The sequence below is a fragment of the Pseudomonas sp. URMO17WK12:I9 genome (assembly GCF_900230165.1).
In the GTDB taxonomy this organism is placed as follows: Bacteria; Pseudomonadota; Gammaproteobacteria; order Pseudomonadales; family Pseudomonadaceae; genus Aquipseudomonas; species Aquipseudomonas fulva.
In genome coordinates this window covers 484,505-650,123 of record NZ_OCMQ01000001.1, presented here as the reverse complement: position 1 = coordinate 650,123, position 165,619 = coordinate 484,505, and the positions used below count along the sequence as shown (strand labels likewise).

Here is a 165,619-nt window from a genome sequence, read left to right as displayed (position 1 = left end):
GGCCCCATCCTGGGGCCCAGCGCTTGACAGGCATCCATGCCTGTCACCTCCCTCCGCAAGCCCTGCGCTCGGCCTCCTGAAGTCGCGATCTGCGGCGCCTGAACTACCGCGCGCTTAGAAGCAAGAGCAAGAGCAAGAGCAACTGCAACTGCAACTGCAACTGCAACTGCAACTGCAACTGCAATGATTATAGATCGAGAAGTCTACCAGAATAGGTAGCAGTAGACATCTTCACCGACTATAAAAGAACTAGCTTGCTCAACCACCTCTTACACTGCGTGCTTTGGGCCCCAGAATGTTCAGACAACGCCCAGGATCACCCCGCAGGCCGCGCCGGCACCTGCAATACCACCCTCAACCCATCACTTCGGCTATCGAATTTCAGGCTACCCGCACAGCGCTGCACAATTGCCTGAACGATGGCCAAGCCAAGTCCGCATCCGCTGCTCTGGCCATGACGCCAGAAACGCTCGGTCAGGTGCCCGAGGTCTGCCTCGGCAATGCCTGGCCCGTGATCGCGCACCATGAACCCCACCTGCCCCTCCACGGCCTGTACCTCCAGCTCCACCGCATCGTCACCGCCATGGCGCAAGGCGTTGTCCAGCAGGTTGCGCAGCGCCGCCACCGCGAGCGGTGCGGGCATGCTCAGGTAGACCTGGGCCGCCTCGGGCGGCAAGTTCAGGACGATCCTGCGGTTGTCACCACCCCCGGCGTCCTGCACCGCCTGACGCGCGACTTGCTCGGCACTGCACTGCACACCGTCGTCGAACGACAAGCTACCCTCCACCCGTGCCAGCATGAGCAATTGCTCCAGGGTCCGGTGCATGCGATCGGCGCCCTGTTCGGCATGCTCGAGCGCTTGTTCGCGCACCGTGCCCTCGGTCATGCGAGCAACCTGCAGGTGGGTCTTGATGGCTGTCAGCGGGCTGCGCAGCTCATGGGCGGCATCGTCGGTCAGGCGCCGCTCGCGCTCGATGGTCTGGGCGATGCGCACGAACAGCTGGTTCTGGGTCTCCAGCAACGGCTGGAGCTCACTGGGCATGCCGGCCACCTGCAACGGCTCGACACTGTCTGGGCGCCTGCGCCGCAGGGCATCGCGCATGCGATTGAGCGGCTCCAGGCCTTTGCCCAGCCCGACCCAGAGCAAGCCCAGGCTGCCCAGCAAGGCCATCAGCACCGGCGCCGAGGCAGCGAGCAGGATGGACTGGTTCAGGGCTTCGCGCTCCATGTGCCGGTCGGCTGTGGTGATGCGTACATCGCCATGGTTGTAGGTGAAGGTGCGCCATGAGGCATCGTCGATGGTCTGGTCGCGAAAACCACTGCGCCCGTCATCCATGACGCCATCGTGCTTGTGGTTGCTGGCCAGGATTTCCCCACGCAGCGAGCTGACCTGGCAGGCCATGCCGTCCGGTACGCTCAACTGGTCAGCCGCATAGTGAGTACCTTCGCCCTTGACGCTGAGCGGCTGGGGCAGCTGGTCGATCAGGCCGGCAACCATGCGTGCAGATGCCACCAGGCGCTGGTCGAGGGAGAACATCATCTGCTGGCGCAGGTCGCGCAACATCCAGGCGGCGGCCAGCGCCCAGATGATCACGAAGGCACTGCCCAGGATAAGGCTCAGGCGCACACGCAGGCTCATGATGGCGTCTCGGTGGGTGCATTGGCTGGGCCCAGGCGATAGCCTAGCCCGCGCACGGTCTCGACGATGCCATTGCCCAGCTTGCGGCGCAGGTGATGGATATGCACGTTCAGCGCATTGCTTTCCACTTCGTCGTTGAACCCGTACACGCAGTCCTTTAATTGCTCGCTGGACAGCACGCGCCCGGCGTTCTGCAACAGGGCCTGGAGCAAGGCTTGCTCACGACGAGACAGGTCCACGGGTTTGCCGGCAAGCGTAGCCTCGCAGCTGCTGGGGTCGTAACGCAGCGGGCCATGCTCGATCACGTTCACCGCACGGCCGGCGACTCGGCGCAGCAGGGTGTGCAGGCGCGCGGCCAGCTCGCGCAGGTCGAACGGCTTGAGCAGATAGTCGTCGGCCCCGGCCTGCAGGCCGTCGACCCGATCAGTGACCGCATCACGGGCGGTGAGCACCAGCACTGGCAACGTCTCACCTTGCTGACGCAGGCGGCGCAGCAGCTTCAGGCCGTCCTCGTCGGGCAGGCCAAGGTCGAGGATCATCACGTCGAACTGCGCAGCCTGGAGCATGGCCCGGGCGGCGGCGGCATTGCCCACCCGGTCGACGGTCAAGCCCTGTGCGGCAAGGCCTGCACAGATGCCAGCAGCGATGAGGTCGTCGTCCTCGCAAAGCAGAACGTGCATGGGTGGGGCTCCCGCAATGGTGTGGCCGACATTGCAGCGTGAATGGATTAAGGGGGAATTATGGACGCAGGCACAGGGTTTGGGGAGAAGGATTGGGCGGCGAAACGTGCGGATTGTCTGACAGTCAACGAGCGGTCTTGCCGGAGCGCCGGACCATGCGGTGCTTAACTTTGGGGGTCAACTGTCATGCACCACATCTGGAGTCTATCGGCTTCCCGTGTGGGAGCGGCCCTTGTGCCGCGATGGGCCGCGCAGCGGCCCCGGCACTATCAGCTGCGAAGCTGAAACCTCAAAACAGCGCCCCCCCCTGACTGATCCAGCCAGGCCCTTTTATAGAGATCGCTATCTTCCAGATACAGCGCAGCACCACGTGCCCCGCCCTGCTCAACGCCCTAAAACGCCCAGCGCCTCGGGCGTATCCACATCCATCAACACCCCCGCATCCGACACTTCGATCACCGTGCACGAGGCGCGGTTGGCATGCACCACCGCTCTGGCGCCTTCGTCACCGGTCAGCCCCAACAGCGCCGGCCAGAACGCGCGCCCGAAGATCACCGGATGCCCCTGCTGCCCAGCATGACGCGGCAGCACGATGGTCGAAGCCTGGGCGATCTCGGCCAGGTGCCTGAGGGTCGCGGCCTCTATCCAGGGCATGTCCCCCAGCAAGATAGCCACCGCTTGCGCATCGCTGTCAGCCAGGGCGGCAACGCCTGCTGCCAGGCTGTGCCCCATGCCCGAAGCTGCCTGGGCACTGACGACCCAGCCACAGGCGGTGCCCAGGTCGAAGTCCTCGCGGCCCTCGTCCTCGCGTAACACGACGCGCACATCCTCGAACACCGCCTCGGCCCGTTGTACACATTGGGCCAACAGGCTGCGCCCGTCGGGCAGCAGGGCCCGGCGCTTGTCGGCACCGAAGCGCCTGCTGCGCCCAGCGGCCAGGACCAGCGCCGCCACCTTCACAAGGCGGCCCGGTCAAGCCCGTTGCGCACCCGCAGTACATCTGCCAACACCGCCAATGCGATCTCGGCCGGCGTCTTGCTGCCCAGGTTGAGGCCGATGGGCGCATGGATGCGATCCAGCGCATCGGTATCCAGGCCGCCGATGCGGTGCAGCCGCTCGCGGCGTTTATCGGAGGTGGCGCGCGAACCCATCACGCCGATATAGAACGCCTCGGTACGCACGGCCTCGAGCATGGCCAGATCGTCGATCTTGGGATCGTGGGTGAGCGCCACCACGGCGGTGTCGGCATGACAACCGCCATTGAAGATGAATTCCGAGGGCAGCTCGCGGCGTACCTCGATACCGTCGATCTGCACCCCTTCGAGCACCTCCTCACGTGGCTCGCACAGGACCACTTCGAACCCCATGGCCTTGGCGAATTCGGCGCAGTACTGGGCAACACTGGAATACCCCGCCAGCAGCAGCCGCTGGGCGGCACCCACGCGCAGATGCACGCAGTCACCGTCGCGGTGCACGCGCGGCCCTTGACCGGCTGCGTCTGTCAGACCCTGGATGCCGCTGGGCACCTTGACCTGGCGCAGTACCCGCCGCTGACCCTGCAACGCGCTTTCCAGCTGGCGCAGGTGGTCTTGCACCTCGCACGTGGACGGCAGGCGTTCCACCAGCACGTCCAGCACGCCGCCACAGGGCAAGCTGACCCGCGAGCGCGGGTCGCTGCCATCGCCGTAGCGCACGATGGCCGCCGGTTGCACGAACTCGCCCAGGGCCACGCGTTCAAGAAAATCGTCTTCGACGCAACCGCCGGACAACGACCCCAGCCACTGGCCCTTGTCGTTGACTGCCAGCAACGAGCCCGGCGCGCGGGGCGCCGAGCCGTAAGTGGCGAGCACGGTGCACAACCACACCGCTTGACCTGTGCTAGACCACTGCAACGCCTGGCGAATCACCTGTAGATCGAGATGCTGCACGCTTTACTCCGCTTTCAGCTCGGCCAGCTGTTGTTCACTGAAATCACCGGGCAGCCCGCCCCATGCCTGACGCAGGTAGTTGACCATGTCGGTCACCTGGCGTTCATCGAGCTTATCAGCGAACCCTGGCATCGGCTGCATGCGCTCAAAGCCGGTGAACTGCTGCTCGCGGATCCCGTCGAGTATCACCTTGGCCAGGTTGCGCGAATCGGCCTGGCGCAGCACCGTATTGCCTTGCATCGCCACGGCGATGTGCGGCTTGCCCTGGCCCTCCACGCCGTGGCAACCGGCGCATACGTTCAGGTATTGCTGGCGACCGCGCTGGGCACTTTCGCTCATCTGCGTCAGCGGCACGGGCGCGATCGCCTTGGCCACCGGCGGGTTGTCGCCGAGCAGGTAAGTGGCCATGGCGGCAAGGTCGGCGTCTTCCAGGTGCTGAGTGCTCAGGTGCACCACCGGAAACATTTCGTTGAACATACTGCCCTGGGCGCTGATCCCGTGCTTGAGGAACGCGGTCAGATCCGGTTGCGACCAGCCGCGCTCGGCCAGGTCGGTGGCCAGCAGGCTCGGGGCCAGGTATCCGTTGAGCAGCCCACCGCTCAGACGCAGGTCCTGCTGCAAGGCGCCGACCGCGTTGCGCGGGGTGTGGCACTCGCCGCAGTGCCCCATGACCTCGACCAGGTACTGGCCACGCTGCCAGGCAGGGCTGCTGCCTTCGACAGGCTGGGCCTGCACGCTCTTGCCGTACAGCATGTTCCAGCCGCTCAGGCCAAGGCGCACGTTGAACGGAAAACGCAGGGCCGTCTGGGGTGCCGGGCGATGGACCGGGGCGATGGTCTTGAGGTAGGCGAAGATCGCATCCGAGTCTTCACGCCGCATCAGGTGATACGAGGTATAGGGCATGGCCGGATACAGGTTGGCGCCGTCCTTGCGCTTGCCTTGGGTGACGGCCGCGAAGAACTCGTCGGCGTTGTAGTTGCCGATGCCGTACTGCTTGTCGGGTGTGATGTTGGTGCCGTAGATGGTGCCAAACGGCGAATGGATCGGCAGGCCACCGGCGAACGGCGCTCCGCCCTCGGCCGTGTGGCACGCCATGCAGTCGGCAGCACGGGCCAGGTACTGGCCGCGCTTGATCTGGCCGTCATCACTGGCCAGCGCCGAGCACGTTGCGGCAAGGCCAAACGCTAGCGCCAGGGCGCTACGGAAAAAGCCCATGCTCAACCCTCCTTTACCAGGCCGAGGTCATCGAGCACCGTGCGCGTGGCCTGGTAGTAGCGCACATAGCCGGTGCAACGGCAGATGTGGTGACCAAGGCTGGCTTCGATACGTGCTTGCACCTCGCTCTTTTTCAGCGGCTGGCGCTGTGCGGTTTCCACCAGGACTGTGGCGGCGTTGACGAAGCCTGGTGCGCAGTAGCTGCACTGGAACGCGAACAGGTCGACGAACTTCTGTTGGATCGGGTTCAACGTAAGGTTGCCAGCCTCGTCCTGCTGGGCGTGGCCTTCGATGGTACGGACCTTCTTGCCTTCGAAGTAATGGGCGCCGGTGATGCAGGTGCGCACTTCTTCGCTGGTGCCGTCGGGGTTGTCGACGATCACCACGCAGGCGTGGCAGATGCCCTGCCCGCAGCCAAGGCGCGAGCCGGTGAGGTTCTGGTGCTCGTGCAGGTAGTCGATCATCGCCAGGTCGTCAGGGACCTGGACCGGGCCGACCGGTTGACCGTTGAGGGTCAGTTGCAGTGGACGGTTAGCCATTGAGGGCCTCCTGGATACGGGCTGGGGTAATGGGAAGATCGCGTACGCGCTTGCCGATGGCATGGGCCACGGCATTGCCGATGGCACCGACGATCGGGATCATCACCACCTCGGCGATGCCTTTGGACGGGTCGGTGGGTGAAAGCGGCGGAAGAATCTCGCTGCTTTGCGTCCATACCGCCACATCACGCGCGTGCGGCAGGCGGTACCGGTTGAAGTTCCAGTCGCCCTCCCCCGGCCCGCCTTCGTACAACGGCATTTCCTCGGTCAGTGCATGGCCAATGCCCATGGCGATGCCGCCTTCGAGCTGGCCCTTGACCAGTTCAGGCACCAGCACGCGGCCGCATTCGACCCAGCTGTGGTGATCGAGGACCTGCACCTGGTGCGTGCCCTTGTTCACCTTCACCTCCACCAGGGTGGCGACCGGGCTGTAATAGGTGACCATGGCGTTGTTCAACTGTGTATCGGGGTAGGCAGGGTTCTGACGGTCGAGCAGGTGGTAGCCGCTGCTGGTCATCTGCGCCTTCTTGGCATTGGCGGCGCCGTCGCCGTACTTCACGGCCAACGCGTCGAGCGGGAAACGCTCGCGCACGCCGTCGATGACGAAGTCGGACTCAGCCCAGCTCCAGCGGTTGAAACCGTGGACGCTCACGCCTGTCACCAGGCCCATGGCATGGGCCTTCTCGGCCAGTTGCGCAAAGGGAATGGGCGCCAGGCCGTTGCCGGTCAGCTCACCGTTGACCCACACTGCGTTTTCCCGACGCACCACCAGCGGGTTGGCCTGGCCGCCGTGCGGGCCCTGGGTCCAGATGGCCATGGCAGCAGGCCATAGGCCGTGATTGAACAACGCGCGAGCCGCCTCGCGTGTGGCATGGCTGAAATAGAACGCCGAGTTGGTCGCCGACGAGGGTGAGGCCAGCTTGCCGACCCAGCGCGGGTTGCGCAGGGCGGCGTCCTGTTCGGCCTGGCTGATCAGGTACGGGTTGCCGCTGGTGGACAGTTGCAGCTCGGGCCACTCGGTGACGGCAGTGAGCACTTCGTCGGCCGAACGGCCCAGGAAATCGCTGACCACCAGTGCCTGGGAGGTGGACATGCCGGTGCCAAGCTCGGTGCCGATGTGGCGCAGGCTGATGCGCCCGTCGCGGCTGAACTCGATGCTGGCCATGGGTGCTTCGGCGCCGGTGCCGAAGTCTTTCTGGCAGATGGCAAAGCCAGTGCCGTACCAATGATCCGGGTCGCTGGCCTCGCGCCGTTGCTTGCGTGCATCACGGTTACGCCAGCCTTCGTGCTGAGCCGCCTTGTCGAGGATCTCGTGCAGGCGCAATGCACCGGCTGGCACCGCGCCCTGGGTATTCTTCATGCCCGACTTCAGGGCATTGTTGCGCCGCAGGTCAATGGCATCGACGCCCAGGCGGCCGGCCACTTCGTCCACCATCATCTCGGTGGCGGCCATGCTTTGCAGGGTGCCGTAACCGCGCATGGAGCCGGCTTCCACTGCCCGCGAATGATAGGCAGTGACTGCCAGATCGTTCTGCGGCATGTAGTAGATCGACTGGGCAGCGGTAGCGCCTACGGCTGCAACGGAGGGGCTGTAGTTAATGCGACCACCGCCGTCACAGCTCATGTCGGCACGGAAGATCTTGAAGCTGTTGTCCTTCTTGTCCACCGCCAACTGGTAACGGATGTCGAAGGCGTGGCGCTTGATGCCGCTCTGGAATTGCTCGTAGCGGTCGTTGGCCAGGCGCACCGGCACGCCCTCGCCATACAGCGCTGCCACGGCAGCGTAGAAGACGAAAATGTTGTTGTCCTTGGAGCCGTAGCCAACGGTGTAGCCTGGGTGCATGTTCAAGTGCTTGAGGCCAAAGCGTGACGGCTTGATCATGTGCACGCATTCCTGCGCGGCCTCGAACGGGCACTGGGTCGCCACGACGAAATGCAGGGTGCCGCTGGCCACGTCGAACCAACCGTTGCCGTTGTCTGGCTCCAAGGCCGCCGGCTCGATGGAGGGGGTCTTGAAGCGCTCGTCGAAGACCAGCCAGTGCTCGGGCGGGTTGGCCAGCTGTTCGGCCATGCGGTTGGCGTAGAACAGGCCCTGCTCGGTGAGGTCGCCATGTTGGTTGGGCGACTTGGACCACACCGGCTTGCGGTTGAGGATGGTGGGAAACAGCGGCGAATCCTTCAGGCTGGAGAATTCGTCTTCGTCGAACGGGGTGGCGCCGCCCACCCGCACGAAGCGGAAACTGCCGTAGGGGTCACGCTGGTACAACGGCGCCTGGGCGCCGTAGCGAATCACCTGGTCGTTGAATTGCAGCAGGCGCTTGGCCTGACGAAAGCGCTCGAAGTCGTGCCAGATCAGCAGCGCCACCGGATGGCCGATGAACATCGGGACCTTGCCAGGGGGCAAGAGCGGGTCTGGCGAGTGCGCCTCGGGCCAGGCGATGCCGTCGCGCTCCAGGTCGGCAGCGGTGACGATGCGGTCCGGTTGCAACTCGGCACCCAGCACACTGAGGTCGTGGCCTTCATAGAGGCGGTCGGCCTTGGTGGCCTTGAGCAACAGAGCGTGGCCTTGCTGCGCAGGCCAGCCGGGCATGTCCTTGGCACGAATGTCACGGGCGAAGACCTTGTTGCCACAGACTTTCGACAACGCGTCGTTACGAAAGCGCGCCTTGCCGTCATGGTTCATCCATTTGAGCGGCGAGGCGGTAACCCGGTCCTCCATCAACGCGGCGAACGCCTGGCTGCCAAGCGGCGCCAGGGTCACGCCGACGCCAGCGATCAGGCCGCCTTGCAGAAAGGCGCGCCGGGAAATATCACGGTTGGACATGCTTGATCCTCTGGGCAGCAGGGGGTGCTGCCCATGTGTTCTTAATTCTTGTGCAGGGGTCGAGGGGGTCGAAACCCTGTCGTGCAGGCCAGGAAAAACTGACTTGATTGTCAACTTTACCGCATTGACGCCATCACAAGCAAAGTCAAGCTGACATTGTGTCGCGGTATTTCGTCGAACCCTGAGGTCAGCCGACTTACTTCAACCCTATTCCCGCGTTAACAGTGGGTTAATCGATCCTCGCCAGCATGGCCCCATTCAACGATCTGCCAAGGCAAACTCATGCGCGTTTTTCTGCTGTTATTGATGGTGCTGCTGGCTGGCCCAGCGCAGGCCAACCCATTCGCCACCAAGCCTGACTTTCTACCCGTCGAACAGGCTTTCGTGCTAACCCACGACCGTCAGGCCGACGGCTCTACCCGCCTGTATTTTCAGATTCAGCCGGGCTATTACCTGTACCAGAAACGCCTGAAGTTCGACGGGCTGCCCACGGGCCAGCATCCGCCCTTGCCTGCGGGCATCAATCACCACGATGAGTTTTTCGGCGACAGCACCGTCTACCGCGAACAGCTTGAGTTGACGGTGCCCCCCGGCGCCCAGGGGCAGTTGCGTCTTGGCTGGCAAGGCTGCGCCGATGCGGGCCTGTGCTACCCCCCGCAGACGACGCTGGTCGACCTGGGGGGCGAAGCCTCGGTCGCCACCCTGGAAGCTGAGCAGGCCAGCGATCAGGCGTTGGCCAGCGGCCTGCAGCAGGGCAACCTGGCCTGGGGCCTGCTGGCCTTCTTCGGCCTGGGCCTGCTGCTGGCCTTTACGCCCTGTTCGTTGCCGATGCTGCCGATTCTCGCCGGGCTGGTGCTGGGCAATGGTGCCAGTGCACGGCGTGGCTGGATGCTGGCTGGCACCTACGTGCTGAGCATGGCCCTGGTGTATGCCGCCTTGGGTGTGGTGGCTGCGCTACTGGGCGCCAGCTTGCAGGCCTGGCTGCAACAACCCTGGTTACTGGGCAGCCTGGCCGCTTTGTTCGTGTTGTTGGCCCTGCCCATGTTCGGTGCCTTCGAACTGCAATTGCCCGCTGCCCTGCGCGACCGCCTGGACCGCGCCGGCCAGGGCACGCGCGGTGGCAACCTGTATGGTGCTGCGCTGCTGGGCGTGTTGTCCGGGCTGCTGCTGGGGCCCTGCATGACCGCGCCGCTGGCCGGGGCGCTGTTGTACATCGCCCAGAGCGGCGACGTGCTTCAAGGGGCGCTGGTGCTGTTCAGCCTGGGGCTGGGCATGGGGGTACCGCTGCTGCTGATCGTGACCCTGGGCAACCGCTTCCTGCCACGCCCTGGCGCCTGGATGAACCTGGTCAAAGGCATCTTCGGCTTCGTGTTCCTGGCCATGGCGCTGTACACGGTGCGCAGCCTGCTCCCGGCCAGCTTGCTGTTGGCCTTGAGCGGGGCCTGGCTGATCGCACTGGGCTGGACCGCCTGGCCTGCGCTACAGCGTCTTCCGGCGCTGCGCATTGCACCGTTGCTGGCAGCCATGTGGGGCGGCTTGCTGCTGGTCGGCGCCGCTGCCGGCGGCGATGACCTGTGGCAACCGCTGCGCCCATTCACGGGTGGGACGGTGGCCGCCACCGACTCGCCTGCCCACGACGCCTTCGTCACCGTGAGTACGCCCGAGGCACTGCAACGGGAGCTGGACGCGGCCAAAGGCCGCAACCAGTGGGTACTGCTCGATTACTACGCCGACTGGTGCGTGGCCTGCAAGGTTATGGAAAAGCAGGTGTTCAGCCGCAGCGACGTCCAGGCCGAACTGGCCGGCGTGCACCTGCTGCGCCTGGACGTCACCACCGATACGCCCGCCAGCAAGGCGCTGTTGCAGCATTACCAGGTGCCTGGCCCACCTACCCTGATCTGGCTCGGCCCAGAAGGCCAGGAGCGCCGGGCAAGGCGCATCACCGGAGAAGTGGATGCCGCCACCTTCGTGCAACAGTGGGCCCTCACCCGGAGCCAGGGCTGATGCTGACCGTGACCCTGGGGCCACTGACCATGGCCCTGAACCATCTGGTGCTGCTGTGTGCCCTGGGCATTGCCAGCGTGGTCGGCTGGTGGGTGGCACGGCGTGGCGGCGAGAGCCCCGAGTCCGCGCTGTTCAATCTGTTCCTAATCGGCCTGTTGTGCGCGCGGATCGGATTTGTCGCGGCCTACTGGTCGATGTACCGGGGCGATCTGCTCCAGATCATCGATATCCGCGACGGCGGTTTCCTGCTCTGGCCAGGGCTTGTGGGCATTAGCCTGGCCGCTGTGTGGCAAGGCTGGCGTCGCCCTGGCCTGCGCCGGCCATTGAGCTGGGCGCTGTTCAGCGGCGCCTTGTTCTGGGGGTTGGCCAGCTTGGGTAGCCACCTGTACAGCAAGGGGACCGAATTGCCTGCCATCACCCTGCGCGATGCCGCAGGCGAGTCGGTGGCGTTGCAGCGCTACCGGGGTAAGCCGCTGGTGATCAACATCTGGGCGACCTGGTGCCCGCCCTGCCGCCGGGAAATGCCTGTACTGCAACAAGCGCAAGGCGAGTACCCCCATGTGACGTTCCTGTTCGTCAACCAAGGCGAGACACCTGAAAACGTCAGCACTTTCCTGGCCACCACCGGCTTGAGCCTGACCCACGTGCTGTTCGACGGCACTGGCCTGCTGGCCCAGCGCGTCGGCTCCATGGCCCTGCCTACCACCCTGTTCTACGACGAGGGCGGCCGCCTGCTTGGCAGCCATCTGGGCGAGCTGTCGCGCGCCAGCCTGCGTCACGCCCTGGAATCCTACCAACGGGCCGCCACGCCCGAACCTGCCGCACAAGGACATTGACCATGCGATTGCCTGCACTCTTCCCGCTCACCGCTTGCTTGCTTGCCAGCCCCGCCCTGTATGCCGAAGACCTGCCCAAGGCGGTCCAGCAGTTGCAAAGCAAGGGCGCCGTGATCAAGGGCAGCTTCGATGCGCCCGACGGCCTGCGCGGCTATGCCGCCGAGTACCAGAACAACCCCCTGGCCCTGTACCTGACTCCTGACGGCAAGCACGTGCTGGTGGGCAACCTGTTCGACGAGCAGGGCCAGGACCTGAGCGCCGCCCCGCTGGAGAAGCTGGTCTACGGCCCCATGACCCAGGCGTTCTGGCAAAAGATGGAGAAGTCCGCCTGGATCGCCGACGGCAAGGCCGATGCACCGCGCAAGATCTACCTGTTCAGCGACCCCAACTGCCCGTATTGCAACATGTTCTGGGAACAGGCCCGCCCCTGGGTGGAATCGGGCAAGGTGCAGCTGCGCCACATCATGGTGGGTATCATCCGTGAAGACAGCCCAGGCAAGTCGGCAGCCCTGCTCGCCGCCAAGGACCCTGCCAAGGCCCTGCAGCAGCACGAGAAAGCCGGCAAGGCCAGCACCCTCAAGGCCTTGGACAAGATGCCAGCCGAGGTGCAGCAAAAGCTCGCCGCCAACATGGCCCTGATGCAGGAGATGGGCCTGCAGGCCACCCCTGCGATTTTCTACCAGGACAGTGAAGGCAAGGTGCACAGCCAGCAAGGGGCGCCGCGGCCTGAGATGTTGGGGACGATTTTGGGTAAGCGGTGAATAACGGGAATACGCGCTGAAGTCCCTGGGAATTAGAGTCTCAAGGTGCAGTGCAAACAGCCCGGGTATTTGCCCGTGATGCTTCGCACTGAATCCAAAAGCCACTCATTCCTGGGAGCGGCCTTACCGGGGCGCTGGACCGGCCGCGAGAGGCCGCACCGCAGCATCAGGACTTCAGCCCCGCAGCCCCTGCGACTTCGTTAGCCCTTGAACGGACGAACGATTGCTCGTCGCCCGCAGCCCCTCACAACCCCTCCAACTCCGCCATCAAGTCACTCAACCGATCCACCTTGTCTTCATTCAGCGCACTGCCCTGCAGCCCCTCCACGTACACGGCCAGTTCCGCCACCGTGCTGCACTCGAACATCGCCCGCAGTGGCACGTTCAGTTGCAGTTGCTTCTGCACCCGCGAGGCAATCTGGGTGGCCAGTAGCGAGTGGCCGCCCAGTTCGAAGAAGTTGTCGTGCACACCGACCCGGTCGGCCTTGAGCACCTCGGCCCAGATACCGGCCAGCAGGCCCTCGAGCTCGCTGCGCGGTGCCTGATAGGCCTGGCTGTGCTGGCTGCCGATGTCGATGGCGGGCAGGGCCTTGCGGTCGAGCTTGCCGTTGGCATTGTGAGGCAAGGCCTCAAGCCAGGCCCAATGCAGGGGCACCATGTACTCAGGCAGCTCGGCGCGCAGGCGTGCCTTGAGCTGAGCGAGCACGGTGTCGTCGCCCGTGACCCCGTGGTGAGGCACCAGGTAACCCACCAAGTGCTTGCCGTTGACACCTTCCTGCACAGCGACCGCTGCATCGCGGACCTGCGGCTGCTCATGCAGCCGGGCCTCGATTTCTCCCAGTTCGATACGGTAACCGCGAATCTTCACCTGGTGATCGATCCGGCCTACGTACTCGAGCACACCGTCAGGCCGCTGGCGGGCCAGGTCGCCGGTGCGGTACAGACGCTCGCCTGCTGCACCGTAAGGGTGGGGAATGAACGCCAGCGCCGTGCGTGCCGGGTCGCCCACGTAGCCACGGCCCACACCCGTACCCGCCACGCACAACTCGCCCACGGCCCCCAAGGGCACCACTTGCTGTTCATCGCCCAGCAGGTACAGCCGGTTATTGTCGGTCGGGGTGCCGATGGGCAGGTAGCTGCCTTGGGTAGAGTCGGCATCGACACGGAAGAACGCCACGTCATCCGAACATTCCGCTGGCCCGTAGGCGTTGACCAGGCCGATCCGTGGGTAACGTTGCAGCCATTGCGCCGCCAACTCCGGTGGCATGGCTTCGCCGGTAGGCAGCATCCAGCGCAGGCCGTCCAGCGCCTGGTGTTCGCTGGCAAGCATGCCCTGGATCAGCGATGGCACGCTCTCAAGAACGGTGATGCCGGTGGCCTGGACATGGGTGAGCAGGCCCTGGGGATCGTGGGCAATGGCGTTGGGCACGATTTCAACCTGGGCGCCGAACAGCGGCGCGGCCAGGAACTGCCACACCGAAATGTCGAAGCTCTGCGACGCCGTCTGCGCAATGACATCGTGCTCGGTCAGCGCCAGGTAGGGCACCTTGCTCAGCTGGTTGTTGAGCATGCCGCGCTGCTCCACCATCACGCCCTTGGGCAAGCCGGTGGAGCCTGAGGTGTAGATCACGTAAGCGAGGTTGTCCGGGCCGCTGTGGACCCCAGGGTTGTGGCTGTCCATGGTGCAGGTCTGGACGGTTTCCCACACTAACAACTGGGGCCGTACGCCAGGGTTCAGGGCTTGCAGCAAGGCCTGCCCCTGCTCGGCACAGGCCGCGCTGCACACCAGCACCGGCGCCCGGCTGAGCTCAAGGATGCTTTGCAGGCGCGCAGGTGGCAGGCCTGGGTCCAGCGGCAGGTAACCAGCACCGGCCTTGAAGCTGCCAACGATCATGCCCAGCAGCGGCAGGCCGCGATCGGCCAGCAGGGCCACCGGCTGATCCAGCCGTACACCAGCCCCGATCAATGCATGGCCCAGGCGGTTGGCCGCCAGGTTCAGCCTGGCATAGTCGTACTCGGCGTCCAGGCACCGGGCCACGGTACGCTGGGGATGGGCGGCCACGCGCGCCTCGAACTGCGCGACATAACTCTGCTCCAGGGGGTAAGCCCGCTGAGTGTCGTTGCATGCCTGGAGCAAGAAACGCTGTTCCTCGGCGCCCACCAGCGGCAAGGCTTGCACCTGTTCGTCGAACCCCTGGACCAGCGCCAGGAGCAGGCGCTTGAATTCGGCCAGCAAGCGCTCGACGGTCGGGTAGTCGAAGTAGCGCTGGTCGAACGAGAGGTGCAGGCCCAGGTCATCACCTGGGTAACAGACCGCGGTGAGCGGGAAATTGGTGTGGGTGCGACCTGAGTCGGAGGTAGCATCCAGGTGCTTGGCGTGATCGAGCACGGCGGTTTCCACCGGGGCGTTCTCGAACACGAACAGGCTGTCGAACAACGGCTGGCCCTTGGGCAGTTCGCTGCACGCCTGGATGTCCACCAGCGGCAGGTATTCGTACTCGCGCAATTCCATGTTGCGCTCCAGCAAACCCTGCAACCACTGGCGCACAGTGCACCCTTGGCCAACCGCTGGCAGCTGCACACGCAGCACCACGCTGTTGATGAACAGGCCGACGGTGCGTTGCATCTGCGGCATGCTCACCGGCCGACCCGCCACGGTCACGCCGAAGGCCACGTCGCGCTCGCCGCTGTAGCGCGCCAGCACCAGGGCCCAGGCCGCCTGGGCGAAAGTGTTGACGGTCAACTGGTGAGCCTGGGCCAGCTCGCGCAGGCGAGTGCCCTCACTAACCGCCAGGCGCGTATAGCAATCACCGACGACCATGCCGCTGCCCGCATGCTCATGGCGCAACGGACGATCGCTTGGCAGCGCCGTGGCGCGCTCGAAGCCGGCCAGGTTGGCCTGCCACCAGGCACGCGCGTCGTCCAACCCCTGGCGCTGCAGCCAGCCAATGTAGTCACGGTAGCGCGGCGGCACCGGCAGTTGCGCCTGTCGGTCCTCGCCCAGCGCCTGATAGATTTCGAAGAAGTCGTTCATCAGCAGCGAGCGGCACCAGGCATCGATGAGGATGTGGTGGTTGCTCATCATGAACCAGTAGCGCGCATCGGCCACTCGCACCAAGCGCAGGTGGAACGGCGGCGTGTGCAACACGTCGAAGCCGGCTTCGCGCTCCTGCTTGTGCAGGGCTTGCAGGCGAGCCTCCTGGTCGGCGTCGTCCAGGTCGCGCCAGTCCTGGTAATCCATGGCCAATTGCCCGGGCTTGTGGATGATCTGCAGCATGGCCTCGCCACTGTTCCAGCTGAACGAGGCGCGCAAGGCCTCATGCCGCGCCACCACCTGTTGCCAGGCCTGGGCGAAGCGCTGCGGGTCGACTGCGCTGCTGATGCGGTAGCGGTCCTGCATGTAGTACAGGCCCGTGCCGGGTTCGAGCAGGGTGTGCAGCAGCATGCCTTCCTGCATTGGGGTCAGGGGGTAGACGTCCTCGATCAGGTTGGCCGGCACAGGCAACGCGTCGATCTGCGCCTGGGTAAGGTGCGCCAGGGGGAAGTCCGAGGGGGTGTAGCTGCCCTGCCCGTCTGCCAGGCAATGGTCGATCAGCGCCACCAGTTCCTGGCGATAGGCGTTCGCCAGCGTGGCGATGGTGTGCGGCTCATAGCGTTCGCGGCTGAATGTCCAGCGCAGTTGCAACGCACCGCCGTAGACCTGGCCATCGACACTCAGCCAGTTGGGCAGCGGCGCATCCGGGTCATGGGCCAGGCCCACCGGCGCGTCCACCGGCGTGAACAGCGCGCCGTCGTCGAACTGCTGGTCGAACTGCCCCAGGTAGTTGAAGGTGATGCGCGCTTGGGCCAGGGCCGCCATTTGCTCGCGCGCTGCCGGGTCCGCCAGGTAGCGCAGCACACCGTAGCCAAGGCCCTTGTGCGGCACCTGGCGCAACTGCTCCTTGATGCGCTTGATGGACGCCGCCCGTGCCTGGTCATCATCCCCTGCCAGGGGGGACAGGCTCAACGGATAAGCGTTGGTGAACCAGCCGACACTGCGGGTCAGGTCCATGTCCTCGAACAACCCGTCCCGGCCATGGCCTTCCAACTGCACCAGCGCCTGCGGCTGGCCCGTCCACTGGCACAGGGTGCGGGCCAGTGCCGTCAGCAGCAGGTCATTGACCTGGGTGTGGTAGGCCGCAGGCGCCTGCTGCAGCAACTGGCGGGTCTGCTGGGCATCCAGGCCGATGGTCACGGTCCGGGCATGACGCTGCACGTTGCCGCCCTGGGGATGATCGCAGGGTAGCTCATGGCGTACCTCACCCACCTGGGCCTGCCACTGGCCCAGCTCGTCACGCAGCGAATCGCTGCTGGCATAGGCTGCCAGCCGCGCCGCCCAGTCACCTGGGGCATGGGTCTTGGCCGGCAGGGCCTGGCCTCGGTACAGCGCCTGCAAGTCTTCGAGCAGGATGCGCCAGGAAACGCCGTCGACCACCAAGTGATGGATGGCCAATGCCAGGCGTTGTTCGCCCTCCCCGTCACTCACCAGCAAGGCACGGAGCAAGGGACCGCGCTGCAGGTCGAGGCTGCGTTGCAGGTCGGTGTACAGCGCCTGGCAATCGTCCAGGTCGGCGACCGTGGCCGACCACAGCAGCTGTTGATCATCAGGCTGGGCGTACTCGGCCTGCCAATGGCCAGCAGCATCGCTGAACCGCAGGCGCAAGCTGTCGTGGTGCTCCACCAGGGCGGCCAGCGCGGTGTGCAGCCGGGTCTGATCCAGCGGCACGCGGCATTGCAACAGCACGGCCTGGTTCCAGTGCTGCGGCTGCGCCAACGCGCTGTCGAAGAACCAGTGCTGGATCGGGGTCAACTGTGCGCTGCCCTGGCGTAGGCCTTGCTCGATGCTGTCGGTGACCTGCACCGGCTGCACGATGGCCGCCAGGGCCTGGATGGTCTGGTGCTGGAACAGGTCACGCGGGGAGAATTGCAGGCCTACCTGCCGCGCGCGGCTCACCACTTGGATCGACAGGATCGAGTCACCGCCCAGTTCGAAGAAATTGTCCTGAACACCGACCTGATCGACGTTGAGCACCTCGCCCCAGACCTGCGCCAATTGCGCTTGCACATCATTGGTCGGCGCTTGGTAATGCTGGCGAGCCTGGTCGAGGTCGGGCAGCGGCAAGGCCCGGCGGTCCAGCTTGCCATTGCCCATCAACGGCAGGGAATCGAGCAGCACCAGGTGCGCCGGCACCATGTAGTCCGGCAGATGCTGATGGGCATGGGCTTTGACGGCTTCGCGCAGCTGTTGCTGGGCATGCGGGTCGCCAGCGGCGTGCTGGCTTACGAGGTAGCCGACCAGTTGCCGCACGCCCTGCATGTCAACGGCGATGACCACCGCTTCATCCACATCGGCATGGGCCTGCAAGCGGCTTTCGATTTCACCCAGCTCGATGCGGAAGCCGCGAATCTTCACCTGCTGATCGGCGCGCCCGATGTACTCCACCAGGCCATCCTGGCCCAGGCGCACTAGGTCGCCGGTGCGGTACAGGCGCCCGCCGGTGTGGCTGAAGGGGTCGGCGACGAAGCGTTCGGCGGTCAGCCCAGGACGGTCGTGGTAGCCCTGGGCCAGGCCGGCGCCGCCCACATACAGCTCACCGATGCCCCCCTGGGGCAACAGGGCCAGGTCATCATCGAGGATGTAGGCCGTGCGTTGGCCGATCACCCGCCCGATGGGCACGCTGCCCAGGTCGGCCGCCAGCGATTGCGGGGCCAGGGCGGCCAGCGGCATGACCACGGTTTCGGTGGGGCCGTAGGCGTTGAACAGCTGATCAGGGGTGAAGGCCTGGCGGATGCGCTGCAGGTGCTCGCCGGTCAACGCCTCGCCCCCGGTGATCACCAGGCGCACCGGCAGGCACTCGCCCTGCACGGCCAGATGCTGAGCCAACTGGCTGCCGTAGCTGGGCGTGAAGCCCAGCACGCTGACGTGTTGCTCTCGCACCAGCTGGCAGATCTCGTCGGCGCCCCACTGCCCTTGGGCGCGGATGACCACACGTGCGCCACACAGCAGCGGCACCCACAGCCGTTCGCTGGCCGCGTCGAAGTTGATGGAATAGAAATGCAGCTCGCAATCGTCACTGCGCATGCCAAACGCCTGGATCACTGCCTGGCAGTGCATGGCGAACTCGCCATGGCTGACCACCACACCTTTGGGTTTGCCGGTGGACCCGGAGGTGTAGATCAGATAAGCCGGGTGCTGCGCCAGGCTGACATCGTCCAGCGGCGCCTCGCTATAGGCGCCCAGCGTAGGCTGGTCGTCTTCCAGGCTCCAGCAGGCCAGGTGCTCCGGCAGCGGCCCGAGGTCTTGCAGCAAGCGGCGTTGGCTGAGCAGTACGGCGACCTGGCTGTCCTCGATCATGTAGCGCAAGCGGTCCAGCGGGTACTCCGGGTCAAGCGGTACATAGGCGCCACCGGCCTTCAGTACTGCCAGCAGGCCGACGACCATTTCCAGCGAGCGTTCGAGCGCCACGCCCACCCGCACCTGCGGGCCGACACCGCGCTCGCGCAAGGCGCGGGCCAGGCGGTTGGCCTGCTGATCGAGCTCGGCGTAGCTTAGGTGCTGGCCGGCGAACGTCAGGGCCCGTGCTTGCGGGTCTTGGGCCGCCTGGGCCGCGAACAGCCCATGCAGTGTATGCCGCGCCGTGCTGACCGGCTCGCCGCGCAGTTGCGCGACCAGCCCCTGCTGTTCGGCGCTGCTGAGCATCGGCAGTTCGCACAGGCGTTGCTGCGGCTGGTCCAGCAGCCCGATCAGCAACTGCTGCCAATGCGCGGCCATGCGGGCAATGCGTGGCGCGTCGAACAGGTCCTGGCTGTAGGTCAGGCAGCAGCCCAGACGGCCATCGAGGTCCGTGACCTCCAGGTAGAGGTCGAACTTGGTGGCGGCTGCGTCGTTGACCAGGTAGTCCACCTGCATGCCGGCCAGCGTACGGCTTTGCTGGAAGGCCCAGCGCTGCACGTTGCACATCACCTGGAACAGCGGGTTGTAGGCGCTGCTGCGCGGCGGGTGCAAGGCCTCGACCAGTTGTTCGAACGGCAAGTCCTGGTGGGACTGCCCCTCGATGGCGGCCTGGCGCACCTGCTCGAGCACCTCGGCAGCGGTCATCTGGCCGTCCAGCTCGCAGCGCAGCACCTGGGTGTTGAGGAAGGCACCGATCAGCCCTTCACTCTCGGGGCGGATGCGGTTGGCCACCGGGGCGCCGATACGCAGGTCGCGCTGACCACTGTAGCGGTGCAACAGCACCGCCAGGGTGGCGGTCATGGTCATGAACAAGGTCAGGCCACGCTGGCTGTTGAAGGTGTGCACGCGCTGCACCAGCGCAGGGTTCAGCTCGAACCTGTAGAGCTCGCCCTTGTGGCTTTGCACGGCAGGTCGAGGGCGGTCGGTGGGCAGCGCCAGTACCGGGTGCTCTTGTCCCAGCCGCTGTTTCCAGTAAGCGAGCTGGCGAGCGCCCTCTCCGCTGTCCAGCCATTGCCGTTGCCATACGCTGTAGTCCAGGTACTGGACGGGCAAGGGCGTCAGCGGCGACTCACGGTCGTCAACGAAGGCTTCGTACAGCTCGCCCAGTTCGCGGGCAAAGATATCCATGGCCCAGCCTTCGGTGACGATGTGGTGCAAGGTGAGCACGAAGACGTGTTCGCGCTCCTGCAGCTTGACCAGGCAGGCACGCAGCAAGGGGCCACTCTCTAGGTCGAACGCCTGGTGTGCCTGCTGGTCGGCCAGCTGTTGCAGGCGCTGCTGGCGGGCAGCGTCGGGCAGTGCACTGAAATCTTGCCAGGCCAGCTGCAGGTTGCTGTCGTCGGCCACGCATTGATAAGGCACGCCCTCGATGCTGGGGAAGGTGGTGCGCAGGGTTTCGTGACGCACGACCAGCGCGTGCAACGCCCGCTCGAAGGCATCTACATGCAGGGTGCCGCGCAGGCGCGCCATGCCGCCGACGTTGTAGGCCGGGCTGTTGGGCTCCATTTGCCAAAGGAACCACATGCGCTGTTGCGAATAGGAAAGCGGTACCGCCTGACGGCGATCCACGCGCGGGATGTCGCCTTGCGCATTGCGTTCACCGCTGGCCTGGATGCGTGCGACTTCAGCGCAGAAGGCGCCCAGCTCGCTGGCGTCGAACAGGGCTTTCAACGGTAGCTCGACGTCGCAGGCCTGTCGCGTGCGCGAGACGATTTGCGTCGCCAGCAAGGAGTGCCCGCCCAGGGCGAAGAAATCGTCCTGCAAGCCGACCTGGGGCAGGCCCAACACCTCGCACCAGATGGCCGCGACCTGCCGTTGCAAGGGGCTGTGTGGCTCGATGTGCTCACGCTGCTGCCACACAGGCGCCGGTAATGCCTTGCGATCGACCTTGCCGCTCGGGCCGAGCGGCATCTGCGCCAGCCACATCAGCTGTGCGGGCACCATGTAGGCCGGAAGTTGCTCGGCAAGCGCCGCGAGCAAGGGGCCCGATTCGGCAGTGCCGCTGTAGTAACCCACCAGTTGTGCGCCGACGGTGTCCTGATGAACCCGCACCACCGCCTGCTCGACGCCGGCCTGGGCCAGCAGGCAGGCCTGCACTTCTTCGGGCTCCACGCGGAAGCCACGTACTTTCACCTGGTGGTCGAGGCGGCCCAGGTACTCAAGCGCCGGGTACTGCACCAACCAGCGCACTCGGTCGCCGCTTCGGTACAGGCGCTGGCCATTGCCGCCAGGCTGGGGCACGAAGCGCTCGGCCGTCAGGCCAGGGCGGCCCAGGTAGCCACGGGCCAAGCCCGTGCCACCCAGGTACAGCTCGCCCGGCACCCCAGGTGCACTCAGGTGCAGCTCATCGTCCAGCACCTGACACAGCACATTGCCCAACGGGCGGCCCATGGGCGAATGCCCACCGTCGCTGGCGGTGCAATGCCAGTGGGTGACGTTGATGGCGGTTTCGGTCGGGCCGTAACGGTTGTGCAGCTGCACCTGTGGCAGCACCTGCAAGACCCGGTCGCGCAAGGCAGCCGACAACGCCTCGCCGCCGGAGAACAGGCGGCGCAGGCTGCTGCAGCCCGCAGCCTGGGGCTCCTGGACGAATACCTGCAACAAAGGTGGCACGAAATGCAGGGTGGTCACGCCATGGGCCTGCACCAGCGCTGCGATGCGCTGCGGATCGCGGTGCTCACCGGCACCGGCAAGTACCAGCTTGCAGCCGGTGATCAGCGGCCAGAAGCATTCCCACACCGAAACATCGAAACTGATCGGTGCCTTCTGCATCAACACGTCGTCCGCGCCAAGTGCGTAGGTCGCCTGCATCCACTGCAGCCGCTCGGCGAGCGCCCCGTGGGTGTTGCCTACGCCCTTGGGCTGGCCAGTGGAGCCGGAGGTATAGATCACGTAGGCCAGGTTGTCGGCGTCCAGGTGGAGCCGGGGCGGTTGGCTCGGCCAGTTGTCCAGGTGCAGTTGGTCCAGCGCGATCACGCCAACACCCTGCACGTGCGGCAGCGTGGCCAATTGGCTGCTGTGGCTGAGCAGCAGGCCGGCATTGCAGTCGGCCAGCATGAAGGCCAGACGCTCGGCCGGGTAATCCACGTCCAGCGGCACATAGGCGCCGCCGGCCTTGAGGATGGCCAGCAGGCCTACCAGCAGCTGGGGCGAGCGCTCAATGACGATGGCCACGCAGGTATCGGGGCCCACGCCCTTGTCGCGCAGGTAATGGGCCAGGCGATTGGCCTGCTGATGCAGTTCGGCGTAACCGAGGCTGCCGCCCTCCCAGGCCAGTGCCGTGCGCTGCGGGTGCAGGCGAGCCTGCTCATTGAGCTGCTCGACCAGCAGCTGTGGCGGCTGCGCAGCCGGCGCTTGCCCCCAGTCCAGCAAGCGTGCGCGGCTCGCCTCATCCAGCAGGGGGACTTCGCCGATGGGCAGCTGCGGCGTTTCGCAGACGTGCTCGAACAGGCTCAACAGGTGCTGAGCAAGCCGCGCCACCGTGTCCTGCTCGAACAGTTCGCTGGCGTAGTCGAACGCCAGGCGCATACGGCCCTGGTGATCTTGCTCGCTGTGCAGTTGCAGGTCGAACTTGGCTTCCCGGCTGTGCCAGGGCAGCTCTTCGGCCAGCAGACCCGGCAGGCGCCGCAGCGCCGACAGATCGCGTTGCTGGTGGTTGAACATGACCTGGAACAGGCCTTGTTCACGGGCCTGGGGCAGCGCCTCGACCAACTGCTCGAACGGCAGGTCCTGGTTGGCCTGTGCGTCGAGGGTGGCCTGGCGCACCTGGCCGAGCAATTCGGCGAACGGCAGTCGGCCGTGTACCTGAGCGCGCAGCACCTGGGTGTTGATGAAGAAACCGACCAGCCCTTGGCTTTGAAGGCGCGAGCGGTTGGCATTGGGCACACCGACCCGGATGTCGGCCTGGCCGGTATAACGGTGCAGCAGCGCCTGCCAACCCGCCAGCAGCACCATGAACAGGCTGCATTGGTGTTGATGTGCCAAGGCGTTGAGGGCCTGGGACAAGTGCGCAGGCACCTTCACGTTCAGGCGTGCGGCATGGTTGCCACGCTGGCTGGCGCGGGGGTGGTCGGTGCACAGGTCCAGAACCGGCGCCGCATCGCCCAGCTGATCGCGCCAGTAGGCGAGCTGACGCTCGGCTGCACCCTCTGCCAACCAGGTGCGCTGCCAGTTACCGTAGTCGGCGTAGCCCAGCCCGAGCGGTGCCAGCTTGGGTTCCAGGCCCTGGCAATAAGCCGCATAAAGACGCGCCAGCTCGTCCATGAGCAAGGTGAGCGACCAGCCATCGGCAACAATGTGGTGCAGGGTTACCCAAAGCTGGTGATGCTCCTCGTCCAGATGGACCAGCGTCAGGCGCAGCAGCGGCCCTCTCTGCAGATCGAAAGGCAGGCAGGCCTCGGCCTCTCGCTGGCTGTCGACCTGCTCGGGCGCTTGCCCCTGCAAGTCAAGCCGCTGAAGGTTCACCGGCAGGTGAGCCAGGACGCGTTGCAATGGCTGGCCGTCGACTTCGCTGAACACCGTACGCAAGGCTTCGTGGCGCTCTACCAGCGCCTGCAGGGCGGCTTCCAGAGCAGGTTCATCCAGGGCCCCGCGCAGTTGCAGGCCAGCAGGAATGTTGTAGGCAGCCGATTGCGGCTGCAGTTGCCAAAGCAGCCACAGGCGGTTCTGCGCCAGCGACTGGGGCAGTGGCCTGTCGCGGGGCAACAGGTCGATGGCCCCCGCTTGCTGGCCTTGGGCAAGGCTTGCAGCAACCGCCTGGGTGTAGTCGGCCAGCACTGGGGCCTCGAAAAGGGTGCGCAGGCTCAACTCGATGCCCAAGGCGTCGGCCAGCGCTGCCGTGACCTGGGTGGCGGCAATGGAGTTGCCGCCCAGCAGCATGAAATGATCGTCCGCCGCCACCGCCTCGACCTTGAGAATGTCGCACCAAAGACGCGCGATTTGCGCCTGCAACCCTTCACCGGTCACGGTCTCGGTGGCCGGCAAAGCGGGTTGTGGAAAGCGCGCGTAGCAATCGAGGGTGCCATCGTCCATGCGCAGACGACAGGCCGAGCGCTGGAGTTTGCCGCTGGAGGTCTTGGGCAAGGCACCTGGGTTGAGTAACAGGACCACGGCCGGGGCCTGGCGGCACGCATCGGCGACAACATGACGAAGCGTTTTGATCAGTGCATCGGGCGCGGTCGTCTTCTGCACGTTGCGGCTGATTTCCACGGCCACGCCAATGGCTTGCTCACCCTCGTGCTCGACGGCAAACACGGCCACCCTGCCCTTGCGCAGCGCAGGGACCTCACGCTCAAGGGTCTTTTCCAGGTCCTGCGGGTAGAGGTTCTGCCCGCGCACGATGAGCATGTCTTTCAGGCGACCGGTGACGAACACCTCGCCGCCGCGCATGAAACCCAGGTCGCCTGTGCGCAGCCAGCGCTGACCATCCATCTCGACGAACGTCTGAGCGCTGGCCTGGACATTGCGCCAGTACCCGTGGGCGATGCTTGGCCCGGCAGCCCAGATTTCCCCTACCTGATTGTCCGCCAGCACCTGGCGCTGCCGGGGTTCGACGATGCGTACCGCATGGCCGGGCTGTGGCCAGCCGCAACTCATCACCACACTGCCCTCGCCAGGCTCGGCACGGTTTTCGGCGAAGGCCTGGGCATCGAGCGCCAAGGCGCCGATGCCCTCACCGCGGCGGCTGCCGCTGACGAACAGCGTGGCCTCTGCCAACCCGTAGCTGGCGAAGAAGCTTTGTGGGTTGAAGCCGCAGGCCTGGAAGGTGTCGGCGAAGGTGGCCAGGCTGTCCTGGCGGATCGGCTCGGAACCCGAGTACGCCACCCGCCAGCGGCTCAGGTCGAGCCCTGCCAAGGAAGCCTTGCTAATCCGCTCGCTACACAGCCGGTACGCAAAGTCGGGGCCGCCGCTGATGGTGCCGCCGTACTCACTGATGGCCTGCAACCAACGCAGCGGCCGTGCCAGGAAATAGCCAGGCGACATCAGTACGCAGGGTACGCCGCTGAAGATCGGCTGCAGCAGCCCGCCGATCAGCCCCATGTCGTGGTAGAGCGGGAGCCAGCTGACGATCACGTCGTCTGGGTTCAGATCGATACCGAAGCCGTGGCGGATCAGCTGTTCGTTCGCCACCAGGTTGCCGTGGGTGACCTGCACGCCCTTTGGCAAGGCCGTGGAACCGGATGTGTATTGCAGGAACGCGATGTCATGGGGCTGCAACGCAGGCTCGCGCCAAGCCGCCGCCTGTGTCGGATCGAGCTGGTCAACGGCCAGCAGCTCCGGGGCCTGCGCGGCTTGCAGCGCCTCCAGGCCCTGGAGACTTTTTTGCAATGCCGCGACGGTCAGCAGCAGGCGCGGCTCGGCGTCGTCGATGATCGAAAGCAGGCGCTCCTGGTGGTGCTGGCGTGCGGACTCCGGTGGGTAGGCCGGCACCGCGATGACGCCGGCGTACAGGCAGCCAAAGAAGGCCGCCACGTAGTCCGGGCCGCTGGGGAACAACAGTACGGCACGGTCCCCGAATGCGGCCCGTGCCTGGAGCGCAGCCGCGATGGCGCGCGCGCGCTGGTCGAGCGCCTGGTAGGTGAGCACGGCCTGTTCGCCGGGCGCATCGGCCAGAAAGCGCAAGGCGATCTTGTCCGGGCTCTGTGCGGCGCGTTGCATCAGGGCCTGGACCAGCGAAGTCGGGAGTTCGAAGGCATGCGTCATGGGTGTTCCTGCCGGTGTCGAGGTGGGCGGGCCGGTGTGGCCACCTGCAGGGGCGGACAGCATCAGCGGCCGGGGATGTACAGAGGGGAACGGATGGCGGGGGGCAGAAATTAACGAAGCGCGGGCCTGTGGGAGAAAAGACGGGCGTACGCGTTAACCAGGCGCCGCGTGATGCGTGGCGCCATGCGGCGGGTACGCACGCGAGTCGGGCGCGACTTAGAACTGAAAGATACAGATACTAATTTAGTTTCGTATTTGACAATCATTATCATTCTGAATAGCTTGTCGCTCGTCCCAGGACGCGTCCTACAAATCAACGCGCTCTTTACCCTATGCTTCCAGGTGATTTCCATGGCGGAACAACTGTCCACAAGTAAGTGCGATTCACCACTGCTCCAAGCGTTCGTAGAAAACCGCAGCATCTTGCTCAAGATTGCCGCCCGCATCACCGGCTGCCGCTCGCGGGCCGAAGATGTGGTGCAGGACGCCTTCTTCAGGCTCGGCAGCGCCCCGCAGATCACCTCTTCGTTCAAGGCGCAGCTGAGCTACCTGTTCCAGATCGTGCGCAACCTGGCCATCGACCACTACCGCAAGCAGGCGATGGAGTTGAAATACTCCGGCAGCGAGGAAGAAGGGCTGAACGTCGTCCTGCAGAACGCCTCGCCCGAAGCTACCCACATCAACCTTGCGGCCCTCGACGACATCGCCCGCGCACTGAACGACCTGCCGCCACGCACGCGGTATGCGTTCGAAATGTACCGCCTGCATGGTGTGCCGCAGAAAGACATCGCCAAGGAACTGGGCGTCTCCCCTACCCTGGTCAACTTCATGATTCGCGATGCGATGGTGCATTGCCGGAAGATGACGCGCTAGGCACGGCGCGAAGGGGGACGGATGACCCGTGTAGAGCGGCCTGGCCGGGGCGCCGGACCGGCAAGGCCGCGCCTACCCAGCCGGTGCGCATCCGCAAAATCACTGGTTTGAAGTGCGATACCGGGTAGTTGTCGAACCTCCGTCAATACCCTCCTTAAACCAGCGTGCACCGATCGAAAAAACGCTCCCGCCCCAGAATCATCAGCGCAGCCCGCTTGTGCGGGAAGTCGAACACTTTGTCGCAGTGAAAGCACTGATCCTGCATGTAGCCGATCATCCGCGCATTGTCGGCACGTGGCTCGGCGACAACGCGCTGGGTGCGCGGGTCATCCAGGAACAGGTAGTGCACCAGCGCGCAGAGCCAGCTGGCGACCTTGTGGGGGCCGCGGTGTTGCTGTTCGCCTACCAGCATGTGGATGCCACGGTCATAATCGTCGGCCTGATAGAACGGGGCGATGCGGTCTTCCTTGGCCCAATAGGCTTCGAAGTAGGCAAACGGCTGATCATCGAAGCAACCGATCAGCGTGAGGGTATGAGGGGCCGCTTCTAGCTTGGCCAGGTACTCGCGGTGCTGCGCCAGGCTACCCCCTTCCTGCCAGAACGCCTCTACCCGCGGCTCGTTCTGCCAGCGGTTGAAGCGCTCAAGATCGTGCTCGATTTCCAGGGTGCGCAGCGATACCCAGCTGCCCAGCCGCGCATCGAAGCGCCGGTACACTTCGCCTCGCGGCTTGGGCGCTCGCAACGGGTGGCGTTTGCCCGCGCTGATGCGCATCTGTTGCGGATACACCGCGGCCTGCACTTCACCCAGCCACGGCTGAGGCAACTGCCAGAACAATGCCCGCTGGCACAGGTACTGCCCCGGTTGCTCGCTGCTCACCAGCAAGCCAGAGGCCAGCGCTTGGGCGGGCACTTCATGCAGCTGCCAAGTCAACGTCTGGCAGGTGAGGTCCTGGGACAACAGCCAATAGCACGCCGCCCACAGCGCCTGGTAGGGTCGCTGCGAGCAGACCCATTCCACCTGCACGACTGGAGTGCCTTGGGTGTGCACCCGCAGGGCGATCAAGGGTCGAGCTTCGAGCGACAGGCACAGAAAACCGTCGCGCTGCTCGGCGCTCAGGCTGCGCCAGCGTGGTGTGTAGGGTGTCGGCAAAGCGGCATCTGAGGGCATGGGCGATACTCGGTGACGTGAAAGAAAGGCTCACTCTGCAAGACGATGCCACCTCCCCCGGATTTAGCTGCTGCCCTTGAGGGGGGATTACGGGCGCCCGGCAGTGACCGTGATCCCGTAGGGTTCGAAGATGCGCGCCAGCTCGCCCTTCTCGCGCAGCGCCTGCAGCAACCCGGCAAACGCGGTGGCTGACAACGGCCCACCTGCGCGCAGCACGGCATAGTGATGGTAGACCTGATCGATACGCCCCGATGCCGCCAGCCGGCCCTGGCTGGAGGGGTTACGGGCCAGAAAATCGGTGAGGTACGAGCGGGTCACCAGTGCGATGTCGGCGCGACCGGCCTGCACCATGAGCAGGTTGCTGTCGTGGGAATAGGTCAAGGTGGCGTTGAAGGCCTTGCGCAGGTAGGTGGGGTCGGGGTTGAACCCTGCGAAGGCATAGTGGTAGCCGTTGAACATGGCCAGGCGCTTGCCCTGCAGGTCATCGACATAGTGCGGGTCGGCCAGGCTGCTGGTACGCCCTACGAACACTTCGGCGTCTTCAAGGCCCATGTCCACCGCCTCGTGCGGCACGTGCGCCCAACCCCATTGCGGGTTCTCGAACACTGCCATGTCGGTACGGCCTTGCAGCAGATCGCCAAAGCGTCGTTGCACCGAGGTGGGCACCAGCACGAAGCGATAACGGGGTTGCGACAGGTTCAACGCGTCGATCAACTGCGTCAGCAGACCGGTGCCCGCACCTTGCTCGGGACGCACGGTGTACGGCGGGAAGTGAGCAGCCCCGACCCTGACTTCCACCCGCTCGACCGCCCGTGCCGACGGCGCCAACCAACAGGCGGCAGAAATAAACAGTGCGGACAGGACCTTGAGGCCGGGCGCTAGGGTCAAAACGAACACTCATCACATGCAAGAACGGGATCCGCTTACGCTAGGCGCTTTCCGGACCCGGCACAACCACCGGGTCGCGCCCTTTATGCCAAAGCAGGCGGCAAAATGCCAGGGGGTGTCGGGAGGCGGGACTTTGGCTACGCTCTAGCATGACCTGGAAGGGAGCCTGATATGGGCCATTGGTTGGTGATCGACCTGGAAGCGACGACAGACGACGGCGGATGGCCGGTCGCAGACATGGAAGTGATTGAAATCGGCGCGAGCCTGGTAACTGGCCAAGGCCGCGAGGTCGATCATTTCCAGCGCTTCGTGCGGCCACGCAGGCGGCCTCAGTTGACGCCATTCTGCCGCGAGCTGACCCACATCAGCCAGGCGAACGTGGACTCGGCGGCCCCCTTCACCGAGGTGTGGCCCAGTTTCGAACGGTGGCTGGCGCACCATCAGGCGCAGTTGCAGGCCTGGGTGAGTTGGGGCGACTACGACCGTGTGCAATTGCTCCAGGAATGGCGGCAACATGGCCTGGACAGCGCGCTGCGGGCACTGCCGCACATCAACCTCAAGCAGCGTTTTGCCAAGGCCCGCCACCTGCAGCGTCCGACGGGGCTCAACAGTGCCCTGCACATGGCCGGCATGCACTTTTGCGGCCAACAGCACAGGGCCTTGGAAGACGCGCGCAACACCGCGCGCCTGCTGCCGTTGAGCCTGCCAAGCGGTTGATGGGCGGCGCCTGTCAAAGCGGATGACGGCGCCAGTGGCCTTGGGCATACTGGCCAGCCTTTTTGCCCTCTTCTGTTACTGGAGTCGCCCATGTTCAAGGTCAACGAGTACTTCAACGGCACCGTCAAGTCGATCGCTTTCACTGGCGAAGAAGGCCCGGCCACCGTCGGTGTGATGGCCCCTGGTGAATACGAGTTCGGCACGGCCAAGCGTGAAATCATGCACGTGGTCTCGGGCGAGCTGGCCGTGAAGCTGCCGGGCAGCGATGCTTGGGAAACCTTCGCGACTGGCACCCAGTTCAACGTGCCGGCCGACAGCAAGTTCCAGTTGCAAGTCAAGGTCGATACGGCTTACCTGTGCGAGTACCGCGACTAAGCCTGCCCCAGGCCGAGTGCCTCACTCGGCCGCATGCCCTTGATGAACCCGGGGTTTGCCACCGCGCATCGTCATTGCCCATCCAGAAAGCGCGCCACCTTGTCGGCCGCTGCCTGCAAGTGCTGTTCATGACTGAACCCGGAAGCCCTCAGGGGCTTTAGGTCATGATCGCCCGTCGCCAGCCACTGCACCTCGATTGCAGGTGACAAGGCGTACCGCTCAACCGCCTCCCGATTGCCCAAGGCATCGCGCTCACCCTGAACGATCAGGGTCGGGGTCTGCAACCCGGCCAGGTGTTCGACCCGTGGCTTTTCCGGCTTGCCTGCTGCATAGAACGGATAGCCCAGGCACACTAGCGCATCGGCCCCCAACTCGTCCGCTACCAGGCTGGCCATGCGCCCGCCCATCGACTTGCCCCCAATCGCCAATTTACCCGCGACCAAAGGTCGCACGTGTTGGTACACCTCGCGCCAGCATTGCAGCAAGGCCGGCTGCGGATTGGGTGGCCTTCTGCTGCCGCCTTGCCGACGCTGGGCCATGTACGGGAACTCAAAGCGCACCACGGCTACCCCACGTGCTGCAAGCCTTTGCGCCATCTGCTCCATGAACTCGCTGTCCATCGGCGCCCCGGCGCCATGGGCAAGGATCAGGCAGGTCCGATACGGCTCACCGTACACCCAGTGTTCAGGTGTGCAGCGCAAGCCTGGGACATTTCCGACCTTGGCCCATTGATCCCCGTCAATGCAGGCATTTTGCCCATTACTCATGCTTGCCTCGCTCTATAGCCTGCCAATAACCGTGGATGGGAACCCATACATGAACACAACCAGCAGTACCGCCTATAACTACAAGGTGGTCCGCCAATTCGCCATCATGACGGTGGTGTGGGGAATCGTCGGGATGGGGCTCGGCGTCTTCATCGCCGCCCAGCTTGCCTGGCCTTTCCTGAACCTCGATCTCCCTTGGACCAGCTTCGGCCGCCTGCGCCCACTGCATACCAATGCGGTGATTTTCGCATTTGGCGGCTGTGCGCTGTTCGCCACCTCCTATTATTCGGTGCAACGCACCTGCCAGACCACCCTGTTCGCGCCACGCCTGGCCGCGTTCACCTTCTGGGGCTGGCAACTGGTGATTCTGCTGGCTGCCATCAGCCTGCCGCTGGGTTACACCAGCTCCAAGGAATACGCCGAACTGGAATGGCCGATCGACATCCTGATCACCATCGTGTGGGTGGCGTATGCCGTGGTGTTCTTCGGCACTCTGATCAAACGCAATACCAAGCACATCTATGTGGGCAACTGGTTCTTCGGCGGTTTCATCCTGACCGTGGCGATGCTGCACATCGTCAACAACCTGGAACTGCCTGTCAGCCTGACCAAGTCCTACTCGGTCTACGCCGGGGCCACCGATGCCATGGTGCAGTGGTGGTATGGCCATAACGCCGTGGGCTTCTTCCTGACCGCAGGCTTCCTGGGCATGATGTACTACTACGTGCCCAAACAAGCCGAACGCCCGGTGTATTCCTATCGCTTGTCGATCGTGCACTTCTGGGCACTGATCACTTTGTACATCTGGGCAGGCCCTCACCACCTGCACTACACCGCCCTGCCCGACTGGGCCCAATCGCTGGGCATGGTGATGTCGCTGGTGCTGCTGGCACCGAGCTGGGGCGGCATGATCAACGGCATGATGACCCTGTCCGGCGCCTGGCACAAACTGCGCAGCGATCCCATCCTGCGCTTCTTGGTGGTCTCCCTGGCGTTCTACGGGATGTCCACCTTCGAAGGCCCGATGATGGCCATCAAGACCGTCAACGCCTTGTCCCACTATACCGACTGGACCATTGGCCACGTGCATGCCGGCGCCCTGGGCTGGGTAGCGATGATCTCCATCGGCGCCCTGTACCACACCATCCCCAAGGTCTTCGGCAAGGAGCGCATGTACAGCATCGGGCTGATCAACGCGCATTTCTGGCTGGCCACCATCGGCACCGTGCTCTACATCGCCTCAATGTGGGTCAACGGTATCGCCCAGGGCCTGATGTGGCGCGCAGTCAACAGCGACGGCACGCTCACCTACTCGTTCGTCGAAACCCTGGTGGCCAGCCACCCAGGCTTCGTCGTGCGCTTCGTCGGTGGCGCGATCTTCCTCAGCGGCATGTTCCTGATGGCTTGGAACACCTGGCGCACCGTACGTTCGCCAGCGCTGGATACCGTCCCTGCGAACGCCCAGCTGGCTTGAGGAGACCTGCCTGATGAAACATGAAGTCATCGAGAAAAACGTCGGCCTGCTGGCCTTGCTGATGGTCTTCGCCGTCAGCATCGGCGGCCTTACCCAGATCGTCCCGTTGTTCTTCCAGGACGTGACCAATACGCCGGTCGAGGGCATGAAGCCCTACACCGCGCTGCAACTCGAAGGCCGTGACATCTACATCCGCGAAGGCTGCGTAGGCTGCCACTCGCAGATGATCCGCCCGTTCCGCGCCGAAACCGAGCGCTACGGTCATTATTCGGTTGCCGGCGAAAGCGTGTGGGACCACCCGTTCCTGTGGGGCTCCAAGCGCACCGGGCCAGACCTGGCCCGAGTCGGCGGGCGCTACTCGGACGACTGGCACCGCGCGCACCTGTATAACCCGCGCAACGTGGTGCCGGAGTCGAAGATGCCGTCGTATCCGTGGCTGGTGGCCGACCAGGTCGACAACAGCCACACCGACACCAAGATGCGCGTGCTGCGCACCCTGGGCGTGCCTTACACCGACGAAGACATTGCCGGCGCGCGCGAGGCGGTGAAGAACAAAACCGAAATGGACGCCCTGGTCGCCTACCTGCAGGTGCTGGGCACCTCGATCAAGAACAAGAGGTGAATGCGATGGAAATGGACATCGGCATGATCCGCGGCCTGGGCACCCTGGTGGTGTTGATCGCCTTCATCGGCCTGAGCCTGTGGGTATTCAACCGGCGCCGCGACCAGGACTTCGCCGAAGCGCGCCTGCTGCCCTTCGTCGACGACCGCCTGCCTCCTGTCGAGCAGGCACCTGAAACCCGTGCAGCTGCGAGGAGCAAAGCACAATGACCGCCTTCTGGAGTACCTACATCAGCGTACTGACCATCGGCAGCCTGATCGGCCTGACCTGGCTGTTGCTCGGCACCCGCAAAGGGCAGAGCAACAGCACGACCGACCAGACCATGGGGCACAGCTTCGATGGCATCGAGGAATACGACAACCCGCTGCCCAAGTGGTGGTTCTGGTTGTTCGTCGGCACCTTGGTCTTCAGCGCTGGCTACCTTGTGCTGTATCCGGGCCTCGGTAACTGGAAAGGCATCCTGCCCGGTTATGAAGATGGCTGGACCGGTGTCAATGAATGGCAGAAGGAGATGGACAAGGCCGATGCCAAGTTCGGCCCGATCTTCGCCAAGTACGCCGCCATGCCGGTGGAAGAAGTAGCCAAGGATCCGCAAGCACTGAAGATGGGCAGCCGCCTGTTTGCCTCCAACTGCTCGGTTTGCCATGGTTCCGATGCCAAGGGCGCCTATGGCTTTCCCAACCTGACCGACCACGACTGGCGCTGGGGCGGTGAGCCTGAAACGATCAAGGCGTCGATCATGAACGGCCGTCACGGCGTGATGCCGGCCTGGGCCGAGGTGATCGGTGAACAGGGCGTATCGGATGTGGCGGCGTTCGTGCTGACCAACCTCGATGGGCGCAAGCTGCCCGAAGGCGTCAAGGCCGACCCGGTCAAGGGCAAAGCGCTGTTCGCGAGCAACTGCGTGGCCTGCCACGGGCCTGAGGGCAAGGGCACCCCTGCCATGGGTGCGCCGGACCTGACCCATCCGCAGGCGTTCATCTATGGATCGAGCTTCGCCCAGTTGCAACAGACCATTCGTTATGGTCGCCAGGGCCAGATGCCCGCGCAGGCCGAGATCCAGGGCAATGACAAAGTGCACTTGCTGGCGGCCTACGTCTACAGCCTCTCCCAGGGCGACGCAGCCCAAGGCGTGACGGTCAAGTAACCCGCTCTTCGTCTTCTTCCCCGCCCCACAGCGCCGCTCTAGCGGCGCTTTTCATTTGTGAGCGTCCAGCACCCCAGCCGCTTGCGCATCCCACGCCTCCTCAATGCACGTTCTCGCGATGCCTTGAGGCCCACTTTCTGACCGTCCGAAAAAGCCTGACCGTTCGATCAGAAAAAACCGAGAAACGGTACACATTACAAATATTTATTTGTGTACAATCCATGGCATCCCCCGTTCACTGCGTGCCACTGTCGAACAGGGCTGGACACGGGTCGGCGTACCAAAGTTGCGTTGCGGTAACCCAGGGGGTTTCCGATACTGATGCCGATTTCGACCAACAAGAACATAAAACCGTGGAACCTGAGAATGAGCACTGCAATCAGTTCGACTGCTTATAACTACAAGGTCGTCCGCCAGTTCGCCATCATGACGGTGGTCTGGGGGATCATCGGCATGGGCCTGGGCGTCTTCATCGCCTCGCAGCTCGTGTGGCCTGAGCTCAACCTGGACCTGCCCTGGACCAGCTTCGGCCGCCTGCGCCCACTGCACACCAACCTGGTGATCTTCGCCTTTGGCGGCTGTGCACTGTTCGGCACCAGCTACTACGTGGTGCAGCGCACCTGCCAGGCCAGGCTGATCTCCGATCGCCTGGCGGCCTTCACCTTCTGGGGTTGGCAGGCCGTGATCGTCGGCGCCCTGGTCACGTTGCCCATGGGCTACACCACCACCAAGGAATACGCCGAACTGGAATGGCCGTTGGCAATTCTGCTGACCATTGTCTGGGTCGCCTACGGCGCGGTGTTCTTCGGCACCATCGTCAAGCGCAAGACCAAGCACATCTATGTCGGCAACTGGTTCTATGGGGCTTTCATCGTGGTCACTGCGATGCTGCACATCGTCAACCACATTTCGTTGCCGGTCAGCCTGTTCAAGTCGTACTCGGCCTATTCGGGCGCGACCGATGCCATGATCCAGTGGTGGTACGGCCACAACGCCGTCGGTTTCTTCCTGACCACGGGCTTCCTGGGCATGATGTACTACTTCGTGCCCAAGCAGGCCGAGCGGCCGATCTATTCGTACCGCCTGTCCATCGTGCATTTCTGGGCGCTGATCACCCTGTACATCTGGGCCGGCCCGCACCACCTGCACTACACCGCCCTCCCCGACTGGGCGCAGTCGCTGGGCATGGTGATGTCGATCATCCTGCTGGCCCCAAGCTGGGGTGGCATGATCAACGGCATGATGACCCTCTCCGGTGCCTGGCACAAACTGCGCACCGACCCGATCTTGCGCTTTCTGGTGGTGTCGCTGGCCTTCTACGGCATGTCCACCTTCGAAGGGCCGATGATGGCCATCAAGACGGTGAACTCGCTGTCGCACTACACCGACTGGACCATCGGCCATGTGCATGCCGGGGCCCTGGGCTGGGTCGCGATGATCTCCATCGGCGCCGTGTACCACATGATCCCGCGCCTGTACGGGCGTGAGCAGATGCACAGCATCGGCCTGATCAATGCCCACTTCTGGCTGGCGACCATCGGCACCGTGTTGTACATCGCCTCGATGTGGGTCAACGGCATCACCCAAGGCCTGATGTGGCGCGCCGTCAACGACGACGGCACCCTTACCTACTCGTTCGTCGAAGCCCTGCAGGCCAGCCATCCGGGCTACATCGTTCGCGCGCTGGGCGGCGCGTTCTTCGCCAGCGGCATGTTGCTGATGGCCTATAACGTGTTGCGCACCGTGCGCGCGGCCAACCCGGTGGAGGCTGAAGAAGCCGCCAAGATCGCTGTCGTGGGAGCGCACTGATGAAGCACGAAGCCGTAGAGAAGAACATCGGCCTGCTGGCCTTCTTCATGGTGATCGCCGTCAGCATCGGCGGGCTCACCCAGATCGTCCCGTTGTTCTTCCAGGACGTGACCAATCAGCCGGTCGAAGGCATGAAACCGCGCACCGCACTGGAGTTGGAAGGCCGGGACATCTACATCCGCGAAGGGTGCGTGGGTTGTCATTCGCAGATGATCCGCCCATTCCGGGCAGAGACCGAGCGCTACGGCCATTACTCGGTCGCCGGCGAAAGCGTCTGGGACCACCCGTTCCTGTGGGGTTCGAAGCGCACCGGCCCGGACCTGGCCCGGGTCGGTGGGCGCTATTCCGATGACTGGCACCGCGCCCACCTGTACAACCCGCGCAACGTGGTGCCGGAATCGAAGATGCCGGCCTACCCATGGCTGGTGGAAAACACCCTCGATGGCAAGGACACCGCCCGCAAGCTCCAGGTGCTGCGCACCCTCGGGGTGCCCTACACCGATGCCGACATCGCCGGCGCTCGGGATGCGGTCAAGGGCAAGACCGAAATGGACGCCCTGGTGGCGTACCTGCAAGGCCTTGGCACCCTCATCAAGAGCAAACGGTGACGGCGATGGATATCGGAATGATTCGCGGCCTGGGCACCGTGGTGGTGCTGGTGGCCTTCATCGGCCTGGCGCTGTGGGTGTTCAGCCCGCGGCGCAAGAAAGACTTCGACGAAGCGACCCAACTCCCCTTTGCCGATGACCCCCAGGCCCGCCAACACGTCGAGCACGCACAAGAAAAGGCATCCGGGAGCAAAAAACAATGACAACGTTCTGGAGTGTGTACGTCACCGTTCTGACCCTGGGCACCATCCTCGCCCTGACCTGGCTGCTGCTGTCTACCCGCAAGGGTCAACGCGAGGAGACCACCAGCGAAACCGTCGGCCATGCGTTCGACGGTATCGAGGAGTACGACAACCCGCTGCCCAAGTGGTGGTTCTGGCTGTTCGTCGGCACCATTGTCTTCGCCCTGGGCTACCTGGCCCTGTACCCGGGCCTGGGCAACTGGAAAGGCATCCTGCCCGGCTACGCTTACCTGGATAACGACAAGCAGGCCGAGTTCTCGGACGGCCAGGCCGGCTGGAGCGGTGTACACGAATGGGAGAAGGAAATGGCCAAGGCCGACGCCCGGTTCGGGCCGATCTTCGCCAAGTTCGCGGCCATGCCCATCGAAGAGGTGGCCAAGGACCCACAAGCGCTGAAGATGGGCGGTCGCCTGTTCGCCTCCAACTGCTCGGTATGTCACGGTTCCGATGCCAAGGGTGCCTACGGTTTCCCCAACCTGACCGACAACGACTGGCGCTGGGGCGGCGAGCCGGAAACCATAAAAGCCTCGATCATGAACGGGCGCCACGGGGTCATGCCGGCGTGGGCAGAGGTGCTGGGCGAACAGGGCGTGGCCGATGTGGCCGCCTTCGTGCTCACCAACCTGGACGGTCGCCGTCTGCCGGAGGGCATCAATGCCGATCCGGCCAAGGGCAAGGTGATCTTCGCCAGCAGCTGCGTGGCCTGCCACGGGCCGGAGGGTAAGGGCACCCCGGCCATGGGCGCTCCGAATCTCACGCACCCCCAGGCGTTCATCTATGGGTCGAGCTTTGCACAGTTGCAGCAGACCATCCGCTACGGCCGCCAGGGGCAGATGCCGGCCCAGGCACAGTTGCAGGGCAACGACCGGGTGCATTTGCTGGCTGCTTATGTGTACAGCCTTTCGCACTCGCCGGAGGCAGGCGAGAAAGCCGAGTGAGGAAGTTTGGGGGTGGGCTGCTGGCAGCCAGGCCAGACGTAAGCCCAGCAACCGGGTGCGTAACCCGGTTGCGCTGACCCGCTGCGCAACCGGGTTGTTCCAACAGGCGGGCAACAAATGCGTCACCGGCTGACCTGGATCAATTGACACTTCCCATATCACGTTTCACAAGATCAACCCAATGCGGCCAAAGGTCGCACCTCGGTCTGAACGTCTGCCAGGGGCGTATCATGGCCGCGCAGCGCTAGGCTCTGTGTGAAGAGTCTTGAGACGAAGGTCAGGCAAGGCGAAAACAGCCGAGGAAGCGGAGTTTACATGTTGTAAATGAGCATTCCGACCGGGCTGGCGATCCAGGCTGTTTTCAACGCAGCATCACCGAGTATCAAGGCTTTTCACACAGGGCCTAGCAGATTGCGCGAGACTGCGGCCGGCATGCACTGGCCGCGGCATTTCTCCACTGCCGTGGGACATGATGATGAGCAAGCATATACCGGTACATGATGTAACCCCGCCTGCCAAGACAGGAAAGGATTCCGTCGACCTCTACGCCTCGCGCGAAAAAATCTACACACGTGCCTTCACCGGCCTGTTCAGGCGCTTGCGCATGGTAGGTGGTGCGGTCTTGTTCTTGCTGTACTTCGGTACCGTCTGGCTGAACTGGGGCGGGCACCAGGCCGTGTGGTGGAACCTGCCAGAGCGCAAGTTCTACATCTTCGGCGCGACCATCTGGCCCCAGGACTTCATCCTGCTGTCGGGCATTCTGATCGTGGCGGCCTTCGGCCTGTTCTTCATCACCGTGTTCGCAGGCCGGGTCTGGTGCGGCTATACCTGCCCGCAAAGCGTGTGGACGTGGATCTACATGTGGTGCGAGAAGGTCACCGAAGGTGATCGCAATCAGCGAATGAAGTTGGACAAGGCGCCCATGAGCGCCAACAAGTTCGCCCGCAAGTTCGCCAAGCACAGCCTGTGGCTGCTGATCGGCTTCGTCACCGGCATGACCTTCGTCGGCTATTTCGCCCCCATCCGCGAGCTGGTGGTCGAGTTCTTCACGGGCCAGGCAGACGGCTGGGCCTACTTCTGGGTCGGTTTCTTCACCCTGGCCACCTATGGCAACGCCGGCTGGTTGCGCGAGCAGGTGTGCGTGTACATGTGCCCCTACGCGCGCTTCCAGAGCGTGATGTTCGACAAGGACACACTGATCGTGTCCTACGACCCGCGCCGTGGCGAGACCCGTGGGCCGCGTAAAAAAGACGTGGACTACAAGGCCAAGGGCCTGGGCGATTGCGTCGACTGCACCCTGTGCGTGCAGGTGTGCCCCACGGGCATCGACATCCGCGATGGTCTGCAGATCGAGTGCATCGGCTGCGCCGCGTGCATCGACGCCTGCGACAGCATCATGGACAAGATGCACTACCCCAGAGGGCTGATCAGCTATACCACCGAGCACAACCTGTCCGGGCAGAAGACCCACCTGCTGCGCCCTCGCCTGATCGGCTACGCCGTGGTGCTGCTGGTCATGATCATCGCCCTGGCCAGCGCCTTTGCCACCCGCTCGCTGGTAGGCCTGGACGTGAGCAAGGACCGCGTCCTGTACCGGGAGAATGCGCAGGGGCGCATCGAAAACGTGTATAGCCTCAAGGTCATGAACAAGGACCAGCGCGACCACGTCTACGTGCTCGATGCCACCGGCCTGCCCGACCTGATGCTCGATGGCCAACGGGAAATCCGCGTGGCCGCCGGCGACATCGTCAGCCTGCCCGTGCAACTGTCGGTGGCCCCGGAAAAACTTCCCTCGACCACCAACGAAATCACCTTCATCCTCAAGAGCGCCGATGACAGCGACGCCCAGGTTGAAGCCAAGAGCCGTTTCATCGGCCCGCAGATTCGCTAAGAAGGATGAACACCATGCCTGCCACCGCCGCCAGCCCCTGGTACAAGCACCTCTGGCCCTGGATCATCATCGGCATCCTGACCACCTCGGTGTGCCTGAGCCTGACCATGGTCAGCATCGCCGTGCGCAACCCGGACAATCTGGTGAACGACAACTACTACGAGGCCGGCAAGGGCATCAACCGCTCCCTGGACAGGGAGCTGCTGGCTCAGCAACTGGCGCTCAAGGCCAGCGTCCACCTGGACGACCTGACCGGTGAGGTAGATGTGCGCCTGACCGGTAGCAGTGACCCGCAGACGCTGGAGCTGAACCTTATCTCCCCTACCCAGCCGGCCATGGACCGCCGGGTGCTGCTGAGCCGTGTCGAGCAGGGGCGCTATGTCGGCCAGCTGGAAGACAAGGTCAATGGCCGGCGCTTCGTCGAGCTGCTGGGCAGCGAAGGCGATCAGGTGTGGCGCCTGTTCGAAGAAGAGAAGGTCGAGCATGGCGTGACCCTGGAGTTGGGTGACGAGGCGCTACAAGGCGCTCAACACCTTTGATCGCGCTCGCGATCGACTTGTGCAAGGCAATGATGCGATGACCCAACCCATCCTCTGCTACCACTGCGCACTGCCCGTTCCCGCCAGTCGCGGGTTCACCGCCGTGGTCCTGGGGCAGCCCCGAGCCTTCTGCTGCCCAGGCTGCCAGGCTGTGGCCGAGTCGATCGTGGCCGGGGGCCTCGAGCACTACTACCAGCACCGCAGCGACAACAGCGCCAACCCGCAAGCCCTGCCCCGGCAGTTGCAAGACGAGTTGGCGCTGTACGACCGCAGCGATGTGCAGCAGCGATTCGTGCGGCACGAGGGCGAACTGGCCGAAACCACGCTGCTGGTCGAGGGCGTCAGTTGCGCCGCCTGCGGCTGGCTGATCGACAAGCACCTGCGCAACCTGCCGGGGGTGGCCGAGGCGCGCTTGAACCTGTCCAATCATCGGCTGCTGCTGAGCTGGGATGATCGGCAATTGCCGCTGTCGCAGGTGCTGGCGGCGCTGCGCCGGATTGGCTACGCCGCCCACCCCTATCAGCCGGACCAGGCGGCCGAGCAGTTGAACCGGGAAAACCGCAGTGCGTTGCGCAGGCTGGGGGTCGCAGGATTGCTGTGGTTCCAGGCGATGATGGCAACCATGGCCACCTGGCCGGAATTCAACATGGACCTGTCCGCCGAGCTGCACACTATCCTGCGCTGGGTGGCCCTGTTCCTCACCATTCCCATCGTCTTCTACAGCTGCGCGCCCTTTTTCAAGGGCGCAGCGCGTGACCTGCGCACCCGCCACCTGACCATGGACCTGTCCGTCTCGCTGGCCATCGCCCTGGCGTTCGGTGCCGGGATCTGGACGGCTGTCACCGGTAGCGGCGAGCTGTATTTCGACACTGTCGGCATGTTCGCCCTGTTCCTCCTGACCGGGCGCTACCTGGAACGGCGCGCCCGCGAACGCACGGCCGCCGCGACTGCGCAACTGGTCAACCTGTTGCCGGCATCCTGTCTGCGTGTCGATGCCCAGGGCCGCAGCGAGCGCATCCTGCTCAGTGAACTGCGTTGCGGGGACAGCGTGCAGGTGCTGCCGGGGTCGGTGATCCCGGCTGACGGTCGCATCGTGCAAGGGCGCTCGAGTGTCGATGAGTCGCTGCTGACCGGCGAATACCTGCCCCAACCTCGCCAGGAGGGTGATCGGGTCACAGGTGGCACGCTGAACGTGGAAAGCGCCCTGCAGGTGCAGGTGCAAGCCCTGGGCCAGGATTCGCGGTTGTCTGCCATCGTCCGCTTGCTCGAACGTGCCCAGACCGAAAAGCCACGCCTGGCCCAGATTGCCGACCGCGCCTCCCAGGTGTTCCTGTTGTGCTCACTGCTCGCGGCCGCCGCGATTGGCGTGTGGTGGTGGCAGATGGAGCCGCAACGGGCGTTCTGGATTGTGCTCGCCATGCTGGTTGCGACTTGCCCCTGCGCGCTGTCGCTGGCCACCCCGACCGCGTTGACGGCCGCGACAGGCACGTTGCACAAGCTGGGCCTGCTGGTTACACGCGGTCATGTGCTGGAGGGCCTGAATCAGATCGACACGGTGATTTTCGACAAGACCGGCACGCTGACCGAAGGGCGCCTGACCTTGCGCAGCATCAGGCCGCTGGGCCATGCGACGGCCGACACTTGCCTGGCCTGGGCCGCGGCCCTGGAAAACCGCTCCGAGCATCCCATCGCACGGGCCTTCGGCCAAGTGGCCACGCCGGCCGATGGTGTGCTGGCCGTGCCCGGGCTGGGCCTTGAGGGTGAGGTTGAAGGCCAACGCCTGCGCATCGGCCAGGCAAGCTTCGTCTGCGCCTTGAGCGGCACCCCGCCGCCGGCGATACCCGAGCCACGGGGACAGTGGCTGCTGCTGGGCGACCGCCGCGGGCCGCTGGCCTGGTTCGGGCTGGACGATCGCCTGCGTGAAGACGCCCCTGCCCTGCTCGCGGCCTGCAAGGCGTTTGGCTGGCGTACGCTGCTGTTGTCCGGAGACAGCTCGCCGATGGTCGGCGAGGTGGCCGCGCAACTGGGCATCGACGAGGCCGCCGGCGGCCTTAGGCCCGATGACAAGCTAGCGCGGCTCAAGGCCCTGCAAGAGGCCGGGCACAAGGTGCTGATGCTGGGGGACGGGGTCAATGACGTGCCGGTGCTGGCGGCGGCAGACATCAGCATCGCCATGGGCAGTGCCACTGACCTGGCCAAGACCTGCGCCGACGCGGTGCTGCTTTCCAACCGGCTTCAGGCGCTGGTGCAGACGGCCTCGCTGGCGCGGCGCACGCGGCGCATCATCATCGAGAACCTGCTGTGGGCCAGCCTGTACAATGGCCTCATGTTACCGTTCGCGGCCCTTGGCTGGATCACCCCGGTGTGGGCAGCGGTCGGCATGTCGGTCAGTTCACTGGTGGTAGTGCTCAACGCCCTGCGCCTGACCCGAATGCCTGCTGCGGCGCCTGCCCTGGCCGCGTCAGCACCTACCCCTGCGAGGAACCTGCCATGCCCGCCCTCTATGTGATGATTCCCGCAGCGCTGCTGCTGGTCGGCGTGGCCGTCTACATCTTCTTCTGGGCGGTGGACAGCGGCCAGTACGACGACCTGGAAAGCCCCGCTCACAGCATTCTCTTCGACGATCAGGATCCCCGTCACCAAGCCGCCGTCACGCCCGAACAAACGCCTGATAACCCTTCCGAGCCCCCGGATCGTGGCTGACTTGCTACCCCTACTGGGCTCCGCGCTGGTGCTCGGCCTGCTCGGAGGCGGTCACTGCATGGGCATGTGCGGCGGCCTGATGGGCGCCCTGACTCTGGCCATACCCCCGGCGCAGCGCGGCCGTCGATTGCGGCTGCTGGTGGCTTACAACGTCGGGCGTGTGCTCAGCTACACGGCCGCGGGCCTGATGCTCGGCATGGCGGGCTGGGCGGTGGCCAACAGCCCTGCCGTGCTTGTTTTGCGCATCATGGCCGCCTTGCTGCTGATCGCCATGGGCCTGTACCTGGCCGGTTGGTGGAGCGGACTGACCCGCATCGAAGCCATGGGTCGCGGGCTGTGGCGGCACATCCAGCCGGTGGCGTCACGCCTGCTTCCGGTCTCGAGCCTGCCTCGGGCACTGCTGCTGGGCGCCTTGTGGGGCTGGCTGCCGTGCGGATTGGTGTACAGCACCTTGCTGTGGGCCGCCAGCCAAGGCAATGCATTGCACAGTGCAGCCCTGATGGCGGCATTCGGGCTCGGGACCTGGCCCGTGCTGCTGGCCACCGGGTTGGCGGCCGAGCGGGTAAACAGGTTGTTGAGACAACGCAGCGTGCGGGTGGCCGGCGGCATGCTCGTGGTGCTGTTCGGCGTATGGACACTGCCCGGCCCTCATCAACACTGGCTGATGGGCCACTGAGGCGAGCCAGGCGGCGCAGCGTATGGCTTATGGCCAGTAACCGGCCGTACCCACCGCGCATCGCTTGAGCTAGACCTAGCGCCCTCAGGCCGTTTAGCGCTTGATACAAATCAACACAGATTCCTACAGACATCCCTAGACTCCGGAACATTGCTGCTCTTTCCGGGGACCACCCTCATGCTCGACGACCTACGTTGGGACACCGACCTGATCCGCCGCTACGATCTGGCCGGGCCACGCTACACCTCCTACCCAACCGCCGTGCAACTGCACAGCGAAGTGGGCTCGTTCGACCTGCTGCACGCCCTGCGCGAAAGCCGGCGGGCCGTGCGCCCGCTGTCGCTGTACGTGCATGTGCCGTTCTGCGCCAACATCTGCTACTACTGCGCATGCAACAAGGTCATCACCAAGGACCGGGCACGCGCTGCCCCCTACCTGCAACGCCTGGAACAGGAAATCCAGCTGGTGGCCTGCCACATGGACAGCAGGCAACGTGTGGAGCAGCTGCACTTCGGCGGCGGCACCCCGACCTTCCTGAGCCATGTAGAGCTGCGTCAGCTGATGGCCACGCTGCGCCAGCACTTCAGCCTGCTCGATGACGATTCGGGCGATTACGGCATCGAAATCGACCCGCGCGAGGCGGACTGGTCGACCATGGGCCTGCTGCGTGAGCTGGGCTTCAACCGCGTCAGCCTCGGCGTGCAGGACCTGGACCCGGCCGTGCAGCGTGCCGTCAACCGTCTGCAGAGCCTGGAGCAGACGCGCACCTTGATCGAGGCGGCTCGCACCCTGCAGTTTCGCTCGGTGAACCTGGACCTGATCTACGGGCTGCCGCGCCAGACGCCCGAAGGGTTCGCACGCACCGTTGAAGAAGTGATCCGCCTGCAGCCCGATCGCCTGTCAGTCTTCAACTACGCCCACCTGCCCGAACGGTTCATGCCGCAACGGCGCATCGAAGCCGGGGAGCTGCCCAGTGCAGCGGCCAAACTGGACATGTTGCACGCCACCATCGAGCAATTGACCGCTGCCGGCTACCGCTACATCGGCATGGACCACTTTGCCTTGCCCGATGACGAACTGGCCATTGCCCAGGAGGAAGGCACGCTCCAGCGTAACTTCCAGGGCTACACCACTCATGGGCACTGCGACCTGATCGGCCTGGGCGTGTCGGCGATCAGCCAAATCGGCGATTTGTACTGCCAGAACAGCAGCGACCTCACCACCTACCAGGACAGCCTGTCCAACGCCCAGCTCGCCACCCAGCGCGGCCTGCTGTGCACCCCCGACGACCGTCTGCGCCGGGCGGTCATCCAACAGCTGATCTGCCATTTCGAGCTGGACTTCGAGTCGATCGAACAGGCATTCGCCATCGATTTTCGTGGCTATTTCAATGACCTGTGGCCGGAGCTCTTGACCTTGCAGCGCGATGGCCTGATTCGCCTGGACGACAAGGGCATTCGGATTCTACCGGCCGGGCGACTGCTGGCCCGTTCGGTGTGCATGGTCTTCGATGCCTACCTGGCCCTGCACAATCGCCAACGGTTCTCCCGTGTGATCTGAGCGAGGCATTTGGCCGCACTCCATGCGTCCTGGCCATGCGGCTGCTGGCACACAGGCCATCGGGTGATGCGCAGCCGGGCGTGGCAAGCCAGCCTACTGGTCGCGGCCACTGGCCTACACCCTATGTCGTGGGTTACCCTTACGACTTATGTGTGCTTTCCCACAAGGATCGAGTCAAATGTCCGAGCCAGTCAAACTGCGCCCACACAGCCAGGCCCATTGCAAGGATTGCAGCCTGGCCCCCCTGTGCCTGCCCCTTTCACTCAACCTGGAAGACATGGACGCACTGGACGAAATCGTCAAGCGAGGTCGCCCTCTCAAGAAAGGCGAGTTCCTGTTCCGCCAGGGGGATAATTTTGGCTCGGTCTATGCCGTACGCTCCGGCGCTCTGAAGACGTTCAGCCTGAGCGACAGCGGTGAAGAGCAGATCACCGGTTTCCACCTGCCCAGCGAACTGGTGGGCCTCTCCGGCATGGACACCGAGGCCTACCCGGTGTCGGCCCAGGCCCAGGAAACCACGTCGGTCTGCGAAATTCCGTTCGAGCGCCTGGATGAACTGTCGGTGCAATTGCCGCAGCTGCGTCGCCAGTTGATGCGCGTGATGAGCCGCGAAATTCGCGACGATCAGCAGATGATGCTGCTGCTCTCGAAGAAAACCGCCGATGAGCGCATCGCGACGTTCCTGGTCAACCTGTCGGCGCGCTTCCGCGCCCGTGGCTATTCGGCCAACCAGTTCCGCCTGAGCATGTCGCGCAACGAGATGGGCAACTACCTGGGGCTGGCGGTGGAAACCGTGTCGCGCGTGTTCACCCGCTTCCAGCAGAATGGCCTGCTGCGCGCCGAAGGCAAGGAGGTGCATATCCTCGACCCGATCCAGCTTTGCGCGCTGGCCGGTGGCGCAATGGAGGCCTGAGGGCGGCTTTAGCAGGTATACTGGGCCGTTCGTTTTCCCAGGATACCTGCAACAATGCACAGCGACGCCTTCGACCTCAAAGCCCTGATCCGCCCGGTAGTGGACTTTCCCAAGCCGGGTGTGATCTTCCGCGACATCACCCCACTGTTCCAGTCGCCGCGCGGGCTGCGCTATGTGGCCGATCAGTTCATCGAGCGTTATGTGGAGGCCGAATTCAGCCACATCGGCGCCATGGACGCGCGTGGTTTTCTGATCGGTTCGATCATCGCCCATCAGCTGAACAAGCCCCTGATCCTGTTCCGCAAGCAAGGCAAGCTGCCCGCTGACGTGCTCAGCGAGGGGTACCAGACCGAGTACGGTGAAGCCTTCCTTGAAGTGCACGCCGACAGCCTGTGCGAGGGCGACTCGGTACTGATCTTCGACGACCTGATCGCCACCGGCGGTACGCTTCTGGCCGCCGCCAACCTGGTGCGCCGTACGGGTGCGCAGGTGTTCGAGGCGGCAGCCATCATCGACCTGCCCGAGCTGGACGGCTCGCGCCGTTTGCAAGCGGCGGGCGTACCGACCTTCTGCCTGACCGAGTTTTCCCTCAGCGAGCGTTGAGGGGTGACGCCTGGGCGGCGATGGGGTGCGGCGACACCAGGATCAGCTTCGCGGCGGAAATCCCGAGGTCACTGCACCGCAGGTCGTACCCTATCACTGCCTCAGAGCGAGATAGGGCGACGCCCTGCAAAGGCATGGGCCAGCGTGCCGCCATCTACCAACTCCAGCTCGCCGCCCAGGGGCACGCCATGGGCGATACGCGAGGCGACTAGACCCTTCTCAGCCAGCAACTGCGCAATGTAGTGCGCCGTGGCTTCACCTTCCACCGTGGGGTTGGTGGCAAGAATGACTTCGGTGAAGGTGCCCTGCTCCTGGATGCGTGCCATCAACTGTGGAATGCCGATCGCCTCCGGGCCCAGTCCGTCGAGCGGCGACAGATGCCCCTTGAGCACGAAGTAGCGGCCGCGATACCCGGCCTGCTCGACGGCATAGACATCCGTCGGGCCCTCGACCACGCACAGTTGCGTGTCGTCACGCCGTGGGTCGGCGCACTGCGGGCACAGGTCCTGTTCGGTCAGGGTGCGGCATTGGCGGCAATGTCCTACCCCTTCCATGGCCTGAGTCAGCGCCTGGGCGAGCCGCAGCCCCCCGCTGCGGTCACGCTCCAGCAATTGCAGGGCCATGCGCTGTGCCGTTTTCTGGCCAACGCCGGGCAAGATGCGCAAGCCGTCGATCAGCTGGCGGATGAGAGGACTGAAGCTCATGGGAAACGCCTGACAAGTCATTAAGAGGCGGTTTATACCCACCATGGGGTGTGGCGTCAAATCGGCACGGCGGCCATAAAAAAACCGCCGCTGTTACCAGCGACGGTTCGTGGGCGCGCAGGGGCTCAGAACGGCATCTTGAAGCCTGGCGGCAATTGCATGCCAGCCGTCATGCCGCCCATCTTTTCCTGGCTGCTCTGTTCGATCTTGCGCACGGCATCGTTCAGGGCTGCAGCGATCAGGTCTTCGAGCACTTCCTTGTCGTCTTCTTCGGTCGACATCAGGCTCTGGTCGATGCTCACGCGCTTGACGTCGTGGCGACCGGTCATCACCACGCTGACCAGACCACCGCCGGACTGGCCGGTGACTTCTGCGTTGGCCAGCTCTTCCTGCATTTTCTGCATCTTTTCCTGCATCTGCTGGGCCTGCTTCATCAGGCCGGCCATGCCACCTTTCATCATGGGGAATACCTCGATTGGGTCATGTGATGCGGCCGGGCACGGGGCTGGCCGCATGGTTATTCGTTATTGGCCCTGACTGGCCAGGGCCTCTACAGGCTCAATAGTATCGTGCCGCACCTTGGCGCCAAACAGCTTGATCATCTGCTGGATCAGCGGGTCGTGCTCGATCGACGCCTCGGCTTCATGCTGGCGCTCCAGGCGCTTGCGGGCTGCCGCCTGAGCTGGCGTTTCCTGTTCGGGCCGGATCAGCTCGATGCGCAGGTTCAAGGTACGCCCCAGGTGCTGGTTGAGCGCCTCGTTCAGGCGTCTTTGCTGGGTGGCGTTGAACAACGCGCCTTGCCCCGGGTCCAGGTGCAGGAGCCAGTCATCACCGTCGGCGGCGATCAACGTGCAGTTGGCCGCGATGTTGCCCGTCATACCAGAGACAGGCAACTGCGGGAACAATTCCAGCCATTGCAAGGCCAGCCCGGTCGCCGGCTTGGCAGCGGGCAGCGGCTCGGCGGCGGCCTGGGGCTGCTCCTGGACGTGTTCGGCCAGCTCGTCGAGGTAGCTGAAGCCCACCGGATCGCTTTCGCCAGCGTAGTAGTCTTCGTCGAGCGGCGGCTCGTCGTCGCGGTCCATGCCCACCGATGCATACGCACCCGGATCGAACGGAGGTACATCATCGTGGGTTGCAGCGGCCTGTTGGGCAGGAGCAGGGTTTGCAGCAACGGGGGCTGGAGCCGGCTGGGGCTCCTGCATGGCCGGTGCAGCAGGCGCTTCCCACGGCAGATCGATTACCGGCGCGACTGGCTCAGGCACCGAGATGGCCGTAATCTCCGCCTCGAGTTCGCGGTCACGCTCAGCTTCGGGTTCATGGTCTGCCGTTGCCGGCGCAGGCACCTCGATCACAGGCGCAGGCGTTGACGGCGCCGACGCAGCCGGCTCGCTTACCGGTTGGGCAACCGCTGCCGGGGGCGCCACCGGTTCGACGGAATCAGCTGTGGCCTGGCTGATCCCCACTGGCTTTAGCACCGGCCTCGGGGCTCCATCGGCATCGGCCGGGCGGAACGCCAGCATGCGCAGCAGTACCATCTCGAAACCACCACGCGGGTCGGGCGCCAAAGGCAAGTCACGCCGCCCTATCAGGCCCATCTGGTAATAGAACTGCACGTCCTCGGCCGGCAATGCAGCGGCCAGGGCGAGCACGCGCTCCCGGTCACCCTGGCCGTTGTCCACGGCCTCGGGCAAGGCCTGGGCAATGGCCACACGGTGCAGCACGTTGAGCATTTCGGCCAGCACCCCGGCCCAGTCCGGGCCCTGCTCGGCCAGGTTGCGCACGGCTTCGAGCAGGGCGCGTGCATCCCCTTCGAGCAATGCCTGCAGCACCCCGTACACCTGGCCATGGTCCAGGCTGCCGAGCATGGCGCGCACATCGGCGGCCAGCACCTTGCCTTCACCGAAGGCGATGGCCTGGTCGGTCAAGCTCATGGCATCGCGCATCGAGCCGTCGGCCGCGCGGCCGAGCAACCACAGCGCATCGGCCTCGAACGGCACGTTTTCGGCCTCGAGCACGTGGCTCAGGTGCTCGACCACCCGCTCCGGGCTCATGTTCTTCAACGAGAACTGAAGGCAGCGCGAAAGGATGGTCGCCGGCAGTTTCTGCGGGTCGGTGGTGGCCAGGATGAACTTGACGTAGGGCGGTGGCTCTTCCAGCGTCTTGAGCAACGCGTTGAAGGAGTGGGTCGAGAGCATGTGCACTTCGTCGATCAGGTAGACCTTGAAGCGCCCACGGCTCGGCGCGTACTGGACATTGTCCAGCAGCTCGCGGGTATCCTCGACCTTGGTGCGGCTGGCGGCGTCGATCTCGATCAGGTCGACGAAACGCCCTTCATCGATTTCGCGGCAGACCGAGCAGGTCCCGCAGGGCGTGGAGGTGATACCGGTTTCGCAGTTCAGGCATTTGGCGATGATGCGCGCGATGGTAGTCTTGCCTACACCGCGCGTGCCGGTGAACAGGTAGGCATGGTGCAGGCGCTGGTTGTCCAGCGCGTTGATCAAGGCCTTGAGCACATGGGCCTGGCCGACCATTTCGCGAAACGAGCGCGGACGCCATTTACGTGCAAGAACCTGATAACTCATCGAAAAACCATCGTAGCCTGATCGAGCGGAAGATCGCTAATGCTAGCGGAGCGGGGGCAAAATTGCACTGCCTGACTGGCCGTGCGCGACGATGGACAGCGGATCATGGAGAACCTGCGGTGCGGACCCTGCTGGCTTTGTTTCTTTTCTGGTCGGCTCACAGCCTGGCTGAACAGCCGGTACTGCGCTTTTCGGTGGCCGAGAGCTGGAGCATGCCGCTGATTCGCATCGAGAACGGCCAGCCGGTCGAAGGCCTGCTGTTCGATGTCATGGAGGCAGCTGCCAAACAAGCCGGTGCCCGACCCGAATATCATGTGATGGCTCGAATGCGCCTCGAGGAGGCGATGAACCAGGGTGATATCGATGTACGTTGCTACGTCAGCGACCAGTGGTTGATGGCGCGGCCGAAGGACTTCATCTGGAGCGTGCCGCTGATTCACCAGCGCGATGTGCTGGTAGGCCGCCTGGGCGAAGGCGGCCCGATTTCGCCACAACGGCTGTCACCCCAGCCCATCGGCACCGTTCTGGGCTACACCTACACCACGCTTGAACCCTTGCTGGCGGCACACCGGCTTTACCGGGAAGACAGCCGCAGCCAGGAGCTGGCCTTGCAGAAGTTGCAAGCGGGACGGTACCGGTATGCCGTCAGCAACCAACTGTCACTGCGGTGGTTCAACCACCAGCGCCATGCGCAATTGCAGCCACTGGCGGTGCTGGACGAGCAGGACCTGGGCTGCCTGGTCCGCAACGACCCTGACATCCCCGCCCAAGCGCTGCTGCGCGCATTGGTGCGCATCAAGCAGAGTGGGGAGATGGAGCGCTTGCTGCAACGCTACGGCAGCACCGAAGAGCCCCCACCCACCGGGACGGGCACCTGACCCCTATAGCGCCAAGGCCGTCACGTACAACCCGATACCGAATACCATGTGGTTCACCAAGCTCTTGAAGCGCGCACGCCAGGGGCTGGGCGTGCGTGAAGCAAAAAAACCCATGCCCATGGCAGGCTGCATCAGGCACATGGGCGCCAATACCGTACCTGCGCCCACGGCCAATGCCGGCCACAGGGTCGGCGCGCTCAGCCACGCGACGCCCGCCGTAGTGACCAGCAGCATCGCGAACGCCACGCCAATGGCGTAGTGCAGCGCCCAGCCCCACACCCGCTCGTGCTTGATGGGCGGGGCCTGCCGGATCGCCTGATGGCGCCAGTGCCCTTGCAGTGCATGCCCGGCCCAGCGACCTACCAAGGCGTAATCGAGCGTGGTGGCGCCCAGGCGCCTGGAGACCGCAGACCAGCCGTCCATGACCAGTGTGGCGCCGACGCCGATGCCCATTGCTGCAATCCACTGTTCGCTGTTGACCATGACGCTTCCTCTCATTTGACGTTGTTGAATACGCCGGGCAGCATGTAAGTTGAAGTCAACTTCAAGTCAAGGGCTTGTACATGGACATTGCCGATGTGGCGAGACGCACGGGCGTGCCGTCTTCCACGCTGCGTTACTACCAGAAGAAAGGCCTGCTCACGGCGCGTGGCGAGCCAGGCCAACGCCGGCAGTTCTCGGCCGACGTGGCTGAAAGGCTCGCATTGATAGCGCTGGGCCAGGCCGCCGGTTTTTCGCTGGACGAGATCAGCACCCTGCTGGTGGACCTGAAGGTCGACCGGGCGCAGCTGCTGGCCAAGGCTGATGAGCTCGACAGCCAGATCAAGACATTGCAGGCCATGAGCAAGGGCTTACGCCATGCGGCTGAGTGCCCTGCGGCCGATCACCTGGCCTGCCCGCGGTTTCGCCGGTTGATGGCAGTGGCCTCAGCACGATCAGCACATCCGAATGTAGTGCGCCGTTTGAAAAGGGCGACCCCTTCGGCAGGTAAACCTAGGCACTGAATAGGGCTAACGACATCCAGAATCGGATTCACCTGCATGCCCATGAGTGCAACGCTCAAGGCGTTTGTACTCACGTCTCGATGCACCGCGAGGCAGCATGGCATAATGATATTAATGATAGAGCGAAGCGCTGATCATTCAACATTCATTATCGACAAGGAAATCTCGATGCTGTCTCGCATCAAGCTGTTCGCTACTGTCATCAGTCTGGCTATCTTAACGGGCTGCGCCTCCGTACCCATGGAGAGCCCAGAAGCAGACGCCGCGCTAAAGACTTTTGCAGCACCGCCCGCCGACCAGGCCGGCCTCTATATCTACCGTGACAACTTCGTCGGTAAAGCCCTGAAGAAAATCGTCACTGTCGATGGCAAGATCGTGGGACAAACTGCAAACCGGGTCTACTTCTACCGCCTGGTTACCCCTGGCCCGCACAAGATCGGCACTGAGTCCGAATTCAGTGACAATGTCATCGATTTGATGGCGGTGGGCGGGAAGAATTACTACATCCGCCAATCGATCAAAGTTGGCGTTTTCGTAGGCGGTGCGAAGTTGGAGGTTGTGCCTGAAGGCGTGGGCCAGGCCCATCTGCAGAAGTGCACGTTGGCAAAATCACAGTAACGCCAGCGCCTGATGCTGCGTATGCGGTAGTGTGCGCAGCGTTTATAGCCAGTGTTCGCAGTGCGGGCTGCACTTACGACAAAAACGGCACAGTTTGGGTGACTGAGCGCTTGGCCTTGTAGAATTCAGGGCCTGAAATGGAGGCGGCCCCGCCAGCCACACCCCGGCACTCGATGTTCCCGCTATGGCTGCTCCCTTCCGGGCCTGACCAGGTTAACGGGTAATCAATGCGGGAGGACCGACAGGGCCACCACTACATGTCTCGCTGAACAGCGAGTGGCGCCATTGTACCGGTCCTGAGCCCAGATACAACCTCTGCGGCAGAAAAAGTCATCATTTCTCAATGACTTGTCTGGCTAGCGCGCGCCACACGGTCAAACACCCTAACCCGCCAGCGGCCCCGGCCGCCAAGATGGACAAGTGCCGGCACTCACGCAACGGGTCAGCACAGCCCCAGGGTGATCAGACCTCGATGCCCTGCTGGGCAAGAAACGCCACGAACGCCTCTTCATCGAGCACCTTCACGCCCAGCTCGCTGGCCTTGGCCAGCTTCGACCCGGCACCCGGCCCTGCCACCACGCAGTGAGTCTTGCCAGAAACCGACCCCGCCACTTTCGCACCCAGGCCTTCGAGCTTTTCCTTGGCGATGTCGCGGCTCATGCGTTCCAGGGAGCCGGTGAGCACCCAGGTCTGGCCCGCCAGAGGCAGCCCCTCGGCCACCTTCTTCTCGCTACGCCAGTGCATGCCGAAGGCCAGCAACTGCGCTTCGATGGCGTGGGCCAGTTGCTGGTTGGCTTCATCCCTGAAGAACGCGCGTACAGCCTCTGCCTGGCGCGTATTGAGCGCCTGGCGCAGGTCGATGCCATCCGCGGCGATGATCTTGTCCAGGCTGTCCAGGCGCGCCACCAGCTTCTGCGCGCCAGTCGGCCCTACCGAGGGGATGTCGAGCTTGGCGAGCAGGTCGGCCAGGGTGGTACTGGCGGCGAATTCGGCTGCCAGCTCGCCTTCGTCCTGCAACTGCATGCCGCTGTCCAGCAACTGGCGGATGACCTTCTGGTTGTGTTCGTCTTCAAAGAAGTTGTGAATCTCATGGGCCACTTCCAGGCCGATGTCCGGCAGGTAGGTGAGCACCTGCGGCAATGCCTGTTGCACGCGTGACAGGCTGCCCAGTGAGCGGGCCAGCACCTTGGCGGTTTCTTCACCGACATCGGGAATGCCCAGGGCATAGATGAAGCGGGCGAGGGTCGGCTGCTTGCTGGCGGCGATGGCTTGGAGCAGCTTGCGGCTCGACACTTCGGCAAAACCCTCGAGGCCTACGATTTGGTCGAACGCGAGCGTGTAAAGGTCGGCTGGTGAGGCAATCAGGCCCTCGTCCACCAACTGCTCCACGCTTTTCTCACCCAGCCCGTCGATGTCCATCGCCCGGCGCGACACATAGTGAATGATCGCCTGCTTGAGCTGCGCCCCACAGGCTAGGCGGCCGACGCAGCGGTACACGGCCCCTTCGCTGGTCACTTCCCTGCCCTTGCTGCGCTTGACCAGCTGGGTGCGCTCCACGTGGGAGCCGCACACAGGGCATTGGCTGGGCACCTGCACTTCACGCGCCCCTTCCGGGCGACGCTCCAGCACCACCTGCATCACCTGCGGGATCACATCACCTGCGCGGCGGATGATGACCGTATCGCCGATGCGCAGGCCCAGGCGTGCGATTTCGTCCATGTTGTGCAACGTGGCATTGGACACCGTGACACCGGCGACCTTTACCGGCTTCAGACGGGCGACCGGGGTAACCGCGCCCGTGCGCCCCACCTGGAACTCCACGTCCAGCACCTCGGTGAGCTCCTCCATCGCCGGGAACTTATGGGCGATGGCCCAGCGCGGCTCCCGGGCACGGAAACCCAGCTCACGTTGTGCGGCCAGGCTGTTGACCTTGAACACCACGCCGTCGATCTCGTAAGGCAGGCTGTTACGCCGTTCACCGATGTCGCGGTAATAGTCCAGGCATTGCTCGATGCCGGCCGCGTGCTTGAGCTCACGACTGATCGGCAATCCCCATGCCTTGAGTTGCTCCAGCGTGGCGATATGGCTGTCGGCCACAGGCGCGGACACCTGACCGACACCGTAGCAGCAGAATTCCAGCGGGCGACTGGCAGTGATCTTGGAGTCCAGCTGACGCAGGCTGCCTGCCGCAGCATTGCGCGGGTTGGCGAACGTCTTGCCGCCAATGTCGGCCTGGGACGCATTGAGCCGGTCGAAGCCGGCCTTGCTCATGAACACCTCGCCCCGCACTTCCAGCACCGCAGGCCAGCCTTGGCCGTGCAGCTTCAAGGGAATGTTGCGCACGGTGCGCACGTTGGCGCTGATGTCCTCGCCGGTGGTGCCGTCGCCTCGCGTGGCACCCTGCACCAGATGACCGTCACGGTAGAGCAGGCTGACCGCCAGGCCATCGAGCTTGGGCTCGCAGCTGAAATCCACCGCGTCTGGCTGGTCCAGCCCCTCCGTCACGCGGCGACCGAACTCGCGCAGGTCGGCTTCTTCGAAGGCATTGCCCAGGCTGAGCATGGGAACCTCATGACGAACCTGGCTGAATGCAGCAAGGGCCGCACCACCTACCCGCTGGGTGGGCGAATCGGGCGTGACCAAGTGGGGGTGCTCGGCCTCCAGCGCCTTGAGTTCGTTGAACAGCCGGTCGTACTCGGCGTCGGGCACGCTGGGTTCGTCCAGCACATAGTAGCGGTAGTTGTGCTGGTCGAGTTCGGCACGCAGTTCGTGGATGCGGGTTTCAGCGGTCATTTTTCAGCTTCTCTTGCAAAACGAAAGAGCAGCCTGGCAGCGTCTGGAGGGCCAGGCCTGGTCATCGCCTTCTGCCTTAGGCAGCGAGCCCGCTTCACAGGTTCGACACAGACTCGAAAGACTGTGGTGAACCTGTGAAGCGGGCTCGCTTGCCGAAAGCCGATTCGATGAGCAAGAGGCCTGGGCCGACCAGCACGCCCCGAGGCTGCTCTTCGTCTGGATTTATCAGCGCTTCTGGGTCAGGGCGCGGCGCTCGAATTCCACGATGCGCTGGCGGTAGTGCTCGATGGTCTGCGCCGTCAACACGCTGCGCTGATCATCCTTGAGTTCACCGTTGAGCTCATGGGCCAGCTTGCGAGCGGCCGCCACCATCACGTCGAAGGCCTGCTTCGGATGGCGTGGGCCTGGCAGGCCGAGGAAGAAGCTCACCGCACGCGTGCTGAAATGGTCGATGTCATCCAGGTCGAAGATGCCCGGCTTGACGGCATTGGCCATGGAGAACAGCACTTCGCCGTGACCGGCCATGCTCTCGTGACGGTGGAAGATGTCCATCTCGCCGAACCGCAGGCCGCTCTCCAGAATGTTCTGCAGCAACGCCGGGCCCTTGAACCCGCCCTCGTCCCTGGAAATGACGCTGATCACCAGCACTTCCTCGGCCGGTGGCAGCTCCTTGACGCTGTTGTTGGCCGTTGCTGGGGATGGGCTACGGCCATTGTCCGCGGCGAAGTCGTCTTCCTCGTCGATCACGATATCCGCTTCGCGGGAAGGCGCGCTGAAGCCTGCGTCAACGCGTGGCGCTTCTGCAGCCGTCGGGCGTTTTGGCCACTTGCTGACCTTGGCGGGCTTGGGCTCACGCTCACGGTCGCGATCCGAGGCACTGAGCGACGGCAGATCACTTTCGTCCAGCTCAGGCTCCCTGTGGGTGTCGAGCACGCGGGGTGGGCCAAGTACTTCGGCGCCACCGCCTTCATCGTCCGCCGCATTGGCATAACTGCGGTCCAGACGGAATTTCAACTTGCCCTTGCCGCCGCGCATACGGCGCCAGCCGTCGAAAAGAATGCCGGCAATGACAATGATGCCGATAAGGATCAGCCACTCGCGCAGACCGATTTCCATGTAATCCCGTGCCTCTAATAAATATGCTGAAAACAAAGGCTTCAAAGGCCTTTAACACGTGGCGCCAAGCCTATGTTCTGACAGGCGTTTTACCCACGCAGAAAACGAGTGACATAAAGCTAGCACGACCAAAGACAACTTTACACCGTCTGTCTCACATGACAGGGGCATTTCAATGAAGATTGTGCCGTTTGACTACAGGTTTCACGCATCGACCATCGCCATTGCCGCCTCCACGTCCACGGCCACCAGGCGCGAACAGCCTGGCTCGTGCATCGTGACACCCATCAACTGGTCGGCCATTTCCATGGCGATCTTGTTGTGCGTGATGTAGATGAACTGCACGCTCTCACTCATTTCCTTCACCAGCCGGGCATACCGCCCGACGTTGGCATCGTCCAGCGGTGCGTCGACTTCATCGAGCATGCAGAACGGTGCGGGGTTCAACTTGAAGATGGCAAACACCAGCGCCAAGGCGGTCAGTGCTTTTTCGCCACCGGACAGCAGATGAATGGTGCTGTTCTTCTTGCCCGGTGGTCGCGCCATGATCGTCACCCCTGTATCGAGTAGATCTTCGCCCGTCAGTTCCAGATAAGCGCTGCCACCGCCGAAAACTTTTGGGAAAAGTGCCTGCAATCCGGCATTTATCTGATCAAAGGTATCTTTGAAGCGGTGGCGGGTTTCCTTGTCGATCTTGCGAATGACATTTTCGAGTGTGTCCAACGCTTCGACCAGGTCAGCATCCTGGGCATCGAGGTAGCGCTTGCGCTCGGACTGCTGTTCGTATTCCTCGATGGCGGCCAGGTTGATCGCGCCCAGCCGCTGGATACGGGCCTCCAGTTGCTCCAACGCCTGCTCGGTGCCGGCCTCGGTAACGTCGGGCTCGACCGTGGCGAGAACACCCTGCAAGTCGTAACCGTCGGCAAGCAACTGCTCCTGCAACGTGGTACGCCGCACTTCCAGGCCCTGACATTCCAGACGCAGTTGTTCAAGTTGACCGCGCAGCAACTGGGCCTGCTGCTCGGCCTGGGTGCGGCGCTTTTCGGCATCGCGCAGTTCGCGGTCGGCCTCGTCCATCTGCAAGCGTGCCTGGCGCATTTCTTCGTCGACACCCATGCGCCGTTCCAGCAGCTCTTCGAGCTTGAGCCGCAGTTCCTCCAACGGCGCCTCCCCCTCCTCCAGGTTCAGGCTCAACTGCTCCTGTCGCTCGCTCAGACGGGCCGCCTGCAGTTCCAGGCGTTCCAGAGCCTGACGCGTGGAGTCATGCTGGGCGCGCAACGACCCCAGGCGCACCGCCAGTTGGTGGGCATGATCCTTGTGCTGCCTGGCTTCCTGGCGAATACGGTCCAGGCCCTCACGCAGCCGGTCGCGCTGGGCCAGCAGCACTTCGCGCTGGTCGGTGTCCTGGGCCATCAGTTCGAGGGCATCCTGCAACAGCAAGCGGGCTTCGCCCAGCTGCTCATGCTCAAGGGCGCGCTGCTCGTCGAGCTCCGCCAGCTCCTCTTCCAGACGGCGGCGGCGCAGCGCGACCTGTTCGGCGCGGGCACGGTTGGCTGACAAGCTGGCCTTGAGCTCGGCCTGCAAGCGGTTTTCTTCCTGGGCGCGACGGCGTACCTGCTCGCGCTGCGCTTCCAGGTGCTGCTGCTGTTCACGCAAAGTCTGCAACTGCTGTTCAAGCTGCTGCAAGGCGATGTGCTGCTCGCGCTGACTGTGCTCGAGCCGTTCGATTTCCTGACCGCGCGCCAGCACGCCGCTCTCACCGCTACCCCCGCGGCGCACACGCAGGCTGTTTCGAGAGACCCAGTAGCCATCGCGGCTGACCAGGCTCTGCCCTTCGCCCAACCCGGCACGCAAGGCCAGGGCCTCGGCCAGGTCTTCCACGGGCCTGACCTGGCCCAGCCATGGCGCCAGGTCAACAGGACCCTGCACCCTGTCTAGCAGGCTGCCGGAAGTCGCTGCCTGGCTGGCGCAAGCCGCGAGCAGCAGGCTTACATCGCCCTGCTGCAAGCCTGCCAGGTCCAACGGTGCAAAGTCGTCCACCAGCACCGCTTGCAAATCGGCGCCCAGCACGGTTTCCACCGCAAGCTCCCACCCGGGCTCCACGCGCAGCGCTTGTGCCAGGCGGGGGCAGTCTGCCAACCCCTGCCCCTGCAACCACTCGCCCACACCAGCACCTGGGTCCAGGGCTGCCTGTTGCAGGGCTTCCAGCGATGCCAGGCGCCCGCCCAGGCGTTGCATATCGCCCTGGGCCTGCTGCTGAGCCAGCCCAGCCTCCTGCAGCGCCTGGCGCACCGTTTCCAGGCGCTCGATAACCTGCTCTTCCTCCTGTTGCAGTGCTTCGAGCGACAACTCGCTGCTGGCCAACTGTTCAACCTGCTCCAGCATGGCTGCGTCTTGCGGGTCTTCGCCCAACTGCGCCTGCTCGTCGGTGAGTTTGCGCTGACGCTCGGCCAGTCGCTCCAGGCCGCTTTCCAACTGCTGCAAGCGCGCCTGCTGCACTTCGGCCTGGCGACGCGGTTCAGCCGAGCGACTGTTGAAGGTGTCCCATTGCTCCTGCCACCCGTGCATGCCTGACTCGGCCTCTTCCAGCACGGCAGCGCTTTCTTCGGCAGCCTCCAGGGTCAGCGCCTGCTCGGGCTCAAGCATGGCCAGTTCTTCGCCCAGGGTTGCCAGCAGCGTACGGTCATGCCCCAGGTGCGATTCGGTTTCCTGGCGCGTGCGCTCGGCTTCCTTGAAATCGTCCTGCAACTGGCGCAGGCGTTGTTGGCCGTGCTGGATGCTCTGCTCGACCCGGGCGATGTCGCCGGCCACCGAGTAGAACCGGGCCTGCACCTGGTTGAAGCGCTCGGACAGCTCATGATGACCGTCACGCAGCCGCTCGATACTGGCATCGGCATTGCGCTGCTCGGCCACCAGTGCCTCGAAGGACACATCCTGGTTACCGATCACCGACTGGCGCTGACGAACCCGTTCATCCAGCTCGCGCCAGCGCAGCGCCGCAAGGCGTGCCTTGAGCTGGCGTTCCTGCGCCTTGTATTCACGGTACTTCTCGGCCGCCTGGGCCTGGCGGTGCAGGCGTTCGAGCTGGCGTTCCAGCTCCTCGCGAAGGTCGGTCAGGCGCGCCAGGTTCTCCTGGGTGCGGCGGATGCGGTTTTCGGTTTCGCGGCGACGCTCCTTGTATTTGGAGATACCGGCCGCTTCCTCGATGAAATTACGCAGTTCCTCGGGCTTGGCTTCGATCAGCTTGGAGATCATGCCCTGTTCGATGATCGAGTAGCTGCGTGGCCCAAGGCCGGTGCCCAGGAAAATATCGGTGATGTCCCGGCGCCTGCACTTGGTGCCGTTGAGGTAGTAGCTGTTCTGGCTGTCGCGGGTCACCTTGCGCCGAATCGAGATCTCGGCGTAGGCGGCATACTCGCCCACGAGCGTGGTTTCGCTGTTGTCGAACACCAGTTCGATGCTGGCCTGGCTGACTGGCTTGCGGCCGCTGGAGCCGTTGAAGATGACGTCGGTCATCGACTCGCCGCGCAGGTTCTTTGCCGAACTTTCGCCCATCACCCAGCGCACGGCGTCGATGATGTTGGACTTGCCACAGCCATTGGGGCCCACGACCGCCGCCATGTTGCTCGGGAAGTTGACGGTGGTGGGGTCGACGAATGACTTGAACCCCGCCAGGCGGATGCATTTGAGGCGCATCGATCAGGGCCGGGCCAGCGCCGCCAGTACCAGTTCGCAACTGCGCTGGCCATAGGCGGTGAGTACTTCACGAATGCGCGGCAAGTCGCGCAGCACCACCGCCTCGAGCAAGTGACTGAACAGGCCCAGGTAATCGACCATGTTCGCTTGACGCTGGTCCAGGGACAGGTAGTAGGCGCGGCTCATGGCGGGTTGCAGGTTCTCGACGGTTTCCTGGAGGAACGGATTGTCGGCGAAGGGATAGGCGGCACGCATTACCTCGAAGCTCTCGGCCACGAACGCCTCGATGTCACGCGCGGCGTGAGCCACCTGAAGACGCTGCTGAATGTCCAGAAACGGGCGCAGTTCGTCTTCGTTGCGCCAGCGTTGTGCAACCGCGTTGCCCAGCAGGATGTAGAACTCGCTCATGAGCGTGCACAGGCTGCGCACACTGCGCTCGTCCAGCTCGGTGACGTGGGCGCCACGGCGCGGCAATATCGCCACCAGGTGGCGGCGCTCGAGGATCAGCAGCGCTTCACGCACCGAACCCCGACTGACGTTGAGCGCCTGGGTCACCTTCTGTTCCTGGATACGCTCTGCAGGCGCCAGTTCGCCGCGGATGATGCGCTCGGCCAGGTAATCGGCGATCTGCTCGGCGAGGCTGTCCGGGGCCTTGAACGTCATGGTTTTCCTTCAAATCACTGAACGGGGCACAAGGGGGCGGATTGTAGCCTACTTGCCCCTGGGAAGCGCAGCGGTGTATCGCGGTTTATTTGACCGCCCGGACAGCTGCCGGGTCGGCGCGATCTATGCTTGGTGTAAGCACCATCAACCAGGGTGGGCCGGCCGCCGAGCAATTTCCTGACCTTTGAGTCAGAAAAACATTGACCCGCGTGACAGGTGTTGCTTAGAGTCGGCCCAACAACAATAAAACCATTGCGAGGCCATCCCCGTGATCCAGTTTCTCGTCAACCAGGAGCTGCGCAGCGAGCACGCCCTGGACCCGAACATGACCGTGCTGCAGTACCTGCGCGAACAGTTGGGCAAACCCGGCACCAAAGAGGGCTGCGCCAGCGGTGACTGTGGCGCATGCACCGTGGTGATCGGTGAACTGACTCAGGACGACGCCGGCAACGATGCCTTGCGCTATCGCAGCCTCAATTCCTGCCTGACGTTCGTGTCCAGTTTGCACGGCAAGCAACTGATCAGCGTCGAAGACCTCAAGCACCAAGGCCAGCTGCACAGCGTGCAACAAGCCATGGCGGACTGCCATGGATCGCAATGCGGTTTCTGCACGCCAGGTTTCGTCATGTCGTTGTTCGCCCTGCAAAAGAACAGTCAGGGTGCCGACGTGCATCAGGCCCAGGAAGCACTGGCGGGCAACCTGTGCCGCTGCACGGGCTACCGGCCCATCCTGGACGCGGCCCGGCAGAGCTGCCGGCAGCCCTGCCACGATCAGTTCGATGCCCAGCAAGCGCAGACCATCGCCCGCCTCAAGGCCATTGCACCGTCGCAGACCGGCGAGCTGAACAGTGGCGACAAACGTTGCCTGGTCCCGCTGACCGTCGCCGACCTGGCCGAGCTGTACAGCTCGCACCCCGAAGCCAGGCTGCTGGCTGGTGGTACCGACCTGGCGCTGGAAGTCACGCAAATGCACAAGACCCTGCCGGTGATGATCTACGTGGGGCATGTGGCCGAGCTCAAGCGGATCGAGCAGACCGCCACCCACCTAGAAATCGGTGCTGCCACCCCACTGACCGACTGCTACCAGGCGTTGAATGCGCAGTACCCGGACTTCGGCGCGCTGCTGCATCGCTTCGCTTCGTTGCAAATCCGCAACCAGGGCACCCTGGGCGGCAACATCGGCAACGCTTCGCCCATCGGCGACTCACCGCCCTTGTTGATCGCACTGGATGCCCAGGTGGTCCTGCGCCAGGGCGAGCGCCAGCGCACGATGCCGCTGGAAGCCTATTTCATCGACTACCGCATCACCGCCCGGCAAGACAGCGAGTTCATCGAGAAGATCCTGGTACCCCTCGCCCGGCACGACTGGACGTTCCGCGCCTACAAGGTTTCCAAGCGCCTGGACGATGATATTTCGGCGGTGTGCGCAGCCTTCAATCTGAGCATCGAGCACGGTGTGGTCAACGGGGCACGCATCGCCTTTGGCGGCATGGCCGCCATCCCCAAGCGCGCCCGTGCCTGCGAGGCCGCGTTACTGGGCCAGCCCTGGAACAAGGCCAGCGTGGAGCGCGCCTGCCAGGCATTGGCCGAAGACTTCACCCCGCTCAGCGACTTCCGCGCCAGCCAGCAGTACCGCCTGCTGACCGCGCAGAACCTGCTGCGCAAGTACTTCATCGAACAGCAAACGCCGCACATCGAAACCCGGGTGACCGCTTATGTCTAATCATCATGTGGCAAAAAGCCAGGCCGAAATGGCCGACCTGTTCCGCCAGGACCTGACCACCGGGGTCGGGCGCAGCGTCAAGCACGACAGCGCCGACAAGCACGTGTCCGGCGAAGCGCTGTACATCGATGACCGACTGGAATTCCCCAACCAGTTGCACGTCTACGCACGCACCGCAGACCGTGCCCACGCGCGCATCCTGCGCATCGACACCACGCCCTGCTATGCCTTCGAAGGGGTACGCATCGCGATTACCCATGAGGACATCCCCGGGCTCAAGGACATTGGACCGGTGGTGGCAGGCGACCCCTTGCTGGCCATCGACAAGGTCGAGTTCTTTGGCCAGCCGGTCCTGGCCGTGGCCGCACGTGACCTGGACACCGCACGCCGCGCCGCCATGGCAGCCATCATCGAATACGAGGACCTCGAACCGGTGCTCGATGTGGTCGAGGCGCTGCGCAAGCGGCACTTCGTGCTCGACAGCCACACCCACCAGCGCGGTGACAGCGCCGCGGCCCTGGCCAGCGCGCCGCATCGCCTGCAAGGCACCCTGCACATCGGTGGCCAGGAACACTTCTACCTTGAGACACAGATTTCCTCGGTGATGCCCACCGAGGACGGCGGCATGATCGTCTACTGCTCCACCCAGAACCCCACCGAGGTGCAGAAACTGGTGGCCGAAGTGCTTGATGTGCCCATGAACAAAGTGGTGCTGGACATGCGCCGCATGGGCGGCGGCTTTGGCGGCAAGGAAACCCAGGCCGCGAGCCCGGCCTGCCTGTGCGCCGTCATCGCCCGCCTGACCGGGCAACCGACGAAGATGCGCTTGCCGCGGGTCGAGGACATGACCATGACCGGCAAGCGACACCCCTTCTACGTCGAGTACGACGTGGGCTTCGACGACCAGGGTCGCCTGCACGGCATCAACCTGGACCTGGCCGGCAACTGTGGCTATTCCCCAGACCTGTCCGGCTCGATCGTCGACCGCGCCATGTTCCATTCCGACAACGCCTACTACCTGGGCGATGCCACCGTCCACGGGCATCGCTGCAAGACCAACACCGCGTCGAACACGGCCTACCGAGGCTTTGGCGGGCCGCAGGGCATGGTCGCCATCGAGCAGGTGATGGACCATATCGCCCGATACCTTGGCCGCGACCCGCTGGCTGTGCGCAAGGCCAACTATTACGGCAAGGACGAGCGCAACGTTACCCATTATTACCAGACCGTCGAGCACAACATGCTCGAGGAAATGACCGCCGAGCTTGAAGCCAGCAGTGATTACGCCGAACGGCGAGCGGCCATCGGTCGCTTCAATGCCGGCAGCCCGATCCTGAAAAAAGGCTTGGCGCTGACCCCGGTCAAGTTCGGCATCTCCTTCACCGCCACCTTCCTCAACCAGGCAGGGGCGCTGATCCACATCTACACCGATGGCAGTATTCACCTGAACCACGGCGGCACTGAGATGGGCCAGGGCCTGAACATCAAGGTGGCGCAGGTGGTGGCCCAGGTCTTCCAGGTGGATATCGACCGGATCCAGATCACCGCCACCAACACCGACAAGGTACCCAACACCTCCCCCACCGCTGCTTCCAGTGGGGCCGACTTGAACGGCAAGGCCGCCCAGCATGCCGCCGAGATTCTCAAGAAGCGTTTGACCGAGTTTGCCGCCAGGCATTACCAGGTCACCGAGGAAGACGTCGAGTTCCGTAATGGCCACGTGCGTGTGCGCGACCAGATCGTCAGTTTCGAGCAGTTGGTGCAGCAGGCTTATTTCGGTCAGGTGTCGCTGTCGAGCACCGGGTTCTACCGCACACCAAAGATCTTCTATGACCGCAGCCAGGCACGGGGCCGCCCCTTCTACTACTACGCCTTCGGCGCGGCCTGCGTGGAAGTGATCGTCGACACCCTGACCGGCGAGTACAAGATGTTGCGTGCCGACATCCTGCACGATGTGGGCGACTCGCTGAACCCGGCCATCGACATCGGGCAAGTCGAGGGCGGATTCATCCAGGGCATGGGCTGGCTCACCACCGAGGAGCTGGTGTGGAACGCCAAGGGCAAACTCGTGACCAATGGGCCGGCCAGCTACAAGATCCCAGCGGTGGCCGACATGCCGCTGGACATGCGGGTCAAGCTGGTGGAGAACCGCAAGAACCCAGAGGACACGGTGTTCCATTCCAAGGCGGTGGGCGAGCCGCCGTTCATGCTCGGAATTGCCGCCTGGTGCGCGATCAAGGATGCGGTGGCCAGCCTGGCCGACTACCGCGTGCAGCCGAACATAGACGCCCCTGCCACGCCAGAACGGGTGTTGTGGGGCTGCGAGCAAATGCGCAAGGCGGCTGCCGTGCAACCTGCGGTGCAGGAACTGGACGCAGTGAACAATTGAAGGTGCGTTGCCTGTTCGGGCCCCATTGCCGGCAAGTCGGCAGGAAGGCCTGAACTGGCATCCACAGGAGGATCTTGCATATGCACCAATGGATCAACGCCCTGGCCGAACATCAAGCCCGCGGTGAGGCCTGCGTACTGGTGACCATCATCGAGGAGCGCGGCTCCACCCCGCGCAATGCCGGTTCGAAGATGGTGGTCAGCGCGTGCGGTTCATACGACACCATCGGCGGCGGCCATCTGGAATACAAGGCGCTGCATATCGCCCGGCAGATGCTCCTTGAGCAACGCGGCACCCCCCATCTGGAACGCTTCAGCCTGGGCGCCAGCCTCGGCCAGTGCTGCGGGGGCGTGACGGTGCTGTTGTTCGAACCCATGGCCGCCGTGCAAGCGCAGATCGCGGTATTCGGCGCGGGCCATGTAGGCCGGGCTCTGGTACCCTTGCTCGCCGCGCTGCCCTGCCGGGTGCGCTGGATCGATTCGCGCGAGCAGGAATTTCCTGCCCAGATCCCTGCTGGCGTGACGCGCGTGGTGAGCGAGGAGCCGGTCGACGAAGTGGCAGACCTGCCGCCGGGCTGCTACTGCATCGTCATGACCCATAACCATCAGCTCGACCTGGAGCTGACCGCTGCCATCCTCAAGCGCAACGATTTCACCTGGTTCGGCCTGATCGGCTCGAAGACCAAGCGGGTCAAGTTCGAGCATCGCCTGCGCGAGCGCGGGTTCGATGCCGCCGTGGTGGCCCGCATGCGGTGCCCGATGGGCCTGACCGAGGTCAAGGGCAAGCTGCCCATCGAAATCGCCGTGTCCATCGCCGGCGAAATCATCGCCACCTACAACGCCCGCTTCGGCCAGCACGATGCTGCCGCCAACGCCGGCCCCATTGCCCAGTTGCTGCCGCCTTCACGGCGCAGCCAAGCCATTTGACGAGTGAGATATGACCGTTACCCGCAAAGCCTACCGAGCCGCCATCCTGCACAGCATCGCCGACCCGGCCGAGGTCGGCCTGGACGCTTCCCATGAGTATTTCGAAGACGGCCTGCTGGTGATCGACGGCGGACGCATCCAGGCCGTGGGCCATGCCAGTGACCTGTTGCCGACCCTGGACGCCGACATACCGGTAGAGCACTACCAGGACGCATTGATCACCCCAGGTTTCATCGACACCCACATCCACTTCCCGCAGACCGGCATGATCGGTTCCTACGGTGAGCAGTTGCTGGACTGGTTGAACACCTACACCTTCCCTTGCGAGAAGCAATTCGCCGATAAGGACCACGCTGACCAGGTGGCGCACATCTTTCTCAAGGAGCTGCTGCGTAACGGCACCACTACCGCACTGGTGTTCGGCAGTGTGCACCCCGAATCGGTCAATGCCTTGTTCGAGGAAGCCGAGCGCCTGGACCTGCGCCTGATCGCCGGCAAGGTGATGATGGACCGCAATGCCCCCGATTACCTGACCGACACCGCCGAGTCCGGTTACGCTCAGAGCAAGGCGCTGATCGAGCGCTGGCATGGCAAGGGTCGTCTGCATTATGCCGTCACCCCGCGTTTCGCACCGACTAGCACGCCTGAGCAGTTGGCACGGGCCGGCCAACTGCTCAAGGAACACCCAGGCGTCTACCTGCACACGCACCTGTCGGAGAACCTTCAGGAAATCGACTGGGTCAAGTCGCTGTTCCCCGAACAGAAAGGCTACCTGGATGTGTACGACCACTTCGAACTGCTGGGCGAGCGCTCGGTATTCGCCCATGGCGTGCACCTGTGCGACGAAGAATGCCAGCGCTTGGCAGAAACGGGCTCGGCGATCGCGTTCTGCCCTACCTCCAACCTGTTCCTGGGCAGCGGGCTGTTCAACCTGCCCCAGGCGGAGCGTTTCAAGGTCAATGTCGGCCTGGGCACCGACGTAGGCGCCGGCACCAGCTTCTCGCTGCTCAACACGCTCAATGAGGCGTACAAGGTGATGCAACTGCAAGGTGCACGCCTGCACCCCTACAAGTCGCTCTACCTGGCGACCCTGGGCGGTGCGCGTGCGCTGCGCCTGGATGACCGGATTGGCAGCCTGCGCCCGGGCAATGACGCGGACTTCGTGGTGCTGGACTACAAGGCAACGCCTTTGCTGGACTATCGCCTGCAGCAGTCCAGAAGCATCGAGGAGACGTTGTTCGTGTTGACCACCCTGGGCGACGACCGCACGGTTCGTGAAACCTATGCGGCCGGCCGTTGCGTGCATCAGCGCGAAGGATAAGGTTCGCGCTTGATGCGAGCCCAGGCGAGCGGTCAGTTCTTGACCGCGACCTTGGGCTTTTTCAGCAGATGGGAGAACACTGCGTGCAGATCGTCCGAGGCACTCTCCTCGTCCAGGTTCAGCTTGCTGTCGATGTGGTCCATGTGATGCATCATCAGGCTGACGGCCTGGGCGGCGTCACGCGCTTCGATAGCATCGATCAGTTGCAGGTGTTCGTCGTACGAGCAATGGGAACGGTTGCCGCTTTCGTACTGGGCGATGATCAGCGACGTCTGCGATACCAGGCTGCGCTGGAAGCTGACCAGTGGCGCATTACCGGCCGCTTCGGCGAGCTTGAGGTGAAACTCGCCGGACAACCGGATACCGGCACCGCGATCCCCTCGAGAAAAGCTGTCGCGCTCTTCGCGGACCATCTGCCTAAGCTCGGCCAACTGCTCGGCCGTGGCGTGCTCCACGGCAAGCTCGGTGATGGCGCGCTCGACCATGCGCCGCGAGAAGAACACCTGGCGCGCCTCCTCCACGGTTGGGCTGGCGACCACGGCACCTCGGTTGGGCCGCAGCAGCACCACGCTCTCATGAGCCAGCCGTGACAGGGCCCGACGAATGATGGTGCGGCTGACGCCGAAAATCTCGCCCAGCGCCTCTTCGCTGAGCTTGGTGCCCGGCGCCAGACGTTGCTCCAGGATGGCCTCGAAGATGTGCGCATAGACAATGTCGTCCTGGGTACCACTGCGGCCGGCCTTGCCGGTACGCGCGGGTTTTTTCAGGGGTTGCAGCTGTTCGTTCATGGGCTCTCGAGGCACGAAGGAAAGTATGGCGTCATTGTACACAGGCTGAGCCGTTTCTGCAGGCGCGCTTTAACGCATATAGCGATTGTTCGCCACACCCGGCATACAAAACATAAAACAGTATTTGCTTTCTTTGTACACAAAAGCATAATCGCTCAGGCAACTTCCTGACCTTACGGTCAACAATATCCAGCGACATTGCAAGCCGCTGGACAGTTGCCGCCCTCGCGGAGCCGCCAAGTGCATTGCTCAGGACCACGGGCTCCATAACAACAAGAAAGACTTGAGGAGTACTCGCTGTGGAAAGCCGCAAAACCGAAGTCCCTACGCTGGACATCGCCTCACCGCCCGCCACGGGTTGGCTGGAGCGCATTTTCAAACTCAGGCAACACGGCAGTACCGTCAAGACCGAGCTGATCGCCGGGGTGACCACCTTCATCACCATGGCCTACATCATTTTCGTCAACCCCAACATCATGGCCGATGCCGGCATCGATCATGGCGCCGCCTTCGTGGCTACCTGCATCGCCGCCGCCCTCGGCTGTCTGCTCATGGGGTTGTATGCCAACTGGCCGGTGGGCCTGGCCCCCGGCATGGGCCTCAATGCGTTCTTCACCTACACCGTGGTCGGCACCATGGGCTACAACTGGGAAACGGCGCTGGGCGCGGTCTTCATCTCCGGCGTGCTGTTCATGTTCCTGACGCTGTCCAAGGTGCGCGAGTGGCTGCTCAACAGCATCCCCGTCAGCCTGCGCCATGCCATGGGCGCCGGTGTGGGCCTGTTCCTCGGCCTGATCGGCCTGAAGACAGCAGGCATCATCGTCGACAGCCCCGCCACCCTGATCAAGCTCGGTTCGCTGCATGAACCAGGCCCGCTGTTGGCGGCGGTGTGCTTCCTGCTGATCGCCATCCTCAGCTACAAGCGGGTATTCGGGGCGATCCTGATCAGCATCATCGGCGTGACGCTGGCGGGCTGGGGCCTGGGGCTGGTGAAGTTCGGTGGCGTGGTGTCGATGCCGCCCAGCCTGGCACCGACCTGGATGGCCATGGACGTGGCGGGCGTGTTCAACGTGAGCATGATCAGCGTGGTCCTGGCGTTTCTGTTCGTGCACATGTTCGACACCGCCGGCACGCTGATGGGCGTGGCACAGCGGGCGAACCTGGTGGCCCCCGACGGCCGTATCGAGAACCTGTCCAGGGCCCTCAAGGCCGACAGTGCGTCGAGCGTGTTTGGCGCCGTGGTCGGCGTGCCGCCGGTCACCAGCTATGTGGAAAGCGCAGCGGGGGTGGCCGCCGGGGGTCGCACCGGCCTGACGGCGGTGGTAGTGGGCGTGCTGTTCATCGCCGCCATGTTCTTCGCACCGCTGGCCGGCATGATCCCGGCCTATGCCACCGCAGGTGCCTTGATCTATGTCGCGATGCTGATGATGGGCAGCATGGCGCACATCAATTGGGACGAGGCGACCGACAGCATTCCGGCGATCGTCACCGTAATCATGATGCCACTGACGTTCTCGGTGGCCGATGGCATTGCGCTGGGTTTCATCAGCTACGTGGCATTGAAGGCCGGTACGGGTAAGTACAAGGAGATCTCCGCCAGCTTGTGGGTACTGTGCGCGATCTTCATTGCCAAGTTCGTCTTCCTCTGAATCTTTCTCCGCGACCAAGGGCGTTCAGGCGCCCTTTTGTCATAACCGCCTGCAAGCCGACCAACCTGGGATTTTTGCCAGGTGCAAGCCGCATGGCCGCTTGATACAACTGGACGTCCTTAGCGCAGGTATGCCGATGCACACATCCATATTCGCCGCCCTGACCTATACCCCGTACGGCAGTAGCCCAACATCCACGAGTCCACTGGGCTTCAACGGCGAGTTCAGTGATCCGATCTTCGGCCTGTACCCACTCGGCAACGGCCACAGGGTCTTCAGCCCGACACTGATGAGGTTGCATAGCCCCGATCACCTGAGCCCATTTGCTCAAGGTGGGCTCAATGCATACACCTACTGCCTGGGTGATCCGGTAAATCTGGCCGATCCGTCAGGTCGAGCGGCTGGTCTGTCCAGCAGAATCAAGGAGTCGTTAATTTCGAGCAAGAAGGTCGCGGGCGAAAGCTGGGATCTCACCCGAAAGTCGCTGTTTGCAAACCCACAGCCCGAACACAGCTTTAGTGGAGGCAGGGCCTTGATCAATGAGTACACGACGCGGCTCCCGACCGTTACCCCTTTCACAAAAAAGCTGCACGCCGTGAACAGCCGCCTGGCCAGCCATGGTGATACTTCCCTGAGCAGCGAGCACGCGCAGGCCTATATCGTCATCGCCCAGCGCACCCAACGCGGGAGCATTTCCAACACCTCTGCGCATTTAGCGGCCAGCATGGAATGGATCAAGGATCAAGGAGCAAGGAGCAAGGAGCAAGGAGCAAGGAGCCCAGCGCATAGTCGGTATGGGCTTCAACCTGCTGGGTGCGTTGGTCTCAGGCGTGGAAGATCAGGCCTTGCTCAAGACCGGCAAGTCGCTGGCGCATACGCAACAGGACATCCGTCTGGAAAACACCAAGGTCTAGGCGAAAAAAAGCCCGCCAGTGTGAGAGCGGGCAAGGACCTACGAAGATTCTTCTAGCGACCAACTAGCTTCCACGATAGGTCGAATAACTGTAAGGCGAGATCAGCAGCGGCACATGGTAGTGCTCCTGCTGCGCATCGATGCCAAAGCGCAATACCACCACATCCAGGAACGGCTGTTCAGGCAGCGCCACGCCTCGCCCGCGGTAGTAGTCACCAGCACTGAACTGCAGCTGGTAAACACCGGAACGGTAGTCATCGCCTTGCAACAATGGCGAATCGACGCGGCCATCGCTGTTAGTGAGCGCCGTGGTGACCAGCGTCAGCTGGCTGCCTTCGACACGGTACAACTCCACGTTGATTGCGCTGCCTGGGCAGCCATGGGCTGCGTCCAGTACGTGAGTGGTCAAACGTCCCATCTGCTTGTCGCCTCGTGTTTGCCAGGGGCAAGTACGCACGGCAGTGACCCGAATCGGGGCAGCGTGCGCCTTGGATGAACGCAATTAAGACATTCGCAACGTAAATTGTACACAATTTTTTTGCTTTCCAAGCCGATGCCCTTGTGGGCCATGGCACCAGCGTGAATTAAGCGGGACACTGCGTCTTCGCCTTGCTTAGCTGACCAAGTGGGCAGGTTTCTTGCAAGGTATCCAGACGCGACACCTGGTCATAAATACGGAAATTCGGACTTACAAAAGAATTCATAAGTTGTATACAATCATTGCATCCGGTGGTGCGACACAGCGACGCGGCCCGCCACCCTGCCCACACGTACAAGAAGGAAGACTGCAGTGAGCGCTGACTACCCTCGCGACATGATCGGTTACGGCAATAACCCTCCTCACCCGCACTGGCCAGGCAACGCCCGCATTGCGCTGTCGTTCGTGCTCAACTACGAAGAAGGCGGCGAGCGCAACATCCTGCATGGTGACAAGGAATCCGAAGCCTTCCTCTCCGAGATGGTCGCGGCCCAGCCGTTGCAGGGCGTGCGCAACCAGAGCATGGAGTCGCTCTATGAATACGGTAGCCGCGCAGGCGTATGGCGCCTGCTCAAGCTGTTCAAGGACAGCGGGATCCCCTTGACCATCTTCGCCGTGGCCATGGCCGCCCAGCGCCACCCCGACGTCATCCGCGCCATGGTCCAGGCTGGTCATGAAATCTGCAGCCACGGCTACCGCTGGATCGACTACCAGTACATGGACGAGGCCCAGGAGCGCGAGCACATGCTCGAAGCCATCCGCATCCTGACCGAAATCACTGGCGAACGCCCGCTGGGCTGGTACACCGGCCGCACCGGCCCCAACACCCGTCGGCTAGTCATGGAAGAAGGCGGCTTTCTCTACGACAGCGACACCTATGACGACGACTTGCCCTACTGGGAGCCGAACAATCCCACCGGCAAGCCGCACCTGGTCATCCCTTACACCCTGGACACCAATGACATGCGCTTCACCCAGGTCCAGGGCTTCAACTGTGGCGAGCAGTTCTACCAGTACCTCAAGGACGCCTTCGACGTACTGTACGCCGAAGGCGCCGAGGCGCCGAAGATGCTCTCCATCGGCCTGCACTGCCGCCTGGTCGGCCGGCCGGCACGCCTGGCAGCGCTCAAGCGTTTCGTCGACTACGCCAAAAGCCACGAGCAGGTATGGTTCGCCCGCCGTGTCGACATTGCCCGCCACTGGCAAGCCACCCACCCGTACCAGAAAGAGACCGTCTGATGACCACCTTCAAGACCCTCAAGCCGTCCACCCTTGACCGTGACGCGTTCGTTCACGCCTTCGCCGACATCTACGAGCACTCGCCCTGGGTTGCCGAGAAGGCCTACGACCTCGGCCAATTGGACGAACTGGACAACGTGCACGCGCTGCACCAGCGCATGAGCGACATCCTGCTGAGCGCACCTCACGCCGACCAACTGGCCTTGATCAACGCCCACCCGGACCTGGCCGGCAAGGCTGCCGTCCAGGGTGAACTGACCGCCTCGAGCACCAACGAACAGGCCGGGGCCGGTATTCACCAATGCACCGCCGAGGAATTCGCGCGCTTCACCTCGCTCAACGAGGCGTACAAGGCCAAGTTCCAGTTCCCGTTCATCATGGCCGTCAAGGGCAGCGACCGGCACCAGATCCTGGCCTCGTTCGAACAGCGCATCCACAACGATGCGAAGGCCGAGTTCGCCGAGGCGCTCAAGCAGATCAACCAGATCGCCCTGTTCCGCCTGCAACAGCTGTAAGCGACCGACGATTCTTTACAGAACAACGCACAATAGAAGAGATAACCGCATGCGCACCCTGATGATCGAGCCCCTGACCAAAGAAGCCTTCGCCCCTTTCGGTGACGTGATCGAAACCGATGGCAGCGACCACTTCATGATCAACAACGGCTCGACCATGCGCTTTCACAAGCTCGCCACGGTCGAGACCGCCGAGCCTGAAGACAAGGCGATCATCAGTATTTTCCGCGCCGACGCGCTGGAAATGCCGCTGACCGTGCGCATGCTCGAACGCCATCCGCTGGGCAGCCAGGCTTTCATTCCGCTGCTCGGCAACCCCTTTCTGATCGTGGTCGCGCCACTTGGCGATGCACCTGTATCAGGCTTGGTCCGCGCCTTCCGCAGCAACGGCAGGCAGGGCGTCAATTACCATCGCGGCGTCTGGCACCACCCGGTGCTGACGATCGAAAAGCGGGATGACTTCCTGGTGGTTGATCGCAGTGGTTCTGGCAACAACTGCGATGAGCATTACTTCAGCGAGGAACAGATGCTGATCCTCAACCCCCACCAATAAGAAAAGGTCGGTCATGCCAGGGCACTGCCCGCGCCTGTGACCGGCAAGAGGTACATACTGTGGAAGCACACCTTCACGAGTGGCTGAACCTGAGCATTCGCTGGGTTCACATGATCACCGGCGTGGCCTGGATCGGTGCATCGTTCTACTTTGTCTGGCTGGAGAACCACCTGAATCGAAGCAACCCGCGCGATGGGTTGTCAGGTGACCTCTGGGCCATCCATGGCGGTGGTATCTACCACCTGGAAAAATACAAGCTCGCCCCGCCGAAAATGCCCGAGAACCTGCACTGGTTCAAATGGGAAGCCTACTTCACCTGGATGTCCGGTATTGCCCTGCTGTGCGTGGTGTTCTACTGGAACCCCACCTTGTACCTGCTGGCACCGGGTAGCACCCTCAGTGGCGCCGAGGGCGTGGCGATCGGTATTGGGTCGCTGGTCGTGGGCTGGTTCGTCTACGACTTCCTGTGTGACTCGCCCCTGGGCAAGCGCCCTGCCCTGCTCGGTGCGGTGCTGTTCGTGCTGATCATTGCCGCCTGCTGGGGCTTCAGCCTGGTGTTCAGTGGCCGCGGCGCCTACCTGCACACGGGCGCGATCATCGGCACCATCATGGTCGGCAACGTGTTCCGTATCATCATGCCGGCCCAGCGCCAGCTGGTGGCTGCCATCGAGAACAACCAGACCCCGGACCCGGTCTTGCCGGCCAAGGGCCTGCTGCGGTCACGCCACAACAACTACTTCACGCTGCCGGTGCTGTTCATCATGATCAGCAACCACTTCCCCAGCACCTACGGCAGCCAGTACAACTGGCTGATCCTGGCGGGGATCGCAGTGGCGGCGGTGTTGATCCGTCACTACTTCAACACCCGTCACGACAGCAACAAGTATGCCTGGACGCTGCCGGTCGGTGCCCTGGCCATGATCTGCCTGGCCTATGTCACCGGTCCCAAGCCAATGCCGGTCAGCCCGGAACAGGCCGCTGCCAAGATCGAATACCAGCCGTTGCCAGCCACAGCCGTGGGCGGCAAAACGGCCGCCGAGCGCCGCGCCGAAGACGCGGCCAAGCCCGCCGAACCGGCGGTGCCGGCCGAGGCGACGGCGCAGGCCGGCGGTGACAGCTTCGAGAAGATCCATCACGTGATCCAGGAACGCTGCACCGTGTGCCACTCCTCGAAACCGACCAGCCCACTGTTCAGCGCCGCTCCAGGTGGCGTGATGTTCGACACACCGCAACAGATCCAGGCCCAGGCCGCGCGCATCCAGGCGCAAGCGGTTGCCAGCCAGATCATGCCGCTGGGCAACATCACGCAGATGACCACCGAGGAGCGCAAGCTGGTAGGCGACTGGATCGCCAAGGGCGCGCCGGTCAACTGAGCGTAATTGGCTACACCGCATAACGTCGTACGCAAGCATCGAGCGCAGGCGCTGGCACAGGCTTCAAACAAGGCGATCTTCAGGTTGAAGACCGCCATTTGAAGCCTGGGCTCGCCCGCCGCTTGGATCCGAGAATAAAAACAAAACTCGAGGTGCTGCATGTCCGAGTCATCCAAGGCGTCTATTCCGGTAGCGCCGCCGCGACAGCCCCTGCCCCTGTTCCAGCTCTTTCTGGTTGGCCTGCAACATGTGCTTCTGATGTATGGCGGCGCCATCGCGGTACCGCTGATCATCGGTCAGGCTGCAGGCCTGTCCCGTGAAGAAGTTGCCTTTCTGATCAACGCCGACCTGCTGGTCGCCGGCGTCGCCACCCTGGTGCAGTCGCTGGGCATCGGCCCTGTGGGTATTCGCATGCCCGTGATGATGGGGGCCAGCTTTGCCGCCGTCGGTAGCATGGTGGCCATGGCCGGCATGCCCGGCGTGGGCCTGCAGGGCATCTTCGGGGCCACCATTGCCGCAGGCTTCTTCGGCATGCTGGTCGCGCCCTTCATGTCCAAGGTGGTGAGGTTCTTCCCGCCGCTGGTGACCGGCACGGTGATCACGTCCATTGGCCTGTCGCTGTTCCCCGTGGCGGTGAACTGGGCCGGAGGCGGCCAGCAAGCGACCACCTTCGGCTCACCGATCTATCTGCTGGTCGCCGGCCTGGTGCTGGCAGTGATTCTGCTGATCAATCGTTTCATGCGGGGCTTCTGGGTCAACGTGTCGGTGCTGGTGGGGATGGGCCTGGGTTACCTGCTGGCGGGGTCGATCGGCATGGTCGACCTCTCGGGCCTGGGGGCCACCCCCTGGCTGCAGGTGGTCACGCCGCTGCACTTTGGCATGCCCACCTTCAGCCTGGCCCCGATCCTGTCGATGTGCCTGGTGGTGGTGATCATCTTCGTCGAGTCCACCGGCATGTTCCTGGCCCTGGGCAAGGTCACCGACCGTGAAGTCACCCCAGGCATGCTGCGCCGGGGGCTGCTGTGCGACGCAGGCGCCTCTTTCATCGCAGGCTTTTTCAACACCTTCACCCATTCCTCGTTCGCCCAGAACATCGGCCTGGTGCAGATGACCGGCGTACGCTGCCGTTTCGTCACGGTGGTGGCCGGCGGCTTGCTGGTGGTGCTCAGCTTGCTGCCCAAGGCGGCCTACCTGATCGCCTCGATCCCGCCAGCGGTGCTGGGCGGCGCGTCCATTGCCATGTTCGGCATGGTCACTGCCACGGGCATCAAGATCCTCCAGGAAGCGGACATCGGCGATCGGCGTAATCAGTTGCTGGTTGCGGTCAGCGTCGGTTTCGGTCTGATCCCGGTGGTACGGCCGGAGTTCTTCGCCCAGATGCCCCAGTGGATGGAGCCCATCACCCACAGCGGCATCGCCATGGCCACGGTCAGTGCGCTGGTGCTCAACGTGCTGTTCAACATCCTCGGCGGCGCGGACCGCGCAGCGCACAACGCGCCCTGCCACCCCCACTGAGCCTACGGGCGGCGCCCTGGCCGCCCATGCTTCACGCCTGAATCACTGCTGTGCCGTCGGCCCACTGCGCGTGGGCCGCCCGGGGCGCGCACGCGCCTGACAACCCACAAGAACAACATCCGGGAGCTGTCACATGAACCACATCCCCACCGCCTTGTTGCTGGGCACCAGCCTGCTTGCCAGCGTACCGACCCAGGCCGGCCAATGGCTGCAATGGCACGGCGAGAGCCTGACCTACCTGTACGGCAAGGATTTCAAGATCAACCCTGGCATCCAGCAGACGCTTACCTTCGAGCACGCCAACAAGTGGAAATACGGCGACACGTTCCTGTTTGTCGACAAGATTTTCTACAACGGCAAGGCCGACCCCGGCAAAGGGGTGACCACCTACTACGGCGAGTTCAGCCCTCGCTTCTCGCTGGGCAAGATCCTCGACCGCAAGCTCGCCTTCGGTCCGGTCAAGGACGTGCTGCTGGCCATGACCTACGAGCGTGGCGAAGGTGACAATGAAGCCTACCTGATCGGCCCAGGCTTCGACCTGGACGTGCCAGGCTTCAATTACTTCGTGCTCAATTTCTACGTGCGCAATACCGAGGGCAGCCGCCCCGGCGACAACGTATGGCAAATCACGCCCGCCTGGTCCTACACCGTGCCACTGGGCAAATCCGACATTCTGATAGACGGCTACATGGACTGGGTGACCGACAACGACCAGAACCGACGGGGCACCTATCACGCCAACCTGCACTTCAACCCGCAGGTGAAATACGACCTGGGCAAGGCGCTGAGCCTGGGCGACAAGCAGCTGTACGTGGGCTTGGAGTACAGCTACTGGAAAGACAAATACGGCATCGACAGCCGGGGCGCCCTGGACAGCAATCAGAGCGTGGCCAGTGCCTTGATCAAGGTACACTTCTGACAACCTGACCACATGCACAGGTTTGCTCCACCGTGCTCCATGACGGAGCACTTGAGGCCAGGCGCGCAAGCCAGTAATCTGCGCGCCCCCTCGATCAGGGCAGGACGGATTCTGCCTGCGTTTACTGACCGCTCAGTCAATGAATTCGGGCGGTTGGCCAACGTGTTGCCAGCCTGAAAGACCCTTTTCATCCGTTCAGAACGACGTCGAGCAGGACGGTTTCGCCAACCGGGAAGAAGTTGGCTCAACCCTTGCCAGACAGCTGTGGCCCATCGAAAAAAGCTGACTACAAAGACAGAAAAAGCGCCAACACCGAGCGCTGACAACAGATCAACCAAGGGAGCGACATCCGCAATGCGTACCATCAACAGCCTGATCCTCGCCGGCGGCCTGCTGGCCTGTGGCACCACCTTCGCCGGCGACCTGCTGCAGTGGCAGAGCAACAGCTTGACCTACCTGTGGGGCAAGAACTTCAAGGTCAACCCGTCGACCCAACAGACCCTGACCTTCGAGCACGCCGACGGCTGGAAGTACGGCGATAACTTCCTGTTCGTCGACAAGATCTTCTACCAAGGCCAGAAGGACGCCGGCAACGGCCCCAACACCTACTACGGCGAGATCAGCCCGCGGCTGTCGTTCAACAAGATCTTCGATCAGAAGCTGTCCTTCGGGCCGGTCAAGGACGTGCTGCTGGCCATGACCTACGAGTTTGGCGAGGGCGACACGGAAGCCTACCTGATCGGCCCCGGCTTCGACCTGGACATCCCAGGCTTCGACTACTTCCAGCTGAACTTCTACCAGCGCACCACCGACGGCAGCCGCCCTGGTGACAATGTCTGGCAGATCACCCCGGTGTGGGCCTACACCATTCCGGTCGGCGCCTCCGACGTGTTGATCGATGGCTTCATGGACTGGGTGGTGGACAACGATGAAAACCGCCGTGGCACCTACCACGCCAACCTGCACTTCAACCCGCAGATCAAGTATGACCTGGGCAAAGCCATGCACCTGGGCGAGAAGCAGCTGTACGTGGGTGTGGAATACGACTACTGGAAGAACAAATACGGCATCAAGGATTCCGGCGCTTTCACCACTGACCAGAACACCATGAGCTTCCTGGTCAAGGTGCTGTTCTGATCACGGCATGATGACGGGGCCGCCTGGCGGCCCCTTTGCCCAAGCGTTGTCACTCAGCCGGTAGCGCGTGCGCGAACCCAAGAGAATCCGCCGACCACCAGCGCTGTCAGGCCGCCAGCGACAGCCCCGACAACCCCGAACACGACGAGCTTGGCCACTGCTTCCCAGCTTCCGCTGTGCGCGACCCAGCCTTCGATGACGTGCTCAAGTGGCGCAATGCCTTCAGCAATGAATGTACCGCCGACCAGAAACATCGCGACCGTGCCGATCCAGGACAGCGCCTTCATCAGGAAAGGCGCGGCCGACACCAGCACTTCACCCAGCTTTCTGACCGCGCGACCCCACATACCCTGGGCTTTGGATTTCGCCAGGGCGAACCCTGCGTCGTCCAGCCGCACGATGCCAGCGACCAGCCCGTACACGCCAATCGTCATCACCAAGGCGATCAAGACCAAGGTCAGAATCTGCTGGTACAGCGGGGCCTCAGCCACCACGTTGAGGGTAATGACGATGATTTCCGCGCTCAGGATGAAGTCGGTCTTGATCGCCCCTTTGACCTTGCGTTTTTCATACGCGGCCAGTTCCTCGGGGGTCTTGGGAAGCGCTTTTTTCCCTTGCCCCTTCGCGCCATGCTCGCTGCGGGAAAACTTGTCCTTGATCGCCTCGAAGCCCTCGTAGCACAGGTACAGGCCGCCGGCCATGAGCAGCCATTTGACCGCCGCCGGCAGCACCGCACTGAGGATCAGAGCGCACGGCACCAGGATGGCCTTGTTCTTCAGAGAGCCTTTGAATACGGCCCATACCACCGGCAGTTCGCGATCGGCCTTCATGCCTGTTACTTGCTCGGCGTTAACGGCCAAGTCATCGCTCAGTACGCTGGCCGACTTCTTGGCCGCGACCTTGGTCATCAACGAGATGTCATCCAACAGGGCCGCGATGTCATCCAACAACGCAAAAAAACTGCTGCCAGCCATTCCATTCATCCTTAGTAGACGCGTGCGATTTCATCATCCTGAAGCGCCTGAATAACCAGGCGCTCCCAGGGCAATCACGATGGCATACAGACCGGCCGGTGGCGGAACAGTTCTGCCGGGCGCGCGCGTGCCGTGGCCTGCCGGCGGCAGATGACCCAGGACGCACACATGGGTTTCAGGGCAGCGTCAGGCACGGGGCAGCGCGCATGACGATTCGTTCATGGACGCAAACGAACAGCCGTGGCCAAGCGCCTGTCTCTATCCCATCGATCACATTCTTCCATTCGCACCAGGAGTACCCATGGCAAAGCTCAACATGGCCCAGCAGTTGGCCTCGACACTCGAACAAGCCGGTATCAAGCGGATCTGGGGCCTGACCGGCGACAGCCTCAATGGCCTGACCGACGCCCTGCGCAGCATGGACAGCATCGAGTGGATGCACGTGCGCCATGAGGAAGTTGCGGCCTTCGCCGCCGGTGCCGAGGCAGCGGTCACCGGTGAGCTGACGGTGTGCGCGGGTAGTTGCGGGCCGGGCAACCTGCATTTGATCAATGGCCTGTTCGACTGCCACCGCAACCGGGTGCCCGTGCTGGCCATCGCCGCGCAGATCCCCTCCTCGGAGATTGGCCTGAATTACTTCCAGGAAACCCACCCGCAGGAACTGTTCAAGGAATGCAGCCATTTCATCGAACTGGTCAGCAACCCTGCGCAAATGCCGCAGGTGCTGCACCGGGCCATGCGTTCGGCCATCCTCAATCGCGGTGTGGCGGTGGTGGTGATCCCCGGTGACGTCTCGCTGCTGGAGGTCGAGCAGAAACCGGCGGCCTGGCCTACCCTGCAGCAGCCACGCATTTTGCCCACGGACGTCGATCTGCAGCGCCTGACCGAATTGTTGCAAGACAGCCACAAGGTGACCCTGCTGTGCGGCAGCGGCTGCGCAGGTGCGCACGACCAGGTCGTGGCCCTGGCCGATGCACTCGGCGCACCAGTGGTCCATGCGCTGCGCGGTAAGGAGCATGTGGAATGGGACAACCCCTTCGACGTCGGCATGACGGGCTTGATCGGCTTCAGTTCCGGTTACCACGCCATGCTCGGCTGCGACACGCTGGTGATGCTGGGCACCGACTTTCCCTACCGGCAGTTTTTCCCGAGCGACGCCAAGATCGTGCAGGTCGACCGTGACCCGCAAGCGCTGGGGCGACGCGCCACGTTATCGCTGGGTATCGCTGCCGATGTCGGCGAAACCCTCACCGCCCTGCTGCCACGCCTGACGCGCAAGACTGATCGGCGCTTCCTGGATGATGCACTCAAAGCCTATGACAAGGCGCGCCAGGGGCTGGACGATCTGGCGGTACCCTCCAAGGGTGACCGGCCGATCCATCCGCAATATGTCACACGCCTGCTCAGCGAACTGGCCACCGAAGACGCGATCTTCACCGCCGACGTCGGTTCGCCCACGGTCTGGGCGGCGCGTTACCTGAAGATGAATGGCCAGCGTCGCCTGGTCGGCTCGTTCAACCACGGCTCGATGGCCAACGCCATGCCCCAGGCCATGGGCGCACAGGCGGCCTTCCCGGGGCGCCAGGTGATCTCGATGAGTGGCGATGGTGGGTTCAGCATGCTGATGGGGGACTTCATTTCGCTCGCGCAGCTCAAGCTGCCCGTGAAGGTGGTGGTGTTCAATAACGCGTCACTGGGCTTCGTCGCCATGGAAATGAAGGCTGCCGGCTACCTCGATACCGGCACCGACCTGCACAACCCCGATTTTGCCGCCATGTCCAATGCCATGGGCATCCTGGGGATTCGCGTCGAGCGCTCCGAAGACCTGGAGCAGGCCCTGCGCCGTGCGCTGGCCCACGACGGCCCCGTACTGGTCGACGTGGTCACCGCCACCCAAGAACTGGTCATGCCGCCAGCGATCAAGCTGGAGCAGGCCAAGGGCTTTAGCCTGTACATGCTCAAGGCCGTGATGAGCGGGCGGGGCGACGAGGTGCTGGACCTGGCGAAGACCAACCTGCTGCGCTAGCGCCTATGCGCGCGACTGGATGCAAAGGCCCTGCCCAAAGCCGCTGCCTTGAGCCGCCATTGGGCACGGTGCTACCATGCCGGCTGCCTCCTAGAGGTGGCCTGACACGAGGAAGATCCCTGACCATGAGCACCATTCGCGAGCGCAACAAGGAATTGATCCTGCGCGCGGCCAGCGAGGAATTCGCCGACAAGGGCTTCGCAGCCACCAAAACCAGCGATATCGCCGCCAAGGCCGGCCTGCCCAAGCCCAACGTCTACTACTACTTCAAATCCAAGGACAACCTGTACCGCGAGGTGCTGGAAAGCATCATCGCGCCGATCATGCAGGCCTCCACCCCATTCAACGCCGATGGCGATCCTCGCGAAGTACTGAGCGCGTACATTCGCTCCAAGATCCGGATCTCCCGCGATCTGCCCCATGCTTCGAAAGTATTTGCCAGCGAAATCATGCACGGCGCACCGCACTTGTCGCCCAGCCAGGTTGAACAGCTCAACGAACAGGCGCGGCACAACATCGAGTGCATCCAGCAGTGGATAGACCGCGGCCAGATTGCCCACGTCGATGCGCATCACCTGATGTTCAGCATCTGGGCGGCGACCCAGACATACGCCGATTTCGACTGGCAGATCTCGGCGGTCACCGGCAAGGCCAAGCTGGCCGACAGCGACTACGACGCTGCGGCCGAAACCATCATCCGCATGGTGCTCAAAGGCTGCGAACCCGAGCCGGCCTGAGCAGCACCATCTTGCCGTTCGCCCTGAATGTGCCCACCTGCGCCGCAGGTTGGGGCATTGAGCAAAGACAGTTGATGCGGGTCAGGCCACCGCGCCCGCATCGGCGCGCAGCCCCAGCGCCTCGATGGCACTGATCGCGCACTGCTCGTCGATATCCGATGTATCCCCGCTGATCCCCACCGCACCTAGCACCCGCCCATCCTGATCACGCACCAGCACGCCGCCTGGCGCCGGCACGACCGGACGTTCGCCCAATCCGTTGAGCGCGGCGAAGAAAGCCGGCCGTTGCTGCGCATCCAGCGCCAGCAGACGCGAGCCCTTGCCCAGCGCTATCGCCCCCCAGGCCTTGCCCGTTGCGACCTCGGGTCGGATAAGGCTCGCGCCGTCTTCACGCTGCAAGGCAAGCAAGTGCCCACCGGCATCGAGCACCGCCACCGTCAGCGGCGCCGCCTGGATGGTCCGCCCAGCAGCCAATGCGGCGTTTACCAGGCTCAGCGCCAGGTTCAGGTTCAAAGCATTCATGGGAAGGTCCTCTTTTTATTGTGAGAAGCCCTGAGGGCAGTTGAAAACCGATACAGCAATAGAACACAACCGAAAATATTTTTGTATACAATATTTAGATCCAATCGTATTCGATAGCGCAATCACCCCATTTCACGGCCGCATCGACTTACCCGATCAAAACCCATTGACCTGATCACCTGACCGTGAATACACTGAATCGCAACACAGGTTGTATACAATTACAAAATCGATGAGGCACAAATCATGAGCAAAATGAGAGCAATCGATGCAGCCGTACTGGTCATGCGCCGTGAAGGCGTCGTGACTGCGTTCGGCATCCCAGGGGCTGCCATCAACCCGTTGTACTCGGCCCTGAAGAAAGTGGGTGGCATCGATCACGTCCTCGCTCGCCACGTCGAAGGCGCCTCGCACATGGCAGAGGGCTATACCCGTGCCAACCCGGGCAACATCGGCGTTTGCATTGGCACCTCCGGCCCAGCTGGCACGGACATGGTCACCGGCCTTTACAGCGCCAGCGCCGACTCCATCCCGATCCTGTGCATCACTGGCCAGGCGCCGCGCGCCCGCCTGCACAAGGAAGACTTCCAGGCCGTGGACATCACCAGCATCGTCAAGCCCGTCACCAAGTGGGCAACCACCGTGCTGGAGCCTGGCCAGGTGCCGTACGCGTTCCAGAAAGCGTTCTTCGAGATGCGCAGCGGCCGCCCCGGCCCGGTACTGATCGACCTGCCATTCGACGTGCAGATGGCTGAAATCGAATTCGACATTGATGCCTACGAGCCATTGCCCGTGCACAAGCCGTCGGCCACGCGCGTCCAGGCCGAAAAAGCCCTGGCCATGCTCAACGAAGCCGAGCGGCCCTTGCTCGTTGCAGGCGGCGGCATCATCAACGCCGACGCCAGCGACAAACTGGTCGAATTCGCCGAACTGACCGGTGTGCCGGTGATCCCGACCCTAATGGGTTGGGGCACCATCCCCGATGACCACCCGCTGATGGTCGGGATGGTCGGCCTGCAAACCTCTCATCGCTATGGCAACGCCACCCTGCTCAAGTCCGACCTGGTGCTGGGCATCGGCAACCGCTGGGCCAACCGCCACACAGGTTCCGTGGACGTGTACACCGAAGGCCGCAAATTCGTGCATGTGGACATCGAGCCGACCCAGATTGGCCGCGTGTTCACCCCGGACCTGGGCATCGTGTCCGATGCCGGCAAAGCCCTGGATGTGTTCCTGGAAGTCGCCAGGGAATGGCAAGCCGCCGGGAAACTCAAGTGCCGGCAGGCCTGGCTTGAAGACTGCCAGCAGCGCAAGGCCAGCCTGCAGCGCAAGACCCATTTCGACAACGTACCGGTCAAGCCTCAGCGTGTGTACCAGGAGATGAACCAGGTGTTCGGCAAGGACACCTGCTATGTCAGCACCATCGGGCTGTCGCAGATCGCCGGTGCGCAGTTCCTGCACGTGTACAAGCCACGGCACTGGATCAACTGCGGCCAGGCCGGCCCGCTCGGCTGGACCATTCCTGCAGCACTGGGCGTGGTCAAGGCCGACCCCAAGCGCCAGGTCGTGGCCTTGTCTGGCGACTACGACTTCCAGTTCATGATCGAGGAGCTGGCCGTCGGGGCGCAGTTCAACCTGCCCTACGTCCACGTGCTGGTGAACAACGCCTATCTGGGGCTGATTCGCCAGGCTCAGCGTGGTTTCGACATGGACTACTGTGTACAACTGGCATTCGAGAACATCAACGCCACCGACGCTGCCAGCTATGGCGTCGATCACGTAGCCGTGGTCGAAGGCTTGGGCTGCAAGGCCCTGCGGGTATTCGAGCCGGCCGACATCGCCCCTGCCCTGCTCAAGGCACGGCAAATGGCCGAGCAGTTCCGCGTGCCGGTCGTGGTCGAGATCATTCTTGAACGCGTCACCAACATTTCCATGGGCACCGAGATCAACGCGGTCAACGAATTCGAAGACCTCGCCCTGGTCGGCAACGACGCGCCGACCGCCATCTCGCTGCTGGACTGATCGCCTGACGCCCCGGCTGGTCCGGGGCTCTCAACGCAAGGAGACAACCATGCCTCGCTTCGCTGCCAACCTGTCCATGCTGTTCACCGAGCAGGACTTCCTGGCCCGCTTCAAGGCCGCCGCCGACGCCGGTTTCAGTGGTGTCGAATACCTGTTCCCCTACGATTTCAGCGCTGACGAAATCCAGGCGCAGCTCAAGGCCCATGGCCTGACCCAGGTGCTGTTCAATCTTCCCGCAGGTGACTGGTCCAAGGGTGAGCGTGGCATCACCTGCCACCCCGACCGCGTCGAAGAATTCCGTGCAGGTGTCGACAAGGCCATCGAGTACGCCAAGGTACTGGGCAACACCCAGGTCAACGCCCTGGCTGGGATTCGTCCAGACGGCCCGGACTGCGCCACCGTGCGCAAGACCTTCGTGGAAAACCTGCGCTATGCCGCCGACAAGCTGCAGGCCGCCGGTATTCGTCTGGTCATAGAAATGATCAATACCCGCGACATCCCAGGCTTCTACCTCACCACCACCGAGCAGGCGCTGGCCATCCAGGCCGAGGTGGGCAGCGACAACCTGTTCCTGCAGTACGACATCTACCACATGCAGATCATGGAAGGTGACCTGGCGCGCACGCTGGAAGCCAACCTCACGCTGATCAACCACGTGCAGCTGGCCGACAACCCTGGCCGCCATGAACCGGGCACGGGCGAGATCAACTACCGCTTCCTGTTCGAGCACCTGGACCGCATCGGCTACCAGGGCTGGGTGGGGGCTGAGTACAAGCCACTGACCACCACCGAAGCAGGCCTCGGCTGGCTGAAATCACACAACGCGATCTGAGCCCCACCGGGAACGCGAACAACGATAAAAGAGGTAATTTCTCATGGCTAAAATCGGTTTCATCGGCACCGGCATCATGGGCAAGCCCATGGCCCAGAACCTGCAAAAAGCAGGGCACAGCCTGTTCGTCTCCACCCACCACGATGCGGCTCCAGCCGACCTGATCGCCGACGGCGCCGTGGCCCTGGCCAACCCCAAGGAAGTAGCCCAGGAAGCCGAGTTCATCATCGTCATGGTCCCGGACACCCCACAAGTCGACAGTGTGCTGTTCGGGGAAAACGGTGTCGCCCAGGGCGTGGGACCGAACAAGGTGGTGATCGACATGAGTTCGATTTCCCCGACCGCCACCAAAGCCTTTGCGCAGAAGATCAACGCCACCGGCGCTACCTACCTGGACGCTCCGGTATCCGGAGGTGAAGTGGGTGCCAAGGCCGCGACCCTGAGCATCATGGTAGGCGGCTGCCCGAACGCCTTCGAGCGCGCCCTGCCACTGTTCCAGAGCATGGGCAAGAACATCACCCTGGTAGGCGGTAATGGTGACGGTCAGACGGCGAAAGTGGCCAACCAGATCATCGTCGCCCTGAACATCCAGGCCGTCAGCGAGGCGCTGCTGTTTGCCGCCAAGAACGGCGCAGACCCGGCCAAGGTGCGCGAAGCACTGATGGGCGGTTTCGCCTCGTCGAAAATTCTGGAAGTGCACGCCGAGCGCATGATCAAAGGCACCTTCGACCCAGGTTTTCGCATCAGCCTGCACCAGAAGGACCTCAACCTGGCCCTGCAGGGTGCCCGTGAGCTGGGCATCAACTTGCCCAACACGTCCAACGCGCAGCAGGTGTTCAACACCTGCGCGGCCCTGGGCGGCAGCAACTGGGACCACTCGGCGCTGATCAAGGGCCTGGAGCACATGGCCAACTTCTCGATCCGCGACGACCGCTGATCCGAGCGCCGGTCCTGCCTTGCAGCCCTGCTGCCGGTAAACCGGCACGCCTGTTACGCCTCTTGGCTGAACACAGCCAGGGGTGACCCCGAGCAACACCGCCCCTGGTTCGGCCTGCACGGAGGCTGTTCCAGGGGCGTTCTCGATTGTGCAGAACAACAATAAAGGGAGCCTGCCATGTCGGTCGATCCACAGAAACTGCTGCGTGAGCTATTCGACACAGCCATTGCCGCTGCCCACCCCAGCCACGTGCTCGAACCCTACCTGCCCGCCGACCGCAGTGGCCGGGTGATCGTCATCGGCGCAGGCAAGGCCGCCGCCGCCATGGCCGAGGTGGTCGAAAAGCACTGGCAAGGCGAGGTCAGCGGCCTGGTCGTGACCCGCTACGGCCACGGTGCCAACTGCCAACACATCGAAGTGGTCGAAGCCGCCCACCCGGTGCCGGATGCAGCCGGCCTGGCGGTTGCCAGGCGCGTGCTGGAGCTGGTCGGCAACCTCAGCGAGCAGGATCGGGTGATATTCCTGCTGTCCGGCGGCGGCTCTGCATTGCTGGCGCTGCCCGCTGCCGACCTGACCCTGGCGGACAAGCAGCACATCAACAAGGCCCTGCTCAAATCCGGCGCCACCATCGGCGAGATGAACTGCGTGCGCAAGCACCTCTCGGCGATCAAGGGTGGGCGCCTGGCCAAGGCCTGCTGGCCGGCCACGGTCTACACCTATGCGATCTCGGACGTGCCGGGCGACCTGGCCACGGTCATCGCATCTGGCCCCACCGTGGCCGATCCGAGCACCTCGGCCCAGGCACTGGCGATCCTCAAACGCTACGCCATCGACGCCCCACAGGCCGTCATCGACTGGCTCAACGACCCGGCCTCCGAAACCCTCAAGGCGGGCGACCCAGCCCTGGCCCGCAGCCATTTCCAGCTGATCGCCAAGCCTCAGCAATCGCTGGAAGCTGCGGCAGTCAAGGCGCGCCAGGCAGGCTTCAGTCCGTTGATATTGGGCGACCTGGAGGGTGAGTCACGGGAAGTGGCCAAGGTGCACGCAGGCATTGCCCGGCAAATCGTCCAGCATGGCCAGCCGCTCAAGGCCCCCTGCGTGATTCTGTCCGGCGGTGAGACCACGGTCACCGTGCGCGGTAATGGGCGCGGCGGGCGCAACGCGGAATTTCTGCTCAGCCTCACCGAAAGCCTCAAGGGCCTGCCGGGCGTCTACGCACTGGCAGGCGATACCGACGGCATCGACGGCTCGGAAGAAAACGCCGGCGCTGTGATGACGCCCAGCAGCTACGCACGCGCCCAAGCCCTGGGCCTTTCTGCCAGCGACGAGCTGGACGACAACAACGGCTACGGCTACTTCGCCGCGCTCGATGCGCTGATCGTCACCGAACCCACGCGCACCAACGTCAACGACTTTCGCGCCATCCTGATTCTCGAGACCGACCCCTCATGACGCCTGACAAGAAAGTGAAAATCCTCGCCACCCTGGGCCCGGCTACCGGTGGCATCGACGATGTACGGCAACTGGTGGAAGCAGGCGTGAATATCTTTCGCCTGAACTTCAGCCATGGCGAGCACGCCGACCATGCGCTGCGCTATCAATGGATCCGCGAGGTGGAGCAGCAGCTCAACTACCCATTGGGCATCCTCATGGACCTTCAAGGGCCAAAACTGCGGGTGGGTCGTTTTGCCGAAGGCAAGGTGCACCTGCAACGTGGTCAAGCCTTGCGCCTGGACCTGGACAAGACGCCAGGCAACAGCAGCAGGGTCAACCTGCCTCACCCGGAGATCATCGCTGCGCTGGAACCTGGCATGGACCTGCTGCTGGACGACGGCAAGTTGCGGCTGCGCGTGACGGCCAAACACCGTGACGCCATCGTCACCGAGGTGCTGGCAGGTGGGGAGCTGTCCGACCGCAAGGGGGTGAATGTGCCTCAGGCGGTTCTGGACTTGTCGCCCCTGACCGAGAAGGACCGCCGCGACCTGGCCTTCGGCCTGGAGCTTGGCGTGGACTGGGTGGCGCTGTCGTTCGTGCAACGCCCCGAGGACATTGCCGAGGCACGCCAGCTGATCGGCGACCGCGCCTACTTGATGGCCAAGATCGAGAAACCGTCGGCGGTGGAGCAGCTGCAAGCGATCGCCGAGCAGGCCGACGCGATCATGGTGGCCCGGGGCGATCTGGGTGTGGAAGTGCCTGCCGAGAGCGTGCCGCAGATCCAGAAGCGCATCATCGGCACCTGCCGCCAGCTGGGCAAGCCCGTGGTAGTGGCCACGCAGATGCTCGAATCCATGCGCTTCTCCCCTGCTCCGACTCGTGCCGAAGTCACCGACGTGGCCAATGCCGTGGCGGAAGGCGCGGACGCTGTGATGTTGTCGGCGGAGACGGCCTCGGGCGATTACCCGCTCGAAGCCGTGCAGATGATGAGCAAGATCATCCGCCAGGTGGAGAACGGCCCGGACTACCAGGCCCAGCTCGACGTCGGCCGGCCGAAGGCAGAGGCCACCGTATCGGACGCCATCAGCTGCGCCATCCGCCGCATCAGCGGCATCCTGCCGGTGGCGGTGCTGGTCAACTACAGCGAGTCAGGCGCCTCGACCCTGCGTGCTTCGCGCGAGCGGCCACGGTCACCGATCCTCAACCTGACGCCGAACCCGAACACCGCTCGCCGCCTGAGCGTGGCCTGGGGCGTGCATTCGGTAGTGAATGACCGCCTACGCCAGGTAGACGAAGTGGTTTCCACTGCGCTGGAAATTGCCCAGGCCCAAGGCATGGCCAGCCGTGGCGACACGCTTCTGATCACTGCCGGTGTGCCTTTCGGCAAGCCAGGGTCGACCAACACGCTGCGGATCGAGACGTTGAACTGAGATTCCCGGGGGCGCTATGCGCCCCCGTCGCGGGTCAAGCCCGCTCCCACAGGAGGCGCGCCGCTCCATGGCACAGCGCAGAGCTTGTAGGAGCGGGCTTGACCCGCGAATGGAGGGCGCAGCCCTCCCCGAACACCGATGTACCGGACCTGCGGTAAATCGAGGCCCAAAGAGGCCCACCGCCCTCCCATCCACCTCACTGACTGCCCCATGTACACCAAAAATTTCGTAAACCCTTGCCCCGACTGGGCGACGGCGATACTCAACGGTTTCAGCCAGGTGCTACTGCTGCGCAACCCCATGTGCGGCCTGTGCTGCCTGCTGGCCATCCTGCTGACCGCGCCCAACCTGGTAGGTGGCGCCCTGCTCGGCGCCTTGGCCGGCCTGCTCACCGCGCAGCGTCGCGGCTACGACCGTGCTGACCGCCAGGCCGGGCTGTACTGCTACAACAGCGTACTCATAGGCCTGCTGATCAGCGCCGTGCTGCCCTGGTCCGCCATTCTGCCGCCGCTGATCCTCGCTGCCGGCGGGCTGTCCAGCATCATCACCCACCAGTGGCGCAAACGCGGCGGCAAGCTGCTGACTGCCTACACGGCGCCGTTCGTGCTCCTGGGCTGGGGCACGTTGCTGTTCGTACAGACGGTCACCGTACCCGCGGTGGTCGAGGCCGACCTGGCGAGTGCCCTGGCAAGAGGGGTCGGGCAGATCTTCCTGCTCGATCAACCCCTGGCTGGGCTGCTGATCATCGTCGGCCTATTGATCGCCAACCCGTATGCCTGCTTCTGGGCGGTCATAGGCTCTGCCGCAGGTGCAGGCCTGGCACTGCTCGTGGGTGATACGCCGTCGGCATGGATGGGGCTTTATGGTTTCAACGCGGCCCTGGCAGCCCTAGCCTTCAGCCGTCAGGGGGAAAAACCCTGGGTCACGTTGTTGGCCATCGGCCTGGCACTGGCGTTACACCCGCTGTTGAGCAGGCTGCCGTTCCCGGCGCTCACGGCGCCTTTCGTCGCCGCCTGCTGGCTCATCCACTTGGGCAGTCACCTGAAGCTTGGCAAACGCCAGACACCGGGGCGCTTGCATAGCTGAAAGGCACCCCATAGGCTCAGCCGACTTCACGATGGACAGAGCCAATGAACAAACCTGCAAGCCTGCGCGAGCGGCTTTACGTGATCGTCTTCCAGAGCGACACCGTGGCCGGAAGACGCTTCGACAAAACCCTGTTGCTGATCATCCTGGCGAGCCTGGTCACGGTCATCCTGGACAGCATCGATGAGGTGCATCGCGGCTACGGAGGCCTGCTGGCCGCGATCGAGTGGGGCTTCACCGCCATCTTCCTGTGCGAATACCTGACGCGGCTGTACTGCTCGCCCCGGCCCCTGCGCTACGCCTTCAGCTTCTACGGCCTGGTCGACCTGCTGGCGATCGTGCCGGGCATCATCGCGCTGTACTACAGTGACGCGCAGTACCTGCTGATCGTGAGGGTCATCCGCATGTTGCGGATCTTCCGTGTACTCAAGCTCAGCCCGTACCTCAAGCAGGCCAATTACCTGCTCGATGCCCTGCGCGGCAGCAAGCAGAAGATCATCGTATTCCTGGTCAGCGTATCAACGCTGGTCACCGTATTCGGCACCCTCATGTACGTGATCGAGGGCCCGGAGCATGGCTTCACGAGCATTCCCAAGGGGATCTACTGGGCCATCGTCACGCTGACCACGGTCGGGTTCGGCGACATCGTGCCCCGAACACCTTTGGGCCAGGTGCTGTCTTCGCTGGTGATGATCATCGGCTACTCGATCATCGCGGTGCCAACCGGGATCTTTACCGCCGAGCTCGCCAATGCCATGCGTGGCGAGCAACTGCAACACCCCTGCCCGACCTGCAGCAAGAAATCCCATGAAAGTGGAGCGGCGTTTTGTGCCCGATGTGGAAATGCGTTGTTCCCCAAATCCGGTTGAGCGAGGCGCTCATGACGAGATCCGTAGGGCTCCCGCACCTTGGAGGGTGAGGGAGTCATTGAGTGGGCAAAGCCCGTGGACAACTGCCAACACCGCCCATCGGCCAGCACGTATAAGCAAAGACGCATTGATTCTTTAATACCTGAAGAACAAGACGCTATAGTCGCTGGCACATTGCCCCAACATTCATACCTATAAGGAATGCGTCGTGAAAAAGTTTTTCACCGTCTCGCTGGCCGCTGCCAGCCTGGCCTTCGGCACCCTGGCCCACGCTGCCCCGACCCTGCTGAACGTTTCCTACGACGTGATGCGTGATTTCTACAAGGACTACAACCCGGCCTTCCAGAAGCACTGGGAGGCCGAGCATAACGAGAAGGTCACTGTGCAGATGTCCTTCGGTGGCTCCAGCAAACAGGCGCGCGCGGTGATCGATGGCCTGCCGGCCGACGTGATCACCATGAACATGGCCACCGACATCAATGCCTTGGTCGACAACGGCAAATTGATCCCTGAAAACTGGGTCACGCGCCTGCCGAACAACAGTGCACCGTTCACCTCTGCCACGGTGTTCATCGTGCGCAAGGGCAACCCCAAGGCATTGAAGGACTGGCCGGATCTGCTCAAGGACGGCGTACAGGTCATCGTACCCAACCCCAAGACCTCGGGTAACGGCCGCTACACCTACCTGTCGGCGTGGGGCTATGTGCTCAAGCAAGGCGGTGACGAGACCAAGGCGCGTGCGTTCGTCGGCAAGCTGTTCAAGCAGGCGCCAGTGCTGGACACCGGTGGTCGCGCCGCCACTACCACGTTCATGACCAACCAGATTGGCGATGTGCTGGTGACGTTCGAGAACGAAGCGGAAATGATTGCGCGCGAATTCGGTCGCGATCAGTTCGAGGTGGTCTATCCAAGCGTTTCAGCCGAAGCCGAGCCGCCGGTGAGCGTGGTCGATAAAGTGGTGGCCCGTAAAGGCACCCAAGCCGTGGCCGAGGAATACTTGAAGTACCTGTGGTCACCGGCCGCCCAGGAACTCGCCGCCCAGAACTACTTGCGTCCACGCGATGCGACCGTGTTGGCCAAGTACACCGATCGTTTCCCCAAGGTCGAATTCCTCTCGGTCGAGAAGACCTTTGGTGACTGGCGCACTGTGCAGAAAACGCATTTCAACGATGGGGGCGTGTTCGACCAGATCTATACCGGTCAGTGAGGCTGATGGGGCTAGGCCGGCAGTACAGCGGTCCGGGCCTTGAGCTTCGCAACACCCATGAAAGCCGGACGCGGCTGTGGTCCCCTGAATGACGGCCCGCCCCGATCAACCTAACCGAAACACCAACGCCTTCAACCCCCCTGCCGGATCCACATCCGGGAACTCCGGCGGGTTCTGCAGCCGTTCCACGAAGGCGAGGCCGGGCGCGTGCTCGGCCATGCCCTCGATCAAGAACTCAGGCCCTATGCCGGGGTCGTTCACGCAGGCCAGAACCGTCCCACCTTCATTCAACAGCTCAGGCAAGCGGCGCAGGATCTTCGCGTAGTCCTGGGTCAACACGAAGCTGCCGCGCTGGAAGGTGGGCGGATCGATGATGATCAGATCGTAAGGCCCGTATTTGCGCACCTTGCCCCATGACTTGAACAGCTCATGACCCAGGTAGGCCACACGGGACGGGTCATGCTGGTTGAGGCGATGGTTGTCGCGCCCTCGGGACAGTGCCGATTTCGCCATGTCCAGGTTCACCACCTGCTCGGCCCCACCTGCAATCGCCGCCACCGAAAAACCGCAGGTGTAGGCAAACAGGTTCAGCACGCGCTGCCCCTTGGCCTGGGCGCGCACCCACTGGCGACCATGACGCATGTCCAGGAACAGGCCATTGTTCTGACGTACCCCCAGGTCCAGCAGGTAGGTCAGCCCGTCCTCGATCACCTCACGTTGCTGACACGGCTCGCCCACCAGCCACTGACCGGGGCTGTCGGGCAGGTAACGGTGTTGCAGCAGGATCGCCTGGCCCGTCCACTGCTCAAGGTGCGACAGCCGCAACAGCATCGCCTCAAGCTCTGCCAATTGCCCCTCGGGGGGCTCACGGAACAAGGCGACCGACAACACGCCCTGAAGCCAGTCCACCGTGATCTGCTCAAGGCCGGGCCAGCAACGTCCTCGGCCGTGGAAAAGGCGACGGGTTTCTGCAGGGGCGGGGTTCAGGGCGGCAAGCAGATGCTGCTCGAGGGCGGCAATCGGAGAGGTCATGTCAGGTCACATCGGTAAGCGGAGGCGTATTTTACATGGCAAGGCCGCCCAGGTGCGCCACCTTGAATTGTCTATTTTTTGTACACACTAATGTCACCTTAAGTGCCATTTTTGTGTGCACTTGCACCGCCCATGCCCCGATGTGTTACATGAAGCGCTCACTTAATGCTGACCATCTGATCAACTAAGCCCATGAATTCAAACAATTATTGACTTAATGGTCAGCTTAAAACGCTGATTTTTCAGCTTGTTACTGAAATCTGCACGCTTCCTGAGTGGTCACTGTGGCGATCGCCTGCTCAAGCTGGCATGGAACTGGCTTCCCTGTGCTTGTGTTTTGTATACAAGTTTCACCGAACATAAATACACAAGAACCCGCGACGCCGATTGACCGTCGGCCGCCGCGCCCAGAACCCCGAGATGCCAACGCTGCACCGACGAGATGGCGAGCCCGTGCGCTGCCCGCTCATCGCAGTCAACGTGCATCAGGAGCCCGCCGGAATGAGTAGCAGCCTCAACCTTGCCCCTGAACTATCCGTCGCCAGCACCCAGACCCAACCAACCCCGGCCGACACGGTGCCGGACATGGCACTGAGCCCCCGCCTGCACAACCGGGACCTGGCCCCCACCCGCATCGCCGGGCGCCGCTGGGGCCGTTACAGCATCTTCGCCCTGTGGACCAACGATGTGCACAACATCGCCAACTATTCATTCGCCATGGGCCTGTTCGCCCTGGGCCTGGGCGGCTGGCAGATATTGCTGTCGCTGGCCATTGGCGCCGCCCTGGTGTACTTCTTCATGAACCTGTCGGGCTACATGGGGCAGAAGACCGGCGTCCCCTTCCCGGTCATCAGCCGCATCGCCTTCGGCATCCACGGCGCGCAGATCCCGGCGTTGATCCGCGCAGTCATCGCCATCGCCTGGTTCGGTATCCAGACCTACCTGGCCTCGGTGGTCCTGCGCGTGCTGCTCAGCGCCGTCTGGCCGCAGATGGCAGCCTACGACCACGACAGCATCCTTGGCCTGTCCAGCCTGGGCTGGGCCTGTTTCGTGGCCATCTGGCTGGTGCAGTTGGTGATTCTCGCCTACGGCATGGAGATGGTCCGTCGCTACGAAGCTTTCGCAGGCCCTGTCATTCTGGTAACGGTTGCAGCGCTGGCGGTGTTCATGTACTTCAAGGCCGACACACGCATCGCCTGGTCGGTGGCAGAACCCCTGAGCGGTTACGAGATGTGGCGCAACATCTTTGCCGGCGGTGCCTTGTGGCTGGCCATCTATGGCACGCTGGTGCTCAATTTCTGTGATTTCGCCCGTTCCTCGCCGTGCCGCAAGACCATTCGCGTTGGCAATTTCTGGGGCCTGCCGGTGAACATCCTGGTGTTTGCCGTGATCACCGTCGTGCTGTGCGGCGCTCAGTTCAAGATCAACGGCCAGATCATCGACAGCCCAACGCAGATCGTCGCAGCCATTCCAAACACCACCTTCCTGGTGCTGGGCTGCCTGTCGTTCCTCATCGTCACGGTGGCGGTCAATATCATGGCCAACTTCGTGGCACCGGCCTTCGTGCTCAGCAACCTGGCACCGCGTCACCTCAATTTCCGTCGCGCGGGGCTGATCAGCGCCACGCTGGCGGTGCTCATCCTGCCGTGGAACCTGTACAACAGCCCCTTGGTGATCGTCTACTTCCTGTCCGGCCTGGGTGCATTGCTGGGCCCGCTGTACGGGGTGATCATGTCCGACTACTGGCTGCTGCGCAAAGGCTGCATCAACGTCCCGCAGCTCTACAGCGAAGACCCCGCCGGCGCGTATCACTACACCAAGGGCATCAACCTGCGCGCGGTCGCGGCGTTCGTGCCGGCGGCCCTGTTGGCCATCGTGCTGGCCCTGGTACCCAACTTCCACAGCGTCGCGCCCTTCTCGTGGCTGATCGGGGCTGGCATCGCCGCCGCCCTGTACCTGTTGATCGCGCCGCGCAACCGTCATTACCACGACGTCAGCGGCGAATGCATCGCCGTCGACCACAGCAGCCACTGAACAAGGAGGACTGCCCATGCGAATCCTGATTGCCAACGTCAACACCACCGAAGCCATCACCGAGGCCATCGCCGAGCAGGCCCGCGCCGTGGCGGCGCCGGGCACAGAAGTCATCGGCCTTACGCCGTGGTTCGGCGCAGAATCGGTGGAGGGCAATTTCGAGAGTTACCTGGCCGCCATTGCCGTGATGGATCGGGTACTGGCCTATGAGGGCCCCTATGATGCAGTGATCCAGGCCGGTTATGGCGAGCACGGCCGTGAAGGCCTGCAGGAGCTGCTGAACGTGCCGGTGGTGGACATCACCGATGCCGCCGCCAGCACCGCCATGTACCTGGGCCACGCTTACTCGGTGGTCACCACGCTGGACCGTACCGTCCCCTTGATCGAGGACCGCCTCAGGCTTTCCGGGCTGTACGACCGCTGCGCATCGGTACGCGCCAGCGGCCTGGCGGTGCTGGAGCTCGAAGCCGATCCGCAGCGCGCTGTCGAGGCCATCGTCGAACAAGCCGAACGGGCCGTACGTGATGACAAGGCCGAGGTCATCTGCCTGGGATGCGGAGGCATGGCCGGGCTGGACGAGCAGATCCGCCAACGCACCGGGGTACCGGTGGTCGATGGGGTCAGCGCGGCGGTGACCATCGCCGAGTCGTTGGTGCGCCTGGGCCTGAGTACGTCCAAGGTGCGCACCTATGCCACCCCTCGGGCGAAGAAGGTCATAGGCTGGCCAATGCGCGTCGGCCGCTAGGGCACCAGGGCGCAACCTGCGCGGGATCGGCAATCGATCCTGCGCAGGCACTGCTCAACCGATCATTCTGGCCAGCCGCTGGCCACTGCCGCAGGCCAGCGTGAAGCCCAGCGCGCCATGGCCAAGGTTGAGCCAAAGGTTACGGTAAGGCGTTGCGCCTATGATGGGTACACCGGTGGGCGTCGCCGGTCGCATACCGGCCCATTCCACCGCGTGGGCATAATCGGCGGCATGGGGCAGCGTCTCCAGTGCCAGGCGGCGCATGCTCTGCAAGCGGCGTTTGTCCAGCGCCTCGTCCTGCCCCACGATGTCCACCATGGCCGCGACGCGCAACTGTCGATCCAGCCGGGCATAGACGATCTTGCGCTCGTAGTCCGTCAGGCTGATCTCAAGCGCCCCCTGCCCCGGCACCAGGGGCGCAGTCAGGCTGTACCCTTTGAGTGGATAGATCGGAATGTTCACCCCTGGCACCTTCAGCGCCGCGCTGCGGTAACCTGCGCACAGCACCAACTGGTCGATTGGCAGTTCTTCATGGCCAAGGCGCAGCGCCACCACCTGATGCTCACGGTGAAGCAGTTGCGTCACCGGCTGACCGAGCCGGAACTGGCATTGGCCGCAGGCTTGCAGAGCGGCGGCCAAGCGCAGGCAGAAGGCGTGGCAGTCGCCCACTTCTTCGTCCGGGGTGAAGACGCCGCCCACGAATGGCGACGCCTGCAGCGCCGGTTCCAGCGCCCGCAGCTCAGCGGCGCCGAGTACCTGCTGGCGATCAGGGTCCGTCAGTTGCACACGGCTGCGCCTGAACTGGGCTTCGCTGCGAAACGCTACGAGCTTGCCGTTGCGGCGCCAGGCAAAATCACCGATTGCCTGGGCTTGGCGCCACTGGGCCAACACGGCCTGGCTTTGCAGGGCAAGGTCAAGCAATACGGCGGCGTTGCGCTGATTGACGCTGCGTCGGCACGCCAGTGTGAAGGCCAGTAACCAGCGCCACTGCGCCGGGTCTAGACGCAAGCGCAGGCGCAGCGGGGAGTCGCCCTGCAACAACCACCCCAGCGCCTGCCACGGCACGCCCGCATCCGCCAGTGGCGCGACGTAGCGGTAGGACAATTGACCACCGTTGGCAAAGCTGGTGGCCGCCCCCAAGGTGTCGTGGGCCTCGATCAATTCAACGCAATGGCCTTCCTGCACCAGCGCATAGGCCGTCGCCAGCCCGATCACGCCGCCCCCGATCACCGTCACCTGCCGCTTCATCGTTCATCCCTGTTCAGCATTCTGGCTCAACAGTACCAGCGGATCAGGTCGGGCAGCTATGCTCACCGTCATCGAGCCCCTGACGCACGTTGCGGCTGCGCAGGCTGGCCTTGCCATCGTGCCAGTCCAGGGTCAGGACATAGAGGGTGTCGAAGTCCCCATCCTGCCAATCTTCGGTGATGACATGCTCCTTGCCGACAGCCTTCTGGGCGACGGTATTGATCAGGTCCGGCAGGTAGCCGTGAGACCATGCCGTATAGATGGTCGCGTTACGGTACTTGTCGCTGAGCAGTTCGTCGGCCAGGTCATCGGTGTCGTTGGCGCTGTAGTCGATGTTGACCGGCAGGCCGAGGCGAATGGCACTGGGGCTGATGGTCATGAGCGGACGCAGGTAGCTGTAGCTTTGGTCATCAGCGCCCTCCTCCACGTGCCGGGACGGGTTGGCAGCAAACACGTAATCGGCCTTGCCGAAACGTTCGGGTAAAACCGTGGCCAGGTCCAGCGCGCGGTTCAGGCCCTGGCAGTTCAGCTGGCCCAGGCCTTCACCGGGTTTTTCGGCATGGCGCAGAAACACCAGGGTCTGGGTGCCATCCACCGGTTGCGCGCGGCTCTCGACGGCGTCCAGCGCCAGCGGTACGCCTACGGCGGTCAGGGCCAGGCCCAGCAACCAATGACGGCGACGATGCAGGTGTGGAATCAACTTCATCAATGCAGGCTCGTGTGACAAACGGGTCACCCGCGCATCGCCTGGACGGGCACAGGGCGCCTTTTGCAGTGAGTGCCTTCCTTGACGACGGGTTCGGTTCAGAGTGCCAATAGCCCGTTTTGTTCCCCGCTGCCAGGGTGCCAGGCGTCTGGCACAGGCATTACGGGGCTATCGTGTCAGTCATCGCGCGTCAGCACTTCGAGCAGCTCGATTTCGAACGCTAGGTCCGAATCAGGTGGGATAGAACCAACGCTACGCGCGCCATAACCCAGGTGCGCCGGCACCAACAGCTTGCGCTTGCCGCCAACGCGCATGCCCATGATGCCCTGGTCCCACCCCTTGATTACTCGCCCGGTACCGATCACGCATTGAAACGGCTTGCCGCGTGACCAGGAGGAGTCGAACTCGGTGCCATCGGCCAGCCACCCGGTGTATTGGGTCGTGATCAGCGCACCTTTGACGGCCGCCTTGCCGTCACCCTCGACCAGGTCGATGATTTGCAGTTCTTGGTTCATGCGCAGGCTCCAGCCGCTACGAAAATGCCGTTCTTTTCGCAGCATTGCCCGGATTTGGCAAGCCTTGGTGTCGGCCTGCGCATCGTCGGTGACGACAGGGTCGTCTTACAGGTAGACGGTACCGCGCATGAACAACGCCGCCCGCCCACTGATGATCACCCGGCCATTGCCCGGGAGCACGCAGCGCAGCTGGCCCTTGCGCGCACCGCCTTGCTCGCATTCAAGCGACTGCTTGCCTAGCCGTTGTGCCCAGATCGGTGCGAGCGAGGTATGGGCCGAACCGGTCACCGGGTCTTCATTGACCCCCACGCGTGGCCCGAACCAGCGCGTCACGAAGTCGAACCCACGCCCCGGCGCCGTTACGGCGATGCCGCGCACGTCAAAGCCAGCCAGCTCGACGAAATCTGGCGTGAGGGTATCGAGCAACTCAGGGTCATCGACCACCACCACGTAGTCATCGCTGCGATACACCGCCTGCGCCTGGCGCAGGCCCAATGCTTGCAGCAGACCGGCTGGCACTGGCTGGGCCTCAGGTTGGCGGGCAGGGAAATCCATGGCCAACAGGCCGTCCGCTTGCCGTGTTACCCGCAGTTCACCGCTGCGGGTATTGAAGCGCAGCACCTGCGCCGGTTCTTTGAGGTGTTCGAACAGCACGTAGGCCGAGGCCAGGGTGGCGTGACCGCACAAGTCCACTTCCACGGTGGGCGTGAACCAGCGCAGGTCGAACACATCGCCGTTGCGCACGAAATACGCCGTTTCCGAAAGGTTGTTTTCCTCGGCGATGCGCTGCAGCACGCCATCGGGCAGCCACTGATCGAGCGGGATGACCGCGGCCGGATTACCGCCGAAGGGTTCGGCACTGAAGGCGTCGACCTGGAAGATTTCGAGTTGCATCAATACGCTCCTTGTTGCCTGCCCTTGTGCAGGCCCTTGGCGGTGTGAGGCCTAATGAAGCACCGGTGTGAGCACGGGCTTGCCGGCGAAAAAGGCATCGAGGTTACGCAGGACCAACGTCACCGTGGCTTCTGCCGCTTCTGGCGATTGCCCGGCGACATGGGGCGTCAATACCGTGTTCGGAAGCGACTTGAGGGTGTCGGGAACATCAGGTTCCTCGTCGAACACGTCCAGGGCCGCACCGGCCAATTGACCGCTCTGCAGTGCCTGGGTCAGGGCCTGGGTATCGACGACGCTGGCCCGAGCGATGTTGACCAGGTAGCCCTGGGGGCCGAGCGCCTTCAGCACCTGTGCATTCACCAGGTGGCGAGTGTCGGCGCCGCCGGGTGTGGCGACCACGAGAATATCGACTGCCTCGGCCAGGGCCGGGACGCTGTCATGGCCGGTGTAGGGCAACGCCGGTCGTGGTGTTCGGTTGTAGTAGCTCACGGGCATGTCGAACCCCTGGTGTGCGCGCTTGGCAATGGCCTGGCCAACGGCGCCCATGCCCAGAATGCCCAGGCGTTTACCTGTGACCGATGGGCTGATCACGCGCTGCCATTGGCCAGCGCGGGTACTGGCGTCGGCTTGCGGGATGTTGCGCAGCAGTGCCAGGAGCATGGCCATGGCGTGATCGGCCACGGCGTCGGCGTTGGCGCCGGCGCCGTTGGTGACGGTGATGTGGCGGGCACGGGCGGCTTGCAGGTCGACCTGCTCATAGCCGGCGCCGATGACGCAGATGATCTGCAGGTTGGGCAGTGCGTCGATTTCCTTGGCTGTCAGGCCGAGGGGGCCGCGGGTGAGGACGGCGTCGATGCGGGGGCCGTTTTGCTCGATGGCCTGGGTGCGCAGGTCGGGGGTCTGGGCGAGGATGAGGTGGTAGCCGGCGTTTGTCAGCAGGGGGAGGTAGGTGTCTACGGTTTCGACCAGGACCAGGATTGTCTTGTGCATGATGCCTCCGGGTGGGTTGGGGATTATGCGGAGGGGGTGGGTGGTGGAGTCAATGGGTATTATGGGTGGGGGCTGTATGGGAGGCGGGAGTGGGATTTGGGGGCGGGCGCTTTGTAATTAGCTTGATCTTGAATTGGACTCTGCGGCTTTTGGACTTTGAACTTTGGACTTTGGACTTGGGACTTTGAACCTGGGACTTGGGGCTCAGGTCTTTGAGGCTGGAGTTGGATTGTTAGCATGGGCATTTATATTGAGTAGGTATTCATTGGCTAGGGTGGCGCACAGTCACCCTTCCGCCCTTACGGCGGCTCACTTTTTGTCTTGTCAAAAAGTAAGCAAAAACCGCCTGCTCCTATCATCCGGCCCCTACGCTACGCTCCGGGGTTCCCTCGCTCCGGGCTTGCTCCCGGGAGGACCGCGCTGCAGGCCCCATCCTGGGGCCCAGCGCTTGACAGGCATCCATGCCTGTCACCTCCCTCCGCAAGCCCTGCGCTCGGCCTCCTGAAGTCGCGATCTGCGGGGTCTGAACTACCGCGCGCTTAGAAGCAAGATCAAGATCTTGATCAAGATCAAGAGCGGCTATTTAAATGGACTGGCGCTCTTTGGGATGAAGTGTCTTGGGTCAAGCATTCATTTTGCTCATTGCGGTGCAACTGCTTTGCACAATATTACAAGGCAATCCCATTTAATGTAGGAGCGGTCTTGTGCCGCGATGGGCCGCGCAGCGGCCCCAGGTTGTCGGTTAGAACGCCTATATAACTAAGGCTGCTGTGCGTCGCATCGCGGCCGGCCGGGTGTCGAAAAAAACTACTGCCCAAAAGCCCGCCCCAGCCCCCCAGGCACACCACTGCTGTCGGTCTGCTGCCACGGTCCATCCGGGCTCACCGACCAGCTCCAGCCATTGTCGAACCGGTAATACGTTCGCTGGCGATAGAAGGTATTGGGCTTCTTGTCCAACACATACACGCCCAACTTGGGGTCCCAATGGCTCGCCCCGCCCGGCGGCGGCGCAAAGCTTGCCGAGGTGCGCGGCACTGGCTTGGCTGGCGGTGCAGGCTTGCTCCCAGGCCCTGTAGGCTGCCCACCCGGCAGCGGCGTGACCACCGGGCCCTTGGGCGGCAGCCGTTCGATCGGTGGTTCAGGCTCAGGCTGCGAAGAAGGCCCATGCACCGTACAGGCCGACAAACCCAGCGCCAGGGTGATCAGGGTGAGGCGTACCGTCGCGTGCATAGGAAACTCTCTTACGAATCAGGGCTGTCGATGATCAGGCGCTGCTGGGCCTGGGTCGTATTGGGCAAAGGCGCGCTCTGGCCAACCCACTCACCACGGGTCGGCTGCCCATCCTTGGAAACACGCGCAACCAGTTGGACTTCGGCGAAATCGGACAGTTTCATCTGCGCCATCATCGCATCCGCATCTGAAAGCTCGACCTCGATCGGCAATTGCGCCACCGTCACCCGCTTGGCGGCAAGCGGCATGGGCGGGCCACTGCTGGCGCGGGCGAAAATGAAGACGGTGTCCTGTGCCTTTACCTTGTCCCGCAAAGCCGGCGCCAATTCCACCCGCACCTTCAAACGCACCGCAGCAGGTGCCGGCACCTGAGCGGTCTGAGTGCCCAACCGCTCGGCCGCACGGTCAATGCCACCCTGCAATGCAGCGCGCGAAGCATCTCCTTGCGGCAACTGCGCCAACAACCGCTTCCAGTACGCGATAGCCTCCTGATAGCGCTCACCTTCAAATGCCGCAATTCCACGCAGGCCCAGGCTGGTGACCTCGTTGGGGTCGGCTTTGAGCGCTTCGTCAGTCAATGCCTGCAGTTGCGCACTCCAGCGCTTGTCGGCCGCGAAATACAGGGCCTGGGCCCACTGGCCCAGTAACTCGGGCTGGCGACCGGCCATGGCCACTGCGCGCTCGAACGTGCGGGCCGCCTCGGCAGGGCGTTGTTCGGCCATGTAGGCACGGCCCAGGAAGTACACGGCCTCGGCTGAATCAGGTTGTGCCTGGACCACTCGCTCCAGACGTGCCGTCATCTCTTCCATCGACTTCGGTGCCTGGGCAAATTCCTGGGTCAGGGCCACTTTGTCCGCCGCACCGAAGTGCAGGTACAGCCCCATCGCCAGCAGCGGCACCAGGACGGCTGCCAGCAACGGCAAGGCCTTGCCCAATTGACGCTGCCTGGCGGGTTCGGCGCCCTCGGTGTCGGCCAGCAACTCCCGGGCGGCTTCATCGCGGCCCTGACTCAATTGCAGGTCATCGAGCACACCCGATGCTTGCTGCGCGGCCAGCGCGTCGATGCGTTCCTGATAGAGCGCCACGTTGAGCGCTGTTCGGTCTTGCTCCTGCTGGCGGCGATGGCCACGCAGGATCGGGATCAGCAGAAAGCTGAGGGCCGCGAGCAGCAACAAGCCCGCGCTAAGCCAGAATTCAGTCATGGGTACGTTCTTTTTCCAGCAGGTTGGCCAGCCGTGCGCGCTCCTCGGCTGACAATTCATCAGTGCCTTGCACGGACGCCAGGCGACGACGCCGTACAATCACCGCCAATACGGCAAACCCGCCGGCCAGCAGAATGCCCGGGCCGAACCAGAGCAACCAGGTCCGGCCGCTCAGCGCCGGCTTGTAGCGCACGAAGTCGCCATAACGGTCCACCATGAAGTCGACGATTTGCTGGTTGCTCTTGCCCTCCCCCAGCATGCGGAATATTTCCCGGCGCAGGTCAGCCGCAATGGGTGCGTTGGAGTCGGCGATATCCTGGTTCTGACACTTGGGGCAGCGCAATTCCTTGGTCAGTTGCTGGTAGCGCTCACGCTCGGCCTGGTCACGAAACTGGTAGGTATCGATGGCGGCCTTGGCTACCCCACCCACGCACAGGCTCAAGGCCAGGGCTGCGAACCAGCGCTTCATGGTGTCGCCTCGTCGAGCAGCGCCTGGTAGCGTGGCGCCAACTGTTCTCGCCAAACGCTGGCATCGACCACGCCCACATGCTTGTACCGAATCACGCCATCGCCATCGATCAGGAACGTCTCCGGCGCACCGTACACACCCAGGTCCAGACCTAGGCTGCCCTGCTCGTCGCTGATGTCGAGCAGGTAGGGGTTGTGGAACTCGGTCAGCCACTTCTGCGCTGCGGCGTTGTCGTCCTTGTAGTTGACCCCGTAGATGACCACACCCTGGGAAGCCAGCTGGTTGAGATAAGGATGCTCGACTTTGCACGACGCACACCAGGTGGCCCAGACGTTGACCAGCGCAGGCCGGCCCTGCAGGTCTGCCTGGGTAAGCGTACGGTCGCCCTGGGTGGAAGCCAGCGAAAAGACCGGGAACGGTTTGCCGATCATTGCCGAGGGCAATTCATCGGGCTTGAGAAACAAACCCTTGTACAGGAACACCGCCACCAGCAGGAACACCGCCAGGGGCACCACCATCAACCAACGTTTCATGCAACTGCTCCAGACACGCCCAGGGCCTCACGCACCCGGGACTTGACCTTGACGCGGTAGCGCCGGTCGAGGGCCGCCAGCAATCCGCCTAGGCCCGTCAACAGACCGCCCAGCCAGATCCAGCGAACAAAGGGCTTGATATGCACACGCACCGCCCAGGCACCGTTTTCCAAAGGCTCCCCGAGGGCCACGTACAGGTCGCGGGTAAAGCCTGCGTCGATCCCGGCCTCGGTCATCATCGACTGCTGCACGGTATACAAGCGTTTCTCCGGGTGCAGGGTGGCCACAGGACGACCCTCGCGGCTGACCACCACTGTGCCCTTGTCGGAAATGAAGTTGGGCCCTTCGAAGTGCCTGGCGCCCTGGAACAGGAAGTGATAACCGCCCAGCTCCACGCTTTCGCCCGGAGCCATTCGCAGATCACGCTCGGCGCTATTGTTGCTCGACAGCACCACCCCGAGGGCACACACCGCAAGCCCCAGGTGAGCGACCTGCATCCCCCAGTAACTGCGCCCCAGCCCAGGCAGCCCCTTGAGCAGCCCTTTGTGGCGCGTCTTGTCGAACACATCGCGCAGCCCTCCGAGCACCACCCAGGCAGCCAGAGCGAACGTGGTCAGTACCTGCCAGTCGAAATCGTCGACGATCAGGCCCGCCACCGGCGCCAGCACGGCGCTGCCGACGAGGACCGGCGTCATCATGCCCAGCAGCCACTTGCCAGGCGTATCCTTCCACCGCACCACTACCCCTACCCCCAGCACCAGCATCAACAGTGCCATCAGCGGCAGGAACAGGGCATCGAAATAAGGCGGGCCTACCGAAAGCTTGGCGCCGGTCAGGGCGTCGAGCACCAGCGGGTACAAGGTGCCTAGCAGGATCATCGACGCTGCAACCACCAGAACCAGATTGTTCGCCAGCAGCAGGGTTTCGCGCGACCACAGGGCGAACCCCACCTGGCTCTTGACCACCGGCGCACGCAGGGCGAACAGGGTCAGCGAGCCGCCGACCACGAACAGCAGGAAGAACAGAATGAAAATGCCGCGCGAGGGGTCGGCGGCAAAGGCATGCACAGAGGTGAGCACCCCGGAACGCACCAGGAACGTCCCTAGCAGGCTCAGTGAGAACGCAGCGATGGCCAACAGAACGGTCCAGCTTTTGAACACCCCGCGCTTCTCTGTCACCGCCAGGGAGTGGATCAGCGCCGTCCCTACCAGCCAGGGCATGAACGATGCGTTTTCCACCGGGTCCCAGAACCACCAGCCACCCCAGCCCAGTTCGTAGTACGCCCACCAGGAACCCAGGGTGATACCCACGCCCAGGAAGGCCCAGGCTACCAGGGTCCAGGGCCGCGACCACCGGGCCCAGGCGGCATCCAGACGCCCGCCGAGCAAGGCGGCGATGGCAAAGGCGAAGGCGACCGAAAAGCCGACATAGCCCATGTACAGCATTGGCGGATGCACGATCAGGCCAATGTCCTGCAGCAGCGGGTTGAGGTCACGGCCATCGACAGGCACCTGAGGCAGCAGGCGCTGGAACGGGTTGGAGGTGATGATCAAAAAGCTCAGAAAGCCCACGCTGATCATGCCCATGACCGCCAGCACCCGGGCGAGCATCACCTGGGGCAATTGCCGCGAGAACACCGACACGGCAAAGGTCCAGCCCCCCAGAATCAGCGCCCAGAGCAGCAGGGAGCCTTCATGCGCCCCCCAGACCGCGCTGAACTTGTAGTACCAGGGTAATGCGCTGTTCGAGTTGCTGGCCACGTAGGCAACCGAAAAGTTGTCGGTCATGAAGGCGTGGGTCAGGCACGCGAACGCGAACGTCAGGAAGGCGAACTGCCCCCAGGCTGCGGGCCGCGCCAGGCTCATCCACAAGCTGTCACCACGCCACGCCCCGAGCAGCGGCAGGCTGGCCTGCACGGCAGCGAAACAGATGGCCAGAATCATCGACAGTTGACCGAGTTCAGGTATCACCAACGCTGCGTTCATGGCCGCTCCCCCGTCTGGGCTGCCGCCTGGCCGCTTTCCTTCAGCGCCTTGCTGACTTCAGGAGGCATGTACTTTTCGTCATGCTTGGCCAGCACTTCGTCGGCCACCACCACGCCGTCGCCGTTGAGCTTGCCCAAGGCCACGATGCCCTGCCCTTCACGGAACAGGTCCGGAAGGATGCCGCGGTACGTGATGGGCACGGACTTGTTGAAATCGGTGACCACGAAACGCACGTCCAGCGAGTCGGAGGAACGTTGCACCGAGCCCTGTTCGACCATGCCGCCAGCGCGGATACGCGTGTCCAGCGGAGCCTCGCCATTGGCGATCTGGGTGGGGGTGTAGAACAGGTTGATGTTCTGTTGCAAGGCAGTGAGGGCAAAGCCCACGGCAACCCCCACGCCGACCAGCAGACCGATGATGAGCAACAGGCGGTTCTTGCGCTGCGGATTCACTGCGTTTTCTCCCGGCGCAAGCGGCGCGCCTCTTCTTGCAGGTAACGGCGCCGGGCCAGCACCGGTACGGCGACGTTGAGCGCCAGCACAGCGGCGCAGATGCCGTAGGCCGACCACACATAAAGGCCGTGATGACCCATGGCGATAAAGTCGCCGAAACTGGCGAAACTCATGGCACGGCCCTCCCACCCAGGCTGTTCGATACCTCTTCCTTCACCCAACTGGCACGCGCCTCGCGCTTGAGCACCTCAAGGCGCATGCGCATCAGAAGCACCGCGCCGAAAAAGCAGTAGAAGCCCAGCGCCGTACACAACAGCGGCAACCACATGTCGGCGGGCATCGCGGGCTTTTCGGTCAGGGTGAAAGTGGCGCCCTGATGCAGCGTGTTCCACCACTGGACCGAATACTTGATGATGGGGATGTTCACCACCCCAACGATGGCCAGCACGGCGCAGGCTTTCGCCGAGCTGTCACGATTACTGATTGCCTGGCCCAGCGCAATGATGCCGAAGTACAGGAACAAGAGGATGAGCATCGAGGTAAGGCGCGCATCCCACACCCACCAGCTGCCCCAGGTTGGCTTGCCCCAGATGGCCCCGGTCACCAGCGCCACGGCGGTCATCCAGGCGCCGATGGGGGCGGCGCATTGCAGGGCGACATCGGCCAGCTTCATCTTCCACACCAGCCCCACCACACCGGCCACCGCCAGCAGGACATAACAGGACTGCGCCAGCATCGCTGCCGGGACATGGATATAGATGATGCGAAAGCTGTTGCCCTGCTGGTAGTCCTGGGGCGCAAAGACCAGCCCCCAGACCGTGCCAACCACTAGCAATACAACGGCAGCGATGGACAGCCAGGGCAACATGCGCCCGCTAATGGCGTAGAACCATTTCGGAGAGCCCAGCTTGTGAAACCACGTCCAGCTCATTTTCATCAGGGTGCATCCAGGGTATTGGCCAGGCTTCAAAGCCCAGGCTCGTTATTCGCCGACGCTGATTTTCAGGCCGGCGGCGATCGCAAAGGGTGCCAGGGTCACGGCCAGGGCCGTCAGGCTGGCGAGCCAGAGCAGGTGGCCAGCGGCGGGCATATTCTGCAACGCCGCCTGCAAGGCACCACTGCCCAGGATCAATACAGGGATATACAACGGCAGGATCAGCAACGCCAGCAACAAACCGCCGCGCTTGAGGCCGACCGTCAGCGCGGCGCCCACTGCGCCCAACAGGCTCAATACCGGCGTACCCAGCAGCAGCGAGCCCAGCAGTACCGGCAGGCAGTGCCCTGGCAAGCCGAGCATCAGCGCCAGCAAAGGTGCCAGCAACACCAGCGCAAGCCCGGAGAACAACCAGTGCGCCAGCACCTTGGCCAACACCATCAGTGCCAGCGGATGCGGCGAGAGTACCCACTGCTCCAGTGAACCGTCCTCGAAATCGCTGCGAAACAGGCCATCGAGCGATAACAACACCGCCAGCAATGCGGCCACCCACACCAGCCCCGGGGACAGGTTCTGCAACATCTGGGTCTGCGCGCCAACCGCCAAGGGGAACAAGGCCACCACGATGGCGAAGAACACCAGCGGGTTGGCAAGCTCCGCAGGACGGCGGAACAGCAACCGCGCCTCGCGCCGCAACAACAGGGTGAAGACGCTCATGCTGCCCATTGCCCCAGGTTGAGTTCTCGGTAGCCCGCAGGCGTGTGGGACAAGGTGTGGTGGGTGGTCAGCACCACGGTGCCACCGTGTTCGCAATGGCCGGCCAAGTGGGCCTCCAGGTCCGCGACGCCCTGTTTGTCCAGGGCAGTGAACGGTTCGTCCAGGATCCACAACGGCGCAGCTGCCAAGTGCAGGCGCGCCAGGGCCACGCGGCGTTGCTGCCCTGCCGACAAAGTATGGCAGGGCACGTCCTCGAAACCACGCAGCCCAACGGCAGCCAGGGCCTGCCAGATCTGTTCGCGGCTGGCTGGACGGTGCAGCGCGCACAGCCAGGTCAGGTTCTCTTCGGCCGTGAGCAGTTCCTTGATGCCCGCAGCATGGCCAATCCACACAAGGATGCTGGCCAACGCATGCCGCTGTTCATCCAGCGGACGGCCACCGAGCAGGATCTGACCGGCGGTCGGCTGCATCAGGCCAGCCAGCAGGCGCAGCAGGCTGGTCTTGCCGCTGCCGTTGGGGCCGCTGATCTGTAGCATGTCGCCGGGCCGCAGCTCGAAGGCAAGGTGCTCGAACAGCAGACGCCAGTCGCGCTCGCAGGCCAGGCCCACGGCTTGAAGATGAAGGGTCACGGTTTCGCCTTATCGTTCTAGGGTTCGGGTGACGGTGCCCGGAGCCCGGAGCCCTGCCACTCAAGTCGCCCGATGCGCTGCCGTTACAGTGGCAACTACGGGCGGGCGGCATTATTACATGCACAGCCCTGCTGCCAAGAGGCTGAGCGCCTAAGGTTGTATACAATCATGACTGAAATCAATAGTCTCGGCCCGCAAACCGTCAATGGAGCCCAAGCGATCAAGGCTGCCATGACCGGCGAATTGCTGCGCCTCACCCAGGCTCAACCGGGTTTGCTGAGCCCTGGGGAGACGGCGCAGGCCGAGGTGGTTGCCATGCGCCAGACTGGCCAGGAGTTCCAGTTGGTGTTGCGCTTGCTGCAAGCCAACGGTCTGCAGACTCAACTGCAAGCCAGCGCCAGCCAGCCTTTGCCCCAGGGCAGCCAAGTGACCGTCAGCCAACCCGAAGCCGGGCGTCTGGCCATTTTGCTGCAGCAGGCCAGCGCTAGCCAAATCGCAACCCTCACCCGCCTGGATACTACGCAGGTACCGGTCGGTACCCTGGTGCAGGGTAAGGTCATGACCAACCAACTACTCCCTGAAGTACCGGGTCAGCCTGCAAGCTACCGGGCGCTGGTGAGCCTTCTCAATACCGCCCAAGCCGGTGCCGTGCTGGCCGTGGACAGCCCCCGACCATTGGCAATCGGCAGCCTGCTCAGCGCACGGGTACAGGGCGACCAGTCGCTGCAGTTCGTCCCCCTGGCCGGCAGGCAGGATCAATTGGGCATCGCCCAGCACCTTGGCAGCCAGCAGAACCGTCAGGCGTCGCTGCCGGGCCTGCTGGCCGGTTTGCAACAGTTGGCACGCGACGCCGGGACTGACAGCGCGCTGCGCACGACCGTCGAACGATTGCTTGGCGCGCTGCCGACAGTCCAGCAACTGGGGGATGCCAAAGCCGTTGCTCAGGCGTTGCTCAACAGCGGCGCCTTTCTCGAGGCCAAGTTGATGACAGGGGCGACAGCCACGCTGGCCACTGACCTCAAGGCAAACATGCTGCAATTGATCAACCAGATCAGTGCCAGTAGCGCCCTCGGGACACCAGCGGCGAGCGTGGCCGCGGCCATGCCCGCCCTGGTCCGAAACGCCCTGGGCATGCTGGAGCGGGTAAGCCCCAAACCCCAGCCCGGCGCGTTCCCCCTCCCCTCCAGGTTATTGCAGGCGATGGAAGAAGAAGGGGACCTGGAACAGCTGCTGCGCCTGGCAGCAGCCGCCGTCTCTCGCCTGCAAAGCCACGCCATGAGCAGCCTGCAGCAAAGCGGCACGCTGGAAAACGGCAACCTGCAGACCACTTGGCAGACCGAAGTGCCCATTCGCCATGGACAGGATTTCGTGCCCTTGCAAATCAAGCTTCAGCGCGAAGAGACACCTCAGCAGCAAGCCGACCGCGAGCGTGAGGCGCCTGAAACGCTGCAACCGTTGTGGCGTATCGAGCTGGCTTTCGATCTGCCGCCGCTCGGGCCGCTTCAAGTCCAGGCCCAGCTGACACAGGGCCGTCTGAACGGCCAGCTGTGGGCCGAGCGCGAACAGACCGCCCGCCTGATCGAAGGGCAGCTTGGCGCGCTGCGTGAGCGCCTGCTGGCCCGCGGTCTGCTGGTCGATGATCTGCACTGCTACCCCGGCAGGCCTGCACAAGGCTCACGTACCAGGGTCGAACAACGTTGGGTGGATGAAAACGCATGAGTAACCCTAACCCGCGTCAGGCCGTGGCGCTGAGCTACGACGGGCAGCAGGCGCCGACACTGAGCGCCAAAGGTGACGATGAGTTGGCAGACGCCATCCTGGCCCTGGCCCGCGAACATGAAGTACCCATTTATGAAAACCCTGAGCTGGTTCGTTTACTGGCGCGTCTTGAACTGGGCGAACAGATCCCTGAGGCGCTGTATCTGACCATCGCCGAAGTCATCGCTTTTGCCTGGCAGCTGCGCGGCAAAGTACCACCGGGCTTCGAGGACACCCCGGCTGAGCCGAGGGACATTACCCCGGCGCACTTGCGTTTGCCTGAAGGGTAGTAGTTGGCTACGACCCAAAACTGCAGGCGCATCGACACTGTATCGGCTCTATCCACTACATGAGTCGATAACCATGGCTACTACCTTCGTCAACTCAGTCGGCCAACGGTACGTGCGTAATCACCTGCGCAACATACCGCGCCCAGATCGCCAGGCCGCCGCTGCTATACGCGAGTGGGCTCAGCGGCAAGGCCATGACCTGGATCCGGATCAGACGGATGTCGTCACCTTGCACTACCGGGGCGATGAGGCCGTCGTGATGCAACGGCTTTCGCTGACCCAGGCGGTGCTGTCGAACTGGCAGGGGGAAACCTGCAAGAATCTGTTGGGGCAGCTGCTTCCTGGCGAGTGGGCAGGTCACATGCCATCGCGCCCGTTCAAAATCGTCAACCGCCTGCCCGAGAATAGCGTGCTGGACAACAGGCCTGCCTATTCGGTCTTCAATGGGCTGTTCCGCAGAACCCAACCCGCACGCTACGACAGCTCGACCCACCTGCCCATCGACGTCGAAGCCATGCAGCACGCCATCTGGGAGCTGGATTTTCACACCCGTTTCGTCGCCATGCTCGACGATTACTGGCACAACGCCCGTGACAGCCACCAGCAATGCCTGCAAATCGGCTTCGTAGCGGCTTGCAACAAGCAAGTGCAAGAGGGCTCGCTCAGCGACACGGCGCGCCAGATGCTCTGGGAAGCAGCAGGCCTGGCGCCTCGCGCTACCAGTCTCAGAATCCGGGCGCTCAATGTCTATGGCTACACAGCCACCGACCTGATCGCAATCGCTGACCAGCACAGGCGCGGGGTGGTGCTGTACCTTCCAGGTAATGCCTCGCCTTTCCATGAGTTCGCAAGCCTGGACAGCATGAAAGACTGGTTTGGTGACCAGTGCCGCGTTGCAGAGAAGCGTGAGGCACTGCGCCGATATTTCCGGCTAGCCGATACGCCAGACGGGCTGGACTTCAGCGGCTTGGATACGGCGCTCGAGGGGTTAGGCGCCTATCCTGCCGTTTATCATCGATCGCCCAATCGTTCCGGTTTCACAACCGATGGTCAGTGGCCGCCGCGGCAATACGTCTACTACAAGACCAAACAGTACAGCCCGTCGATCAAGGATGACTTGTTTGCCGTGCTTACTGAGCGTCAGCGCGTGCGCAGTTACGCCGATTCGGACTTCATCATCACCAGTGACCAAGCCGTGACCAAGGCAAAATGGCGAGGCTATGTGCTCGCCTCGATCAATTTACTGGCACCACTGGCGATCGTGATTCCTGCCCTGGCACCTATGCTTGCGTTGGCAGGCGCCGCTCAGTTTGGCTTGGGCCTGGATCAGGCCATCAATGGCAAGACACTGGAGGACAAAGCGCAGGGCGTCAGCAACACGGTTTACGGACTGTTCAACGCCCTCCCCCTGGTTGGCGAGGCCACGACGCGCGCAACAGAAGTGTTCTGCGCACAACGCTCGCGCTTCTTCACGCCCATCCGTTTGAACGACCAATTGGGCTACCCGCTGAGCCCGATAAACCCACCGCATTTTTCCGAGCCGGAGATCGGTGATTTCTTCGGCGATGCGCTGCAGCCCGTGCCGGCTGACGATAGCCCGGTCGCGCGCTCCATCATCCGAATACCTGTCAGTGAGCAGGGACCCGCGCAGCTGCAAGGGGAAATCGGCGGTTACAACGCAAACGTGCTGTACGACAGTGAACACGATGCTTTCATCGTCGATGATGCAGTCAACGATGTGGACCCAACCTATTACCAGGTGACCCCGGGCCGTCGTGGCCTTACCCCAGTGGATATCACGACGCGCCCGGTTACCGACGAAATGCGCTCGGCAACGCTCAGGGGCCTTGGTATTGATCTGCCATTACCGCTCGATATCCCTGCCGTCGACCACTCGGCGGCTCAGCCTATTCCCAAAACCATTTCCAGCCTATGGGTAGGCAACAAGATCATCGCGCCTGAGCTTGTAGACAACTTGGCCGCCAACGCAGAGCGCCTGAGCAACAGCAATTACACTTACCGCCTGTACTTGTCCAAGGCAGAACCCCAGGCCTTTGAAGCCAATCGGCAACTGCTCAATGAACGCGCGCCCAGGCTTGAAGTGCTGCCTTTGGAGGAGCAGCCGTTCTATGCGCACTTCACTGAAAGCGTGAATTTCGAGCAATACCAGCATGCCACCAGCGATCCTGGGGCCAATTACGCTTCGGCATCGGACATCTTGCGCTATTCAATGCTCGACAGTTTGGGGGGCATCTACATGGATGTCGACGATTCGCTGCTACCCCATCCCGAGGCACCGCAGGACCCTACTCGCGCTGCTATTGAAACCGTCGAACTGGCCACGACACAGGACGGTTTCATCCTGGGTGACCCTACAAACAACGATACGCTCGGCATGCACTGCCACTACAACACCAACATGATTGGCACTCATCCTTCAAACCCCAACCTGCAGGCGATCAGCGATCTCATGCGCGAACGCTACCAGGCCATGCCAGACTTTTATCAGCACAGGCCCATCACCGGCACTGCCGGTTTCAAGGCGTATGCCAGACGCCTGAATCACTTGACGGGCCCCGCAGTGCTCAATGATGTGATCGATCAGCACTTACCCCGGCTCTACCGCTTGCGCCAACTCACCAACCTGCACACATTGCCACAGACCAAACCGCTGTTTCTGACCATTGGCAAGACGCAGGCGGTAAAGGCGGCGATTACCCACGACTTGGCACTGGGCAATGTTGCACAAGTGGGCAACTACCATTCGTGGGGCAAACCTTGAAACGCACAGGGCGACTTGCGCCGCCCTGATGTTCAGTCGTTGCGATGCAGCTTGCTCATCAGCTCGGCCTCGGCCTGGGTCAGGCCGCAGGTTTCGGTGAGTTCCGACACGCTAGCGCCCATGCCGACCAGCCGTGCAGCCTGGGTGAAGGTGACGCTGCTCGGGTCACGCTGCTCCAGCCGTTCCAGCCGGTCGGGCAGCGTGGCCACCGCACCGCGCAGCTCATGGATGGCGTCGCCCATGCGCACGGTGACGTTCTGGTAGTCATCGAGCCGCTTGCCGAGGTCCTTGATACGCTGGTCGCGCAAGGCATCGCCAATGGCCTGCTGCGCAGCCAGCTCGCGCTGACGCTTGGTGTAGTTCAGGAAGAACCACAGGCTCAAGGCCCACAGCAGGGCCAGTAAGATGACGCCGACCTCGAAAATCAAGTCAGATGTTCTCCAGTTCCGACCACTCTTCCTCGGTCATCATCTTGTCCAGCTCGACCAGAATCAGCAATTCGCCGTTCTTGTTGCACACGCCCTGGATGAACTTGGCCGATTCTTCGTTGCCGACGTTGGGCGCGGTTTCGATCTCGGACTGGCGCAGGTACACCACCTCGGCGACGCTATCGACCAGAATGCCGACCACTTGCTTGTCAGCTTCGATGATGACGATGCGGGTGTTGTCGGTGACCTCGGTTGGCATCAGCCCGAAGCGCTGGCGCGTGTCGATCACGGTCACCACGTTGCCGCGCAGGTTGATGATACCCAGCACATAGCTGGGCGCACCCGGCACCGGGGCGATTTCCGTGTAGCGCAGCACTTCTTGTACCTGCATCACGTTGATGCCGTAGGACTCGTTGTCCAGACGGAAGGTAACCCACTGCAGGATCGGATCTTCAGAACCTTGTGCGGACGACTTTTTCATTCCCCTACCCCTTGAAATCCGCCTTTGGCGGTGTGTTCGGTGTGATGTGCTGTTTGGCGTGCAACTGCTTGACGGCGCCGCTGGCGATCAACTCGGCCAGCTCCGCCACGTCCAGCAGTGCACACATGTGTTCAATGACCGTGCCGGCCAGCCACGGCCGCTGGCCCCGCTGGCTACGCCACTTGATCTCGGACGGGTCCAGGCGCAGCGAGCGGCTGACCTGATGCACAGCCAGCCCCCACTCGTAGCCCTGGACAGAAATGACGTATTGCAGGCCCTGGCGGAAATCATCGCGGTAGCGGTCAGGCATGACCCAGCGCGCGGTGTCGAGCACCTTGAGGTTGCCAGCCTGGCAGGTGAGGATGCCCAGGAACCACTCGGGCTGCCCGAACAGCGGCGTCAGCTCGCGGTCGGCCAAGGTGTAGATCGAGCCCAGGCACACCAGCGGCACGGCCAGGGTCAGGCCGGCCACATCGAACAGCAGGCACTCGAACGGCTCGGCAGCCCAGGCCGGGCGCCCATCGACGGTGGCCGGCGGTACGGGCACGTCCGGTGCAGGCAGGTGGACGTCCACCAGGGGCATTGCCGGCTCCACAGCCGGGGTATCAGTCAAGACCGGGATGCTGGCCTCGGCCACCACTGCCTGTTCCACCACCGCCACCACGGGCGGCTGCACAGGTATGACGCTAGGCAACACCGCAAGCCTGGGCTCGGCGAACGGCCGCTCAGGTGCGGGCGGCGCCGGTTGTGCCTGCGTGGCCTGGCCAGGCTGACGCGCATCGCGGGCCTGCTCCTGGCGCACCGCCAGGGCGAAGTCATCCGCCGCGCCTGGCGGTGGCGGCGTCTCCAAGGGCTCGGTGGCTTCCTGGAGCAGACCGTCAAGATAGGACTGCAGGGCCAACTGGGGCTTGCTGCTCACTTGCCGTGTTTGTGTCATCAGGCCACCTGCGCCGCGGGCTTGTAGGTCAACAAGTGCTTGAGCAGCGCCCGATAGGCCACCAGCCCTCGGCTCTTGTTGTCGAATTGCGACGGCGTGACGCCCTTGCGGCTGGCATCGCGCAGCCGCGTGTCCACGGGAATGTAGCCCTGCCATACCTGTTCGCCGTAGGCATCGCGCAGCAACTTGAGCGTTCCCAGGGACGCCTGGGTACGTCGGTCGAACAACGTCGGCACGATCTGGTAAGGCAGCGCCTGGCGCCGGGAGCGGTTGATCATGGCAAGGGTGCCGACCATGCGCTCAAGTCCCTTGACGGCCAGGAACTCGGTCTGCACCGGGATGACCAGTTGCTGGCTGGCCGCCAGCGCATTGACCATCAACACCCCTAGCAAAGGGGGGCTGTCGATCAATGCGAAGTCGAAGTCTTGCCACAACTGCGCCAGACTCTTGGCGATGACCAGCCCCAAACCGTTCTGACCGGGCGATTGACGCTCCAGCACAGCAAGGGCAGTGCTAGAGGGAAGCAATGAAATGCGCTCGTCACTGGTTGGCAACAGCAACTGCCCCGGCAGCCCGTCCGGAACGCTGCCCTTGTGCAGGAACAGGTCGTAGCTGCTGTGCTCCAGCGCATCGGGATTATGCCCGAAATAGCTGGTCATCGACCCATGCGGATCAAGATCGACGACGATTACACGCTTGCCGGCGTCGGCCAGAAGGCCAGCCAGGGCGATGGTGGTGGTGGTCTTGCCGACGCCACCTTTTTGATTGGCTACTGCCCAGACTCTCATCAGGCAAACTCTGTCCGTGGGTGAGGCAGGGCGCGTGGTGTGCCCGCTGCCTTGCTGGAAAATGAAAGGCGTGGATGGCTGTCGGTCAGGCGCCGTGCATGGACATCCGCCAATGGGGCGACAGAGAATTGACGAGTCACTGGCCTGCCACCGCTGCTGAGCTTGCCGGTGCACTTTGTGTGCCAGCCCGGCGCAGTGCAGCATCAGGCGTGGCATTGGCAGCACCGGTACTGGTCAGGCTGCGGCGCACCTCAAGGTTGCGGGATATCACCAGTACCACGCGCCGGTTACGGGCCCGGCCCTCGGGGGTATCATTGCCCGTCACGGGCTGATACTCGCCGTAGCCCACCGAGGCCATACGCCCAGGGTTCACGCCGCCTATGGCCAACAGCCTGACGATACTGGCGGCACGGGCCGAGGAAAGCTCCCAATTGGTCGGGTATTGCGCCGTACGGATAGGCTGGTTATCGGTGAAGCCTTCGACGTGAACCGGGTTGGCGAAAGGCTTGAGAATGGCCGCCACCTTGTCGATGATGGCGAATGCATTGTCACTGGGCATGGCATCGCCACTGCCGAACAGCAACGAGGAATTGAGCTCGATCTCGATCCACAGCTCGTTACCCCGGATCGTCATCTGATCACCCTTGATGAGGTCACCAAAGGCGTCGCGCACTTCATCGGCGATGGTCTTGAGCGGGTCGTTGCTGGCGGCCGTCAGGCCAGCGTCGGACTGCTCGCTGTCCTTGACCAAGGGCTGGGCAGGTCGCACGGTCAGCGGGCGCTCATCCCCGATGGGAATGGGCCTCATACTGCGCTCAGGGTCGTTGAACACGCCCAGCAAGGCTTGGGACACCACCTTGTACTTGCCCTCGTTGACCGAGGAAATCGAATACATCACCACGAAAAAGGCGAACAGCAAGGTGATGAAGTCGGCGTAGGATACCAGCCAGCGTTCGTGGTTTTCCGGCTCCTCGGCATGACGGCGACGACGCATGGGCTACTCCATGAAGCCTTGCAGCTTCAGCTCGATCGAGCGCGGGTTCTCGCCTTCGGCAATGGACAGCAGGCCTTCGAGGAGCATTTCCCGGTAACGCGACTGGCGCAGCACCAGCGCCTTGAGCTTGTTGGCGATGGGTAACAGGATCAGGTTGGCGCTGGCGACCCCGTAGATGGTCGCCACGAAGGCAACGGCGATGCCGTTGCCCAGTTGCGCCGGGTCGGCCAGGTTGCCCATGACGTGAATCAGCCCCATCACCGCGCCGATGATTCCGATGGTCGGAGCGTACCCGCCCATGCTCTCGAAGACTTTGGCAGCCTGCAGGTCACGGCCCTCCTGGGTCAGGAAATCCACTTCGAGGATACTGCGAATGGCTTCGGGCTCGGCGCCGTCGACCAGCAACTGCAAGCCCTTGCGCGCGTAAGGGTCAGGCTCGCCATCGGCTACCCCTTCCAGCCCGAGCAGGCCTTCCTTGCGCGCCGTGAGGCTCCAGTTCACCACGCGATCGACCCCACCCGGCAGATCGACGCGCGGTGGAAACAGGATCCAGCGCAGGATCTGCAAGGCCCGCTTGAACGAGGAGAGCGGCGATTGCAGCAAGGCTGCCGCCAGGGTACCGCCCAATACGATCAGCGCTGCCGGCCCATTGATCAGGGCGCCCACATGGCCGCCTTCGAGGAAGTTACCGCCCACGATGGCGACAAAAGCCAGGATCAGGCCGATCAGGCTGAGCACGTCCATCAGACGCACGCCTCCACCAGGTGCCGGCCAATATCGTCGAGGCTGTACACCGCATCGGCCAGGTTGGCCTTGACGATCGCCATGGGCATGCCATAAATCACGCAGCTGGCTTCATCCTGTGCCCACACCGTGCTGCCACCCTGCTTGAGCAGGCGCGCCCCTTCCCGGCCGTCCGCGCCCATGCCCGTCAGTACCACGGACAACACCTTGTCGCCATAGGACTTGGCTGCCGAGCCAAAGGTAATGTCCACGCAGGGCTTGTAGTTGAGCCGCTCGTCACCGGGCAGAATCTTCACGGTTCCACGGCCATCGATCATCATCTGTTTGCCACCGGGGGCCAACAGCGCCAGCCCGGGGCGCAGAATGTCGCCATCTTCGGCTTCCTTGACGCTGATCCGGCACAGCTTGTCCAGGCGCTCTGCAAAGGCCTTGGTGAAGGCTGCCGGCATGTGCTGGATGAGTACGATCGGCGCCGGGAAATTGCCTGGCAATTGCGTGAGCACGCGCTGCAAGGCCACCGGTCCCCCGGTCGAGGTGCCGATAGCAACGAGCTTGTAAGGCTTGCGCTTGGGCGCAGGCGAATGGGCAGCCGCCGGCCTGACGGGGGCTGTGGTGCTGCGCACCGGTGCCGGCGCTGCAGCGCTGGTGGCTGTTGTGGGCGTCGGCGCAGGGGCAGCAGCGGGCGCGACCGCCGGGCGGGCGTAACTGGCCATGCGGCGATTGCTTCGCGACAGGGTATGCACCTTCTCGCACAGCATCTGCTTGACCTTCTCGGGGTTGCGCGAGATGTCTTCGAAATTCTTCGGCAGGTAGTCCACCGCCCCGGCATCGAGCGCATCGAGCGTGACCCGAGCGCCTTCATGGGTGAGCGATGAGAACATCAGCACAGGTGTCGGGCACCTTTGCATGATGTGCCGCACCGCCGTGATGCCATCCATCATGGGCATCTCGTAGTCCATGGTGATCACATCGGGCTTGAGCGCAAGCGCCTGGTCGATCGCTTCCTTGCCGTTGGTTGCAGTGCCCACTACCTGGATCGTCGAGTCCCCCGAGAGGATTTCCGAGACGCGGCGGCGGAAGAAACCGGAATCATCCACCACCAGGACCTTGACTGCCATAAACACTCCGTTAGGCGGCGCCCCCGGCCAAGGGGGCGCCACCGAGATCAAATACGCCGCGCGGCGTAACGCTTGAGCATGCTCGGGACGTCGAGAATCAGCGCAATGCGACCGTCGCCGGTGATGGTGGCCCCGGACATCCCCGGGGTGCCTTGCAACATCTTGCCCAGAGGCTTGATTACCACTTCTTCCTGGCCCACCAGTTGATCGACGACAAAGCCGATGCGCTGGGTGCCGACCGACAGGATCACCACGTGACCTTCGTGCTGTTCTTCATGCACCTGGCCCTGGACCAGCCAGCGCTTGAGGTAGAACAGCGGCAACGCCTTGTCTCGCACGATCACCACTTCCTGGCCATCGACCACGTTGGTGCGCGACAGGTCCAGGTGGAAGATCTCGTTGACGTTGACCAGCGGGAAGGCGAACGCCTGGTTGCCCAGCATCACCATCAGGGTGGGCATGATCGCCAGGGTCAACGGGACCTTGATGACGATCTTCGAGCCCTGCCCCTTGGCCGAGTAGATGTTGATCGAGCCGTTGAGCTGGGAGATCTTGGTCTTGACCACGTCCATGCCCACGCCCCGCCCGGAGACGTCGGAAATCTCGGTCTTGGTGGAAAAGCCCGGGGCGAAGATCAGGTTGTAGCAGTCCGACTCACTCAGGCGGTCGGCGGCGTCCTTGTCCATCAGGCCCTTTTCCACGGCCTTGGCACGCAGTACGTTCGGGTCCATGCCTTTGCCGTCGTCGGAAATCGACAGCAGGATATGGTCGCCTTCCTGCTCGGCAGACAATACGACGCGCCCCGTGCGCGCCTTGCCCGCGGCCTCGCGCTCATCGGGCATTTCCACCCCATGGTCCACGGCGTTGCGCACCAAGTGCACCAGCGGGTCGGCCAGCGCCTCGACCAAGTTCTTGTCCAGGTCGGTTTCTTCGCCCACCAGTTCAAGGTTGATCTCTTTCTTCAACTGCCGCGCCAGGTCACGCACCAGGCGCGGGAAGCGGCCGAACACTTTCTTGATCGGCTGCATGCGCGTCTTCATCACCGCCGTCTGCAAGTCGGCGGTGACCACGTCGAGGTTCGACACGGCCTTGGACATGGCTTCATCGCCGCTGTTCAGGCCCAGGCGTACCAGACGGTTACGCACCAGCACCAGTTCGCCGACCATGTTCATGATCTCGTCCAGGCGCGCGGTATCGACCCTGACGGTCGTTTCCGCTTCGCTGACCGCGTGCTTGTCGGCACTCGCCGCTGGCGCCCGCGGGGCTGCGGCAGGCTTGGGCGCTGCAACCGGTGCCGCCGCGCCAGCAGGACGGGCGATCGCCGGCGCCTCGGCCCTGGCTGGGGCTGCGGCCTGAACACTGGCAGGTGCATCGACGGCAGCCACGTCGCCATTGAACTTGCCCTTGCCATGCAGCTGGTCCAGCAACGCCTCGAACTCGTGCTCACTGATGTCGTCGCCAGGGATGGCAGATGTTTGCTCGACAGGCGCCGCCGCCTTGGCTGCGGGCAAGGCATCGGCCTGGAACGTGCCTTTACCATGCAACTGATCCAGCAGCGACTCGAACTCGGCGTCGGTAATTTCATCGCTGGCCGGCTCGGCAGCGGCAGCCACCGGCTGGGCCGTCACTTCGGCACTGAACTGGCCCTTGCCATGCAACTGGTCGAGCAGCGACTCGAATTCGGCATCGGTGATGTCGTCACCCTGGCCGCTGACCGGCTCGGCAGGCATCTGCTCGGCCGCCGCCTGGGCTTTGACTGCGTCGAGCGAATCGAGCAGTTGCTCGAACTCGCTGTCGGTGATGTCAGCTTCGGTAGCTTGCGCAGCCTGCTGCACGGGCGCAGGTTCAACCGGCACGGGCACAGCCGGTGCCGGGGCCGCTTCGGCGCTGCCGGGCTCTGCCAGACGCGCCAGGGCTGCCAGCAGTTCGGGCGTGGCCGGTGTGACCTCGCTGCGCTCACGCACCTGGGCGAACATGCCGTTGACGGCATCCAGTGCTTCGAGCACCACATCCATCAGTTCTGCATCGACCCGGCGCTCACCTTTGCGCAGCACGTCGAACACGTTCTCGGCGATATGGCAGCACTCCACCAGCTCATTGAGCTGGAGGAAGCCGGCGCCCCCTTTTACAGTGTGGAAACCGCGAAAAATTGCATTGAGCAAGTCGGCATCGTCAGGGCGGCTTTCAAGCTCGACCAGCTGCTCGGACAATTGCTCAAGTATTTCACCGGCTTCTACCAGGAAATCCTGAAGGATTTCTTCATCGGCGCCGAAGCTCATCAAAGGTGCTCCTTAAAAACCCAGGCTGGATAGCAGATCATCGACATCGTCCTGACCGGACACGACGTCTTCACGCTTATCGGCATGAATCTGCGGACCTTCACCCCGAGTCGGATGTTTTTCTCGATCTTTTTCTGCGCGCAACTGATCCTGGTCATGCTGGATGCCTGCAAAGCGGTCGACCTGGCTGGCCATCATCACCAGTTTCAGCAGGTTGCTTTCCACTTCGGTCACCAACGCCGTGACGCGCTTGATCACCTGCCCGGTCAGGTCCTGGTAATCCTGGGCCAGCAGGATGTCGTTGAGATGGCCAGCCACCTTGCGGTTACCTTCGGCGCTGTGCGCCAAGAAACCGTCGACGCGCTTGGCCAGGTCGCGAAACTCCGTGGCGTTCACTTCCCGGCGCATGAAGCGCTGCCAATCGGCACTCAGCGCTTTGGCTTCGCTGGCCAGGTCGTTGAGCACAGGCGTGCTTTCCTCGACCAGGTCCATGGTGCGGTTTGCCGCCCCTTCGGTGAGCTTGACCACATAGGACAGGCGTTCGGTGGCGTCGGTAATCTGCGACACCTCTTCGGCCTGGGGTATGGTCGGGTCGATCTGGAAACTGACGATGGCGCTGTGCAGTTCGCGGGTCAGCTTGCCCACTTCCTGGTACAGCCCCCGATCGCGGGTCTGGTTCAACTCGTGAATGAGTTGCACCGCCTCGCCGAACCGTCCGCGCTCCAGGCTTTCGACCAACTCCTGGGCATGCTTTTTGAGGGTCGATTCGAACTCGCCCAATGACGTGTGTGATGAACTCATGGCGCGCCCCCTGACGTGACTCAGCCGTTGACGCGTTCGAAGATCTTCTCGATCTTTTCTTTGAGCACCTGGGCGGTGAACGGCTTGACCACATAGCCATTCACGCCTGCCTGGGCGGCCTCGATGATCTGGTCGCGCTTGGCTTCCGCGGTCACCATCAACACCGGCAAGCTCTTGAGCTTGTCGCTGGCGCGCACTTTGCGCAGCAGGTCGATACCGGACATGCCCGGCATGTTCCAGTCAGTTACCAGAAAATCGTAATGGCCATTTTCGAGCATGGGCAGCGCCGTCATGCCGTCATCGGCTTCGCTGGTGTTGGTGAAGCCCAGGTCACGCAGCAGGTTCTTGATGATGCGCCGCATCGTCGAAAAGTCGTCGACGATGAGGATTTTCATGTTTTTGTCCAATTAGACCTCCAAGCAGTCTCAAACGCGCTCGGCCCCGAGCGCGCACTCAATCGATTCGGTACAACGTGGAAAACGGCAACGACGGCGGCGGGCTCAACGGGCCCGCCATTCCCCCAGGCGGCTGCGCAGGCGCGCGGCGCATTGGCTGTGCAACTGGCTGACCCGCGACTCGCTGACCCCCAAGACCTCACCGATCTCCTTCAGGTTCAGTTCCTCGTCGTAGTACAGCGCCAGCACCAGGCGCTCACGCTCCGGCAGGTTGGCGATGGCCTCGGTCAACGCGACCTGGAACCGCTCTTCCTCCAACCCACGGGCAGGCTCGGCCTGGCCGCTAACGCCGTCCTCATGCAAGCCTTCGTGCTCGCCGTCCTGCAACAGGTCGTCGAAGCTGAACAGGCGGCTGCCCAGTGTGTCGTTGAGAATCCCGTAATAATCATCGAGGCTCAACTTGAGTTCGGCAGCAACTTCATGATCTTTAGCGTCGCGGCCGGTTTTGGCTTCTACCGCGCGCATGGCGTCGCTGACCATGCGGGTGTTGCGGTGCACCGAACGCGGCGCCCAGTCGCCTTTGCGCACCTCGTCGAGCATGGCGCCGCGAATGCGGATGCCGGCATAGGTCTCGAAGCTGGCGCCCTTGCTGGCGTCATACTTGTTGGCGACCTCGAGCAGACCGATCATGCCCGCCTGGATCAGGTCCTCGACCTGCACGTTGGCAGGCAGTCGCGCAAGCAGGTGATAGGCGATGCGCTTGACCAGCGGGGCATAGCGCTCGATCAGCTCATATTGCGCGTCCTTCGAGGCGCGGCTGTACATCTTGAAGCCGCTGGCGCTCATGACATCGAACCTGCACTGGTCGGCTGCACCAGGCGTTCGACGAAGAACTCCAGGTGGCCACGGGGGTTGGCAGGCAGCGGCCAGCTGTCGACCTTCTGCGCAATGGCCTTGAAGGCCAAGGCGCATTTGGAGCGCGGGAACGCCTCGTACACGGCACGCTGTTTCTGCACCGCCTTGCGCACGCATTCGTCGTAAGGCACGGCGCCCACGTACTGAAGCGCCACATCCAGGAAGCGGTCGGTGACCTTGGTCAGCTTGGCAAACAGGTTGCGCCCTTCCTGGGGGCTCTGGGCCATATTGGCCAGCACCCGGAAGCGATTCATGCCGTAATCGCGGTTGAGCAGCTTGATCAGCGCGTAGGCATCGGTGATCGAGGTCGGCTCATCGCACACCACCAGCAGCACTTCCTGAGCCGCGCGCACGAAGCTGACCACCGAATCGCCGATGCCGGCCGCAGTATCAATCACCAGCACATCGAGGTTGTCGCCGACTTCGCTGAACGCCTGGATCAGACCCGCATGCTGGGCAGGCGCAAGGTGCACCATGCTCTGGGTGCCCGAAGCGGCCGGGACGATGCGCACACCGCCCGGGCCCTGCAGCATCACATCGCGCAGTTCGCAACGCCCCTCGATGACATCGGCCAGCGTGCGCTTGGGCGCAAGGCCCAGCAACACATCGACATTGGCCAGGCCCAGGTCGGCGTCGAGCAGCATGACCCTGCGGCCCAGCTCGGCCAACGCCAGAGACAGATTCACTGAAACATTTGTCTTGCCGACGCCACCTTTGCCACCGGTCACGGCGATCACCTGTACGGGATGCATGCTACCCATGTCTGTTCTTTACCTTGTCTCGCTGGGACTCATGCCACACGAAGGGCAATGCTGCGTACCCCTTGGCATAGCTACCTTGCACACATTTCATTTTCAACCCGCTCGCCGTGGGTTGTGGTAGAGATCAGCGAACATGTCGGCCATGGCCTCCTCGCTGGGCTCGTCCTGCTGCTGCACATTGACCGCGCGGGTGACCAGCTGGTGCCCACGGGGCAAGTGCAGATCGTCCGGGATACGCGGCCCATCGGTAAGGTAGGCCACGGGCAGTCGGAAACTGATGGCAAGGCTCAGGACATCGCCCAGGCTTGCCGACTCGTCGAGTTTGGTCAGGATGCAGCCGGCCAGCCCGCAGCGCTTGTAGCTGTGGTAGGCCGCGGTCAGCACCTGCTTCTGGCTGGTGGTGGCCAGGACCAGGTAATTCTTCGCAGCGATACCGCGACCGGCCAGGGTATCGAGCTGCATGCGCAAGGCCGGGTCGCTGGCTTGCAGGCCGGCCGTATCGATCAGCACCACGCGTTTGCGCAGCAGCGGCTCGAGCGCCGCCGCCAACGACTGACCGGGGTCGACATAGGTGACCGGCACATTCAGGATCCGGCCCAGGGTCTTGAGCTGTTCCTGGGCGCCGATGCGAAAACTGTCCATGCTCACCAGCGCCAGGTTGTGGGCGCCGTACTTGAGCACATAACGCGCCGCGAGCTTGGCCAGGGTGGTGGTCTTGCCCATGCCGGCTGGGCCGACGACGGCAATCACGCCGCCGTCCTCGATCGGTTCGACGTCAGGCGTACGGATCATGCGCGCCAGGTGCGCCAGCAGCATACGCCAGGCGTGGCGAGGCTCCTCGATGTCCTTGGTCAGCTCGAGCAATTCGCGGGCAATGGGGCCAGACAGGCCGATGCGCTGCAGCCGGCGCCACAACGTGGCCTGCTGCGGCTTGCTACCTTGCAGCTGGGTCCAGGCCAGCGACCCCAGCTGCACTTCCAGCAGTTCGCGCAAGCCGGACAGCTCCGAGCGCATGGCATCGAACAGGCGCGGGTCCACCGAGGCCTGGCTGCTTGCGGTGGCGGCCGGCTGCGGGGTATCGACATGCGGCTCGACCAAGGGCTCGGCCGCCGTGAGCGATTGACCGGCGAACAGTTGGCGATTGCTGTCGCTGCTGTCCGGGCGCTGATCGAGCTCGGCCTTGGCCGTGGCGATGCGCGTGTGCGTCTTGCGAAGCTCTTCTTCGAGTTCGACGTTCGGTACCCGAGGTGCCAGGGCGGACAGCTTGTAGTCCAGCGCGGCGGTCAGTTCGACCCCGCCTGCGATACGGCGATTGCCGATGATGGCCGCATCAGCGCCCAGCTCATCGCGCACCAGCTTCATGGCCTGACGCATATCAGCGGCGAAGAATCGCTTAACTTGCATTATCCACTACCTCAGCCATTAGGGCCCACGGTGGCAACGATGGTGACTTGCTTGTTGTCCGGTATTTCCTGATACGCCAGCACATGCAAATTCGGTACGGCCAGCCGACCGAAACGCGACAGCATGGCGCGGATCGGGCCAGCAACCAGGAGGATGGCCGGCTGGCCTTGCATCTCCTGACGCTGTGCGGCTTCGATCAGCGAACGCTGCAGCTTTTCGGCCATGCTCGGCTCAAGAAGCACTCCGTCTTCCTGACCTTGCCCGGCCCTCTGCAGACTATTGAGCAAGATCTGTTCCAACCTGGGCTCCAAAGTGATCACAGGCAGCTCGGACTCAACGCCAACAATGCTTTGCACGATGGCGCGACACAATCCGACGCGCACGGCCGCGACCAAAGCGGCGGTATCTTGACTCTTTGCCGCGTTGTTGGCGATGGATTCGGCAATGCTACGAATATCGCGCACTGGCACCTGTTCTGACAACAAAGCCTGTAGGACTTTGAGAAGACCAGACAGCGAAATGACACCCGGCACCAACTCTTCCGCCAGCTTGGGCGACGCCTTGGACAAGACTTGCAACAGTTGCTGCACTTCTTCGTGACCGATCAGCTCGTGGCAATGCTTCTGCAATATCTGGTTGAGGTGAGTGGCCACCACCGTGCTGGCGTCTACGACGGTGTAGCCAAGCGACTGAGCCTGGGAGCGCTGACCGACGTCGATCCACACCGCCTCCAGGCCAAAAGCAGGATCGCGAGCCGCAATGCCGTTGAGGCTGCCGAACACCTGCCCTGGGTTGATGGCAAGCTCGCGGTCCGGGTAGATCTCTGCTTCGGCCAGGATTACCCCCATCAACGTCAGGCGATAGGCACTGGGTTGCAGGTCCAGGTTGTCGCGGATGTGCACGGTAGGCATGAGAAAGCCCAAGTCCTGAGACAGCTTCTTGCGCACCCCCTTGATCCGCGCCAGCAGCTGCCCGCCCTGGTTGCGGTCGACCAACGGAATCAAGCGATAACCCACCTCGAGGCCGATCATGTCGATCGGGGTGACGTCGTCCCAGCCCAGCTCCTTGGTTTCGGCCGCCCTCTGCGGGGACGGCAGCAGCTCTTGCTGGCGCTGCGCTTCCTGCTGGGCCAGCACCTTGGTCTTATGCTGTTTTTTCCACACCAGGTAGGCACCGCCGCCCGCCATCAGGCCCAGGCTCAGGAACGCCAGGTGCGGCATGCCCGGCACAAGGCCCATGACGATCATGATGGCGCCGGACACAGCCAGGGCCCGGGGCGAGTCGAACATCTGGCGGTTGATCAGCTTGCCCATGTCCTCCGAGCCCGAGGCACGGGTGACCATGATGGCTGCGGCGGTGGAGAGCAGCAGCGAAGGCAGCTGCGCCACCAGGCCGTCACCGATGGTCAGCAGGGCATACACCTTGCCGGCATCACCGAAGCTCATGCCATGCTGCAACATGCCGATCAGCATGCCACCGATCAGGTTGATGAACAGGATCAGCAGGCCAGCGATGGCGTCACCGCGCACGAACTTGCTGGCACCGTCCATCGAACCGTAGAACTCAGCCTCCTGGGCGACTTCGCTGCGGCGCGCCTTGGCCTGCGCCTGGTCGATCAGGCCGGCGTTCAGGTCGGCGTCGATGGCCATCTGCTTGCCCGGCATCGCATCGAGGGTGAAGCGTGCGCTGACCTCCGAGATACGCCCCGCACCCTTGGTCACTACCACGAAGTTGATGATCATGAGGATGGCGAAGACCACCGCACCGACCACGTAGTTGCCGCCGATGACCACATCGCCGAAGGCCTGGATCACCATGCCCGCGGCGCCGTGCCCTTCCTGGCCGTGCAGCATGACCACGCGGGTGGAAGCCACGTTCAGGGCCAGTCGCAGCAGGGTCGCCACCAGCAGGATGGTGGGGAAAGCGGCGAAGTCCAGCGGGCGCAGCGCGTACACGCTGACCAGCAGCACCACGATGGACAAGGCGATGTTGAAGGTGAAGAACACGTCGAGCAAAAACGGTGGTATTGGCAACATCATCATTGCCAGCATCACCAACAGCAACAGCGGCACGCCGAGGTTGCCCCGCCCGAGACCGGCCAGGTTATGGCGAGCGTTGCTGATTAACTGAGTGCGATCCACCGCGAGTCCTCTTCTTGCAAAACTTTGACGCCTGTCAGGCGACTGGCGCTGCCATTGCAAGAAGCTTTCCAACTTTGTCGGGTGGAGAATTTATATTGCCTGTGCTGGCCCTATGGCGGCCATTTCAGCCATCCCCGGCGCAAGGTCAACTGTCGCGTCGCAGATCGGGCGGAATGGGCAAGTCGGTCTTCAGCGGATCTGGCCGCTTACCCTTGCCTGCGTGGTACTGACGGATCTGGAAGACATACGCCAACACCTGAGCCACCGCCAAGTACAGGCCGGCAGGAATTTCATGCTCCACCTCGGTGGAGTAGTAGATCGCCCGAGCCAAGGCGGCGGATTCGAGAATCTGGATCTTGTGCTCAGCGCCGATCTCGCGAATCTTCAAGGCCATGAAGTCGCTGCCCTTGGCCAGCAGCAAGGGGGCCGAATTCCCGTTTTCCGGATCGTACTGCAGCGCGACGGCGTAATGGGTCGGGTTGGTGATGATCACATCGGCCTGGGGCACCGCCGCCATCATTCGCCGTTGCGACACCTCGCGTTGCAACTGGCGGATACGCTGCTTGACCTCCGGCTTGCCCTCGCTGTCCTTGTACTCGTCGCGCACTTCCTGCTTGGTCATCTTCATTTTCTTGTGCGTCTGCCACAGCTGGAACGGGGCGTCGGCGGCCGCGATCAGCAATAGCCCGGCCGACATCCACAGTGCACTCCACCCCACCACCTGCAAGCTGTGAATGATTGCCTGCTCCAGCGGCTCGTTGGCGATCGACAGCAGAGCTTGACGGTCGCTGGCCAGCACCGCCACCGCCACTACCAGGATCACGAAGAACTTGGCCAGCGCCTTGAGCAATTCGGTCAAGGCATTCATGGAGAACATGCGCTTGATGCCCGAAAGTGGGTTCATGCGGCTGAATTTGGGTTGCAGCAAGCTGCCGGAGAATACGAACCCACCCAGTACGATCGGCGCAACGAAGGAAATCACGAATAGCAGGATCAGAATCGGCTGCACGGCCCAGATGGCCATTTTGCCGGACGTGAGCAAGAACGCCCCCATGGATCGCTCATCGACGATGATCTCTCGGGTCAGGCTGAAGTTCATGCGCATCATTTCCAGCAGAGTCTCGGCCAGATACCCGCCAAAAGCCAATATGCCCCCGGCACCTGCCAGGGTGACCGCCACCGTGTTGAGCTCCTTGGAACGCGCGATTTCGCCTTTTTCCCGTGCGTCGCGCTTGCGCTTTTCGGTGGGTTCCTCTGTCTTGTCCTGACCGCTCTCGCTTTCTGCCATTCAACCGGCCCTCGCCAAATCCCGCAGCCACAGCAACGTTTCGCTGGCCAACGCCTGGTAATGAGACAGTATATCGGCAAGGCCGATCCAGAAAATGAGCATGCCCATGACCAAGGTCAGTGGGAAACCAATGGAAAAAATATTCAGTTGCGGGGCCGCACGGGTCATCACGCCAAAGGCGACGTTGACGACCAGCAGCGCTGCGATCACCGGCAGGATCAATATCAGCCCAGCGCCGAACACCCACGCCATGCGCCCGACCAACTCCCAAAAATGCGTGACCACCAGGGCATTGCCAACCGGTAGCGTGGTGAAGCTCTCGGTCAACACCTCGAATACCACCAAGTGACCGTTCATCAGCAGAAACAGCACGCTCACCAGCATGGTCATGAATTGACTGATCACAGTGACGTTGACCCCGTTGCCAGGATCGACCATAGATGCAAAGGCCATCCCCATCTGTACTGCCACGATCTGCCCGGCGATCACGAAGGCCTGGAAAAGCAACTGCAACCCCAAGCCGAACATGGTACCGACGATGATCTGCTCGGCGCACAGCAGCGCCCCTTTGAGGCTCAACGGATCGAACGGCGGCAGGGGCGGGAGCGCCGGCACGATGACCACGGTAATCGCCACGGCAACGTACAAGCGCACCCGCGCCGGCAACATGCGCGTGCCGAAGATGGGCATGGTCATCAGCACCGCCGTCACCCTGAACAGCGGCAGGATGAAGGTGGCCACCCAGGTGCCGATTTGCGTGTCGGTCAGCTCAAGCATTCGCGCATCAACCGATGAGCTGGGGGATGTTGGTGTACAGGGTCGTGATGTACTCCATGAACTTCTGCACCAACCACGGACCGGCCACGATCAGTGTGATCAACATCACCAGCAGGCGCGGCAGAAAGCTCAAGGTCTGCTCGTTGATCTGGGTGGCGGCCTGAAACATGGCCACGATCAAACCCACCAGCAGGCTGGGAACCACCAGCACGGCAACCATCAACGTGGTCAGCCACAAGGCGTCGCGGAACAGGTCGACGGCTACTTCAGGCGTCATGCACGGCCCTCCCAGGCAAAGTCACACACCACCGAAACTGCTGGCCAGCGTGCCCATGATCAGGGCCCAGCCATCGACCAGCACGAACAGCATGATCTTGAATGGCAAGGAGATGATCAGCGGCGACAGCATCATCATGCCCATGGCCATGAGCACGCTGGCCACCACCATGTCGATGATCAGAAACGGAATGAAGATCATGAAGCCGATCTGGAAGGCCGTCTTGAGTTCCGAGGTGACGAAGGACGGCACCAGGATACTCAACGGCACCTGATCGGGGCTGGCGATGTCGGTGCGCTTGGACAGGCGCATGAACAAGTCCAGATCGCTCTGCCGGGTCTGGGCCAGCATGAAGTCCTTGAGCGGGCCCTGCGCTCGGTCGATGGCCTGTTGGGCGGTCAACTGCTCGTTCAGGTAAGGCTGCAGGGCCGTCTGGTTGATGCGGTCGAACACCGGCGCCATGATGAACAGGGTCAGGAACAGCGCCATGCCGGTCAGTATCTGGTTCGAAGGCGTCTGTTGCAGCCCCAGCGCCTGGCGCAGGATGGAAAAGACGATGATGATCCGGGTGAAGCTGGTCATCAGGATGACGAACGCTGGAATGAAGCTCAGCGCCGTCATGATCAACAGGATCTGCAGGCTGACCGAGTACTCCTGCTGCCCATCGGTACCGTTGGACAGGGTGATGGCCGGGATTGACAGCGGGTCGGCCGCCAGTGCCAACGGCGCCGCCAACAGCAGCGCCAAGGTGAACAACAGTCGCAGCGCTGCGCTCATCGGGTCTTGTCCTTAGGGTCCTTGCCCATCAGTTCCATCAGCCGCTGGGCGAACTCAGGCGTCACCTGGCGGGCACCCTGGGGTACATCCACTGGCTCGGCCAGCACGTGCAACGCTTCGATGTTGCCAGGTGTATGACCGATGAGGATCTGCTCCTTGCCCACCTGCACCAGCAGCAGCCGATCACGCGGGCCGATGGCGCGGCTGCCGATGATGTCGATCACGTGCCCGCCCTTGACCGCCGAACCTTGCATCCGGCGCAGCAGCCAAGCGAGCAGAAAGATCAGCCCGACCACCAGCAACAGGCCAAAGACCATTTGTGCCAGCTGCCCGCCCAGGCTTCCTGGAGGGTTGACCGGCGTCGCCGCAGGCGTAGCGGCGGCCAGACACACCTGGCTGGCCAGTGCCGCAGCAACCGCCGCGATGACGCGCACCCTGGCCTTCATCAACGCAGCTTCTTGATGCGTTCACTGGGGCTGATCACGTCCGTCAGGCGGATGCCGAACTTCTCGTTGACCACTACCACTTCGCCATGGGCGATCAGCGTGCCATTGACCAGCACATCCAAGGGCTCGCCTGCCAGGCGGTCGAGCTCAATCACCGAACCCTGGTTGAGTTGGAGCAGATTGCGGATGTTGATTTCGGTACTACCTACTTCCATCGAGATGCTCACCGGGATGTCGAGAATCACATCCAGGTTCGGGCCTTCGAGGCTGACGTTGGCATTGGGCTTGGGCGAGCTGGCGAACTCCTCCATCGGCAGGCGGCCGGGCCCCTGATTCTGGCTGGTATCGCCCAGCAGTGCATCGATGTCGGCCTGGCCGGCCGCACCGGTTTCTTCCAGCGCAGCAGCCCACTCATCGGCGAGCGCCTGGTCTTCCGGGGAGGTGATCTCGTTTTCGTTAGCCATGATTTCCTCGACAGGCATTCAGTTCGTTGGGAGCGGCCGCCGTCAGCGGCGTTCGATCGGGTCGATGATCTGCAGCGCCAGGTTGCCCTTGTGCGAGCCCAGGCGCGCCTTGAAGGCCGGCACGCCGTTGGCGCGCAGCACAAGGTGCTCGGGCAGCTCGACTGGGATGACGTCCCCGGGCTGCATGTGCAGGATGTCCCGCAATTTGAGCTGACGCCTGGCTACCGTGGCCGTTACCGGAACGGCGACATCAAGCACGTCCTCACGCAGCGCTTTGACCCAGCGTTCGTCCTGGTCGTCCAGATCGGACTGGAACCCGGCATCGAGCATTTCACGCACCGGCTCGATCATCGAGTACGGCATGGTCACGTGCAGGTCGCCCCCGCCGCCGTCGAGCTCGATATGGAACGTGGACACCACGACCGCCTCGCTGGGGCCGACAATGTTGGCCATGGCCGGGTTGACCTCGGAGTTCATGTACTCGAAGTTCACCTCCATGATCGCCTGCCAGGCTTCCTTGAGGTCGATGAAGCACTGGTCCAGCACCATGCGTACCACGCGCAACTCGGTCGGGGTGAACTCGCGGCCTTCGATCTTGGCGTGCCGGCCGTCCCCGCCGAAGAAGTTGTCCACCAGCTTGAACACCAGCTTGGCGTCGAGGATGAACAGCGAGGTGCCGCGCAGCGGCTTGATCTTGACCAGGTTGAGGCTGGTGGGCACGTACAGCGAATGCACGTATTCCCCGAACTTCATCACCTGCACGCCGCCCACGGCCACATCGGCCGAGCGGCGCAGCAGGTTGAACATGCTGATGCGGGTATAACGGGCAAATCGCTCGTTGATCATCTCCAAGGTCGGCATGCGGCCCCGGACGATACGGTCCTGACTGGTCAGGTCATAGCTTTTGATACTGCCAGGCTCGGATGCACTTTCAGTCTGCACCAGGCCATCGTCGACGCCGTGCAGCAGGGCATCGATCTCATCCTGGGACAGCAGGTCCTGTACGGCCATTGCGTGCTCCTACTGCAATACGAAATTGGTGAACAGCAACTGGTCGATCACGGGCTTGCCGACTTCTTTCTGGGCCACTTCCTGCACCACGACGGTCGCTTTCTGGCGCAGCATTTCCTGGCCGACCGAACTGCTGGCCAGGGTATCGAAGCCGACCCCGGAGAACATCATCACCAGGTTGTTACGGATGACCGGCATGTGCACTTTAAGGGCATCGAGGTCAGCCTGATTGCGCCCCTGCAAGGTGATGCTGACCTGCATGTAGCGCTGGCGACCATTCTGGTTGAAGTTCACCACGAACGCGGGTGTGAGCGCTTCGTAGATGGCCGCTGGCTTGGTGGTGCTGGCGCCTTCCTGCTCAGCAGGCGCAGGCTCGCTCTTGTGCATGATGAACCATGTGGCGCCCACGGAAATGCCCACGGCCACCAGCAGGCCACCCACGGCCAGGAGGATCAGTTTGAGTTTGCCTTTTGGGGCAGGGTCTTTGACTGCTTCGGTATTCGCCATGCCAATATTCCGTCGTCCATCGGGAGTAACTGGGAAGATGGCTTGGGGTGAGCAAGTGTTATGCCAAATAGGCGAGCGTCCAGGCTGGGGCCATTACACGGCCCCAGCGGTCTTACATGAACAGCATTGGCAGCCGGGCGGTCACCCTATCTTCAGCCGCCTCAGGCGTAATAATCCACAGCGCTGTCCCCAATCACGACCTGCTGCTCCACAGGCCGTTCGCGCTCGGCTGCGTCGACCGAGCCCTCCCCTGCACGCGCAGCCACCCCGGACAGACCATTCCCCCCCTGCCCCTGCGCCGCCTGCCCTTGTTGCTGCTGACCTCGCGACTGATCGGCCACGTTGACATCCGGCTGGGCCAGCCCCTGCTGGGCAAAGAGTTCGCGCAGCCGGTGCACCTGGCTGTCCAGCGTATCGCGTACACCGACGTGGCCGCTGATGAAGGTCACCTGGGTAGCCTGGTCGGCGGCGACATTGACGCGGATGTTCAAGCGCCCCAGCTCGGCAGGCTCAAGCTGGATATCAGCCGACTTGAGGTTCTGGCTGGACAAGTACATGACTCGGTTCACCAGCCCCTCGGTCCAGGCGTTCTGGTTCATCGACAGCGGCTGCTGCAACGGGTTGGGGTTCACCGGCACGGCGTTGGCCGTCTTGGCCGTTGCCGCCTGGGTGAGGTTGGCCAGGCGGCTGGCGAAGTCATCGATTCGGGTATCGCTGTTGGCGCCCTTGGTGTCTTTCAACCCTTCTTCGAGCAATGCGCCAAATGCCTTGTCACCGGTGTCGGTGGAAGCTTCTTCGGCCCCTTGCCCCGCCTGCGCCAAGGTATTGACGGACGCAGCCTGCGCCTGTTGCTGACCAGGGTCTGCGGCATGGGCCGAGGTGGCCCCCTTGGCTTGGGCACTGTGCTCCAGGGCCAGGCGCAGGGTAGGCAAGTTCGCCAGGGCATCGGCAGCAGGGTCGAAATCTGGCGCCTCTTCGGACGGCGGCTGATCATTGGCAGCCTGCAAAACAGGGGCTACCGCCTCGGCCTGGGCCTGGATCAACTGGGCGCCAGGCTGCGCGTCAGTGACTTGACCGGCAACCAGGCTGGCATCGCGCATGCCAGTGTCGGCCTGGGTGGCGTGCTCGGTGGGCGAGGCATTGCCGTCATCGGCAACGCTGCGCTTGTCGGCAGGCTTGCCTTTGCCGCTTGAGGCCGCTTCAGCCTTTTCAGCGGCCTTGCTCGAAGCGTTCTTGTCTGCAGCGCCGGCAACCTTGTCACGCCCCTGCCTGGCCATCATCTGACCGAAGCCATCACCCTGCTCGCCCAGCGTCTGCTGGGGTTTGGCGGCGGTGGCGCTAGCAGAACGGGCTGCGTCAGCCTTGATGTTGGCTTGCAGCAAAGGGTTGGATGCAACAGGCATTGAGCAGTCTCCGCGCCATAAACAAAATGATCACGGGCATTACCCAGCAAAACTCGCGCCAACTCATACGGGGGCGGCAAGCGCGTGGGCTAACCCGCCGATATCCGATGATGTTCGGCACGGTAGAAGCGCTGCACCTCGGCAAACTCCAGATCAATCCGGTTGATAAGGTCTTCGATGCCCAGCAGCGGGGGATGGCGGGCCTTGTCCTCGAGTTCCTGGCACAGAGTTGCCAGCGCAACGGCGCCCATGTTGCTGCTGCTGCCCTTGAAACTGTGGGCGGCGGCGCCGAGTTCCACTGCGCTGCGGGCAGCGTGAAGTTGGCCAAGACGCCGTTCGGAATCGTCCAGAAAGGTCTGCACCAGCTGCAGATAGCCGTCTTCCATGATTTCACGCAGGTCACTGAGTACCTTGTGGTCGATATGCATGTCAGCCACTTGTTCGCTCCTTGATCAAGTCAGATTATGGCAGAGCCCGACGCGGACTCACCAGATGAACTCGACGTGCGCACAGCGCCCGCCCTCTGTCCAGCGCGCCACAGTGGACAGGCGCCTGACCAGTGCCATTCCCCGGCCACTGAGGCCTTGCTCTGGCAATGGCTGCGCAAGCACCTGCTGCACGTCGAACCCTTCGCCGCTGTCCCTGACCTCCACTTTCAGACGCCCACCAGCGGCGAGCGGTTCAACTGCAAGATTGATGCGCACGTAGCCTTCTTCGATCACCTGCAAGCGCCTGGCACGCTCCTGATAATAATCGGCAAAGCCTGGCGCATCGCATTTGAGCCGAGAATCCAGCCCCAGCACGCCATGTTCAAGCGCATTAGAGTACAGTTCGCTCAGCACACTGTAGAGGGTGCCGGCCGATGAACGCAGGCCATGTATTTCCTGCAACAATTGCACCAGGTAGGGTACCGGGTTGAAACGGCGCAGGCTTTCTCCTCTCACATCGAAACTCAGCGACCAGTCCATCGCGCTACAGCGGCCCAGGTCCTGAGGCAACATCGCCATGGGCTGCGGCAATTGCGCACCCAGCATGCGTATGTCACACAAGCTGACATCGTCGCGCGCCCGCCCACCGAAGCGTTGCAGCGCGTCGAGCAGCTCATCGAACAACAGCGCGGGATTGCGGTTGTCGGCCAATACCGCCCGCAGGCGTTGCTCACCGAACAGACGCTCCTGATCATCGGCGGTTTCGAGCACCCCATCGGACATCAGCAGCAGCCGCTCGCCCGGCGCCAGCGGCCAAACCTCGGTCTGGTCGTCGAACTGCTCTGCACTCAGAACACCCAGCGGCAAGTGCCTGGAAACCAACGCAGACAACACCCGGCCTTCCGAAGACAGCAGGAAGCCGTCAGGCATGCCGCCATTCCATACCTCCACTGCGCCGCGCTGCATGCTCAGGTTGACCAGCAGTGCGCAGCAGAACATGTCGCCAGGCAGAATGCGCTTTAGCTTGGCATTCATCTCTCGCAATACCTGCGCCATGCCGTAGCCCTTGGCCGTCATACCGTAGAACACTTCGGCCAGCGGCATGGCCCCCACGGCAGCCGGCAGCCCGTGCCCGGTGAAGTCCCCCAGCAGCACGCGCATGTCCCCGGACGGCGTGAGCGCGGCCAGCATCAGGTCGCCGTTGAACAGCGCGTACGGCGATTGCAAAAAGCGGATGTTCGGTGCGTCCAGACAGCCCGAATGGGCCACCTTGTCGAATACGGCTTTGGCCACCCGCTGTTCGTTGAGTAAATGGTGGTGGTGCCGCGCAATCTGATCGCGCTGATCCAGCACCGTGGCCTGAAGCCGTCGCAGCCGGTCCATGGCCCGAATCTTGGCTGCCAGAATGACTGCGCTGTAGGGCTTGGCCAGAAAATCATCCCCACCGGCTTCCAGGCAACGCACCAGGGCCTGTTCTTCGTTGAGTGCCGTGAGAAAGATGATGGGCACCAGGGTTTCGCCAGCCAGGGCCTTGATCTGCCGCGCCGCCTCGAAGCCGTCCATGACCGGCATCAACGCATCGAGTAGCACCACTTGCGGGCGTTGAGCCTTGAACACGTCCACGGCTTGCTGGCCATTTTCGGCAGTGAACACGTCGTGTCCTTGGCGCCTGACGATCTGCGCCAATAGCAGACGATCGGCCGCGCCATCTTCAGCCACCAGCACGGTCAACCCAAGCTCATCAGCCATCGGTGCGCTCAACTGATGTCGAAAAGCTTGTCGAAATTGGAGATGGCGAGAATCTTGCGTACGTCGCAATTGGCATGGACGACCCGCACATCCGCCTCGTCCCCGCCGGCGTGATCGCGCAGCAGCAGAAGCATGCCCAATGCAGAGCTGTCCAGGTAGGTCACCTCCTGCAAGTCGACGATGACCGCGTCAGGGCGGCGTGGCTGGCGTTCGTAGGCCTCACGAAAGGCCTGGTGCTTGCCGAAATCGAAACGTCCCTTGATTTTGATCGTCAGCTTTTTACCGTCCTGCGAGACATCGGTTTCCACTGCCATGCTAGCGATTCCTTCGATGATGGCGGATGCGGCTCCATGAAGGTGTAGCAGTGATGGGGCGAGGGGGCAAGCGGGGATGGGAGCCGTATTGGCCGGTGGGCAGAGACCTGGGGCTAGATCAAGCTCCCCCAGCTACAGCGGCCCCTGCCGCGGCAGCCGCTGGGACAACTCGTCGAGCAAGCGCTGCTCGCGCTTGTCCTCGGCGCGCCGGGCCTCGTCCATATAGCGTTGCACCAGCTTGCGCAAGCCCTCTACCCGCGCATACGCCTGCTGCCAGGTGCCGCGGGCATTGGCGAGGTTGTTCTGGTGCCAGGTGAGGCTCTGGCGCTGTTGGGTCATGGCCGTTTCCAGCTGGCCGAGAAAGCGCTGGTAGTTGACCAGCCAGTTTCCGTCTACACCCTGGCCGCCCCGGTTGAGCCACTGCTGTTGATAATCCTCGCCAAAGCGCTCCAGCTCCGTTAGCTTGGCCTGGGCCGTGGCCACCTGCTGCTGGAAATGGCCCAGGCGCTGGGCCGCCTTGCGCTCGGCTTCCTCGGCCATGTCCACCACGGGGGCCAGGCGCGCCGCACGTCCGGGCAATGCCATGGCCTATCAGCCCGCCGGGGGCGTGAAGATCGCCCCCAGTTGATCGCGGCTTTGCGCCATGCCCACGTTCTCACGCAGCCCTTGACGCAGAAACTCCACCAGCCTGGCCTGCAGCGCGATGGCAAGGTCGGTCTCGGGGTCCCCGCCCGCCACGTAGGCACCCACGCTGATCAGGTCGCGGCTCTGCGACAACCGAGACCAGAGCTGCTTGAATTTCTGCGCCTGGCGAAGGTGGTCGGCATCGACCACCTGGGGCATCACCCGACTGATGGACGCTTCGATGTCGATTGCCGGGTAGTGACCCTCCTCGGCCAGCCGTCGCGACAGTACGAAGTGGCCGTCCAGCACACCCCGGGCCGAGTCTGCGATCGGATCTTGCTGATCGTCGCCCTCGGACAGCACCGTGTAGAACGCCGTGATCGAGCCGCCACCCGGCTCACCATTGCCCGCTCGCTCGACCAGCTTGGGCAGTTTGGCGAACACCGAAGGCGGATAGCCACGCGTGGCGGGCGGCTCCCCGATGGCCAGTGCGATTTCCCGCTGCGCCTGGGCAAAGCGGGTCAGCGAATCCATCAACAGCAGCACGTTCTTGCCCTTGTCGCGAAAATACTCGGCGATACGGGTGCAGTACATGGCCGCCCGCAAGCGCATCAGGGGCGCATCGTCAGCGGGCGAAGCCACCACCACGGAGCGTTTGAGCCCCTCCTCGCCAAGGATGTGTTCGATGAATTCCTTCACTTCGCGGCCCCGCTCGCCAATCAGGCCGACCACGATGATTTCGGCTTCGGTGAAGCGGGTCATCATGCCCAGCAAGACCGACTTGCCCACACCGGTACCGGCGAACAAGCCCAGGCGCTGGCCGCGCCCGACGGTGAGCAGGCCGTTGATACTGCGGATGCCCACGTCCAGCGGCTTGCTGATGGGGTCGCGGTTGAGCGGGTTGATCACCGGCCCGTCCATCGGCACCCAGTCCTCGGCCTTCATGCCGCCTTTACCGTCCAGCGCGCGGCCCGCGCCGTCCAGTACCCGGCCCAGCATGCTCATGCCCATGGGCAGCCGACCACCGTCGTCGAGCGGCACCACGCGGGCACCCGGGGCGATGCCGACAATGCTGCCAACCGGCATGAGGAACACCTTCGACCCAGAGAACCCCATGACTTCCGCTTCGACCTGCACCGGGTGGTAGCTGTCGTCGTTGACCACCAGGCAGCGGCTACCCACGGCTGCCCTGAGCCCTTCGGCTTCCAGGGTCAGGCCTACCATGCGCAGCAGTCGCCCCTCGACCACAGGTTGCGCCGGCACCTCGATGGCCTCGGCATAACTGCCCAGGCGCTTGGCGAAGCTGGTACGGTCAAGGCGCATCGGCGTCCTCCACCGGCGCGTCCAGGTCAACGCTCACATCAGGCGCTGCCGGGTGCAGCGCATGGTCATGCATCTGATCGAACAACTGCGCGACGGTCTTCTCGATGCGGGTTTCCATGGTCGCATCGATCCGACTGTGGGCAGTCTCGATACGGCAGCCACCGGGAAGCAGGGTGCTGTCTTCGAGCAGGCGCCACTGCTCTTCGTGGCGCTCGCGCAAGGCCTTGGCCAGTTCGAAATCCTGCGGGTTCAAATGAATACGGATATTGTCGGCACCCATGGGCAGGCGCTTGAGGGCTTCGCGCAGCACCTGGGTAATCTGGCTGGAATCGCTCGTGAGTTCACGGCCGATCACCTGGCGCGCCATGTGCGACACGAGGTGCACCAGGGTCCTTTCGATCTGGGTGTCCTGCTCGGCGATGGGCTCCATCAAATGGGTCATCAGCTTTTCCAGGCTGGCCAGCTTCGCCTTCAGGGCCTCGTCGGCCTCTTGGCGCACCTTGAGCTGGGTGCTGTGAAACCCATCACGCTCACCGGTTGCGAAGCCTTCGTTGTAGGCTTCCTGGCGAATAGCTTCGAGCTCTTCGAGGGTCAGCGGCTGAACGTCCTCCAGCGGCACTTCCTCGACTTCTTCCTCCACCTCGACCGGTTCGGGCTCAGGCTCGTGCGCGGGCTGGGGGTCGAAGCTGGGCAACGTCCAGACGTCCACGCCCTCGAGGTCGCGGGCCCGGATCAGGTCACTGGGGTGATGTTCTTTGGTCGACATTCAAAAACCTGTCTATCAGGGTGCCAGGCGCCATACCGCCTGCCGAAGACTGCACGCTAAGGCAGATTGCGTGCGTGACGCAATCGCCTTGCGCTGACCCATGGCGGCTCGCCGCTTAGATCATTTCCTCGGCACCTTTGCCACCGAGCACGATTTCGCCGGCTTCGGCCATGCGACGGGCGATGGTGAGGATTTCCTTCTGGGCCGTTTCGACATCGCTGACACGGACCGGACCCTTGGCCTCGAGGTCATCACGCAGCAGTTCCGAAGCACGCTTGGACATGTTCTTGAACACCTTGTCCTTGACCCGCTCGTCCGCGCCCTTGAGCGACACCACCAGCACGTCGGAAGACACCTCGCGCAGCAGCGCCTGGATACCGCGGTCATCCACATCGGCCAGGTTGTTGAAGACGAACATCAGGTCTTCGATCTGCTCGGACAGGTCGCTGTCGATTTCGCGGATCGAATCCATCAGGGCGCCTTCCACGGAGCTGTCGAGGAAGTTCATGATGTCGGCGGCACGCTTGATGCCACCCAGGGTGGTGCGCGCGGCGTTGGAATTGCCGGAGAACTGTTTCTCCAGAATCTGGTTCAACTCCTTCAGGGCAGCAGGTTGCACGGTATTGAGCGACGAGACGCGCAATACGATGTCCAGCCGGACCTTGTGGTCAAAGTTGCTCAGCACCTCACCGGCCTGGTCAGGGTCCAGGTAAGCCACGACAATGGCCTGGATCTGCGGGTGCTCGTAGCGGATCACGTCGGCCACGGCGCGTGGTTCCATCCACTTGAGGCTGTCCAGGCCGCTGGTGTTGCCACCGAGCAGGATGCGGTCGACCAGGCCGTTGGCCTTGTCCTCGCCCAGTGCCTGGTTGAGCATCTTGCGAATGTACGCATCGGAGCCCACGCCCAGGCTGGTCTGATCGCCGACCACTTCGACGAACTCGCTCATCACCTGTTCGACCTGGTCACGGTGCACGTTGCCCATCTGCGCCATGGCCACGCCCACGCGCTGCACTTCCTTGGGCCCCATGTGGCGCAGTACCTGCGCGGCGTCGGTTTCACCCAGCGATAGCAGCAGGATGGCTGCCTTGTCGACGCGGCTCAGCTTGGCGGTAACGGCTCGGTTATCACTCATCGGCGTTGATCCAGTCTTTGACGACCTGGGCTACGCGGCCCGGGTCTTCGGCCACAAGGCCTTTGATTGCGTTGAGCTGTGCCTCGTAACCCTCGGTGGGGCTAGGCAGCAGAATGCTTGTCGGGCCACCCAGGCTGACGCGGTCGTTGGCCAGTTCGCCATCAAGACCGATCATGCCGCCCAGCTCCATGTCATTTTCAAGGGCAGGCTGCTTGCCACCCCCTGTCAGGTTGTTGAGCACAGGCCGCAATACGCCGAACACCAGCACCAGGATGAACAGCACGCCCAGCACTTGCTTGACGATATCCCAGAACCAGGGCTGCTGGTAGAACGCGATATCGGCAATCTCTTCGCCACGGTCTGGCGCGAACGGCACGTTGATCACGGTCACGCTGTCGCCCCGGCTGGCGTCGAAGCCAACGGCATCCTGGACCAGCCGGGTGAAGCGCGTCAGGTCCTCGGCAGCCCACGGCACATGGGTGGTCTCCCCGGTGGCGGCATCCACCTTGACCTGATCGTCCACCACAACCGCCACGGACAGGCGCGTCATGCGCCCCTGTTGCTGGCGGGTATGGCTGATGGAGCGGTCGAGCTCGAAGTTCTTGGTGCTCTGTTGGCGCTTGTCGGACGGATAAGGCGCGAGCATCGGCTGGCCGGTGGCCGGGTCCATGATCTGCTGGCCATTGGCATCGACCAACGGCTGGCCAGGCTGGATGGCGCCCGCTGCACCTGCGGTACCGCCAGTGGTCTGTGGCGCCGAAGCGGCACCCGGTGGCTGGTTGCTCAACGCGCCCGGCACACCTTGTGGGCCCTGGCTGCTAGCGCGCTGCTCGTCGACCGACTGCTCACTGCGCAGCGCCGGTTGGTCCGGATTGAACTGCTCGGAGGTGGACTCGACCGCACTGAAGTCCAGGTCGGCAGACACTTCGGCCTTGTAGCGGTCGTTGCCCAGCACCGGTTGCAGGATGTTGTGCACACGCTGGGTCAGCATGCCTTCCATTCGGCGGCTGTAGTCGAACTGCTTACCGGCCTGGGTCAGGGCAGAATCCTGGATCTGTTCGGACAGCAGGTTGCCTTTCTGGTCGACCACGGTGACCTGGGACTTGTCCAGCTCAGGCACGCTGGTGGCCACCAGGTTGACGATGGCCATTACCTGGCCGGGCTCAAGTGCACGACCTGGATAGAGCTCGACCAGTACCGATGCACTGGGCCGACGCTCATCGCGCACGAACACCGAGCTCTTGGGAATGGCCAGGTGCACGCGGGCACCCTTGACGTTGTTCAGGCTCGACACGGTGCGCGCCAATTCGCCTTCCAGGCTGCGGCGGTAACGCGTGGCCTCCATGAACTGGCTGGTGCCAAGGCCCTGCTCCTTGTCGAGCAGCTCGAAGCCGACGTTGCCGTCGGTAGGCGCCACGCCCGCAGCTGCCAGCTTCAGGCGCGCACGGGAGATGTCGTCGGCCTTGACCAGCAGGGCCCCGGAATTGGGTTCCACGTTGTAGGCAATGTCGGCCGCCGCGAGGGTGTCCATGACCTGCTTGGTGTCCATGCCCGACAGGCTGGGGTACAGCGGACGGTAGTCCGGCTGCTGCGACCACAGCACCACGGCAAAGCCGATCGCCACGCTGGCAGCCAGGCCGACCATCAGGCCGATCTGACGCAGCATGGGCATCTGCGCAATGTTTTCCAGGAACGCCAGGCGCACCAGAGGTGCCTTGGGCGCTGGCGCGCCGCCCTTGGCGGGCGCGTTGTCGACGACTGCTTCAGCCATGGTCTACGTCTGCCCTCAAACCGGCATTTGCATGATGTCCTGGTACGCCTGGACGAGCTTGTTGCGTACCTGGGTCAAGGCCTGCATCGAAACGCTGGCTTTCTGCGAGGCAATCATCACGTCGGTGAGGTCGACCCCGGTCTTGCCGATTTCGAACGCGTTCGCCAACTGCGAAGAGGCCTGCTGGGTGTCATTCACCTTGCCGATGGCCTGGCCCAGCATGTCGGCAAAGGTACTTTGCCCTGGGGCCAGCTCAGGGGCGGCTGATACTTTCGGCAGCGACATGGCATCGGCCTGCATGGCCCGCATGTCCAGCATCAGACGATTGAATTCAACACCTTGGGTCATGAGCTTCTCTCTCCGGCGGCCGCATATTTTTGACAGTCATGCGGCGGATAGCCTTCGTAAAGCAACAAAGGTGCCAGCCTTATGAAAGGGTGAATACGTCTAGGAAAAAACGGGCGTATTAGGCTACGAAGCACCGTGAAGATCACGCACGCTTGGCGGGCGATGCCTAAAAGAGCGCTGGATTACCCGCGCTAGAGATGACGTCTGCAGGGTAAAACGCGACTGTCTTACTCGCCAAACAGACTGGCCTCGACGTCGAAACCGGCGTCGCGCATCTGCGCAAGCTTATAGCGCAGCGTGCGCGGGCTGATCCCCAGGCGCTCGGCCGCTTCCTTGCGCCGACCTCGCTCGGCCCGCAGGGTATCGATGATCTGCTGGTACTCGTGACGCCGCTTGTCGTCGCCCTGCTCGGCTGCAAGTCCACCTTGCCCAGATAGTGGCACAGTGCCACCTGACAAGGGAATGGCGCCATCAAGACAAAAATCCGCCGCCTCGATCACCCCGCCTTGCTGCAGGATCAAGGCGCGCTGCAATGCATTATCCAGCTCACGCACGTTGCCAGGCCAGGTCCAGGCTTGCAGGCAGGCCTGCGCGTCGGCGGACAGGCGCACGGGGGCATGCTGCATTTTTGCAATGTGACGAGCCAGCAAGCGCTCGGCCAGTTGAACGATGTCGCCGGGCCGCTCGCGCAGGGGGCGCCAGGCCAGCGGGAACACGGACAACCGGTAGAACAGGTCCTCGCGAAAACGACCGGCAGCCACCTCGCCCGCCAGGTCCCGGTTGGTGGTGGCCACCACGCGGATATCCAGCGCGATGGGCTTGCGCCCCCCTACCCGCTCGACCTCACGTTCCTGCAGCACCCGCAGCAACTTGGCCTGCAAGGCCAGGGGCATTTCCGAGATCTCGTCCAGCAGCAAGGTACCCCCGTTGGCCTGCTCGAACTTCCCGGGCTGGGCAGCGATCGCCCCGGTAAAGGCACCCTTCTCATGGCCGAACAGCGTGGCCTCAAGCATGTTGTCCGGAATGGCGGCACAGTTGATCGCAACGAACGGCTGGCTGGCACGGGGGGACTGCTGGTGGATGTAGCGCGCCAGCACTTCCTTGCCCGTGCCCGACTCACCGGAAATCAACACGGTCGAGCCACTGCGCGCCACGCGTGCGGCCAGCTCCAGCAACTGCCGGCTGGAGGGCTCGCGTGCAACAGGGCCCTCCTCGTCCGTCATACGCCCGGCGGCATGCCGCTGCACAAGGTTGAGCAGCGCCTTGGGTTCAAAGGGTTTGACCAGGTAATCCACCGCACCTTGGCGAATGGCTTCCACCGCCCGTTCCACGGCCGCGTGAGCGGTCATCAGCAATACCGGCAATTGCGGCTGCTGGCGGCGCAGCTGGGCCAGCAACTGGTGGCCGTCCATGCCCGGCATGTTCACGTCGCTGATGACCAGGTTGAAGGGTTCTTCGTGCACCACTTTCAGGGCCTGCTCTGCGCTGTCCACTGCTTTGTAGGCGAAACCACCCAGGTCGAGGGTATCGGCCAGTGCCTCGCGCAGCACACGGTCATCCTCGACCAGCAACACATTCACCGTCATCACCGGCTCTCCGCCAACGACCCGTCGATCAAGGGCAACTCCACCCGCACGCAGGTGCCGCGCCCCACCTTCGAGCGCACCTGCACGCTGCCATGGTGGGCCTTGGCCACCGCCTTGACCACCGCCAGCCCGAGCCCCGTACCGGTCGACTTGGTGGTCAGGAATGGCTCGCCAAGACGGGCGAGCAGATCAGGTGCAATGCCAGTGCCAGCGTCACTGATGCACAGGTGCAGGGTCTGCTGGCGACGCCATAGGTGCACCTTGAGCCGCGCAGCGCCCTGGCTGGCCTGGGTGGCGTTTTCGATCACGTTCAGCAGTGCACCCACCAGCGTGTCGCGGTTGCACAGCAGCTCACCCAGGCGGCTGTCACACTGCCAGCGCACCGCGTGCCCGTGAACATGCGTCTGCGCAGCCTGCTGCAACGCCTGGAACAAGGCTTTCGGAGAAATTCGATCCGTGAGTGGCAACTCGCCACGGGCGAACACCAGCATGTCGCGGACCTGTTGTTCCAGCTCATGCAGACGCTCCTTGAGACTGCCAGCGAAGCGCTGCCGGGTCTGAGTGGTCAACGCCTGTTCAGGGTCGGCCAGGTGGCTGGCGTAAAGCATGGCAGCAGAGAGCGGCGTGCGAATCTGATGCGCCAGCGAGGCGACCATGCGCCCGAGCGAGGACAATCGCTCGTGGCGTGCCAACTGGTCTTGCAGGCGACGGGTTTCCGTCAGGTCGTTGAGCAGCACCAGCTGCCCCGGCTCGGCATCCAGCGAGCGCGTGGCAATGGACAGGCGACGGCCGTCGCGCAGGGACACTTCATGGCCGTCGTCCAGTCGCGGGGCAAAACTGCGGGCAATGACTTCACGCCACAGCTGGCCGATCAATGGCTTGCCCAACAACTCGCAGGCGGCCGGATTGGCTTCGCGAACGCTACCCTGCCCGTCGATGACGATCACCCCGCCCGGCAGCAGGTCCAGCAAATGCTGCAAGCGGTTGGCCAGGCGTTCTTTCTCGTTCAACTCCTCGATGCGCTGGGCGCTGACCACCGCCAGCTCGCCCTTGAGCTCACTGACCCGGGCTTCGAGCAGGTTGTAGGACTGGCTGAGCTGGCTGGAGACCTGGTCGAACAAAGCGAACGCCTGCTCGACACCCTGGCGGCTTTCCTGCTCGACCAGTGACTGCGCCTGGGGGGAAAGGGCTCGGGATACATGGGCGGCCTGGGGCATCGTGCTCTCTCGCGTGACTGACCGTCATAAAAACGGTGTGGTGGCCAGTGCGTAGCAATACCCGTGCCGCAGATAAGGGCTTACGACATTTGCCGGAGACTTTGCACTCCAGGCAGAGCATCTACCGCCTATCGACGACGATCACTCCTCTGCCTGGTCTTCACCACCCTGTCGGCTCATCCCGTACTTGCGCATCTTCTCCACCAGCGTGGTGCGGCGAATGCGCAAGCGCTCGGCAGCGCGCGCGACGATGCCGTTGGCGTCGTCCAGTGCTTGCTGGATCAGCCCCTGCTCCAGGCTGCCCAGGTAGTCCTTCAGGTCCAGGCCTTCAGGCGGCAACATGGCAGGGTTGCTAAAGCTGGGCGCGTGCCCGTTGATGGCAATGCGCTCTTCCAGGTCGCTGCGCAGGTTATCGACCATCTGCTCGTCTTCGTCATCGATGTAGCGGAATTTCTTCGGCAGTTCCGACACACCGATCACCCCGTACGGATGCATGATGGCCATACGCTCGACCAGGTTGGCCAACTCGCGCACATTGCCCGGCCAGCCGTGGCGGCACAGGGACATGATCGACGCCGAGTTGAAGCGGATGGAGCCACGTTTTTCGTGCTCCATGCGCGAGATCAGCTCGTTCATCAGCAGCGGGATGTCTTCGACGCGCTCGCGCAGGGGCGCCATTTCGATAGGGAAGACGTTAAGCCGGTAATACAGGTCTTCGCGGAAGGTGCCGGCCTCGATCATGTTTTCGAGGTTCTTGTGGGTGGCGGCAATGATGCGTACATCAATGCTCTGTGTCTTGTTGCTGCCCACCCGCTCGAACGTACGCTCCTGCAGCACGCGCAACAACTTGACCTGCATGGGCAGCGGCATGTCGCCAATCTCATCCAGGAACAACGTGCCGCCGTTGGCCAGTTCGAAGCGACCCGCACGGCTGGTGATGGCGCCGGTGAACGCACCTTTTTCATGGCCAAACAGTTCGCTTTCCAGCAACTCAGCCGGGATCGCGCCACAGTTGACAGGCACGAACGGCGCTTCGCGGCGTTTGGAGTGGTAGTGCAGATTGCGCGCCACCACCTCCTTGCCCGTGCCCGACTCGCCCAGGATCAGCACACTGGCGTCGGTATCGGCCACCTGCTGCATCATCTGGCGTACGTGTTGAATGGCGCGGCTGGTGCCCACCAGGCTGCGGAACAGGTTCGGCTCGCGCTGACGACCGCGCTCACGTGCCTGATCGTACATCTCGCGGTAAACCTGCGCTCGGTGCAGCGAATCGAGCAATTGGCTGTAGCTGGGCGGCATTTCCAGGTTCGACAGCACGCGGCGGCGCAGCTCTTCAGGCAACTCGCTCGAAGAAATATCACCTAAAAATAGAACAGGAAGGAACTCATCCCATGAAAGCACTGTCTTAAGGAGCCCGAGCAGTGTGCCGGGCGTGTTGACGGTTCCGACCAGCACGCACAACACCTCGCGGCTCGAAGACAAGGGCTCGACCACCTGCTGCCACTCATGGCTGGCGCAGGACAGGTTTTCTTCGCCCAGGAAGTTGAGCACCACCGCCAGATCGCGGCGGCGGGTGCTGTCGTCATCGATCAGGAGAATCTTGGTTTCACGCCACATGCAATAGCAACTTCCCTAGTCATATCGGCGCCCGAGGGCGTGCTCGACATCATTCCGACTGAATGGTCAGTGTTTCGACGTCTGGAATACGAGAACAGGCACTAGTAAAGTCAAAAACGTCCGAGCAGTCAAATATATGGCGCCGTAGAAGTGCGGGCTGCATCCGGCCTCACGCAATCTCAGCTGAACAGATGGTATACCTTTGTGGCCTGTTTGGCTTGATTGATATTCGACATTTCTGCGACCAGAGATTGACGCTCATCACTTGCAACGTCGATTAGCTGACGATACACGGCCATGAGTGCCTCCAGGTTCGCCTTGAGCGCGGTCGCATCTTCCTGGTCGGCTACCAGCGCCTCATCGACGAGCGCACGGCAGCCCAAGTCCAATTGACCAATGGTCACCCAATCGCGAGCTTCCAGCGCTTCGTTCAATGCGTGACAGGTGTGGGCAATCTGATGCAATGCGCTCATAGGTGACTCCTTGCAGAGAGGTTGTTACTCGGCAGTCGCGATAGCATCCCAGCCGCTCTTGACGGTGATCATGAGTCGTGCGACCTCATCGATCATTTCGGGATCACTGTGTAGGTTGGCCTGGGTCAGCCGGCGTGCCATGTACTCGTACAGACTGTCCAGGCGATCAAGTTCATCCGGGTCGGCAGCCTTGTCCTTGTCCAGCCCTTCGCGCAAGCCGCCGATGATGTCGACGGCCTTGCCCAACATGACACCTTTTTGTGCCACGTCACCGCGAGAGATGGCGCCTTTGGCTTGAGCCATGCGATCCAACGCGCCTTCCATGAGCAACTGCACCAGACGATGGGGCGTGGCCTCGGAGATCTGGGCGTGGGAATTGACCTTCTGGTATTGGCGAAGGGCTCTCATCGGGTGCATGGTGAATCCTCAGTGAACAAGGCTGGACGGGGGCCGTATAACCTGTTTATCGGCGCCCCGCGCGTTTTCTTTAGCGCTGTCAGCTGTCGCTCTTGGCTTTATTCAACGCGTTGAGCGTGGTCATGACGCTGTCGCTGGTCGCCTTGAGCTGCGCAACCATGGTGTCCATCGCGTTGTACTTCTTGGTCAAGGTGTCCGTCAGTGAATCGATGCGCCGATCCAATGCCTGCTGCGACTCCTCGAGCTCCTTGAGCTGATTGGTAAGGCTGGTCTGGCGCGAGGCTAGGATGCCACCGGCTTTGGTGTACTCCTCGGTGACGTTGGTCATGCGCGTCAACAGCCCATCCTTGCCTGTAAACAGGTTGTTGATGTCGGCACCATAGGTTTTGACCGCCGCATCCCACTTGGTGTCGTTGAACTCCAGCAGGCCGGTTTTCTGTACTGTGTTGATTCCGAGCTGCGACAAGGTGCGCAGACCCGTTGCACCGACGCTATGACTGATCTCGTTGCGCACGGAATTGACCAGCGAGCGCATGGTGGCATCGCCGGTCAACGCGGCCGAACCTGTGGCTGCGCCATCGGCCCCGGTAGTGACCTTGGTCTGGGTGTTGATGGTGGTCATCAGCGCGTTGTAGGCAGTGACGAAAGACTTGACCGACGTCTTGAGCGTGTCGCTGTTGCTGGTGACGGCCAGGTTGGACTTGCCTTCCTTGACCAGGGTTATGTCCACACCGCTGATCGCGCCAGTCACAGTGTTGGAAGCAGACTCCAGCGCCAGCCCATCGAGGGTGTATTTGGCGTTCTGCGGCGTGGCAACGGTAGACACACCCTGCGCCATGCTGGCATCGCCACCCAGCGTCAACTCGGTACCTTCGCCCATCTTGGTCGATGAGAAAATGAGCCGCGACCCACTGGCATCGGTCACGATGTTGGCCGTGATGCCCTTCGACTGCAGCTGGTCATTGATCGTGTCACGCGCCTGCTGAAGAGTGGCGCCCGCGGCAATGTTTACGCTGTGGGTCGCATTGCCCTGGTTGATGGTCAGGGTCTGGGATTCACCCGAGTCGTTGACGATCGTCGAGGTCTTTTCATAAATCTGGGTGGAGATTTTCGAGGCGGTCGCCAGCTGGGTGACTTCAAGCGCGTAGTTGCCCGAAGAAGCGCCGTCGCCCAGCTTGATCTTGGCGATGGCCTCGTCCGAGGACGAAGAAGCCAGGCCAGAGAAGCTTGAAGCGGTGTTGAGCTTGGCGACTGCGGCACGGAACGTTTCGAGCGCGCTCTTGACGGAGCCGATGGCCGAAAGCGAGGTGGTGGCGGTGGTGGTCTGGTTGTTGATCTGGGTTTGCTTAGGCGCCTTTTCGGCACTAGCCAGGGCCTTCACAATGCCGCTGATGTCCAGGCCAGAGCCAAGCCCATTGATGGTCGAGCTTGCCATATCACATCTCCTTTATCGTAACCGCCGGTATCCCGACGAAAAAGCATCCGTGCGCTGGTAAACAAAAGCCGTGCCAACTTAAACCTGGGTGCTGAACAACAGGCTGTTGGCATCTTTGAGGTTTTCCGCCAGCTTGAGCGCAGCTTCAGAAGGCAGCTGGCGAATGACTTCACCGCTTTGGCGAGCGATGACCTTGACCACCACCTGGCCGGTGGAGTCGTCGATGGAAAAATCCAGTTGTCGCTCCGAAGCCTTGACGAAATCCTGGATGGCACTGACGGCGCTTTCCAGGTCAGGCCGGGCTACGGGCTTGGAAACCTTGTCGGCGGGCTCGGCCTTGACCGGCTCGCTGGGTGGCCGTGCGCTGGATGGCGCTTCCGGCGTGATGGCAGCGGGATGGGACAGGCCCAGCTTCATGCTTATATCCACGACTTACACCCTCAAGTGACGAAAAGACGAAAGGGTACGTGAACGTACCCTTCGTCAAACTTAGCCTGCTTTGGCAATTAGCCCAGCAGTTTCAGTACCGAAGACGGCAGCTGGTTGGCCTGGGACAGGATCGCGGTGGATGCCTGCTGCAGGGTTTGCTGCTTGGTCAGCTCGGCGGTTTCCGAAGCGAAGTCGGCGTCCTGTACACGGCTGCGGGCAGCGGTTGAGTTTTCCGAGATGCTGTTCAGGTTGGCAACGGTGCTGTCGAAGCGGTTTTGCACGGCACCGAGCTGAGCGCGCTGGCTGTCGATCTGAGCGATGGCAGCGTCCAGGGCCTGGATCGATTTTTGCGAATCGGCAGCGGTGGTGATGCTCAGGCTCGAAACGGTGGCTTCCTGGGTGATGGCAGTGGTGCTACCTGCGGTCAGGCCCAGCGCAGCCAAGCCCGTCCCTTGGCTGCCGTCGGCGATGGTGATGTTCTTGGCCGAGAACAGGTTCAGGGTGTTGTCAGCGTTTTTGCTGGCAGTCACGCCGGTGCTGGCGGTGTTGATGGACGTGATGATCGAGTCCAGGGTGTCGCCTTTCTTGAACTTGACTTCGGTGCCGTTCAGCGAGATCGAGGTATCAGCGACCAGTTTGGCTTCGGTAGTGCCTGCGGACAGACCAACTTTGGCCAGAGCACCTTGACCGGCAGCACCTGTGCCGTTGGTGAGGTTGATGGCTTTGCCGTCGGTGGAAGTCAGAGTCAGACGACCATCCTTGAGGGTGGCTGCAACGCCGGTGTTGGTGGTTTCGGCGTTGATGGCGGCGAGGACATCATCCATATCTTGGCCAGCAGTAGCGCCGACGGTGGTGCCGTTGATGTTGAAGGAGATATCGCTGGTGAAGCCAGTGGTCGGCGTCACGGTCGCAGTGGCTGCGAAGCCAGACAGGTTTGCAGGGGTAGTGGCGTTCGATGCAGTGGCGGTGAAGGTTGCCGAGGACGACATTACGATGGCGCCAGCGGCATCTTTCGTAGCGCTAACACCAGTAGCGTTCGCGCCGGTATTGGCTGCGTTGATTTTCGCTACTACCGAATCGGTGTCATCAGTTTCGGTGATTGAGATCGGCGTAGCTGCGCCGTTCAAAGTGAGGTCAACAGTTTCACCAGCAGCTGGCGGTGTGAAGGTAACAGCCGCTGCGGAGTAAGTAGTTGCACCTGCTGGCGCCACCGCACCGGTAACGACCGCCGACAAATCGGTAGCCGCGCCATCAGTCTTAGCTTCGCTGAACGAACCTTTCAGGCCAGTCGCGCTGATATCGGTCATGCCGAACGAAATGGTTTCGTTGGCGCTGGAGCCGATCTGGAAGCCGACGTTCTGGAACGAGCCGTCCAGAATGTTACGACCACCGAAGGTAGTAGTGTTGGCGATACGGGTCAGTTCGCCGGTCAGTGCGGTGAATTCTTGCTGCAGGGAAGTACGGTCGTCATCGCTGTTCGAGCCGTTGGCAGACTGCAGGGACAGTTCGCGCATACGCTGCAGGATGCTGGTCGATTCCTGCATGGCGCCTTCAGCGGTCTGGGCGATCGAGATACCGTCGTTGGCGTTCTTCATTGCCACGCTCAGACCTTTGATCTGGCTGGTCAGACGGTTGGCGATCTGCAGGCCAGCGGCGTCGTCTTTGGCGCTGTTGATTTTCAGGCCAGAGGACAGGCGGGACATCGAAGTACCCAGCGCTTCGGAAGCGCGGTTCAGGTTCTTCTGAACGCCCAAGGAGGTGATGTTGGTGTTGACGGTCAAAGCCATGACGAATTCCTCGTGGTATGGATACTGCGGCTTCCGGCCCTGGCGACAGCCGGGTATGGCCTAGAGAACCTTCGTAATGGTTATCGTCGGATGGCCCGGTTGCTTGAGGGGTTTTTGCAAAAAAAAATGCTGGCATGCGGCCAGCCCTGGAAAATCAAGGGGTTAAGCGCGGAATTTTGGCGTCAAAAAGCGGGGTGGGTAGGTATGAGGGGGATGACGGCGTCTGGAGCGAGTCGAGGGATGGCCTGGCGAACTGGGGGCTGAAGAGGAGGTGGCGAAGGTTCAAGGTATGCAGCTTGGCGTCAGGAAATGTCGGGGCCGCTGCGCGGCCCATCGCGGCGCGAGGCCGCTCCCACAAAGTGCGAACCCGCGAATTCAGGCGTCACGCGGTTGGGGTGGGAGCGGCCTCGCCGGGGCGCCGGACCGGCCGCGATGGGCTGCGCAGCGGCCCCAGGTTTGCGCTTAGCAGCTGATCTTGGCACCGTCCGCGATGGGCCTTTAAGCAGCCCTGGAAGTTGGGCTCAACCGATTAAGCACAGGGACCAGCCCGAACAAAGGCAGAACGCCCCTACCCCACCGCGAACACATCAATCGCGATAAAGAATCGCCGAAGCCCAGGACAGCCCTACCCCGAACCCACTCACCGCCACCCGCTTCCAGCTACCGTCGAGCATGTGCCTCTGCAGCAGCAACGGCACGCTGGACGACACGGTATTGCCCGTCTCCAGCATGTCTTTCACGAATTTCTCCGGATGATGTTCTTCGAACCGGCGAGCTACCGCATCGACAATCGCCGCACTGCCCTGGTGGATGCAGAACGCGTCGATGTCCGACGACTGCAACCCACTGGCATCGAGCAGCTCGTGCAAGTGAGCTGGTACCTTGACCAAGGCGAAGTTGAAGACCTGCCGGCCATTCATGAAGAACGTGCCATCGGACACCTTCAGGTGCTCGGCGCCCGAACCGTCGGTGCCAAAACGCGCCTCGCCCAGCTTCCAGATGGCGCCATCGGCCATCCAGGTGGCGGTGGCCGCGTCGCCGAACAGCATGGTGGTGTTGCGATCTTCCGGGTCGACGATCTTCGAGTACGGGTCGGCGGTGATCAGCAGCCCGTTCTTCAGGCCCGCCGCCTCCATGAAGCCCTTGATCGCGTACAGCCCATACACATACCCCGAGCAGCCCAAGGAGATATCGAACGCTGCCACGCGGGTAGACAACCCGAGCTTGCTCTGGACGATAGCGGCGGTGTGCGGCAGGCCCTCTTCATCGCCGTTCTGGGTCACCACGATCAACGCGTCGATCGACTGCGGATCGAGGTCGGGGTTGTTGGCGAACAGTGCCCGGGCGGCCTCCACGCACAGGTCGGAGGTTTCCTGCTCCGGGGCCTTACGTGGCAGGAAGGACGCACCAATCTTGCCGAACATGAACTCTTCGTCCTTGCCGAACTTCGCACCCTGGACGTAGTTGTCCAGGCCAGCGGTGGGCACGTAACTCGCGATACTCTTGATGCCAATCATTCTGGCTTCCCAATGAAAACAGCCAAAGACCACCACTCGATCAATTGAGGGCGCCAAAAACCGGAGCGTCACCGCCTGTGGAGGGGATAAAGCAGCGCCTGCCTGCGCACCGGTAACAAAATGCTGCAACAGCTGCTGCATAGAATACAGGGAAGATGACCGTTTTGACTCATTGGTCACATTGAAATGCAATGAAAGGCAGGTATCAGGGGTCATGCCACGTGGAATTGTGCACGTGTCGTGCGTCGGGATGTCCCGTCATTGAGTGTCAAGACCGCGAGTTTCAATCGAGCTCGCCGTTGACGCACCCTTCGCTGCGGGCGCCATCAGATGAGCGCGCTAACGCAGCGAAGTCGCAAAATCACAGCCCTGATCGGTTGCGGCGAAGCAGAGCGCAAAGCCTGGCTTCGCGCCCCCTGATCCACTTAGAGCTTATCGAACAAGCTCAACTGCGATATGCGTGCAAATGCCAGCTGCGAGGCTTCGAGCATCGCCTGTTGCAGGGTCAGCTGGATCGTGGCGGTCGCCATGTCGGTGTCGCCAATAGCGCTTTGCGTGCTCTTGTTGGCCAGACCAAGGCTTTCGTTTTCCTGAGCCTGGATCTCAAGGGAATTGGCCCGGGCACCGATCGAGCCTCGGGTAATGTCGATGCGATCACGCGCACTGGCCAGGTTGGAAATCGCCGAGTCCGTTGCAGCTTTCAGAGCAGCCTGCGCTTCAGGGGTATCAAGGGGTTTTTCCAACACGCTTCGCAACTGCCCCAGGGTGTCCAGAGGGTTCTGCGTGCGGTGGGTATTGGCATTGATGGAGAACTGATCGCCTTGAGCCGGCGCCCCGTCGAACTGATAGGTCACACCCGCTACCGTCACGGCATTACCCGCCCCCACGGTGCCCGACGCTATCGGTTTGCTCTGGGCATCGTAGGGCTGTGCAAACAGCTGATACTCGGTGTCGCTGGTGAACCTGAGCACTGCACCGTTGCTGGGGAAGGTACTGCGGTAGGCATCGGGGTCCGTAACACTTGAGCCCACGACCTGAGAGGTCGATGGGTTGCCTGCACTGCGGGTAGCGGTCAGGGTGTCTGGTTTGGCTTCAAGGGTGAAGATATGCCCTGCCACCACGGCATCAGGATCGTCACCCTCGGCAAGGTTCAGGTTGACCTCGAAATCCACACCCCGCAACGAGATCATCTTGCCGCCTTCGGTATTGACATCGAACTTGCCCTTGCCAGCGGTTTCGTTGGTGATGTCGTTACCGGCGGCGTCCTTGATGCTGTATTCAGTGGCGCTGGTAAAGGTAACCGTATAAGGCTGGCCCGCGGCGAACTTGTCGCTGTAGGTATTGGCCGATGTCAACAACCCACCCGAAAGCAGCACCTTGCCATCGTTGGGCGTCGGCGCCTGCAAGGTCGATTGCGTGCGACTGTTGTTGGTGGCTTGGTCAAAGACGCTGAAGCCACTGTCGTTGATGGCCAGGTGCAAGGTGTCGGACACCTGCAGACTCATCTGGGTCTGGTCGCCCTGATAGCTGTAGGAGCCGTCGGCATTGCGAACATAGGGCGGGGTCGCATTCTTGGACCCTCCAAACATGTAGTCCCCGTTGGCGTCACGGGAATTGAGCAGGCCGAACACGTTGGCCTCGATTTCCTTGATTTCGCTGGCGATGGAGGTGCGATCGGCGTCGCTCAGACCACCGTTACCCGCCTGAATCGACAGCTCGCTTGCCCGCTGCAGCGCATCGTTGATGGTAGACAACACGCTTTCTTGCTGCAGCAGGGTGTTCTTGACGGTGGTCATGTTGCCACTGTACTGATCGAGCAACGCGCTCTGCTGTTGCAACAACAGCAAGCGCGCAGCGCCCACCGGATCATCGCCTGCGGTCTGAATGCGCGATTTGGAGGTCACCTGGGCCGTGATCTTGGCCAAATCCGAGTAATTCTTGGAATAGGTGTTGGAGCTGGTTTCGTAAAACTGGGCAGTTGAAATTCGCACGATCAGCCTCCTTATAGCGCGTTGATCAACGTCGAGAACGTTTCTTGCGCCGCCTTGATGATCTGGGACGACGCAGTGTAGTAATGCTGGAACTTGACCAGGTTGGCGGCTTCGTCGTCGAGGTTCACCCCAGAGACGGCGCTGCGGCTTTCACTTGCCGACTTGAGTACCGCGGCCATTGCAGTAGTATCGATGGACGCTTGACTGGCCTTGGCACCCACCCGCTCTACCAAGGCGGCATAGGCGGAAGTGAAACTGGTGCCGCCACCGGAATTGGTCCCCACGGTCGATTTGGTCTGCAGGCTCAACAGGGCATTGGCATTGCGGTTATCCGCCTTGCCATCGACATTGAACGACAAGGTAAAGCTGTCGTTGGTCGCCGGGCTGCCACCCAGGGTGGTCTCCAGCGCAAAGGTGCGCGGATTGCCGCTGGGGTCGAGAATCGGGTTGCCCGATGCATCACGCATCGGTATGGACAGCGAGAGCTTGTTGTCCTGGCCCGGCACCACGGTCCCGGTGCCGATCTGTGCGCCCTTGGCATCGAACAGCTTGTAGCCCTGGGACCCACCGCTGGCTGCGTCGAACACCACGCGCACCGGCATGGCGTCCTTGATCGCCTGCTGCGTCAGGGCTGTGTCGGCACCGCCGTAGATATCCAGCGCTTGCCCAAGGTTGGGTTGGGTGATGGTGCCGGTGCCGCTGTTGCCGCTGCCAACAGCAGCGCTAACAGGGCCGGCGAACGCCAGCTTGTTGGCATCGGTGAGCACCGTGGCAATACCGGTGGCGGCTGAACGGGTAGGAATTACTTTGAAGCTGTCGCCGGCGGCCAGCGCACCGCCCTTGAGGGACAGGCTGAAGCCATCGATGACCGGCGCAGGGTCGGCATTGAGGTCGAACGAGCCCATGTCGGTGCCGTCGGAACGGCGCACGCTGTACTGATTGCCGCTGGTGAACTTCACTTCGTAGTCGTAGGTGCTCAGGGCGCCGCTATTGGCAATGGTGACATCGAGGTTGCCCGAACCTGCGCTGTTGTTCGACGAGGCCAGGCTGCGCTGGGCGATGGCACTGGCGCTGTTGATGCTGGAGAACAGCGAGCTGCCGAACTGGCCATTGGCGTCCAGGCCCTGGCCCAGCTGGCTGTTGATGCTGTCGGCGACGACCAGCGCCACGCGGCCCAGCTCGTTCATCGACGGCGTCAACACGTCCTGACGGTAGCGCAACAGGCCACCGATGGTGCCGCCGGTGGCCACCGAGGTTACGTCCGAGCTGAACGACTCGTAGTTGATGCGCAAGGTCGCCTGGCTCTTGTCAGCCACCCCCGGCTGAACCGACAGCGGGTTGGCCCTGCTCCCGGTCACCAGCGACTGGCCGCTGCCCAGGATCACATCGTAGTTGCCTTCACGCTCCTGAACGGTCACGCCCACCAGTTCGTTCAACTGGCGAACGGCCTCGCTGCGGGCGTCGAGCAGGTTGTTGGGCGTGCTGCCGGTGCCGCTGGCGGCCACGATCTGCTTGTTATATTCGGCGATGCTGGTGGTGAGCTTGTTGACCTGCCCCGCCAATGTATCGAGCTGGGAGTTGATCACATCGTTCTGCTGTGTCAGTTGGGTGCTGACGGCGTTGAAACGGTTGCTCAGGGTCTGCGCCTGGGTCAACAGCAATTGCCGCGAAGCCACATCGCCCGGTTTGGCTGCCGCCGTCTGCAGGGCCGAGAAGAAGGCCGTGAGCACCGAGCTGATGCCGGTGTCCCGGTCAGCCAGCAATTTGTCGATGCCGGTAATCTGGTCCTGGAATGCCGTGGAATCGGCTTGCAGGGAGGTCGCCGTCTGCAACTGATTGTCGAGGTAGGCACTGTAGATACGGCGCACGTCCGCCAGTGTGGTCCCACTGCCCAGAAAACCTGCGCCCATGTACTGCGAAGCGCCGGCCACTTGCATGGCCTGCTGGCGCGAATAGCCGCTGGTGGCCGCATTGGCGATGTTGTTACTGGTGACCGACAGGTGCGCCTGGCTGGCACTCAAGCCACTCAGGCCGATCGAAATCAGGCTCGACATGATGTAGTCCTTTTAAAGGTTCGTGGTGCTGCCAGCCATGGCGTATTGCGGTGTCTTCTGCATTTGCTGGGCGATGCTGATGATTTTCTTCGCATAGCCCGGGTCGGTCGCGTAACCGGCCTTTTGCAACTCGCGTGCAAACTGCTCAGGGTTATCGGCCGACTTGACCGCTTCTTGATAGCGCGAATTGTTCTGCAACAGGCTCACCAGGTCGTGGAAGCTGTCCTGGTAGGAGTCGTAGCTGCGGAACTGGGCGGTTTCCTTGACGAACTGGCCGTCGCGGAATTCGCTGGTGATGGCCCTGGCCTGTTCGCCCTGCCAGTTGCCGGTGGCCTTGATGCCGAACAGGTTGTGGCTGCTGCTGCCGTCGCTGTTGCGCATGACCGACTTGCCCCAACCGGTTTCCAGCGCAGCCTGGGCGACCAGGTAGCGCGGGTCGATGCCGATGCGCTTGGCAGCCTGTTCGGCCATCGGCAGCATGGTGGCAATGAACGAATCGCTATCGGTGAACGCCTTTTTCGGCGCCAGCGGCGGCTGGGCGATGGCGCGGCCGGTGATGCGCAGCCCGTTCTCGGGCACGGCAAAAACCTTGGCCGGTTGCTGGCCGTCGCGCACGGGGGCAGCGGGGGCCGCGCCGACAGGCGCGGTGGCCGCAGTAGGCACGATGCCCGCCAGCAGGCGGTCGGTAAGACGGCTGGGCAGCGCCAGGCGCCGCGCATTGAGCGCGGCGACGTCGTTGCGGGTGCTGGCCGCTTGCGTGGCGTGAACCGGGTCTGCGACCTTGCTGCCCCACAGCACCGGGCCGGCCTGCCCTCGCGGGAACGGGCTGGTATTGGCGGCGGCACTGCGGCTTTTGGTCAGCTGACGTACCAGCACATCCTGCAGGCCGATACCGCCACCCTCGCGGGACATGCTCACCGACAACTGTTGGTCGTACATGTCCCGGTACTGCTTGACCGTCTCGGTGTTCATCGGGTTGTCGTCGGCCAGGACATCGCTGGCCTTGCGCGAGGCCTTGAGCATCTCGCTGATGAACATCGACTCGAACTCCTGGGCCACCTTGCGCACGTTGGCTTCGCTGTCGCGGTCACCGTGCTTGAGGGCATTGAGGCGGTTGAGGTCGGTGAAGGCACCGCTGTCGACACTGCCGGAAACCAGGCTCTTGCTGTTCATCGACGCCGTCCTCAGATCACGATCAGGTCGGCCTGCAAGGCGCCGGCCTGTTTCAGGGCTTCGAGAATGGCCATCAGGTCACCGGGCGCGGCGCCCACCTGGTTCACCGCCCGGACGATTTCATCCAGCGTGGTACCCGGGCCGAACTTGAACATCGGCTTGGCTTCCTGCTCGGCATTGACCCGCGAGCGCGGGACCACGGCGGTCTGGCCGTTGGAAAGCGGGCCCGGCTGGCTGACGATGGGGTCTTCGGTGATGGTCACGGTCAAGCTGCCGTGGGTCACCGCCGCTGGCGACACCTTGACGTTCTGGCCGATGACGATGGTGCCGGTACGCGAGTTGATGATCACCTTGGCCACTGCCTGGCCTGGGTCGATTTCCAGGTTTTCCAGGATCGACAGGTAGTCCACCCGCTGGCTGGGGTCCATCGGCGCGCTCACGCGCACCGAACCACCGTCCACGGCCTGGGCCACGCCAGGGCCGAGCAGGTCATTGACTTTGTCGACGATGTGCTTGGCGGTGGTGAAGTCGGGGCGGTTGAGGTTCAGGGTCAGGGTGTTGCCCTGGTTGAAACCGCTTGGCACTGCCCGCTCAACGCTGGCGCCGCCCGGGATACGGCCGGCAGACGGTACGTTGACGGTGATCCGCGAGCCGTCGCGGCCTTCGGCATCGAAGCCGCCTACCACCAGGTTGCCTTGGGCGATGGCGTAGACGTTGCCGTCGATGCCCTTGAGCGGGGTCATCAACAGGCTGCCCCCGCGCAGGCTCTTGGAGTTACCGATCGACGATACGGTGATGTCCACCACCTGCCCTGGCTTGGCGAAAGCCGGCAAGTCGGCATGCACCGACACCGCAGCGACGTTCTTCAACTGCACGTTGCCCGACCCAGGCGGCACCTTGATGCCGAACTGCGAGAGCATGTTGTTGAACGTCTGCAGGGTGAAAGGCGTTTGCGTGGTCTGGTCGCCGGTACCGTTGAGGCCGACGACCAGGCCGTAGCCGATCAACTGGTTGGAGCGTACGCCCGAGATGCTGGCGATGTCCTTCAGGCGCTCGGCTTGCGCCGCGCAGGCGCAGGTCAGCAGCAAGGTGGCGGTGAGCAGTTGCCTCAGGTTGAGCATGGTCAGGGTACTCAGAAGGGCCAAAGCGGGCTCATGAAGAAGCGGTCCAGCCACCCGGGCTGGCTGGCATCGGCAAACGAGCCGGTACCGGAATAGGTAATGCGCGCATCGGCCACCCGCGTGGACGGCACGGTGTTGTCGGTGGCGATGTCGTCGGCGCGAATGAGCCCGGCGATGCGCACCAGTTCTTCACCGGTATTCAGGGTCAGCCACTTCTCGCCGCGCACGGCGATGATGCCATTGGGCAGCACTTCGGCCACGGTGACGGTCACCGAGCCGGTCAGGGTGTTGCCCTGGGTGGCCTTGCTGTCGCCCTTGGTGGTGCGATCACCGCTGTAGCCGGCATCGAGCGACAGGTCGCCGCCGCCGAACGGGTTGTTGGTGTTCGGCTTGGCCCCGAACAGCGACGACAGGCCAAGGCTGGCCTTGCTGTTCTTCTGAATCTGGGAGCCTGCGTTCTTGCTGGCCGACGTGCGCTCGTTCAGCGTGATGGTGATGATGTCACCCACACGGAACGCCTTGCGGTCGCCGTACAGGTTCTGCTCGAACCCGGCCTGGTAGATCGAACCGTTGTTGGCCGCTGCCGGCAAAGGGGTGCGCGGGAGCACCGGCGCATAGTACGGGTCGTTGGGCTTGGCCGCCGGGGCGACGCAGCCTGCAAGCAACACCGCACCGCCCAGGGCGAAAACGGACAACAGACGATTCATGATGCATACCTCGCGGGTGCTACGGAAGTTGCTGGGATCACAGCTGCTGGGTAACGGTCTGCAGCATCGAGTTGGCGGCAGATATGACCTTGGAGTTCATCTCGTAGGCGCGCTGGGTGGTGATCATGTTCACCAGCTCTTCCACGGTGCTGACGTTGGAGTTCTCCAGGGTTTGCTGCAAGGTGGTACCGAAGCCGTTCAGGCCTGGGGTGCCGACCTGGGGGGCGCCGCTGGCGGCCGTTTCCAGGAACAGGTTGCCACCAATGGCCTGCAAGCCCGCCGGGTTGATGAAATCGGCGGTCTGGATGTTGCCGATCACCTGGGCGGCCGGGTTACCGGCGGTGGTGATGGACACGGTACCGTCCTGGCCAACGGTGAAGGTCTGCGCGTCGTTGGGCACGACGATGGCAGGCTCCAGGGCGTAGCCGTTGGCGGTGACGATCTGGCCATCGGAGTTGAGGTGGAAGGTGCCGTCACGGGTGTACGAAACCGTGCCATCTGGCTGCAGGATCTGGAAGAAACCGCGACCATTGACCGCCATGTCCAGCGGGTTCTCGGTGGTCTGCAGGCTGCCAGCCACGAAGCTTTTCTGGGTGCCGACGATGCGCACGCCAGTACCCACCTGCAAGCCAGAGGGCAGCTGGCTGTCCTGGGTGGACTGGGCGCCTGGCTGGCGACGGATCTGGTACAGCAAGTCCTGGAACTCGGCGCGATCACGTTTGAAGCCGGTGGTCGACACGTTGGCCAGGTTGTTGGAAATCACCGTCAGGTTGGTGTCCTGGGCGGACAGGCCGGTTTTGGCGACCCATAGAGCTGGAAGCATGTAAGTTCTCCTCGCGCGCCTGTTTTACGGCACCCGTTCAAATGTCATTAGCCGATTTGCAAAACCCGCGCCATGGCTTCATCGCCTTCCTTGGCCGCGCTCATCATCTTCACGTGCAGCTCGAACTGGCGGGACAACGCCAGCACCGAAGTCATCTCCTCGACTGCGTTGACGTTGCTGCCTTCAAGAAAGCCCGACACCACGCGAACATTGACGTCGGCATCGGCCGGCTGGCCGCTGGCCGGGTGGATCAGGCCGTCTGCGCCCTTGTTCAGGCCCTTGGTGTCCGGGTTGACCAGCTTGATGCGGTCGACCTCGGCCATCACCCGTGGGTCTTCGCCCATGGAGCGAATACTGATGGTGCCGTCGGCACCCACTTCCACCTTCTGTTCAGGTGGAATGGCAATCGGGCCGCCGTTGCCGATCACCGGCATGCCGTTACCGGCACGCAACACGCCCAGGGCGTCGATGTTCAGGCTGCCGGTGCGCACGTAGGCTTCGCTGCCGTCAGGCGCCTGCACGGCGATAAAGCCATGCCCGCTCACCGCCACGTCCAGGTCGCGACCGGTTTCGATCATCGGCCCTTCGCTGAAGTCGGTGGCCGGGCGCTCGGTCAGGGCAAAGGCCCGCGCCGGGAAGCTGTCGCCAAAGACCGGCATCGAGCGGGCCTGCTCCAGGTCACGCTGGAAGCCGTTGGTGGAAACGTTTGCCAGATTGTTGGCGTGGGCCTTCTGGGCCAGCGCGTTCTGGCTGGCGCCGGTCATGGCCACGTAAAGCAATTTGTCCACAGCATCTCCTCCGCGCGCCAGTACCGCGCTGTCATCGGGCAGGGTCAAGCAATAATCGAACCAGCTTTGCACCCCGGTGAATCAGGCACTTCAGCGCGACGGCTTTAGCGTCGGTGTCAGTTTGTTGGCATCGGATCAGCACGCCTGGATCAGTGATCGCGGCAGGCGCCGTTTTTATAGGGGCCGGCAAACCGGGTCCAGCCTGAACCCGGGTTGCCTTGGACGCAGATGTATCGCCCGGTGACCAGGCTTTGCCACAGGAAGAAAGGCCTCGGGGCGGCCTCTGCCCATTGGGCACTGCCGCCCCCTATCACCAGGAGCAAGGACAACAAACCGGCATGCTTCACCGACCTTGCCCTTGAACCCCACGTATCACGCCTGAGCACGTCATCAGCTCATCTGAATGATGGTCTGCATGATGGTGCTTTCGGTGGAAATCGTCTTGGCGTTGGCCTGGTAGTTGCTCTGCGCCTTGATCAGGTTGACCAGCTCGCCGGTCAGGTCGACGTTGGAATCTTCCAGCGAGGAACCTGCAATCTGGCCCAGGGTGCCGGTGTCCGGCGCGCCGATCACCGGGACACCCGACGAAAACGACTCCTGCCAGTTGGTCCCGCCAATCGGCGTCAGGCCTTGCATGTTGGAGAAGCTGGCGATGGCGACCTGGCCGATGACCTTGTTCTGGCCATTGGTGAAGTTGGCGAACAGGAAGCCGCCCTTGTCGACCGAAAGACCGGTCAGTTCACCGGTAGCGAACCCGTCCTGATCCTTGGCGGTCACGGCCGAGGCCGCGTTGTACTGGGTCATGCCCAGCATGTCGAGGCTGACGCCGCCGGGGCTGGCGTTGGCGCCGTTGGCCGACCACTGGCCGGCAGCGTTCTTCTGCGCGGGGATCCAGTTGTCCAGGTTGAAGGTCTTGTTGGCATTGATGGACAGGCCACCGGCTACCGGCCCGGCCGTGAGGGCATCGGCGTTGAGCGTGCCGTCGGACTTGAACGGCAGGTCATTGATCAGCGGCTGCGTGGAGGTCGGGTCCTGTGGGTTGCGACCGTCGATGGTGCTGTACATCTTCCAGGAATTGGACGTGTCATCCTTGATGAAGTACTGGTTCAACTGGTGCGCATTGCCCTGGCTGTCGTACACGTCGCTTGAGAACGTGAAGTTGTAGCTCTTGACGTCGGCTGGGTCGAACGGGGTGACCGTAGGCGCGCCATCGCTGGACTTGAGGTTGACCGTCTGGTCGATCTTGGACGTGGCCTTGGGGGTGAGATTGGCCGTGTCGATCTGAAGGTTGGTCAATACCCCCTGGACCACCTGGCCATTCTCGTCGACGCCATAACCTTGCAGGTTGGCGCCGCCGGCATTGACGACGAAGCCCTGCTTGTCACTGTAGAAGGCCCCGGCCCGAGTATAGATCTTCGAGCCGTTGTCGTTGAGCGCGAAGAAGCCGTTGCCGTCGATGGCCATGTCCAGTGCCTGGCCGGTGCCGTTGATGTTACCGGAGCTGAACTGCTGGGAAATGGCGGCGGTTCTTACACCGGTACCAATGGTGGTGCGGCCGGCGCTGGTGCCGCGAATGGAGCTTGAGTACTGGTCGGCGAATTCGGCGCGCGAGGCCTTGAAGCCGGTGGTGGCGACGTTGGCAATGTTGTTGCCGGTTACGTTCAGGGCCTTGTTGGCTGCATTGAGGCCACTTAAGCCAATGTTGTAAGACATACGCTAACTCCTGAAGATGTGCCCTAGGCCCTAGATGCCGATGCTTTGAATGGTGGAAAGTGGAACGCTGCCCAGCCCTGCCAGGTTCAGCGACATTTCGCCGCCGTTGGTGCCCATGGTCACGCTGGTGACGGTGGCCGGCAGGTTGGTGGTCATGGCCGTGGCCGTGCCGTTGATCGAGGCGGTGGCCTTGAAGCTGTAGGTGCCGGCCGGCAGGGCCTCACCGGCGTCATCCTTGCCATCCCAGGTGAAGTCCACCTTGCCGCCAGCCTGGGAACCCAGATCGAGGGTGCGCACCAGCTTGCCGTCCTTGTCGTACACCCCCACCGAGGTGGCGGTACTCGAGCCGGTCAGGTTCACCGAGCCCTTCATGTCCTTGCTGGTGTCGACCATGGCCTTGTCGGTCTGCACGATCACATTGCGCCCGACCAGCGACGATGCCTGCAAGGCCTGGGAAGACTGAAACGCACCGGCGATGTAATTGACCGAGCTGTTCAGGGTCTGGATACCTTCCAAGCTGCTGAACTGCGCCAACTGCGCCACGAACTCGCCGTTCTGCTGCGGGTCGAGGGGGTTCTGGTTCTTCATCTGGGTGACCAGCAGCTGCAGGAAGGCATCTTTGCCCAGCGCACTGCCGGCGGCGCCGGTCTTATCGTCGTTCTTGCTTTCTTTGCGTTGCAGCGAGTTCAGGTAGCTACTACCGACGTCGCCTGTGGCATTGGTGGTGGTCATGTCGGCGTCCTATCACTGACCCAGGGTCAGTACCTTCTGCATCATGCTCTTGGCCGTGTTCATCAACTCGGCATTGGTCTGGAACGCGCGGCTGGCCGAGATCATATCAGCCATTTCCTCGACCACGTTGACGTTGGGGTAATACACGTAGCCGTCCTTGTTAGCCGCCGGGTGGCTGGGCTCGTAGCGAGCCTCGAGGTTGCTCTGGTCCTCGACGATGCCGGTTACCTGCACGCCCTGCCCTGCCTCGCCCTGGTCCTCGAACAGCGACTGGCTGGTGCCGGCCTGGGTGTTCTGGAACGTGGTGGCGAACACGGGGTGACGGGCGCGGTAAGTCTGGTCGATGCTCGACGAGACCGTCTCGGCGTTGGCGATGTTGGAGGCGACGGTGTTCAGGCGCGTGTTCTGCGCGCTCATGCCGGAACCGGCAATGTTGAAGACACTGGAAAGGGACATGGTCATTCTCCCCGCAGGGCTGACACCAGCCCTTTGAATTTACTGTTGAGCAACGTGAAGCTGGCCTGGAAGCCGATGGCATTTTCGGTGTAGTTGGACTGCTCGATCTGCGCGTCCACGGTATTCTGATCGATCGAGGGCTGCATCGGCGTGCGGTACTTGAGGGCTTCGTCGCTCAGCGCCACGCCGTCGGCCTCGATGTGCCGGCTGTTGGTGCGCTCCAGACCGAAGCGGCCGCCGTTCTGCTGCTTGTCGCTTTCGGCGGCCAGCACAGAGGCGAAGTCCAGGTCACGGGCCTTGTAGTTGGGGGTGTCGGCGTTGGCGATGTTGTTGGCCAGCACTTCGGCGCGTTGCGCACGAAAGCCCAGGGCCTTTTCATGGATACCAAGCGCCTTGTCGAAGCTGATGCTCATGTCGGGGAAACCTTCAGCGGTTGACCAGAGTGTCGTTGCCGAAGGTTTTAGCAAGGCTTGTGCCAACATCTGCAAAGCCCGGATTCAAGGCCTTGCAGCCCTGCTCGCAGGGGCGCGATGCCAGAAAAGCGGCAAACCGCACGTGGCCGAATGGCCACAAGCGGCAAAAAGAAGCGCACTTGAGCGGCAAAACAAAAATTTGACGTCAGCGGCAGGGCCGACTCAGTGAAGGCCGCTGACAAGACGTCTTGTCAGCGCCATATACGACTCAGGCCTACTTGGCCTGGTAGATGATCCCCGGGCTGCATTGCACCATCTGGTAATGATCCGGCAGGCCGTTGAGGGCTTCGGATGCGCCCAGGAACAGATACCCGCCCGGCTTGAGCGTGCTGTGGATGCGCAGCAGGATGTCTTTCTTGACCTGGGCCGAGAAGTAGATCAACACGTTGCGGCAGAACACGATGTCGAATTTGCCCAGGCTCGCATAGCTGTCGAGCAGGTTGAACGAGCGGAACTCCACCCGGTTGCGAATCGCCGGCTTGATGGCCCAGCGCCCCGGCCCCTTGGGGTCGAAGTAGCGCTGCAGGCGCTCGGCCGACAAGCCGCGGGCTATCGCCAGGCTGTCGTATTCGCCAGTCTTGCAGTTGTTGAGCATGGTGCCCGACAGGTCGGTCGCAACGATCTGCGCGCCCATTTTCAGCTGGCCCAGGTTGCTGCGTTCGAACTCGT

144 protein-coding genes, 1 other RNA gene and 1 pseudogene (1 of these 146 only partly in view) are annotated in these 165,619 nt (G+C 63.0%); 53 read left to right on the top strand and 93 right to left on the bottom strand.

The features are described 5' to 3' along the window. Positions 1-316 precede the first annotated feature (316 nt). The 7 genes from CRP40_RS02955 to CRP40_RS02925 all read right to left on the bottom strand — a co-directional run bounded on the left by CRP40_RS02955 (position 317) and on the right by CRP40_RS02925 (position 8,825). A complete protein-coding gene (locus tag CRP40_RS02955) occupies positions 317-1,639 on the bottom strand; it encodes an ATP-binding protein (RefSeq protein ID WP_027916041.1) in 1,323 nt (440 codons plus the stop codon). Next, positions 1,636-2,319 (bottom strand): response regulator transcription factor, encoded by a 684-nt coding sequence (locus CRP40_RS02950; protein ID WP_027916040.1) that lies wholly within the window; start codon positions 2,317-2,319, stop codon positions 1,636-1,638. Before CRP40_RS02950 ends, CRP40_RS02955 begins: the two co-directional genes overlap by 4 nt. Positions 2,320-2,703: 384 nt before the next feature. Beyond that, positions 2,704-3,279 (bottom strand): nucleotidyltransferase family protein, encoded by a 576-nt coding sequence (locus CRP40_RS02945; protein ID WP_027916039.1) that lies wholly within the window; start codon positions 3,277-3,279, stop codon positions 2,704-2,706. Continuing rightward, a complete protein-coding gene (locus tag CRP40_RS02940) occupies positions 3,276-4,247 on the bottom strand; it encodes an XdhC family protein (RefSeq protein WP_027916038.1) in 972 nt (323 codons plus the stop codon). The genes CRP40_RS02945 and CRP40_RS02940 overlap by 4 nt, the downstream gene beginning before the upstream one ends. A 3-nt stretch (positions 4,248-4,250) precedes the next feature. Further along, entirely contained in the window at positions 4,251-5,462 is a 1,212-nt protein-coding gene (locus CRP40_RS02935) for a cytochrome c (protein ID WP_033695153.1), read from the bottom strand. A 2-nt stretch (positions 5,463-5,464) separates the two neighbouring features. Next, a complete protein-coding gene (locus CRP40_RS02930) occupies positions 5,465-6,001 on the bottom strand; it encodes a (2Fe-2S)-binding protein (protein ID WP_023535868.1) in 537 nt (178 codons plus the stop codon). Next, positions 5,994-8,825: a xanthine dehydrogenase family protein molybdopterin-binding subunit gene (locus CRP40_RS02925; RefSeq protein WP_027916036.1), complete on the bottom strand. Its 2,832-nt coding sequence runs from the start codon at positions 8,823-8,825 to the stop codon at positions 5,994-5,996. The genes CRP40_RS02930 and CRP40_RS02925 overlap by 8 nt, the downstream gene beginning before the upstream one ends. A gap of 282 nt (positions 8,826-9,107) precedes the next feature. Between CRP40_RS02925 and dsbD the strand changes: the two genes are divergently transcribed. From dsbD to dsbG, 3 genes are read left to right on the top strand one after another with little or no spacing between them, the layout of a single operon-like run. Beyond that, positions 9,108-10,829: a protein-disulfide reductase DsbD gene (dsbD, locus tag CRP40_RS02920; protein WP_027916035.1), complete on the top strand. Its 1,722-nt coding sequence runs from the start codon at positions 9,108-9,110 to the stop codon at positions 10,827-10,829. Beyond that, positions 10,829-11,665 carry a TlpA disulfide reductase family protein gene (locus tag CRP40_RS02915; RefSeq protein WP_027916034.1) on the top strand — a complete coding sequence of 279 codons (837 nt, stop codon included), beginning with the start codon at positions 10,829-10,831 and terminating at the stop codon, positions 11,663-11,665. The genes dsbD and CRP40_RS02915 overlap by 1 nt, the downstream gene beginning before the upstream one ends. 2 nt (positions 11,666-11,667) lie before the next feature. Then, the gene (gene dsbG / locus CRP40_RS02910) at positions 11,668-12,426 is read left to right on the top strand and encodes a thiol:disulfide interchange protein DsbG (protein WP_027916033.1); all 759 of its coding nucleotides are present in this window, start codon (positions 11,668-11,670) and stop codon (positions 12,424-12,426) included. Between the two features lie 244 nt (positions 12,427-12,670). On the opposite strand, the gene CRP40_RS02905 is transcribed toward dsbG, so the two are convergent. Further along, positions 12,671-25,621 carry a non-ribosomal peptide synthetase gene (locus CRP40_RS02905; RefSeq protein WP_027916032.1) on the bottom strand — a complete coding sequence of 4,317 codons (12,951 nt, stop codon included), beginning with the start codon at positions 25,619-25,621 and terminating at the stop codon, positions 12,671-12,673. Between the two features lie 351 nt (positions 25,622-25,972). Here CRP40_RS02905 and CRP40_RS02900 point away from each other — a divergent pair, with 351 nt between their 5' ends. After that, complete coding sequence (locus tag CRP40_RS02900; protein WP_027916031.1) at positions 25,973-26,494, top strand: RNA polymerase factor sigma-70; 522 nt, start codon at positions 25,973-25,975, stop codon at positions 26,492-26,494. 154 nt (positions 26,495-26,648) lie between these two features. Here the strand turns inward: CRP40_RS02900 and CRP40_RS02895 are convergent, their stop codons facing one another. Together CRP40_RS02895 and CRP40_RS02890 are read right to left on the bottom strand one after the other, a co-directional pair. Further along, positions 26,649-27,662: a GNAT family N-acetyltransferase gene (locus CRP40_RS02895; RefSeq protein WP_027916030.1), complete on the bottom strand. Its 1,014-nt coding sequence runs from the start codon at positions 27,660-27,662 to the stop codon at positions 26,649-26,651. A gap of 87 nt (positions 27,663-27,749) precedes the next feature. Continuing rightward, complete coding sequence (locus CRP40_RS02890; RefSeq protein ID WP_027916029.1) at positions 27,750-28,550, bottom strand: transporter substrate-binding domain-containing protein; 801 nt, start codon at positions 28,548-28,550, stop codon at positions 27,750-27,752. A 171-nt stretch (positions 28,551-28,721) separates the two neighbouring features. Here CRP40_RS02890 and CRP40_RS02885 point away from each other — a divergent pair, with 171 nt between their 5' ends. Both CRP40_RS02885 and CRP40_RS02880 read left to right on the top strand, forming a co-directional pair. Continuing rightward, positions 28,722-29,267, top strand: a complete 546-nt coding sequence (locus CRP40_RS02885) for an exonuclease domain-containing protein (protein ID WP_023535887.1) — start codon at positions 28,722-28,724, stop codon at positions 29,265-29,267. 90 nt (positions 29,268-29,357) lie between these two features. Continuing rightward, positions 29,358-29,642, top strand: a complete 285-nt coding sequence (locus tag CRP40_RS02880) for a pyrimidine/purine nucleoside phosphorylase (protein WP_027916028.1) — start codon at positions 29,358-29,360, stop codon at positions 29,640-29,642. A gap of 71 nt (positions 29,643-29,713) precedes the next feature. On the opposite strand, the gene CRP40_RS02875 is transcribed toward CRP40_RS02880, so the two are convergent. After that, positions 29,714-30,409, bottom strand: a complete 696-nt coding sequence (locus CRP40_RS02875) for an alpha/beta fold hydrolase (RefSeq protein WP_027916027.1) — start codon at positions 30,407-30,409, stop codon at positions 29,714-29,716. Between the two features lie 49 nt (positions 30,410-30,458). Between CRP40_RS02875 and ccoN (CRP40_RS02870) the strand changes: the two genes are divergently transcribed. The 16 genes from ccoN (CRP40_RS02870) (at position 30,459) to CRP40_RS02790 (ending at position 46,134) form a co-directional block, all read left to right on the top strand. Further along, entirely contained in the window at positions 30,459-31,883 is a 1,425-nt protein-coding gene (gene ccoN, locus CRP40_RS02870) for a cytochrome-c oxidase, cbb3-type subunit I (RefSeq protein WP_027916026.1), read from the top strand. Between the two features lie 13 nt (positions 31,884-31,896). Next, a complete protein-coding gene (gene ccoO, locus CRP40_RS02865) occupies positions 31,897-32,505 on the top strand; it encodes a cytochrome-c oxidase, cbb3-type subunit II (protein WP_023535920.1) in 609 nt (202 codons plus the stop codon). Between the two features lie 5 nt (positions 32,506-32,510). Next, positions 32,511-32,714 carry a cbb3-type cytochrome c oxidase subunit 3 gene (locus tag CRP40_RS02860; RefSeq protein ID WP_027916025.1) on the top strand — a complete coding sequence of 68 codons (204 nt, stop codon included), beginning with the start codon at positions 32,511-32,513 and terminating at the stop codon, positions 32,712-32,714. Further along, the gene (gene ccoP, locus CRP40_RS02855; protein ID WP_027916024.1) at positions 32,711-33,652 is read left to right on the top strand and encodes a cytochrome-c oxidase, cbb3-type subunit III; all 942 of its coding nucleotides are present in this window, start codon (positions 32,711-32,713) and stop codon (positions 33,650-33,652) included. Before CRP40_RS02860 ends, ccoP (CRP40_RS02855) begins: the two co-directional genes overlap by 4 nt. 366 nt (positions 33,653-34,018) lie before the next feature. Next, positions 34,019-35,461 carry a cytochrome-c oxidase, cbb3-type subunit I gene (gene ccoN, locus CRP40_RS02845; protein WP_027916023.1) on the top strand — a complete coding sequence of 481 codons (1,443 nt, stop codon included), beginning with the start codon at positions 34,019-34,021 and terminating at the stop codon, positions 35,459-35,461. Then, complete coding sequence (gene ccoO, locus CRP40_RS02840; RefSeq protein WP_023535925.1) at positions 35,461-36,069, top strand: cytochrome-c oxidase, cbb3-type subunit II; 609 nt, start codon at positions 35,461-35,463, stop codon at positions 36,067-36,069. Before ccoN (CRP40_RS02845) ends, ccoO (CRP40_RS02840) begins: the two co-directional genes overlap by 1 nt. Positions 36,070-36,074: 5 nt before the next feature. After that, positions 36,075-36,272, top strand: coding sequence for a CcoQ/FixQ family Cbb3-type cytochrome c oxidase assembly chaperone (locus CRP40_RS02835; protein WP_023535942.1), 198 nt, complete (start codon positions 36,075-36,077; stop codon positions 36,270-36,272). Next, positions 36,269-37,249: a cytochrome-c oxidase, cbb3-type subunit III gene (gene ccoP / locus CRP40_RS02830; protein ID WP_027916022.1), complete on the top strand. Its 981-nt coding sequence runs from the start codon at positions 36,269-36,271 to the stop codon at positions 37,247-37,249. Before CRP40_RS02835 ends, ccoP (CRP40_RS02830) begins: the two co-directional genes overlap by 4 nt. Before the next feature lie 475 nt (positions 37,250-37,724). After that, a complete protein-coding gene (gene ccoG, locus CRP40_RS02825) occupies positions 37,725-39,140 on the top strand; it encodes a cytochrome c oxidase accessory protein CcoG (protein ID WP_027916021.1) in 1,416 nt (471 codons plus the stop codon). Positions 39,141-39,154: 14 nt separating this feature from the next. After that, a complete protein-coding gene (locus CRP40_RS02820) occupies positions 39,155-39,679 on the top strand; it encodes a FixH family protein (protein ID WP_027916020.1) in 525 nt (174 codons plus the stop codon). Positions 39,680-39,716: 37 nt separating this feature from the next. Next, positions 39,717-42,188 carry a heavy metal translocating P-type ATPase gene (locus tag CRP40_RS02815; RefSeq protein ID WP_027916019.1) on the top strand — a complete coding sequence of 824 codons (2,472 nt, stop codon included), beginning with the start codon at positions 39,717-39,719 and terminating at the stop codon, positions 42,186-42,188. Then, on the top strand, positions 42,170-42,382 hold the full coding sequence (gene ccoS / locus CRP40_RS02810; RefSeq protein WP_027916018.1) for a cbb3-type cytochrome oxidase assembly protein CcoS: 213 nt from the start codon (positions 42,170-42,172) through the stop codon (positions 42,380-42,382). Before CRP40_RS02815 ends, ccoS begins: the two co-directional genes overlap by 19 nt. Beyond that, positions 42,375-43,058: a sulfite exporter TauE/SafE family protein gene (locus CRP40_RS02805; protein ID WP_027916017.1), complete on the top strand. Its 684-nt coding sequence runs from the start codon at positions 42,375-42,377 to the stop codon at positions 43,056-43,058. Before ccoS ends, CRP40_RS02805 begins: the two co-directional genes overlap by 8 nt. 177 nt (positions 43,059-43,235) lie before the next feature. Continuing rightward, positions 43,236-44,618 (top strand): oxygen-independent coproporphyrinogen III oxidase, encoded by a 1,383-nt coding sequence (hemN, locus tag CRP40_RS02800; protein WP_027916016.1) that lies wholly within the window; start codon positions 43,236-43,238, stop codon positions 44,616-44,618. 178 nt (positions 44,619-44,796) lie between these two features. After that, complete coding sequence (fnrA, locus tag CRP40_RS02795; protein ID WP_027916015.1) at positions 44,797-45,531, top strand: Crp/Fnr family transcriptional regulator FnrA; 735 nt, start codon at positions 44,797-44,799, stop codon at positions 45,529-45,531. Between the two features lie 54 nt (positions 45,532-45,585). Further along, a complete protein-coding gene (locus CRP40_RS02790) occupies positions 45,586-46,134 on the top strand; it encodes an adenine phosphoribosyltransferase (protein ID WP_023535921.1) in 549 nt (182 codons plus the stop codon). A 101-nt stretch (positions 46,135-46,235) separates the two neighbouring features. Here the strand turns inward: CRP40_RS02790 and recR are convergent, their stop codons facing one another. The 3 genes from recR to dnaX all read right to left on the bottom strand — a co-directional run bounded on the left by recR (position 46,236) and on the right by dnaX (position 49,420). Further along, a complete protein-coding gene (gene recR, locus CRP40_RS02785; protein WP_023535938.1) occupies positions 46,236-46,838 on the bottom strand; it encodes a recombination mediator RecR in 603 nt (200 codons plus the stop codon). A 125-nt stretch (positions 46,839-46,963) separates the two neighbouring features. Then, positions 46,964-47,299 carry a YbaB/EbfC family nucleoid-associated protein gene (locus tag CRP40_RS02780; RefSeq protein ID WP_023535908.1) on the bottom strand — a complete coding sequence of 112 codons (336 nt, stop codon included), beginning with the start codon at positions 47,297-47,299 and terminating at the stop codon, positions 46,964-46,966. Positions 47,300-47,362: 63 nt separating this feature from the next. Then, on the bottom strand, positions 47,363-49,420 hold the full coding sequence (gene dnaX, locus CRP40_RS02775) for a DNA polymerase III subunit gamma/tau (protein ID WP_027916014.1): 2,058 nt from the start codon (positions 49,418-49,420) through the stop codon (positions 47,363-47,365). 119 nt (positions 49,421-49,539) lie between these two features. Here dnaX and CRP40_RS02770 point away from each other — a divergent pair, with 119 nt between their 5' ends. Beyond that, complete coding sequence (locus CRP40_RS02770; protein WP_028687962.1) at positions 49,540-50,298, top strand: ABC transporter substrate-binding protein; 759 nt, start codon at positions 49,540-49,542, stop codon at positions 50,296-50,298. Between the two features lie 3 nt (positions 50,299-50,301). Here CRP40_RS02770 and CRP40_RS02765 read toward each other — a convergent pair whose 3' ends face one another. Further along, positions 50,302-50,781: a DUF2938 domain-containing protein gene (locus tag CRP40_RS02765; RefSeq protein ID WP_027916012.1), complete on the bottom strand. Its 480-nt coding sequence runs from the start codon at positions 50,779-50,781 to the stop codon at positions 50,302-50,304. A gap of 80 nt (positions 50,782-50,861) precedes the next feature. On the opposite strand from CRP40_RS02765, the gene CRP40_RS02760 reads away from it, so the two are divergent. Both CRP40_RS02760 and CRP40_RS02755 read left to right on the top strand, forming a co-directional pair. Further along, on the top strand, positions 50,862-51,302 hold the full coding sequence (locus tag CRP40_RS02760; RefSeq protein WP_049695650.1) for a helix-turn-helix domain-containing protein: 441 nt from the start codon (positions 50,862-50,864) through the stop codon (positions 51,300-51,302). Between the two features lie 168 nt (positions 51,303-51,470). Further along, complete coding sequence (locus tag CRP40_RS02755) at positions 51,471-51,920, top strand: DUF2846 domain-containing protein (RefSeq protein WP_027916011.1); 450 nt, start codon at positions 51,471-51,473, stop codon at positions 51,918-51,920. 147 nt (positions 51,921-52,067) lie between these two features. Here the strand turns inward: CRP40_RS02755 and ffs are convergent. The 5 genes from ffs to CRP40_RS02730 form a co-directional block, all read right to left on the bottom strand. Continuing rightward, positions 52,068-52,164, bottom strand: an RNA gene (ffs, locus tag CRP40_RS02750) — signal recognition particle sRNA small type. A 218-nt stretch (positions 52,165-52,382) separates the two neighbouring features. Further along, a complete protein-coding gene (ligA, locus tag CRP40_RS02745) occupies positions 52,383-54,713 on the bottom strand; it encodes an NAD-dependent DNA ligase LigA (protein WP_027916010.1) in 2,331 nt (776 codons plus the stop codon). 225 nt (positions 54,714-54,938) lie between these two features. Continuing rightward, positions 54,939-55,829 carry a cell division protein ZipA gene (gene zipA / locus CRP40_RS02740; protein WP_027916009.1) on the bottom strand — a complete coding sequence of 297 codons (891 nt, stop codon included), beginning with the start codon at positions 55,827-55,829 and terminating at the stop codon, positions 54,939-54,941. A 204-nt stretch (positions 55,830-56,033) separates the two neighbouring features. After that, a complete protein-coding gene (gene smc / locus CRP40_RS02735; RefSeq protein ID WP_027916008.1) occupies positions 56,034-59,525 on the bottom strand; it encodes a chromosome segregation protein SMC in 3,492 nt (1,163 codons plus the stop codon). 3 nt (positions 59,526-59,528) lie between these two features. Next, entirely contained in the window at positions 59,529-60,188 is a 660-nt protein-coding gene (locus tag CRP40_RS02730; RefSeq protein WP_023535885.1) for a GntR family transcriptional regulator, read from the bottom strand. A gap of 268 nt (positions 60,189-60,456) precedes the next feature. Between CRP40_RS02730 and xdhA the strand changes: the two genes are divergently transcribed. From xdhA to guaD, 4 genes are all read left to right on the top strand, one after another. Then, positions 60,457-61,911, top strand: a complete 1,455-nt coding sequence (gene xdhA / locus CRP40_RS02725) for a xanthine dehydrogenase small subunit (RefSeq protein WP_027916007.1) — start codon at positions 60,457-60,459, stop codon at positions 61,909-61,911. Further along, the gene (gene xdhB / locus CRP40_RS02720; protein WP_027916006.1) at positions 61,904-64,300 is read left to right on the top strand and encodes a xanthine dehydrogenase molybdopterin binding subunit; all 2,397 of its coding nucleotides are present in this window, start codon (positions 61,904-61,906) and stop codon (positions 64,298-64,300) included. Before xdhA ends, xdhB begins: the two co-directional genes overlap by 8 nt. A gap of 80 nt (positions 64,301-64,380) precedes the next feature. Then, positions 64,381-65,226, top strand: coding sequence for a xanthine dehydrogenase accessory protein XdhC (gene xdhC, locus CRP40_RS02715; protein ID WP_027916005.1), 846 nt, complete (start codon positions 64,381-64,383; stop codon positions 65,224-65,226). Positions 65,227-65,236: 10 nt separating this feature from the next. Beyond that, the gene (gene guaD, locus CRP40_RS02710) at positions 65,237-66,547 is read left to right on the top strand and encodes a guanine deaminase (RefSeq protein WP_027916004.1); all 1,311 of its coding nucleotides are present in this window, start codon (positions 65,237-65,239) and stop codon (positions 66,545-66,547) included. A 32-nt stretch (positions 66,548-66,579) separates the two neighbouring features. Here the strand turns inward: guaD and CRP40_RS02705 are convergent, their stop codons facing one another. Further along, positions 66,580-67,335, bottom strand: a complete 756-nt coding sequence (locus tag CRP40_RS02705; protein ID WP_027916003.1) for a GntR family transcriptional regulator — start codon at positions 67,333-67,335, stop codon at positions 66,580-66,582. A gap of 299 nt (positions 67,336-67,634) precedes the next feature. On the opposite strand from CRP40_RS02705, the gene CRP40_RS02700 reads away from it, so the two are divergent. Beyond that, positions 67,635-68,984, top strand: a complete 1,350-nt coding sequence (locus CRP40_RS02700) for an NCS2 family permease (protein WP_027916002.1) — start codon at positions 67,635-67,637, stop codon at positions 68,982-68,984. A gap of 166 nt (positions 68,985-69,150) precedes the next feature. Beyond that, a pseudogene (locus tag CRP40_RS22135) lies at positions 69,151-69,384 on the top strand (RHS repeat-associated core domain-containing protein); the annotation flags it as partial. A gap of 577 nt (positions 69,385-69,961) precedes the next feature. Here CRP40_RS22135 and uraH read toward each other — a convergent pair. Continuing rightward, a complete protein-coding gene (gene uraH, locus CRP40_RS02690; RefSeq protein WP_027916001.1) occupies positions 69,962-70,315 on the bottom strand; it encodes a hydroxyisourate hydrolase in 354 nt (117 codons plus the stop codon). 372 nt (positions 70,316-70,687) lie between these two features. On the opposite strand from uraH, the gene puuE reads away from it, so the two are divergent. The 7 genes from puuE (at position 70,688) to CRP40_RS02655 (ending at position 77,626) form a co-directional block, all read left to right on the top strand. Continuing rightward, complete coding sequence (gene puuE, locus CRP40_RS02685) at positions 70,688-71,614, top strand: allantoinase PuuE (RefSeq protein WP_027916000.1); 927 nt, start codon at positions 70,688-70,690, stop codon at positions 71,612-71,614. After that, positions 71,614-72,129: a 2-oxo-4-hydroxy-4-carboxy-5-ureidoimidazoline decarboxylase gene (gene uraD, locus CRP40_RS02680; protein WP_027915999.1), complete on the top strand. Its 516-nt coding sequence runs from the start codon at positions 71,614-71,616 to the stop codon at positions 72,127-72,129. Before puuE ends, uraD begins: the two co-directional genes overlap by 1 nt. A gap of 49 nt (positions 72,130-72,178) precedes the next feature. Continuing rightward, complete coding sequence (locus CRP40_RS02675) at positions 72,179-72,682, top strand: ureidoglycolate lyase (RefSeq protein ID WP_023535901.1); 504 nt, start codon at positions 72,179-72,181, stop codon at positions 72,680-72,682. Positions 72,683-72,741: 59 nt separating this feature from the next. Then, positions 72,742-74,055, top strand: coding sequence for a urate hydroxylase PuuD (locus tag CRP40_RS02670; protein WP_027915998.1), 1,314 nt, complete (start codon positions 72,742-72,744; stop codon positions 74,053-74,055). Between the two features lie 159 nt (positions 74,056-74,214). Beyond that, on the top strand, positions 74,215-75,570 hold the full coding sequence (locus tag CRP40_RS02665; RefSeq protein ID WP_023535929.1) for a nucleobase:cation symporter-2 family protein: 1,356 nt from the start codon (positions 74,215-74,217) through the stop codon (positions 75,568-75,570). A 133-nt stretch (positions 75,571-75,703) separates the two neighbouring features. After that, positions 75,704-76,489: an outer membrane protein OmpK gene (locus tag CRP40_RS02660; RefSeq protein ID WP_027915997.1), complete on the top strand. Its 786-nt coding sequence runs from the start codon at positions 75,704-75,706 to the stop codon at positions 76,487-76,489. A gap of 354 nt (positions 76,490-76,843) precedes the next feature. Further along, complete coding sequence (locus tag CRP40_RS02655) at positions 76,844-77,626, top strand: outer membrane protein OmpK (RefSeq protein WP_027915996.1); 783 nt, start codon at positions 76,844-76,846, stop codon at positions 77,624-77,626. Positions 77,627-77,679: 53 nt separating this feature from the next. Here the strand turns inward: CRP40_RS02655 and CRP40_RS02650 are convergent, their stop codons facing one another. After that, positions 77,680-78,600, bottom strand: a complete 921-nt coding sequence (locus CRP40_RS02650; RefSeq protein ID WP_027915995.1) for a DUF808 domain-containing protein — start codon at positions 78,598-78,600, stop codon at positions 77,680-77,682. Positions 78,601-78,901: 301 nt separating this feature from the next. Between CRP40_RS02650 and poxB the strand changes: the two genes are divergently transcribed. Together poxB and CRP40_RS02640 are read left to right on the top strand one after the other, a co-directional pair. Then, entirely contained in the window at positions 78,902-80,626 is a 1,725-nt protein-coding gene (poxB, locus tag CRP40_RS02645) for a ubiquinone-dependent pyruvate dehydrogenase (RefSeq protein WP_033695150.1), read from the top strand. A gap of 125 nt (positions 80,627-80,751) precedes the next feature. Further along, positions 80,752-81,363 (top strand): TetR/AcrR family transcriptional regulator, encoded by a 612-nt coding sequence (locus tag CRP40_RS02640; RefSeq protein WP_027915993.1) that lies wholly within the window; start codon positions 80,752-80,754, stop codon positions 81,361-81,363. Positions 81,364-81,444: 81 nt separating this feature from the next. On the opposite strand, the gene CRP40_RS02635 is transcribed toward CRP40_RS02640, so the two are convergent. Beyond that, on the bottom strand, positions 81,445-81,885 hold the full coding sequence (locus tag CRP40_RS02635) for a heme-binding protein (RefSeq protein WP_023535891.1): 441 nt from the start codon (positions 81,883-81,885) through the stop codon (positions 81,445-81,447). Between the two features lie 246 nt (positions 81,886-82,131). On the opposite strand from CRP40_RS02635, the gene gcl reads away from it, so the two are divergent. The 8 genes from gcl (at position 82,132) to CRP40_RS02595 (ending at position 91,702) form a co-directional block, all read left to right on the top strand. Beyond that, positions 82,132-83,907, top strand: coding sequence for a glyoxylate carboligase (gene gcl / locus CRP40_RS02630; protein WP_027915992.1), 1,776 nt, complete (start codon positions 82,132-82,134; stop codon positions 83,905-83,907). A 49-nt stretch (positions 83,908-83,956) separates the two neighbouring features. Next, positions 83,957-84,739: a hydroxypyruvate isomerase gene (gene hyi, locus CRP40_RS02625; protein WP_027915991.1), complete on the top strand. Its 783-nt coding sequence runs from the start codon at positions 83,957-83,959 to the stop codon at positions 84,737-84,739. A 43-nt stretch (positions 84,740-84,782) separates the two neighbouring features. Further along, positions 84,783-85,676, top strand: a complete 894-nt coding sequence (locus tag CRP40_RS02620; RefSeq protein WP_027915990.1) for a 2-hydroxy-3-oxopropionate reductase — start codon at positions 84,783-84,785, stop codon at positions 85,674-85,676. A 177-nt stretch (positions 85,677-85,853) separates the two neighbouring features. Continuing rightward, complete coding sequence (locus CRP40_RS02615; RefSeq protein WP_023535914.1) at positions 85,854-87,128, top strand: glycerate kinase; 1,275 nt, start codon at positions 85,854-85,856, stop codon at positions 87,126-87,128. After that, entirely contained in the window at positions 87,125-88,540 is a 1,416-nt protein-coding gene (gene pyk / locus CRP40_RS02610; RefSeq protein ID WP_027915989.1) for a pyruvate kinase, read from the top strand. Before CRP40_RS02615 ends, pyk begins: the two co-directional genes overlap by 4 nt. A 210-nt stretch (positions 88,541-88,750) precedes the next feature. Next, positions 88,751-89,626, top strand: a complete 876-nt coding sequence (locus CRP40_RS02605; RefSeq protein WP_027915988.1) for an urea transporter — start codon at positions 88,751-88,753, stop codon at positions 89,624-89,626. Positions 89,627-89,670: 44 nt separating this feature from the next. Beyond that, the gene (locus tag CRP40_RS02600) at positions 89,671-90,495 is read left to right on the top strand and encodes an ion transporter (RefSeq protein ID WP_027915987.1); all 825 of its coding nucleotides are present in this window, start codon (positions 89,671-89,673) and stop codon (positions 90,493-90,495) included. A gap of 208 nt (positions 90,496-90,703) precedes the next feature. Further along, positions 90,704-91,702: a sulfate ABC transporter substrate-binding protein gene (locus CRP40_RS02595; RefSeq protein WP_027915986.1), complete on the top strand. Its 999-nt coding sequence runs from the start codon at positions 90,704-90,706 to the stop codon at positions 91,700-91,702. A 105-nt stretch (positions 91,703-91,807) separates the two neighbouring features. On the opposite strand, the gene CRP40_RS02590 is transcribed toward CRP40_RS02595, so the two are convergent. Then, the gene (locus CRP40_RS02590) at positions 91,808-92,734 is read right to left on the bottom strand and encodes a class I SAM-dependent methyltransferase (RefSeq protein WP_027915985.1); all 927 of its coding nucleotides are present in this window, start codon (positions 92,732-92,734) and stop codon (positions 91,808-91,810) included. Between the two features lie 501 nt (positions 92,735-93,235). On the opposite strand from CRP40_RS02590, the gene CRP40_RS02585 reads away from it, so the two are divergent. Together CRP40_RS02585 and CRP40_RS02580 are read left to right on the top strand one after the other, a co-directional pair. Further along, positions 93,236-94,768 (top strand): NCS1 family nucleobase:cation symporter-1, encoded by a 1,533-nt coding sequence (locus tag CRP40_RS02585; protein ID WP_027915984.1) that lies wholly within the window; start codon positions 93,236-93,238, stop codon positions 94,766-94,768. A 16-nt stretch (positions 94,769-94,784) separates the two neighbouring features. After that, positions 94,785-95,513 carry an aspartate/glutamate racemase family protein gene (locus tag CRP40_RS02580; protein ID WP_027915983.1) on the top strand — a complete coding sequence of 243 codons (729 nt, stop codon included), beginning with the start codon at positions 94,785-94,787 and terminating at the stop codon, positions 95,511-95,513. 54 nt (positions 95,514-95,567) lie between these two features. Here the strand turns inward: CRP40_RS02580 and CRP40_RS02575 are convergent, their stop codons facing one another. The 15 genes from CRP40_RS02575 to ccmA all read right to left on the bottom strand — a co-directional run bounded on the left by CRP40_RS02575 (position 95,568) and on the right by ccmA (position 108,017). Then, positions 95,568-96,761, bottom strand: coding sequence for a D-amino acid dehydrogenase (locus CRP40_RS02575; RefSeq protein WP_027915982.1), 1,194 nt, complete (start codon positions 96,759-96,761; stop codon positions 95,568-95,570). 43 nt (positions 96,762-96,804) lie between these two features. Beyond that, on the bottom strand, positions 96,805-97,467 hold the full coding sequence (locus CRP40_RS02570; RefSeq protein WP_027915981.1) for a hypothetical protein: 663 nt from the start codon (positions 97,465-97,467) through the stop codon (positions 96,805-96,807). Positions 97,468-97,643: 176 nt separating this feature from the next. Beyond that, entirely contained in the window at positions 97,644-97,982 is a 339-nt protein-coding gene (locus tag CRP40_RS02565) for an FKBP-type peptidyl-prolyl cis-trans isomerase (RefSeq protein ID WP_027915980.1), read from the bottom strand. Between the two features lie 105 nt (positions 97,983-98,087). Next, a complete protein-coding gene (locus tag CRP40_RS02560; protein WP_027915979.1) occupies positions 98,088-98,876 on the bottom strand; it encodes a PhzF family phenazine biosynthesis protein in 789 nt (262 codons plus the stop codon). Between the two features lie 51 nt (positions 98,877-98,927). After that, on the bottom strand, positions 98,928-99,866 hold the full coding sequence (locus CRP40_RS02555) for a 2-hydroxyacid dehydrogenase (protein WP_027915978.1): 939 nt from the start codon (positions 99,864-99,866) through the stop codon (positions 98,928-98,930). An 807-nt stretch (positions 99,867-100,673) separates the two neighbouring features. Further along, on the bottom strand, positions 100,674-101,096 hold the full coding sequence (locus CRP40_RS02550; RefSeq protein WP_027915977.1) for a hypothetical protein: 423 nt from the start codon (positions 101,094-101,096) through the stop codon (positions 100,674-100,676). An 11-nt stretch (positions 101,097-101,107) separates the two neighbouring features. Then, entirely contained in the window at positions 101,108-102,298 is a 1,191-nt protein-coding gene (ccmI, locus tag CRP40_RS02545) for a c-type cytochrome biogenesis protein CcmI (protein WP_027915976.1), read from the bottom strand. Then, a complete protein-coding gene (locus CRP40_RS02540; protein WP_027915975.1) occupies positions 102,291-102,767 on the bottom strand; it encodes a cytochrome c-type biogenesis protein in 477 nt (158 codons plus the stop codon). Before CRP40_RS02540 ends, ccmI begins: the two co-directional genes overlap by 8 nt. Then, positions 102,764-103,300: a DsbE family thiol:disulfide interchange protein gene (locus CRP40_RS02535; RefSeq protein WP_023533963.1), complete on the bottom strand. Its 537-nt coding sequence runs from the start codon at positions 103,298-103,300 to the stop codon at positions 102,764-102,766. Before CRP40_RS02535 ends, CRP40_RS02540 begins: the two co-directional genes overlap by 4 nt. Next, complete coding sequence (locus CRP40_RS02530; protein WP_173645908.1) at positions 103,297-105,270, bottom strand: heme lyase CcmF/NrfE family subunit; 1,974 nt, start codon at positions 105,268-105,270, stop codon at positions 103,297-103,299. The genes CRP40_RS02535 and CRP40_RS02530 overlap by 4 nt, the downstream gene beginning before the upstream one ends. 11 nt (positions 105,271-105,281) lie before the next feature. Beyond that, positions 105,282-105,737, bottom strand: a complete 456-nt coding sequence (gene ccmE / locus CRP40_RS02525) for a cytochrome c maturation protein CcmE (RefSeq protein ID WP_027915973.1) — start codon at positions 105,735-105,737, stop codon at positions 105,282-105,284. Then, a complete protein-coding gene (gene ccmD / locus CRP40_RS02520) occupies positions 105,734-105,910 on the bottom strand; it encodes a heme exporter protein CcmD (protein WP_023533952.1) in 177 nt (58 codons plus the stop codon). Before ccmD ends, ccmE begins: the two co-directional genes overlap by 4 nt. After that, positions 105,907-106,674 (bottom strand): heme ABC transporter permease, encoded by a 768-nt coding sequence (locus tag CRP40_RS02515; protein WP_027915972.1) that lies wholly within the window; start codon positions 106,672-106,674, stop codon positions 105,907-105,909. The genes ccmD and CRP40_RS02515 overlap by 4 nt, the downstream gene beginning before the upstream one ends. 45 nt (positions 106,675-106,719) lie before the next feature. After that, on the bottom strand, positions 106,720-107,388 hold the full coding sequence (gene ccmB, locus CRP40_RS02510; protein ID WP_027915971.1) for a heme exporter protein CcmB: 669 nt from the start codon (positions 107,386-107,388) through the stop codon (positions 106,720-106,722). After that, positions 107,385-108,017: a cytochrome c biogenesis heme-transporting ATPase CcmA gene (gene ccmA, locus CRP40_RS02505; protein ID WP_027915970.1), complete on the bottom strand. Its 633-nt coding sequence runs from the start codon at positions 108,015-108,017 to the stop codon at positions 107,385-107,387. Before ccmA ends, ccmB begins: the two co-directional genes overlap by 4 nt. Before the next feature lie 168 nt (positions 108,018-108,185). On the opposite strand from ccmA, the gene CRP40_RS02500 reads away from it, so the two are divergent. From CRP40_RS02500 to CRP40_RS02490, 3 genes are all read left to right on the top strand, one after another. Beyond that, positions 108,186-109,736, top strand: a complete 1,551-nt coding sequence (locus CRP40_RS02500; RefSeq protein ID WP_027915969.1) for a flagellar hook-length control protein FliK — start codon at positions 108,186-108,188, stop codon at positions 109,734-109,736. After that, positions 109,733-110,065: an EscU/YscU/HrcU family type III secretion system export apparatus switch protein gene (locus CRP40_RS02495; protein ID WP_027915968.1), complete on the top strand. Its 333-nt coding sequence runs from the start codon at positions 109,733-109,735 to the stop codon at positions 110,063-110,065. The genes CRP40_RS02500 and CRP40_RS02495 overlap by 4 nt, the downstream gene beginning before the upstream one ends. Before the next feature lie 73 nt (positions 110,066-110,138). Continuing rightward, positions 110,139-112,847, top strand: a complete 2,709-nt coding sequence (locus CRP40_RS02490) for a DUF6543 domain-containing protein (protein ID WP_027915967.1) — start codon at positions 110,139-110,141, stop codon at positions 112,845-112,847. Between the two features lie 32 nt (positions 112,848-112,879). On the opposite strand, the gene CRP40_RS02485 is transcribed toward CRP40_RS02490, so the two are convergent. From CRP40_RS02485 to cheR, 53 genes are all read right to left on the bottom strand, one after another. Further along, on the bottom strand, positions 112,880-113,275 hold the full coding sequence (locus CRP40_RS02485) for a DUF2802 domain-containing protein (RefSeq protein WP_023533917.1): 396 nt from the start codon (positions 113,273-113,275) through the stop codon (positions 112,880-112,882). Position 113,276: 1 nt separating this feature from the next. Beyond that, entirely contained in the window at positions 113,277-113,756 is a 480-nt protein-coding gene (locus tag CRP40_RS02480) for a chemotaxis protein CheW (RefSeq protein WP_003254393.1), read from the bottom strand. A gap of 4 nt (positions 113,757-113,760) precedes the next feature. Then, complete coding sequence (locus tag CRP40_RS02475) at positions 113,761-114,693, bottom strand: CheW domain-containing protein (protein ID WP_027915966.1); 933 nt, start codon at positions 114,691-114,693, stop codon at positions 113,761-113,763. After that, positions 114,693-115,481, bottom strand: a complete 789-nt coding sequence (locus CRP40_RS02470) for a ParA family protein (RefSeq protein ID WP_027915965.1) — start codon at positions 115,479-115,481, stop codon at positions 114,693-114,695. The genes CRP40_RS02475 and CRP40_RS02470 overlap by 1 nt, the downstream gene beginning before the upstream one ends. 136 nt (positions 115,482-115,617) lie before the next feature. Next, positions 115,618-116,475 (bottom strand): flagellar motor protein MotD, encoded by an 858-nt coding sequence (gene motD, locus CRP40_RS02465; RefSeq protein WP_027915964.1) that lies wholly within the window; start codon positions 116,473-116,475, stop codon positions 115,618-115,620. A gap of 3 nt (positions 116,476-116,478) precedes the next feature. Further along, on the bottom strand, positions 116,479-117,219 hold the full coding sequence (locus CRP40_RS02460) for a flagellar motor protein (protein WP_027915963.1): 741 nt from the start codon (positions 117,217-117,219) through the stop codon (positions 116,479-116,481). Continuing rightward, positions 117,219-118,337 carry a chemotaxis response regulator protein-glutamate methylesterase gene (locus tag CRP40_RS02455; RefSeq protein ID WP_027915962.1) on the bottom strand — a complete coding sequence of 373 codons (1,119 nt, stop codon included), beginning with the start codon at positions 118,335-118,337 and terminating at the stop codon, positions 117,219-117,221. The genes CRP40_RS02460 and CRP40_RS02455 overlap by 1 nt, the downstream gene beginning before the upstream one ends. Positions 118,338-118,384: 47 nt before the next feature. Further along, entirely contained in the window at positions 118,385-120,616 is a 2,232-nt protein-coding gene (locus CRP40_RS02450; protein WP_027915961.1) for a chemotaxis protein CheA, read from the bottom strand. A 12-nt stretch (positions 120,617-120,628) separates the two neighbouring features. Continuing rightward, positions 120,629-121,417, bottom strand: coding sequence for a protein phosphatase CheZ (locus tag CRP40_RS02445; protein ID WP_023533920.1), 789 nt, complete (start codon positions 121,415-121,417; stop codon positions 120,629-120,631). Positions 121,418-121,437: 20 nt separating this feature from the next. Further along, entirely contained in the window at positions 121,438-121,812 is a 375-nt protein-coding gene (locus CRP40_RS02440) for a chemotaxis response regulator CheY (protein WP_161780420.1), read from the bottom strand. A 105-nt stretch (positions 121,813-121,917) separates the two neighbouring features. Continuing rightward, a complete protein-coding gene (gene fliA, locus CRP40_RS02435) occupies positions 121,918-122,658 on the bottom strand; it encodes an RNA polymerase sigma factor FliA (protein ID WP_023533945.1) in 741 nt (246 codons plus the stop codon). Beyond that, positions 122,655-123,488, bottom strand: coding sequence for a flagellar synthesis regulator FleN (gene fleN / locus CRP40_RS02430; protein ID WP_023533996.1), 834 nt, complete (start codon positions 123,486-123,488; stop codon positions 122,655-122,657). Before fleN ends, fliA begins: the two co-directional genes overlap by 4 nt. A gap of 93 nt (positions 123,489-123,581) precedes the next feature. After that, positions 123,582-124,892 carry a flagellar biosynthesis protein FlhF gene (gene flhF / locus CRP40_RS02425; protein WP_027915959.1) on the bottom strand — a complete coding sequence of 437 codons (1,311 nt, stop codon included), beginning with the start codon at positions 124,890-124,892 and terminating at the stop codon, positions 123,582-123,584. An 11-nt stretch (positions 124,893-124,903) separates the two neighbouring features. Beyond that, positions 124,904-127,033 (bottom strand): flagellar biosynthesis protein FlhA, encoded by a 2,130-nt coding sequence (flhA, locus tag CRP40_RS02420; RefSeq protein ID WP_027915958.1) that lies wholly within the window; start codon positions 127,031-127,033, stop codon positions 124,904-124,906. 145 nt (positions 127,034-127,178) lie between these two features. Further along, the gene (gene flhB, locus CRP40_RS02415; RefSeq protein WP_027915957.1) at positions 127,179-128,321 is read right to left on the bottom strand and encodes a flagellar biosynthesis protein FlhB; all 1,143 of its coding nucleotides are present in this window, start codon (positions 128,319-128,321) and stop codon (positions 127,179-127,181) included. Then, complete coding sequence (gene fliR / locus CRP40_RS02410; protein ID WP_027915956.1) at positions 128,322-129,098, bottom strand: flagellar biosynthetic protein FliR; 777 nt, start codon at positions 129,096-129,098, stop codon at positions 128,322-128,324. A gap of 7 nt (positions 129,099-129,105) precedes the next feature. Beyond that, positions 129,106-129,375: a flagellar biosynthesis protein FliQ gene (gene fliQ, locus CRP40_RS02405; RefSeq protein WP_023533926.1), complete on the bottom strand. Its 270-nt coding sequence runs from the start codon at positions 129,373-129,375 to the stop codon at positions 129,106-129,108. A gap of 21 nt (positions 129,376-129,396) precedes the next feature. Further along, positions 129,397-130,152 (bottom strand): flagellar type III secretion system pore protein FliP, encoded by a 756-nt coding sequence (gene fliP, locus CRP40_RS02400; RefSeq protein WP_023533994.1) that lies wholly within the window; start codon positions 130,150-130,152, stop codon positions 129,397-129,399. Continuing rightward, positions 130,149-130,598, bottom strand: coding sequence for a flagellar biosynthetic protein FliO (fliO, locus tag CRP40_RS02395; protein WP_027915955.1), 450 nt, complete (start codon positions 130,596-130,598; stop codon positions 130,149-130,151). Before fliO ends, fliP begins: the two co-directional genes overlap by 4 nt. Next, positions 130,598-131,062 carry a flagellar motor switch protein FliN gene (fliN, locus tag CRP40_RS02390; RefSeq protein WP_023533974.1) on the bottom strand — a complete coding sequence of 155 codons (465 nt, stop codon included), beginning with the start codon at positions 131,060-131,062 and terminating at the stop codon, positions 130,598-130,600. Before fliN ends, fliO begins: the two co-directional genes overlap by 1 nt. 42 nt (positions 131,063-131,104) lie before the next feature. Further along, a complete protein-coding gene (gene fliM / locus CRP40_RS02385; RefSeq protein WP_023533965.1) occupies positions 131,105-132,073 on the bottom strand; it encodes a flagellar motor switch protein FliM in 969 nt (322 codons plus the stop codon). 9 nt (positions 132,074-132,082) lie between these two features. Then, entirely contained in the window at positions 132,083-132,580 is a 498-nt protein-coding gene (gene fliL / locus CRP40_RS02380; protein ID WP_023533973.1) for a flagellar basal body-associated protein FliL, read from the bottom strand. A 161-nt stretch (positions 132,581-132,741) separates the two neighbouring features. After that, on the bottom strand, positions 132,742-133,983 hold the full coding sequence (locus tag CRP40_RS02375; RefSeq protein WP_027915954.1) for a flagellar hook-length control protein FliK: 1,242 nt from the start codon (positions 133,981-133,983) through the stop codon (positions 132,742-132,744). 89 nt (positions 133,984-134,072) lie between these two features. Beyond that, complete coding sequence (locus tag CRP40_RS02370) at positions 134,073-134,420, bottom strand: Hpt domain-containing protein (protein ID WP_027915953.1); 348 nt, start codon at positions 134,418-134,420, stop codon at positions 134,073-134,075. A gap of 48 nt (positions 134,421-134,468) precedes the next feature. Then, positions 134,469-136,160, bottom strand: a complete 1,692-nt coding sequence (locus CRP40_RS02365) for a fused response regulator/phosphatase (protein ID WP_027915952.1) — start codon at positions 136,158-136,160, stop codon at positions 134,469-134,471. 8 nt (positions 136,161-136,168) lie between these two features. Beyond that, positions 136,169-136,474 carry an STAS domain-containing protein gene (locus tag CRP40_RS02360; RefSeq protein WP_027915951.1) on the bottom strand — a complete coding sequence of 102 codons (306 nt, stop codon included), beginning with the start codon at positions 136,472-136,474 and terminating at the stop codon, positions 136,169-136,171. A 132-nt stretch (positions 136,475-136,606) separates the two neighbouring features. After that, complete coding sequence (fliJ, locus tag CRP40_RS02355) at positions 136,607-137,059, bottom strand: flagellar export protein FliJ (protein WP_027915950.1); 453 nt, start codon at positions 137,057-137,059, stop codon at positions 136,607-136,609. A gap of 6 nt (positions 137,060-137,065) precedes the next feature. After that, a complete protein-coding gene (fliI, locus tag CRP40_RS02350) occupies positions 137,066-138,421 on the bottom strand; it encodes a flagellar protein export ATPase FliI (RefSeq protein WP_023533988.1) in 1,356 nt (451 codons plus the stop codon). Further along, the gene (gene fliH, locus CRP40_RS02345; protein WP_027915949.1) at positions 138,411-139,187 is read right to left on the bottom strand and encodes a flagellar assembly protein FliH; all 777 of its coding nucleotides are present in this window, start codon (positions 139,185-139,187) and stop codon (positions 138,411-138,413) included. The genes fliI and fliH overlap by 11 nt, the downstream gene beginning before the upstream one ends. A gap of 115 nt (positions 139,188-139,302) precedes the next feature. Further along, positions 139,303-140,322 carry a flagellar motor switch protein FliG gene (fliG, locus tag CRP40_RS02340; protein WP_023533955.1) on the bottom strand — a complete coding sequence of 340 codons (1,020 nt, stop codon included), beginning with the start codon at positions 140,320-140,322 and terminating at the stop codon, positions 139,303-139,305. After that, positions 140,315-142,093 (bottom strand): flagellar basal-body MS-ring/collar protein FliF, encoded by a 1,779-nt coding sequence (fliF, locus tag CRP40_RS02335; RefSeq protein WP_023533998.1) that lies wholly within the window; start codon positions 142,091-142,093, stop codon positions 140,315-140,317. The genes fliG and fliF overlap by 8 nt, the downstream gene beginning before the upstream one ends. Before the next feature lie 15 nt (positions 142,094-142,108). After that, a complete protein-coding gene (gene fliE / locus CRP40_RS02330; RefSeq protein ID WP_023533916.1) occupies positions 142,109-142,441 on the bottom strand; it encodes a flagellar hook-basal body complex protein FliE in 333 nt (110 codons plus the stop codon). Positions 142,442-142,668: 227 nt separating this feature from the next. Further along, complete coding sequence (locus tag CRP40_RS02325) at positions 142,669-144,027, bottom strand: sigma-54 dependent transcriptional regulator (protein WP_027915948.1); 1,359 nt, start codon at positions 144,025-144,027, stop codon at positions 142,669-142,671. After that, positions 144,027-145,244, bottom strand: a complete 1,218-nt coding sequence (locus tag CRP40_RS02320; protein ID WP_027915947.1) for an ATP-binding protein — start codon at positions 145,242-145,244, stop codon at positions 144,027-144,029. The genes CRP40_RS02325 and CRP40_RS02320 overlap by 1 nt, the downstream gene beginning before the upstream one ends. 141 nt (positions 145,245-145,385) lie before the next feature. After that, on the bottom strand, positions 145,386-146,861 hold the full coding sequence (gene fleQ, locus CRP40_RS02315) for a transcriptional regulator FleQ (protein WP_027915946.1): 1,476 nt from the start codon (positions 146,859-146,861) through the stop codon (positions 145,386-145,388). A gap of 179 nt (positions 146,862-147,040) precedes the next feature. Further along, a complete protein-coding gene (locus CRP40_RS02310) occupies positions 147,041-147,334 on the bottom strand; it encodes a hypothetical protein (RefSeq protein WP_027915945.1) in 294 nt (97 codons plus the stop codon). A 24-nt stretch (positions 147,335-147,358) separates the two neighbouring features. Then, complete coding sequence (gene fliS / locus CRP40_RS02305) at positions 147,359-147,751, bottom strand: flagellar export chaperone FliS (RefSeq protein WP_027915944.1); 393 nt, start codon at positions 147,749-147,751, stop codon at positions 147,359-147,361. Between the two features lie 79 nt (positions 147,752-147,830). Then, positions 147,831-149,186 (bottom strand): flagellar filament capping protein FliD, encoded by a 1,356-nt coding sequence (fliD, locus tag CRP40_RS02300; RefSeq protein WP_027915943.1) that lies wholly within the window; start codon positions 149,184-149,186, stop codon positions 147,831-147,833. Between the two features lie 78 nt (positions 149,187-149,264). Next, positions 149,265-149,615 (bottom strand): flagellar protein FlaG, encoded by a 351-nt coding sequence (locus CRP40_RS02295; protein ID WP_027915942.1) that lies wholly within the window; start codon positions 149,613-149,615, stop codon positions 149,265-149,267. Between the two features lie 77 nt (positions 149,616-149,692). Then, on the bottom strand, positions 149,693-151,402 hold the full coding sequence (locus CRP40_RS02290) for a flagellin (RefSeq protein WP_027915941.1): 1,710 nt from the start codon (positions 151,400-151,402) through the stop codon (positions 149,693-149,695). 587 nt (positions 151,403-151,989) lie between these two features. After that, entirely contained in the window at positions 151,990-152,919 is a 930-nt protein-coding gene (locus CRP40_RS02285; RefSeq protein WP_027915940.1) for a ketoacyl-ACP synthase III, read from the bottom strand. 425 nt (positions 152,920-153,344) lie between these two features. Beyond that, positions 153,345-154,910 (bottom strand): flagellar hook-associated protein 3, encoded by a 1,566-nt coding sequence (locus tag CRP40_RS02280; RefSeq protein ID WP_027915939.1) that lies wholly within the window; start codon positions 154,908-154,910, stop codon positions 153,345-153,347. Positions 154,911-154,921: 11 nt separating this feature from the next. Further along, positions 154,922-156,964 carry a flagellar hook-associated protein FlgK gene (flgK, locus tag CRP40_RS02275; RefSeq protein WP_027915938.1) on the bottom strand — a complete coding sequence of 681 codons (2,043 nt, stop codon included), beginning with the start codon at positions 156,962-156,964 and terminating at the stop codon, positions 154,922-154,924. Between the two features lie 12 nt (positions 156,965-156,976). Next, a complete protein-coding gene (gene flgJ, locus CRP40_RS02270) occupies positions 156,977-158,137 on the bottom strand; it encodes a flagellar assembly peptidoglycan hydrolase FlgJ (protein WP_027915937.1) in 1,161 nt (386 codons plus the stop codon). A gap of 11 nt (positions 158,138-158,148) precedes the next feature. Beyond that, a complete protein-coding gene (locus CRP40_RS02265; RefSeq protein ID WP_023533921.1) occupies positions 158,149-159,258 on the bottom strand; it encodes a flagellar basal body P-ring protein FlgI in 1,110 nt (369 codons plus the stop codon). 11 nt (positions 159,259-159,269) lie between these two features. After that, positions 159,270-159,965: a flagellar basal body L-ring protein FlgH gene (gene flgH, locus CRP40_RS02260; protein WP_023533931.1), complete on the bottom strand. Its 696-nt coding sequence runs from the start codon at positions 159,963-159,965 to the stop codon at positions 159,270-159,272. Between the two features lie 37 nt (positions 159,966-160,002). Continuing rightward, positions 160,003-160,788 carry a flagellar basal-body rod protein FlgG gene (gene flgG / locus CRP40_RS02255; RefSeq protein WP_023533986.1) on the bottom strand — a complete coding sequence of 262 codons (786 nt, stop codon included), beginning with the start codon at positions 160,786-160,788 and terminating at the stop codon, positions 160,003-160,005. A gap of 47 nt (positions 160,789-160,835) precedes the next feature. Next, positions 160,836-161,576, bottom strand: coding sequence for a flagellar basal body rod protein FlgF (locus tag CRP40_RS02250; protein WP_027915936.1), 741 nt, complete (start codon positions 161,574-161,576; stop codon positions 160,836-160,838). 390 nt (positions 161,577-161,966) lie between these two features. Continuing rightward, positions 161,967-163,289, bottom strand: a complete 1,323-nt coding sequence (flgE, locus tag CRP40_RS02240; protein WP_027915935.1) for a flagellar hook protein FlgE — start codon at positions 163,287-163,289, stop codon at positions 161,967-161,969. Positions 163,290-163,319: 30 nt separating this feature from the next. Beyond that, positions 163,320-164,021 (bottom strand): flagellar hook assembly protein FlgD, encoded by a 702-nt coding sequence (flgD, locus tag CRP40_RS02235; protein WP_027915934.1) that lies wholly within the window; start codon positions 164,019-164,021, stop codon positions 163,320-163,322. Positions 164,022-164,033: 12 nt separating this feature from the next. Continuing rightward, positions 164,034-164,477, bottom strand: coding sequence for a flagellar basal body rod protein FlgC (gene flgC, locus CRP40_RS02230; RefSeq protein WP_023533977.1), 444 nt, complete (start codon positions 164,475-164,477; stop codon positions 164,034-164,036). Between the two features lie 2 nt (positions 164,478-164,479). Then, positions 164,480-164,890 (bottom strand): flagellar basal body rod protein FlgB, encoded by a 411-nt coding sequence (gene flgB / locus CRP40_RS02225; RefSeq protein ID WP_023533958.1) that lies wholly within the window; start codon positions 164,888-164,890, stop codon positions 164,480-164,482. Between the two features lie 274 nt (positions 164,891-165,164). Beyond that, positions 165,165-165,619: the 3' portion of a protein-glutamate O-methyltransferase CheR gene (cheR, locus tag CRP40_RS02220; protein ID WP_023533991.1), read on the bottom strand. 373 nt of this gene lie beyond the right edge of the window; only the last 455 of its 828 coding nucleotides appear in the window; the start codon falls outside the window, past its right edge; the stop codon is at positions 165,165-165,167.

Excerpts from the sequence above, each read along its gene's own strand:
- CRP40_RS02955 (WP_027916041.1), bottom strand. The coding sequence starts at position 1,639 with ATGAGCCTGCGTGTGCGCCTGAGCCTTATCCTGGGCAGTGCCTTCGTG.
- CRP40_RS02950 (WP_027916040.1), bottom strand. The coding sequence starts at position 2,319 with ATGCACGTTCTGCTTTGCGAGGACGACGACCTCATCGCTGCTGGCATC.
- CRP40_RS02935 (WP_033695153.1), bottom strand. The coding sequence starts at position 5,462 with ATGGGCTTTTTCCGTAGCGCCCTGGCGCTAGCGTTTGGCCTTGCCGCA.
- CRP40_RS02930 (WP_023535868.1), bottom strand. The coding sequence starts at position 6,001 with ATGGCTAACCGTCCACTGCAACTGACCCTCAACGGTCAACCGGTCGGC.
- CRP40_RS02925 (WP_027916036.1), bottom strand. The coding sequence starts at position 8,825 with ATGTCCAACCGTGATATTTCCCGGCGCGCCTTTCTGCAAGGCGGCCTG.
- dsbD (WP_027916035.1), top strand. The coding sequence starts at position 9,108 with ATGCGCGTTTTTCTGCTGTTATTGATGGTGCTGCTGGCTGGCCCAGCG.
- CRP40_RS02915 (WP_027916034.1), top strand. The coding sequence starts at position 10,829 with ATGCTGACCGTGACCCTGGGGCCACTGACCATGGCCCTGAACCATCTG.
- dsbG (WP_027916033.1), top strand. The coding sequence starts at position 11,668 with ATGCGATTGCCTGCACTCTTCCCGCTCACCGCTTGCTTGCTTGCCAGC.
- CRP40_RS02905 (WP_027916032.1), bottom strand. The coding sequence starts at position 25,621 with ATGACGCATGCCTTCGAACTCCCGACTTCGCTGGTCCAGGCCCTGATG.
- CRP40_RS02900 (WP_027916031.1), top strand. The coding sequence starts at position 25,973 with ATGGCGGAACAACTGTCCACAAGTAAGTGCGATTCACCACTGCTCCAA.
- CRP40_RS02895 (WP_027916030.1), bottom strand. The coding sequence starts at position 27,662 with ATGCCCTCAGATGCCGCTTTGCCGACACCCTACACACCACGCTGGCGC.
- CRP40_RS02885 (WP_023535887.1), top strand. The coding sequence starts at position 28,722 with ATGGGCCATTGGTTGGTGATCGACCTGGAAGCGACGACAGACGACGGC.
- CRP40_RS02880 (WP_027916028.1), top strand. The coding sequence starts at position 29,358 with ATGTTCAAGGTCAACGAGTACTTCAACGGCACCGTCAAGTCGATCGCT.
- CRP40_RS02875 (WP_027916027.1), bottom strand. The coding sequence starts at position 30,409 with ATGAGTAATGGGCAAAATGCCTGCATTGACGGGGATCAATGGGCCAAG.
- ccoN (WP_027916026.1), top strand. The coding sequence starts at position 30,459 with ATGAACACAACCAGCAGTACCGCCTATAACTACAAGGTGGTCCGCCAA.
- ccoO (WP_023535920.1), top strand. The coding sequence starts at position 31,897 with ATGAAACATGAAGTCATCGAGAAAAACGTCGGCCTGCTGGCCTTGCTG.
- CRP40_RS02860 (WP_027916025.1), top strand. The coding sequence starts at position 32,511 with ATGGAAATGGACATCGGCATGATCCGCGGCCTGGGCACCCTGGTGGTG.
- ccoP (WP_027916024.1), top strand. The coding sequence starts at position 32,711 with ATGACCGCCTTCTGGAGTACCTACATCAGCGTACTGACCATCGGCAGC.
- ccoN (WP_027916023.1), top strand. The coding sequence starts at position 34,019 with ATGAGCACTGCAATCAGTTCGACTGCTTATAACTACAAGGTCGTCCGC.
- ccoO (WP_023535925.1), top strand. The coding sequence starts at position 35,461 with ATGAAGCACGAAGCCGTAGAGAAGAACATCGGCCTGCTGGCCTTCTTC.
- CRP40_RS02835 (WP_023535942.1), top strand. The coding sequence starts at position 36,075 with ATGGATATCGGAATGATTCGCGGCCTGGGCACCGTGGTGGTGCTGGTG.
- ccoP (WP_027916022.1), top strand. The coding sequence starts at position 36,269 with ATGACAACGTTCTGGAGTGTGTACGTCACCGTTCTGACCCTGGGCACC.
- ccoG (WP_027916021.1), top strand. The coding sequence starts at position 37,725 with ATGAGCAAGCATATACCGGTACATGATGTAACCCCGCCTGCCAAGACA.
- CRP40_RS02820 (WP_027916020.1), top strand. The coding sequence starts at position 39,155 with ATGCCTGCCACCGCCGCCAGCCCCTGGTACAAGCACCTCTGGCCCTGG.
- CRP40_RS02815 (WP_027916019.1), top strand. The coding sequence starts at position 39,717 with ATGACCCAACCCATCCTCTGCTACCACTGCGCACTGCCCGTTCCCGCC.
- ccoS (WP_027916018.1), top strand. The coding sequence starts at position 42,170 with ATGCCCGCCCTCTATGTGATGATTCCCGCAGCGCTGCTGCTGGTCGGC.
- hemN (WP_027916016.1), top strand. The coding sequence starts at position 43,236 with ATGCTCGACGACCTACGTTGGGACACCGACCTGATCCGCCGCTACGAT.
- fnrA (WP_027916015.1), top strand. The coding sequence starts at position 44,797 with ATGTCCGAGCCAGTCAAACTGCGCCCACACAGCCAGGCCCATTGCAAG.
- CRP40_RS02790 (WP_023535921.1), top strand. The coding sequence starts at position 45,586 with ATGCACAGCGACGCCTTCGACCTCAAAGCCCTGATCCGCCCGGTAGTG.
- recR (WP_023535938.1), bottom strand. The coding sequence starts at position 46,838 with ATGAGCTTCAGTCCTCTCATCCGCCAGCTGATCGACGGCTTGCGCATC.
- CRP40_RS02780 (WP_023535908.1), bottom strand. The coding sequence starts at position 47,299 with ATGATGAAAGGTGGCATGGCCGGCCTGATGAAGCAGGCCCAGCAGATG.
- dnaX (WP_027916014.1), bottom strand. The coding sequence starts at position 49,420 with ATGAGTTATCAGGTTCTTGCACGTAAATGGCGTCCGCGCTCGTTTCGC.
- CRP40_RS02765 (WP_027916012.1), bottom strand. The coding sequence starts at position 50,781 with ATGGTCAACAGCGAACAGTGGATTGCAGCAATGGGCATCGGCGTCGGC.
- CRP40_RS02760 (WP_049695650.1), top strand. The coding sequence starts at position 50,862 with ATGGACATTGCCGATGTGGCGAGACGCACGGGCGTGCCGTCTTCCACG.
- CRP40_RS02755 (WP_027916011.1), top strand. The coding sequence starts at position 51,471 with ATGCTGTCTCGCATCAAGCTGTTCGCTACTGTCATCAGTCTGGCTATC.
- ligA (WP_027916010.1), bottom strand. The coding sequence starts at position 54,713 with ATGACCGCTGAAACCCGCATCCACGAACTGCGTGCCGAACTCGACCAG.
- zipA (WP_027916009.1), bottom strand. The coding sequence starts at position 55,829 with ATGGAAATCGGTCTGCGCGAGTGGCTGATCCTTATCGGCATCATTGTC.
- smc (WP_027916008.1), bottom strand. The coding sequence starts at position 59,525 with ATGCGCCTCAAATGCATCCGCCTGGCGGGGTTCAAGTCATTCGTCGAC.
- CRP40_RS02730 (WP_023535885.1), bottom strand. The coding sequence starts at position 60,188 with ATGACGTTCAAGGCCCCGGACAGCCTCGCCGAGCAGATCGCCGATTAC.
- xdhB (WP_027916006.1), top strand. The coding sequence starts at position 61,904 with ATGTCTAATCATCATGTGGCAAAAAGCCAGGCCGAAATGGCCGACCTG.
- xdhC (WP_027916005.1), top strand. The coding sequence starts at position 64,381 with ATGCACCAATGGATCAACGCCCTGGCCGAACATCAAGCCCGCGGTGAG.
- guaD (WP_027916004.1), top strand. The coding sequence starts at position 65,237 with ATGACCGTTACCCGCAAAGCCTACCGAGCCGCCATCCTGCACAGCATC.
- CRP40_RS02705 (WP_027916003.1), bottom strand. The coding sequence starts at position 67,335 with ATGAACGAACAGCTGCAACCCCTGAAAAAACCCGCGCGTACCGGCAAG.
- uraH (WP_027916001.1), bottom strand. The coding sequence starts at position 70,315 with ATGGGACGTTTGACCACTCACGTACTGGACGCAGCCCATGGCTGCCCA.
- uraD (WP_027915999.1), top strand. The coding sequence starts at position 71,614 with ATGACCACCTTCAAGACCCTCAAGCCGTCCACCCTTGACCGTGACGCG.
- CRP40_RS02675 (WP_023535901.1), top strand. The coding sequence starts at position 72,179 with ATGCGCACCCTGATGATCGAGCCCCTGACCAAAGAAGCCTTCGCCCCT.
- CRP40_RS02665 (WP_023535929.1), top strand. The coding sequence starts at position 74,215 with ATGTCCGAGTCATCCAAGGCGTCTATTCCGGTAGCGCCGCCGCGACAG.
- CRP40_RS02660 (WP_027915997.1), top strand. The coding sequence starts at position 75,704 with ATGAACCACATCCCCACCGCCTTGTTGCTGGGCACCAGCCTGCTTGCC.
- CRP40_RS02655 (WP_027915996.1), top strand. The coding sequence starts at position 76,844 with ATGCGTACCATCAACAGCCTGATCCTCGCCGGCGGCCTGCTGGCCTGT.
- CRP40_RS02650 (WP_027915995.1), bottom strand. The coding sequence starts at position 78,600 with ATGGCTGGCAGCAGTTTTTTTGCGTTGTTGGATGACATCGCGGCCCTG.
- poxB (WP_033695150.1), top strand. The coding sequence starts at position 78,902 with ATGGCAAAGCTCAACATGGCCCAGCAGTTGGCCTCGACACTCGAACAA.
- CRP40_RS02640 (WP_027915993.1), top strand. The coding sequence starts at position 80,752 with ATGAGCACCATTCGCGAGCGCAACAAGGAATTGATCCTGCGCGCGGCC.
- CRP40_RS02635 (WP_023535891.1), bottom strand. The coding sequence starts at position 81,885 with ATGAATGCTTTGAACCTGAACCTGGCGCTGAGCCTGGTAAACGCCGCA.
- gcl (WP_027915992.1), top strand. The coding sequence starts at position 82,132 with ATGAGCAAAATGAGAGCAATCGATGCAGCCGTACTGGTCATGCGCCGT.
- hyi (WP_027915991.1), top strand. The coding sequence starts at position 83,957 with ATGCCTCGCTTCGCTGCCAACCTGTCCATGCTGTTCACCGAGCAGGAC.
- CRP40_RS02620 (WP_027915990.1), top strand. The coding sequence starts at position 84,783 with ATGGCTAAAATCGGTTTCATCGGCACCGGCATCATGGGCAAGCCCATG.
- CRP40_RS02615 (WP_023535914.1), top strand. The coding sequence starts at position 85,854 with ATGTCGGTCGATCCACAGAAACTGCTGCGTGAGCTATTCGACACAGCC.
- pyk (WP_027915989.1), top strand. The coding sequence starts at position 87,125 with ATGACGCCTGACAAGAAAGTGAAAATCCTCGCCACCCTGGGCCCGGCT.
- CRP40_RS02605 (WP_027915988.1), top strand. The coding sequence starts at position 88,751 with ATGTACACCAAAAATTTCGTAAACCCTTGCCCCGACTGGGCGACGGCG.
- CRP40_RS02600 (WP_027915987.1), top strand. The coding sequence starts at position 89,671 with ATGAACAAACCTGCAAGCCTGCGCGAGCGGCTTTACGTGATCGTCTTC.
- CRP40_RS02590 (WP_027915985.1), bottom strand. The coding sequence starts at position 92,734 with ATGACCTCTCCGATTGCCGCCCTCGAGCAGCATCTGCTTGCCGCCCTG.
- CRP40_RS02585 (WP_027915984.1), top strand. The coding sequence starts at position 93,236 with ATGAGTAGCAGCCTCAACCTTGCCCCTGAACTATCCGTCGCCAGCACC.
- CRP40_RS02580 (WP_027915983.1), top strand. The coding sequence starts at position 94,785 with ATGCGAATCCTGATTGCCAACGTCAACACCACCGAAGCCATCACCGAG.
- CRP40_RS02575 (WP_027915982.1), bottom strand. The coding sequence starts at position 96,761 with ATGAAGCGGCAGGTGACGGTGATCGGGGGCGGCGTGATCGGGCTGGCG.
- CRP40_RS02570 (WP_027915981.1), bottom strand. The coding sequence starts at position 97,467 with ATGAAGTTGATTCCACACCTGCATCGTCGCCGTCATTGGTTGCTGGGC.
- CRP40_RS02565 (WP_027915980.1), bottom strand. The coding sequence starts at position 97,982 with ATGAACCAAGAACTGCAAATCATCGACCTGGTCGAGGGTGACGGCAAG.
- CRP40_RS02560 (WP_027915979.1), bottom strand. The coding sequence starts at position 98,876 with ATGCAACTCGAAATCTTCCAGGTCGACGCCTTCAGTGCCGAACCCTTC.
- CRP40_RS02555 (WP_027915978.1), bottom strand. The coding sequence starts at position 99,866 with ATGCACAAGACAATCCTGGTCCTGGTCGAAACCGTAGACACCTACCTC.
- CRP40_RS02550 (WP_027915977.1), bottom strand. The coding sequence starts at position 101,096 with ATGCACGCGACGGTACGCCTCACCCTGATCACCCTGGCGCTGGGTTTG.
- ccmI (WP_027915976.1), bottom strand. The coding sequence starts at position 102,298 with ATGACTGAATTCTGGCTTAGCGCGGGCTTGTTGCTGCTCGCGGCCCTC.
- CRP40_RS02540 (WP_027915975.1), bottom strand. The coding sequence starts at position 102,767 with ATGAAGCGCTGGTTCGCAGCCCTGGCCTTGAGCCTGTGCGTGGGTGGG.
- CRP40_RS02535 (WP_023533963.1), bottom strand. The coding sequence starts at position 103,300 with ATGAAACGTTGGTTGATGGTGGTGCCCCTGGCGGTGTTCCTGCTGGTG.
- ccmD (WP_023533952.1), bottom strand. The coding sequence starts at position 105,910 with ATGAGTTTCGCCAGTTTCGGCGACTTTATCGCCATGGGTCATCACGGC.
- CRP40_RS02515 (WP_027915972.1), bottom strand. The coding sequence starts at position 106,674 with ATGAAAATGAGCTGGACGTGGTTTCACAAGCTGGGCTCTCCGAAATGG.
- ccmB (WP_027915971.1), bottom strand. The coding sequence starts at position 107,388 with ATGAGCGTCTTCACCCTGTTGTTGCGGCGCGAGGCGCGGTTGCTGTTC.
- CRP40_RS02500 (WP_027915969.1), top strand. The coding sequence starts at position 108,186 with ATGACTGAAATCAATAGTCTCGGCCCGCAAACCGTCAATGGAGCCCAA.
- CRP40_RS02495 (WP_027915968.1), top strand. The coding sequence starts at position 109,733 with ATGAGTAACCCTAACCCGCGTCAGGCCGTGGCGCTGAGCTACGACGGG.
- CRP40_RS02490 (WP_027915967.1), top strand. The coding sequence starts at position 110,139 with ATGGCTACTACCTTCGTCAACTCAGTCGGCCAACGGTACGTGCGTAAT.
- CRP40_RS02480 (WP_003254393.1), bottom strand. The coding sequence starts at position 113,756 with ATGAAAAAGTCGTCCGCACAAGGTTCTGAAGATCCGATCCTGCAGTGG.
- CRP40_RS02475 (WP_027915966.1), bottom strand. The coding sequence starts at position 114,693 with ATGACACAAACACGGCAAGTGAGCAGCAAGCCCCAGTTGGCCCTGCAG.
- CRP40_RS02470 (WP_027915965.1), bottom strand. The coding sequence starts at position 115,481 with ATGAGAGTCTGGGCAGTAGCCAATCAAAAAGGTGGCGTCGGCAAGACC.
- motD (WP_027915964.1), bottom strand. The coding sequence starts at position 116,475 with ATGCGTCGTCGCCGTCATGCCGAGGAGCCGGAAAACCACGAACGCTGG.
- CRP40_RS02460 (WP_027915963.1), bottom strand. The coding sequence starts at position 117,219 with ATGGACGTGCTCAGCCTGATCGGCCTGATCCTGGCTTTTGTCGCCATC.
- CRP40_RS02455 (WP_027915962.1), bottom strand. The coding sequence starts at position 118,337 with ATGGCAGTCAAGGTCCTGGTGGTGGATGATTCCGGTTTCTTCCGCCGC.
- CRP40_RS02450 (WP_027915961.1), bottom strand. The coding sequence starts at position 120,616 with ATGAGCTTCGGCGCCGATGAAGAAATCCTTCAGGATTTCCTGGTAGAA.
- CRP40_RS02445 (WP_023533920.1), bottom strand. The coding sequence starts at position 121,417 with ATGAGTTCATCACACACGTCATTGGGCGAGTTCGAATCGACCCTCAAA.
- CRP40_RS02440 (WP_161780420.1), bottom strand. The coding sequence starts at position 121,812 with ATGAAAATCCTCATCGTCGACGACTTTTCGACGATGCGGCGCATCATC.
- fliA (WP_023533945.1), bottom strand. The coding sequence starts at position 122,658 with ATGAGCGCCAGCGGCTTCAAGATGTACAGCCGCGCCTCGAAGGACGCG.
- fleN (WP_023533996.1), bottom strand. The coding sequence starts at position 123,488 with ATGGGTAGCATGCATCCCGTACAGGTGATCGCCGTGACCGGTGGCAAA.
- flhF (WP_027915959.1), bottom strand. The coding sequence starts at position 124,892 with ATGCAAGTTAAGCGATTCTTCGCCGCTGATATGCGTCAGGCCATGAAG.
- flhB (WP_027915957.1), bottom strand. The coding sequence starts at position 128,321 with ATGGCAGAAAGCGAGAGCGGTCAGGACAAGACAGAGGAACCCACCGAA.
- fliR (WP_027915956.1), bottom strand. The coding sequence starts at position 129,098 with ATGCTTGAGCTGACCGACACGCAAATCGGCACCTGGGTGGCCACCTTC.
- fliQ (WP_023533926.1), bottom strand. The coding sequence starts at position 129,375 with ATGACGCCTGAAGTAGCCGTCGACCTGTTCCGCGACGCCTTGTGGCTG.
- fliP (WP_023533994.1), bottom strand. The coding sequence starts at position 130,152 with ATGAGCGCAGCGCTGCGACTGTTGTTCACCTTGGCGCTGCTGTTGGCG.
- fliO (WP_027915955.1), bottom strand. The coding sequence starts at position 130,598 with ATGAAGGCCAGGGTGCGCGTCATCGCGGCGGTTGCTGCGGCACTGGCC.
- fliN (WP_023533974.1), bottom strand. The coding sequence starts at position 131,062 with ATGGCTAACGAAAACGAGATCACCTCCCCGGAAGACCAGGCGCTCGCC.
- fliM (WP_023533965.1), bottom strand. The coding sequence starts at position 132,073 with ATGGCCGTACAGGACCTGCTGTCCCAGGATGAGATCGATGCCCTGCTG.
- fliL (WP_023533973.1), bottom strand. The coding sequence starts at position 132,580 with ATGGCGAATACCGAAGCAGTCAAAGACCCTGCCCCAAAAGGCAAACTC.
- CRP40_RS02375 (WP_027915954.1), bottom strand. The coding sequence starts at position 133,983 with ATGCCTGTTGCATCCAACCCTTTGCTGCAAGCCAACATCAAGGCTGAC.
- CRP40_RS02365 (WP_027915952.1), bottom strand. The coding sequence starts at position 136,160 with ATGGCTGATGAGCTTGGGTTGACCGTGCTGGTGGCTGAAGATGGCGCG.
- CRP40_RS02360 (WP_027915951.1), bottom strand. The coding sequence starts at position 136,474 with ATGGCAGTGGAAACCGATGTCTCGCAGGACGGTAAAAAGCTGACGATC.
- fliJ (WP_027915950.1), bottom strand. The coding sequence starts at position 137,059 with ATGGCATTGCCCGGACGTGCGGCGCGCCTGGCCCCCGTGGTGGACATG.
- fliI (WP_023533988.1), bottom strand. The coding sequence starts at position 138,421 with ATGCGCCTTGACCGTACCAGCTTCGCCAAGCGCCTGGGCAGTTATGCC.
- fliH (WP_027915949.1), bottom strand. The coding sequence starts at position 139,187 with ATGTCGACCAAAGAACATCACCCCAGTGACCTGATCCGGGCCCGCGAC.
- fliG (WP_023533955.1), bottom strand. The coding sequence starts at position 140,322 with ATGAGTGATAACCGAGCCGTTACCGCCAAGCTGAGCCGCGTCGACAAG.
- fliF (WP_023533998.1), bottom strand. The coding sequence starts at position 142,093 with ATGGCTGAAGCAGTCGTCGACAACGCGCCCGCCAAGGGCGGCGCGCCA.
- fliE (WP_023533916.1), bottom strand. The coding sequence starts at position 142,441 with ATGACCCAAGGTGTTGAATTCAATCGTCTGATGCTGGACATGCGGGCC.
- CRP40_RS02325 (WP_027915948.1), bottom strand. The coding sequence starts at position 144,027 with ATGACGGTGAATGTGTTGCTGGTCGAGGATGACCGTGTGCTGCGCGAG.
- CRP40_RS02320 (WP_027915947.1), bottom strand. The coding sequence starts at position 145,244 with ATGCCCCAGGCCGCCCATGTATCCCGAGCCCTTTCCCCCCAGGCGCAG.
- fleQ (WP_027915946.1), bottom strand. The coding sequence starts at position 146,861 with ATGTGGCGTGAAACCAAGATTCTCCTGATCGATGACGACAGCACCCGC.
- CRP40_RS02310 (WP_027915945.1), bottom strand. The coding sequence starts at position 147,334 with ATGAGCGCATTGCATCAGATTGCCCACACCTGTCACGCATTGAACGAA.
- fliS (WP_027915944.1), bottom strand. The coding sequence starts at position 147,751 with ATGCACCCGATGAGAGCCCTTCGCCAATACCAGAAGGTCAATTCCCAC.
- fliD (WP_027915943.1), bottom strand. The coding sequence starts at position 149,186 with ATGGCAAGCTCGACCATCAATGGGCTTGGCTCTGGCCTGGACATCAGC.
- CRP40_RS02290 (WP_027915941.1), bottom strand. The coding sequence starts at position 151,402 with ATGGCTTTGACCGTCAACACCAACATCACCTCCTTGGGCGTTCAGAAG.
- CRP40_RS02285 (WP_027915940.1), bottom strand. The coding sequence starts at position 152,919 with ATGATTGGCATCAAGAGTATCGCGAGTTACGTGCCCACCGCTGGCCTG.
- flgK (WP_027915938.1), bottom strand. The coding sequence starts at position 156,964 with ATGTCGAGCCTGATTTCGATCGGCCTGAGTGGCTTGAGTGCCAGCCAG.
- flgJ (WP_027915937.1), bottom strand. The coding sequence starts at position 158,137 with ATGAACAGCAAGAGCCTGGTTTCCGGCAGTGTCGACAGCGGTGCCTTC.
- CRP40_RS02265 (WP_023533921.1), bottom strand. The coding sequence starts at position 159,258 with ATGCTCAACCTGAGGCAACTGCTCACCGCCACCTTGCTGCTGACCTGC.
- flgH (WP_023533931.1), bottom strand. The coding sequence starts at position 159,965 with ATGAATCGTCTGTTGTCCGTTTTCGCCCTGGGCGGTGCGGTGTTGCTT.
- flgG (WP_023533986.1), bottom strand. The coding sequence starts at position 160,788 with ATGCTTCCAGCTCTATGGGTCGCCAAAACCGGCCTGTCCGCCCAGGAC.
- flgE (WP_027915935.1), bottom strand. The coding sequence starts at position 163,289 with ATGTCTTACAACATTGGCTTAAGTGGCCTCAATGCAGCCAACAAGGCC.
- flgD (WP_027915934.1), bottom strand. The coding sequence starts at position 164,021 with ATGACCACCACCAATGCCACAGGCGACGTCGGTAGTAGCTACCTGAAC.
- flgC (WP_023533977.1), bottom strand. The coding sequence starts at position 164,477 with ATGTCCCTTTCCAGTGTCTTCAACATTGCCGGTTCCGGCATGAGCGCG.
- flgB (WP_023533958.1), bottom strand. The coding sequence starts at position 164,890 with ATGAGCATCAGCTTCGACAAGGCGCTTGGTATCCATGAAAAGGCCCTG.